A 230686-nucleotide genomic window follows, 5' to 3' on the forward strand; every position below is an offset into this window, starting at 1 on the left:
GAACCCGGAAGCTAAGCCCTTCAGCGCCGATGGTACTGCACTCGCCAGGGTGTGGGAGAGTAGGACGCCGCCGGACATCCATTCACGAAGAGCCACCCCGCAAGGGGTGGCTCTTCGTGTTTCCCGGGAACATTCCCCCAGGCGCGGGGAGCTCCGGGAGCGCCATCTTCGCGGGGCAAGCCGGGGGACCCCGGTGACCGGCGTAGCACCAGCCGGCGCGTGCACCCACGTGGCCGCGCGACCCGTGACAACCCGCGCACGGTGCGCCGAGATGACAGCGCGCGCCTGGCCATCGGCGCCGCCGTAAAGGCCCGGTCTGCCATCTCGGCGAGCGACAGGCCGGCGCAGGCGGAGCTGATCCGCGTGCGACGTCGCTGCGAGCGGCGCCTGGTGGTTCCGGCGCGGCGCTGAGGGATGTGGACGCGCCTCGGGGTACCCGGCGCGACACGGGCGCCACCGGCGTGGACCGTACGCCGCGGCCGGCGCGCGGTGAGCACCGTCACGCGGGTCCGGGGTGACCGTGTCGGTCGGCGCGGCCCTCCGATGCGAGGTCTGCACCGCCCGGATGAGACCATGGGCAGCGGACGAATGACGAGGAGACGCAGGACATGAGCAGCGACGAGCGCGGGACGCGTTCGGCGGACGAGGGCGACCGCCGTAGCAGCGGTGGCGTCGGACGCTACGGCAACAGGAACAGCGCATCGACCTCCGGTGACGCGCGGCCCGCACGAGCCCCCAGGGTCGCGGGTCAGCGTGGCCGGGCAGGCGCAGGCGACCGGGACACGCGCGGTGCGGGCGAGCGGAGCGGCTACGCCGGCTCCCGCCCCGACCGTGCCGGTCGGACCGACTCGCGGGACGAGCGTCGGAGCGGCGGGTACCAGGGCAGCCGGACTTCGGGTGAGCGAGGCGGTGACCAGGGTGACCGTCCCGCGCCGCGCGGTGAGCAGCGGTCGGGCTACCAGGGCGACCGTGGTTCGCGTCCGCAGGGCGACCGTGATCGCGGTCCGCGCACCGGCGGGTACCAGGGTGGCGAGCGGCGCTCCGGCTACCAGGGTGGCCGGGACGGTGCTCCGCGCACGGGTGGGTACCAGGGTGGCCGCGATGGTGGGCCGCGTTCGGGCGGTTACCAGGGTGACCGTGACCGTGGTCCGCGTACAGGCGGGTACTCGGGTGGCGAGCAGCGTTCGGGCTACCAGGGCGACCGTGAGCGCGGTCCGCGTTCGGGGTACCAGGGTGGCGAGCAGCGTTCGGGCTACCAGGGTGACCGGGCGCCTCGATCGGGCGGTTACCAGGGCGACCGTGACCGCGGTCCCCGTACGGGTGGCTACCAGGGCGACCGCGAGCGTGCTCCCCGTACGGGTGGCTACCAGGGTGGCGAGCAGCGTCAGGGCTACCAGGGCGGCCGTGACGGTCGTACCGGCGGCCCGCAGGGTGGCGAGCGGCGTCAGGGCTTCCAGGGCGATCGCGGCCCTCGGACCGGCGGCTATCAGGGGGACCGCGACCGTGGTCCGCGTACGGGTGGCCACGAGGGTGGCGAGCAGCGCTCGGGCTACCAGGGTGACCGTGGGCCTCGTACCGGTGGTTACCAGGGTGATCGTGACCGTGGGCCTCGTACGGGTGGTTACCAGGGTGATCGTGACCGTGGGCCTCGTACGGGTGGTTACCAGGGTGATCGTGACCGTGGGCCTCGTACGGGTGGTTACCAGGGTGATCGTGATCGTGCGCCTCGTACGGGTGGTTACCAGGGTGACCGTGACCGTGGTCCGCGTACGGGTGGCTACCAGGGTGGCGAGCAGCGTTCTGGCTACCAGGGCGACCGTCCTCGCACCGCCGGTGCCCGGGACGACCGGGGCGGCGACCGTGGCGGCCTCCGCCGGGCAGGCGACGACCGTCGGGCCGGCGCTCCGCGCGACGAGCGCGGCGGGTTCCGCGACGACCGGCGTACGGGTGGAGACTCCCGTGGCGAGCGTCCCGGCGGCTTCCGGCGGGACGAGGACTCGCGCGGTGCGCGTAGCGGCGGCCCCTGGGACGACCGGCGCCCGCAGAGCGACGACCGCGGCGGCTTCCGGCGCGACGAGGGCCGGGGCGCACGCAGCGGATCCGCGGACCGGGGCGCCGGGCCGCGGGGCCCGCGCCGCGACGACGACGAGCGCCGCCCGACCCGTCCGCCGCAGGCGGTGCGCGTCTACGGGCCGGAGATCCCGGAGGACGTCGAGTTCGGCATGCTGGACCGCGACGTGCGCGCCCGGCTGCGGACGCTGAGCAAGGACAACGCGGGCGTCGTCGGCCGGCACCTGGTGATGACCGGGCGCCTGCTGGACGAGGACCCCGAGCTCGCGTACGAGCACGCCCAGGCCGCGGTGCGGCACGGAGGCCGTGTCGACGTGGTCCGTGAGGCCGCCGGCCTCGCGGCGTACCGCACGGGCCGGTTCGCCGAGGCGCTGCGCGAGCTGCGCACGGTCCGTCGGCTGAACGGGTCCTCGGAGCACCTGGCCGTCATGGCGGACTGCGAGCGCGGGCTGGGGCGACCCGAGCGGGCGCTGACCCTGGCCGCGTCGCCGGAGGCCGAGCAGCTGGACACCGAGGCGCGTGTCGAGCTGGCGATGGTGGTCAGCGGGGCGCGCCTGGACATGGGTGACCCCGACGCGGCGATCGCGGCGCTGGCCGGCATCGCCCCGGGCCCGGTGCGCACGCTGCTGGCGGCCCGGGTCGCGCAGGCTCGTGCCGACGCGCTGCGTGCAGCGGGGCGCACGGACGAGGCCGACGCGACCGAGGCGGCGGTGCCCGCCGCGCTGCTCGCGCAGGTGGCGCACGGCGGCGAGGAGGAGGACGACGTCGTCGTCTTCGACCTCGGCGAGGACGAGGAGTCCGCGGACGAGGTCGGATCGGACGAGGTCGGATCGGACGAGGTCGGATCGGACGAGGCCGAGTCCGCCGAGGGAGACACCGCCGAGGCCACCGGACCCGAGGCCGGACCCGAGGACGACGCCGCGGCCGACGAGGGCGACGCGCCCGCGCAGCCCGACGCCGGCACCGCGCCCGACGACACCGAGAGCACCGGCAGCACCGAGAGCACGGAGGACGAGTGACCGACGCACGCCTGCTCGGCAGCGACATCCCGCTGGCGGAGCGCTACGACCTGGCCCTGGTGGACCTGGACGGTGTCGCGTACCGCGGGCACGAGCCGATCGACGGCGCGGCCGCCGGTCTGGCGGGTGCCCGCCGGGCGGGCATGCGCCTGGTGTTCGTGACGAACAACGCGTCGCGCGAGCCGGAGTCGGTGGCGGAGCAGCTGACGTCGCTCGACATCCCGACGGAGCCGGGTGACGTGCTGACGGCGGCGCAGGCCGCCGCGGCGCTGCTCGCGACCCGGCTCGAGCCGGGGGCGCGGGTGCTCGTCGTCGGCGGCGCCGGCCTGGTGACGGCGGTGCGGAACGCGGGCTTCACCGTGGTGACGTCGGCCGACGACCGGCCCGACGCGGTGGCGCAGGGGTTCTCCCCGGAGCTGGGTTGGGCGCAGCTGGCCGAGGCGGCGTACGCCGTGTCGGCCGGGGCGTGGTTCGTCGCGAGCAACCTCGACCTGAGCCTGCCGACGGCCCGGGGCTTCGCGCCGGGCAACGGCGCGCTGGTCGGGGCGGTGCAGGCGGCGACGGGCGTGGTCCCGGACAGCGCGGGCAAGCCCGCGTCGACGATGTACGAGATCGCGGTGGAGCAGCACGGCGCCCGCGAGGCGCTCGTGGTGGGGGACCGCCTCGACACGGACCTGGCGGGAGCCCGGACGGGTGGGTTCGCCGGGCTGCACGTGCTGACGGGCGTGAGCACGGCGCGGGACGACGTGCTGGCGCCCCCGATGCTGCGCCCGCACTACATCGCGGCGGACCTCGCCGGGCTGCTGGTGCCGCACCCGGTGCCGGCGCCCGTCGCCGAGGGCTGGTGGGCGTGCGGCGAGGCCGCGGCGCGCGTGGTCGACGGCCGGCTGGACCTGGCCCGGGCGGCGGGCGGCGCGGCGGATCCCGCGGACGCCTCGGTGGACCTGGTCCGCGCGGCGTGCGCCGCGGCGTGGGACGCGGTCGACGCGGGTGCCGAGCTCGACGCCGCCTCGGTCCCGGTCCTGCGTGTCACCCCGGCGGACGCCGCAGCGGCGGGGACCGGCCGGTAACCTGTCCGGCGAGCACGAGGGGGGCCGTGCGCGCGCAGGCACAGGCAGTCGTGAGCAGCAGCGGAGCCGCCCGGGTGGCGGAGTGGGGAGTGGTGCCGTGGAGCCGACGGGCGACCAGGCGGTGGACCAGACGCTCGTGCGTCTGACGGAGGTCTCCGAGCTGGGGCTGCGCGAGCAGCTGGCCGTGTTCGACGCCGTGCACGCGGCCCTGCTGGACCGGCTCGCCGACGCGGAGGGCTGAGGCGCGTGGCGACACGCGTCGACGCCGCCCTGGTGCGGGACGGCCTCGCGCGCTCCCGGCGGCACGCCGCGGAGCTGATCGCCGCCGGCCGGGTGTCGGTGGACGGTCGCCCGGTGCTGCGGCCCGCCACGCCTCTCGGCGCGGACCAGCGCGCGCAGGTCGCGCCCGCCGCGGACGGTCCCGAGGACGACTGGGCGTCGCGCGCCGCGTACAAGCTGCTCGGGGCGCTGGACGCGTTCGGTGACGTGGTCGTGGCGGGCCGCGACTGCCTGGACGCCGGGGCCAGCACGGGCGGGTTCACCGACGTGCTGCTGCGCCGCGGTGCGCGCCGGGTGGTCGCGGTGGACGTGGGCCACGACCAGCTGGTCGACCGGATCCGGGCGGACCCGCGCGTGGACGTGCGCGAGGGCGTCAACGTGCGGTACCTGGCGGCGGGCGACGTCGACCCGGCGCCCGGCCTGGTCGTCGCGGACCTGTCGTTCATCTCGCTGACGCTGGTGCTGCCGGCGCTGGCGGCCGTCGCGGCACCGGACGCGGAGCTCCTGCTGATGGTCAAGCCGCAGTTCGAGGTCGGCCGGGAGCGGCTGTCCTCGACGGGCGTGGTGCGCAGCACGCAGCAGCGCGCCGAGGCGGTGCTCGGGGTCGCGGCCGCGGCGGCGCAGCACGGTCTGGGGGTGGCGGGGGTGGCGCGCAGCCCGCTGCCCGGCCCGAACGGCAACGTGGAGTTCTTCCTGCTGCTGCGCCGCGGTCCGGGGACCACCGGGCCGGCGCTGGCGGAGCAGGTGCAGGCGGTCGTGGACGAGGGAGGTGCAGGGGCATGAGCAGCAGGCGGGTCCTGGTCGTCACGCACAGCGGGCGCGCGGAGGCGGTGACCGCGACCGAGGAGGCCGCGGCGGCGCTGACCGCGGCGGGGTTCACCCCGGTGCTCGCGGGCGAGGACGTCCCCGGCATGGCGTTCCACGACATCGAGCTGGCGATGATCCTCGGCGGGGACGGCACGATCCTGCGCGCGGCCGAGCTGGCCCGGGCGGCGGGGGTGCCGCTGCTGGGCATCAACCTCGGCCACGTGGGGTTCCTCGCGGAGAGCGAGCGGGACGACATCAAGGAGGCCGTCGCGCGCATCGCCGCGGGCGACTACACGGTCGAGGAGCGCACCACCCTGCAGGTGCAGGTGCAGATCCCGGGCCAGGCCGAGCCGGTGACGGGCTGGGCGCTGAACGAGGCGGCGCTGGAGAAGGCCGAGCCGGCCCGGATGGTCGAGGTGGTCCTGGAGGTCGACGACCGGCCGCTGTCGAGCTTCGGCTGCGACGGCGTGGTGCTGGCGACCTCGACGGGCTCCACCGCGCACGCGTTCTCGGCGGGCGGCCCGGTGGTCTGGCCCGAGGTCGACAGCCTGATCGTGGTGCCGCTGTCCGCGCACGCGCTGTTCGCCCGGCCGCTGGTGGTCGGGCCGCGCAGCGTGATCGCGGTCGAGGTGCTGACGCGGTCGCCGTCCGCGGCGATCCTGGTGTGCGACGGGCGGCGCCGGATCGAGGTGCCCGCCGGGTCGCGCGTCGAGGCGCGCCGCTCGCCGGTGCCGGTGCGGCTGGCGCGGCTCACGCCGGCCCCGTTCACCGACCGGCTGGTGAACAAGTTCGGGCTGCCCGTGGTGGGATGGCGCGGGCGCCCCAGCGAGGACGGGCGCCCGGAGCGCGCGCCGGACGGCGCGGCACGGATCGACGGGAGCTGAGCGCGTGTTCGAGGAGATCTCGATCAGCGACCTGGGCGTCATCACCGGCGCCCAGATCCGCCTGCACCCCGGCCTGACGGTGCTGACGGGCGAGACGGGCGCCGGCAAGACCATGGTGCTGACGGGCCTGAACCTGCTGCTCGGCGGCAAGGCGGACCCGGCGACGGTGCGCACGGGTGCGTCGACGGCGGTGGTCGAGGGGCGCGTGGTCGTCCCCGAGGGCTCGCCGGTGCTCGAGCGCGCCGAGGAGGCCGGTGCCGCGGTCGACGACGACGGCGGCCTGCTGCTGGTGCGCACGGTCGCGGCGGCGACGGACGGGGCGCCCGGCCGGTCCCGCGCGCACCTGGGCGGCCGCTCGGTGCCGCAGGCGGTGCTGGGGGAGCTGGCGGAGGCGCTGATCACCGTGCACGGCCAGCAGGACCAGGCGCGGCTGCGGTCGCCCGCGCACCAGCGCGAGGCGCTCGACGCGTTCGCGGGCACGGGGCACGCCGCGGTGCTCGCCGAGTACCGGCAGGCGTGGGCCGAGCGCGGTCGCCTGCAGGCGACGATCGACGACCTCGTCGCCCGGCGGCAGGACCTGGCGCGGGAGGCGGAGCTGCTGCGGCTCGGGCTGGCCGAGGTCGAGCGGGTCGACCCGCAGCCCGGCGAGGACGTCGCGCTGACCCAGGAGATCGAGCGGCTCGAGAACGCCGAGGACCTGCGGGCGGCCGCCTCCGGCGCGCACAGCGCGCTGGCGGGGGACGACGACGTCGCGGACGACACGGCGAGCGCGGCGGGCGCGGTCGAGCACGCGCGGCGGCTGCTCGACGCGGCGGGGGCGCACGACCCGCGGCTCGCGGAGCTGCGGGACCGGGTGGCCGAGGCCGGCTACCTGCTGGCGGACGCCGCGACCGAGCTGTCGTCGTACCTGCAGGACCTGCAGGCCGACCCGCTGCGGCTGGACGCGGCGCAGACCCGGCGCGCGGAGCTCGCGTCGCTGACCCGCTCCTACGGCGAGGACGTCGCCGCCGTGCTGCGCTGGGCGGACGCGAGCGGCCGCCGGCTGCTCGACATCGGCGACGGCGACGAGCGGGTCGCCGAGCTGACCGCCGAGCGCACGGCGCTGGACGCACGGCTGGCCGACCTGGCCGCGACCATCGGCGCGGCCCGGCGGGAGGCGGGGGAGCGGCTCGCCGCGGCCGTCTCCGCCGAGCTCGCCGGGCTCGCCATGGGCGGTGCCAGCCTGGTGGTCCGGGTGGAGCCCGCGCCGGAGCCGGGTCCGCACGGTGGAGATGTGGTGGAGATGCTCCTCGTCCCGCACGCGGGCGCACCGGCCCGTCCGCTGGGCAAGGGCGCCTCGGGCGGCGAGCTGTCCCGCGTGATGCTGGCGCTCGAGGTCGCGCTCGCGACGGCGCCGGACCAGGGCGACCACCGGCCCGGCACGTTCGTGTTCGACGAGGTGGACGCCGGCGTCGGCGGGCGGGCGGCGACCGAGGTCGGCCGTCGTCTGGCGGCGCTGGCTCGGGGTTCGCAGGTCCTGGTGGTCACGCACCTGGCCCAGGTGGCCGCGTTCGCCGACCGGCACCTGGTGGTGACCAAGTCCCGGGACGGGGCGATCACCGCCTCCGACGTGCAGGAGGTCGTCGGGGAGGACCGGGTGCGCGAGCTCGCGCGGATGCTGTCGGGCCAGGAGGAATCCGGTACGGCGCGTGCGCACGCAGCAGAGCTTCTGGAGCTGGCGGACGTGGCACCATGAACGGCGATGAAACTCCTGCCCTCGCGTAGACGCCCCGCCGCGCCCCCCGGGGGCGAGCTCGTCGGCCCGGCCCGGGTCGACCCCCGCACGAAGTCGCTGACCAAGCGGCTGCGTCCGGGCGAGATCGCCGTGATCGACCACAGCGACATCGACCGGGTCTCCGCCGAGGCGCTCGTCGCCTGCAAGCCCGCGGCGGTGCTCAACGCCGCCCGCTCGACGTCGGGCCGCTACCCGAACCTCGGCCCGGACATCCTGGTGTCGGCGGGCATCCCGCTGCTGGACGACCTCGGCCCGGACGTGATGACGATCCGCGAGGGCCGCACGCTGCGGCTCGTGGGCGGCGCGGTCTACGACGGCGACAAGCTCGTCGCCGAGGGCGTGGTGCAGACCGAGCAGACCGTGGCCACGGACCAGGCGGCCGCGCGCGAGGGCCTGTCGGTCCAGCTCGAGTCGTTCGCCGCGAACACGATGGACTACCTGCGCCGGGAGCGCGACCTGCTGCTCGACGGCGTGGGCGTCCCGGACATCACCACGCAGATCGACGGCCGCCAGGTGCTCATCGTGGTGCGCGGGTACCACTACAAGGAGGACCTGGTCACGCTGCGGCCGTACATCCGCGAGTACCGCCCGGTGCTCGTCGGCGTGGACGGCGGCGCGGACGCGATCCTCGAGGCCGGCTGGACCCCCGACATGATCGTCGGCGACATGGACTCCGTGTCCGACCGCGCCCTGCGCTGCGGCGCCGAGATCGTGGTGCACGCCTACCGCGACGGCCGCGCGCCCGGCCTCGCGCGCGTCGACCAGCTCGGCGTGCCGCACATCGTGTTCCCCGCGACCGGCACCAGCGAGGACGTCGCGATGCTGCTGGCCGACGACAAGGGCGCCGAGCTGATCGTCGCCGTCGGCACGCACGCCACCCTGGTCGAGTTCCTGGACAAGGGCCGCTCCGGCATGGCCAGCACGTTCCTGACCCGCCTGCGGGTCGGCAGCAAGCTGGTGGACGCCAAGGGCGTGTCGCGGCTGTACCGGAACCGGATCTCCAACCTGCAGCTGACCCTGCTGGTCCTGGCGGGTCTGCTCGCGCTGGGCGTCGCGCTCGCCTCGACGACCGCGGGCCAGACGCTGATCGGGCTGACCGGCGCGCGCTGGGACGACTTCACGTACTGGCTGGGCTCGTTGTTCGGCGGGACGCCATGACCCCCGCCGCCCGCCCCGCCCCTCTTCTCCCTGCCGCCCTCGCGTCGGCACCCGACCGAGAGCGACCGCTGTGATCGACTTCCGTTACCACCTCGTCTCGCTGATCTCGGTGTTCCTGGCGCTGGCCGTGGGCATCGCGCTGGGCGCCGGCCCGCTCAAGGAGACCATCGGCGACAGCCTGACCGGCCAGGTCGACCAGCTGCGCAGCGAGCGGGACGACCTGCGCGCCGAGCTGGACGCGGCGGGGTCCGACCTGGCCGCCAGCAACGCGTTCATCGAGGCCGCCGGCACGGAGCTGGTCGCCGGCACCCTGACCGACCGCCGCGTCGCCGTCGTCGCGCTGGGCACGGTGGACGGCGACGCGCTCACCGCCGTCGAGTCCCAGCTGACCGACGCCGGCGCGACCGTCAGCGCCCGGGCCACGCTCAACGAGGCGTGGTCGTCGACCGACCTGCGCTCGTTCCGCCAGGCCCTGGTCGGCAACATCCTCAGCTACCTGGACCCGCAGCCGGCGGACGACGCCTCCGCGGACACCTCGCTGGCCGAGGCCCTGGTGCAGGGCCTGACCGGCGCGGACGCGGCGGACCCGGACCGGCTGAGCAGCGCGGGCGCGACCCTGCTGGAGTTCATGGCGTCCGGCGACGACCCGCTGGTGACCTTCGACGAGGAGATCACCGCGCCCGCCGACGCGATCGTGCTGGTCGCTCCCGGCGTGGCGCCCGAAGCCGTCCCCGCCGACGCGGCGCCGGACGAGGACGAGGCGCAGGCCGTGCAGAGCTCGCAGATCGCCCTGGCGCGGGTCGCGCAGGACCGGACCGAGGGTGCCGTCGTGGTCGACGGCCCGGTGGTCGACGGCTCGCTGGTCGCCGCGATCCTGGGCGACGAGTCGGCTGCCGCCGACCTCACCACCGTGAGCGACGCGGACACCGTCTCCGGCCAGGTCTCGGTCCCGCTGGCGCTCAACGCGCGCATCGGCGGCACGAACGGCCACTACGGCACGGGCGACGACCTGACCACGCTGCCGACCGCGACGACCCTGCCGCCGGTCGACCGCACGCCGGTCGCCACCGGCGACCCGGGTGCCGGCGCCGCGGGCGGCGAGACCGGGGCCGAGGGGTGAGCGTCACCCGCCGCGTCGCCGCCGCGATCACCGCACGGCTGACGACCAGCGTCGTGCGCGGGTTGCTGGACGACGAGCCGCCCGGCGGTGCGCCGCTGTGGGAGCGCACCAACCACCGCGGCGAGGCGGTGAGCCTGCTCGGCGGGCCCGCGGTCGCCGCGGGCGTGCTGGCCGGCGCCCTGGTCGGCGCGCCCTCCGTGCGGGACGGGGCCGCGCTCGCCGTGGCCACGACGACGGCCACGGGTTTCGGCCTGGTGGACGACCTGACCGAGGACCGCGAGGGCGAGGTCCGCAAGGGTCTGCGCGGCCACCTCGGCGCGCTGGCCCGGGGCGAGGTCACGACCGGCGGGCTCAAGGTGCTGGGGATCGGTGCCGGCGCGCTCGTCGCCGCGGCGCTGAGCCGCCCGCACGACGCCCTGCCCGCCCGTCGCGGCGCGGCCGCGGCGACGCGGCTGGCCGACGTGGCGCTGGACGGCGCCCTGATCGCCGCCACCGCCAACCTGGTCAATCTGCTCGACCTGCGCCCCGGCCGGGCGCTCAAGGCCGCGGGCCTGGCCGCCGCGCCGGCGGCCGTTCTCGGCGGGCCCGGCGGGGGACCGGCCGCGGCCGTGGTCGGCGCCGTGCTCGCGGAGCTGCCCGACGACCTGGCCGAGCGCGACATGCTCGGCGACTCGGGCGCGAACGGGGTCGGCGCGGTGCTCGGCACGATCGCGGTGCAGGGGTGCCCCCGGCCGGTGCGGCTCGCGCTGCTGGCCGGCGTGGTCGGCCTGACGGTCGCCTCGGAGAAGGTCAGCTTCACCGCGGTCATCGCCCGGACGCCGGTGCTGCGGGAGCTGGACGCGTGGGGCCGCCGCCCGGCGCACGTGCCCCCGCCGCGCCCGCGCCCCGACGCCGACGAGGTGCCCGGGCGGTGAGCCGCCGGGGCGTCCTGTCCGGTCTGGCGGGCGCTGCGGCCCTGATCTCGGTCGTGACGGTCGTCAGCCGGCTGCTGGGCTTCACCCGGACGCTGGTGTTCACCGGCTCCGTCGGCCTGACGGGCGTCGGCGACGCGTACAACTGGGCCAACACGCTGCCGAACGTGCTGTTCGAGGTCGCCGCGGGCGGTGCGCTCGCCGGCGCGCTGATCCCGGTGATCGCGGGCCCGCTCGCCCGCGGCATGCGGGACGACGTCTCCCGGATCGCCTCGGCGATGCTCGGCTGGACGCTCGCCGGCCTCACCGTGCTCGCGGTGCTGCTGGCCGTCCTGGCCGGGCCCGTGTCCGCGCTCGCGCCCGTGCCCGACCCGGAGGTCCGCGAGCTGATCGCCTTCCTCATCCGGGTGTTCGCGGTGCAGCTGCCGTTCTACGGCCTGGCGGTCGTGCTCTCCGGGGTGCTGCAGGCGCAGCGCCGGTTCGTCTGGCCCGCGTTCGCCCCGGTGCTGTCCAGCCTCGTGGTCATCGGGACCTACCTCGCCTACGGGCGGCTGCTCGCGGGGGCCGACGTCGACGTGGCCACGTCCACCGCGGGCGGGCTGCCCGACGGTGCCGCCGCGCTGCTCGGGTGGGGGACCACCACGGGCGTGCTGGCGATGGGGCTGCCGCTGCTGATCCCGGTGGCGCGCTCCGGGGTGCGGCTGCGGCCGGCGCTGCGGTTCCCGCCCGGGGTGGCGGCCCGCGCGCGCGCGCTGGCGCTGGCCGGCATCGGCGGGCTCGTGGCGCAGCAGGTCGCCGTGCTCGCGACCATCCAGCTGTCGCTGCGCTACGGCGGCGAGGGGGCCCTGTCCGCGTGGCAGACGATGGTGCAGCCGGTGTACCTGCTGCCGTACGCCGTGCTGGCCGTGCCGCTGGCGACGAGCACGTTCCCGCGCCTGGCCGCCCGCGCGGCGGCGGGCGACCGCGCCGGCTACGCGCCGCTCGCGGCGGTGACGACGCGCGCGGTGCTGGTCGCCGGCGCCGTCGGTGCCGCCGTGCTGGCGGCCGTCGCCCCGGCCGTCGCCACGCTGTACGGGACGATCGGCTCGGGGGACCCGACGCTGATCGCGTCCGTGGACGTGCCGCTGACCCTGATCGCTCCGGGCCTGCTCGGCATGGGCCTGATCTTCCACGTGTCCCGGGCGCTGTACGCGCTGGAGCGCGGGCGGCTCGCGGTGCTCGCCGTCAGCAGCGGCTGGCTCACCGTCGTCGTCGCGTCCTGGGTGGCGTGCCTCGTGCTGGTGCCGGGCGCCGCCGACGGCCCCGCCACGCTGCGCGCCCTGGCCGTCGGCAGCTCCGTCGGCATGCTCGTCGCCGGGCTGGTGCTGCTGCTGGTGCTGCGGTCCGCAGCCGGGGCCGGGGCGGTCGCCGGGCTGCCGCGCACGCTCGCCGTGCTGGTGGTCGGCGGGACGCTCGGCGCGGTCGTCGGGCGCTGGACGGTCGACGCCGTCGAGGCGCTGACCGACGGCCTGGCGGGTGCGGTCGGCGCGGGTGCCGGGGGCGCCGCCCTCGCCGTGGCGGTCGTGGTCGGGCTCGTGGCCGCGCTGGACCGCTCGACGCTCACCGGGCTGCTGCGCCGCGGCGCCCCGGCCGCCCAGGACCCCCACGCGCAGGAGGCCGACCGATGACCGGACGACGGGTGCTGCAGGTGCTCGGCTCGAGCGCGGGCGGCGTCGCCCGGCACGTGGCGCAGGTGGCGACGGCCCTGGCCGCGGACGGCGGCCACGTGGTCGTCGCGGGGCCGTCCGCGCTGGAGCCGGTGGTCGCGGCCGGCGCCGGCGTGCGGTTCGCCGCCGTCGAGATCGCCGACCGCCCGGCGCCGTCGGACCTGCGGGCGGTCGCCCGGCTGGCGACGCTGGCGGGCCAGGCCGATGCCGTGCACGCCCACGGCCTGCGCGCCGGCGCCCTGGCCGTGCTGGCGGTGCGGGGACGCCCGCGCCGCCGGCGTCCGCGCGTCGTCGTCACGCTGCACAACCTGCCGGTCGGCGGGCGCGCGATCCGGACGGTGTCCGCGGCGCTGGGCGTGGTCGTGGCGCGCGGAGCCGACGTCGTGCTCGGGGTCTCCGGCGACCTGGTCGCGCTCGCGCGGTCCCAGGGCGCGCGGCACGCCGAGCGGGCGCTGGTCCCCGCTCCCGGCCGCCCCGCGCCCGCGGCGGACGCCGCCGCGACGCGCGCAGGGCTCGGGGTCGGGCCGGACGACGACCTGGTCGTGACCGTGGCGCGGCTCGCCCCGCAGAAGGGCCTGGACACCCTCGTGGACGCCGCAGCGGCCGCGTCCCGCACCCGGGCCGGGCTGGTCTGGGTCGTGGCGGGGGACGGCCCGCTGCACGACGACCTGGCGGCGCGGGCGGCGGCGACCGGTGCGCCGGTGCGGCTGCTCGGCCGCCGCGAGGACGTCGCCGACCTCATGGCCGCCGCGGACGTCGTGGCGTCCGCCGCGGTCTGGGAGGGGCAGCCGCTCGCGGTGCAGGAGGCGCTGGCCCTCGGCGCCGCGGTCGTGGCCACGGACGCCGGCGGCACCCGCGAGGTCACGGGTGACGCCGCGGTGCTGGTGCCCGTCGGGGACGCCGGGGCGCTCGGGGCGGCGGTGTCCGCCGTGCTGGCCGACGACCCGCGCCGTGCGGCGCTCCGCGCGGCGGCGACGGCGCGCGCGGCGACGCTGCCGACCCTCCGTGACGTGCTGGGTCAGCTGTCCGGGGCGTACGCGCGCTGAGGCCCGCCGCGTGTCGCGCGGGTCACGCCGCACGCGGGCCCCGCGTCCGGTAAGGTGGAAGCCCGTGGCAGAGCGCGCAAATCGACTCTCCGGGCGGTCGGACTCCACGACCCGGCACATCTTCGTCACGGGAGGCGTCGCCTCCTCACTGGGCAAGGGCCTGACGGCCTCGAGCCTCGGACGACTTCTCCGCTCCCGCGGCCTCCGGGTCACGATGCAGAAGCTCGACCCCTACCTCAACGTGGACCCCGGGACGATGAACCCGTTCCAGCACGGCGAGGTCTTCGTCACCGAGGACGGGGCCGAGACGGACCTCGACGTGGGTCACTACGAGCGGTTCCTCGACGTCGACCTGGTCGGCTCCGCGAACGTGACGACCGGGCAGGTCTACTCGCACGTGATCGCGAAGGAGCGGCGCGGCGAGTACCTCGGCGACACCGTCCAGGTCATTCCGCACATCACCGACGAGATCAAGACGCGCATGCGGTCCCAGGCGGCCGACGACGTCGACATCATCATCACCGAGATCGGCGGCACGGTCGGCGACATCGAGTCGCAGCCGTTCCTCGAGGCGGCCCGCCAGGTCCGGCACGAGCTCGGCCGCGACAACGTGTTCTTCCTGCACGTCTCGCTGGTGCCGTACATCGGGCCGTCGGGCGAGCTGAAGACCAAGCCGACCCAGCACTCGGTGGCGGCGCTGCGCAGCATCGGCATCCAGCCGGACGCGATCGTGCTGCGGTCCGACCGCGAGATCCCGCAGTCCATCAAGGCCAAGATCGGCCTGATGTGCGACGTCGACACCCAGGGCGTCATCTCCTGCGTGGACGCGCCGAGCATCTACGACATCCCGCGGGTCATCCACGCCGAGGGCCTGGACGCCTACGTCGTGCAGCGGCTCGGCCTGCAGTTCCGCGACGTCGACTGGAGCGGCTGGGACGAGCTCCTGCAGCGCGTGCACCAGCCCGCGCACCACCTCGAGATCGCGCTGGTCGGCAAGTACATCGACCTGCCCGACGCCTACCTGTCGGTGACCGAGGCGCTGCGCGCCGGCGGCTTCCACCACGACGCCAAGGTGAAGATCCGCTGGGTCCCCTCGGACGACTGCCAGACGCCGGACGGTGCGCAGCGCGCGCTCGGCGGGGTCGACGCGGTCCTGGTGCCCGGCGGCTTCGGCGTGCGCGGCATCGAGGGCAAGCTCGGCGCCCTGCGCTGGGCCCGCGAGAGCAAGGTGCCCACGCTGGGCATCTGCCTCGGCCTGCAGACGATGGTCATCGAGTACGCCCGCAACGTGCTCGGCCTGCCCGGGGCGTCGTCGTCCGAGTTCGACGCGGACCCGGCCGACCCGGTGGTCGCGACCATGGCGGAGCAGCTGGCGATCGTCGGCGGCGAGGGCGACCTCGGCGGCACGATGCGGCTCGGCTCGTACGAGGCGGTGCTGGCCGAGGGCTCGGTCGCCGCCGAGGCGTACGGCTCGACGCGGGTCACCGAGAGGCACCGGCACCGGTACGAGGTCAACAACACGTACCGCGACCGCCTGGAGGAGGCCGGCCTGGTCATCTCGGGCGTCTCCCCGGACTCGTCGCTGGTCGAGTTCGTCGAGCTGCCCCGCGAGGTGCACCCGTACTACGTGTCCACGCAGGCGCACCCGGAGTTCAAGTCGCGCCCGACGCGGTCGCACCCGCTGTTCGCGGGCCTGGTCGCGGCGGCGCTCGCCGCCAGGGGCGCCACCACGGCCCCGGCGAAGGCCCGCGCGTGACGACGGAGCAGCAGGGCGGGCCGGTGGACCGGCCCGCCCCCCGCCCGGTGCTCGAGCACACGGACCTGCACCACGGCAAGATCTGGGACCTGGTCTCGGAGACGGTCGACCTGGGCGAGTCCCAGGTGGTGCGGGAGTTCGTCGACCACCCCGGTGCCGTCGCGGTGATCGCGCTCGACGACGCCGGCCGGGTGCTGCTGATCCAGCAGTACCGGCACCCCGTCCGCATGGAGCTCTGGGAGCCGCCCGCCGGGCTGCGCGACGTCGACGGCGAGCCGCCGCACGTCACCGCGGCCCGCGAGCTGGAGGAGGAGGCCGACCTGCGGGCCGGCACCTGGCACCTGCTCGCGCAGTTCCGGAACTCGCCGGGCGGGTCCAACGAGGAGATCCTCGTGTACCTGGCCCGGGACGTGTCCGAGGTCCCCGACGCCGAGCGGTTCACCCGCGAGGACGAGGAGGCCGGGATCGTGCCGCGGTGGGTGCCGCTGGACGAGGCGGTCGACGCGGTGCTCGCCGGGCGGATCACGAGCCCGAGCGCGGCGGTCGGCGTGCTCGCCGCCGCGGCGTCCCGCGACCGCGGCTGGTCGACGCTGCGCCCGGTGGACTGACCGGCCGGGCGGGCGCCCGGCGCGTTCGCCCGTCCGGCTGATCCGCGCACGGACGCCTCACCCGGGCGGCGTCGCGGCCGATCGTGCGGGCGTGCGCGCGCCGACCGGGTCCGAGGTGCCTCGGTCGCGCCTGTTCCTCGCCGCGACCCACTCCGCCGGTGCGCTCGCGCTGTGCGCGGTGCTCTGCCTGGTCAGCGCGGTGTTCCCGCCGTCCCGGCTCGCGCTGGTCGAGGTCTGGTACGGCGGCGCGGCCGTGCTCGCGCTGCTCGCCGTGGCGGTGCTCGTGCTGCGGGACCGGCCGTGGGTGCCGCTGGCCGCGCTGGTCGCGGCGGTCGCCGTCGGCGGGGCGCTCGTGGCCAGCTGCCAGACCCTCGCCGGCGTGGTGACGACCGGCCTCGGCCTGGTGGTCGCGGGGCAGGCGGCGGCGCTGCTGGGCGCCCCGCGGACGGTGCGCCGCGTGCTCGCGCTCGTGGTCGGCACCCTGGCGCTGAGCATGCTCGCGTCGCCGGTGCCGTTCCGGCCGACCACGTGGCTGGTGCTGACCGCGACCACGGTGGCGATGAGCGCCCTGGTCACCTACCTGGTGGCCCGGCTCCGGCTGATCGCCACGACCGACGACCTGACCGGCGCGCTGACCCGGGCGGCGTTCGACGAGCGCGCCGCGCTGCTGCTGCACGACGCGGCACGCCGCGACCGGCCGGTGAGCGTCGTGTGCCTCGACGTCGACGACTTCAAGGCCGTGAACGACTCGCTCGGCCACGCCGCCGGCGACGCGGTCCTGGTGCGGATGGTCGCCGCCTGGCGCGAGGAGCTGGACCGCGACGACCTGATCGGCCGGATCGGCGGCGACGAGTTCGCCGTCGTCCTGCCGGGCCGGGACGCCGCGGCCGCCGAGGCCTGGGCCGGCGCCGCCGGGCGCGGCCGGGCGGGCGACGACCCGACGTGGAGCCACGGCGTCGCGCAGGCGCGCGCAGGCGAGCCCGTGGGCGCCGCCCTGGCCCGCGCGGACGACGCGATGTACGCGCACAAGGGCCGCCGCGCGGAGGGCGTCCGCTGACGCCGTGTGCGCGTCAGCGGCTGGTGGACACCCGGTACTGCGCGTTGGCCAGCGGCACGAACACCACGAGGAACAGCGCGGACCAGATCAGCGTGTAGACCTCCGGGTTCTGCAGCGGCCACGCGGTCGGCTCGGGCACCCCGGGCGGGATGTTGCCGAACAGCTCGCGCGCGGCCTGGGTCACCGCCGACACCGGGTTCCACTCCGCGAACGTCTGCAGCACCGGCGGCAGGGTCTCCAGCGGCACGAACGTGTTGGCCACGAACGTCAGCGGGAAGATCACGATGAACGAGGCGTTGTTGACCACCTCGGGACTGGGCACCAGCATCCCGATCCACGCCATGATCCAGCTGATCGCGTACGCGAACACCAGCAGCAGCGCGAACCCGGCCAGCGCGTCGAGGGCCGAGGACCGGATCCGCCAGCCGACGACGAGCCCGGTCAGGCCCATCACGATCAGCACGATGACGTTGTTGACCACGTCGGAGAACGTCCGCCCGGTCAGCACCGCGGACGGCGCCATCGGCAGCGACCGGAACCGGTCGAGGATGCCCTTCTTCAGGTCCTCCGCCAGCGCGGCGCCGGTGACCGTCGCCCCGAAGATCACGGTCTGCGCGAAGATCCCCGCGATGAGGAACTCCCGGTAGGCCTGCCCGCCGCCCTCCTGGTCGATCGCGCCCCCGAACACGTAGGAGAACAGCAGGACGAACATGATGGGGGAGAGCGTGGTGAAGACCAGCAGGTCGGGCACCCGCTTGATCTTGATGATGTTGCGCTTCGCGACCACGGCCGCGTCGGCGATCACCGGTGGGAACGCCATCACGCACCTGCCTTCGGGTCGGGGCTGCCGTCGGCCTCGGTGGCCTTGCCGGTCAGCGAGAGGAAGACGTCGTCGAGGGTCGGGCGCCGGAGGCCGACGTCCTCGAGCCGGACCTGGCGCGCGTCCAGCAGGCGGAGCGCCTCGCTGAGCACCTCGGGGCCGCCGGAGACCGGCATCACGAACGACCGCCGGCCGTCGTCGACCGAGGGCTGTCCGACGCCGAGCGGGGTGAGCACCTCCGTGACGTGCGCGAGGACCGCGACGTCGGCCACCGTCAGCTCGATGCGCTCGCCGCCGACCTGGCGCTTGAGCTCGTCCGCGGTGCCCTGCGCGATGATGCGGCCGTGGTCGATGACCACGATCTCGTCCGCGAGGACGTCGGCCTCCTCCAGGTACTGCGTGGTCAGCAGCACGGTCGTGCCGCCGGCGACCAGCGTCTGGATCACGTCCCACATCTCCGTGCGGCCGCGGGGGTCGAGCCCGGTGGTGGGCTCGTCCAGGAAGATCACCGGGGGGTCGGCGACCAGCGCGCCGGCCAGGTCCAGCCGGCGCCGCATGCCGCCCGAGTAGGTGCGGGTCGGCCGGTCGGCCGCGTCCTCGAGCCGGAACGAGGCCAGCAGCTCGCGGGCCCGCGACCGGGACCGCGCAGCGCCGAGGTGGTAGAGGCGCCCGATCATGTCGAGGTTCTCGAACCCGGTCAGGTACTCGTCGACGGCGGCGTACTGCCCGGACAGGCCGATCCGCCGCCGGACCTCCGCGGGCTTGTCGAGCACGTCCACGCCCATGACGGTCGCGCGGCCCTCGTCCGGGCGCAGCAGCGTGGACAGGACGCGCACGATGGTGGTCTTGCCGGCCCCGTTGGGGCCGAGCAGACCGAGCACGGTGCCGGTCGGCACCATGAGGTCCACGCCGTCGAGGGCGGTGACGCCCTTGTAGCGCTTGACGAGCCCGCGGGCTTCGATGGCCAGTTCCATGCCGACGAGCCTAGATGTGACGTACGACACACCAGAAGGGGGTGGGGCGGTCGGGCACGTGCGGTCGTCGTCCGGCGGTGCGGCGTCAGCGGAGCCGCGCCAGCACCGCGGCCGCGACCTCCGCGGGCCGGTGCTCCGGCAGCCAGTGGTCGGCGTCGAGGTCCACCTGCGTGAACGGGCCGGTCACGTGCGCGGCGGTCCCGGCCACCGACGCGGCGGCGAAGAACGGGTCGCGGCGGGCGGTGACGTACGTCGTGGGCACCGCGACCGGACCGGTGCCGCCGCGGTCGGGGACGCGCAGGGCGCGGTACCACGCCAGCGCGGCGGCGAGGGCCCCGGGCTGCCGCATCCGGGCCACGTACCGGTCGGCGGCCGCGCCGGCGAGCCCGGTGCGGACCAGGGACCGCCGCAGGACGGCGCCGCCGCGCGCGAGCAGCACCCGCTCGGGCAGCCACGGCAGCTGGAAGGCGAGCACGTAGGCCGAGCGCAGCGCCTGCGTGCCGCGCCGGGTGCCCGTGCGGACCGCCGCGGGGTGCGGCGTCGACAGGGCCGTCAGCGACGCGGTCCGGTCCGGGTGCCGGTGCGCGAACGCCCAGGCGACCACGCCGCCCCAGTCGTGCCCGACCACGTGCGCACGCCCGGCCCCGGCGGCGTCCAGCACGGCCGCCAGGTCCGCGACCAGCTCGGGCAGGGCGTACGCCCGCACCCCGCGCGGCCGCGCGCCGGGGGAGTAGCCCCGCTGGTCCGGCACCAGCACGCGTGCGCCCGCGGCGGTGAGCAGCGGGACCACCGCGTCGTACGCCGAGGAGTCCTGCGGGAACCCGTGCAGCAGCACCACGACCGGTGCCGGCTCGCCGTCCGGCGCCGCGGTGCCCGGCGGGTGGTCGTGCACGTCCAGCCGCAAGCCGGCGCGGGTGACGGAGTCCATCCGCCGAGCACAGCACGGCGGACGGACTCCGGCGACCCGGGGTCACTCGGGCGGCAGCACGGGCGCCGGGCGCCGGCCGGAGGACCAGACGGCGCCCGCGCCGGCGAGCACGACGACGGAGATCCCCGCCAGGCCCGACGGCGGCAACCGGTCGCCCAGCAGCACGGCGCCCACCACCGCGCCCATCGCCGGGTCCACCGCGAACAGCGTGCCGACCACCCGGGTGCCGGCCAGCCGCACCGCCTGGAAGTCGAGCGAGAACGCCAGCGCCACGCCGAGCACCCCGGACAGTGCCAGCACCGGCAGCTGCGCGGCGGTCACCGCCGACGCCTGCACGACCTGCCACGGGGCGAGCAGCAGCGCACCGACGGCCACGGACAGCGCCAGGTCGCCGAGACCGGAGGACGCCGAGCCGACCCGGCCGGCCAGCGCCGTGTACCCGCCGAACGCGGCGGCGGCACCGAGGCCGAGCAGGACGCCGAGCAGGTCCAGGCCGCCGACGGGCCGGCCGACGACCAGCAGCACGCCGACCAGGGCGAGCGCGGGCAGCAGGCGGGAGCGTCCGGCGGACGCGACGGCCGCCACGGCGAGCGGCCCGCAGAACTCGAGCGTCACGGCGACGCCGAGCGGCAGCCGGTCGAGCGCCGCGTAGAACAGCACGTTCATCGCGGCCATCGCCGCGCCGTACAGCACGAGGCCCAGCCAGGCGGAGCGCGTGCGGCCGCGCAGCCGCGGCCGGGTGAGCACGAGCAGGACGAGCGCCGCGGCGGTCATGCGGTACCCGGAGACGGCGAGCGTGCCGAGCGGGGCGAACACGCCGGACGCGAGGGCGGCGGACAGCTGCACGGCGGTCGAGCCGACCAGGACCAGGGCAGCGGCAAGCAGGGCGCGTCGGCGCGCGCCGAGGGGGAACGAGAGCACGGGGGTCCTCAGGGGACGACCCGCCGACGTCGCGGCGGGTGGAGCGGTCGGGGTGCCTGCGCGGCACGCCAGCCCGTGTCAGAGAGGGGTGGCGGCCGGTGTCAGGCCCCGGGCCCCCGGCGCGGGGCGCAGCCCCGGTTGCTCATCGGATCCATGCCTCGGAGCGTACGTGCTGGTGGGAGGTGGTCCGGGGCGGCGTCCGGATGCCGGGCGCTCAGGCCCGGGTGCGGAACGTCAGCAGGTACCGCGTGGTCCCGGCGGCCAGCAGCGCCGCGCCCAGCATGTGCAGCAGCACCAGCAGGACCGGCAGGTCCGTGGCCACCTGCACGTAGCCGATGGCCCCCTGCAGCGCGACCAGCGCGACCATGACCCAGCCGCGCCGGCGCAGCAGGTACGGCCCGCGGCGGGTCAGCCAGAGCAGGACCACCAGCACCCCGATGAACAGCCACACCGAGGCGGCGTGCACGCGGGCCATCAGGTACGGGTCGAGGGCGAACCGGTAGCCGACCTCGGCGTCGCCCGAGTGCGGGCCGGCGCCGGTGGTGATCGCGCCCAGCGCGAGCACGACGGCGAGCAGGACGGCGAGCACCGGCGCCAGGCGGCGCGCGAGCGGGCCGACCACGGGGATGCGCGGCCCGTCGCCCTCGCGGCTGCGGTGCACCAGCAGCGTCGAGGTGACCACCAGCAGCATCGAGACCAGGAAGTGCAGGCTCACCCAGGCCGGGTGCAGGTGCAGCAGCACGATCACGCCGCCGATCACCGCCTGCGCGGCGACGCCCACCAGCGGCGCGAGCCCGAGCCAGCGGTAGGACGCGATCCGGTCGCGGTTGGACCACACGAGGACCGCCACGGCCAGCGCGATGACGCCGAGCACGCCGGTCAGGGTGCGGTTCCCGAACTCGACGAACCGGTGGTACGTCGCGGCCTCGTGGAAGACGGGGGCGAACTGCCCGGGCTCGCACTGCGGCCACGTCGAGCAGCCGAGGCCGGAGCCGGTGAGCCGCACGGCGCCGCCGGTGACGACGATCCCGATCTGCGCGACCAGGTTGGCCACCAGCACGGGGTACGTGAGCCGCTCGCGCCACGCCGCGAACGAGGACCGTGCGGGGGAGGCGGGGGCGGCGGCGACGTCGGAGCTCACGACCTCCAGCCTACGGTCCGCCCGCGACCCCCCGTGCCTGCGCGCACGAGGCCTTGGTCACGCGCCCGCGCCGCCGCCGCCCTGCCGCAGCCGCGCCAGGATGGCGGTCGCGAGGTCGTCACACGTGACCGAGGTCGTCAGGTGCAGATGACGACCTCGCGCGGTCGTGACGACCTCGGCGGCAGGGGCCGGGCCGGGCTGCGCGGCCGGGCGGGTCAGGACCAGCGGAACCAGCGGCGGACGCAGGCGCCGAGCACGAGCGTCCACGCGGCGAGCGCGGCCAGGTGCGCGGCGGGGAACGCGCCGTCGACCAGCGCGCCGCGCAGCGCCTCGCCGAGCGCGCCCGGAGGCAGCCACTCGGCGACCGCGGCCCACCCGGCCGGGAGGTCGGCCACGGGCAGCACCACGCCGCCGACGACCGCGAGCACCACCAGCAGCAGGTTCGCCACGGCCAGGACGGCCTCGGCGCGCAGGGTGCCGGCGAGCAGCAGCGCGAGCGCGGTGAAGGCGGCCACCCCGAGCAGCAGGGCCAGGACCGCGGCCGGGATGCCGGCCGGGTCGGGCTGCCAGCCCAGCGCCAGCCCGACGGCCCCGACGACGACCACCTGCAGCGCGGCGACCGCGAGCACCGCGATCGCCTTGCCGGCGAGCAGCCCGCCCCGGCCCAGCGGCGTGGTGGCGAGCAGCCGGAGCACGCCGTTGCGCCGGTCGAACGCGGTGGCGATCGCCTGCGAGGCCATCGACCCGGCCATCACGGCCAGCCCGAGGACGCCCGGCGTCACCACGTCGACCCGGGCGACGTCGCCCGTGCCGATGTCCAGGAACGACCCGCGCGCCAGCGCGACCAGGGCCACGACCGGGATGATCAGCGTCACCAGCAGCTGCTCGCCGTTGCGGAGCACCGCGAGCGTCTCGAACCGGGCCTGGGCGAGCACCCGGCGGGCAGGCGGCGCGGCCCGGTCGTCGGCGGCGGTGCGCGGGGCGGACGAGGTGGTCGAGGCGCCCGGGGCGGCGGCGGTCATCGCAGGTTCCGTCCGGTGAGGTCGAGGAACACGTCCTCGAGGGTGCGGCGGCCGACGTCGACGCCGGCCAGCAGCACGTCGCGGTCGGCGCACCAGGTCGCCAGCGCCGCCACCAGGGCCGGCGTGGCGGGGGAGTCGACGGCGTACGAGCCCGGGCCGGGCTCCCGCACGGTGGTGGGGTCGGGTGCGCCGGCCGGGGTGAGCGCGCGGCCGAGGTCGGCCAGGGGCAGCCCGGGCGGCGCGCGGAAGGTCAGGGTGGAGCCGTCGGCGTGCGCGAGCAGCTCCGGGACGGTGCCGCGGGCGATGACCCGGCCGTGGTCGACGACGGCGACCTCGTCGGCCAGCGCCTCGGCCTCGTCCATCAGGTGCGTGGTGAGCAGCACCGCCACGCCGTCGGCGCGCAGCTCCTGGACCAGCGACCAGACGGCCCGGCGCGCCTGCGGGTCCATGCCCGCGGACGGCTCGTCCAGGAACACCACGTCGGGCCTGCCGACGACCGCCGTGGCCAGCGCCAGCCGCTGCCGCTGGCCGCCGGACAGCCGCCGCACGGTGGTGCGGGCGAACGGCACCAGGCCGAGCCGCTCCGCCAGCGCGTCGACGTCGAGCGGTCGGGCGTACATCGCGGCGACGTGCCGGAGCACGCCGAGCGCGGGCACGCCCGTGGGCAGCCCGGCGTCCTGCAGCATGACGCCCACGCGGGGGCGCAGCGCGCGGGCGTCGGCGACCGGGTCCAGCCCGAGGACGCGGACCGTGCCGCCGTCCGGCGTGCGCAGGCCCTCGCAGCACTCCACGGTGGTGGTCTTGCCGGCGCCGTTCGGGCCGAGCACCGCGGTCACCCGTCCGGGCGACGCGTGCAGGTCGAGCCCGTCGACGACGGCGCGGCCGTCGTACCGCTTGACGAGCCCGCGGACCTCGACGGCCGGCGGGGAGGAGGTCTGGCCGAGCACCCCGTGAGTGTAGGGGGCGCGCGATCGGGTGAGGCGAACCTTGCTTGCCAGGACTTATTTCGGCAACAAGGATGTTGCCGATATCGGGACCCTGCTCAGCGGGGCCCCAGGGGCACGCGCGCCGGCCGGCGCGACGAGGCCCACGACAGCCGCGCAGCAGCGAACCGGAGGTGTGCGCATGAGCCCGACCACGCCGGCGCCCGAGACCGTCGTCGCACCGCACGACCCCGACTGTCCCGACGACGTCGTGGCGCCCGCCACCGTGGCCGAGGTGCGCGCGGTCCGCGCCGCCGAGCCCGAGTCCGAGGCCGGCACCCGCCGCCGCGTGCTGGACCTGATCGCCGCCGACGGCCCGGTGTCCGCCGCCGAGCTGGCCGCCGACCTGGTGCTCACCGCGGCCGCGATCCGCCGGCACCTCGCCGTGCTCGAGGTGGAGCGGCAGATCGCCGTGCACGACGGCGGTGCCCCGGGACCGGCCCGCCGCGGCCGTCCCGCCAAGCGCTACGTGGTCACCCCGGCCGGCCAGGCCGCGCTGAGCCAGCAGTACTCCGAGCTCGCGTCGCAGGCCCTGCGGTTCGTCGCGGAGATCGGCGGCGCCGACGCCGTGCGCAGCTTCGCCGAGAAGCGGGTGCGCGACCTGGAGGTCCGGCACGCCGACGCGCTGGCCGAGGCGGGCGACGACCCGGCCCGCCGCGCGCAGGTGCTCGCCGACGGCCTCGCGATCGACGGGTTCGCCGCCACGGCGCGTCCCGTCCCCGGCGGGCACGCCATCCAGCTCTGCCAGGGGCACTGCCCCGTGCAGGACGTCGCGAGCGAGTTCCCCGAGCTCTGCGAGGCCGAGGCGCACGCGTTCTCCCGGATGCTGGGCGTGCACGTGCAGCGCCTGGCGACCCTGGCCCGCGGCGGCCACGTCTGCACCACGAACATCCCGATCGTCCCGGTGCGCCGGCCCGCGACCACGGACCGCGCACCGACGACGACCGCCGACGACGGGCCGACGCCCGCATGACCCCCCGACGATCCACGAGCCCCCCGACCCCGTGCTCCTGCGGAAGGACGATGAGATGACGACGACGGACCCCGGCCGCCCCGCGACCGAGCCGATGACCCAGGACGAGGCCATCGCCTCGATCGGCGCCTACGGCTACGGCTGGCACGACACCGACGACGCGGGCGCCACGGCGCAGCGCGGCCTGTCGGAGGAGGTCGTGCGCAACATCTCGGCGCTGAAGAACGAGCCCGAGTGGATGCTGAAGACCCGCCTGAAGTCGCTGCGCCTGTTCGACAAGAAGCCGATGCCCTGGTGGGGCGCGGACCTGTCGGGCATCGACTTCGACAACATCAAGTACTTCGTGCGCTCCACGGAGAAGCAGGCGACCACCTGGGACGACCTGCCCGAGGACATCAAGGACACCTACGACCGCCTGGGCATCCCGGAGGCCGAGAAGCAGCGCCTCGTCGGCGGCGTCGCCGCGCAGTACGAGTCCGAGGTCGTCTACCACCAGATCCAGGAGGACCTGGAGGCGCAGGGCGTCATCTTCGTCGACACCGACACCGGCCTGCGCGAGTACCCGGAGCTGTTCGAGCAGTACTTCGGCTCCGTCATCCCGCCGGGCGACAACAAGTTCGCGTCGCTGAACACCGCCGTGTGGTCGGGCGGCTCGTTCGTCTACGTGCCGCCGGGCGTGCACGTCGAGATCCCGCTGCAGGCCTACTTCCGGATCAACACCGAGAACATGGGCCAGTTCGAGCGGACGCTGATCATCGCGGACGAGGGCTCGTACGTGCACTACGTCGAGGGCTGCACCGCCCCGATCTACCAGTCCGACTCGCTGCACTCCGCGGTGGTCGAGATCATCGTGAAGAAGAACGCTCGCGTGCGGTACACGACGATCCAGAACTGGTCGAACAACGTCTACAACCTCGTCACCAAGCGGGCGACCGCGGCCGAGGGCGCGACGATGGAGTGGGTCGACGGCAACATCGGCTCCAAGGTCACCATGAAGTACCCGGCGATCTACCTGCTGGGCGAGCACGCCCGCGGCGAGACGCTGTCCATCGCCTTCGCGGGTGAGGGCCAGCACCAGGACGCCGGCTGCAAGATGGTGCACGCCGCCCCGCACACGTCGTCGTCGATCGTGTCGAAGTCGGTGGCCCGCGGCGGTGGCCGCACGTCCTACCGCGGCCTGGTGCAGGTGCTCGAGGGCGCCAGCCACTCCGCGTCGAACGTGCTGTGCGACGCCCTCCTGGTCGACCAGATCTCGCGCTCGGACACCTACCCGTACGTCGACGTCCGCGAGGACGACGTGTCGATGGGTCACGAGGCGACGGTGTCCCGCGTGAGCGAGGACCAGCTGTTCTACCTGATGTCCCGCGGGATGACCGAGACCGAGGCCATGGCCATGATCGTGCGCGGGTTCGTCGAGCCCATCGCGCGCGAGCTCCCCATGGAGTACGCCCTCGAGCTGAACCGCCTGATCGAGCTGCAGATGGAAGGGGCCGTCGGCTGATGTCGACCACCACACCCGAGACCGCCGGTCTCTCCACCGACCACTCCCGTGCGACGGCCGACGGCGCGCACAGCCACGGCGTCGGCGGCGTGCCGCAGTCGTCGCGCGCGGCCCGCGCCACCTCGTTCGACGTCGCGGACTTCCCGGTCCCGACCGGGCGCGAGGAGGAGTGGCGGTTCTCGCCCGTCGACCGCATCGCGCCGCTGTTCGCGCCCGAGACGGGCCGGCTCACCGGGCACGGCGTCCTCACCACGGTCGTGAACGCGCCCGAGGTCGAGGTCGAGATCGTGGACCGCGACGACGAGCGCCTGGGCCGCGCCGGCGAGCCGGGCGACCGGGCCGCCGCCGTGGCGTGGGCCTCGTTCCCGCGCGCCACGGTGGTCACCGTCCCGACCGAGGCCGTCGCGTCGACCGTCACCTCGGTGCGGGTCGAGGGCGTCGAGGGCCAGCTGGAGCCCACCGGCAGCCACCTGCTGGTGCACGCCCGGCCGCTGTCCCAGGCGACGGTCGTCATCGACCACGTCGGGTCGGCGCTGCTGACCGAGACCGTCGAGGTCGTGGCCGAGGACGGCGCGCACCTGACCGTCGTCTCCGTGCACGACTGGGACGCGGGCACGGTGCACACCGCCGCGCACCGCGTGAAGCTCGGCCGGGACGCCACGGTCAAGCACATCGTCGTGACGCTCGGCGGCGACGTCGTGCGGGTCACCCCGGACGCGGAGTTCGCGGGCGAGGGCGGCTCGGTCGAGATGCTCGGCGTGTACTACGCCGACGCCGGCCAGCACCAGGAGCAGCGGCTGTTCGTCGACCACGCGGTCCCCAACTGCAAGAGCCGCGTGACGTACAAGGGCGCGCTGCAGGGCGAGGGCGCGCACACCGTGTGGGTCGGCGACGTGCTGATCCGCAAGGAGGCCGAGGGCACCGACACCTACGAGCTCAACCGCAACCTGGTCCTCACCGACGGGGCGCGCGCGGACTCCGTGCCGAACCTGGAGATCGAGACCGGGCTGATCGAGGGCGCGGGTCACGCCAGCGCCACCGGCCGGTTCGACGACGAGCAGCTGTTCTACCTGCGCGCCCGCGGCATCCCGGAGACGGACGCCCGGCGCCTGGTCGTGCGCGGCTTCTTCGCCGAGCTGATCAACCAGATCGGCGTGCCGGAGATCGAGGAGCGCCTGATCGACGCGATCGAGCGCGAGCTCGCGCAGTCCATGTCGGAGTTCGCGGACCCGGCCGCCGTCGTCACCGGCGGGGACCTCGCCAGCGACATCACGCCCGAGACGGACGGCGAGCGCGCCATCCTGAACGAGCCGGCCAGCGTCACCAGCGCGGACGAGCGCGCATGACGGCCCAGCTCGCCTGCATGACCTCCGACGTCCCCGAGGCCGGCACCCTGCGTGTCGAGCTCGAGGGGCCGTCGGGTGTCGTCGAGGTCGCGGTCGTCCGCGACGAGGACGGCGCGCTGCACGCCATCAGCGACATCTGCTCGCACGGCGCGGTGTCGCTGTCCGACGGCGAGGTCGAGGGCTGCACCGTGGAGTGCTGGCTGCACGGGTCGCGGTTCGACCTGCGCACCGGCGAGCCGCTGGGTCCCCCGGCCGTCCGCCCCGTCCCCGTCTACCCCCTGACCGTCGACGGCGAGCGCGTGCTCGTCGACGTCGACGGCGTTGCCTGAAGCCTCGAGGAGAACGAACGCATGTCCACTCTGGAGATCCGCGACCTGCACGTCAGCGTCGAGACCAAGGAGGGCCCCAAGCCGATCCTCCGCGGCGTCGACCTGACCATCGCCAGCGGCGAGACGCACGCCATCATGGGCCCGAACGGCTCCGGCAAGTCGACCCTCGCGTACTCGCTCGCCGGTCACCCGAAGTACCAGATCACCTCGGGCACCGTCACGCTCGACGGCGAGGACGTCCTGGAGATGTCCGTCGACGAGCGCGCCCGCGCCGGCCTGTTCCTCGCCATGCAGTACCCGGTCGAGGTGCCGGGCGTCTCGGTGTCGAACTTCCTGCGCACCGCCAAGACCGCGATCGACGGCGAGGCGCCGCCGCTGCGCAGCTGGATCAAGGACGTCACCGTCGCCATGGACCAGCTCCGGATGGACGCGACGTTCGCCGAGCGCTCCGTCAACGAGGGTTTCTCCGGCGGCGAGAAGAAGCGCCACGAGATCCTGCAGATGGAGCTCCTGAAGCCGCGGTTCGCGATCCTCGACGAGACCGACTCCGGCCTGGACGTCGACGCGCTGCGGATCGTGTCCGAGGGCGTCAACCGCGTGAAGGAGAACTCCGAGGTCGGCGTCCTGCTGATCACGCACTACACGCGCATCCTGCGCTACATCAAGCCGGACTTCGTCCACGTGTTCGTCGACGGGCGCGTGGCCGAGGAGGGCGGGCCCGAGCTCGCCGAGCGGCTCGAGAACGAGGGCTACGACCGGTTCCTGACCTCGGGCGCCAGCGCCTGAGGACGACCGGTCCCGGGACCGGGGCGGCGGCAGCGCCCGCCGCCCCGGCCCGAACCCCCGGGGGCGACCCGGGGACGGCTGCCGCGACAGGTCGCGGTGCGGTGACGAGGACGAGGACGACGAGATGACCGAGACCCTGGACCGGACGGCGCAGGACGGGCAGCGGCCCGGCACGCTGGGCGCAGCGGAGCTGGCCGCGGTGCGCGCGGACTTCCCGCTGCTCGCGCGCACGGTGCGCGACGGCAGGCCGCTCGTGTACCTCGACTCCGGTGCGACCTCGCAGAAGCCCGAGGTCGTCCTCGACGCCGAGCAGGACTTCTACACCCAGCGCAACGCCGCGGTGCACCGCGGGGCGCACCAGCTCGCGGAGGAGGCCACCGAGGCCTTCGAGACCGCGCGCACCCAGGTCGCGTCGTTCGTCGGCGTCGCCGACGAGGAGATCGTCTGGACGTCCAACGCGACGGCCGGCCTCAACCTGGTCGCGTACGCGATGTCGAACGCGACGCTCGGGCGCGGGGGAGCGGCCGCGCAGCGGTTCGCCCTGGCGCCGGGCGACGAGATCGTCGTGACCGAGGCCGAGCACCACGCGAACCTCGTGCCGTGGCAGGAGCTCGCCGCCCGCACCGGCGCGACCCTGCGCTGGCTCGGCGTGGACGACGCCGGCCGGATCCGCACCGACGAGCTCGCGACCGTGGTCACCGAGCGCACGAAGGTGCTCGCGTTCACGCACGCGTCCAACGTCACCGGCGCGGTCACCGACGTCGCGCCGTTCGTGGCCCGGGCCCGCGAGGTCGGCGCCCTGACCGTGCTGGACGCCTGCCAGAGCGTGCCGCACCTGCCGGTCGACCTGCGGGCGCTCGGCGTGGACTTCGCGGCGTTCTCCGGGCACAAGATGCTCGGGCCCACCGGCGTCGGCGCGCTGTACGGCCGCCGCGAGCTGCTCGAGGCGATGCCCCCGGTCACCACCGGCGGGTCGATGGTCGAGGTCGTCACCATGGAGTCGACCACCTACGCGCCGCCGCCGCGCCGGTTCGAGGCCGGCACGCAGATGGTGTCCCAGGCCGTCGGCATGGGGGCCGCCGCGACGTACCTCGCCGAGCTCGGCATGGACGCGGTCGCCGCGCACGAGCGGCACCTGGCCGGGCTGCTGCTCGACGCCGTCGCCTCCGTGCCCGGCGTCCGGGTGGTCGGGCCGACCGAGAACGTCGACCGGCTCGCCACCGTGGCGTTCGTGGTGGACGGCGTGCACGCGCACGACGTCGGCCAGGTGCTGGACGACGCCGGCGTGGCCGTCCGCGTCGGGCACCACTGCGCGCAGCCCCTGCACCGGCGGTTCGGCGTGGCCGCGACCGCCCGCGCGTCGGCCGCGGTCTACACGACCGACGAGGAGATCGCGGTGTTCCGGGAAGCACTGGCCGGGGTCCGGACGTTCTTCGGTCTGAGCGACTGAGACGAGGAAGCAGAACATGAGCACCGGCATGGAGCAGCTGTACCAGCAGCTGATCCTCGACCACGCCAAGCACCCCGCCCACCGCGGGGCGCAGGAGGCGTACGACGTCGAGGTCCACCACGTGAACCCCACCTGCGGGGACGAGGTCACGCTGCGCGTGCGCCTGGAGCCGGGGGAGCAGGGGTCGCCCGTGATCGGCGAGCTGACCTGGTCCGGCCAGGGCTGCTCGATCTCGCAGGCCTCGGCCTCGGTGATGTCCCAGGCGGTGTCCGGGTCGTCCGTCGAGACCGCGCTGGCGCTGTCCGACGACTTCCGCGAGCTGATGGACTCCCGGGGCGTGCTCCCGGAGAAGTTCGAGGACGACCAGCTCGACTCCGCGCTGGAGGACGCCGTCGCGTTCGTCGGCGTGGCCCGCTACCCGGCGCGCATCAAGTGCGCGCTGCTCGGGTGGGCGGCGATGAAGGACGCCGTGGCGCAGGCCACGGTGCAGCAGAGCACGACGACCCACGAGGAGGGGCGATGAGCGACACGACCGTGTCCGACCAGCAGCCGGACGGCGGTGGGGGCGCCACCAGCACCGCCGCCGCGAACGTCGCCGACATCGAGGAGGCGCTGCGGGACGTCATCGACCCGGAGCTCGGCATCAACGTCGTCGACCTCGGGCTGGTGTACGGCATCTCCGTGGAGCAGGGCCGCAACGCGGTCATCGACATGACGCTCACCTCGGCGGCCTGCCCGCTGACCGACGTCATCGAGGACCAGGCCGGCACCTCGCTCGAGGGCATCGTGGACTCCGTGCGGATCAACTGGGTCTGGATGCCGCCGTGGGGCCCGGAGAAGATCACCGACGACGGCCGCGCCATGATGCGCGCCCTCGGCTTCAACATCTGACCCCTCGCGGGCCAGGACGGCCGGCACCCCCGCGGGGTCGCCGGCCGTCGCCGTGCCCGGCGCCTCCCGGCGAGATAGGGCCTCCGAGCCGAGGTAGGGCCCGCCCGGGACCGATCTCGACGCGGAGGCCCGATCTCGCGGCCGGGCGCGGGCCGGGCGGGCCGTCGCCGGGTCAGAGCGTGGGGGTCGCGAAGGTGTCGCAGGCCGTCAGGGTGCCCTGCTCGTAGCCGGTGGTGAACCAGCGCTGGCGCTGCTCGCTGCTGCCGTGCGTCCAGGTGTCCGGGTCCACGCCGCCGCCGGACTGCTGCTGGATGTGGTCGTCGCCGACGGCCGCGGCCGCCGACAGCGCGTCGGCCAGCTCCTCGCGGGTGATCGGCTCCAGGAACGTGACGCCGGTGTCGGGGTCGACGGTCGTGGCGGCGTCGCCCGCCCAGAGCCCCGCGTAGCAGTCGGCCTGCAGCTCGACGCGCACCGAGTCGGAGTCGTCGCCGGTGCCGGACCGGTCCGCGCGGTCGAAGACGCCGGTGAGCTGCTGGACGTGGTGCCCGTACTCGTGCGCGACGACGTACATCTCCGCCAGCGAGCCGTCCTCGGCGCCGTACTGCGACGACAGCAGGTCGTAGAAGGTCAGGTCCAGGTAGATCGACCGGTCGGGCGGGCAGTAGAACGGGCCCGTCGCTGCGGAGGCGGCGCCGCAGCCGGTGTCCGTGGCGGACTCGAACTCGACGACGCCGGGCGGCACGTCGCCCGCGGGGACGTCGAGCCCGGCGGCGGGCAGCGCCCGCGCCCAGTACGCGTCGAGGGCCTGCACCGTGGCGGACAGGCGGCACTCGCGCTCGGCGTTGGCCTGCTCGGCGGAGCACTCGCCGATGGTGCCGACCTGCTCGCCCGCGCCGCCGCCGTCCCCGGTGCCGCCGGAGAGCAGCTGCGCCGGGTTGCCGCCCAGCAGCGTGACCAGCACCACCAGCACCAGCGTGCCGATGCCGCCGCCCACGGCGACGCCCCGGCCGCGCCCGCCACCACGCCGCGACGTGACCCGGCCGCCCTCGAACTGCCCACCCTCCTGGAACGTCATGCCGGGAACGTAGCTCCGCTCGCGGCGCCCCGCGCGCCGGGCGGGCTCAGTCGACGACGCCGCGTGCGGCGAGCGCCTCGCCGAGGTCCCGGGCGCGCCCGACGACGCGGAGCACCGCCGGCGTCAGCCACACGCGGGGATCGCGCTCCACCCCGCGGGCGCGGGCGGCGTCGCGGACCTCGTGCACGGTGCGGGCGATCTCCGGGACGGTGCGCAGCACCAGGGCGACGGCGAGCGCGACGAGGTCGGGCGGCACCCCGAGGTGCCGCAGCGGGCGCGCCGCGCGGGCCAGGGCGTCGAGCAGCCGGTCCGCGGGCGTGGTCGCGGTGACCACCGCGGCGCCGAGCACCAGGGTCACCAGGTCGGCCACCACCTCGACGGCGGGTCCCCAGCCGCGCGCCCACGCCTGGTACGCGCCGGCCAGGACCGCGGTGACCAGCACCGGCAGCAGGCCGCGCAGCGTCGGGCGGGGCGGCAGGGCGGCGACCGCGGCGGCCCCGAGCGCGACCAGCAGCAGGCCGAGGGAGGCGGGCACGCCGCGGGTCGCGACCACCGCGACGCCCAGCAGCGCCAGCGCCCCGAGCTTGGCCCCGACCGGCGCGCGGTCCAGCGGGGTCCGGGCGGCGCGGCGGGCGCCGAGCAGCGTCACGCGCGGTCGTCCGCGGGAGCGGCCATCAGGGCGCGGTAGGCGGCGAGCGCGGCGTCGGGGGCGCCGTCGTGCACCACGCGGCCGCCGTCGACGACCAGCACCCGGTCGGCGCGCGCGGCGGCGTCCAGGTCGTGCGTCACCTGGACCACCTGCTGCGGCAGGTCCGCGAGCAGGGCGTCGACCACGCGACGCCAACGCAGGTCCAGCAGGGTGGTCGGCTCGTCGCACACCAGCACGGCGGGCTCGGTCGCCAGCACCGCGGCGAGGGCCAGGAGCTGGCGCTGCCCGCCGGACAGCGCCCGGACGGGCAGGTCGGCGCGCTCGGCCAGGCCGACCCGCGCGAGCGCCTCGCGCGCCCGGTCGTCGCGCTCGGCCCCGCGCAGCCCGAGCCGGCGCAGCGACAGGGCGACGTCCTCGACGGGGGTCGGCATCACCACCTGCGCGTCCGGGTCGGTGAACAGGAAGCCGACCCGGCGGCGCACCGCGGCGCCGTCGCGCGCGGTGTCCAGGCCGTCGACGCGCACGGTGCCGGCGGACGGGAGCGTGAGCCCGTTCAGCAGCCGGGCGAAGGTCGACTTGCCGGAGCCGTTCGCCCCGACGACGGCGACCCGCCGCTCGGTCAGCGTGCAGCTGACCGGGCCGAGCAGCGTGACCACGCGCTCGGCGCCCCGGCCACCGCGACCGCCGCGTGCGTCGCCGGACCCCGGTGCGTACGCGGTGACGACGGCGTCGTCGAGCTCGATCACCGGCCGCGCAGCAGGTCGGGGAAGGCGCGGAGCGCGGCGGCGGCCACGACGGCCGCCAGCAGGTTCTTCACCAGGTCGCCCGGCAGGAACACCGCGCCGGCGGCGATCGCCTCGGACGGGGCCAGGCCCAGCCGCCAGCCGAGCACCGCGACGCCGAGCGGGTGCACCGTGAGCAGCGTGGCGGCGGCCGCGGCGCCGAACAGGGCGGGCACCCGCCAGCGGGGGGAGGTGCGCCGGGCCAGCAGGCCCAGCCCGCCGGCGACGGCCGCGGCGAGCGGGAACGCGAGCAGGTAGCCGGCGGACGGCCCGGCGAGCACGCCGACGCCGCCGACGGCCCCGGAGAACACCGGCAGCCCGGCGAGCCCCACGGCCACGTAGAGCAGCAGCGCGAGGAACCCGCGGCGCGGGCCCAGCACCAGGCCGGTCAGCACGACGCCGAACGTCTGCAGCGTGATCGGCACGGCGCCGCCGGTCGGGATCGCGGGGAGCACCGCGCACACGGCGACGAAGGCGGCGAACGTGGCGACCAGCGCGACGTCGGTGGCGACGGAGACTCGGGCGACGGGCGCCGGCGCAGCGGGCGCGGCGGTGGCGGCGGGGTCGCGGGGCAGGTCGGACATCGGGCCTCGGGTCGCTCGGGCGGGCAGGTACGGCGGTCACGCTAGCCGCCGCCACGACGCGTCGTCGCCCGCCGACCCGACCAAGGCGCGGCCCCGGCGGCTGGAGGATCCCGCAGCGGCGCCAGCGCCGACGTCACACCGCCGTGCGGGAATTCCGGTCGGGCCGGCGGCGCTGGGCCTCGTAGACTGGTCGGCGTTTGTGCCGGGCCGGCAACGGGGCGCGCGGCATCGCCACCGATCGACCGTGCACGGCCACGAAGGACGAGGGACCACCAGTGATCACAGCCCAGGGCGTCGAGCTGCGCGTGGGAGCACGCGTGCTGCTGCAGGCGGCGAGCTTCCGCATCGCGCCGGGCGACCGGATCGGCCTGGTCGGGCGCAACGGCGCCGGCAAGACCACGCTGACCAAGACGCTCGCGGGGGAGAGCCAGCCCAGCGGCGGGCAGATCACGCGCAGCGACGACGTCGGCTACCTGCCGCAGGACCCGCGGTCCGGCGACCTGTCGACCCTGGCGATGCACCGGGTGCTGTCGGCGCGCGGCCTGGACGAGGTCGTCGCCGCGATGCGCGAGACCGAGGCCGCCATGGCGTCCGCCGACGACGAGACCCGCGACGCCGCGATGGAGCGGTACTCCCGGCTCGAGGCCCGGTTCACGGCCGGCGGCGGGTACGCGGCCGAGAGCGAGGCGCACCGCATCACGTCGAACCTGGGCCTGGACGACCGCGTGCTCGGCCAGCCGCTCGGCACCCTGTCCGGCGGCCAGCGCCGCCGCGTGGAGCTGGCGCGGATCCTGTTCTCCGGCTCGGGCACGCTGCTGCTCGACGAGCCGACCAACCACCTCGACGCCGACTCCATCGGCTGGCTGCGGGACTACCTCAAGGTGTACCCGGGCGGGTTCGTGGTCATCAGCCACGACGTCGACCTGCTCCGCGCGACCGTGAACAAGGTGTTCCACCTGGACGCGAACCGCGGTGAGCTCGACCAGTACAACCTGGGCTGGGACGCGTACGTGCAGCAGCGCGAGACGGACGAGAAGAGCCGCCGTCGCGAGCGCGCCAACGCGGAGAAGAAGGCGTCCGTGCTGCTCGCGCAGGCCGACAAAATGCGCGCGAAGGCCACCAAGGCGGTCGCGGCGCAGAACATGGCCCGCCGCGCCGAGCGGATGCTGGCCGGCCTGGACGAGGTCCGGGTGTCCGACAAGGTCGCGAAGCTGCGGTTCCCCGAGCCCGCGCCCTGCGGCAAGACCCCGCTCACCGCGGCGGACCTGTCCAAGTCCTACGGCTCGCAGGAGGTGTTCGCCGGGGTCGACCTGGCGATCGACCGCGGCTCGCGCGTCGTGGTCCTGGGGCTGAACGGCGCGGGCAAGACCACCCTGCTGCGGATGCTCGCCGGCCTGCAGGAGTCCGACACCGGCGAGGTCCGCGCGGGGCACGGCCTCAAGCTCGGCTACTACGCCCAGGAGCACGAGACGCTCGACATGGACCGCACGGTCGTCGAGAACCTGCGCTCCTCGGCGCCGGACCTGACCGACACCCAGGTGCGCTCGGTGCTCGGGTCGTTCCTGTTCTCCGGGGACGACGCGGACAAGCCGGCCGGCGTGCTGTCGGGCGGTGAGAAGACCCGCCTGGCGCTCGCGGCCCTGGTCGTGTCGGCGGCGAACGTGCTGCTGCTGGACGAGCCGACCAACAACCTCGACCCGGCCAGCCGCGAGGAGATCCTCGCGGCGCTGCGCGGCTACACCGGCGCGGTCGTGCTGGTCAGCCACGACGAGGGCGCCGTGGAGGCGCTGCAGCCCGAGCGCGTGGTGCTGCTGCCCGACGGCGACGAGGACCTGTGGAACCCGTCCTACCTGGACCTGGTGACCCTGGCCTGACGGCGGCGGGTCGGCGCCGCCCCGGTCACAGCGCCCGGCGGGCGTTGTCCGCGATCACCCGGGCGTAGAACGGCCACAGCTCCTGCTCGATGCGGTGGCCCATGCCGTCGACGACGTGCAGCTCCGCGCCCGGGATCGCGGCGGCGGTGAGCTCGGCCGCCAGCGGCCGCAGGGTGGCGTCCAGCGCGCCGTGCACGACCGTGGTGGGCACCCGGACGCCGCGCAGCCGGTCCAGCCGGTCGTCGGCGCGCCGGAGGGCCGACCAGTGCCGCCAGAAGCCGTTCGGCTCGTACCCGCGGGACAGCTGGAGCTCGGCGTGCGCCCGCTCGGCGTCCTCGTCGAACACGAAGGCGTCGGCGTGCATGGCCCGCTGCGTGGCGACGAACTGCTCGACCGCCTCGGCGAGCGGCAGCCGGCGCTGCGGCACCAGGTCCTCGCCCGCCGGCTGCGGCCCGATCAGGTAGGCCGGGTCGAGCCCGGGGATCGTGCCGAGCAGCGCGAGGCTCCGGACGCGGCCGGGGTGGCTCAGCACCAGGTACTGGATCATGATCCCGCCCATCGAGTGCCCGGCCAGGTGCGCCGCCGGCAGCCCGAGGGTGTCCAGGACGCGCAGCACGTCGAGCGCCATGTCCTGCACGGCGTACCCGCCGTCGACGTCGTCCTCGGCGCCGAACCGCTGGGACAGCCCGGTGTCCCGGTGGTCGAACCGCACGACCCGGAACCCCTCGGCGACCAGCAGGTCGCAGAACCCGTCGCGCCACTCGACCAGCTGGGTCCCGCCACCGCCGACCAGCACCAGCGGCTCGCCGTCCCGGGGGCCGCAGACCTCGAAGTGGATCCGCACGTCGTCCACGGTCGTGACCGGCATCAGGCCGCCCCCTCGTCACGTGCGTCGTCGAGCGCGTCGTCGAGCGCACCGACCAGCGCACCGTCCAGCGCGTCCCAGGTCCAGCGCCCGCCGACGGCCGTCGCGGCCACGGGCATCGCGCGCAGCACGTCCGGCGGCGCGGTCAGCGGGTCCGCGTCCAGCACCACCAGGTCCGCGACGTCCCCGGCGCCCACCCGGAGCGGCCCGCGCACGGACGCCGCCAGCGCGACGTCCAGGGGCAGCCGCTGCTCGGGGTGCCACGGCGGCTGCTCGTCCCGCGTGCGCCGGACCGCCGCGGCGACGGCGTGCCACGGGTCCAGCGGGGACACGGGGGCGTCGGAGCCCAGGCGCAGCGGCACCCCGGCGGCGTGCAGCGACCCGTAGGCGAAGGCGCGGTCCGTCCGGCCGGGCCAGTAGCGGTCGGCGACGTCCCGGTCGTCGACGGCGTGCTCCGGCTGCACGCTCGCGACCAGGCCCAGCCGGGCGAACCGCTCGACGTCGGCCCGGGTGACCAGCTGCGCGTGCTCGATCGTCCCGGGCTGCGCGAGGGGCCCCAGGCGCTCGAACGCGTCCAGCACCCGCCCGGCCGCCCGGTCGCCGATCGCGTGCACGGTCGCCCGGACGCCGTGGGCGGTCGCCGTGGCCAGCAGCGCGTCCAGCTCCTCCGGCGCCACCGCCGGCAGGCCGCACGGGTGCGGGTGGTCGGCGGCCACGCCGGGGTACGGGTCCCAGCACCACGCGGTGCGGGTGTTGAGGGAGCCGTCGACCACGACCTTGAGCGGTCCCATGGTGACCAGCCCGGTGGGGTCCAGCACGTCGCCGGACCGCAGCCCGCGGGCGACGACCTCGGCCAGCCGGTCCGGCCAGACGGACGCCTCGACGCGCAGCGCGTCCGCGCCGGCGGCGACCCGGCGCGGCCAGTCGGTCGCGTTGTCGGCGTTCTCGAGCTCGACCACGCCGACCACCCCGCGCTGCGCCGCGGCGAGCCCCGCGTCCCGGTACGCCGCGTCGGTCGGCCGGGTGAACCCGTCGAGCACGTCCAGGGCGGCGATCCACGGCCCCTCGCGCAGCACCCCGTCCGGACCGGGCCGCGCGCCGAGCAGCGCCGCGGCGGCCGCGCTCAGCCAGCCGCAGTGCAGGTCCAGGCTGATCAGCACCACGGGACGGCCCGCGGCGACCTCGTCCAGGGCGCCCTGCGTCGGCAGGTCCGGCCACAGGGCGTCGCGGAACCCGTACCCGACCAGCAGGTCCCGCGGCCAGGCCGGCAGCGCCGCGCGCACCAGGTCGAGCGTCGCGGCGGCGCTGCCGGCCGGCGTGAGGTCCAGCCGCTCGCGGCGGACGACCCACTGCGTCATGTGGACGTGCGCGTCCCACAGCCCCGGCATCAGGACCCGGCCGTCCAGGTCGACGACCGACGTCCCCGTGGTGCCCGTCGCGCCGGTCGCACCGGTCAGCGTCCCCCCGGGGGCGACCCGCGCGACGCGGCCCCCGGCGAGCAGCACGTCGCACGGTTCCGGGGCGCCCAGCAGCCGCGCGTGCCGCAGCAGCGTCGTCGTCGTGGTCATGCGTCCTCCAGGGCGAACGGCTGCCCCATCACGGGGATCGAGCGCAGCAGCTCGCGGGTGTAGGGGTCGGCGGGCCGGGCGAGCACCGCCTCGGTGGTGCCGTGCTCGACGACCCGTCCGGCCCGGAGCACGGTCACCTCGTCGCTGACGTACCGGACGACGGCGAGGTTGTGCGAGATGAACAGCACGGTCAGGTCGAGCTCCTGCTGCAGCTCGCGCAGCAGGTTGAGCACCACGCCCTGCACGGACACGTCGAGCGCCGAGGTGATCTCGTCGGCGACGAGCACCGCGGGTTCCGCGGCCAGGGCGCGCGCGATCGTGATCCGCTGCCGCTGGCCGCCGGAGAAGGCTGCGGGCAGCTCGCCGGCGCGCGCGGGGTCGATCTGCACCCGCGCCAGCAGGTCCCGCACCCGCGCCTCCCGGTCGAGCCGCGGCAGCCGGCGGCCGGTGGCCAGCAGGCCCTCGGCCACGGAGGCGCCGACCGGGGCGCGGGGGTCGAGGGCGCTCAACGGGTCCTGGAACACCATCTGGATCCGCCGCCGGGTGCGCCGGGCGTACCGGGACGGCCCGGTGACGTCCACGCCGCCCAGCAGGATCTGGCCGGACGCGACGGGCGCCAGCCCGACCGCCGCGCGGGCCAGCGTGGACTTGCCGGACCCGGACTCGCCCACCAGGCCGTGCGTGGTGCCGGGCCGGACCAGCAGGTCGACCTGGTCGACGGCCGTCTGCGCGCGGCCGCCGTGGCCGTAGGCGACGGTCACCCGCCGGAACTCGAGCTCGGTCACGCGGGCACCTCCACCTGCGTCGGGACGGACGGGTCGGGTTCCGGCTCCACCACGGGCAGCGGCCGGGACCGGTCCGTCGTCATGCCCGGCACGCAGGCGATCAGCCCGCGCGTGTACGGGTGCCGGGCCTCGTCCCAGCGCCGCGGGTCGAGCTCCTCGACGACCCGGCCGGAGCGCATGACGACGACGCGGTCGCAGAACCCGCTGACCAGCGCGATGTCGTGCGAGATCAGCAGGATGGCCGCGCCGGTGCTGCGCTGCGCCGCGCGCAGGGTCTCGAGCACCTGCCGCTGCACGGTGACGTCGAGGGCGGTCGTGGGCTCGTCGGCGATGATCAGCCGCGGCGTCACCATCAGCCCCGAGGCGATCATCACCCGCTGCCGCATGCCGCCGGACAGCTCGTGCGGCAGCTGGCGCAGGCGCCGCGCCGGGTCCGGGATCCGCACCCGCTCCAGGGCGCTCAGCGCCCGGCGCCGCGCCTCGTCCCGGCCGGTGCGGGCGTGCGTCTCGGCGACCTCGCGCAGCTGCCGGCCGACGGTCAGCGCCGGGTTCAGCGAGCTGAGCGGGTCCTGGAACACCACGGCCTGCTCCAGCCCGAGCCGGGTGCGCTCCGCCGGCGACGGCGGGCGGGTCATGTCGATGCCGCGGAACGTCAGGCGCTCGGCCTCGACCTGCGCGTCGGACCCGAGCAGCCCCGCCAGCGCCATCGCCGTGACGGACTTGCCCGAGCCGGACTCGCCGACCAGGCCGACGACCTCGCCGGGCGCCACGCGCAGGTCCACGCCGTGCACCCGCTCGACGACGGTGCCGTCCGCGGCGGCGAAGGCGACGCGCAGCCCGGCGACGTCGACGACGGGCACGTCGTCCGGGACGGCCGGCGCCGGACCCGACGCCGGGCGGGGCGCACGCGCCGTCCGGCGGAGCCGCCGGCGCTGCCGGCCGCCGCCCTCGCTGAGCAGCTCGCCGAGCAGGGCGAGCAGCACGCCGGTCAGCACGATCGCCAGCCCGGGTCCGATCGCCGCCATCGGGTCGACGTAGATCCGCCGGGCGCCCTCGTTGAGCAGCCGGCCCCAGTCGTACTCGGGCGCCTGCACCCCGAGCCCGAGGAACGACAGCGCGGCGAACGACAGCAGGGTGACCGAGGCGTGCGCGGCCGTGTTGACCAGCAGCGGCGGCAGGACGTTGGGCAGCACGTGCCGGCGTGCGGTGCGCAGCGGCCCGGACCCGAGCATCCGGGCGGCGTGCACGTAGTCGCGCGCCGCGACGGACGACGCCAGCGTGCTGACCAGCCGGGCGAACACGGGCACGCCCGCGAACCCGACGGCGAGCATCGCCCCGGTCGCCGTGGTGCCCCAGATCACCGAGAAGAACAGCGCCAGCAGCAGCCACGGGAACGACAGCAGGATGTCGATCAGCGCGTTGACCCACCGGCGGACGAGGGCGGGCAGCACGGCGGCGACGATGCCGACCACCGCGCCGCCCAGCACCGAGATCGCCGTGGCGCCGAGCGCGAGCAGCACCGACAGCCGGGTGGCCACGACGACGCGCGCCAGCAGGTCGCGGCCGAGGTCGTCGGTGCCGAACGGGTGCGCCAGGCTCGCGCCCTGCTGCCGGGCGTCGATGTCGCGGGCGTCCGCGGCGTCGCCGAGCAGCACGGGGCCGAGCACGGTGGCGAGCGCCAGCAGCAGCAGCCCGAGGGCGACGGCCGCGCCGCGCGGGGTGGCGAGGGTCCGGAGCACGCGCACGTCAGGCCTCCGCGATCGAGGAACGGGGGTCGAGCGTGGCGAGCGCCAGGTCGACCAGGAGGTTCGCCGCCAGCACCAGGACGGCGTAGACCAGCACCAGGCCCTGGATCAGCGGGTAGTCCTTCGCGCTGATCGAGGACACGATGGTCGAGCCGATGCCGGGGACCACGAACACCGTCTCCACCAGCACGGTCCCGGCCACCAGCCCCACGAGGACCACGCCGCCGGCGGTGAGCGCCGCGCCCACGATGTTCGGCAGCGCGTGCCGCAGGTAGAGCACCCGGCCGGGCAGCCGCTTGCTGCGGGCGGTGGTGAGGTACGGCTCGTCCAGCACCCGGAGCATCTCCACGTGCACGATCCGGGCCAGGTAGGCGAGCGGTCCCGCGGCGAGCGCGACCACGGGGAGCACCACGTGCTGCGGGGTGCCCCAGCCGGCCGGCGGCAGCACCCCGAGCGAGACGCCGAACCAGGACACCAGCAGCACCGCGAGCAGGAACCCCGGCACCGCCACGAGCACGCCCAGGACGGCGGACACCGCGAGGTCCAGCGTCCGGTGCCGCCCGCCGCGGGCCGACACCGCGGTCGCCACGCCCACGGGGAACGCGCCGGCGGCGGCGACCACGAACGACAGCCCCGCGAGGACCAGGGTCGCGGGCAGGCGCTCGCCGAGGATCGTGGCGACCGGCCGCTGCGAGGTGACCGACGTCCCGAGGTCGCCGGTGAGCAGCCCGCCCAGGTAGGACCGGAGCTGCGCGCCGAGGGGCCGGTCCAGGCCGAGCTGCAGCCGCAGGGCCTCCACCGTCTCCGGGGAGACCGTGGGGCCCAGCGCGGCACGGACCGGGTCGCCCGGCACCAGGTGCACCAGGAAGAACGACGCGAGCAGGACGATGGCCAGCGAGACCAGCGCCCGGGCCACCCGGGCCAGCACGAACGCGAGCCGCGGGTGGTCGGCGAGCAGCCGGGGACGGTCCCCCCGGACCGCGGGGACGGGCGGGGCGGCGACGGCCGTGGCCGGGGGGATCGTCATGCCTCAGCCCTGCATCCGCACGGTGGTCGGCATGATGCTGCCCGGCATCTCCAGGGTGACGCCGCTCAGGTAGGTGGGGGAGACGGTGTCGGCGACGGGCACGGTGTCGACCCGGTCGATCAGCTCCTTCTCGGCCTCCAGCCACAGCCCGCAGGCGGTCTCGGCGTCCGGTGCGACCAGCGCCTGCTCGGCCAGCGCGTCGTAGGCCGGGTTGTCGACCGCCATGAAGTTGTAGCCGCCCTCCTCGCTGTGCGCGCCGAGGAAGAACAGGCTCAGCACCACCGGGCTGCCCGGTGCCAGCTGCACGAAGCCGGTGTCCCAGTCGTACGTCTGGTAGAGGTCGGTGGCCCAGCCGGTGGAGTCCTCCGCGACCAGCTCGGTGGTGATCCCGAGCGCGTCCCACTGCGCCTGGACCTCCTCGGCGGCGGCGCCGTGCGAGGGGGTGCCGGCGTCGTAGATGAACCGGATCGTCAGGTCGCGCGCGCCGTCGGCGCCCGCGGGGTACCCGGCCTCGTCGAGCAGCGCGGCGGCCTCGTCGACGTCCGTGCCCGGCAGCTCCCACAGCGGGCCGTCCGCCACGCAGGTGAGCGGAGTCTTGTTCACCAGGGACACCGACTCCTGGTAGTGCCCGTCGGTGACCAGCTCGCCGACCGTCTCCCGGTCGAGGGCCAGGGACAGCGCGCGGCGCACCCGCTCGTCGGAGGTCGGCCGGTCCTCGCGCTCGTTGAACAGCATCTGGCCGATCGGGTTGAGCACGCCGACCGAGTCCAGCCCGGCGGCCTCGACGCGGGCGCGGTCCGCGCCGATCACGGCGGCGGCGTTCAGCTCCCCGGACAGCAGCAGGTTCGCGGCGGTCGCCTCGTCGGTGATCACCCGGGCGACGATGTCGTCGGGCAGCCCCGGGGTCTCGCTCGTGACGCCCTCGGGTCCCCACGTGTACCCGTCGCGCTTGGTGTACGTGTACGACGAGCCGGCCTGCGCGTCCGACAGCGCGTAGAGCGCGGTGCCGTTCGTGGCGTCGGTGAGCGTCTCGGGGTCGTCCAGCCCGGCCTGGCACACCATCTCCACCGCGCCCGTGGTCTGGGCCAGGAACGGGTTGGTGGTCGCCGAGGTGATCGTCAGGGCGTTCCCGTCCGCGGTGGCGGTCATGTCCGCGGTCACGTTGGAGCCGAACCAGAACGTGCCGTGCGCGGCGTCCGCCTGGTAGGCGAAGTTGGCGGCGGCGGTCTCGGCGGTGAACTCGGTGCCGTCCGCGCAGGTGATGCCGTCCTTCAGCGTGTACGTGATGGAGGTGCCCGTCTCCTCCCAGCTCTCGGCGAGCCACGGGACCGTCTCGCCGTCCTCGGTGATGTAGGCCAGGGACTCGTACCCGAAGGGCACCAGGCCGCGCTGCACCAGGGAGACGCCGGTGAGCGGCGACAGGCTGCCGGGGTCGTCGTTCACCGCGAGCGTGAACGTGCCGCCGGACACGGGGGTGGACCCGCCGGTGGCGCCGTCGTCGGTGGTGCCGCCGCTGCACGCGGCCAGCGCGACGACGCTCACCAGCGCCGCGGTCGGGGCGAGGGCGCCCCGGGATCTGCTCGTCATGGACGTGCCCTTCGGGTCAGGCGGACAGGGGAGGGGTGAGGCGGGCGAGCGGGCCGGCGGCCTTGACCGCGACCTTGAGGGTGGGACGGGTGGCGTAGGAGACGGGGGTCTCGAGCACGTCGACGACCTCGACGGTGCGGGGGTCGGCGCCGGCCTGGATCGCGCGCTCCACCGCCTGCCGGCCGGCGGCCGCGATGGCCTCGGCCCGGTCCGCGTGGTCGCACAGCTGGTCCGCGCGCCCGCCGGCCAGGGCGATGGCCGCACCGACGGCGTTCGCGACGTTGCCGCGCTCCGGCCGCAGCACCTCGCCGGCGCCGGCGACCACGTCCGGCACCAGGAACGCGCCGCCGCCCACCACGACCAGCGGCAGGTCGGTGCGGCCCAGGGACATCCGCTCGACCGCCGACTCGATCCGGTCGTGCGCGGTGGCGAGCGCGGTGGCGAGCGCCTCGCGGGTGCCGCGGTCGAGCTGGGGCAGCCCGCGGCCGTCGACCGTGCCCGGCCGGGCGGCGGCCGCCGCGTCGGTCAGCGTCGCGGTGCCGCCGCCGAACAGCAGGCCCTCGGTGCGGATCCGGTGCCCGACCGAGTCGGTGAGCGGCACGCCGTGCACCAGGTCGACCACCGTGCCGCCGCCCAGCGCCAGGCTCAGCACGTCGGGCATCCGGAAGTTGGTCCGCACGCCGCCGATCTCGCGGGGCAGCGTCGACTCGCGCGGGAACCGGTCGACCAGCACGCCGAGGTCGCTGGTCGTGCCCCCGACGTCGACCACGACGGCGGCGTCCGCCCCGGACAGCCGGGCCGCGCCGCGGATCGAGTTGGCGGGGCCCGAGCCGATGGTCAGCACCGGGTAGCGGGCGGCGTACTCGACGGCCATCAGGGTGCCGTCGTTCTGCGCGAAGAACGTCGCGGCGGCCAGCTGCTCGTCGGCGACCGCCACCAGCAGCGCGTCCGTGACCTCGCCGGCCACGCGGTGCAGCGCGGCGTTGAGCACCGTGGCGTTCTCCCGCTCCAGCAGGCCCAGCTCGCCGACCTCGTGGCTGAGCGACACCGGCAGGTCCGCGCCGACGTGGTCGGCGACCAGCGCGGCGATCTCCAGCTCCTGCTCCGGGAACGAGGGGCTGAAGATGCCGCACACCGCGACCGCGTCGAACCCGCCGGCCAGGCCGTCGAGGAACCGGCGCACGCCGTCCGGGTCGAGCGGGGACAGCGGGTAGCCGTCCACCAGGTGCCCGCCCCCGGCCAGCAGCGCCCCGGCCAGCACGGTGTCCCGCAGGTCGGCGGGCCAGCCGGCCAGCGACGGGTAGTCGGTCGTGGCCGGCGCGCCCAGCCGCACGACGGCCACCCGGCCGAGGTCGCGGCGCCGCACGATCGCGTTGGTCGCGTGCGTCGTGCCGAGCATCACCCGGGACACCTCGTCCCGGCGCGGGCCGAGGTCGCGCAGCACCGCGGCCAGCGCCGCGCGCACGCCGCCGGTCACGTCGTCGGTGGTCGCCTGCTTGGTCCACGCCAGGACGGTGCCCGCGTCGTCCAGCACCACCGCGTCGGTGTTGGTGCCGCCGACGTCGATGCCGACGGACAGCGCGCCGGGCGCGCGGCCGGCGGTCACGCCGTCACCGCCTGGCGGCCGTCGAACGGCGCGTAGTCCAGGTCGTAGCCGAACGCGCGCGGACCGGCCAGCTCGATGCCGCGCGGGGACCGCCAGAGGGGGTCGCACGCCCAGGCCAGGACGCTGACGCGCTGGCCGAACCGCAGCAGCTCCGTCGAGATCGCCTCGCCGGTCTCGGAGTCGACGATCGTCACGAGGTCCGGGACGCTCACCAGCACGACCCCGTCCTCGATGACCACGAGGTTCTCGTTCTGGATCTCGACCCGCAGCAGCCGGCCCCGGTCGGCGCCGACGCCCTGGACCGTGACCGAGCCGCGGGTGAAGCCGCCCTCGGTGACCCGGTCGATGTCGACGACCTTGCCGGCCACCAGCACCGCCGCGCCGAGCTCGTCGGCCACCGCGGCGACCGGGTCGGCGGCCCCGAGCAGGCACCGGCCGACCTCGACCGCGCGGCTGACGGTGCCCTCGATGACCGCTCCCGGCGCGGTCGCGCGGGTCAGCAGGTAGTGCGCGCCGAGCGCGATGCCGCCGGCCGCCACGGTGAAGGCGCGGGCGTGCCGCTCCAGCCAGGCGATGTCGACGGTGCGGAGCACGGTCACGTTGCCGACCACGTCGGCCATCACGGCGAACTCGCTGGGCAGCCCCGCGACGTTCATCGCGATCATCGTGGCCTGCGGGAACGCGCGGCCCATGCCGTCGGCGTCCAGCACCTGCAGCCCGAGCGCCGCGGCCCAGCCGACCGGTGCCACGCCGTTGCTGCCGCCGATCTCCGCCGCCATCAGCGTGGTGACCGGGCGGCCGACCAGCTGCTCGACCTCGCGGACCAGCGTCTGGGCCTGCGCCGCGGCCCCGAGCATCTCGATCCCGACCGAGGGGGCGCCCATCGCGGACATGTTGATGACGACGTCGTCGTCGGTGAGGTCGGCGACCTGCACCAGGGGGACGGGGCCGTGCTCGGCGACGGCGGCGCGGACCGACAGCTGCACGGTGTGCACGGCACCGCCGCCGCCGGTGCCGAACACGGCCGCGCCGGCGGCGAGCGGTGCGATGTCGTCGGGTTCCAGGAGCCGGGGAGGCCGGGTGCTGCGGGGCATGGCTCGACAGTAGAAATCGTCCCTGACGTGCCACAATGTGCCGCCGGACCAGAGATCGAGGAGAGACTGTGCCGCTGAACCAGGTGCGTGTCGATCATGTTGCGCTGGACGAGCTGATCGCGCAGTCGGACCGGTTCGACGTCGACGTGCTCGCCGGCGACCCGGTCGGCGTCCCCGTGCTGGGCGTCGAGACCCGCGCGCTCGACGACCTCGGCACCGCGTCCGCCGGCCACCTCGTCGTCGCCGCCACGGGTGCGGGCGGCCCGGTCCGCGCCTACCAGGTGGACGTCGCGGTCCGCCGCGCCATCGCCGGCGAGGTCGCCGCCCTCGTGCTGCCCGGGCTGGACGCGCTGCCGGAGACGGCGCGCGCGCTCGCGGTCCGCGGCGGGCTGCCCGTGCTCGGCACCACGGCCGACCCGACGGCGCTCGCGGTGTTCGCCGACCGGCTGGTGCGCCGCGGCGCGGCGGGGTCGCTCGCGCGCGCCGAGCACGCGGTGCAGGCGGTCGCCACGGTGCTGGCGACCGACCCGCCGGACGTGCGCGTGGCGGTGCTGGATGCGGCCGGCGCGGCCCTCGGGGTGCGGCTGCGGCTGGACGAGGCGCCCGGCGTCCGCTGGACCGACGCCGACGCCGTCTGCATCGGCGAGGTCCCGCTGGGCCGCCTGGTGGCCGACCGGTCCGACCCGGCGGTCGCGCTGACCCTGCCGGTGGTCGCGGCGATGCTGTCCCGGGCGGTCGCCCGCGAGACCCAGGACCGGTACGGACCGGTGCGGTCCCGCGCCGACCTCGTGGTGGAGCTGCTGCTCGCGGACTCCGCGCGGATCGACACGATCGGGGTGGAGGCGGCCCGGGCCGGGCTGCCGGTCGGGCTGTCGCACGCCGTCGCCTGGCTCGTCCCGCGGTGGCGGCCGGACCCGCTGCGCCGCGCGCCGGCGTCCCTCGGCGCCGCGCTGGAGCTGCGGGCCCTGCAGCTGGTCGACGCGCGCGCGGAGACCTGGCACGTCGCGTCGTTCCACGACGACCTGGTCGTCGTCGCGTCCGAGGAGCCGGGCGCGCCCGACCACCAGCGGCGCCTGCGCGAGGTGGTCGAGCGGCTCTGCGCCGACGGCCGGGCGCTGGCGGGGGAGGGCTGGACCCTCACGGTCGGGCTCGGCACCCCGCTGGGCGGCGCCGCCGGGCTACGGCAGTCCGCCGGCGAGGCGCGGATCGCCGCCGACTCCGCGGTCGCGGCGGGGCGGCTCGGTGCGGTCGAGGTCACCGACGTCACGGGGCTGCGCCGGGTGCTGCTGGACTTCCACGCGTCGCCCCTGAGCCGCTCGCTGCTCGACGACCTGCTCGCGCCCCTCGACGCGCTCGGCACCGAGCCCGCCGACACCGCCCTGCGCACGCTGCTGGCCTACCTGAGCACGCGCAACTCCCTGGCCCGGGCCGCCGCCCTGCTCACGCTGCACCCGAACGCGGTCAACTACCGGGTGCGCCGGATCGAGAAGACCCTCGGCCTGGACCTGGACGACCCGGACACCCGGTTCGCGCTGGAGCTGGCCTGCCGGCTGCGGCTGGTGGCCGGCGGCTGAGGCCGGCTCAGCGCGTCTGGGAGTCGATCAGCGCGTCCTCGGTCTCCTCGTCGGACGGACGGCGCCGGGCCCGCGGCGTGCGCGCGGGCACGCGGGTCCGCGCACGGCCCGGGGTCGTGCTCGCCGGGCCGGCGGCGTCGGTGCCGCGGGTGCCGTCGGTGCCGCCCTCGCCGCCCTCGTCGTCCTCGCCGGCGGGCGGCACCGCCTCGAGCAGCTCGCGGCGGGCCAGCCAGGTCAGCGCCGCCACGGAGCCGACCGCGAACGTCCACCACTGGAACGCGTACGACAGGTGCGACCCGGGGTCGGTGCTCGGCGCCGGGAGGGCCCCGAGCGCCGTCGGCGCGGCGGGGTCCTCGTCGACCGCCGCCCCGTAGCCGCCGAACGTGGGGACGCCGGCGTCGGCACCGCCCGCCGCCAGCACCTGCTCGACGTGGATGGCCTGCACCTGCCCGTCGGGCGCGCCGCGCTCGCTGGCGGGCTCGTCGGCGCGCAGGTGCACCGTGACGGTGACCTGCCCGGCCGGGGGCGCGGGCACCGACACCTCGCCGCTGGCGTCGGCGTCCCACGCCACCCAGCCGCGGTCCACCACCAGGACGGCGCCGTCGGCCAGGCGCAGCGGCACCAGCACGTGGAAGCCCGGCTGGCTGTCCACCGGCCGGTTGCGCAGCAGCACCGCGGCGTCGGCGTCGTACGTGCCGGTGACGGTGGCCTGCCGCCAGACGTCGTCCGGGTCCAGCGCGGCACCGGGCTCCGGCAGCAGGTCGGCCAGGGGGACGGGGTCGGCGGAGTAGTTCCGCTCCACCACCTGGATCGCCGCGTCGCGGTCGACGTGCCGGTGCCACTGCCAGCGGCCGAGGAACACGCACGCCACGGCCATGGCGACGCCGAGCAGCACCAGGCCGACGGCGCGGCGCAGGGCGGGGTTGCCGCGCAGCGTCATCGCAGGCCCGGCAGACCCGGCAGCCCGGGGCGCTCCCCGAGCTCGGTTCGGGGCAGGTCGGCGACGGGCACGGTGTCCTGCCAGAACGCGCGCACGCGCAGGTACTCCTCGAGGTGGTCGCGGTGCTCGTCGCACGCGAGCCACACCTTGCGGCGCTCGGGCGCGTGCAGCCGCGGGTTGTTCCACAGCACGCCCCAGGTCGCCTCGGCGCGGCACCCGCGGGCGCTGCACACGAGCTCGGAGACGGCGTCGGGCGTGGCGGTCATCGGGGGTCTCCGGTCGGGCCCTCGGGGGCCGGGTCGTCGTCGGTCGGGCGCGGGGCCGCTGCCGGGGGAGCCGGGCGAGCCGGGGGAGCCGGGGGAGCCGCGGGACCCGCAGGACCGGCGGGCGCCCGGGGAGCGGCGTCGAGCTGCGGCGGCAGCACGGCGTACGGCGGCGCCAGGGACTGCCGCTCGCGGCCGGCGTTGGCGAACAGCACGGCGATGTACGGCAGGACCACGGCGCCCACGATCAGCGTCAGCCCCACCCAGAGCGGCACGTGCTGCCACAGGATGGCGGCGAGCAGGAAGCAGACCACCCGGATGCCCATCTGCACCAGGTACCGCCGCTGCCGTCGCGCCTGGTCGGCGCCGAGCGGCTCCGGCGCGCTCGTGACGCTCTGCGGGGCGTCGGGGCTCTTCCTGCTCACACCTGATCGTAGGCGCCTCCGGGCGCGGACGCCGGGGTGACGCGGGCCACGCCAGGGCCGGGTCCGCCCGCTACGGTCGGACGGTGCAGCTCCGCGACTACGCCGACCCCGACGCCGAGGCCACCCTCGGCGTGTTCCTGCGCGCGGTCCGGGTCACCGCCGCGCGGGACTACACGCCCGATCAGGTCCGCGTCTGGGCGCCGGACGACGTGGACCCCGCCGCCTGGGCGGCCCGTCGTGCGGCTGCGCGGACCCGGGTGGCCGTGCGGGACGGCGTCGTGGTCGGGTTCACGGACGTCGACGCCGCCGGGTACGTCGACATGCTGTTCGTCGACCCCGCCGCGGCGCGCACCGGCGTCGCCCGGGCGCTGCTGGACTGGGCGGTGCGGACCGCCCGGGCCGACGGCGCGGCGGAGCTGACCACGCACGCCAGCGTGACGGCGCGCCCGTTCTTCGCGGCGCACGGCTTCGAGGTCGTCGCCGAGCAGCACCCGGTGCGCCGCGGCGTCACCCTGACGAACTACCGGATGCGCCGCCCGCTCTGACGCCGGGGTTGTGCGAACCGGACAACTCGCGGCGGGCAACCTGTGCCGCGCCGCTGCCCCGCCCCCCGCCGGGCGTCGGCTAGCGTCGACTTCCGTGTCCGAGACCTCGCAGCCCACGACCCCCCGCCCGGAGCCGCGCAGCGTGCTGGTGACCGGCGCCAACCGCGGCATCGGCCGCGCCATCGCCGAGCGCTTCCTGGCGAACGGCGACCGGGTCGCCACCCTCGCCCGCAGCGGCGGCGCGCCCGACGGCGTGCTCACCGTGACCGGGGACGTCACCGACACCGCGTCCGTCGACGCCGCGTTCGCCGAGGTGGAGGCCGCGCACGGCCCCGTCGAGGTCCTGGTGGCGAACGCCGGCGTGACCCGCGACGGCCTGCTGATGCGGATGACCGACGAGGACTTCGAGCAGGTCGTCGACGTCAACCTCACCGGCGTCTTCCGCTGCGTGCGCCGCGCGTCCAAGGGCATGATCCGCCTGCGCCGCGGCCGCATCGTCATGATCGGCTCGGTCGTGGGCCTGTACGGCAACGCCGGCCAAGTCAACTACACCGCCACCAAGGCCGGCCTGGTCGGCATGGCGCGGTCGATCACCCGCGAGCTGGGCGGGCGCGGCATCACCGCGAACGTCGTGGCGCCGGGCTTCATCGAGACCGCGATGACCTCCGACCTGCCGCAGGACCGCCAGGACGCGTACCTGGCGTCGATCCCCGCCGGCCGGTTCGGCGCCGTGGACGAGATCGCCGCCGCCGTCGAGTTCCTCTCCTCGCCCGCCGCCGGGTACATCTCGGGCGCCGTGCTGCCGGTCGACGGCGGCCTCGGCATGGGCCACTGACTCCCTCCCACTCGAACCAACGGATCGGAAGCACCATGGGTCTCCTCGACGGCAAGAAGCTCCTCGTCACCGGTGTCCTCACCGACGGCTCCATCGCGTTCCACGTGGCGCGCCTCGCGCAGGAGCAGGGCGCCGAGGTCGTGCTCAGCTCGTTCGGCCGGCAGTTCCGGCTGACGCAGGCCATCGCCCGCCGGCTGCCGCAGGAGGCGCCGGTCGTGCAGCTCGACGTGACCGACGCCGAGGACCTCGCGGCCCTGCCCGAGCGCGTCCGCGAGCACGTCGACCACCTGGACGGCGTCGTGCACTCCATCGGGTTCGCGCCGCAGTCGGTCATGGGCGGCAACTTCCTCGCCGCCGAGTGGGCCGACGTCGCGACGGCCCTCGAGGTGTCCGCGTTCTCCCTCAAGTCGCTGGCCACGGCCACGCAGCCGCTGCTCACCAGCGGCGGCTCGATCGTCGGCCTGACCTTCGACGCCCGGTTCGCGTGGCCCGTCTACGACTGGATGGGCGTCGCCAAGGCCGCCTTCGAGTCGACCTCCCGCTACCTGGCCCGCGACCTCGGCCCGTCGGGCATCCGGGTCAACGTGGTGTCCGCCGGCCCGATCCGGACCACCGCGGCGAAGTCCATCCCGGGCTTCGAGTCGATGGAGGGCGGCTGGGACGGCCGCGCGCCGCTCGGCTGGGACGTGCACGACCCGGAGCCCACCGCCCGCGCGGTCGCCGCCCTGCTGTCCGACTGGTTCCCGAAGACCACGGGGGAGATGGTGCACGTCGACGGCGGCGTGCACGCCATGGGCCAGTAGTCGTGGGACCCTGGTGCGCGTGATCCCCGGTCCCGCGCACCAGCTCGTCCTGCTCCGCCACGCGAAGGCGGAGCCCGCGGGCGCGCTCGACGACGTGCTGCGCCCGCTGGCCCTGCCCGGGCGCAAGCAGGCGGGCGAGGTCGGCACCGGCATGCGGGCGGCCGGCATCCGGCCCGACCTGGTGCTGGTGTCCGCCGCGGTGCGCACCCGGCAGACCTGGGACCTGGTACGCGCGGGGCTGGACGTCCCCGCCGACGTCGCCCGCGTCGACGACGCGATCTACGAGGCGGGCGTGCGCTCGCTGCTGGCCCTGCTGCGCGAGGTCGACGAGTCCGCCGGCACGGTGCTGGTGGTCGGGCACGAGCCGACGGTCTCCCAGACCGCCGCGGCGCTCGCCGGCCCCGGCTCGGACGAGGCCGCCGTGGCGCGGGTGCGCGTCGGCGTGCCGACGGCGGCGTACTCGGTCCTCGACGTCGCCACGCCCTGGGCGGACCTGGTGCCGGACGGCGCGCGCCTGACCGCGGTCGTCACCCCGGCCTGAGCCTCGCGACCGGGGAGCGGGCTCCCTGGGCTCGCCGAGGTCGTCACACCCGACCGAGGTCGTCACACGTGCATGACGACCTCGGCCAGGACTGACGACCTCGTGCCGGTCGCCGTGCCGCCGGTCAGCGGAACGGGGGCAGGTCCAGCACCGCGTCGAGCCGGTCCCGCACCACGGCGTCGGCCTGCTCGCACACGACCGGCTTGGCGTTGAACGCGATGCCGAAGCCGGCGGCCCCGATCATGTCGAGGTCGTTGGCGCCGTCGCCGATCGCCACCGTGCGCGACATCGGCACCCCGGTGGCCGCCGCGTACTCGCGGAGCGTGCGCGCCTTGACCGCGCGGTCGACGACCTCGCCGGCGACCCGCCCGGTCAGCGCGCCGTGCTCGACCTCGAGCGCGTTGGCGTGGAACCGCGTGACGCCGAGCCGGGCGGCCAGCGGCGCGACGACCTCGACGAACCCGCCCGACACCAGGCCGACGTACCAGCCCCGGCGGTCCAGCTCGGTGAGCAGCTCGACGGCACCGGGCGTCACGACGACCTCGGCCAGCACCTCGTCGAACACGGCGACGGGCAGCCCGGCGAGCGTGGCGACCCGGGCGCGCAGCGACTCGGTGAAGTCGAGCTCGCCGCGCATCGCGCGCTCGGTGATGGCGGCGACCTCGGCGCGGGAGCCCGCGTGCGCCGCGAGCAGCTCGACGACCTCCTGGGTGATCAGCGTCGAGTCGACGTCCATGACGACGAGGCGGGGCGGGGTCGGCGAGCTCACCCGCCGAGGCTACCGACCCGGCCGCCGGCCGCGCGCGGGCTGTCCACGCCGCGCGAGGTCGAGGGGTTGCCGGCGGCACCGCCGCGCAACCCCTCGACCTCGTCGCAACCCCTCGACCTCGCCCGGGGGCCGAGGGCGGGGCAGCGCTAGAGCGTGACCTCGGCGCCCTTCGGGACGACCGTGATGCCCGACTCCGTGACCGTGAAGCCGCGGGCCAGGTCCTGCTCGCGGTCGATGCCGACGCGGGCGCGCTCGTGCACGACCACGTTCTTGTCCAGGATCGCCCGGTGCACCTGCGCGTACCGGTTGACGATCACGCCGTCCATCAGCACGGAGTCGGTCACCTGCGCCCAGGAGTGCAGGTAGGTCCCGGGCGACAGCACCGACCCGGACACCGTGGCGCCCGAGACGATGACGCCGGGGGACACGATCGAGTCCGCGGCGTGCCCCAGGCGGCCGGCGCCGGCGTGCACGAACTTGGCCGGCGGCAGGCCGGTGTACCCGGTGTAGACCGGCCACTCGTCGTTGTAGAGGTTGAACACCGGCTCGATCGAGATGAGGTCCTGGTTGGCGTCGTAGTACGAGTCGAGCGTCCCGACGTCCCGCCAGTACTGGCGGTCGCGGTCGGTCGAGCCGGGGACGTCGTTGTGGATGAAGTCGTAGACCGAGGCGGTGCCGCGCTCGACGAACGCCGGCACCAGGTCGCCGCCCATGTCGTGCCGCGAGGTCGGGTTCTCGGCGTCCTCGGTGACGGCCCGGATCAGCGCGTCGGTGTTGACGACGTAGTTGCCCATCGACGCGAGGATCTCCTGGGGGGAGTCCGGCAGCCCGACGGGGTCCGACGGCTTCTCGCGGAACGCGGCGATCTTGGTCTGGTCCTGCGGGTCCGTCTCGATGACGCCGAACTGGTCCGCCATGCCGATCGGCTGCCGGATGCCCGCGACGGTCATCTCGGCACCGGTGGCGATGTGCTGGTCGACCATCTGCGAGAAGTCCATGCGGTACACGTGGTCGGCACCGACCACGACGACGATGTCGGGCCGCTCGTCGTCCAGGATGTTGAGGCACTGGTAGATCGCGTCGGCGCTGCCGAGGTACCAGTGCTTGCCGACCCGCTGCTGCGCGGGGACGGGGGAGACGTAGTTGCCCAGCAGGGTGGACATGCGCCAGGTCTTCGAGACGTGCCGATCGAGGGAGTGCGACTTGTACTGCGTCAGCACGACGATGTGCAGGTACCGCGAGTTGACGAGGTTCGACAGGGCGAAGTCGACGAGGCGGTAGATGCCCCCGAACGGCACGGCCGGCTTGGCGCGGGCGGCGGTGAGCGGCATGAGCCGCTTCCCCTCTCCACCTGCGAGGACGATTGCCAGGATGCGCGGCGCTGCCATGCCCTGACCGTAGTGCCACGACCGGGTGCACGGCGAGGCGAACCGGCCGTTCCGCGCTAGCGTGTCGCAGGTGAGAGTCGACCTGCTGACCCGGGAGTACCCGCCGCACGTCTACGGCGGTGCCGGCGTGCACGTCGCGGAGCTCGCCGCGGTGCTGCGGCGCACCGTGGACGTCCGCGTGCACTGCTTCGACGGGCCGCGCGACGAGCCGGGCGTGTCCGGCTACGACGTGCCCGCGCCGCTGCGGGACGCGAACCCCGCGCTCGCGACCTTCGGGGTTGACCTGGCGATCGTGGACGGCGTGGGGCGGGTCGCCGACGACGGGGGCCCGGCCACCGACCTGGTGCACTCGCACACCTGGTACGCCAACCTCGCGGGCCACCTGGCGTCGCTGCTGCACGGCGTCCCGCACGTGGTGTCGGCGCACAGCCTGGAGCCGCTGCGCCCGTGGAAGGCCGAGCAGCTGGGCGGCGGCTACGCGCTGTCGTCCTGGGCCGAGCGGACGGCGTTCGAGTCGGCTGCCGCGGTGATCGCCGTCAGCGCCGGCATGCGCGCCGACATCCTGCGGTCCTACCCGGCGATCGACCCGGAGCGGGTGCACGTGGTGCACAACGGCATCGACCTGTCGGGCTGGCGCCGGCCGTCGACGGACGAGGAGTGGACGGCGGCCCGCGAGGTCGCCGTCGCCAACGGGATCGACCCGGACCGGCCGGCGGTCGTGTTCGTCGGGCGGATCACCCGGCAGAAGGGCCTGCCGTACCTGCTGCGCGCGGCCGAGACGCTGCCGCCGGAGGTGCAGCTGGTGCTGTGCGCCGGTGCGCCGGACACCCCCGAGATCCTCGCGGAGGTCACCGGCCTGGTCGAGCAGCTGCGCTCCCGTCGCGACGGGGTCGTGTGGATCGACCGGATGCTGCCCCGCGCCGAGCTGGTCGCCGTGCTCGCGACCGGCACGGTGTTCGCCTGCCCGTCCGTGTACGAGCCGCTGGGCATCGTCAACCTCGAGGCGATGGCCGTGGGGCTCCCGGTGGTCGGCACGGCGACGGGCGGCATCCCCGAGGTGGTCGACGCGGGCACCACGGGCTGGCTGGTACCGATCGAGCAGGTGCAGGACGGCACCGGCACGCCGGTCGACCCGGACCGGTTCGTCGCCGACCTGGGCGCGGCGCTGGCCGAGGCCGTCTCCGACGCCGACCGGGCGCGCGCCTGGGGCGTCGCCTCCCGGACGCGCGTCGAGGAGCACTTCTCCTGGGGCGCGATCGCCGAGCGCACGGTCGAGGTGTACCGCTCCGTCCTGCGCTGAGCCGGGCCGGGCGGGAGGGCTGTCGCGCCCCGGCGTCAGCCCCGGCGCGGGTCCGGGTCGTCCGGCCCGGGGTGGGTGGCCACGGCCAGCGCCCGCCGGGCCGCCCGGTCCACGTCCCGCAGCGCGGTCGACCGCTGGTCGGCCTGCCACAGGTTGACGGCCGCGCCGTCGTCGGACGTCGCCAGGCCGACGATCGCGCGCAGCCGCAGCGCGCTGCCGATCACCCGCACCCGCCGCGGTTCCAGGTCCGGGGGCAGCACGCCGCGCGCGTCGGGCGTCGACCGCAGCGCCGCGATCTGCTCGGCGGCGTCGGGGCGCCAGCGGGCGACGTCCAGGGTGGTGAGCGCCTCAGTGGCCCGGGTCAGCGCGGTGGTGAGCTCGCGCTCGGCCTCCGCCAGGGTGCCCACCTGGCCCACGAGGGCCGTCCGCCACCCGGGCACCGCGTGCACGTGCCAGGTGACCAGGTGCCCGGACTCGAGCACGCTGCCGAACTCCTCGATCTCCGGCACCGCGGCGAAGTCGCCGTCCGCCGTGCTGACCAGCACGGCCTCGCCCGCGAGCTGCGCCGCACCGGCGACGGCGGCGGGTGCCCCGGCGGGGTCGCCCGGTGCGGGGAGCACCGCCGCGACCGTGCGCGGCCCGCTGGCCCAGGCGGCGACCAGGTCGGCGAGCGTGGCGGAGCCGTGCGCCAGCCCGGGCACCCGGGCCTCCGGGACGACGACCCGGTGCGGCTCGTCGTCGCCCTGCACGGCGACGAGGGTGCGCTGGACGGGGTCGGACCCGGCGCCCGCCCGGGCCAGCCACAGGGCGAGCCGCACGGAGCGCGGCAGGTCGAGAGGTGTGCGGTCCACGCCACCAACGTACGTCCACGTCCCGGCCGCTCCGGACGGCTAGGGTCTGGTGTCCATGACCGACGTGCTCCACCTGCAGGACGTGACCATCCGCCGCGGCACCACGACCATCCTGGACGGGCTGTCCTGGACGGTCCGCGAGGGCGAGCGCTGGGTGGTGCTCGGCCGCAACGGCGCGGGCAAGACGACCGTGCTCCAGGTGGCGTCCGGGCGGATGCACCCGACGTCCGGCACCGCCGACCTGCTCGGCTCCCGGCTCGGGCGGGTCGACGTCTTCGAGCTGCGTCCGCGCATCGGCCTGGCCAGCGCCGCGCTGGCCGAGCGCATCCCGGGCGGCGAGGTCGTGCGGGACGTGGTGCTGACCGCCGCGTACGGCGTGACGGGCCGCTGGCGCGAGGCGTACGAGGCGGTCGACGAGTCCCGTGCGGCCGACCTGATGAGCGCCTTCGGCGTCGCCCGGTTCGCCGAGCGCCGGTACGGCACCCTCAGCGAGGGCGAGCGCAAGCGCGTCCAGATCGCCCGGGCCCTGATGAGCGACCCGGAGCTGCTGCTGCTGGACGAGCCCGCCGCGGGCCTGGACCTCGGCGGCCGCGAGGAGCTCGTCGCCGCGCTGTCGGAGCTGGCCGCCGACCGGCGCTCGCCCGCGCTGGTGCTCGTGACGCACCACGTCGAGGAGATCCCGCCCGGCTTCACGCACCTGCTGCTGCTCGCGGACGGCAGGGTGCACGCCGCGGGCGCGGTCGACGACGTGCTGACGTCGGACAACCTGAGCGCGGCGTTCGGTACCCCGCTGCAGGTGGAGAAGTCCGACGACCGCTGGACGGCGCGCGGCCGCCGCTGACCGCGCGGCACCCGCTCGCAGCCGGCTCGGTCCGGCCCTGTCCGGTTCGTCCCCGTGGCAAGCGGGGGCCCGCTCGCCCCGCAGATCGGTCAAGAACTCGTCTAGGATCGGTGGTGAGCGGCCGTGGCGACACGGCCGCCGGCGACGTCGGTGCCGCGCCTCGCGGCACCCGTGACCGGGGAGGGGCCGACATGGGCTGGCTGTGGTGGCTGGGCGGCGCGCTGCTGCTCGGCGTGGCCGAGATGTTCACGCTCGACCTGATCTTCCTCATGCTCGCGGGCGGCGCCCTCGCCGGTGCCGCGGCAGCCGGGCTCGGCGCCCCGCTCGCGGTGCAGATCGTCGTCGCCGCGGCGACCGCGCTGCTGCTGCTGTTCGCGCTGCGACCGTTCCTGCTCCGCCGGCTGCGGACGCGCGGCGACCTCGTCGAGACCAACTCGGCCGCCCTGGTCGGGCGCTCCGCCGTCGTCGTGGCCCCGACGGACGTCCTGGGCGGCCGCGTCAAGCTGGCCGGCGAGGTCTGGTCCGCGCGCAGCGTCGACGACGGCGCGACGTTCCCGACCGGCGCGGAGGTGCGCGTCGCGCGGATCGACGGCGCCACCGCCGTGGTCGCGCCGGCCGACCGGCCCGCGGCCGACGGCACGGGTGCGCCCGGCGCACCCGCACCCCTCTGACGGACCGCGGCGGCCGACCGGCCGCCGCCACGGCACGCCGGCCCCCGGGCCGCAGCAGTGAGGAGACGCAGTGGACGACCCGAACGTCGGCACGATCGTGGGATGGGTGTTCCTCGCGATCCTCGTGATCTTCGTCGTGGTGACCCTGGTGCGCGCGGTGCGGATCGTCCCGCAGACCGTCGCGCTGCTGGTGGAGCGCCTCGGCCGGTACCACCGGACGCTCGACGCCGGGCTGCACCTCATCGTGCCGTTCGTCGACCGCGTCCGTGCCGGCGTGGACCTGCGCGAGCAGGTGGTCTCGTTCCCGCCGCAGCCCGTGATCACCTCGGACAACCTCGTGGTGAGCATCGACACGGTCATCTACTTCCAGGTGACCGAGCCCAAGTCGGCTGTCTACGAGATCGCGAACTACATCACCGGCATCGAGCAGCTGACGGTCACCACGCTCCGCAACGTCATCGGCTCGATGGACCTCGAGCAGACGCTGACCAGCCGCGACCAGATCAACGGCCAGCTCCGCGGCGTCCTGGACGAGGCGACCGGCAAGTGGGGCATCCGCGTCAACCGCGTCGAGCTCAAGAGCATCGACCCGCCGGCCTCCGTGCAGGGTGCGATGGAGCAGCAGATGCGCGCCGAGCGCGACCGCCGTGCCGCCATCCTCACCGCCGAGGGCGTCAAGCAGTCGCAGATCCTCACGGCCGAGGGCGAGAAGCAGGCCGCGATCCTGCGGGCGGAGGGCTCCGCGCAGGCCGCGATCCTCTCCGCCGAGGGCGAGTCCCGCGCGATCCTGCAGGTGTTCGACGCCGTGCACCGCGGCGACGCCGACCCCAAGCTGCTGGCCTACCAGTACCTGCAGGCGCTGCCGAAGCTCGCGGCCACCCCGGCGAACAAGGTGTGGATCGTGCCGTCCGAGCTCACCGGTGCGCTGGGCCAGTTCGTGCAGGGCTTCGCCGGCGGGTTCCCGGGCGCCGGTGCGGCGGACGGTGCCGAGGCGCCGGTCCGGCCGGCCGGGTCGTCGCCGCTCACCGCCGACGACCTGCCGCCGGTGGCGCTCACCGACCCGAAGGAGGCGCTGGCCGAGGCCCGCCGCGAGTCCGAGGCGGCCACCGCCGACGCGACGAGCGCCGGCACGTTCAGCGGCCGGCCGTTCGACCCGGTCGCGGAGTCGGGGCAGCGCCCGCGGTCGGGCACGCCGCGCCGCACGGAGCCGCCGGCACCGCCCGCCCCGCCGGCGCCGCCCGCCGAGCCCCGGGACGACGTCCCGCCGGCCCCGGCGCCCTGACACCGGTGAGGCCCGGCTGCTGACCCCGGCCTCCCGCGTGGACGACGCCCGTCGCACCTCCCCGGTGCGGCGGGCGTCGTCGTGCTCTTCGGGGTGGACGAGTGAGTGCTCACTCACTTAGGCTGCGCGGGTGGACGGGACGAGGACGGGCCGCGCGCGCCCGATGAGCCGCGACGAGCGGCGCGCCGCCATCGCGTACGCCACCATCCCGCTGCTGGAGCAGCACGGCTCACAGGTCTCCACCCGGCAGATCGCCGTCGCCGCGGGCGTCGCCGAGGGCACGCTGTTCCGGGCGTTCGACGACAAGGTCGAGCTGCTCACCGCCGCCGCGGAGCGGGCGCTCGACCCGACCGCCCGCGTCGCCGAGATCGACGACCTGCCGCCCGTCCCCGACCTGGCCGCCGAGCTGGTCCAGGTGGCGCGGGTGATCTCGGACGGGAGCCGCCGGGTGCGGCGGGTGATGCTCGCGGTGCACGGGATGCTCGCGTCGGAGGAGGGGCAGCGCGCCGCCGCCGTCCGCGCGGCCCGCGGCGCACCCACCGGCGGCGTGCACGGTCGACCCGGTCGGGACGCGCGGTTCCGGGCGACGGCCGAGGTGCGCGCCGCCGTCGCCCGGCGGCTGCAGCCGTACGGCGCCGAACTGCGGGTCGACCCCGACCGCCTCGCGCACCTGCTGATCGCGACGCTGATGGGCCAGGGCCCGCCGGTGCTGCCGGACGAGGACCAGCTCCCGATCGAGGACCTGGTGGACGTCCTGCTGCACGGCGTCGCCCGCACCTGATCGGGCCGCCACCCGCCCGGCGGCGCCCCCGGTCCGCCGCACCCGCACCCCGCCGCTCCCGCACCCCGCCGCACCCGCACCCCGCCCCGCCCGGCTCGTCGCCCCGCTCGGCCCCACGCCCCACCCGGGAGACCCATGCTGCTCCGCCTGCTCCGCGACCTGCTGCGGCCCTACCGCGCGCAGGTCGGCGCCGTGCTGCTGCTGCAGCTCGCGCAGACCGTCGCGACGCTCTACCTGCCCAGCCTGAACGCCGACATCATCGACAAGGGCGTCGCCGTCGGGGACACCGGCTACATCCTGCGGATCGGGATGCTGATGCTCGGCATCAGCCTGCTGCAGGTGGCCTGCTCGGTCCTCGCCGTCTACGTCGGCGCACGGGTGGCGATGTCGTTCGGGCGCGACCTGCGGGCGGCGCTGTTCACGCACGTGCAGGGGTTCTCCGCGCAGGAGGTCGGGCGGTTCGGGGCGCCGACGCTGATCACCCGCACCACGAACGACGTGCAGCAGGTCCAGATGGTCGTGCTGCTGACGTTCACCGTGATGGTGATGGCGCCGATCATGCTGGTCGGCGGCGTGGTCCTCGCGCTGCAGGAGGACGTGGCGCTGTCCGGGCTGCTCGTGGTGGCGGTCCCGGCGCTCGGGGTGGTCGTCGGCCTGATCGTGCGGAAGATGGTCCCGTACTTCCGGCGGATGCAGCAGCGGATCGACGCGATCAACCGCGTCATGCGGGAGCAGATCACCGGCCTGCGGGTCATCCGGGCGTTCGTGCGCGAGCGCCGCGAGTCCGAGCGGTTCGCCCAGGCGAACGACGCGCTGTTCGACACGTCGCTGCGCGTCGGCCGGCTGATGTCGCTGATGTTCCCGGTCGTCATGCTGATCATGAACGTGACCAGCGTCGGCGTCCTCTGGTTCGGGGCCGGGCGGATCGACGCGGGCGAGATGCAGATCGGCGCCCTGACCGCCTACCTCAGCTACATCATGTACATCCTGATGGCCGTCATGATGTCGACGATGATGTTCGTGATGGTGCCGCGGGCCGTCGTCTCCGCCGAGCGCATCACCGACGTGCTGGACACGCAGAGCTCGGTCGTCCCGCCCGCCGCGCCGGTGCGGCTGCCCCAGCCGCGGGGCCGCCTGGAGCTGCGGGACGTCGAGTTCCGGTACCCCGGGGCCGAGCGGCCCGTGCTGCACGGGGTGGACCTGGTCGCCGAGCCCGGGCAGACGACGGCCGTCATCGGGTCGACCGGGTCCGGCAAGACGACCCTGGTCAACCTGGTGCCGCGGCTGTTCGACGTGACCGGCGGGACGGTGCGGGTCGACGGCGTCGACGTCCGCGAGATCGCCCCGCAGGACCTGGGGTCCGTGGTCGGGCTCGTCCCGCAGCGGCCCTACCTGTTCAGCGGGACGGTCGCCAGCAACCTCCGGTACGGCGACCCGGACGCCACGGACGCCGACCTCTGGCACGCGCTCGAGGTCGCGCAGGCCCGGTCGTTCGTCGAGGAGCTGCCCGAGGGCCTGGACGCGCCGATCTCGCAGGGCGGCACCAACGTCTCCGGCGGGCAGCGGCAGCGGCTCGCGATCGCGCGGGCGCTGGTGCGCAAGCCGGCGATCTACCTGTTCGACGACTCGTTCTCGGCGCTGGACTTCGCCACCGACGCCGCCCTGCGGGCCGCCCTGGTCCCGGAGACCCGGCGGGCCGCGGTGGTCGTGGTGGCCCAGCGGGTCGCCACGATCCGCGACGCGGACCGGATCGTGGTGCTCGACGCCGGGCGGGTGGTCGGCACCGGCACCCACGACGAGCTGATGGCGACCTGCCGGACGTACCAGGAGATCGTGCTGTCCCAGATCAGCGCGGAGGAGGCGGCGTGAGCGCGCAGGAGCAGGCCCCGAGCGTGCGGCGCCCCCCGCGCCGCGGCATGGGGCCGATGGGCGGGATGGGCATGCCGGGGGAGAAGTCGCTCGACTTCCGGGCCTCCGGGCGCCGGCTGCTGACCGTGCTGCGCCCCGAGCGCTGGCGCCTCGCCGTGGTGCTGCTGCTCGGGGTCGCCTCCGTCGCGCTGGCCGTCACCGGCCCGAAGGTGCTGGGCGACGCGACCGACGTGATCTTCGACGGCGTCGTCGGCGGGCAGCTGCCCGCGGGCGTGACCCGGGCCCAGGCGATCGAGGGCCTGCGTGCCGACGGCCAGGACCGGCTCGCCGACATGCTCGGCGGGATGGACGTCGTCCCCGGGCAGGGCGTGGACTTCGCGCAGCTGCGCAGCCTGCTGCTCGCGGTGGTCGCCATCTACGTCGCCTCGGCGCTGTTCAGCTGGGTGCAGGGCGTGCTGACCACGGGGGTCGTGCAGCGGGTCGTCTTCCGGCTGCGCGAGCAGGTGGAGGCGAAGCTCGGCCGGCTGCCGCTGCGGTACTTCGACGGCCAGCCGCGCGGCGAGGTGCTCAGCCGGGTCACCAACGACATCGACAACGTCGCGCAGACCCTGCAGCAGACGCTGTCCCAGCTGATCACGGCCGTGCTGACCGTCGTCGGCGTGCTCGGGATGATGTTCTGGATCTCCCCGCTGTTGGCGCTCGTGGCGCTGGTGACGGTGCCGCTGTCCGTGGTCGTGACCGCGATGATCGCCCGGCGGTCGCAGCCGCAGTTCGTGGCGCAGTGGAAGTGGACCGGCGGGCTCAACGCGCACATCGAGGAGATGTACACCGGGCACTCCCTGGTGCAGGTCTTCGGCCGGCAGGAGCAGGCGATCCAGCAGTTCCACGACCAGAACGACGAGCTGTACGCCGCGTCGTTCAAGGCGCAGTTCATCTCCGGCATCATCCAGCCCGCGATGGGGTTCATCGCGAACCTCAACTACGTGGTGGTCGCGGTGGTGGGCGGGCTGCGGGTGGCGTCGGGGACGCTGACGCTCGGCGACGTGCAGGCGTTCATCCAGTACTCGCGGCAGTTCACCCAGCCGATCACCCAGATCGCCTCGATGATGAACCTGCTGCAGTCCGGCGTCGCCTCGGCGGAGCGGGTGTTCGAGCTGCTGGACGCCGCCGAGCAGGAGCCCGACCCGGCGCGGCCCGAGCGGCTGCCCGCGCGCGTCGACGGTCGCGTGGTGTTCGAGGACGTGTCGTTCCGGTACGCGCCGGACCGCCCGCTGATCGAGGACCTGTCGCTGGTCGCCGAGCCGGGGCAGACCGTCGCGGTCGTCGGGCCCACGGGCGCCGGCAAGACGACGCTGGTCAACCTGCTGATGCGGTTCTACGAGATCGACGGCGGCCGGATCACGCTGGACGGCGTCGACACGCGGGACCTGACCCGGGACGACCTGCGCTCGCGGATCGGCATGGTGCTGCAGGACACCTGGCTGTTCGGAGGCACCATCCGGGACAACATCGCCTACGGGGTGGCCGACGCCGACGAGGACCGCCTGGTCGAGGCCGCGGTCGCGACGCACGTCGACCCGTTCGTCCGGGCGCTGCCCGACGGCTACGACACGGTGGTCGACGACGAGGCCGCGAACCTGTCGGCGGGGGAGAAGCAGCTGCTGACCATCGCCCGCGCGTTCCTCGCCGACCCGGCGATCCTCGTCCTCGACGAGGCGACGTCGTCGGTCGACACCCGGACCGAGGTGCTGGTGCAGCAGGCGATGAACGCGCTGCGCTCGGGCCGGACGTCGTTCGTGATCGCGCACCGGCTGTCGACCATCCGGGACGCCGACGTGATCCTGGTGATGGAGCACGGCTCGATCGTGGAGCAGGGGTCGCACGCGGAGCTGCTCGCCGCGGGCGGCGCGTACGCGCGGCTGTACGCGAGCCAGTTCGCGGCGGCGGTGCCGGTCGCGGACTGACCCGGGACGGGCAGCAGCCCCCGGCCCGGGTGGAGGCGGGCCGGAGGGCCCGGACCGGGGCGGCCGGGCGCCGCTAGGGTCGGCCCGTGACGACGCGCACCGCGGCGGCCCCGCCGCGGCTCCACCGGGACCGGTTCACCCTGAGCATGTACGGGGTGTTCGTCACCTGGGGGTGGCTGCTCTACTCGTTCAACCCCAGCGTGCCGCTGCTGGCCCGCGAGCTCGGCGTGTCGAACGCCGCCGCCGGGCTGCACGGCACGGCGATGGCCGTGGGGGCGCTCCTCGCCGCCGCGCTCACGCCCCGCGCCGTCCGGCGGGCCGGCCGGCGCAGCACGCTGGCCGCCGGGGGCGTCGTGATCGCCGCGGGCGTCGCGCTCCTGACCACCGGGCGGGCGCTGCCCGTGACGCTCGGCGGCATCGCCCTGGTCGCCGTCGGCGGCAACATGGCGGTCAGCGCGGCGCAGGCCGGGCTCGCCGGGCACCACGGCCGGTCCGCGTCCGCCGCCGTCACCGAGGCGAACGGGGTCGGGTCGGGGGTCGGGCTGATCGGGCCGCTCGCCGTCGGGGCGTGCGTCGCCGCGGGCTGGGGCTGGCGCCCGGCGGTGGCGGTGACCGCGGCGCTCGCGCTCGCGACGGCCGCACTCGTGGGGCGGTTGCCGCTGACCGGGGTCCTGGCGCGGGCGCGCCGGACCGCCGACGTGCCGGACGCGCGCCCCGAGCCCGGCGGGCCGGTCGAGCAGGGTGGCTCCGGCGCCACCACCGCACGCGCGGTCCGGACGTCGCGCTGGTTCCTGGTCACCGTCGTGGCCGCGCTCGCGCTGGAGAACGCCACCACGTACTGGGCCACCGACCTGGTGCGCGAGCGCACCGGGGCCGGTGCCGGCATCGCCACGGCCACGACCGCCGGGCTGGTCGCCGGGATGACGCTCGTCCGGTTCGTGGTCGGGCCGCTGTCGCTGCGCGTCCCGCCGGCCCGGCTGCTGGCGGGCGCGTTCGGCGTCGCGGTCGCGGGCTGGGCGGTGCTGTGGACCGCGACGACGACGCCCGTCGCGATCGCGGGGCTGGTGCTGGCCGGGCTCGGGTACGGGGCGCAGTACCCGCTCGGCATCGCGCTGCTGCTCGGCGCCTCGGGCGGGGCCACGGATGCCGCGCAGGCTCGGGCCACGGTGGGCGGCGGGCTGGCGATCGGCGTGGCGCCGTTCCTGCTGGGCGCCCTGGCGGACGCGGTGGGGGCGCACACGGCGTTCCTGGTCGTGCCGGTGCTGGCCGTCGTCGGCGGCGTCGCGGCCGTCGCCGGCGCGCGGGCGTGGCGGCGGGAGGGCCCCGGCGGCGCGTGACGCCCGCCGCCGAGCCGGGCGCTGCCTGCGGTGCGACGTCCCTGCGAGGTGCGTGCGAGGTGGGTGCGAGGGGCAGGGGCTTCGCTGGACCCCGGACCGCCGGCACCCCGCCGGCGGCACGGCGAGAGGGACCACGATGACCACCACGGCGACCGGCACCCGGCCGACGGACCTCTTCGAGCCGGTGGGCGCCACCACCGCGGAGGTGGCCGACCGGCTGCTGGCCGCGAGCCTCGGCGCGCAGGAGATCGCGGCGGTGCACGCGGGCGACCGGCTGGGCTGGTACCGGGCGCTCGCGGAGCACGGGCCGTGCACGCCCGACCGGCTGGCCGCGCTGACCGGCACGCACCCGCGGTACGTCCGGGAGTGGCTGGAGCACCAGGGGTCGGCGGGCTACGTGACCGTCGCCGACGGCCGGTTCGCCCTGACCCCCGGGGCGGCCGAGGTGCTCGCCGACCCCGACTCGCAGGCCTACCTCGCCCCGCTGGGTCGGCTGCAGGCCGCGAGCGGGCGGGTCGTGGACGACCTGCACGCGGCGTACCGGTCCGGCGGCGGCGTCGGCTGGGACCGGATGGGCGCGGACGCCCGCGAGGGCCAGGCGGCGATGAACCGGCCGTTCTTCCTGCACGGGCTCGCGACGCTGCTCGCGGACGCGCTGCCCGCGCTCGACGCGCGCCTGCGCGCGGGGGCGCGGGTGGCGGACGTCGGCTGCGGGGAGGGCTGGTCGACGATCGGGCTGGCGCTGGCGTACCCGGCTGCGACGCTGACCGGGATCGACCCCGACGCGCCGTCGACCGCCGCCGCGGGACGGCACGCCGTCGGGGCCGGGGTGCAGGACCGGGTCCGGTTCGTCACCGGGGACGCGGCCGCGCTCGCGGACGACGGCCGCGCCTTCGACGTGGTGACGGCGTTCGAGTGCGTGCACGACCTCGCGGATCCGGTCGGGGTGCTGGCGGCGGCCCGCCGCCTGCTGGCGCCGGACGGCTGGGTGCTGGTCGCGGACGAGCGGGTCGCCGACGCGTTCACGGCGCCGGCCGGGCCGATGGACCGCTGGTTCTACGGCTTCTCGCTGGGGGTCTGCCTGCCCGACGGGCTGTCGCACGACCCGAGCGCGGGGACCGGCACCGTGCTGCGGCCCGCGACGCTGGAGCGGTACGCCCGCGCCGCGGGGTTCTCAGCGCTGGAGGTCCTGCCCGTCGAGCACGACCTGTTCCGGTTCTACCGGCTGCACGTCTGAGCCGCCGGCGAGGCGGGCGACGGCCGTCGGCAGGTCGTCGTCCGCCCCGGCGGCGACCAGGGCGGCGAACCGGTCGGTGCCCAGCCGGCCGGCGAGCTCCGCGCGCGCCGCGCCCAGCGCCTCGGCCTCGACGCCGTAGGCCTGCGGCAGGTCCGGGGCGGTCACGGCTCCGAGCAGGAGCGCGGCGTCGGCGGGGCGGTCCAGCCGGAGCAGCAGCGGCACCGCGTTGCGCAGCGCGGTGCGCAGGTGGGGGCGGTCGCCCGTGGCGGCCCACGCCCGGGCGAGGTCGAGCAGCTCCTCGAGCGCCCCGGCCGGGTCCGGCCGGCGCGCGACCGTGGCCACCGTCGCGGTGCGGGTGACGCCCAGCAGGTACCGGTTCCCCGCCCGGTCGGCCAGGTCCCGCGCCTCGGCGAACGCCCCGAGGGCGGCGGCCGGGTCGCTGCGGGCGAGCACCTCGCCCGTGCAGAACGCCAGCCACCCGCGGTCCGACGGCGCCGCGTACCCGGGGTGCACGGCGCGGCGCAGCGCCGCCAGCGCGGTGCTCGCGGTGAGCGGCCGGTCCCGGTAGGCGGCGACCAGCGCGGCGTAGGTCAGCCCCATCACCCGGTAGTGCGCGTCGGAGGCGTGCTGGCCCTCCGCCGCGATCCGGCCGCCGAGGGCGACCGCGTCCTCCGTGCGGCCCTCGTACAGCGCCAGGTCGGCCAGCACCTCCAGGGCGTGCAGCCGGTCCGCGGGATCGGTGGCGGCGGCCAGGGCGAGGTCCGCGCGCCGGCCCGCCGTGGCGTGGTGGCCCTGCAGCAGCGCCCGCGCGGCGAGGGCGGCCAGCAGTGCGGGCTCCGTCTCGTGGCCCGGGACCGGCCAGGCCAGCACGTCGGTGCGCAGCAGGTCCACCGCGTGCAGGTGCAGCGCCCGGGTCAGCCGCACGGCCAGCTCCGGCTCGTGCAGCGCCGCCCAGGCGTGCGCGAGGCGCAGGTCGGGCAGCAGGTCGGTCAGCCGGGCCCGCGCGTCGGTCTCGCCCGGGCCCCGCAGCGCGCGGTCCGCGTCCCGGGCGACGTCGAGCAGCACGGCGGCGTGCCGCGCGCGCACCGGCTCGTCCGGCGGCCCCACCACGGCGCGCACGGTCTGCAGCATCCGGTACCGGGTCCGCCCGCGGGCGTCGTCCCGCACGAGCAGGGACGCCGAGGCCAGCTGCTCGGCGGTCCGCGCCGGCACGTCGAGCACCCGGGCGGCGAGGTCCGGGGGGCACGCGGTGGCGAACACGGGCCATCCGTCCAGGGCGCGCCGCGCGTCGCCGGGCAGCAGCTCGCGGGACCAGGCGACGAGCGCCGCCAGCGACCGGTGCCGGGCGGGGCCGTCCCGCCGCGGCGAGACGAGGCTGTCGAGCCGGGCGTCCAGCAGGTCGGCGACGTCGACCACGCTGAGCGTGGCGGTGCGGGCGGCCGCCATCTCGACGGCCAGCGGCAGCCCGTCGAGCCGCGTGACGATCCGCGTCACCGGGTCGGCCACGACGGTGCCCGTCCGGCCGTTGGTGGTGGGTTCGCGGCCGGACGCCGCGCGGGCGCGGTCCCGGAACAGCCGGGCGGCGGGCGACCCCGGCCCGGCCGCGGGCAGCGGCTCGACGAACACCACGTGCTCGCCGGACAGGCCCAGCGGGGTGCGGCCGGTGGCGAGGACGCGCAGCGGCCCCGGCTCGGAGAGCAGCAGGTCGACGCACTCGGCCACCGCGCCGGTCAGGTGCTCGCAGTTGTCGAGCACCAGCAGGACGTCCCGCGCGGCAGCCCCGGCCAGCGCGTGCGCCGGGGTGTCGCCCGGGTCCGCGTCGAGCGCCGCGGCGACCGCGGCGGGCACGGCGGCGGGGTCCCGGACGGCCCCCAGCTCGACGAACCGCGCGCCCCGGCCGTCGTCCTCCTGGGCGGCCACCTCCAGCGCGAGCCGCGTCTTGCCCACGCCGCCGGGGCCGACGAGCGTGACCAGGGCGCTGCGGGTCAGCAGGGACCGGACCTCCGTGAGCTCCGCCTCCCGGCCCACGAACGAGGTGCGCAGCCGGGGGAGCGGCGCGGCCCGGCGGCCCGGCACCGGTGGCGCGGTCGCGGGTGCGCGAGCGCGCCCCGCGGCGCTGCTGCCGTGCGCGCCGGCGGCCGTCCGGCCCTCGCGGAGCGGCCGGCCGGCCGGCACCGGTAGCGCGGATCCGGCCGGCCGGCCGGCGGCGAGCGCCGCCTGGTGCGCGCTGCGCAGCTCCTGCGAGGGCAGCAGGCCGATCTCGTCGAGCGCCGCCGCGGCCCGCAGGTACACCAGCACCGCCTCGCCCGGCCGGCCCTCGCCGGTGCGGGCCCGGACCAGCAGCGCCCAGGCCCCCTCGCGGTACGGGTCGCCCTCCAGCGCGCGCTCGGCGGCCTCCGCGGCACGCTCGGGGTCCGCGTCCACCAGGGCGCGGGCCAGGGCCTCGTGCGCGCTGCGCCGGGTGGTGTCCAGCCGTTCCGCCTCCGCCTGCACCTCCGGCAGGTCGGCCTCGGTGCCGAAGGCGGGGCCGCGCCAGAGCTCGAGCGCCGCGGTCAGCACGTCCGCCGCCGTGCCGGGCGCCCCGCGGGCGGCGTCCCGCACGGCGCGGTCGAACCGGTCCGCGTCCAGGTCCTGCGGGTCGAGCCGGTAGCCGCCGGGGACCGCCCGCAGGTCGGCCCCGACCAGGGCACGGATCCGGGACGCGTGGCTGTGGAGGGTGTGCTCGGCGCTGGGCGGCGGGCCACCGGGCCAGAGCGCGGCGATGAGGCGCTCGCGCGGCACCATCGCGCCGCGGTGCGCCAGTAGGACCGCGAGCAGAGCGCGTTGGCGCGAGCCGCGGACGGGTTCGGCGCCGACCGCGGTCACGAGCTCAACGGGACCCAGGACCCCGTACCGCATGGGCCGATCGTAGGGCTGCCACCGGCCCGCGCGGCAGGGGGCGGCGCGAACCGCCCTGGTCACGGGTGCGCGGGGTACGGTGCCCAGGACCCGTCACCTCCGGAAGGGACCCCCGTCGCATGTCCGCCGACGCCACCACCGCCCCCGACCGCACGCGCGCCGCCCGGGTGCTGGACGGCGCCGACCCGCGCGCGGCGCACTGGCGCGACCTGTACCGGGACCTGCACGCGCACCCCGAGCTGTCGGGCCGGGAGCACCGCACCGCCGCGGCCTTCGCGTCCGAGCTGCGCGCGTCGGGGCTCGAGGTCACCGAGGGCGTGGGCGGCACGGGGGTCGTCGGCCTGCTGCGCAACGGGGACGGGCCGGTCGTCATGCTGCGCGCCGACATGGACGGGCTGCCCGTCCTCGAGGAGTCCGGCGTCGACTACCAGAGCCGGCACACCGACGTGAACCCGGCGGGGGAGACCGTCCCGACGATGCACGCCTGCGGGCACGACATGCACGTGACCGCGCTCGCGGCCGCGGCGGACACCCTGGCCGGCGCGCGCGACGCGTGGCGCGGCACCCTGATGGTCGTCGGGCAGCCCGCCGAGGAGACGGCCGCCGGCGCGAGCGGGATGCTGGCCGACGGGCTGTTCACCCGGTTCCCGAAGCCCGACGTGGCGCTGGGTCAGCACGTCGGGCCGATCCCTGCGGGCGTCGCCAACCACGCACGCGGGCTGCTGATGGCCGCGGCGTGCACGCTCGACGTGACCATCCACGGCCGCGGCGGGCACGGGTCGCGGCCGTTCGCCACCGTCGACCCGATCCTCACGGCCGCGTACGCCATCACCCGGCTGCAGACCATCGTCGCCCGCGAGACCGCGCCCGAGGACCCGCTGGTGGTCACCGTCGGCACGTTCCACGCCGGCACGAAGTCGAACATCATCCCGGACACCGCCACGTTCACCGTGAACCTGCGCGCCCGGTCCGACGCGTCGATGGAGCGGGCGATCGCCGCCGTCCGCCGGATCGTGGAGGCCGAGGCCGCGGCGGCCGGGTGCCCGCAGGAGCCGACCATCGGCCTGCGGGAGAACCCGCCCGCGACGGTGAACACGCCGGAGGTGGTCGACCGCGTGATGGCCGCGCAGGCCGCGGTCATGCCGGCCGGGGCCATCCGGCTCGCCGAGCCCCTGATGGGCTCCGAGGACTTCTCCGAGTTCGGGCTGCCCAAGGGCCGGTACGAGGGCGACCCGGTGCCGTACGCGTTCTGGTTCTGGGGCGGCATGGACCCGGCCCGGTTCCCCGCCGGCTACACCACCGGGTTCTCGCCGACCGTGCCCGGCAACCACACCGCCCAGTTCCTGCCGCTCGACGAGCCGACCATCGCGGCGGGGCGCCGGCTGCTGGTCGCGGCGGCGCTGGAGTTCCTCGCCTGAGCCTGCGGGGCGGCCGCGGCGGGGTCCGGGACGGGGGATGATGGCGGGCGTGCCCGCGCTCGACATCGTCCACCTGACCGACCCCGACGACGAGCGGCTCGCCGACTACGTCTCCCTGACCGACGTCGCGCTGCGCTCGCGGCACGAGCCCGAGAAGGGCCTCTACATCGCGGAGAGCTCGACCGTGCTGGGTCGTGCGCTCGCCGCGGGGCACCGGCCGCGGTCGGTGCTGGTCTCGCCCCGGTGGCTGCCCGACCTCACGGCCATGCTCGAGGGGCTCGGCACCGACGGCGACCCCGTGCGCGTGTACGTCGCCGAGCCCGCCGTGCTGGAGGCCATCACCGGATTCCACGTGCACCGCGGCGCGCTCGCGGCCATGCACCGCCCGCCCCTGCCGTCCGTGGCGTCGGTGCTCGCCGGCGCGCGGGACGGTGCCGGCGCCCGCCGCGTCGCCGTCCTGGAGGACGTCGTCGACCACACGAACGTCGGGGCGGCGTTCCGGTCGGCGGCGGCCATCGGCGTGGACGCCGTGCTGGTGACCCCGCGGTGCGCCGACCCGCTCTACCGGCGCTCGGTGCGGGTGTCGATGGGCACCGTGTTCCAGGTGCCGTGGACCCGGATCGACCCGTGGCCCGGCGGCATCGACCTGCTGCGCGAGGCCGGCTTCGTGACCGCGGCGCTGGCCCTGTCCGACGACTCGATCAGCCTGGACGCGCTCGAGGCGGACGCGCCCGAGCGGCTCGCCCTCGTGCTCGGGGCGGAGGGCGACGGGCTGAAGCCGGCGACGATCGCCGCGGCGGACCTGACCGTGCGCATCCCGATGGCGGGCGGGGTGGACTCGCTCAACGTCGCGGCCGCGGGCGCCGTGGCGTTCTGGGCGACCCGCGTCCGGGACTGACCCCGCGTCGGCGGGCCGACCGCCACCCGCGAGGTTGTCACGACGCGGCGAGGTCGTCACCTCCGTGTGACCACCTCGCCGACGTGCGACGACCTCGAAGGGGCTGGCTCGAGCACGCCCCGCATGCCCAGACCGACACCGCTGAGCAGAGGACTGAAGTCCCACGCGACGGCCCGACGCTGCGACAGCGTGCTGACCCGTGTACGTCATGACCGTGCTGCTCGCGGGCAGTCTCCTGCTGGTGCTGGGCTGCGTCGCCGCGCTCGTCGCGTGGGTCGTCCGTCGGAACCGCTCGCGGCGCTAGGACAGACGGCAGAGGCCGTGCACCGCGAGCGGCGCTCGGCCTCTGCCGTGACGGCGTGCGGGTCAGTCGCCCTTCACGTTGACGATCTGCCGCAGGACGTGCCGGACCTCGACCAGGTCGGCGGCGTCGGCCATCACCTGGTCGATGTCCTTGTACGCCGCCGGGATCTCGTCGAGGAACGCGTCGGTGTCCCGGTACTCGATCCCGGTCATCGCCTCCCGCAGCTGCTCACGGGTGAACAGCCGCCGGGCTGCGGACCGGGAGTGGTTGCGTCCCGCCCCGTGCGGGCTGGACTCCAGCGACAGCGGGTCGCCCTTGCCGGCCACCACGTAGGACGCGGTGCCCATCGACCCGGGGATCAGCCCGGCCTCGCCCGCCCGCGCCCGGATGGCGCCCTTCCGGGACACCCACACCTTCTTGCCGAAGTGCTGCTCCTGCTCCGTGAAGTTGTGGTGGCAGTTGACCCGCTCGGCCTCGACGACCGGCTCGCCCATGTGCTCGGCGAGCACGGCGACGACCCGGTCCATCATCTCCTCGCGGTTGGCCGCCGCGAAGTCCTGCGCCCACCGCAGCTCGCGGATGTACGCCCAGAACTCGTCGGTGCCCTCCGCGAGGTACGCCAGGTCGGGGTCCGGGAGGTCGATCCACCAGCGCCGGCACTGCTGCGCGGCGACGCCGATGTGGTGCTGCGCGATCTTGTTGCCGACCCCGCGGCTGCCGGAGTGCAGGAACAGCCAGACCGCGCCGGTCTCGTCGACGCTCACCTCGATGAAGTGGTTGCCGGAACCGAGCGAGCCGAGCTGCAGCCGCCAGTTCTTCACGTACCGGGCCGGGTCCAGCTGGGCGCGCTCCGCCGCCGCCTCGAGCTCCGCGACCCGGGCGCGCGCGGTGTCCGTCAGCGCGGTGTTGTACACGCCGGCCGACAGCGGCACGGCCGCCTCGATCGCCTCGCGGACCGCGCGGAGCGGGCCGGCCGCCCGCACCTGGTCCTCGGTCCACTGCGTGCGCACCGCGATCATGCCGCAGCCGATGTCGACGCCCACCGCCGCCGGGATGATCGCGCCGAGGGTCGGGATGACCGAGCCGACGGTCGCCCCCTTGCCCAGGTGCGCGTCGGGCATCAGCGCCAGGTGCGGGTAGACGAACGGCATGGTCGAGGTGCGCACGGCCTGCTCGCGGGTCGTCGGCTCGAGGACGGAGGCCCAGCTGATCAGGTGCTTCGACAGGTGCTCGCGGGTCATGGCACCGATCCTCCCCGGAAGAGGGATCCGCGTCGCGGTCATTTGTGCGCGGACGCAGCCTCGACGAGTGCGGAGAACTCTCGTGACGAACCGGGACGGAACAGGCGCGTTTGTGTGCTTTCAACGGGAGGATGTCGAGAACGGTCGGTCGGGTCCGCTCTCCAGGTGCGGGCCGCGACAGGCGCGGTCCCGGACGCCAGGAGACGACGATGCCGAAGTACCTGCTCCTCAAGCACTACCGCGGCGGCCCCGAGCAGCACCGCCCCTCGCCGCCGCTGGACCAGTGGGACCCCGCGGACGTCGAGGCGCACATGGCCTTCCTGCAGCACGTCGGCGAGATGCTCACCGAGCGCGGCGAGCTGGTCGACGCGCAGGCGCTGACGCCGGAGCGCACCTGGGTGCGCTACGGCGGCCCGGACGCCGCCCCCGTCACCACCGAGGGCCCGCTGCCGGAGACGAGCGACCTGGTCGCCGGCTGGTACATGGTGGACGTCGAGTCGTACGAGCGGGCTCTGGAGATCGCCGCGTACGTGTCGTCCGAGCCCGGCCAGGGCGGCACGCCGCTGTACGAGTGGATCGACGTGCGCGAGGTGATGTCGGGCGCGCCGGCGGGCGACGACGGGCCGGCGTGACCGACGCGTCCGAGTGGGCCGGGCTGGACGAGGGCGCCCTGCGCGCCCTCGTCCCGCGCGTGCTCGCGGGCCTGGTCCGCCGGGGCGAGGACTTCGACGCCGCGGAGGACGCGCTGCAGGAGGCGCTGGTCGAGGCGCTCCGGGTGTGGCCGTCGCACCCGCCGCACGACCCCCGCGCCTGGCTGACGACGGTGGCCACCCGGCGGCTGGTCGACGCGCGCCGCAGCGAGGCCGCGCGCCGGCGCCGCGAGGAGGTGCAGGACGCCGCGCCGGTGCCCGGCCCGGCGGAGGCCGGTGACGACACGCTGCTGCTGTTGTTCTGCTGCTGCCACCCCGACCTCGCCCCGGCCTCGCAGGTCGCCCTGACGCTGCGGGCCGTGGGCGGGCTGTCGACCCGGGAGATCGCGGACGCGTTCTTCGTGCCGGAGGCGACCATGGCGCAGCGGATCAGCCGGGCCAAGCGCACGCTGCGGGGTCAGCGGCTGGACCGCCCGGGGGACCTCGCGGTGGTGCTGCGGGTGCTCTCGCTGGTGTACACCGCCGGGCACGCGGGCCGGGTGGACCTGGCCGCCGAGGCGATCCGGCTGACGCGGCAGCTGACGCTCGCCACCGACGAGCCCGAGGCGCGGGGGCTGCTCGCGCTGATGCTGCTGAACGACGCCCGGCTGCCCGCGCGGTACGACGCCCAGGGGCGGATCGTGCCGCTGGACCGCCAGGACCGCGCGCTCTGGGACACGGGCGAGATCGCCGAGGGGGTGCGGGTGCTGCAGGCGGCGCTCGCCGAGGGCCGGCCCGGGCGGTACCAGGTCCAGGCCGCGATCGCCGCGCTGCACGACGACGCCGCCACGGCCGCCGAGACGGACTGGCCGCAGGTGCTCGCCTGGTACGACGACCTGGTCGGGCTGACCGTCGACCCGGTGCGGCAGGACCCGGCGGCGGTGCTGGGCCGCGCCGTGGCGCTCGGGCACGTGCGCGGTCCGGCCGCCGGGCTGGCGGAGACCGAGACGTTGCGGGCCGTGCTGGGCGACCGGCACCGGTGGCACGCGGTGCGCGGGTACCTGCACGAGCTCGGGGACGACCTGCCCGCGGCCGCCGGCGCGTACGCCGAGGCCGCGCACCGCGCCACGGACGTCGCCGAGCGGGACCACCTGGTGCGGCAGGCGGCGCGCGTCCGGGCGGCGGCGCCGGGCCCCGCCGGCCCCGCCGGACCCGCCGGACACGCCTGACCCGCCTGGCCCGCCTGACGAGCCTGGCCCGGACGTGCGGCCGGCACGGGCACGGGCACGGAAGCGTCACGCTTCGGTAACGCCCCTTGACCCGCGGCTCGGCCCGCGCGTTGACTACGTAGTCATCGACGTCAGGGCGGACGAACGAGGCGGGGGCATCACGGTGCAGGCACCAGAGGCGGGTCGGGCGGTGGCGACGGACGTCGCGCGCGCCGCCGGCGTCTCGCAGAAGACGGTGTCCCGCGTGGTGAACCGCGACCCCAACGTCAGCGCCGCGACGCGGCGGCGGGTCGAGGCCGCGATCACCGCCCTCGGGTACCGCCCGAACGCCGCGGCGCGGGCCCTGGTGACCCAGCGCTCGCGCGTGCTCGGCGTCGCGATGCCCGGCTCGGTCGACTACGGGCCGTCGGCGCAGCTCTTCGCGATCGAGTCGACCGCGTGGGAGCTCGGATACTCGGTCGTGGTCGCCTCGGCCGTGGCCTCCGCGGTGGCCTCCTCCGCCGACTTCGAGCGGGCGATCGGCCGGCTGGTCGACCAGGGCGTCGACGGGCTGATCCTGGCCAACCCGTACGTGGACCAGGGGCTGTCGGCCGACGTGCTCCGCGGGGTGCCGGCGGTCAACGTGGGGGAGGCGACCGGCCCGGCCGGCTGGCCCACCGTCACGGTGGACCAGGAGATGGGCGCCCGGCTGGCGGTCGAGCACCTGCTGGCGCTCGGCCACCGGACGGTGCACCACCTCGCCGGGCCCGCGACGCAGGGGGCGGCGGTCCGCCGGGTGCACGGCTGGCGCCGGGCGCTGTCCGGCGCGGGGTGCGAGGTGCCGGAGCCGCTGCTCGGGGACTGGACCGCGCGATCCGGCTACGAGCTGGGCCGGGTGCTGGCGCGCGACCCCGCCGTGACGGCGGTGTTCGCCGCGAACGACCAGATGGCCGTCGGTGTCATGCGCGCGGTGCTCGAGGCGGGGCGCCGGGTGCCGGGGGACGTGTCCGTGGTGGGGTTCGACGACAGCCCCGACTCCGGCTACCAGGTGATCCCGCTGACGACGGTCCGGCAGGAGTTCGCCGACGGCGCGCGCCGCGCCGTGACCGGGCTGGTCGCGGCGGTCGAGGGGCGGGGCGGTGGCGACGGCGCCACGGTCCGGATGCCCGTCGAGCTCGTCGTGCGGTCGAGCACCGGCCCCGCCCCGTAGCCGTCCCCACGCACCCGCAGCCGCTCCACCCGCTCCACCCGCTCCACCCGCTCCACCCGCAGCACCCCGCTCCACCCCTGTGCAGACCCGGCGTTCTCGCTTCAGCTCTCGACAGGAAGTTGGTCCGACGATGTACCGACGCAGCAGCAAGCCCCTGACCCTCGCCGCGGCGCTCGCCGCCGGCGCCCTCCTGCTCACCGCGTGCTCCGGCGGCGGCGACGACGGGGGCGATGACGGCGGCACCACCACCGAGGAGGTGACCCAGGACCAGATCGACGAGGCGCTCTCCACGCCGACCGACCTGCTGTTCTGGACCTGGGTCCCCGACATCCAGAACCAGGTCGACCTCTTCGAGGCCGAGTACCCGGAGATCAGCGTCGAGGTGGTGAACGTGGGGCAGGGCGCCCCGCACTACCAGAAGCTCCGCACGGCGCTCGAGTCCGGGCAGGGTGCGCCCGACGTGGCGCAGATCGAGTTCCAGCACCTGTCCTCGTTCCAGCTCGGCGACCACCTGCTGGACCTGGCGCCGTACGGCGCCGGCGACCTGGAGGACCAGTACGCCGAGTGGATCTGGGACCAGGTCACGGACGGTGACGCGGTCTACGGCATCCCGCAGGACGTCGGCCCGCTCGGCAACCTCTACCGCGAGGACCTGTTCGCGGCCGCGGGCATCGAGCCGCCGGCCACCTGGGACGCGTTCGTCGAGGCCGCGCGCACCTACCGGGCCGCCAACCCGCAGTCGTACCTGACGAACTTCCCGGGCAACGACGGCGGCCAGTTCACCAGCCTGCTGTGGCAGGCCGGCGCGCGGCCGTTCGGCTACGACGGCGCCGAGACGGTGACCATCGACCTGGACACCCCGGAGGTCGTCAAGGTCGTCGACCTGTGGAACACCCTGGTCCAGGAGGACCTGATCTCCACCGACCCCGACTTCACCGACCAGTGGTACCAGGGGCTCGCGAGCGGCAAGTACGCCTCGTGGCAGGCGGCCGCGTGGGGGCCGGTGTTCCTGCAGGGCACGGCGGGCAACACGTCCGGGCTGTGGCGCGCGACGACGATCCCGCAGTGGGAGGAGGGCGACGAGGTCTCCAGCAACTGGGGCGGGTCGACCGACGCCGTCCTGACCTCCTCGGAGAACCCGATCGCGGCGGCCGAGCTCGCCACGTGGATCAACACGGCGGAGGAGCCGGCGCTGAAGTTCGCGACCGAGCAGTTCCTGTTCCCGGCCTACGACCCGGTCCTGGAGAACCCGGCGTTCATCGACCAGGAGTCGGAGTTCTACGGCGGCGAGCAGGTCAACCAGATCTTCGCGGAGATCTCCCAGACGGTGACGCCCGACTTCGGGTGGCTGCCGTTCATGGACTACGTCTACTCGTCCTACGAGGAGACCGTCGGCAAGGCGTTCGCCGACCGCACCGCGCTCCAGCCGGCGCTGGAGGCCTGGGAGGCGGACCTCGTCTCGTACGCGGAGGACCAGGGCTTCACCGTCGAGTGACCCGCCGCGGGCGGGCGCGCACGCCGCGACGACGCGGCGCGCGCCCCGCCCGCCCCCACCGGACAGGAGGCGGACCCATGTCCACCAGCACCACCACCGCGCCCCCGGGCGCCGCCCGACCGCCGGCCCCGGCCGCGTCGGGCCACCGCAAGTCCCTCCGGCGGCCGGAGATGCGCGCCGCCTACCTCTTCGTGGCGCCGTTCTTCGTGATCTTCCTGGCGATGATCGTCACGCCGCTCGTCTACTCCGGGTACCTGTCGTTCTTCCGGGAGCAGCTGATCGGCGGCAACGCCTTCGTCGGCCTGGAGAACTACGTCGAGGCGCTGCAGGACCAGGCGTTCATCTCCGGCGTGCTGCGCATGGTCCGGTTCTTCTTCCTGCAGGTGCCGCTGATGCTGGCGCTCGCGGTGCTGTTCGCGCTGGTCCTGGACTCGGGGCGGCTCCGGCTGCAGCGGTTCGTCAGGCTGAGCATCTTCGTGCCGTACGCGGTGCCCAGCGTGATCGCGGCGCTCATGTGGGGCTACCTGTACGGGCCGGACTTCGGGCCGTTCACCCAGGCCGCCGACGCCCTCGGGCTGCCCGCGCCGCAGTTCCTCACCGCGCAGTGGATGCTGCCGTCGATCGCGAACATCGTGACCTGGGGCTTCGTCGGCTACAACATGATCATCCTGTACGCCGCGCTGCGCTCCATCCCGACGGAGCAGTACGAGGCGGCCCGGATCGACGGCGCCGGCGAGGCCCGGATCGCGTGGTCGATCAAGCTGCCCGCGATCCGCCCGGCCCTGCTGCTGACGCTGATCTTCTCGGTCATCGGGTCGTTCCAGCTGTTCAACGAGCCGATGCTGCTGAGCAACCTGGCGCCGAACGTCATCGGCTCGTCGTACACGCCGAACATCTACGCCTACAACCTGGCCTTCGTGAACCAGGAGATCAACTACGCCGCGGCGATCGCGTTCCTGCTCGGGTTCGTGATCATGATCGTGTCCTACGTGGTGCAGCTGAGCTCGCAGCGACGGGAGCGCCGCTCATGACCTCCCAGCCCCTGGCCGCCCGGCCCGCCGCCGGAGCCGACGTCGTCGGTCCGCCGGCCTCGCCCGCGGAGGCCCGCAGGAAGCGGCGTCCCGTCGGCGGGCGCCCGAGCACCGTGATCACGGTGGCGATGCTCGTGTGCGTCGCGTACTTCCTGCTGCCGCTGGCGTGGATCGCCATCGCCTCCACCAAGTCGAACGCCGACCTGTTCTCGAGCTTCGGGCTCTGGTTCGCGGACGACTTCAACCTGCTGGGCAACCTGCAGGACGTCTTCACCTTCCAGAACGGCATCTACGCCACCTGGCTGCGCAACAGCATCGTGTACGCGGTGGTGAGCGGGTTCGGCGCCGCGGTCCTCGCGACGATGGCGGGGTACGCGTTCGCCAAGCTGCACTTCCCGGGTGGGAACCTGCTGTTCTCGGTGATCCTCGGCGCCATCATGATCCCGACGACGGCGCTGGCGATCCCGACCTACCTGCTGTTCGCCAAGGCGCAGATCACGGACACCCCGTGGGCCGTGATCCTGCCGTCGCTGGTCAGCCCGTTCGGCGTCTACCTGATGCGGGTCTACGCCGACGGCGCCGTCGACCACACGCTGCTCGAGGCGGCGCGGGTGGACGGGGCGGGGGAGGGCCGGATCTTCGGCCGGGTCGTGCTGCGGCTGCTCGCGCCGGGGTTCGTCACCGTGCTGCTGTTCCAGCTGGTGGCGACCTGGAACAACTACTTCCTGCCGCTGATCATGCTGAACAGCGCCGAGTACTTCCCGCTGACCGTGGGGCTGGCCCAGTGGCAGGCGACCTCGCAGTCGGGCTCGGGGTCCCAGGCCCTGTTCTCGATGGTCATCACCGGGTCGATGGTGTCGATCATCCCGCTGATCATCGCGTTCCTGTTCCTGCAGCGGTACTGGCAGTCGGGGCTGACGGCGGGCGGGGTGAAGCAGTGACGCCGCCGCTGCCGCGCCCCGTGCTGTTCGGGGCGGCGTACTACCACGAGTACCAGCCGAGCCCGCGGCTGGACGAGGACCTCGACCTGATGGCCGCGGCCGGGTTCACCGTGATCCGGGTGGGCGAGTCCGTCTGGTCGACCTGGGAGCCGGAGGACGGCCGCCTGGAGCTCGACTGGCTGCAGCCGGTCCTCGACGGCGCGCACCGGCGCGGGATCGGTGTCGTGCTCGGCACCCCGACGTACGCCGTGCCGCCGTGGCTGGCCCGGAAGTACCCGGAGATCGCCGGCGAGCGCCGCACCGGGCAGCGGATCGGCTGGGGCGCGCGGCAGGAGGTCGACCTCACGCACCCCGCGTTCCGGTTCCACGCCGAGCGCGTGATCCGCGCGGTCGTCGGCCGGTACGCCGGCCACCCCGGGGTGATCGGCTTCCAGGTCGACAACGAACCCGGCCTCGAGCTGCTGCACAACCACGGCGTGTTCCAGTCGTTCGTCGACGACCTGCGGCACACCTACGGCGACGTCGCGACGCTGAACCGGGAGTGGGGGCTGACGTACTGGTCGCACCGGCTGTCGACCTGGGCGGACCTGTGGACCCCGGACAACAACTCGGCACCCCAGTACGACCTCGCCTGGCGGCGGTTCCAGGCCCGCCTGGTGGGCGAGTTCATCGCCTGGCAGGCGGGGATCGTGCGCGAGTACGCCCGGGACGACCAGCTCGTGACGACCTGCCTCGCGTACGCGCGGCCCGCCGTGGACGACCCGGACGTGACGGCCCCGCTCGACGTGACCGCGGGGAACCCGTACTACGCCATGCAGGACGCCCTGGCGCTGCCGGCCACCACGTCCGCCCCGCAGGGCTGGGCGACGTCCGGCGTGTGGAGCGTGCTGCACAGCGCCGACCGGATGTACTCCTCGAAGCAGGCGCCGTTCCTGGTCACCGAGACGAACGCCGCGTCGATCGCCGGGTCCTCGACCAACTACCCGGCCTACGACGGCCAGTGGCGCCAGGTGGCCTGGGCGATGGTCGCCCGGGGCGCCCGGATGATCGAGTACTGGCACTGGCACACGCTGCACGTCGGTGCCGAGACGTACTGGGGCGGGGTGCTGCCACACGACCAGCAGCCCGGCCGGGTCTACGACCAGCTCGCCGCGCTCGGGGCGGAGCTGGCGTCGGCCGGCCCCGCCGTGGCCGGGCTGACCCCGGACGCCCAGGTGGGCCTCGTCTACTCGAACGCCTCGAAGTGGGCGCTCGCGTTCCAGCCGTCGCTCGCGGTCGGCACCGAGCCCGACCCCCGGTCCTACGAGCACATGGTCGAGGCGTTCGCCCGCGGGGCGTTCGACGCCGGCGTCGGGGTGCGGGTGCTGCACGACGTGCAGCTGCTCGGGGCCGGCGGGGCGGGGATCGACCCGGTGGCGCTCGCGGCCGACCTGCCGGTGCTGCTCGTCCCCGCGCTGTACGTGGCGTCGGACGCGCTGCTGGACCTGCTCCGCGCCTACGCCGAGGCGGGCGGGCACCTGGTGCTCGGCCCGCGCACGGGCTACGCGGACGAGGAGGCTCGCGCGCGCCTGGACCGCAAACCGGCGCGGCTGGCCGCGGCGGCGGGCGCCGGCTACCAGGAGATCAGCAACCTCGGCGGTCCGGTCCCGGTGCGGGACGCGGGCGCGGGCCTCGGGCTGCCGCCCGGCGCGCACGCGACCGGCTGGGTCGACGGGCTGGTCGCGGACGGGGCGGAGGTGCTGGCGGCCTACGAGCACCCGCACCACGGGCGCTGGGCGGCGGTCACGTCGGCGCGGCACGGGGCGGGCCGGGTGACGACGATCGGCACCGTGCCGGACGAGGTGTTCGCCCGGGCGCTGCTCACCTGGCTGGTGCCGGCGTCCGACGACCCCTGGCGGGCGGCGGCCGCGCAGCCGGTGACGGTGCTGTCCGCCACGTCGGGAACCGGGGCGCGGCTCCGGTTCGTGCACGCCTGGTCGTGGGAACCGACGGCGCTCACGGCCCCGGTGGCCGTGACCGACGTCCTGACCGGCGCCCGCCTCGACGCGGGCGCCGCCATCGAGCTCGCCGCCTGGGACGTCCGCGTCCTGGTCGAGGACTGAGGAGGACGCATGCAGCGCTGGATCCGCTGGCCGCAGGCCACGCTCGACCGCACCGGTCGCCGTGGCCCGGACGGCCCGATCGCCTTCGGGGGCGACTACAACCCGGAGCAGTGGCCGGAGGAGGTGTGGCACGAGGACGTCGCGCTGATGCGCGAGGCCGGGGTCAACCTGGTCACGGTCGGCGTGTTCTCCTGGGCCCGGCTGCAACCGACGCCGGACACCTGGGACTTCGCCTGGCTCGACCGGGTGCTCGACCTGCTGCACGAGCACGGCGTCGCCGTGGACCTCGCCACCGCGACGGCGTCGCCGCCCGCCTGGCTGACCTCGGCGCACCCGGAGATCCTGCCGGTGGACCGGGAGGGGCACGTGCTCGACCAGGGTGGCCGGCAGGCGTGGTCGCCCAGCGCGGAGGTCTACCGCGAGCACTCCCTGCGCCTCGTCGAGCGGATGGCCGAGCGGTACGGCGCTCACCCGGCGCTGGCGCTGTGGCACGTCTCGAACGAGCTCGGCTGCCACAACGGGCGCAGCTACGGCGAGCTGGACGCGCACGGGTTCCGGGAGTGGCTCCGGGCGCGGTACGGCGGCCTCGACGCCCTGAACGCGGCCTGGGGCACCGACTTCTGGAGCCAGCGGTACGGCAGCTGGGACGAGATCCGGCCACCGCGGGTCGCGCCGTCGTTCACCAACCCGACGCAGCAGCTCGACTTCGCCCGGTTCAGCTCCGACGCCCTGCGCGAGCAGCTGCGGGCCGAGACGGCCGTGCTGCGCCGGTACACCCCGGACGTGCCCGTCACCACCAACTTCATGGTGATGAGCCACTTCTCGGACGTGGACTACGCGACCTGGACGGGGGACCTCGACCTGGTGTCGAACGACTACTACCTGCAGGCGGCCGACCCCGACGCCCGCGTGGACCTGGCGTTCTCCGCGGACCACGTCCGGGGCCTGGCCGGCGGAGCCCCGTGGCTGCTGATGGAGTCCTCGACGAGCGCGGTCAGCTGGCAGCCGGTGAACGCCGCCAAGCCCGTGCACCAGCTGCGTCGCGACAGCGTCGCGCAGGTGGCCCGTGGCGCCGACGGCGTGCTGTTCTTCCAGTGGCGGGCCGCCCGCGCCGGCGCGGAGAAGTACCACTCCGCGATGCTGCCGCACGCCGGCACGGACTCCGGGCTGTGGCAGGCGGTCGTCGGGCTCGGCGCGGACCTGCACCGGCTCGCGGAGGTCACCGGGTCCACCGTGACGTCACCGGTGGCGCTCGTGCTCGACTACGAGACCTGGTGGGCGGCCGAGCTCGACGCCCACCCCAGCGCGCTGCTGCGCTACCGGCAGTCCGCCGAGCGGTGGTACCGCGCGTTCTGGGAGACGAACACCGGGGTGGACGTCGTGCCGCGCGGGACGGACCTGTCGGGCTACCGCGCCGTGGTCGCCCCGATGCTGCACCTGGTCACGGACGCGGACGTCGAGGCTCTGGAGCAGGCGGCGGCGTCGGGGGCCGAGGTGCTGCTGACCTACTTCTCCGGGACGGTCGACGAGCACGACCACATCCGGCTCGGCGGGTACCCGGGCGCGTTCACCGACCTGCTGGGCGTGCGGGCGGACGAGCTCCGGCCGCTGCTCGCGGGGCAGGAGGTCCGGCTCGAGGGCACGCTCGCGGACGGGTCCGCCGGGACGCTCTGGTCGGAGCCCGTCGCGGCCTGGGACGCCGAGGTCCTGGCGCGGTACGCCGACGGACCCTCCGCCGGGCACGCGGCGATCACCCGGGCCGCTCGCGGCGAGGGCGGTGCCTGGTACGTCAGCACCGAGCTCGACGCCGCGGGCGTCCGGGCGGTCGTCGGTGCGCTCTGCGAGGCGGCCGGCGTGACGGCCCCGGTGGCGGCGTCCGCGGGGGTGGAGGTCGTGGTCCGGCACGCGGCGGACGTGGAGTACGTCTTCGCGATGAACCACACCGGCGCGGACGGCACCGTCGAGTCCGGGGGCACCGACCTGCTGACCGGCCACGACCACGCCTCGCCGGCGGTGGTCCCGGCGCACGGGGTCGTGGTGCTGCGGCGCTAGGCCGGGTGCCCCGGCGCCTCAGGCCCCGCGACCGGTGTCGGCCTGCAGGCGGTCGATCATCTCCGAGGCCTGCGCCTTGGTGAGTCCCTCGGGGACCTCCTCGCCGGCCTCGCGGGCGAGCGTGTGCAGGTACGAGTCCTGCGGGCCGGTGATCGGCTCGTCGCCGGTCACCCAGTCGGCGGGGTCCTTGGCGGCGCCGGTGCCGGCGCCGTCGTCGGGGCTGCGGTCGGGCGTGGTGTCGGTCATGCGGCTCACGGTAGGTCGGCGCCGGGCCCGTCGCACGGCGGGTGGGTGGCGCCCGTGTGGTCCGGGTGCCGGGCGCGTGCCACGCTGGGGCGTTGCCCGACCGCCCGTGATCGTCCCCCCGAGGTGCCTGTGACGACCCCGACCACCGCCCCTGCCGACCGGTCCACGACCGACCCCGGCACCGCCCGACGGGGCCCCTGGGGCACCTCGCCGGTGGTGTTCTGGGGCTCGGCCGTCGTGGTCCTCGCCGTCGCCGGGCTGACGATCGCGTTCCCCGCCGCCGCCGGCGAGGTGATCGCGCGGCTGCAGTCCGACGTGATCAGCGCGTTCGGCTGGTACTACGTGCTGATCGTCGCCGGGTTCGTCGCGTTCGCGATCTGGCTCGGCGTGGGCCGGTGGGGCGACATCACGCTGGGCCGGGACGACGACGTGCCGGAGTACCGGCTCGGCACCTGGTTCGGGATGCTGTTCGCGACCGGGATGGGCATCGGGCTGGTCTTCTGGGGGGTCGCGGAGCCGCTGACCCACTACGCGGACCCGAAGCCCGGCGTCTCGGGCACGCCCGAGCAGCTCGCCCAGACCGCGATGACGCAGACGTACCTGCACTGGGGCCTGAGCGCGTGGGCGATCTACGCGGTGGTCGGCATCGCCCTGGCGTATGCGGTGCATCGCAGGGGGCGGCCGGTGTCGATCCGCTGGGCCCTCGAGCCCCTGCTCGGCGACCGCGTCCGGGGCCGGGTCGGGGACGCCGTGGACATCACCGCCGTCGTGGGCACGATCTTCGGCGTCGCCACCTCGCTCGGCCTGGGGGTGCTGCAGATCACCGCCGGGCTCGACCACATCGGCATCGCGGAGAGCTCGGTGGCGCTGCAGGTCGTGCTGATCGTCGTGATCACGGCCCTGGCCACGCTGTCGGTCGTGTCCGGGCTGGACCGCGGGCTCAAGTGGCTGTCCAACATCAACGTGTCGTTCGCCGGGGTGCTGCTCCTCGCCGTGCTGCTGCTCGGCCCGACCCTGTTCCTGCTGCGGGAGTTCGTCCAGTCCCTCGGCGCGTACCTCGCCGGCGTGATCCCGCTGATGTTCAACGTCTCGGCGTACGCGGGGGCGGAGGGCGAGGCCTGGCAGGCGTCGTGGACCACGTTCTACTGGGGCTGGTGGATCTCCTGGTCGCCGTTCGTCGGGGTGTTCATCGCCCGCATCTCCCGCGGCCGCACGGTGCGGGAGTTCGTGGGCGGGGTGCTGCTGGTGCCGACGGTCGTCTGCTTCTTGTGGTTCTCGGTGCTCGGCGGGACGGCCCTGCACCGCCAGCTGTTCGGCAGCGGCGGGCTGGTCGGCCCCGGCGGCGTGGTCGTGCCGGAGAACGCCCTGTTCGACGTCCTGGCGGGACTGCCCGGCGGCACGGCGCTGTCGGTGGGCGCGATCATCCTGATCGCGCTGTTCTTCATCACCTCCGCGGACTCGGGCGCCCTGGTCGTGGCGATGCTCTCCGCCGGCGGGGACCCCGCACCCCGCACGCCGCTGCGGATCGTGTGGTCCACGCTGGGCGGCGTGCTCGCGATCGCGCTGCTGCTGGCGGGCGGGCTCTCCGCGCTGCAGACGGCGGCCGTCCTCATCGCGCTGCCGTTCAGCGTGGTCATCATCGGCATGGTGGTCTCGACGGCCAAGGCGCTGCACGCCGAGCACACCGCGGTGCTGCGCGCCGAGCGCCGCCGGGCCCGGGAGGCGCTGACGGCGCACGTGTCGGCGCAGCTGGCGGCCGAGGTCGGGCAGCACGTCGACGCGCACCTCGACCAGCGCGATGCCGACGGGTCGCCGGGCGGCAGCGGTGGCACACCCGCCCCGGCGCACCACCGCCACCGCCGGCGCCGGGGTTGAGCCCGGCGGCGACGGGTACGGTGGGCCGCTGCGCCCGGTCCCCGTGGGGGACCGGGCGGTCGACCGCCCGCCAGCACCGGAGCACCACCGCACCATGACGTCCGTCCCGCCGCCCACGCCCACGTCCCGCCCGGCCGCACCCGCCGGCGCACCGCCGGCCGCACCGCCGGCAGCGCCCGCAGAGCACCTCGGCCACGGCCTGCGGACCCGGCACCTGACGATGATGGGGCTCGGCTCCGCCATCGGCGCCGGCCTGTTCCTGGGCAGCGGTGTGGGAATCGCGACCGCGGGGCCGGCGGTGCTCGTGTCCTACGCGATCGCCGGCGTGCTGGTCGTCCTGATCATGCGGATGCTGGCGGAGATGGCGTCGGCGATGCCCGCCACCGGCTCGTTCTCCGTGTACGCCGAGGCGGCGCTCGGCCGGTGGGCGGGGTTCACGCTCGGCTGGGTCTACTGGTTCACGCTCATCATGGTGCTGGGCGCCGAGATCACCGGGGTCGCGCAGATCGTCACGGGCTGGCTGCCCGGCGTGCCGCAGTGGGGCGTCGCGCTGGTGGTCGTCGCGCTGTTCGCGGTGGTGAACCTGGCCGGCGTGCGGCGGTTCGGCGAGCTGGAGTTCTGGTTCGCGCTGGTCAAGGTCGTCGCGATCGTGGGCTTCCTGGTGCTCGGCACGCTGCTGGTGCTGGGCCTGCTCCCGGGGACGGACCCGGTCGGGACCACGAACCTGCTGGGCCACGGCGGCTTCGCGCCGGCCGGGGTCGGGGGAGTGGCGGCCGGGCTGCTGGTCGTGGTCTTCGCGTTCGGCGGCATCGAGATCGTCACGATCGCCGCCGCCGAGGCGCGCGACCCGCAGCGCGCCGTCGGCCGGGCGACGCGGACGATCGTCTGGCGCATCCTGCTGTTCTACGTCGGCTCCGTGGCGCTGATGGTGCTGGTCCTGCCCTGGGACGCCCCGGCGCTGCAGGAGAGCCCGTTCGTGGCGGTGCTCGACGTCGCCGGGCTTCCGGGCACGGCGCGGCTGATGGAGGTCGTCGTCGTGGTGGCGCTGCTGTCGGCGTTCAACGCGAACGTGTACGCGACGTCCCGGATGGCGTACTCGCTGGCCCGCCGCGGCGACGGGCCCGCCGTGCTGCACCGGGTCTCCCGGCGGGACGTGCCGTGGGTGGCGGTGCTGGTGTCGGTGGCGTTCGGCCTGGTCGCCGTCGTGCTCAACCGGGTGCTGCCGGACACGCTGCTGGGCATCCTGCTCAACGCCGTCGGTGCCGCGCTGCTGGTCGTGTGGGTGCTGGTCGCGGTCGCGCAGCTGCGTCTGCGGCCGCGCCTGGTCGCGGAGGCGCGGGCGCGCGGCGAGGAGCTGCCGCTGCGGATGTGGGGCTACCCGTGGCTGACCTGGGCGACGCTGGTCGCGCTGGCCGGGCTGGTGGTCCTCATGCTGGCGGACGGCGCGGCCCGGGGGCAGCTGCTGGCGACCGCCGGGCTGGTCGCCGTGGTGGTGGGGATCTACGGCGTCACCGCGCTGGTCCGGCGGCGGCGGGCGGCCTGACCCCGGGTCACAGCCCGCGCAGCAGGCTCACCGCGATCAGCACCATCACCACCGCGATCACGCCGTCCAGCACCCGCCAGGCGCCCGGGCGCGCGAACAGCGGCCGCAGCAGGCGCGCGCCGTACCCGAGCGCGGCGAACCAGACCAGGCTGCCGACCACGGCCCCGGCGCCGAACCACCAGCGGCCGTCGCCGTGCGTGCCCGCCACGGAGCCCAGCAGCACGACCGTGTCCAGGTACACGTGCGGGTTGAGCCAGGTCAGCGCCAGGCAGGTCGCGACCACGGGCCACACCCGGGTGGGGGTGGCGTCGTCCTCGGCCGTCAGCACCGCGCCCGGGCGCAGGGCGCGCCGGGCCGCGACGGCGGCGTACCCGAGCAGGAACGCGGCACCGCCGATCCGCGCGACCGTGAGCACGACGGGCGCCCGGTCGACGAGCGCACCGAGCCCGGCCACCCCCGCCGTGATCAGCAGGGCGTCCGACAGCGCGCACACCGCGACGACCGGCAGCACGTGCGCACGTCGGAGCCCGACCCGCAGCACGAAGGCGTTCTGGGCGCCGATGGCGACGATGAGCGACAGGCCGAAGGCGAGGCCGGTGAGCGCGGACAGCAGGGCGGGAGGCACGCGTCGACGGTAGGGGCGCGACGTCGCATCAGTCCAACGCATCGTCGTGATGCTCCATCAGTTCGACTGATGGTGACGCCGCCCCGGTGCCCGGTCGCGCGCGGTGAGGCCGGGCGACCTACCGTGCTGCCATGGGCGCCGACCGGATGGCGGAGGTCGAGCTCGTCGAGCCGGCCGGCGACGGCGTCCCCGACGAGGCCGCCGACCGCGCGTCGCGGGTCCGGGCGCAGCACGTCCTGCGCCGGTGGTGGCCCGTCCCGGTCGCCGCGCTGGCCGCGCTGGCCGCCTGGCAGGGGCTGGACGGCTCGTCGGACGAGGTCGCGGCCGAGCGCCTGCGTGCCACGGCGGGCGTCATCGGCACGACCGTCACCGCGCCGCTCGAGACGACCCCGTGGGGCGGCGAGGCGGCGGCGGACGTCCTCGCCGACCCGTTCCGGTCACCCGACGGGCTCCGCGTCGGTGCGGTGGACCCGGAGCGGGGCGCGGCCGCCGACCTGGTGGGCCTGGATCCCGCGACCGGTGCCGAGGTGTGGCGGCGCACCCTCGCGCCGGCGCCGCCGCCGGGCGGGTACGTGCTGGTCCCGGACTGCAGCAGCGGCGAGGACCCGGCCCGGGTGCTGTGGTGCGTCGTCGCCGACGGCAGCGCGCCCGGTGCGCCCGGTGCGGTGCCGACCCGGCTGCTGCGCGTGGACCTGGCGGACCGGACCGTCGGGCGGGCCGAGGAGCTGGCGCCCGGTTCGGCGGCGGTCGCCGTCGGCAGCGCCCTGGTGGTCGCGACGAGCGGGCCGGAGGACGTGGAGCTGGTTGCCACCGACGCCGTCAGCGGCGAGCTGCGGTGGCGCGCCGCGGTCCCGGACCCCCTGGGCGGCTCGGGCGGCCGTCCGGGGCCCGTGCTCTCCGTGTCCGGCGGGCACCTGCTGGTCGGGGGTCTGACCCGTACCTGGGCGCTCGACCCCGGGACCGGAGCCGTCGAGGCGAGCGGTCCGGTGCTGCTGGTCGTGCGCGGGGACCGGCTGGCCGAGGTGCTGGGCAGCAGCCGCACCCGGCTGCGCGGCGAGGACGGCACCGGGACCGCGGAGGCGCAGGGCCAGGCGCTGCAGCTGGCGCCCGACGACGGCAGCGCGCCCGACCTGCTGCTGGTGCGCGTGCTCGACGGGACGCCGCTCGGCCTGCTGCGGGCCGTCGACGCCGGGACGGGCGAGGTGGTCTGGGAGCACACCGGGAGCGGCAGCGTCGCGACGAACCACCTGCTGCTGGACGGCGTGCTGTACGGCAGCACCAGCCGCGAGGTGTGGGCGGTCGACGTCGAGACCGGGGCCGACGTCTGGTCCACCCCGGGCGAGCCCGGCGACGCGGGCCGGCTGCTGACCGACGGCCGTGCGCTGCTGCGCACGGAGCGGGTGGCCGGCACGGGGCAGCGGGTGCTGGCGGCGTACGACCTGGGCGACGGCCGGCGCGCCTGGGCGACCCCGCTGCCCGCGGGCGTCGACCAGGTCTGGACCCAGGACGGCGTCCTCTACGGCCGCACCGACGACGGCGTCGTCCTCCTCGGGTGACCCGGCCGCGGCCGCTCGCGCCCGTCGCCCCCGTCGTCCGCGTCGTCCGCGTCGCCCGCGTCGTCCGCGTCGCCCCGTTCGCCCGTCACGCCCCCACGTCGCCGAGGTAGAGCCTGCGCGCCGAGGTAGGGCCTCCGGGTGCTCTACCTCGGCGCGGACGCCCTACCTCGGCGCGGACGCCCTACCTCGGCGCGGGTGCCGGTCGGCGCGCGCACGGGAGGGGGAGGGGGGACGGGGCAGGGCACGGGGTCGGTACAGTCCGGGCCATGGCCGAGGTCGACCTCCCGCAGCTCCGCGCCCTGCTCGCCGTCGTCGACGAGGGGTCCTTCGAGGCCGCCGCGGACGCGCTGCACCTGACGCAGTCGGCGGTGAGCCAGCGGATCCGCGCGCTGGAGACCGCGGTGGGCCAGGTGCTCGTCCGGCGGACGCGGCCCGCGGGCGTGACGGCGCCGGGGGCGGTGTACCTGCGGCTGGCGCGGCAGGTGCTCGGGCTGGCGGACGAGGCGCGCGCCGAGGTGACGCCGGGCGGCGAGGGCCGGGTGGTGCTGCCGATCGCGGTGAACTCGGACTCGCTCGGCGCGTGGGTGCTGCCCGCGCTGGCCCCGCTGGCGGACCAGCTGGTGCTGGACCTGCACCGCGAGGACCAGGACCACTCGGCGGACCTGCTGCGCGACGGCACGGTGGTGGCGGCGATCACGACCGCCGCCACCCCGGTGCAGGGCTGCACGTCGCACCGGCTCGGCGTGCTGCGGTACCGGCCGATGATCGCCGCCGACCGCGCGGCGGAGCGGTTCCCGGACGGCCCGACCCCCGCGGCGCTGGCCGCCGCCCCGGTGGTGGTGTTCGACCGCAAGGACGACCTGCAGGACCGGTACCTGCGCGGCCGCGGGGCCGACCCGGCGCTGCCGCCGCGGCACCACGTCCCGGCGTCGGCGGACTTCGTGCTGGCGGTCCGGCTCGGGCTCGGCTGGGGGATGCTGCCGGAGGCCGACGCCCGCGCGGGCGAGCGCGACGGCTCGCTGGTCGACGTCGACCCGGGCCGGTACGTGGACGTCACGCTGCACTGGCAGCAGTGGACCGTCCGCACGGCCGCCCTCGAGCGCGTCGGCGAGGCGGTGCGCGCAGCCGCTGCCGCGTACCTGCGCTGAGGCCGGTCCCGCGTCGTTGACGCCGCGGAGAGACCGGGCCTAAGGTGCTGCCACAGCAGGCTTGAATCGTTTTAGCGCCGGACCTCCCGACAGCGTCGTCGACAAGGAACCGCCTCCGCCATGCCAGCAGCCGCCGTTCCCGCACCCGCCCTCGAGCTCGTGGACGTCCGCAAGGCGTTCGGGCCCGTGGTCGCCCTGCGGTCCGCCTCGCTGCGGGTCGACCCGGGATCCGTCCACGCGCTCGTGGGCGAGAACGGCGCGGGCAAGTCCACGCTCGTGAAGATCCTGTCCGGGCTGTACCAGCGCGACGGCGGGACCGTCCGGCTGCACGGGGCCGAGGTCGACTTCGGCTCGACGGCCGAGTCCCGGGCGGCGGGCATCGCGGTGATCTACCAGGAGCCCACGCTGTTCCCGGACCTCAGCGTCATGGAGAACATCTTCATGGGCCGGCAGCCGCTGCGCGCCGGCCGGCGGGTGGACCGCGCGGCCATGCGGGAGCGCAGCGCCGCCCTGTTCGCCCGGCTCGGGGTCGACCTGGACCCGTTGCGACCGGCCGAGGGGCTGTCGATCGCCGACCAGCAGGTCATCGAGATCGCCAAGGCGCTCTCCCTCGACGCCAGCGTGCTGGTGATGGACGAGCCGACCGCCGCGCTGTCGGGCGTGGAGGTGCGCCGGCTGTTCCAGGTGGTCCGGAGCCTGCGGGACGAGGGCCGGGCGCTGGTGTTCATCTCGCACCGGTTCGACGAGGTGTTCGAGCTGTGCGACACGGTGACGGTGCTGCGGGACGGCGAGTACGTGGCCACCGCACGGACGGCCGAGACGTCGGTCGGCGCCGTCGTCACGCAGATGGTCGGCCGGACGGTGGACGACCTGTACCCCAAGACCGTGGCCCCCGTGGGCGACGTGGTGCTGGAGGTCGACGGGCTGACCCGGGCCGGGGTGTTCCGCGACGTGTCGTTCACGGTGCGCGCGGGGGAGGTCGTCGCGCTGGCCGGCCTGGTCGGGGCGGGGCGCAGCGAGATCGCCCGGGCGGTGTTCGGCGTCGACGCCTACGAGTCCGGCAGCGTCCGCCTGGGCGGTGCGGCCGTCCCGCCCGCGGACCCGGGCGCCGCCGTGCGGGCGGGGATGGCGCTGGTGCCGGAGGACCGGCGGCAGCAGGGGCTGGTGACCGGGTCGACCGTCGCGCGGAACGTCACCGCGGTGATCCGGTCGCGGATCGCCCGCGGCGGGCTGCTCACCACGGCGCGCGAGACCCGCGCCGCGCAGCCGTGGGCCACCCGGCTCGAGGTGAAGACCCGCGCCCTCGACATGCACGGCAGCACCATGAGCGGCGGCAACCAGCAGAAGGTGGTCATCGCCAAGTGGCTCGCCACCGAGCCGGTCCTGCTGATCGTCGACGAGCCCACCCGCGGGATCGACGTCGGGACCAAGGCGGAGGTGCACCGGCTGCTGTCCGAGCTGGCCGGGCGCGGCATGGCGATCCTGATGATCTCGTCCGAGCTGCCCGAGGTGCTCGGCATGGCCGACCGCGTCCTGGTCGTGGCCGAGGGGCGGGTCACCGCCGACCTGCCGCGCGCCGACGCCACGCCGGAGGCCGTGATGCACGCCGCCACCGCCACCACCACCCTGGAGCGCCAGCCGTGACCGAGCAGCTCCTCGCACCCAGCCGGTTGTCGCCGGCGCGGCGCGCCGTGCGCACGGTGCTGCGCTCGCGCGAGCTGGCGATCGCCGTCGTCCTGGTGCTGGTGGTGGCCGCCGCCACCATCCGCACGGACGCGTTCCTGCTCAGCGCGAACAGCTGGCGCGACCTGCTGCTGACGCCGTCGATCCTGGTCCTGCTCGCGATCGGGCAGGCGGTCGTGATCATCACCCGGAACGTCGACCTGTCCGTGGGGTCGGTCCTCGCGCTCTGCGCCTACCTGGTCGGCCGGCTGTTCATCGCGGTGCCGGACCTGCCCGTCGTGGTCGCGTTCCTCGCGGGCCTGGCCGCGGGCGCGGTGCTCGGTCTGGTCAACGGGCTGCTCGTCGCGCTCGCGCGGGTGCCCGCGCTCGTGATCACGCTCGGGACGCTGTACATCTACCGCGGCGTCGTCCTGACCTGGGCCGGCAGCGACCGGGTGAACGCCTCCGACCTGCCGCGCGGGTTCCTCGCCCTGGGCACCCGCTCGGTGCTCGGGGTCCCGGTGCTGACGACGGTCGCCGCGGTGGTGCTCGTCGTCGTCGGGTACTACCTGCACACGGCACGCGGCGGGCGCGAGCTCTACGCGATCGGGTCCGAGCCCGACGCCGCGGTGCTGCTCGGGCTGCCGGTCCGCCGCCGCGTCGTCGGCGCGTTCGTGCTGTCCGGGGCGCTGGCGGGGCTCGGCGGTGTCCTGTTCGCCGCGCGCTACGGCACGATCGGCTCCGGTGCCGGGCTCGGGCTCGAGCTGCAGGCCGTGGCCGCCGCGGTGATCGGGGGCGTCGCGATCTTCGGCGGCAGCGGCACCGTCTGGGGGGCCGCGATCGGGGCCGTCCTGCTGGTCACCATCAACCGCGCGCTGCCGGTCCTCGGCATCCCGGACTTCTGGCAGCAGGCCGTGGTCGGCCTGCTGATCCTCGGGGCGATCGTGCTCGACCGCGTGCTCGCGGTGCGCACCGCCCGCAGGCTCGTCCGGGCGCGGGAGGCGTGATGGCCGGCACCTACCCCGCGCACGCGCGGCCGCTGTGGCAGCGGGTCCTGCTCACCCGGGAGGCGGCGGTGGTGGGGCTGCTGGTGCTGGTGGTGCTGTACGCCGCCGCGGCGGTGCCCGGCTTCAGCAGCCCGCTCACGCTGCCGTACCTGCTGCTCGACACCGCCCCGGTCCTGCTGATCGCGCTGCCGATGACGCTGGTCATCATCACCGGCGAGATCGACCTGTCGGTGGCCAGCGTCGTCGGGCTGAGCAGCGTCACCGTCGGCGTCCTGGTCGACGCGGGGCTGTCCGTGCCCGTCGCGGGCCTGGCGGCGCTCGCGGTCGGGGCGGTGTGCGGCGCCGTGAACGGCGCGCTGGTCGCGTACGGCGGCCTGCCGTCGCTCGCGGTGACGATCGGCACGCTCGCGCTGTACCGGGGGATCGCCGTGGGGCTGCTCGGCACCCGCGCGGTCACGGAGTTCCCGGACCGGTGGACCGACCTCGCCACCGCGCGGATCGGCGGCACCCAGCTGCCCCTGGTCGTGGTGCCGGTCGTGCTGCTCGGGGTGGCGTTCGTCGTGCTGCTGCACCTCACGTCGTTCGGGCGGGGCGTGTACGACATCGGGCTGAGCCCGGACGCCGCGCACTTCTCGGGCGTGTCCGTCGCGCGCACCAAGCTCGTGCTGTTCGTGCTGAGCGGGACGGTGTCGGCGTTCGCCGGCATCTTCTTCACGCTGCGGTACGGCAGCGCCCGCGGCGACAACGCCACCGGCCTGGAGCTGCAGGTGGTGGCGGCGGTGCTGCTCGGCGGCGTGTCGATCTTCGGCGGGCGCGGCGCGCTGCCCGGCGTGCTGGCGGGCGTCCTGCTGATCGGCGTCATCTCCAGCGCGCTGCGCCTGGAGAGCGTCACGGTGAACGTCATCAACATCATCATCGGCGCGCTGCTCGTGCTGTCCGTGATCTCCGGCAGCGTCGCCGGCTGGGTCGGGCGGCGGGTGCGCCGCCGTCCCGCACCGCCGCACCCGGACCGGCACGTCGAGGCGACGTCGGTCTGACCCGCGTGTTCCGCACCACCAGGGAGGAAGAACGATGAAGCTAACCACCAGGCGGCCGGCCGTGCTGGCCGCGATGACGCTCACCGCCGTGCTCGCCGTGGCCGGCTGCTCGTCGGGCGACGACGGCGGTTCCGGCGGCGAGGACACCGGCGGCGGGGGCGGCGACGTCTCGGTCGTGATGCTGCCGAAGAACCTCGGCAACGCGTACTTCGACACCAGCACCACGGGCGCCCAGGCGGCGACCGAGGAGTTCGGCGGCACGTTCTCCGAGGTCGGCCCGGACACCGGGTCGCCGGACGCGCAGGTGCCGTTCATCAACACCGCCGCGCAGCAGGGCACGTCCGCGCTGATCGTGTCGGCCAACGACCCGCAGGCGCTGTGCGACGCGCTGGGCGAGGCGCGGGACGCCGGCACCAAGGTCGTCACCTTCGACTCCGACACCGACCCGGAGTGCCGCGACCTGTTCGTCAACCAGGCCACCGCCGAGGGGATCGCGCAGGTCCAGGTCGACATGATCGCGGAGCAGATCGGCGACGCGGGGGAGATCGCGATCCTGTCCGCCAGCGCCAACGCCACCAACCAGAACGCGTGGATCGAGCTGATGGAGACCGAGCTGGCGAACCACCCGGACATCACCCTGGTCGACACGGTCTACGGCAACGACGACGACCAGACGTCGTTCGACAAGACCGCGGCGCTGCTGCAGCAGCACCCCGACCTCAAGGGGATCGTCTCGCCGACCACGGTCGGCATCGCCGCCGCGGCGCGGTACCTGTCGACCTCGGACGCCAAGGGGCGGGTCGCGCTCACCGGGCTCGGCACCCCCAACCAGATGCGCGAGTACGTCGAGGACGGCACCGTCACCGAGTTCGCGCTGTGGAACCCGGAGGACCTGGGCTACCTGTCGGCCTACGCGGCGCAGGCCCTGGTCGACGGCACGATCACCGGCGAGGAGGGCGACACGTTCGAGGCCGGCGAGCTCGGCGAGTACACGGTCGGGGCCGACGCGACCGTGCTGCTCGGCGACCCGTACCGGTTCAACGCGGACAACATCGGCGACTTCGACTTCTGAGGAGGGCCGACGACGGTGCCCCGCTACTGTTTCCTGTCCCGGGTCGACCCGCGGCACCTGGACGTCTACCGCGCCCGGCATGCCGCGGTCTGGCCGGAGATGCTCGCCGCGCTGCGCGACGCCGGCTGGCGGCGCTACTCGCTGTTCCTGACGGACACCGGGACGCTGGTCGGGTACTACGAGGCGGACGACAAGGACCTGGCGCAGGCGCGGATGGCCGCCACCGAGGTCAACGCGCGGTGGCAGGCCGAGATGGCGCGGCTGTTCGCCGGCGAGGGGGCGCCGGACGAGGCGTTCGCGTACGTGCCGGAGGTGTTCCACCTGGATGACCAGCTGCGCGCGGCGGGGCTGCCGACCGCCGCGCCGTCGGCGGCGCTGCTGCGTTCCGTCGACGCGGTGACCGTCCCGGTCCCGGACCTCGACGCGGGGATCGCCTGCTACGCCGCCGCGCTCGGGCACCGGCTGCTCTGGCGCGACGACGGCACCGGCCGGGCGGGTCTCGGCCTGCGGGACGGCGGCACGGAGCTGGTGCTCACCACCGGGCTCGGGTCCGAGCCGGACTGGCTGGTCGACGACGTGGACGCCGCGGCCCGGCGGTTCCGGGACGCGGGCGGCCGGCTGGTCGACGGCCCGCGGGACCTGCCGGTGGGTCGGGTCGCGGTGGTGGCGGACCCGTTCGGCAACCGGCTGGTGCTGGTTGAGCTGTCGCGCGGGCGGTACCTCACGGACCCGGACGGGCGCGTGACGGGGGTCTCGGGGTCGCCGCCCGCCGCGCCGTCCGGGTGAGGCGGACGGCTCAGGTCTCGTCGAACACCGGCTCCCGGCCCGGGGGCTGCGGCGGCGCCGGGTGCGCGGCCGCCGGGGGGACGGGGCGGTCCTGGACGGGCCGGTCCGTCGTGAGGTGCACCGGGTCGCCGTGGTGCGTGAGCCGGACCTCGGCACCCGCGACCAGGCGGTAGGTGACCGTGCCGGCGCGGACGTCGACCTGAGCGCGGTTGCCGCCCTGCAGCACGGTGAACGCCAGCCGGTCCAGCTGCCGGGGCAGCCGCGGCGCCAGGTGCAGCGCGCCGTGGTCGTGCCGGACGCCGCCGAGCCCCTGCACCAGGGCCGTCCACGCACCGGCGAGCGAGGCGACGTGCAGGCCCTCGGCGGTCGACGCGCGCAGGTCCGACAGGTCGATCAGCGCGCACTCGCGGGCGTAGGCGTAGGCCAGCTCCAGGTGCCCGACCTCGGCGGCGACCACGGCCTGCGCCGGCGCGGACAGCGAGGAGTCGCGCACGGTCATCGCCTCGTAGTACCCGAAGTCCCGGCGCTTCTGCTCGACGTCGAACCCGTCGCCCACCAGGTGCAGGGCGAGCACCAGGTCGGCCTGCTTCAGCACCTGCCGGCGGTACAGCTCGACGAACGGTACGTGGTCGTGCAGCGGGTACTGCGACGGGTCCGCCCCGGCGAAGTCCCAGTGCGCGTGCCGGGTGAACCCCTCGTGCTGCTCCGTCACCCCGAGGTCCTCGGCGAAGGGGACCATCATCCGGTCGGCCGCCCGTCGCCACGCGTCCCGCTCGGGGCCGGTGACACCGAGCCGGTCGGCGACGTCCGGGTGCCGCTCCGCCATCGCCGCGGCGCTGCGCAGGTTGGCCCGGGCCATGAGGTTGGTGAAGGCGTTGTTGTCCACGACCGCGGTGTACTCGTCGGGCCCGGTGACGCCGTCGATCCGGAAACCCTCGGGCGTGTGGTGCCCGCGACCCGCCCACAGCCGCGCCGTCTCGACGACCAGCTCGACGGCGATCTCCCGGGCGAACACCTCGTCACCCGTGACCGCGACGTGCCGGGCGGCGGCGTAGGCGATGTCGGCGTTGACGTGGAGCGCCGCGGTCCCGGCGGGCCAGTAGCCCGAGCACTCCCGGCCGCTGATCGTGCGCCACGGGAACGTCACCCCGGGCAGGCCGAGCTCGGCGGCGCGCTCGCGCGCCAGGGGCAGCGTCGCCGACCGCCAGGTCAGGTGGTCGGCGGCGGCGCCGGGCAGCACGTGGTCGAGCACCGGCAGCACGAACGCCTCGGAGTCCCAGAACGTGTGGCCCTCGTAGCCGATGCCCGCCAGGCCCTTCGCCCGGATGCCCGCTCCGCGGACCCGGGCCGAGGCCTGCACCACCTGGAACAGCGCGTACCGGATGGCCTGCTGCATCTCGTCGTCGCCGTCCACGACGACGTCGCCGCGGCCCCAGACCGCGGCGAGCTCGGTCTCGTGCTCGCGCACGAGCTGGTCCCAGCCCGCCGTGTCGGCCGCGTGCAGCACGGTGTCGGCGTGCGTGTGCAGCGCCTCGGCGTCGGTCCCCGCCGCGTAGACGGCGAGCACGACCACCTCGAGCCAGGCGCCCGCCGGCAGGTCGGCGACGAGCGTCGCCCCGTCGGGGCCGGTCCGCCAGACCGGCTCGACGCCCTCGGACGCGGTGACGTGGTGCCGCGTGCGGGCGACGAGCTCGCGGCCGGAGCGCACGGCGCGCTGGTGCACGGCCGAGCCCTCGGGGTCGTGCCGGCAGGACAGGGTCCGCACGCCCGGCTCGTCCTCCGTGCCGGGCGCGGGCTCGTCGCGGTGCCGGCAGCCGGGCACCGGGCGGGCGGCCAGGGTGACGTCGTCGTGCGCGCAGACCCGCCACCGGGTGAGGACGACCTCGCGGCGGACCAGCGACACGAGCCGGCGGCTCGTCACGGTCACCGAGCCGCCGGACGGCGCGGTCCAGCGCGACTCCCGGTCCAGGTGGCCGTGCCGCAGGTCGAGGGTCCGGTCGTGGGTGGTCAGTGTGCCGTGAGGCGTGTCGTCCGGGTGCCCCTCCAGCGGGTGCCCGTCGACGGACCAGCCGAGCGCCCACGCGTCCACGACGGGGAGCAGGCGCTCCTCGATCGTCGGGTCGCCGTACGCGCGCTCCGGGTAGACGTGGTCGAACTCCTCGTACAGCGCCGCGAGGAACGTGCCGGGGCCGGACCCCTCCGGGCGCTCGTCGGGGACGCCGCGCACCCCCACGTACCCGTTCGACAGGGTCAGGACGCTCGCGGCGGCCTCGGGGTGGTGCAGGTCGAGGCCCGACTCGAGGACGGTCCAGGGGGTGTCATGGTGCGGCACGGGAGTCACCTCATCACACGGAGGGCGCGCGGTCCTGTCGAGGCCCGCCGTTGAGGGGCGGGGCACGAGGCGTTGAACACCTGTGCAACACCGGCGTAAGGTGGTGCCATGGCGACGAAGACGATCGGGTTCCGGCCGACGCCGGACGACGAGCGCACGCTCGCCGCGGCAGCGGCGGAGGGTGAGAGCACCACGGAGACGATCCGCCGCGGGCTGCGGCTGATCGACCACGAGCGGTGGCTCGACCAGATGCGGCGGGACGCCGTCCGCCTCCGGGACGAGGACCTCAACGCCGAGCCGGACGCCTGGTGATCCGTGGCGCGGTGCACCGGGTGGACCTGGGAGCGCCTCGAGGTCACGAGCAGGGCGGCAGGCGGTACGCGCTCGTGCTGTCGCCGTCCGACCTGCCCTGGTCGGTCGCGACGGTCGCGCCCACGTCGACGAGCGCGCAGCCCGCGCTCTCCCGGCCGGAGGTCGAGATCCTCGGGCGCAGCACCCGGGTGCTCGTCGACCAGATCCTCACGGTCGACGTCGACCACCTCTCCGACGACCCCGTCGACTACCTCGGCCGGGACGCCATGGCGCAGGTGGACCACGCGCTCGCGCACTACCTCGGCCTGGTCCCGCCGGAGTGAGCCGGTGCGCGTCGAGCCTCAGTCCAGCAGCCCGCGCAGGTCGTCGGCCGTGAGCGCGGTGCCGAACAGGTCGCCGTCGTCCAGCACGGCGTCCACCAGCGCGGCCTTCCGCGCCTGCAGCGCGACGACCTTCTCCTCGATGGTCCCGGCCGCGATCAGGCGGTAGACCATGACCGGCCGGTCCTGCCCGATGCGGTGCGCGCGGTCGACCGCCTGCTGCTCGGCCGCGGGGTTCCACCACGGGTCCAGCAGGAACACGTAGTCGGCCTCGGTGAGGTTCAGCCCGACGCCGCCGGCCTTGAGGCTGATGAGGAAGACCGCGGCGTCGCCGCCGCGGAACCGCTCGACCACCTCGGCGCGGCGGGTGGTGGACCCGTCCAGGTAGACGTACGGGATGCCCGCGGCGTCGAGCCGGGCGGCGGCCCGCGCCAGGTACGAGGTGAACTGGCTGAACACCAGCGCCCGGTGGCCCTCGGCCGCGACGTCCTCGAGCTGCTCGACCAGGGCGTCGAGCTTGGCGGACGGGATGCCGGCGTGCGCGGGGTCGATCAGCGACGCGTCGAGCGCCAGCATCCGCAGCAGCGTCAGCGAGCGGTAGACGATGAACCGCTGCCGGTCCAGGTCCTCGATCAGGCCGAGCAGCTTCTGCCGCTCCCGCTGCAGGTACAGGTCGTAGACCTCGCGGTGCGCGGGCGCCAGCTCGACCGTGAGGGTCTGCTCCTGCTTCTCGGGCAGGTCCGCGGCGACCAGGTCCTTGGTGCGGCGCAGCAGGAACGGCCGGACCCGGCGACGCAGGTGCGCGACCCGCGCGGCCCGCAGCCGGCCGGTGGACTCCGGGACGTCGCCCGCCCCGGCGCCGTCGGTGATGCCCGCGTGCGCGTCCTCGATCGGCCGGACGTACTGCAGGCCGAACGTGGCGGCGGGCGGCAGCAGGCCGGGGGCGACGAGCGCGAGCAGCGCGTGCAGGTCGGTCAGGGAGTTCTCGACGGGGGTGCCGGTGAGCGCGAGCGCGAACGGCACCTCGAGGTCGCGGGCCGCGCGGTGCACCTGCGCGGCGGGGTTCTTGACCTGCTGCGCCTCGTCCAGCACCAGCCCGGCCCACGCCTGGGCCCGGTAGGCCGCGGCGTCCAGCCGCAGCAGCGCGTAGCTGGTGACCACGACGTCGGCGCCGTCCGCCTGCTCGGCGACGGTGCGGCCGCCGGCCGCCTCGGTGCCGGTCACCCGGCGCACGACCAGCCCGGGGGTGAACCGCGCGGCCTCGGCCACCCAGTTCGGCGTGACGGAGGTGGGCGCCACGACCAGGAACGGGCGGCGCGGCTCGTCGTCGGGGCGCTCCTCGACGACGTGCTGCAGCAGCGCGAGGCACTGCAGGGTCTTGCCGAGGCCCATGTCGTCGGCGAGCACCCCACCCAGCCGGTGCCGCCACAGGAACGCGAGCCAGTGGAAGCCCTCGGCCTGGTACGGACGGAGCTCGGCCCGCAGCCCGCGGGGGACCGGCACCGGGCGCGGGGCGTCGCCGGCCGCCTCGGCCAGCAGGTCCCGCCAGGCGTCGGGCGGCACGGCCTCGTCGGCGAGCTCGGCCAGGTCGGCCCAGAGCGCGGTCTGGTGCTTGCTGACCCGCAGCCCGGTCTCCCACTCGGCCAGCTCGCGCGCCTCCGCGACCAGCGCCGCCAGCGGCTCCAGGGCGGGGTGGTCGAGCGACAGGTAGGTGTGGTCGACCAGCCGCATCCGGCGCCTGCCCTTCGCCAGCGCCGCGAACAGCGGCCCGAACGGGACGGTGCGGCCGTCGATGGTCACGGTGACGCCGAGGTCGAACCAGTCGGTCTTCTCGCTCGGCTGCGCGGTGACGGTGAGCACCGGGGTGCCCTGCAGCAGGCGGTAGTCGGGCGCCGTCCCGACGGTGTCGACGCGGACGCCGGGCCGGGCGGCGACGCGGGGGAGCGCGGTGGTGACGAACTCCGCGGCGTCCGCGTCGCGCAGCGTGACGGGTGCGGGCAGCGCGGTGGGGTCCGCCGGGTCGGGCGCCGGCCAGCCGCCGGGCAGCAGGTCGCCGGGGACCAGGCGCCGCGGGTCCGGGGTCGGCCCGGAACGGGCGTGGCCGTCCCACCGCCAGGCCAGGTCGACCGCGTGCCCCGGCGCGTACCGGACGGTGAGCGCCAGCGTCGGCGGGGCCGGTGGCGGCAGCGGGACCGTGCCGTCGGCGCTGGCGACGTCCAGCCCGGCACGGAGGGCCGGCAGGTGCTCGCGGACGAAGGTCTCCGTGTCGGCGGCGGGGACGACCACGCCGGTGCGCAGCGCGTCCGCGACGGTGCGCGCGCCCGCGCCGTCGAGCAGCGCGAGCTGGTGCGGGCCGAGCGGCTCCGTGGTCGGGGCGAGCACCACCCGGCGCGGGTGCGCCGGGTCCACCACGTACAGGCCGTGGGTGCCGATGGCGTGCGCGTGCGCGACGGGGGCGGCCGCGCCGTCGAGCGTCAGGCTCGCGCTGACCCGCACCCCGTCCGCCGCGCGGGCGACGTCCAGGCCCAGCCACGCGGCGTCGGCGACCCGCACGTCCGCGCCGGCGCCCGACCCGACCAGCGGGATGCCGAGGTCGCGCGCCTGCCGCAGCAGGTCCCACAGCACCGGGTTCACGAACTCGTCCAGGTACACCCACGCGGCGTCGGCGCCCGGCAGCGGGGGACCGGCGGCGCGGTGCAGGGCGCCGACCTGGCAGAACCACCGGTGCTGGTCCGGGTCCAGGTCGAGCCGGGCCTGCATGTGCGGGATGTTCGTCCACGTGACGTTGCCCCGGGTCCAGCCCGAGTCCGACCGGACCACCGGCCGCGCGCCGAGCCGGACCGGGCCGCCGGGGTCGTCGCCGGGACGGCGGGCGGTCGCCGTCCGGGAGACGGGGCCGTTCCAGCGCTCCCGGGTGTGCGGGGTCAGCTCGCGCAGCTCCAGCTGCAGGGCGGCGCGGCGGTGCCGGGCGGGTGCCGCGGCCGACGCGGGCGCGTCGCCCCAGGCGAGCAGGCCGCCCAGCACCTGCTCCCACCCGGCGGGCGACGAGGCTCCGTCGGGGGTGGGGGCTGGCACGCGCCCGATCGTGCCACAGCCCGCGGACACGCCCGGCCGCGCCGGCTGAGCGGGGTGGAGCGCCGCAGGGCGGGACGCGCACCCGCACGGGGTGCGCCTCCCGCCCTGCGGCGCCGGCGTCGTCCGGGGTCAGGCCGGCTCCACCTCCGCGAGGACGCCCAGCAGCGCCTCGCGCGTCGTGGCCGCGAGGACCCGCTCGACGCGCTCGCCGTCCGTGAAGACCAGCGCGATCCGGGACAGCAGCGACAGGTGCTCGTCGCCGACGCCCGCGATGCCGACGACCACGCGGACGGGGTTGCCGTCCCAGTCGACCGGCTGCTCGTACCGCACCAGGCTGATCGCCGAGCGGCGGATCTCGCCCTTGGCCTCGTTGGTCCCGTGCGGGATGGCGAGGTGGCTGCCCATGTACGTGGAGATGGTGCGCTCGCGGTCGAGCATCGCGTCCACGTACTGCGGGTCCACGGCGCCCGAGGCCACCAGCAGGGCGCCGGCCTCCCGGATCGCCCCCTCCTTCGTGGTGGCCCGGCCCGCGGGGACGATCAGGTCCGCGTCCAGCAGGTCGGTCATGACGGGCTCCTCTCGGGGGTCTGCTGCTGCGCCTCGCGCACGACGTCGTCGTAGACGGGGCTGGACAGGAAGTTGTCGACCGACACGTGCCGCGCCGACGGGGCGCCGTGCCGGGCCCGGTCGGTCAGCTCGCGCTGGGTGATGACCAGGTCGACGTCGTCCTCGAGGTTCGCGACCGCCTTGTTGACCACGGTGATGTCCGGCCGGCCGGCCTTCTTGAGCTTGTCCCGCAGGATGCTGGCACCCATCGCGGACGACCCCATGCCGGCGTCGCACGCGAACACGATGGAGCGCAGCGGACGGACGTCGGCGGCCACCCCGTCGGTCGGGCCCGCGCCGTCGGTGGTGGCGGTGCCGGCGCCCACGGACGCGGACATCGCCCCGAGCGCCGAGGAGGACCTCCCCTTGTTCGCCTCGGTCTGCGCGATGGCGGCGGCCAGGTCCCCGCCGCCGGCGGCGAGGTCGCGCCTGCGGGACGCCCGCAGGATCACCGCGGCCACCAGGAAGGTCACGACGCACGCCAGCACCACGGAGAGGGTCACGCCCACGAACGAGTCGCGGGGAGTGGCGGCGTACACCGCGATGATCGACCCCGGCGCCGCCGGGCCGCGCAGGCCGCTGCCGAACACGACGTTGGTCGCGATGCCGGTCGCGCCGCCGAGGATCGCGGCGACGATCAGGGCCGGCTTCATCAGCACGAACGGGAAGTACACCTCGTGGATGCCGCCGAAGAACTGCACGACGGCGGCACCGGGGGCGGACGAGCGCGCCGCGCCGACACCGAAGACGGTGTAGGCCAGCAGGATGCCGAGGCCCGGACCGGGGTTGGACTCGACCAGGAACAGCAGCGACTTGCCCTGCTCGACGACCTCCTGCGCCCCGAGCGGCACCAGGACGCCGTTGCCGATGGCGTTGTTGAGGAACAGCACCTTGGCGGGCTCGACCACGACCGCCATAAGCGGCAGCAGGTGCGCGTCCGCCATCGTCGAGACCAGGCTGCCGAGCCACTCCGACACCTGCGTGATGATCGGCGCGAACCCGAAGAACGCCCCGACCGCCATGGCCGCGCCCAGGATGCCGGCGCTGAACATGTCGACGAGCATCTCGAAGCCCGGCCGGATCTTGCCGGCCCAGATCGAGTCGACCTTCTTGATCACCCAGGCGGACAGCGGTCCGACGATCATCGCGCCGAGGAACATCGGCACGGTGCTGCCGGTGATCATGCCGATGGCGACGATGGAGGCGACGACGCCGCCGCGCTCCTTGTAGATCATCCGGCCGCCGGCGTTGGCGATCAGGATCGGCAGCAGGTAGGTGACCATCGGGCCGACCAGGCCGACGTACTGCTGGAACGTCGTGCCGTCCTCGGCCAGGGCCAGCGCGGTCGCCGCGCCCTGCCAGCTGCCCGGGTCGTCGGCGTTGCCGAACCCGCCGAGGATGCCGTTCGGCAGCCAGCCGACGGCGATGAACAGCGAGGTGATCAGCCCCCAGGCGAGGAACGCCGGGAGGTTGGGCATGATCATCGCGGACAGGAACGCCCCGAACCGCTGGACGCGCACCTGGGCCTGCTTGCCCCGGGACGGGGCCGGCGTGCCGGCCGCTGCGGCTGTGGTCGCGGACACGCTCACACCCCCGACCGGGGGGTGTGCCGGGCGGGCCCGGCGGGCCGGGCGCTGCGGCCCGGCAGGGAGTGGATCGACATTGACCTGCTCCTTCGTGGAACGGGTGACGGGGGGACCGTCACGGCTCGATGGTGACCTTGATGCCCGCACCGGAGCGGACGACGTCGATGCCCTCGGCGACCTGCTCCAGCGGCAGCCGGTGGGTGATGAGGTCGGCGACGGGCACCGACCCGTCGGCGATGTGCGCGAGCGCCTGCCGGTTGTGCTCCGGGCTCGACCCGTTGGCCCCGAACACCGCCAGCTCGCGGTAGTGCACGAGGTTGGAGTCGAACGTGATGGTGGGCCGGTCCTTCGGCAGGCCGCCGAACAGGCTGAGCCGCCCCTGCGGGGCGAGCATCTGCAGCGCCTGCTCCTGCGCGGCGCCCGACGCGGCCGCGGTGATGACCACCGACGGCCCGCGACCGTCCGTGGCCTCCTTGACGGCGGCGACCGGGTCGACCTCGGCCGCGCAGATCGCGACGTCCGGCCGCACGACCGCGGCGGCCAGGTCCAGGCGCTCGCGGCTGAGCTCGACCAGGACGACCTTCTCGGCGCCGCGCGCCCGGGCCAGCCGGACGTGCAGGCAGCCGATGGGTCCGGAGCCGACGACGACGACCGTGTCGCCCTTGCGCACGTCGACGATCTCCTGGGCGTTGATCGCGCAGGCGAACGGCTCCGCGACGGACGCCTCGGCGTAGGACACGCCGTCGGGGATCCGGTTGAGGCCGTCGACCGCCAGCACCGCCGGCGGCACGATCAGGTACGGAGCGAATCCGCCGTCGAAGTCGTAGCCCATCGACACCTGGTTCGGGCAGATGGTCATCGCCCCGGAGCGGCAGAGCTCGCACTCCCCGCACGGGATCGCGGCGATCACCTGGACCCGGTCGCCCGGGGCCCAGCCCTCGACGCCGGCGCCGACCTCGACGACCTCGCCGGCGATCTCGTGCCCCATGACGCGCGGGGGGACGATGCGCTGGTGCCCGGAGGACGCGATCTTCACGTCCGTCCCGCACATCGAGCACGCGCGCACCCGGATCTTGACCTCCCCGTCGCCGGCGGAGGGCTCGGGTGCCTCCTCGAGGCGGACGTCGCCGGGGGCGTAGAAGCGGAAGACCTTCATCTCTCTCCTTCAGCGGTTCTCAGGCCCGCACGACGCGCGGGCCTGCTGCCTCGACCTCGTCCGCGAGCTCCGGGGCGACGCCGCTGTCGGTGACGACGGCGTCGACCCGGCTGAGCGGCGCCACCACGGCGAGCTCGGTGCGGCCGAACTTCGAGTGGTCGGTGAGCACGACGGTCCGGGCCGCGGCGGCGACGAGCGCCCGCTTGACCGCGGCCTCGGCCAGGTCGGGCGTGGACAGCCCGTCCTCGACGGTGAGCCCGTTGGTGCCCAGGAACGCCACGTCGACCCGGATGTCGGCGAGCGCCTGCTCGGCCCAGGTGCCGACGGCGGCGAGGGTGCGGCGGCGGACGGTGCCGCCGATCAGGTGCAGCGTGACCAGGGGGAGCGCGGCCAGCGCGGTGGCGACCGGCAGCGCGTGCGTGACCACCACCATCTCGCGGTCCGCCGGCAGCAGCTCGGCGAGGCGCACCGTGGTGGAGCCGGCGTCGATGAGCACCGAGCCGCCGTCGGGCAGCTCGTCCAGCGCGGCCTTGGCGATGCGGTCCTTCTCCGCGGCCAGCTCGTGCTCGCGCTGCGCCAGGGCCGGCTCGTAGCCGATCCGCTCGACCGGCACGGCGCCGCCGTGCACCCGCCGCAGCAGGCCCATCCGCTCCAGGGCGGTGAGGTCGCGGCGGACGGTCTCGGGCGTCACGTCGAGCTCGGCGGCCAGCTGCTGCACCTCGACGCGGCCCGCGGCGCGCGCGGTCGTCAGGATCAGCGTGTGGCGCTCGGGCGGGTACATGACGACGGCGTCCTGGTTCTCGAACTCCTGCGGTCACCCGGACCGCGCCGGGCCTCGCTGCCCGGCAGGGACCACTGTGGCGTGCGTCACCCGCGCAAGTCAACAGAATCGGGGGAACCCGGACCGAACCAGACACGGTTCCGGGGAGAAACGGAGGAGGACGGGATCGCCCGGTCGCCGATCGCCCAGGTCGCGCGCAGACTCGTGATCCCAGGAACATGTCGGGATTGCCGGACGTTGGAAGGAGCAGGATGAAGAAGCGATACGAAGACCTCGAGCAGGAGGACGGCTCCGTCGTCCGCTACCAGCGCCACGGGAACGGCGGCGGTCTGGTGGCCAAGGGAGCCGTCGTCGACGACACCGCCTACGTCGCGGACTCGGCGTGGGTGGACCCCGGTGCGCGCGTGGAGGCACGCGCCCGCATCGGGCAGCACTGCTGGGTGGAGCCCGGCGCACGCGTGGAGGTGGCCGCCACGGTCGGCTCGCACGTGCACCTCGCCCGCGGTGCGAGCGTAGGCGCCGGCGCGACCGTCGGCGTGCGCGCCGAGGTCGGGGCGGACGCCCGCCTCGAGCCCCGCGCCGTGGTGGAGCCGGAGACGCGCGTCGAGCCCGGCGCGGTCGTGCCCGGCCAGGGCCGGCGCACCACCCGGGACGGCCGCCGGCTGGACCGGCGGGTCGCGGCCTGACCGCTCGCTGACCCCGCGGGCGGTCGCTGCGGTCGCTGCGGGCGCTGCCCGTGCGGGACGGCCGGGTCCTGCCGATACTGGCTGGATGCCGACGTTCGCCGAGATCGCCGCCCGCTCCGAGGACCGCGTCAACCGCGCGGTCGCCCGCCTGCTCGCCCGCCGCGGCTACACGCCGCGCGTGGTCGCCTACCCGTCGTACGGCACGGTCGACGGCGTCCGGGTCCGGGCCCGGGTGCTGCTCACCGCCCCCGACGCGCCGACCCCGGGCAGCGTCGCGCGTCGCGGCTGGCGCAACCTGTTCTCCGCGGAGCTGCCCGACGCCGACGTCCGCGTGCGCACCGCGCCCGGCACCGAGGGCGTCGAGCTCGGCACCGGCCGCACGGACCGCAGCGGCTACGTCGACCTGCCGGTGGACGTGGCGCTGCCGCCGGGCTGGCAGACGCTGTACCTGTCGGTCGACGGCGACGCGGACGTCCCAGCGCCCGTGCAGGTGGTCGACCCCGCCGCGACCCACGGCATCGTCAGCGACATCGACGACACCGTGCTGGTGACGATGGTGCCGCGGCCGCACCTGGCGGCCTGGAACTTCCTGGTCCGGTCCGAGGCCCGGCGCAAGCCCGTGCCCGGCATGCCGGAGCTCTACGGCCGGCTCACGGCCGCGCACCCGGACGCCCCCGTGTTCTACCTGTCCACCGGCGCCTGGAACACCGCCAGCGCGCTGGCCCGGTTCCTGCACCGCGTCGGCCTGCCGCAGGGCTCGCTGCTGCTCACGGACCTCGGCCCCACGGGCACCGCGCTGTTCCGGTCCGGCCGGGACCACAAGGCCGCGACGCTGCGCCGCCTGGCCGAGGAGCTGCCGCACCTGCGCTGGATCCTGGTCGGTGACAACGGCCAGCACGACCCGCAGGTCTACGAGACGTTCGCCGCCGAGCACCCCGGGCGCGTCGCGGCGATCGCCGTGCGCGAGCTGTCCGTGAGCGAGCAGGTGGCGCAGAACGGTCTGCCCGGTCCGACGCCCGCCACCCGGCGCGCCGTCGACGACCTGGACCGGTCCGCCGTCATCACCGTGCACGCGCCCGACGGCCGGGCGCTGGCGGAGCAGCTGGAGGACGCGGGCGTCCTGGGCTGAGCCCGGGTTCGCAGGCGGCGAGGTCGCAGGCGGCGAGGTCTCAGGCGGCAGGCTCTCCGGCGGCGCCGACGGCGTCCGCCCGGCCGAACACCTGCCGCAGCGCGCGCCGGGCGGCGTACCAGCCGGACAGCCCGTGCACGCCGGGTCCGGGCGGCGCCGACGCGGAGCACAGGTACACCCCGGGGGCGCCGCTGGCGAACGGGTCGAGCCGCGGTGCCGGCCGGGTGGCGATGTGCCACAGCGAGATCGCCCCGCCGGAGATGTCGCCGCCGACCAGGTTCGCGTCGTGGTCCGCCAGCCGGCCCGCGGGGATGCCGTGCGACGCCACGACGGTGTCCCGGAAGCCGGGCGCGAACCGCTCGATCTGCCGCACGACCGTCTCGGTGGGGTCGACGGTGGAGCCGGCGGGCACGTGCGCGTACGCCCACACCGGGCGGAGCCCGCCGGCGGCCCGGCCGGGGTCCAGCGCGGCCGGGTCGGACAGCAGCGTCAGCGGGTGCTCGGCGTGCTTCCCGCGCGCGACCGTGCGCTCGGCGTCGACCACCTGGTCGCGGTTGCCGCCCAGGTGCACGGTGCCGGCGCGGTGCACGTCCGGGTGCGCCCAGGGGATCGGCCCGTCGACGACCAGGTCGACCTTGGCCGCCGCGTTGCCGTACCGGAAGCCCGCGTAGGCGCGGACCAGGTGCGGCGGCATGGCGTCGCCGAACACCTGCGCGACGGTGCGCGGGGCCGTGTCGAACAGGTAGGCCCGCGCCGGCGGCAGGTCGGCGCGGCGCTCGACCGGGTGCCCCGTGACGACCCGGCCGCCCAGCCGCACCAGGTCCGCGTGGAGGGCGTCGACGATCGCCTGCGACCCGCCCCGCACCACCGGCCAGCCGTGCTCGGCGTGCGCGAGGGTGGTCAGCAGCACGGCGGTGCCCGCCGCGGCGAGCGACGGCAGCGGGGTGATCGCGTGCCCCGCCACGCCGGTCAGCAGCGCGGCGGCCTCCTCCGTGCGCAGCGCGGACGGCACGACGGGGGACCCGTTGCGGAGCACCCCGAGCGCGAGCCGCGCCGCGGTGAGCGCCGAGGACGGCCGCGTCCCCGGCGGCACGCTGCGCTGGTCCCCGAGCACCAGCCCGACGACGGTGCGCCAGTCCGCCGCCAGCGGGCCGAACAGGCGCCGCCACGCGTCGCCGTCGGTGCCCAGGCCGGCCGCCGTGCGCTCCAGGTCCCGGTACGCCACGGCCGCGCGCCCGCCGTCCAGCGGCTGGGCGAACGAGGCCTCCGGCGTGAGCAGGTCGAGGCGCTCGTGCAGCCGCAGCGCGCGGAAGAACGGCGACGCCCAGGCCATCGGGTGCACCGCCGAGCAGATGTCGTGCCGGATGCCCGGTGCCAGGCCCAGGTCCAGGGTCCGCGACCCGCCGCCCACGGTGTCCTGGGCCTCCAGGACCACGACCTCCAGCCCGGCGCGGGCGAGGGTGACCGCGGCGGCGAGGCCGTTGGGCCCGGCGCCGACGACCACGGCGTCCACCTCGCGGCCGCCGGAGCCGTCGGAGCCACCTGCGCGACCGGCGGCCCGTCCGGGCCGGCGGACCGGTCCGGTGCCGGGGAGCCCGGCGCTGTGCCGGGCGGCGGCGCGCTGATCGGGGCGGGGACGGTCGGCGGGTCGCGAGGTCACGTCCTCGACCGTAGGCGCGATGCCTCGCGTCCGCACGGGTGCCGCGGCCCGACGTGCCCCGGCACCGGGGCCGACGTGGTCAGGCGGCACCGGCCGCCCGGGCCAGGCGCACCGCCTCGGCCGCGCCGCCGGTCCACGGCTCCCCGTGCCCGGGCAGGACGACCGGCGCCCCGGTGGCGGCGAGCGCGTCGAGCGACGCCAGGTTGAGCGCGCTGTCGGCGGTGGCCGCCCCGGCGACGATCCGCGGGCCGGTGCGGGCGGTGTAGGGGTCGAGCGTCACCAGGGCGTCGCCCGACAGCAGGACGCCGCGGTCGGGCAGGTGCAGCGCGACGTGGCCCTCGGTGTGGCCCGGGCACGCGATGACGTCCGGCCGGCCGGGCACCGTGAGCCGCGTTCCCGGCTCCAGCGGGCGCGCGACCTTGACGCCGCGGACGCGGGCGGCCCCCGCGGTGACCATCGCCCCGAGGATCAGCGCGGCGCGCGGGTGCCGCACCGGGTAGATCGCCCGCGGGTTCTCGTGCGCGTACCGGTACGGGTGCGCGGCCAGGTGCGCGTCGGCGCGGTGCACCCACACGTCCACGTCGAGCTCGCGGGCGGCACGGCGCGCGAAGCCGACGTGGTCGAAGTGCGCGTGCGTGAGCACGACGGCCCGGACGTCCGCCGGCGTCCGGTCGACCGCCGCCAGCGCGCGGGGCAGCATGCCCCACATCCGGGGCAGGCCGGCGTCCACGACGGTCGCGCCGCGCTCGTCGGCGATCACGTAGCAGTTGACGTACGCGTGCGCCAGGCGCGCCACCCCGGGCGCGAGGACCGAGATCCTCATGACCGGCTCCGGTGCGCCTGCGGAGCCGGGACCGGCTCGGGCGGCCGCGGCACCTCGTCGTCGGTGCGGAAGCCGATCGCCTTGTGCGAGCCGTCGCAGAACGGCTTGATCGCCGACGCGCCGCACCGGCACAGGGCCACGGTGGCCCGGCGGCGCGGGACCTCCCGGCCGCGGGCGTCGCGGATCTCGACGTCGCCGCGGACCAGGATCGGGCCGTCCGGGTAGGGGGTCAGGACGACGGGGTTCGGGTCGGTGCTCATGGTGCCTCCGGGGCGGCGTGCTGGGCGTGGGCGGCGTGGACGGCGTGGACCTCGTGGGCCGCGTGGGCCGCGTGGGCCGCGTGGTGGTCGGTGCGGACGGCGGTGCGGGCGCGGAGCGCCCGCACCGGGGTGGCGGCGCGCACGAGGCGGGCGCCGCCGTAGGGCACGCCCCCGGTCGCGCGCAGGACCAGCGCCAGCCAGGCGCAGACGCCGCGCTCCAGCAGCCAGGCGGGCGCCAGCAGAGTCGCGGTGGCGGGCAGGTGCCGGGAACCGCCGGCGCGGCGCCGGCCGCGCTCGGCGAGCGCGCACGCCGCGAGGGCGACCAGCAGCAGGGCACCCGCCCCGCGGCGGGCCGCGGCGGCGACCAGCGGCAGCACGGCGAGCTCGGCGGCGAGCCGGCCGGGCTGCGCGAGGTCGTCGTAGGCCTGACGGGGCCGCTGGCGCAGGAAGTGCTGCACCGACGGCGGGCGGCGGACGACGTAGACGTCGTCGGCGCGCAGCTCCCGGCCGCCGCGCGCCCGCACGGTGCGCAGCAGCTCGAGGTTCTCGAACAGCACGTCGCCGTCGTAGCCCTCGGGCCCCAGCGCGGACCGCCGCAGGGCCAGGGTGCCGGGGTAGTCCGAGCCGACGGCGCGGTTGACCAACGTGCGGGCGGTGTCCCAGCGGGCGTGCCACGGCAGCGGGTCGAAGACGTTCTGCGGCCGGACCACGTCAGCACCCGCCAGCGCGTCCAGCACGGCGCGCAGCGCCGCCAGGTCGTACCGCACGTCGTCGTCCGCCAGCACCACGCGGTCCGCGGTGGCCAGCCGCAGGCCGGTGCGCACCCCGGCCACCTTGCCGTTGCGGCAGGTGCGCACGAGGTCGGGGTCCGGGCGCACGTGCCGCACCGCCGGCGGGAGCGCGCGCCCGTGCGCCGCGAACACCTCGGGCCCGGAGCCGTCCACGACCGTCACCGGCAGCCACGTGACCAGCCGCTCCAGGTAGGCGGTCAGCTCCGGCAGGCCGTGGTCGTCCGCCCACCGCAGGGGGAGGACGTACTCCGCGTCCGGGAGCATCACGCCGGGCTCCCCACCGCCAGCGGCCGGCGCAGCGAGGACTCGCCGGCCGACCAGCGCCCGATCTGGTGCGCACCGACGCGGCCGTCGACCGCGAGGCAGGCGGCGGCGCCGAACAGCACGTCGTCGCGCAGGTGCGGCTGCTGCTCGACCAGCGCGCCCGCCATGTCCCGGCCGGCGATCTGCTCGTGCACGGCGTCGGCCTCGACGTGCTCGTCGAAGTACCAGGTCACGTCGGCGTCGTACCCGTGCCGCCGGAAGCCGTTGCCGTACAGCCGGTTCGGCTGCGAGGAGGTCATCTCGAACGCCGCGAGGTGGCCGACCACGCAGCCCCGCAGCCGCCGGTGCAGGCCGAACAGCAGCATCATGTTGACCGACGACAGGGTGATCGCCGGCACGTCGTCGACGTACCGGCCGTAGGTGTCGTCCAGGCCGAGCCCGCGCATGGTCCGGGCGAACAGGGCGGAGTGCATCCGCTCCGGGCGGCCGCCGCCGTACTCGTCGGCCTGGATCTCGACCAGGGCGGCCTTCGGGGCGCCGAGCAGCCGCGGGATGGCCCAGGTGTGCGGGTCGGCCTCCTTGAGCTGGTAGACGGAGCGGTGCACCAGCAGCTCGTGCAGCTGCTCGTCCGTGGCCTTCTTCGCGACGTACGCGGACAGGCTCGGACCGCTGTCCCTGCTGGTCAGGTCGAACAGCGCGCGCGCCACCGCCGGGGCGACGCCCTCGCGCGCCGCGTCCTCCTCGAGGGTCGCCACGAGGTCCTCGGGGACGGTGACGTCGGCGCGCAGCTGCGCCTCGAACCGCTCCTCCAGCACCGCCCGGGTGCGCAGCAGCGTGCTGTCCCACTCGAGGCGGTCGTCGACGCCGTCGAGGCCCTGGTGGTGCAGCTCGTACAGCGCGGTCAGCGCGACCTGCACGTCGTCGTCGGTCAGCAGGTCGTCCGTCGCGGCGGCCGCGCGGGCGGCCTCGTCCGGCAGCGCCGGGTCGACGGTGCCCGCGGTCATGCCGGTGAGCAGGAGCTCGCTCAGCGGGCCGCGGGGGGTGGGTGCGCGCATCGGTGACCTTCCCTGCGCCGCGGGTCGCGCGGCGGTCCGGGCCCCGGGTGCTCGAGGCCGCCGGGAGCCGCGGCCTCGGTGGACCGGCGGTGCTCCCTCGCAGGTCAGGCTAGACGCGGTGCCTCGCGCCCGCGCGGCGAGCGGACGGCTCGCACGACGTCCGGGCCGCTCGGCTGCGACGCTGCGGCACGTCAGCCGAGCGCGAGCCCCTCGACCACCTCGACGCCGGGCGCGGCGGCCAGGAGGGCGCCGGGCAGGGCGAGCTTCGACCGGCGCAGGCCCGACCCGATGATCACGGTCCCGCCGGCCTCGGGGTCCGCCGTCGCGACGCCCGCGTCGAGCAGGACCCGGTAGCCGGACGGCAGGCCGAGCGGGGTGATGCCGCCGTACTCCATGCCCGACTCCTCGACCGCGCGCTCCACCGGCAGGAACGACGCCTTGCGCACGTCGAGCAGCTTCTTCACGGCGGTGTTCACGTCCGCGCGCGTCGTCGCCCGCACCACGGCGGCGGCGACCCGCTCCTCGCCCGCGCGCCGGCCGGAGACCAGCACGCAGTTCGCGGACACCGCCAGCGGCAGGTCGTACGCCCCGGTCATCGCGGCGGTGTCCGCCAGCCCCGGGTCGATCTCGGCCACCCGGACGGCGTCGGCGACCTCGGGCACGACGGCCGCCCAGCCGGACAGCGTCGCCGCGGTGCCCTCGGCCAGCAGGTCGAGGCGGTCGACGGCGCGCAGCCAGGTCAGGGTCCCCAGGGTCAGCGGTGTCACGGCCATGGGCCGCAGGCTACCCACCGGGCAGGATGTCCGCGTGACCGACGCGACCCCGCCCGCCGACCCGTTCGTCGACGACCCGTACGTGCTGGTGCCGGCCGCCCCGCCGCTCGACGCGTACCTGCGGCTGCGGGCCGGCTCCGGTCTCGCCCCGAAGACGCCGGAGCAGGGTGCCGGCGCGCTGACGGGCAGCTGGTCCTGGTGCCACGTGCGCACCGCGCGGGGCGAGGTCGTGGCGATGGGCCGGGTGGTGGGCGACGGCGGCTGGTACTTCCTCGTCGCCGACATGGCGACCGACCCCGGGCACCAGCGCCGCGGGCTCGGGCGGCGCGTGCTGACGCGGCTGCTGGACGAGATCCGCTCCCGGGCGCCGCAGGGTGCCTACGTCACGCTCGTCGCGGACCCGCCGGGGCGGCGGCTGTACGAGTCGCTCGGGTTCCGGGACGTCGCGCCCGGGGCGACGGGCATGGTGCTGGACCTGGCCGCCGACCCCGGGCAGCCGCCTCAGCGGGCGTAGGTCGGGGCCAGGACGCCGCGGCCGACCGTGCGGAACAGCGCGGTGAACGCGACGGCCGTCGGCGTCGCCTCGGCCGGGACGTCGAGGTGCTCCACGTCCAGCGCGTGCACGGCGAACACGTACCGGTGCGGCCGGTCCCCGGGAGGCGGGGCGGCGCCGGTGTAGCCGGTGGTCCCGCCGTCGTTGCGGACCTGGAACGCGCCGGGCGGCAGCAGGCCGCCGTCGGGGGCGCCCGCGCCGCGGGGCAGCGACGTGGTGCCCGCCGGGACGTCCACGACCGTCCAGTGCCAGAACCCGGCCGGGGTCGGGGCGTCGGGGTCGAAGCAGCTCACGACGAACGAGCGCGTGCCCTCGGGGAAGCCCGACCAGGTGAGCGCGGGGGACAGGTCGTCGCCGTCTGCGGCGAACGTCACGTCCATCGGCTCGCCGTGCGCGACGTCGACGCTCGTGACGTCGAAGTCCGCGACGGACGGCAGCAGCGCGTAGGGCTCCGGGGCGACGGGGCGGGTCAGCGAGACGGTCATGGTCCTCCTCGAGGTGGGGCGCCTGCGCGCTCGGATCGGGTGTGCCGACGCGGCCATCATGCCCCCGGCGCACGGGGCCCGCAGGGCGTCCGGCGGGTCGCCCGGGACGCGCCGGACGCCGTCCGGCGGGACCGGGTGAACCCGGATTGACGAGTGCCGGGATGTCGGCGTCTACTGGCACAATCGAACACGTGTTCGAACGAAGTCGGCCGGTCGGGTCGGGTGGACGCCGGCCGGCGGCCGCGGTGCGAGAGGGGTGGGGGCGGTGAGCGACGAGGACCGGATCGCCCGTGCCCGGGCCGCCCTGGCGCACGCCGAGCTCCGCACCGGTGCGCGCAGTCTCGCACGCCCCGCCGACGGTGCCGGACGTGCCGGGCGTGACCAGCCGGTCGTGCCGGGCGCGACGGCGCTCGCCGTCGCGCCGGCCCGCTCGTCGGCGGCGGGAGCCGGTGCCGCTGCCGTCACTGCCGTCGTGGTGCCCGCGGTCCCCGAGCGGTCGGGTCCGGTCGCGGTCCCCGACCTGCCCGGCAGCCCCGAGCAGGTCGGGCACGTCGGGCACGTCGGGCACCCCGGGTACCACGCGGCGCCGGCCCCGGCGCGGTCCCGCGGCCCGCTGCTGCTCACCGACCGGCCGCCGCTCGCGGTGCCGGCGGCCCTGACGCCGCTGCTGCCCGACGGGCTGCGCCGCGGCAGCACCACGGCGGTGCTCGGCTCCACCTCCCTGGTGCTCGCGATGATCGCCGCCGCCTGCACCGCGCGGGAGGCGTGGGCCGCCGTCGTGGGGCAGCCCAGCCTCGGGCTGCTCGCCGCCGCGCAGACCGGCGTCGCGCTGGACCGGCTCGCCGTGGTGCCCCGGCCCGGCGTGGACGCCCCCACCGTGGTCGCCGCGCTGCTGGACGGCATCGACGTCGTGGTGGTCGGCCCCGGCACGCACCTGGCCGACTCCGACCGGCGCCGGCTGATGGCGCGCGCCCGCGACCGCGGCTCCGTGCTGCTGTCCACCGCCCCGTGGGCCGGTGCGGGCACCGTGCTGACCGTCGAGGGCGGCCGCTGGACCGGGGTCGGCGAGGGCGACGGCCGGCTCCGCGCGCACGAGCTGCACATCACCCGCACCGGCCGCGGCAGCGCCGGCCGGGCGCAGGACCTGCGCGTCGTGCTGCCGCTCGAGGTCGGGACCGACCCGTACGGCATCCCGGGGGCCGAGCGGCCCGCGGCAGCGACCCCGGCCGAGGCGCCGGCGGCCGGCCTCAGGCTGGTCGGATGAGCACCCGCACCACCGTCGTCTGGGTGCCGGACTGGCCGGTCGTCGCCGCCGTGCGCGCCGCCGAGGTGCCGCCGCACCTGCCCGCCGCCGTCCAGTCCGGCGCGCGGCTCACCGCGGTGTCCGCGCTGGCCCGCGCGCAGGGCGTGCGCCGCGGGATGCGCCGCCGCCAGGCGCAGGGCGTGTGCCCCGAGCTGGTGCTGCTGCCCACCGACGACGACCGCGACGCCCGGCTGTTCGAGCCCGTGGCCGCGGCCACCGAGACCGTGGTCCCCGGCGTCGAGGTCGCCCGCCCCGGCCTGCTGCTGCTGCCCGCCGGCGGCGCGGCGCGGTTCCACGGCACGGAGGAGGCGCTGGCCGAGAAGCTCGTCTCGGCGGTCGCGGAGCGCACCGGCCACGAGTGCCAGGTCGGCACGGCCGACGGGCTGCTCGCCGCGGTGCTCGCGGCGCGGACGGACGACGTCGTGCCGCCCGGCGGCTCGCGCGCGTTCCTCGCGCCCCGCCCCGTCGACGACGTCGCGCCGGCCGCCGTGACCGACGACGCCGTGCGCGCCGTCGCCGACCTCGTCGACCTGCTGCGCCGCCTCGGCCTGCGCACCCTCGGGGACCTCGCCGCCCTCGACGCCGGGGACGTGCACGCCCGGTTCGGCACCTGGGGGAGCTGGGCGTGGACGCTCGTGCGCGGCGAGGACCTGCGCCCGCCCGTCCGCCGCCGTCCCGAGACCGACCTGGAGGTCAGCACCGAGCTCGACCCGCCCGCGCAGCGCGTCGACGTCGCGACCTTCGCCGGCCGCCGCCTCGCGGAGGAGCTGCACGCACTGCTCACCGACCACTCCGTGGCCTGCGCGCGGCTGCGCATCACCGCCCGGACCGACGAGGGCACCGAGCTCACCCGCGCCTGGCGCACCGACATGGGCGGGCTGGGCGGCCTGTCCGCGGCGCGGATCACCGACCGCATCCGCTGGCAGCTGGAGGGCTGGCTGACCGCGGCCGCGGCGCAGCAGGGCGCCGGCACCGACCCGGACGAGCAGGCCGAGCCCGTCGGCCTGATCACGCTCGGCATCACCGCCGAGGACGTCGCGCCCGCCGGCGCCGAGCAGGGCCGGCTCTGGGGCGGCCCCTCCGGCGGCGACCTGCGCGCGCACCGGGCGCTCGACCGCGTGCAGGGGCTGCTCGGCGGCGATGGCGTGCTCACCGCGGCGCTGCAGGGCGGCCGGGACGTCCGGGACCAGGTGCACCTGCAGCCCTGGGGTGCGCAGGCCGCGGCGCCGCGGCCGCTGGACCGGCCCTGGCCCGGGCACCTGCCCGCGCCCGCCCCCGCCACCGTGCCCGCGCAGCCGGCCCCGGTCGAGGTGCTCGACGACGACGGCCGGCCCGTCCGGTTCGACGACCGGCTCACCATGAGCGGCGTGCCCGCGCGGGTGCGCACCCCGCCGACCGACCGCCGCCCCGCGGTGGACCACGACGTCGCGGGCTGGGCGGGTCCGTGGCCGCTGGCCGGGCGCTGGTGGTCGCCCGACGACGCCCGGCTGCGCGTGCACCTGCAGGTCACGCTCGGCGACGGCCGGGCGCTCCTGCTCGCCTGCCGTCCCGACGGCTGGACCTGCGAGGCCGTCTATGACTGACACCCCCCGCTACGCGGAGCTGCACGCGCACTCGGCGTTCAGCTTCCTGGACGGCGCCAGCCAGCCCGAGGAGCTCGCCGCCGAGGCGTACCGGCTCGGCCTCACCGCGCTCGGCCTCACCGACCACGACGGCCTGTACGGCGTCGTCCGGTTCTCCGAGGCCGCGCGCGAGGTCGGCCTGCCCACCGTGTTCGGCGCCGAGCTGCACCTGCCCGTGCCCGGGGTCGGCGGCCCCGACGTGCTCGACCTGCCCACCGGCGTGCCCGACCCGCGCGCCGTGCACCTGCCGGTCATCGCCCGCGGCCCCGACGGATACCGCGCGCTGTCCCGCACCATCGCCGAGGCGCACCTGGCCACCGGCACCAAGGGCGCCGCCGAGTACCGGCTGGAGCAGCTCGCCGAGCAGGCGGCCGCCCGGTGGCTGGTGCTGACCGGCTGCCGCAAGGGCCCCGTGCGGCGGGCGCTCACCGACGGCGGCCGGCACCCCGGCGTCACCGCGGGCGGGGTCGACCGGGCCCGCACCGAGCTGGACCGGCTCGTCGCCCTGTTCGGCCGGGACAACGTCGCGGTCGAGGTCACGCAGACCGGCAGCCCGTTCGACTCCGAGACCGCCGACGCCCTCGCGGTGCTGGCCGAGGGCGCGGGCCTGCCGCTGGTCGCCACCGGCAACGTGCACTACGCCACCCCGCGGGACGCCGACCTGGCGATGGCGCTGGCCGCCGTGCGCGCCCGGTCCTCGATGGAGGACCTGGACGGCTGGCTGCCCGGCGCCCCGACCGCCCACCTGGCCTCGGCCGCCGAGATGCTGCACCGGCACCGCCGGCACCCGTACGCCGTCGCCAACGCCGCGGCGCTCGGCGCGGAGTCGGCGTTCGACCTGCACCTGGTCGCCCCGCAGCTGCCGCCCTACCCGGTGCCGGACGGGCACACCGAGGCCACCTGGCTGCGCGAGCTCGTCCGCCGCGGGGCGCTCGAGTGCTACGGCCCGCCCGAGGCCGAGCGCGTGCCCGGCGCCTACGCCCAGCTCGAGCACGAGCTGCGCGTCATCGAGCAGCTCGGGTTCCCCGGCTACTTCCTGGTCGTCTACGACCTGGTCGACTTCTGCCACCGCAACGGCATCCTGGCCCAGGGCCGCGGCTCGGCCGCCAACTCCGCCGTCTGCTACGCCCTCAAGGTCACCGCCGTCGACGCCGTGAAGCACGGCCTGCTGTTCGAGCGGTTCCTCGCCCCCGAGCGCGACGGGCCGCCGGACATCGACGTCGACATCGAGTCCGGCCGCCGCGAGGAGGTCATCCAGTACGTCTACGCCACGCACGGCCGCACGCACGCGGCGCAGGTCGCGAACGTCATCACCTACCGCGCCCGGTCCGCCGTCCGCGACGCCGCCCGGTCGCTCGGCTACGACGTCGGGCAGCAGGACGCGTGGAGCAAGTCCATCGAGCGGTGGGGGACCCTGCGCGGCCCGCAGCCGACGAAGCCGTGGTGGTCGGGGGAGAGCCGCGGCGCGGCGTCCCCCGCGATCACGGCGACGCCGCCGACCCAGCACGTCGGCGACCGGCCCACGTCCACCCGGCCCGGTCCGCCGGCGTCCGCGCCGACGTCCGCGCCGACCCGGACCGGACCGCCCGCCGCGGCGCCGCCGGGATCGCCCGCGACCCGCGAGGACCGTCGCGCCGCGCAGTACGCCGCGGCGCAGCGCGACCCCGAGGGCGTCGTCTGGGGCTGGAACCACGAGGCCCCCGGTGCCGCCCCTGCCGGTGGCGGGCCCGCGCCGCGCCGGCCCGCCGGGCACGACGACACCGACGGCCGCGCCGGCGAGCCCACCGCCGACCGGCACGACGTCGTCCCCGCGCACCGCCCGCCGCCCGCGAGCGACCTGGAGGAGATCCCCGACCAGGTCATCGACCTGGCCGACCGGTTCCTGCGGCTGCCCCGGCACCTAGGCATCCACTCCGGCGGCATGGTCATGTGCGACCGCCCGGTCATCGAGGTGTGCCCCGTCGAGTGGGCCCGCATGGAGGGCCGCACCGTCCTGCAGTGGGACAAGGACGACTGCGCCGACGCCGGCCTGGTGAAGTTCGACCTGCTGGGCCTCGGCATGCTCACGGCGCTGCGGCTCGCGTTCGACCAGGTCGAGCAGCACGGCGGCCCGCACCTGGAGCTGCACGGCCTGCCGGACGAGGACCCGCTGGTCTACGACCTGCTGTGCGCCGCCGACACCGTCGGGGTGTTCCAGGTGGAGTCGCGCGCGCAGATGGGCACCCTGCCGCGACTGCAGCCGCGGAACTTCTACGCGATCGTCGTCGAGGTCGCCCTGATCCGCCCCGGGCCCATCCAGGGCGGGTCGGTGCACCCGTACATCGAGCGGTACCAGGGGCGGCAGGCCATCACCTACCCGCACCCCATGCTCGAGAAGTCCCTTGCCCGCACCCTCGGCGTGCCGCTGTTCCAGGAGCAGCTCATGCAGATGGCCATCGACGTCGCGGACTTCACGCCCGCCGAGGCCGACCAGCTCCGGCGTGCCATGGGCTCCAAGCGCAGCATCGAGAAGATGGAGGCCCTGCGCGCCCGGCTGATGGCCGGCATGACCCGCAACGGCATCCCCGAGGCGGTCCGCGAGGAGGTCTACGACAAGCTCAAGGCGTTCGCCGACTTCGGGTTCCCCGAGTCGCACGCCTACTCGTTCGCGTTCCTGGTCTACGCCAGCTCGTGGCTGAAGGTGCACCACCCCGCCGCGTTCTACGCCGGCCTGCTCGCCGCGCAGCCGATGGGCTTCTACTCGCCGCAGTCGCTCATCGCCGACGCCCGGCGGCACGGCATCGAGGTGCTGCGGCCCGACGTGCAGCGTTCCGGGGTGCAGGCGCTGGTCGAGCGCGTCGCGCCCGAGCCGCCGGGGGGCGAGCCGCCGCTGACCCCCCGCCCGTCCGGCACGGCCCCGGTGCCGCCCCTGCGCCGGGGTGCCGGTGCAGGTGCGCACGCCGCGGCGCGCAACGGCGGTGCGGCGCGCTGGGCGGACGACGGTGCCCACGACCCCGCCGGCGGACCGGGCACGACGGGCACGGGCGCGCCCGCCGACGAGCCCGCCCGGTCGCTCGCCGTCCGGGTCGGGCTCGCGTCCGTGCGGAGCGTGGGGGAGAAGGTCGCCGAGCGCGTCGTCGCCGAGCGGGACGCCCACGGCCCGTTCGCCGACCTGCGCGACCTCGTGCGCCGGGTCGAGCTCAGCACCGCCCAGCTCGAGGCCCTCGCCACCGGCGGGGCGCTCGAGTCGCTCGGCGTCACCCGGCGCGAGGCGCTCTGGGCGGCCGGCGCGCTCGCGCAGGAGGGGCCGGACACGCTGCCCGGCGTCTCCGTCGGCGTCCAGGCGCCGACCCTGCCCGGGATGAGCCCGGTCGAGCTCGCCGTCGCCGACGTCTGGGCCACCGGCGTCACGGTCGACTCCTACCCGACCCAGTACGTCCGCGACGGGCTCGACGCGTCCGGCGTGCTGCGGGTCGAGCAGGCCTTCCGGCACGAGGCCGGGCGCCGCGTCGCGGTGGCGGGCGTCGTCACCCACCGGCAGCGGCCCGGCACCGCGGGCGGCGTCACCTTCCTGTCGCTGGAGGACGAGACGGGCCTGCTCAACATCGTGTGCAGCACCGGCCTGTGGGCCCGGTTCCGGAAGGTCGCGCGCACCTCCCGCGCCCTGGTGGTGCGCGGCCGCCTGGAGCGCGCGGACGGCGCGACCAACCTGGTCGCGGAGCACCTGACCCCGCTCTCGCTCGGCATCGCCACGACGTCGCGGGACTTCCAGTGAGCGACGCACCGGCTGCCTACACTGCGACGATGCCCCTCTTCGGACCGCTGGTCGCCTACCTGCCCACCCCGCGCGGCTCCCAGGGGGAGGTCGACACCGACCCGCTCGAGCGCCTGGTCGACGACGCCGTGACGGCCGGCGCCTCCGGGGTCGCGGTGCTCGGCAGCACCGGCGGGTACCCCTACGTGACCGCGGGCGAGCGGCGCCTGGTGGTCGAGGCGGCGGTCGCCGCCGCGGACGGCCGGGTGCCCGTGCTCGCGGGCGTCGGGGCGTTCACCACGGACGAGGTCGTCGTGCACACGATCGTCGCCGAGCGCGCCGGCGTCGCCGCCGTGCTGCTGCCCACGCTCGCGTACCTGCCGCTCACGGACGACGAGGTGCTCGGCCTGGTCGAGGACGTCGCCGACGCCGCCCAGGTGCCCGTGTGGATCTACCACAACCCCGTGAGCACCAGCTACCGGTTCGAGGTCGACGTCCTGGCCCGCGCGGCGCGGGTGCCGGGCGTCGGCGGGGTCAAGGACCGGGGGAGCGACGCCGAGGAGCTGCGCGCCCGGGTGCGCACGCTCGGTGCGGCGCTGCCGGAGCACGTGGAGCTCGGGTGCAGCGGCGACGTGCTCGGCGTCGAGGGGCTGCTCGCCGGGGCCCGCACCTGGCACTCCGGCCTCGCGAGCGTGCTGCCCGCCTGGTACGTCGCCGTGGCGGGCGCCGCCGCGGCCGGTCGCGCCGAGGACGCCCGCGCGCTGATGGCGCGGCTGCGCCCGGTGGCCGAGCTGGTCGCGCGCCTCGGCGGGCCGCGGGCGGTGCACGCCCTGGCCGGCATCCGGGGCGTCGACCTGGGCGAGCTGCCTGCACCCCTGCGCCCCGTCGGCCAGGACGGGACGCGGGCCCTGCAGGCCGCCGTGGCGGAGCTCGGCGAGCCCCCGGCCGCGGCCGCCCGCTAGCCGGGCTGCGCCTCGTCGTCGTCGTCGGCCGGGCCCACCTCGGCAGCGGCCTCCTCCGGCTCCATCGGCGGGTCCGTCTGGTGGAACCGGGAGTAGATCGCCCACACCACCGACACGAGCGGCACGGCGATCACGGCGCCGAGGATCCCCGCCGTCAGGGTGCCGCCGGCGACCGCCAGGCCCACCACCACGGGGTGCAGCGACACCTGCTTGCCCATGACGAGGGGCTGCAGCACGTGCCCCTCGAACTGCCCGATCAGCGCGATCCCCAGGCCGACGACGGCCGCCTGGATCGGCCCGTTGGCGGCGAGGGCGACGATCATCGCGATCACCATGGCCGCCGGCGCGCCGATCAGGGGGATGAACGCGCCGATCAGCACCAGCACGGCCAGGGGTGCGGCGAGCGGCACCCCGATGAGCGACAGCAGGACGAACGCCAGGAACCCGTCGGTCACGGCGATGATGACGATGCCCCGGGTGTAGCCGGAGAAGGTGTACCAGCCGGCGCCGCCCGCCGTCTTCCAACCGTCCCGCGCCCCGCTGGGCAGCTGGTTGACGAACCAGGTCCACATCTCCTGGCCGCGCGCCAGGAAGAACACGGCGCAGAAGACCGCCAGCGCCAGCGCCGTGAACACCTCGACCACGGACCCGGCCGACTCCGCCGCCTGGCCCGCGAGGTCGCCGGCGTGCTCCTGGAGCCACTGGCGCCCGGTGTCGATCCACTCGGTGATCTGCTCGTTGGTGATCGACACCGGCAGCGGGCCGTGCTCCAGGAACTCGATGATCTGGTCGATGCCGTCACCGAACTGCCGCGACAGCGCCTGCCACTGGTTGGCCACCGAGTACCCGACGTAGAACACCATGCCCGCCAGCACCAGGAACCCCGTCAGCAGGCCGAGCGCCGTGGCGAGCGGTCGCGGCATCACCCGCGAGTAGAAGTCGACCACCGGGCGCAGCACCGCGGTGAACACGAACGCGATGAACACCGCGACGAACAGCAGCTGCACCTGCGCTGTGGCGAAGAACACCAGCGCCACGCCGGCGAGCAGCACCAGCAGCCGCCAGGTGACCCCCGCCGACGTCCGCAGCCACCGCGGCACCCCGTCGTCCGGCCCGGTCCCCGCCGGGGCCCGGCGCTGCCCGGCGACCCGTCGTGGAGCGGATCCGCTGGGCACGCTGGGCCTGCCGGTGCCGTACCGGTCGCTGCCGCCCTGCTCCGCCATCGTGCGTCCCACCTCCGCCGCTCGCGTCCGTGGTCCCGCGGCGACGTCCGTCCGCCGCGGCCACCGCCAGTGTGCTCTCACCTGCGGATGCGTGCTCGGCCGCCACACCGTGCTAAGTTCTCTTCCGCACCTGACGGGTCGTCGGGGCGCAGGAATGCGCTCGGGACCGCCGGTCGGGAGTCACCTTGTCCGGGTGGCGGAATGGCAGACGCGCTAGCTTGAGGTGCTAGTGCCCTAACGGGCGTGGGGGTTCAAGTCCCCCTCCGGACACTCGTTGAGACAGCGACGACGAAGGCCTCGGTCCCCGCCAGGACCGGGGCCTTCGTCGTTCCCGCGCGTCGCCGCGGACGGCCGCGCGCCGGTGCCGCTACGGTCCGGGGATGCTCACGAGGTCACGGATCAGGTGGACGGTTCCGCTGCTGGTGCTCGTCGTGGGCGCCGTCGGCGGCTGCGACGGGGGCGACGGCGGTTCGGGTGCGTCGAGCGGTGCGCCGGCGAGCAGCCCGACCGCGGCGACCGGCACGCAGCCGACGGCGTCTGTGTCTCAGGACGCGTCAGCCGACCCGGCCCCCGGGACGCCGTGCGAGCCCGGCTCGCACCGCGACTGCTCGGCCGCGACCGGGACCGAGGGCGACCCCTTCCGCATCATCGCGGGGTACGCGGACTGCGTCGCGTCCTTCGGGGCGGACGAGGCCGACGGTCTGTGCACGGACCTCGACGGCGACGACCACGCCGGTTACGCCGACGCGGGCTGACGCCGGCTGACGCGGGCTGACCCCCGGCCCGGCGCGCTCGCCCACCGGGTCTGGACCCGAGCGTGCGGAGCGGCCAGCATGGCCGTGGACGGGCTCGGAGCCCGCCCGCACGACCTCGACGAGGAGGACGGACATGCTCCAGGGGATGGCGACGTCGAACTTCCAGGCCGCGGATCTCGACGCGGCGCGCGCCTGGTACGAGGAGGTCTTCGGGATCGAGCCGTACTTCGTCCGCGACGGCTACGTCGAGTGGCGGATCGGCCGCGACGGGGACGAGTTCGGCATCGTCGACGCGCGGTACGTCCCCGGCGCGCTGGACCGCACCCCGGGCGGCCAGTACACGTACTGGGCGGTCGACGACGTCGACGCCACCGTGGCCGCCCTGGTCGAGCGCGGCGCCCGCGTGCACGAGCCGCCGACGGCGCGCAGCGAGGGCTGGCGCACGGCGGCGGGCGTCGACCCGTTCGGCAACGTGCTCGGCGTGATGACCAACCCGCACTGGGCCGGCACCGAGGCCTGAGCGGCGCACCCGGACGCGGCGGCGTCGTGCACACCGCCGATCGGGGGTCAGCAGAAGGAGGGAACTCCGGGGGTCCGGCTGCGCCGTCCGGGTGCGCGAGGTCGCTGCGCAGCTCACGTGCGTGACGTCCTGACCTGCGCAGACACCGGTCCGCGGCGCCGGTCAGGCCGTCGTGCCCGTCCGGGTGGTCGGGTTCGGCTTCACCCAGCAATCGCCCCAAAACGGGTCAATCCGGACACTACGCTCGCGGCGACCGATGCCCCACACGGCAACGCAGCCCCGGAGGACACCGTGCACACCCGGCTCATCGCCCTGCGTGACGTCACCACCCGCGACGCGCTGGCGTGGCAGGACCTCGCCGAGAAGGCGACGGAGCCGAACGTCTACCTCGACCCGCGGTTCCTCGTCCCGGCACGCGACCGCGGGGACGAGGCGGCGGACCTGCGTCTGGTCGTCGTGACGGAGGGGGAGGAGTGGCTCGCCCTGCTGGCGGTCACCACGAAGCCGGTCGCGTCGCGGGTGCCCGTCCGGGCCGTGACCACCGGCGGCACGTTCATGACGACGCACGCGGACCGGCACCACCCGCTGGTGCGGACGGGCCGGGAGGTGGAGGCGCTGGACGCCCTCCTGCACGGCCTGCGCGGCGTCGGGCTGCCCGGGCTGGTGCAGCTGCAGCACTTCCCGGCCGACGGTCCGCTGGCGGACGCGCTCGCCGAGGTCGTGCGGCGGGGGTCGATGCTGGTGCACGAGCGCTGCCGCGCCGACGCCGCGTTCGCGACCCGCTCCGGCACCCGGGTCCCGCGCGCGCCGCAGCCGGCGGACGGCCGCGTGGTCGACCCGCCGCTCGCCTCGGCGCACCTGGGCGGCGGCCGGGCCAAGGACTTCCGCCGGCGCGTCCGCGCGCTCGCGCGTGCGGCGGGAGGCCCGCTGGAGCTGCACGACGTCAGCGGCCACCCGGGTGCCCGCGACGAGTTCGTCGGCCTGCAGGCGTCGGGGTGGAAGGGCGACGCGGAGCAGGGCGGCGCGGCGCTCGCCCTGGACCCGCTCGCCCTCCGCTGGTTCCGGGAGGTGGAGGGCGCGTTCCGTGCCGACGGGGACGCGCTCTGGCTGCGGCTCGCGGCCGGTGGGCGGACGCTCTGGATGGGCTGCACCCTGCGGTCCGGGGGGACGTACTTCGGGTTCCTCGACAGCTACGCCGAGGAGTTCGGCCGGTACAGCCCCGGTGCGATCGGGCGGATGGCGGAGACGGCCCACGTGTTCGCGGCCACGGACGCGGACTGCATCGACCCGGCGTTCGACACCCGCTACGCCACCGGGACGCAGCTGTACCCCGACCGGCGCACCTACGCCGACCTGCTGGTCTCGACCCGCGGCGTCGTCGCGCGCGCCACGGTGCGGGCCGCGCCCGTCGCCCAGCGCCTCGGGTTCGGCGCACGCAGCATGGTCGCCCCGCTCGTGCCCGGGTGCGCCGAGGGGCTCGACCAGCTCGCGGTCCTCGGGTACGCCGTCGCCTGAGCGTCGGCGGACACCTCAGGGCGCCGGTACCCGCGTGGACCCGCCGGTACCGGCCTGGGGACGCGTGCCGGGGGACCCCCGCTCGTCACCTACGCTGTCCGGCGATGATCACTCGTGCCGAAGGGGCGTACCTGGGCGCCGTCCGGGCGTTCCAGAACCCCATGCTGGACCTGCTCCACAAGCGGCACGCCCCGCTCGTCGTGTCCCTGCTCTCCGTGGTGTTCACCGCCGAGCGCCCGCAGGTGCCGGTCGCCGACGCGCACACCGAGGTCGGCGACGCGCTCGACCAGCTCCGGGCCGCCGGGTACGACGACGACCTGCCCGTCGGGACCGCGCGCGACCTGTGCCGGCAGTGGACCGACGCCGGCTGGCTGGTCCGCCAGGTGCAGGACGACGACGTCGAGGTCTACCGGCTGTCCGCGCACGCCGTGGGTGCCCTCGAGGTCGCCGGCCGTGCGGGCGGGGTGCGGTCGAAGGTCTCGCAGTCCCGGGTGCGCACCCTGCTGGACGCCGTGGGCCGGCTCGCCGAGGACGCCGACCCCGACGTGCTGATGCGGATGGCGCGCCTGGACGCGGAGATCGCCCGGCTCAGGGCCGAGCTCGACCGGGTCCAGCGCACCGGCACGGTGGAGCCGGTCGGCGAGGACCAGCTGCTGGAGGAGGCCGAGAACGTCCTGCACCTGGTGCGCGAGCTCCCGGCCGACTTCGCCCGCGTCGCCGAGTCGATCAAGGCCATGCAGCGCGACGTCGTGACGGCGCTGCGCCAGGACGAGCGGCCCACGGGCGCCGTGCTGCGCGAGTACCTGGACCGCGGCGAGCACGTCATGGAGTCGACGGCCGAGGGACGGGCGTTCGCGGGCGCGCTGCGCCTGATCGGCGACCCGGACCGCCTGGACCAGCTCGCGAACCAGCTCGACGTGGTGCTGCGGCACCGGTTCACGCGGCGGCTGCCCGCGCAGCAGCGCACCGAGCTGCAGGAGATCGGCCGGCGCATCGAGCAGGGCCTGGAGCAGGTGTTCACCGCCCAGCGCGAGGCCTCGTACGTCATCACCGCGCAGGTGCGGAACCACGACCCGCTGCGGGACCGGCAGGTCGACGAGCTGCTGCGCGACGTGATGAGCGGCCTGCAGGCCTGGGTGCCCGACGCCCGGCGCGGGCAGGCCGTCGAGCCGCTGCACCGGCTCCCCGTGGCCGAGGTCGAGCACCTGCGCCAGACCGCCGGCGACCTGCGCCCCGCCGAGCCGCCGAACCCGCTGACCGAGTGGGACGACGACGACCCCGCCGGGCCGCAGGACGAGGCCCTGGCCTGGGGCGGCCCGCACTACGCCGACCTCGGCCGGCACCTGGCCCGGTACGCCGACGGGCACGAGGGCGTGGACGTCGCTGCCGCGTTCAACGCCGCCCCCGACCTGCTGCGGCGCCCGGTGGACCTGCTGGGCCTGCTCGAGATCGCGCACCAGCGCGGCATGGTCGAGACCGACGAGGTCGCGTTCGTCGACGCCGTGCGACCGGACGGCAGCCGCCGCCGGTTCGCCTTCGGCGCCGTGACGACCCTGACGAAGGATGCTGACGATGAGTGACACGCCCACCACGGCCCCCGCCCCGGAGGACGTGGACGCGTTCATCGCGCCCGTCTCCATGGAGGAGGACCCGGCCGAGCTGTTCGCCGGCGACTCCGGCACCCTCGACGCCGACGTCCGCCGCGTCCTGGTCCGGCTGCTGCAGCGCCGGTTCCTGCTGGCCGACCGCAACGCGGCCCAGTGGCGCACCCTGCTGGACAACCAGCAGGTGATCGAGTCCCGGCTGCACGACCTGTTCGTGCACCTCGTGGTCGACCACGAGCGCGGCGTCGCCTACAAGAAGCAGGTCCGCTCCGCCGAGCTCGACGTGCCGGTGCTGCTCCGCGACGAGTCCTACACCCGCGCCGAGACCCTCGTGCTGGTGTACCTGCGATCCGTCTTCCAGCGCAGCCAGGGTGCCGGCGAGACGTCCGTGCGCGTCGACGTCGAGGAGATCGAGCAGACCGCGCTCACCTACTTCGACCCCGACGACACCAACATCGCCGCGCGCCAGCGCGAGATCCGCACCGCCGTGGCGCGCCTCGCCAAGGAGGGCCTGGTCGAGGAGGAGTCCGAGGGGCGGTTCCGGATCACCCCGCTGGTCGAGATCGTGCTCAGCAACGAGCGGCTGGTCGAGCTGCGGGAGTGGCTGCGCGAGCAGGTGCGGACCGGCGGCCAGCCTGTCCTGACCGAAGCCGTCGAGGACGTGCCCGACGCGGAGCAGGCCGACGGACCCGGCGGGGAGGAGCCCGGGACCCCGGCCGAGGACCTCGGCCCGACGCTCGAGGAGGCCGCGGCGCTCGCGGACGACGCCGAGCCGGACCAGCCCGCGGAGCCCGCTGAGCCCGCCGACGAGACCGAGCAGACCGAGGAGGTCGCGCGATGACGATGGTCGACACCCTGTTCGGGCTCATCCCCGCCGCGTCGACGGGCCAGCAGTGGGTCGCCCGCGACCTGCAGCTGGTCAACTGGGGCGGGTACGACGGCCACCACCGCGTCCGGCTCGCGTCCACGGCCACGCTGCTGTCCGGCGGCTCCGGCTCGGGCAAGTCCACGCTGATGGACGCCTACATCGCGCTGCTGATGCCGCACACCACGCCGTTCAACGGCGCCTCCAACGGCGGCGTCGTCGGCCGCCCGCGCGGCAAGGACCAGCGCAACATCCTGTCCTACGCCCGCGGCAAGCTCGACGAGTCGCGCACCGACGAGGGCACCCGCGAGCGGGTGCTGCGCGGCGACGGCCGGGACACCTGGTCGGCGATCGCGATGACCTGGGCCGACCAGGCCGGGCGCGAGTTCACGGGCGTGCGGGCCTGGTACGTGCCGTCGGCGGCGCGCACGCTGGAGGACGTGGTCGCGGTGCGCGCGACCGTCGACGGCCCGGTCGACCTGCGGGAGCTGGAGCACGCCGCCGCCGACCGGTTCGGCCGGTCCGCGCTGGTCGCCGCCGGGCTCACCCCGTTCGACACGGACCGCGAGTTCACCGCGCGGCTGCACTCGACCCTCGGGATCGGCGCGACGGGCGACGGCACCAAGGCCGTCGCGCTGCTCGGCCGCATCCAGGCGGGCCAGCAGATCACGACGGTCGACGCCCTCTACAAGGCGATGGTCCTGGAGGAGCCGAGCACCTTCGCCACGGCCGACGCGGTGGTCGAGCAGTTCGACAAGCTCACCGGCACGCGCGAGCAGATGATCACCGCGCGGCAGCAGGTCACCGCCCTGGAGCCGATCCGCGGGCACCGTGCCGCGGCGGACGAGGCGACGGCCCGGCTCGAGGTGATCGACCGGGTCGGCGGGTTCGACGACGCCGGCTCTCCCGCGGCCCTGTGGCGGCACGAGCGCCGGCTCGGGCTGCTGCGCGCCGTCGAGGAGGAGCTGCAGCGCGGGCACCTGCAGGCCGAGCGCAAGGCGGTCGAGACGACCAGCCGGATCGCCGCCGCGCGCTCGGAGCTCGAGGGCGTCCGGGAGACGCTGTGGTCCTCCGGCGGCGACCGGCTGGCCACCGCCCAGCGCGAGCTGACCGCCACCCAGGAGAAGCTGGACCGGGTGCGGCGGGCGCGCGCCCGGCTCGACGACCTGCTGCTGAGCGCGCTCGGCATCGCCGTGCGCACCGAGGCCGAGTTCGACGAGCTCGCCGAGCGCGGTCGGGCCGTGCAGCGCGACACCGACGCCAAGGCGGCGGCGCGCGAGGCGTTCGGCGCGGCGATGTCGGAGAAGAAGCAGGCCGGGCTCGACCTCGCCGACCTGCGCGCGGACCGTGCCGCCGTGGCGCGCCGCCAGGACAACATCCCGGGCGACCTGCACCGCGCCCGGGCGGCGCTGGCCGAGGCGGCCGGGCTCACCCCGGAGCAGCTGCCGTTCGTCGCCGAGCTGGTCGAGGTCCGCACCGAGCACGAGCCGTGGCGCGAGGCGTTCAACCTGGCCCTCGGCGGGTTCGCGACGCTGCTGCTGATCGACTCCGCGCACCTCGGGGCGTTCCGCAAGGCCATCGACGCCGTGCCCACCGGGCGGCGGATCCGGTTCGAGGGCGTGCCGACCGGGCTGGCGTCCGACGTCGCCCTGGACGCGCGGACGCTGCCCGGGCGCCTGGACTTCCGCACGGGGCCGTTCACCGGCTGGCTGCGCAGCGAGCTGGCCAGCCGGTTCGCGTACGTCTGCGTCGACACCACCGGCGAGCTCGCGCAGCACCCCAAGGCGCTGACCCGGTCGGGCCAGGTGTCCGAGGGGCGCCGTGGTGCGCACGGCGGCCAGGGCCGCGCCAACGTGCTGGGCTTCACCAACACCCGGCGGCTCGCCCTGCTCGACGAGCAGATCGCCGCGGCCGAGGAGCGGCTCGCCGTCGCCGAGCGCAAGGTCGTCACCGCCGACCGGGACCTCGACTCCCGGGACGTCGAGGTGCGCGCCTACGAGCAGATCGACGCGATCAGCTGGGACCAGGTCGACGTCGCCGCCGTCGAGGCCGAGCAGGCACTGTGGCAGCAGGTGGTCGAGGACGTCACCGCCGGCAACCCCGAGATCACCCGCCTGCAGCGGCGGACCACCGAGCTCGAGACGTCCATCCGCGCGCTGACCGAGGAGGTCGGCCGGACCAAGGGCACCGCCGAGGGCCTGGGGTCGCGCTGGTCGGCGATCTCCGACGAGGTCGACGTCGCCCAGCAGGCGATCGACGACGCGCAGGACAGCGGCACCGTCGTGGGCCCGGACCAGCAGGCGTACCTCGACGCGCTGCTGGGCGGGCGTGGGCTGCCGGACGGGTCGCCCGACGTGCCGCCGGCGGCCGCGCTCGCCGCGTTCGACGACACCGTGGCCCGCGCCAACGAGCTGCTGCGGGCCGACCGGCAGAGCGCCGAGCGGACCGTCGACGCCGCCCGCACCGCGCTCGTCCGGACCTTCGAGACGTTCGTCGAGCGCTGGCCGGACCCGAACCTGGGCACCGACCCCGACGGCGCCTACGCGGACTTCGAGCGCATCCTCACGTCGCTGGAGACCAACGGCCTGCACGAGCTCGAGGCCGACTGGCGCAAGAGCCTGCTGCGGCTGTCCGGGAACGACCTGACGGACCTGCACCACGCGCTCGGCCGGTCGGTGCGCGAGATCAAGGAGCGGATCCGCCCGGTCAACGACATCCTCGCCGACCTGCCGTTCGCGGACGACGAGCACCGGCTGCGCATCGACGCCCGGGACACCCAGTCGACCGTCGTGGCGCGGTTCCGCAAGGAGCTGCGCGACCTGCAGGAGGTGCTCGCCACCGAGGCCACCGACGCCGAGCGCGAGCGCCGGTACCACCGGATGGCCAAGGTCATCGACCGGATCCGGCGCACCGCGCCCGACTTCGCCGACCTGGTCGACGTGCGCCGCCACGTGCGGCTCAGCGCCGAGAAGGTCGACCTGGACGGTCAGCACGTCGCGCTCTACGACCACATCGGGGAGAAGTCCGGCGGCGAGTCGCAGGAGCTCGTGGCGTTCATCGTCGGGGCCGCGCTGCGGTACCAGCTGGGCGACGCCGGGGCCGAGCGGCCGCGCTACGCCCCGGTGTTCCTCGACGAGGCGCTGATCAAGGCCGACGCACGGTTCACCGGCCGCGCCATCGGGGCGTGGCGCGGGCTCGGGTTCCAGCTGGTGATCGGCGCGCCGAACGACAAGTTCAGCGCGCTCGAGCCGCACGTCGACCTCAAGTACGTCGTCCTGAAGGACACGGCCGGCCGGTCGCGGACCAAGGCCGTCGCGGGGGTGGCGGAGGCGGGCGCGGAGGCGTGACCGGGGCCCTGGTGCCGCAGGTGCTGCTCGTGGCGGGCCGGTCCGGCGCGGGCAAGTCGTCCGTCGCCTTCGAGGTCTCCGACCGCTGGGCGCGCGCGGGGCTCGCGCACTGCCTGGTCGACGGGGACAACCTGAGCGCCGCGTACCCGAAGCCCGCCGGCGACCCGCACGGCAGCGCGCTGACGGAGGCGAACCTGCGGGCCGTCTGGGCGACCTACGCCGCGGCGGGGTACCGGCGGCTGGTCTACGTCAACACGGTCAGCGTGCTGGAGCGGGAGCTGATCACCCGGGCCCTGGGCGGCCGGGCCGAGATCAGCGGCGTGCTGCTCACCGCCTCGGCCCGCACCGTGCGCGACCGCCTGGGTCCGCGGGAGATCGGGTCCGCGCTGCGCGAGCACCTGGACCGCAGCGCGGCCGCGGCGGAGCGCCTGGATCGGGCCGCGGGACCGTGGGTGACCCGGGTGCCGACCGACGGGCGGGACGTGGTGGACATCGCCGCGGACGTCGCGGCGGCGTCGGGGTGGGAGCCGGCCCTGGACCGCTGAGCCCGGCGCCGGGGAGACTCGGCTGCGTGCCGCAGCGCCCGGTCGTGGTCGACCTCCCGTTCGACGGCCTGTGGCGCGTCCGGAACAGCCCGGCCCGCCGCGTGCCCAGCCACGGGACGCACTTGCTCGCCAGCACCTGGGCGATCGATTTCGTCGGGGTGGACGTCCGCGGGCGCACCGCGTCGTCGGCCGGCTGGCGGGCGGCCCTGGCCACCGAGCCGCCGGAGGGCTTCGTCGCGTTCGGGCGCCCGGTGCTGGCGCCGGTCGGCGGCACCGTCGTCGCGGTGCACGACGGCGAGCCCGATCACGCGGCGCGCCGCTCCCCGCTGACCCTGGCGCGGTACGTCCTCGGGCAGGGTGGGCGGCTGCGGCAGGGCGTCGGCGCGATCGCCGGCAACCACGTGCTGGTCGCCACCCGGGCCGGGGACGCGGTGGTCGCGGTGGTGCACCTGCGCGCCGGGTCGGTGCGCGTCGGCGTCGGGCAGTCCGTGGTCGCGGGGGAGCAGCTCGGCTCCTGCGGCAACTCGGGCAACTCGACCCAGCCGCACGTGCACCTGCAGGCGATGGACGGCGCTGACCTGGGCGTGGCGCGCGGCGTGCCGGTGCTGTTCCGCGCGTTCCGGGAGCGTCGCCGCGCCGCGGACGAGCCGGTGCTGCGGACCGACGCCGTCCCGGCCGAGGGCTCGGTCGTGGAGCGCGTCCCGCCCCCGCGCTGAGACGCCCCCGCGCCGAGGCGCCCCCCGCCGAGATGGCACTCCGCTCCTGCGACCAGCCCCTCCTGCGCAGGCCGGGAGTGTCATCTCGGCGGGGCCGCGTGCGAGCGCGGCGCGGCCGGGTGAGGTCGGCCGGACGACGCCGGGCGGGCTCAGGCCGGGTCGGCGACGTCCTCCTCGGCGAGCGGGGCCGGCGCCTCGTCGGCGTGCGCGACGTGCCGGAGCTGCCCCCAGATGAGCACCACGAACAGCGCCGACCCGATCGCGGCGAACCAGAACGGCGCGGTGACGCCCCAGTGCTCGGCGAGCGTGCCGCCGATGGCCGACCCGACGACCAGCCCGCCGAACACGCCCACGGTGTTCACGCTGCCGACGCGCCCCTGGAGCGCGACGGGCACCGCGCGCTGGCGGATCGTCACCGACGTGGTGCCCCAGATGAAGGCGTGCGCGCCGAACACGAAGAAGATGCCGACCGCCACCCAGGCCTGCCGGGTCAGCGCCAGCCCGAGGTGGGTGAGCGTCTCGACGACCAGCCCGATGCGCATCAGGTTGCCGAGCGACACCCGCCGGGTGATCCAGCCGTACGCGGGGATCGCCACGAGCCCGCCGGCGGCCATCACGGTGGTGAGCAGGCCGTAGCCGATCTCGCCGAGCCCGAGGCGCTGCGTGGCGTACAGCACCAGGACGGACCAGGCGGCGCCGAACGTGATGTTGAAGATGAAGATGGTCAGCACCAGCGTCCGGACGGCCGCGTGGTGCATGGCCCACCGGAAGCCCTCGGCGATGTCGCGGCCGATGTGCCGGCGCGGCCCCGGGTCCGGCTCGCGCGCCGGGAGCGCCATCCGGGCGACCAGCAGCGCGGCCGCGGCCACGACGACGGCCTGCGCCGCGAACGGCCACAGGGCGCCGAGGGCGAACAGCGCGGCACCCAACGGCGGCCCGGCCAGCTGGTTCACGGTGATGAAGCCGGTCTGCACCCGGGCGTTCGCCACGACCAGGTCGTCGCGCGCGACCAGCATCGGCAGGAAGGTCTGCGTCGCGTTGTCGGCGAAGACCTCCGCCGTGCCGAGCAGGAACATCGCGGCGAGCACGAGGGCGATCGACTCCTGCCCCGTGCCGATCGTGACCGCCAGCGCCGCCAGGACCAGGGTGCGCACCGTGTTCACCACGATGACGATCCGGCGGCGGTCCCACCGGTCGGCGAGCGCGCCGGCGAGCAGCCCGAACAGCAGCAGCGGCAGCCACTGCAGCGTGGCCGCCAGGGCCACCAGGCGCGCGTCCTCGGTCATCGACGCCACGAGCAGGGGAGCGGCGGCGATCGCGATGCCGTCGCCCAGGTTGCTCACCCACGACGACGCCAGGAGCCACCGGAACGGCACGCCGAGGCGGCGCGGGACGACGGTCTCGACGAGGTGGCTCACAAGGGCGAGATGCTAGTCGCCGGGCGTCGCGCAGCGTCGCGTCATCCCGTGCGCCGCACTGCCCGGCCGCCGGCCCGGGCGGGCTCAGGCCCGCGGCGCCGCCACGGTCTCCCGCGGCACCAGCTCCACCGGGAGCGTCGTGCGCGGCGGAGCGCCGTCCGCGGTGCCGGTCGTGCCGGTCATCACCTGCGTGAGCAGCTCCACCGCCGACCGGCCCTTGGCGCGGACGTCCTGGCGGACGGTCGTGAGCGTGGGGGTGAGGTGCCGGCACTCCGGCAGGTCGTCGAACCCGACGACCGAGACGTCCTCCGGCACCCGGACCCCCGCGCCGAGCAGCCCCTTGAGCAACCCGATCGCGAGGATGTCGGCGGTGCAGAACACCGCGGTGGGGAGCTCCGGCGCGGCCAGCAGCCGGGTGGCGGCCTCCAGGCCCGCCTCGAACGAGCTCGTGGCCGTCCGGAGGACCAGGTCGTCCTGGACGCCGTGGTCGTCCAGCGCCGCGCGCCAGCCGCGGTACCGGTCCGCGATGACGCCGCCGGCGGCGGGGTCGGGGCCGACGAACGCCGTCCGGCGGTGCCCGAGCCCGGCCAGGTGGTCGCCGGCCAGGCGCCCGCCGCCGACGTCGTCGACCCCGACCGTGGCGAACCCGTCGTCCCCGGTGTCGTCGGCGGTGTCGACGAGGACCATCGGCACGCCCGACAGCCGCCGCAGCTCGGCCACCTGCGGTGCGAGCACCCCGAGCAGGATCGCGCCGTCGACGTTCCACGTCCGCAGGTTGCCCGCGGTGGTCACGACGTCCTCCGCGGCGTGGATCATCAGGTGCCTCCCCGAGCGGCTGACCCAGCGCTCGACCTCGCCGACGAGCTCGGAGTCGTGCGGGTTGGCCAGCGCCGGCCGGTCGCCGCCCCCGCGGTAGACCAGGGCGACGATGCCCGAGCTGCGCGCGGACAGGGCCCGCGCCGCGCCGTCCGGCACGTAGCCCAGCCGGGCGATGGTGTCCTCGACCAGGCTCACGGTGGCGGGGGAGACCCGGCCGCGCCGCCCGTTCAGCACGTTGGAGACGGTCATCGCGCTGACGCCCGCGGCCCGCGCCACGTCCCGCATCGTCGCCACGGCCGCCCCCTCGTCCCCAGATCTGGCGGAGCCGATTGGCCCGGCAGCGGGCCCGAGGCTAGCATCGCAGCCGCGAGGTATAGCGGTAAACCACAATGACGTCGTCGACCCACGGAACGAGGCACCCGGTGACCGAGCGCGCCACCCCGACCCGACCGACCGAGCCCGCGGCGACGGCCGCCGCGGCGGACCCGGCGGCGGTGGTCACGGGGCCCGGCTACCGGGTGACGGTGCTGACCAGCCGGCTGCTCCGGCTCGAGCACCGCGCCGACGGCTCCTTCGAGGACCGGCCGACCCAGCTGGTGCAGCGCCGCCTGTTGCCCGTCCCGGACTTCACCGTGCGCCAGGACGAGCACGGCCTGGAGCTGTGGACCGAGCACCTGCAGCTGCGCTACGACGGCGGGCCGTTCACGCCCTCCGGTCTCAGCGTGTCGATGCGCACCCGCGCGCAGGCGGGCCACGTCACGCAGTGGCGGTTCGGCGACCCGGCCGAGGGCGTCCGCGGCGGTAACCTCAGCGGCACCGCACGGACGCTCGACGACGTCGACGGCCGGACCGACCTCGGCACCGGGCTGCTGTCCCGCGACGGCTTCGCGGTGGTGGACGACTCGGCGTCGCTCGCGCTCGACGCCGACGGGCGCCCCGTGCCGCGCGACGGCGCGGGGCACGACCTCTACTTCTTCGGCTACGGCCTCGACCACGCCGCCGCGCTGCGCGACTTCTTCGCCCTCACCGGGCCGAGCCCGCTCGTGCCCCGCTGGGCGCTCGGCAACTGGTGGAGCCGGTTCCACCGCTACGACGAGGCCGAGTACCTGGCGCTGATGGACCGCTTCGCGGCCGCGGGCGTGCCGCTGTCGGTCGCGGTGCTCGACATGGACTGGCACCTGGTCGACATCGACCCCGCGCTGGGCAGCGGCTGGACGGGATACACCTGGAACACCGAGCTGTTCCCCGACCCCGCCGCGTTCCTCGCCGAGCTGCACCGCCGTGGCCTCCGGGTGGCGGTCAACGTGCACCCGGCGGACGGCGTGCGCTCGCACGAGGCCGCCTACGCGGACGTCGCGCGGGACCTCGGCCTGGACCCGGCCGAGGGGCTGCCGGTCGCGTTCGACATCACCGACCCCGCGTTCACGCGCACCTACCTGGAGCGGCTGCACCACCCGCACGAGGAGATCGGCGTCGACCTGTGGTGGCTGGACTGGCAGTCGGGCGCGACCTCCCGCATCCCCGGCCTCGACCCGCTGTGGATGCTGAACGACGTGCACTACCGCGACTCCGGCCGGGACGGCCGCCGGCCGCTGACGTTCTCCCGGTACGCCGGGCTCGGGTCGCACCGGCAGCCGATCGGTTTCTCCGGCGACACGTACGCCACGTGGGAGTCGCTGGCCTTCCAGCCCGAGTTCACCGCCACCGCGGCCAACGTCGGGTACTTCTGGTGGAGCCACGACATCGGCGGGCACTTCGGCGCGACGTTCGACCCCGAGCTGATGGTCCGGTGGTTCCAGCTCGGCGCGCTCTCGCCCGTCAACCGGCTGCACTCGTCCAGCGACGAGTTCGTCGCCAAGGAGCCGTGGCGGTTCGACCCGGTGGCGGAGCGCGCGATGACCCGCGCGCTGCGCGCCCGGCACGCGCTGGTGCCGTACCTCTACTCCGCCATGTGGACCGCCCACACCGAGGGCGTCGGCCCCGCGCGCCCCATGTACCACGACCACCCCGAGGAGCCCGAGGCCTACGAGGTGCCGGGCCAGTACCTGTTCGGTCCTGACCTGGTGGTCGCACCGGTGACCACGCCCGCCGAGCCGGCCTCCGGGCTGGCGACCGTCGAGGCGTGGCTGCCCCCGGGCGACTGGTACGACGCCGTCACCGGGCGCCGCTACGCGGGCGGTCGCCGGCTGCGGATGCACCGCGGGCTCGACGCCGTGCCCGTGCTCGCCCGGGCCGGCACCGTGCTGGTGCTCGCGACCGACCCGATGGCCGACGTCTCCCGGACCCCGGACGCGCTGACCCTGCGCGTGTACCCGGGCGAGGGCGGTGCGGCCGTCCTGCTGGAGGACGACGGGGGTGCGGCACCGGAGCCGCAGACCACCCGGGTCGGATGGGAGCCGTCGGGCCCGGACGGCGTGCTGCTCACCGTCGACCCGCCGTCGGGCCCGGGTGCGCGCACCCGCCGGCGGCTGCGCCTCGAGCTCGTCGGCCTGGTCCCCGGCCCCGACGCGACCGCGACCACGAGCACGACCGCGGGCGGCGGCGCGGGCCGGGCCGTCGCCACCGCGCTGCTGCCGGCACCGGAGGGCTCGACCAACCGGGCGGACGCGCTGCCGCTCGGCACCGTCGTCGAGCTGGGCGACGTCGACCTCGCCGCCGGTCTGCGCGTCGCGGTGACGGGGCTCGTGCCGCGGCCGCGCGACCTGGCGCGCGAGGTGGCGGACCTGCTCGACCCGATGCGGATCCCCGTCGCGCTCAAGAACCGGACGCTCGCCGCGGCACGCGCGACCGAACCCGCGCTGCTGCCCGCCGCGTGGCACGCGCTCGGCCTGCCGGACCCGGCGCTCGGGGCCCTGCTGGAGCTGCTCGGCTGAGGGCGACGCCGGGGCACTCTGCGGCGTGACGGTGCTCCGCGCCCGGACGTGCCCCGGGCTCGGGTGTGCGCCTCCCTCGGGTGCGCGCCTCGCTCGGGTGGGCACCCCTCTCGAAGGTCGCCTTGCTCAGGCGGACTCAGCGTCCAGGCGCGCGTCTGGCTCACGCCCGTTCAGGCGTGCACCGCGTCGAGGATCGTGGCGGCCACGCGCGGGTCCGACAGGTAACCGGAGATGCCGTGCTGGTTGGACGTGGGGTTGTCGACCTTGTCGTAGTTGTCCACCCGGTCCACGCCGAACCAGGGGGCGGTCAACGGGTGCAGCGCGACGATGTCCTGCGGGTCCAGCGCGTTGAACCAGGTCCCGACCGGCTCCGGCCAGGACAGCGGTCGCAGCGTGCGCGCGATCGTCGTCACGGCCAGCGGGGAGCCGAGGGTGACGAGCAGCGGCACCTTCCAGCCGCGCGCCGCCGCCTCGCGCCGCAGCAGGTTGTACGCGACCACCGTGCCGAGCGAGTGCGCGACGACCACGGCCTCGTCCGTGCCGTCCAGCGCCTGGCGGACGCCGTCCTCGATGGTGTCCCGGACCCGGACGTTGTTCAGGTACTGGTAGACGTCCCGGGTGGCGAGCGCCACCGACCAGGCGCTCACGTTCGGCAGCCTGTCCAGGGCGGTGAGCGTCGCGCGCACCCAGCGCCAGTTCAGCGGTCCCCGTTCCACGACGTCCTCGCCGACCTCGGCCAGCACGTCGGCCTCCCGCACCCCGGCGTGCTCGGCCATCTCGAGCAGGGCGGCGCGGACGAACTCGTCCTCGGCGGTCGGGCCGTCCTCGGACCCCCGGACGACGACCTCGGCCGCGTGCTCGGGATCGCCGGAGACCAGGTCGTACAGCGTCTGCCCGTAGTAGGGCAGCCGGACCCGGTCGTCCGGGAGGTCCAGCCGCCGGCCGACGTGGTGGGCGCCCACGTCCAGGGCGGACAGCCACTCCTGCTTCACCGCGAGCGGTTCCTTGTGCTCCTGCGCACGGCCGTGCACCAGCACCAGCGTCCTCATGACGACTCCTCGGGTCGGTCCGGCGCGGTCGCGGCGACGGCCGCGACGACCCGCGGCGCGTCGGCCGCGGCGAACAGGGTCCAGTGCGACGGCAGCCGGGCCGGGAAGGCGAGCGCCGCGTCCCGCACGGCGGCAGGTGCTCCCGGTAGCAGCGCCCAGCCGCGCGCGAGCAGCGGGACCGGCGTGAGCAGGCCCGCCCACGGTCCCGCCGTGCTGCTCGTGGCCACACGGGGCGCACCTCGGCCTCCCGGACCGTCCGCGTGGGCCGCACCGCCCGGACGGCCGGGAGCGCCCAGCCGGCTCGGACGGCCCAGCCCGTCCGGCCCGCCCGGATTGTCCACGTCCGGGCCGCCGGCGAGCAGCAGGACGTCGAACAGGCGGGCGGCGGGACCGTCTCCTCGCGCCAGCGCCGCCAGCTCGGCACGGCGGCCGCGGTCGTGCAGGTCCCACGCGCGGTAGACCGCCTCGAGCGGGTCGGCGGCGAGGTCCGGGTCGTCCTCCGGGGGGTCGTCCCGGGTCAGCCCGAACCGGGACCAGGCCGCCGTCAGGGCGCGACGGGCGAGGGGATCGGCGGCACCCGACCGCCCGACGGCGGCGACACCGGCTCGAGGCTCGTCGGGGCCGGAGCCGTCCGTCCCGGCGCGCGCGAGCGCGCAGTCGACCAGGTGGCCGTCCTCGACCGTGGCGAGGGTGATCCTCCCGGGCAGCGTCGGGAGCACCGCGCAACCGCCCGAGGCCAAGGTGACCACGGCCGCGGTGGACGTCACCTGGTCGACCCGCACGACCTCGTCACCGTGCACCACCACCGGCGGGCCGGCCAGCACCGCGACCTCGAGCTCGACGTCTCCGGCGCCGACACGGCCACCGGTGCCGCCCGCGTCGGTGCCGCCGACACCACCCCCGGCCGACGGCAGCCAGGCGCCGACCGCGAGGCTCGCGGCCAGCCGGTCCGCGGCGGCCGCGACCGTGGCGTCGCGGGTGAGGGCGGCGACCGGGGTGGCCGGGGTGCGCGCGGCCGCCTCGCCGCTCGAGGTGCCGACGACGGCCGGCGGTGGCTGCGGAAGAGCGCCGTCCGGCACGAAGAGCTCGGTCTCGGCCGACTCCGTCGTCCCCGCCGACACCCCCGTCCCTGCCGACACCCCCGTCCCCGCCGACACCCCCGCCCCCGCCCCCGTGGGCAGCCCGGCCTCCGCAGGCACCCCGGCCCCCGCCGGCACCCGGGCTCCGGCCGGCCACGGCTCGAGCCGTGACAGCCACGCGACCGTCGGGTCCGAGGACAGCCGGGCGTCCGGCGTCTGCGCGAGGTCGAGCGGCGCGTGCATCGCGGTGAGCCGGTCAGCGACCAACGACGGCAGCGCGCGCTTCAGGGGCCACGGCTGCACCAGCCCGTAGGCCGCGGCGGGGCCGTCGCCACCTGTCACCAGCGCGGGGTGGTCCCCCCGCAGGGCAGCCACCAGCACGGTGGTGAACAGCGCCTGGTAGGCGGCACCCGAGGTGGCGGGGTCCTTGACCTCGTAGGCGGGGTCGCCGAGCGCGCACGCGTAGAACACGTCGACCGCCGCCGCCGGTCCGCGCGGCGGCAGGTTCGGGACGACCGCCACCCCCTGGACGCTCAGCTCCTGCACGGTGCTCGCAGCGGTGCGGCACGCGTCGGACACGAGCACGACGTGCCGCACGGGCAGCCGCTCCGCGTACCAGGACGTGAGCGAGACGTTCACGGCCTGGCTCCCGTCCTCGGGCGCGCCCGGCAGCAGCCAGAACTCGGCGTTGCCGGTGTTGATGCCGTGCCCGCTGAAGTAGACGACCAGCTGGTCGACGTCGCCCCGGTCGAGCAGGCGGCGGACCCCCGCCAGCACGTCTCCCGTCGTGACGGTGCCGCCGTCCGTGTCGGCGAACGTGAGCACCAGGTCGTCGGGCACTCCCTGCAGCGCCGCCCAGTCCCGCACCGCGGCCAGTGCCCCGGGGACCGCCTGCAGCTCCGGGAACCGGCCGCCCGTCCGGGCGACGCCGATCAGCACCACCGCGCGGACCACGCCCGGCTCACCCGCCCCGTCGGGCGCGGGCGCGGGTGCGGGTGCGTCGGACGCGCGTGCGGTCGGCCATGCGGACTCCGTCGTCCCGTGCTCGTGGTCCTCCGAGTGGAGCACCGGCTCCGGTGCCCGTCAAGAGACCGTGCGCAGCGGGTCTGGTGCCGGCCGTGGCGCACTGCTAGCGTCACATTTGTCCGCATTGCGACACAGTCGTCGGGCGGGGACCGGGCAACGGCGCCCGCTCCCGTCCGGCATCCGCCCGCGTCCCGCGACGGGGCGTCCTCGAGGCCGCACCGTGATCGACCGGCTCGAGGGGGCCGAGGCCATGGACACCGTCGCCGCACCGGGTGGCTCGACCGCACTGTCGGCTCGTCTGCGGGAGCAGGAGGACTACCAGCACGCCTTGGCCGCCCGGCGCGCGCAGCAGCGGGCCGCGGAGCGCGCGCCGACGATGGACCAGCTGGACGGCGGCGAGATGGTGGGCGCCAACGACCCCGTGCGGCTGGCGCGGCGTCTGGACCGGGTGAGCCGGTTCCTGACCGGTGCCGACCCGGACTCGGTGCCGGACGACGCCGCGCCCGCCAGCCTGGTCGCCGACGCCGCGGCGCGGCTCGCCCTGCCGCAGACGCCCGAGGTGCTCCTGGAGAAGGTGATCAACCAGCCGGACTTCCTGGCCGTCCGGTACCTGGAGGGCGGGCACGTCGCGCAGCGCACGGTGGGCCGGGTGGTGATCCGCGGGTCCGACGGGCGGGTGGCCGGGTACGGGACGGGGTTCCTCGTCTCGCGGCACCTGCTGCTGACCAACCACCACGTGCTGCCCTCGTCCGACGTGGCCACCGGCAGCGCGCTGGAGCTCGACTTCCAGCGGTCGCTCGACGGCGCGCTGCTGCCCGTGGTGGAGCTGCGGTTCGACCCCGCGCGGTTCTTCGTCGCCGACCAGGCACTGGACTTCGCGATGGTCGCGGTGGCGGGCTCGCCCGCGAGCACGGCGCCCTACGGCTGGTGCCGGCTGACCGACGCGCAGGGCACCGTGGTCGTGGGGGAGTGCGTGACGATCGTGCAGCACCCGCGGGGCCGCGAGAAGGAGGTCGTGCTCCGCGAGAACAAGCTGGTCGACATCCCGGAGCAGGTGCTGCACTACGTGACCGACACCGAGCCGGGGTCCTCGGGGTCGCCGGTGTTCAACGACCAGTGGGAGGTCATCGCCCTGCACCACGCGAGCGTCCCCGACGCGCAGGCGCGCACGGCGGGCGCGAGCGGCACGACCGGTGGCGGCTTCCTCAACGAGGGCATCCGGATCAGCAGGATCCTGCGGCACCTGGAGGCCGCCGACCTGGACGTCGAGGGCCGGGCGCTCGTCGCCGAGCTCGGCACGGCCCCCTCCCCGCACGGCGGCCGGGGTGCCGGGGCCTCGGTGCCGTACGGCGAGGAGCGTCGCCCCGCGCCCGACGCGCCCGACGCGCCCGACGCGCCCGACGCGCCCGACGCACCCGACACGCCCCACGAGCCCGGCAGCACCGACGGCGGCACCGACGGCAGGCCGCCCGGGCACGGCGCCGCGGTCGCGCCCGTGACGGTGCAGATCCCGCTGCGCCTGACGGTCTCGGTCACGCTCGCGCAGGCCGACCACGACGGCCCCGCCGGGCGCCAGGCTCCCGCGCAGCCGGCCGCGCCGCAGCCCGCACCGCCCCGCCCGGGCGCGCACCAGGCCGGTGCGCCGCACGACGGCCACCGCCCCGACCCCGCACCCGGAGCCCCGGCACCCCCCGACGCCGTGCGTCCCGGCGCCGCACCCCCCGGAGTGTCCGAGGCCCTCGCGATCGACCCCGACTACACGACGCGCGGCGGCTACGACCCCGGGTTCCTCGGCACCGCGCTCCCGCTGCCCGGCGTCGGGTCCAACGCCGCCGTCGCCTCCGCCGAGCTCCGGTACCACCACTTCAGCGTCGTGGTGCACCGCACCCGACGGCTCGCGCTGTTCACGGCGGTGAACATCGACGGCGGCCGGACGGACGCGCTGCTCCGGGGCGACGACCGGTGGATCCTGGACCCGCGGCTGCCCCGGGACGAGCAGACCGGCGCGGCGGTCTACGCGGACAACGCGCTCGACCGCGGGCACCTGGTCCGGCGGCTGGACCCCGCCTGGGGCCCGCTCGCGCGCGCGGCGAACGACGACACGTTCCACTACACGAACTCGGCGCCCCAGCACCACGCGTTCAACGCGGGCTCGACGCTGTGGCTGGGGCTGGAGGAGTACGTGCTCGGCACCGCCCGCCGGGACCGCCTGCGGGTCAGCGTGGCCAGCGGACCGGTCCTGGCCCCGGACGACCCGCCGTACCGCGGGGTGCTGCTCCCGCGGCAGTTCTACAAGGTGGTCGCGGTCGTCGACGCGGCGGGGTCCCTGGTCGTGACCGGGTACGTGCTCGGCCAGCACGCGTTCCTGCCCGGCGTGCTGACCGAGGCGGCGTTCGGCGCGTACCGGACGTTCCAGGTGCCGGTGGCGATGATCGCCGCGCTCACCGGGCTCGACCTGGCGCCGTACGTCGCGGCGGACCCGCTCGGGGCCGTCGAGGCGACCGTGGCCGCGCACGCCCTGACCACCTACGCGGACATCGTGCTGGCTCCCTGACCCGCGGCGCAGCGGCCCCACCGGTGGCGGGCCCGCGCGCCTCGACCTAGCGTCCCCGGCGACGGGTGCGGCACCTCGCCCGTCGCCACCGGAGGGAAGAGGCACGCGCCATGACCGACGAGAGCACGCAGCCCGAGCAGACCACCCTGCGACCCCTGGCCGTCGTCACGGGCGGGTCCAGCGGCATCGGCCTGGAGCTGGCACGCCGGTTCGCCGAGGAGGGCTTCGACCTGGTCGTCGCCGCCGACGAGCCCCAGATCACGCTCGCGGCCGACGCGCTGTCGGCGGCGGGCAACGCGGTGCAGGCCGTGCAGACCGACCTCGGCACGGCCGAGGGCGTGCAGGCCCTGGTGGACGCGGTGCAGGCGACCGGCCGCCCGGTGGACGCGCTCGCGCTGAACGCCGGCACCGGCGCGGGCGGGGCGTTCGTCGAGACGCCGCTGGAGGGCGACCTGCGCGTGATCGCGGTCGACGTGGTCGGCACGGTACGGCTCGCCAAGGCCCTGGTGCCGGCGATGGTCCGCCGCGGCGCGGGCCGGGTGCTGGTCACGTCGTCGACGGCCTCGCTGATGCCCGGGCCGTACTACGCGACCTACGCCGCGTCGAAGTCGTTCGTGCAGTCGTTCGCCGAGGCGCTGCGGCACGAGCTCGACGACTCCGGCGTCACCGTCACCGCGCTGCTGCCCGGCCCGACCGACACGGCGTTCTTCGCCCGCGCGGGCATGGAGGACACCCCGGTCGGCCGCGGTCCCAAGGACGACCCGGCGGACGTGGCCGACCAGGCGTTCGAGGCGATGATGGACGGCAAGGACAAGATCGAGGTCCGCTCGCTCAAGACGAAGATGCAGTCGGCCGCGGCCGCGGTGCTCCCGGACCGGGCCAAGGCGGCCGTGCACGCGGCGTTCACGAAGCCGGACGACGCCTAGGTCGTCCCGCGCACGCGCGTCACCACCAGCTCCGGGACCGCGGGGCCGTCGGGCGCGTGCGGGAGGTCGGGGAAGTCGAACACCGCGAGGATCAGCTGCACGGGGTAGTCGGGCGCCTGGTCGAGCTCGCGCGTCACGGTGCCGTCCACCTCGAAGGCGAGCGACCCGCGACGCCACTCCACGGCGTACGTGTGCGGCTCGGCCACGTCGAGCGGCATCCGCGGCGCGGAGAACTGCTCCCGCAGCGCCGGGTCCCGGAACGGGTGCACGCCCGAGCCGACGGCGCCGGTCGGCGTGCCGTCGGGGCCGGGCGCCAGGGTCTCGCCGAACACCTCGACCAGGCAGATCTCGCCGCTGCGCTCCGGCACGTCCTCGATGCCGACCAGCCACGCGGAGAACATGGACCCGGGACCGATCGTCGCCCGGCAGGTCACCTCGACCCGGCCGTGGTGGGGCGTGTACGCCCAGCGCGCCGGCTGCTGCTCGCGCACGCGCTGCCCGGGCCGGAACGGCTGCTGCCCCTGCGTGCTGCCGACGGGCCCCGACCAGCTGCCGCTCTGCGCCGCCGACACCCGCAGCGGGGGCGTGTGGTCGCCCGGGCACCAGACCGGGTGCTCCGGCGGCACGCTCAGGTGCAGGCCACCGGGACCGGTGCGGGCGTGCGCGGCGGCCGCGGACCGCGAGCTCCAGGCCGGCAGGTACGCCATCGTCCAGCCCCGGTCCTCGGGCGGTGCCGCGAACCGCTCGTCGACCATGCGGGGCCCGGGCGGCGAGGGCGGGACCGACGACGGGGCGGGTGCGGCGGGCGGGTCGGTCGTGACCATGGCTGATGGTAGGCGCGGGCCCTGCTCCGGTGGCAGGCCCCGGCGGCCCGTCCTAGCGTCGGAACCTGCGCCCGACACCCACGACACGCAGGAGGTTCGATGAGCACCGACGACGTCCGCCGCGAGGACCTGCCGATCCCGGACTACGACCACCTGCCGATCGGCTCGCTGGGCCACCGGGTGCGCAGCCTGGAGGCCGAGGAGCTCGACGTGCTCCGCCGCTACGAGGAGGCGCACGCCAAGCGCCCGCTCGTGCTGCAGATCCTGGACCACCGGCTGCTCGACCTGGCCGAGGGCCAGCGCCCGTCCGGCGGGGACGCGAGCGCGCCGGCCGCGGAGACCGCGCCGCCGCCGTCCGCCGGCGGCACCGTGTCGCCGCAGACCTCCGGCCCGCCGCAGAACCCGCCGTCGCACGGCGTCCCCACCAACCCCGCCCAGCCCCGCTGAGCATCCGACCCCCCGAGAGGCCTCCCGTGACCGACGCCCGCAGCACCACCGACGACTTCGAGCGGACCCGCGCGTCCGAGGAGCAGCCGCCGCGGCCCCCCGCGGGCCGGGTGCTGCTGTTCGTCGTCCTGCTCGTCCTGTTCCTCGGCGGATTCGGCCTGATGGCGCTCGCCGTCGAGAGCGCGTCGATCACGATCTTCAGCCTGGGGATCCTGGCGTCGGGCGGCGCGTTCTTCCTCGGCATGCACCGGCCGGAGCGCTGAGCCGCTGGTGACGACGCACGACGACGGGCCGGCGTCGGCGACCGGCCTGGACGACGCGGTGCGCCGCGTGCTCGGACCCGGCGCCGAGCTGCGCGAGGCGCAGCGGGACGCCCTGGACGGCCTGCAGGAGCACGACACGCTGCTCGTCGCCCGGTCCGGCGCCGGCAAGACCGCGGTGTACGCCGTCGCTACCCTCCTGAGCGGGCGGCTCACGGTGGTGGTCTCGCCGCTGCTCGCGCTGCAGCGCGACCAGGTCGAGGGGCTGCGCGAAGCCGGCCTGCGGGCCGAGGCGGTCAGCTCCGCCCGGGGCGCGGCCGCCCAGCGCGCCGCGCTCGAGCGGGCGGCCGCGGGCGACCTGGACGTCCTGGTGCTCGGACCCGAGCAGCTGGTGCGGCGCCCGGTGGTCGAGGCGCTCGACCGCGCGCCGGTGGGCCTGGTGGTGGTCGACGAGGCGCACTGCGTCAGCGAGTGGGGCCACGACTTCCGCCCGGACTACGTGCACGTCGCGGGCACGGTCGAGCGCCTGGGCCGACCCCGGGTGCTCGCGCTGACCGCGACCGCCTCGCCGCAGGTGCGCGAGGAGGTCGTCGAGCGGCTCGGGATGGTCGACCCCCGGGTGCTGGTGCACGACGCGGACCGGCCGAACATCTGGCTCGGGGCGCACCACGCGGCCACCCCCCGGGAGCGGGACGACCGGGTGGTCGCCCTGGTGGCCGGGCTCGCCGCCGACCCCGGCGGCGCCGGGCTGGTGTACGCACGGACGCGCGCGCACGTCGAGGAGCTCGTGGCCGCGCTCGAGTCCGCCGGGCTGCCCGCGCTGGGCTACCACGCCGGGCTGCCGGCGAGGGAGCGGGCCCGGGTCGAGCGGGCGTTCCTGCACGGCGAGCACGACCTGGTGGTCGCGACCAGCGCGTTCGGGATGGGCGTCGACCGGGCGGACGTGCGGTTCGTCGTGCACGCCGGTCCGCCGACGTCGCTGGACGCCTACTACCAGGAGGTCGGGCGGGCCGGCCGGGACGGCGAGCCCGCGCGGGCGGTGCTGGTGTCCCGGCCGGACGACTTCGGGCTGAACCAGTACCTCCGCTCGGGCGGCGTGCCGCGGCGGGCGACGCTGGCGACGGTGCTCGACGCCGTCCGGGCGCTCCAGGACGACCCCGCGGCGGACCAGGCGGCGCTGGTCGCCGCGAGCGGCCTCGCCGCGCGCACGGTGTCCCGGGCGCTCGGCGTGCTGCTCGACACCGGTGCCGTGGTGCGCGAGGACGGTGCGCTGCGGGCCACGGGGCTGTCCGCGCAGGCGGCGGCGGCCACCGCCGCCCGGCGGCAGGAGGAGCGCGCGACGGTCGAGCGGTCGCGCGTCGAGGTGGTGCGCACGTACGCCGACACGACCGACTGCCGGCGCCGGCTGCTGCTGGAGCTGCTGGGGGAGCCGCACCCGCAGCGGTGCGGCACGTGCGACAGCTGCGACGCCGGCACCTCCGTCGAGGTGGCGGACGCGCCGCTGCGGCCCGGCCAGCCGGTCGAGCACGCCGAGTGGGGCGCCGGGCAGGTATCCGTCGTGGAGGAGGACCGGGTCACCGTGTTCTTCGCCGAGCGCGGCTACGTGACCCTCGACACCGCGGTGGCGTGGGAGTCCGGGCTGCTGCGGGCGGCGTCCGCCTGAAGTGGCCCCCGCGCCGGGCTCAGGGCACCACGGTGACCGGCCAGCGCGCGTTCCGCACCAGGCGGACCGCGAGCGAGCCGGCGATGCGGTGCCCGAGGCCGCTCGACGAGCCGACGACGACCCCGTCGGCGCGCACCTCGTGCGCCGTCTCGGCGAGCACCTGGTACGGGTCGCCCGTCCGAACCACCAGGTCCACCGGGACGCCGCCGGCGTGCGCGAGCGCCCGGGAGTCGCGCAGCATCCGCTCGACGTCGTCCTGGTGCCGGACGGCAGCGGCGCTCGCCACGCCGGTGCTGTCCATCATCGACGCCAGCCCGCCGCCGGGCTCGCGGACGTAGACGACAACCAGGCGGCTGCCCTGGCGGCGGCAGACCCCGACGGCGTACGCGGCCGCCCGCAGCGAGGCGTCGGAGCCGTCCACCCCGACCACGACGGCGCTCGGGCCGTCCCGGCCGATCTCGAACCCGTGGCCGGTCACCCGCCACCCGTCCTCTCGCGCCCGTCGGCTGCCCCCGTCCGCCCAGGCTATCGCCCTGCCGGGGCGCTCGTGGTTCGCTGGACCCCGCCCGAGCAGAGGAGGCGACGTGCCGGACGTGACCGGACCCGACGAGGTCGCGGAGCTGGCCGCGGCCGCGGTCCCGCTGTACGCCGTCGCCCCCGGCGAGTTCACCGCGGCCCGCACCGCGGCGGTCCGCGCGGCGCGGCAGTGGGACCGGGCGCTCGCCACGGCGGTCGGTGCGCTGCGCAAGCCGTCGGCCGCGGCCGCGGCGGTCAACCTGCTGGTCCGCGAGCGCCCGGACGACCTGCAGCGGCTGCTGGACCTCGGCGTCCGCCTGCGGGAGGCGCAGGCCGCCCTGGCCGGCGCGGACCTCCGGGCGCTGCACACCGAGCAGCAGCGCACCGTCGGCGAGGTCGCGGAGGTGGCGGTCGGGCTGCTCGCCGGTGCCGGCGGGACGGCCGGTGCGGCGGTCCGGGGGCAGGTCGAGGCGACCCTGCGCGCGGCGATGGGGGACCCCGGCGCCGCGGCCGCCGTCGCGACCGGCCTGCTGACGCGCGACCTGTTCTCCTCCGGGTTCGAGCCGGTCGAGGTCGACGGCGCGGTGGCGGTGCCCGACGCCCCGCCGCTGGCCGGCGCCCCGGCGCGCCGGACGCCGCTGCGTGCCGTCCCGGAGCCCGTCCCGGACCCCCCGGACGCGGGGACGGGCGAGGACGGCACGTCGACCGGCCGCCGGCGGCGCGGACGCCTGATCACGACGGAGGAGCCGGACCGGCCGCTGCGCGCCGCGGAACCGCCCGGGCCGCCCGCGTCGGGCGGGACGGCCCGTCGGCGCGGCCGGGTCGTCACGTCCGACGACGCCGGCGGCGCGGGCGCCGGGGCGGCCCCCTCCAGGCGGGCAGCCACGGCGCGGGACCGCGCTCGCGCCGAGCGGGAGGAGCGCGCCGAGCAGGAGCGGGCCGCGCGGGAGCGCCGTGCCGAGCAGGAGCGCGCGGACCGCGAGCGCCGCCGCGAGGCCGCCCGCCGCAGCGCCGACGAGGACGTCGCCCTGGCCCGGCGGGAGACGACCGAGCGGGCCGCCGAGCGGGACGCCGCCGAGCAGCGGCTCACGGCTGCGCAGGAGCGCGCCGCGGAGCTGGCCGGCACGATCGAGCGCGCCCAGGACGAGATCGCCCGGCTGCGGGCGGCGCTGGCCGACGCCGAGCGGGAGGCGCGGGAGGTCGGCCTGGAGGTGCGGCACGCGCGGTCCGCGCGCTCTACGGCGGCGAAGGCGGCCGAGCGTGCGGCGTCCCGGCTCCGGGACGCCGAGGCCGCCCGCGAGCGGCTCTGAGGCAGCACCGCCGGCTGTGACGCACGCCACCCGTTCGCGTTGACACCCCGCGGGGGCCTTCTTACGCTGGCAGGACGGCACGCCCCGGACGGTCGGGGCGCCCGTGGCGACGTCGGGTCGACGCAGACCCGTCGCACCGGCAGCGTCCCTCGTCCGGACGCGGCCTCGACGCCCGGGATCTGACGGACGTCGACGTCGCTCCCGTGCGCGGTCCGCGCCTCCCGTCGCGGGGCTGGGTCCTCCCGGCGGTCGCGCCCGTGCGGGACCAGCGACCCGCGCCGTCGTCAGGAGCACCGCGATGCAGGGAGCGCCCCGCCGTCCCCGCCACCGGCGGCGCGGCCGGGCGCACCTGGGACGCGGTGCCGCCGTCGTCCGGGCCGGCGGCCGCGGGGCCGTCGTCGTCGGGGTCGCGCTGCTGCTGGGCGGCGGCTGGGCGGGGGCCGGCGCCGGAGACGCGGCAGGTGGCACGGCGAGCAGCGCCGGCTCCGGCAGCACCCGGGCGACCCCGCTGCCGTTCTCCGCGGACCGGACCGCGGCGGCCGACCGAGCGCGCTGGGACGCCCGCGCGGCGGCGGAGGAGGCGGGCCTGACCGCCCAGTCGCTCGCCGTGGCCCGCGCCGCGCTGGACGCCGCGACCGGCGTCGAGGCGCTGCGCGTGTCGCCCGAGCCGCCGGCGGCGCTGGCCGACCTGGACGCCGCGGTGCTCCGGCTGCGCGTGGTCACCGGGACGCTCGGGATGGGCGCGGCACCGGTGCCGGTCGCGCGCGAGGTGGTGACGGCGCCCGACGCCGTCCCGGCACCCGACGGCCTGTCCGGCGCACCCGCCGCCGAGCCAGCGGCTCCAGGCGCCGACGTACCGGCTGCCGTCCCCGTCACCCCGGTCGTCGCCGCGACCGTGCCCGACCGCGTGACCGCGGCGGCGGACGTGCAGGCGGCCTCCGCCGCGGTGTTCCGCCTGGCCCTCGCCGTCGAGCGCAGCGTCCCGGTCGTCGTGACCGACCACCCGGCCGCCGACGTCGCCGGGCTGGCCGAGCTGGAGCGTGCCGCGCAGGCGGCGGTCGCGGAGGCGGCGGTGGTGCCGACGGGCGCGGACCGCGCCCGGTCCTCGGGCCGGGACGGCGTGGTCGCCGGCCCGCTGCGCGCCGACGGCACCGTCGACCCGGCGCTGCTCTGCCCGGTGCCGTTCGCGCCCGGCGCCCTGCTGCGCTGCGACGCCGCCGAGGCCCTGACCCGGCTGAACGAGGTGTACCGCGCCGAGCACGGTACGGACCTGCCGGTCGGCGGCACCTACCGCACCTACGACGAGCAGGTCCGGCTGAAGGCCGCGAAGGGCGGCCTCGCGGCGCACCCCGGCACGTCGCACCACGGGTGGGGCGTCGCGGTCGACTTCAGCGGGTTCGGCGGCGTCGGCCAGTTCGACTCCCCGCGGTACCGGTGGATGGTCGCGCACGGTCCCGCGTACGGCTGGGTGCACCCCGCGGCGATGGGCCCGGGCGGCGCCGGACCGCACGAGCCGTGGCACTGGGAGTACGCCGGTCCGGCCGGTGACGTCGCGTCGTCCGCCGCGGACTGACCCGGCACCCTTTACGGCCGCCCGCCGCCGGTGGTGTGATGGGGATCCCCCCGATCCGGTCCCGCGCCGTCGACGTCGACGCCGCCCGCGCCGGAGATCCGCGGTCCGGGCAGCGCCCGTCCCGCCCCCGCCCGTCGCGCGCGACGGGGACCGTCGTCCGACGAGGTACGTCGCCCCAGGGGGAGCCCCACCCATGAACGCCACCCAGACCGACACCGCCGCGCCCGCCGTCGCCGGGCGGGTGATCGAGAACGTCAGCCACGGCGAGGTGCTCGAGCGCCAGACCCGCGCGTCCGCGTTCGACTACCTGTTCCCCGACCTGGTCGGCGACGCCGGCAGCCACCTGCCCACGACGGACGCCCCGCAGGTGATCGCCCTGCTGCGGCGGCTCGGGGGAGCGATGGCCGAGCCGGCCGCCAGCCCCGCCCCGCCGTCGACCATCCCGGCGGTCTACACCTACTGGGGCCAGTTCATCGACCACGACCTCACGCTGGAGGACTCGGCGGACGCGAGCATGCAGCAACCGGCGGTGGCCGAGCCCACCCTGCAGCCCGTGGACCCGGAGACGGTGCGCAGCCGGCTCGGGAACGCCCGCCAGCCGTACCTGAACCTGGACGCGGTGTACGGCGACGGGCCGGGCGGCCGGAAGTCGTCGGCGTTCTACGCGGGCGCGTTCCTCAAGCTGGGCACGCTGGCGTCGCCCGCCCCCGGGCAGCCGGTGCCCGCTGCCGAGGACCCGGACGAGCGGGACCTGCCCGGCCGGCGCCGGGTCGCGAACCCCGCCACGGGGCGGGACGAGTTCCCGGCGAGGATCGGCGACTCGCGCAACGACGAGAACCTCGTCGTCGCGCAGCTACACCTGGCCTACCTGCGGTTCCACAACGCCGTCGCGCACGCGATCCAGGTCGCCGAGCCGGGCCTGTCGAAGCAGGACCTGCTGGCCAAGGCCCAGCAGCTCACCCGGCACTGCCACCAGTGGCTGATCGTGCACGACTACCTGCGCACCGTGACCGTCCCGGGGACGGTCGACTGGGTGCTCGCGGGGCAGCCGGGCCTGTACCTGAGCCGGTTCCCGGCGGACCGGCCCGAGGCCATGCCGCTGGAGTTCTCGGTGGCCGCGTTCCGGTTCGGGCACTCCCAGATCCGGAACTCCTACGACTTCAACCGGAACTTCGGCGACCCCGGCTTCGTCGCGCCGCGGGCGTCCCTGGAGCAGCTGTTCCAGTTCACGGGCCGGGGCGGGTTCATCGGCGGCGCGACCCGCCTGCCGGCCAACTGGGCCATCGAGTGGGACCGGTTCGTGGACAAGGCCGACCCCGACCCCCGGCACTTCGCCCGCGCGATCGACACCCAGCTGGCCGACGACCTGTCGGTGATGCGCAACGAGCCGCGCGACCTGGCCGGCATCCAGGAGCACCTGGCCAAGCGGAACCTGCTGCGCGGCTACCTGCTGAGCCTGCCGACCGGCGAGGCGGTCGCCCGGGCGCTGGCGATCCGGCCGCTGACCCGGGGCGAGCTGCTCCGCGGCGCCCCGGCCGGTGTGCGCAGCGCCCTGACCAGCCCCGAGCTCAGCGGCCGGACGCCGCTGTGGTACTACGTGCTCAAGGAGGCGGAGGTCCTCACGGCCGGCAACTCGCTCGGTCCGGTGGGCAGCCGCATCGTCGCGGAGACGATCATCGGGCTGATCCGGCACGACGCGCAGTCGTACCTCAACGTCGTCCCCGCCTGGGGCGCGGCGCCCGTCCCCACGATCGGCACCGGACCGCAGGCCCGGACGGTGACCAGCCTGGCCGACCTGCTGGAGGTGGCCGGGGTCATGCCCCCGGCCTGACGGCGTCCTGGCGGTCGGCCGGTCCCGGCACGACGACGCCGGCCCGGGCGGGCAGCACGCCGTGCGGCGCGTCGCTCCCCGGGCCGGCGTCGTCGGTGCGGGCGGGGTCCGGTCAGCGCGGCGGGCGCTTGCGGTTCTGCTCGCGGATGGCCCGGCCGCGGCGGACGTCCTCCTCGGCCTTGGCGCGCTTCTTGTCGCTCGCACGGGTGTCGCGCGGGGGCAGCTGGATGGTGCGCTCAGCCTCGATGCCGCCCTGCAGCTCGCGGCCGCGTTCCACCTCGGCGTCGAGCTCGGCACCGAACAGCAGCGCGAGGTTGGACAGCCAGAGCCACAGCAGCATGATGATCACGCCGGCCAGCGAGCCGTAGGTGCTGCCGTAGCTGCCGAAGTTCGACACGTAGAAGCCGAACCCGACCGAGGCGAGGATCCACACCACGACCGCGACCAGGGCACCGACGCTCATCCAGCGGAACTTCGGCTGCCGCACGTTCGGCGTGAAGTAGTACAGGATCGCGATGGCCAGGACCACCAGCAGCAGCACCACCGGCCACTTCGCGATGTTCCAGACGGTCACGGCGACCGAGCTCAGCCCGATCGCGTCGCCCACCTGCTCGGCGATCCCGCCGGACAGCACCACGGCGACGACGATCAGCACCGCGAAGATGACGAGCACGAGGGTGACCACCAGGAGCACCGGGCGCAGCTTCCAGATCGGCCGGCCCTCGTCGATCTCGTAGATCCGGTTCATGCCGCGGCTGAACGCGTTCACGAACCCCGAGGCCGACCACAGGGCCACGACCAGGGAGATGATGAACGTCAGACCCGCGCCGGGGGAGTTGGAGATGTTCTGCAGGATCGGCTCGATCGTCTCCTGCGCGCTGTCCTGCCCCACGATGCCGGTCGCGGTCTCGACCAGGTCCTCCACCAGCTGCTGGCCGTTGCCGACCAGGCCGAGGATCGACACGACCGCCAGCAGCCCCGGCGCGATGGCCAGGACCGCGTAGTAGGTGAGCGCGGCGGCCAGGTCGGTGGCCTGGTCGTGCTGGAACTCCCGCACCGTGGTCCGGAGCACGTACTTCCACGACCGCTTGTGCAGGTCGTCGGGGGAGTCGGGCTTGCGCGGGTCCTCCGGGTCGGGCGCTGCTGCCGCCTTCTGGGCGCTCGTCGAGTCGTCGGCCACGGTGTCCTCCTGCACGTGCGGCCGCCCGCACCGGGCGGGCGGCGTCGGCGGGGCGCTGGTGCTGCCCCGTGCGCCAGCGTCACCCGAGCGGGCGGGGTCCGCCACACGAACGGCCCAGCGGGAGCCGGGACCCGGCGGGTCAGCCCTCGACGCGCAGGCCGTCGAGCGCGTTCAGCCGGTACCCGACGCCGCGCACGGTGGTGATCAGGCCGTCCAGCCCGGTCTTGGCGCGGACGCGCCGCACGTGCACGTCGACGGTGCGGGTCCCGGCGGACAGGTCCTGGCTGCGCCACGCGCCGTCGTAGAGCTCGTCGCGGGAGACGACCCGGCCCGCCGCGCGGGCGAGGTACGCGACCAGGTCGAACTCCTGGCGGGTCAGGTCGACGTCGGCGCCGTCCACCCGGAGGCGGCGCCCCGGCAGGTCCACCAGCACGGCGGGCGCGAGGGGGAGCGCGGCGAGCAGCGCCTCGAACCGGCGCAGGTCGGCGAGGTGGGCGACGTCGGGCTGCTGGGGCAGGTCCGCACGGGCCGCCGCGGCGGGCAGGCCGCGTGCGGGACGGACCGGCGCGGCGGGCCGCGCGGGGCCGAGGCGGCCGGTGCCCGTCCGGGCGGCGGCGGTGCGGACCGGCGCGGTGCGGACCGGCGTGGTGCGGACGGGCGTGGCAGGGGTCAGGACGCTCATGGGGTGCTCCTCGGGCGGGTCCGCCGGCGCGGGGCGTTCTCCTGCGCGGCGGGGCGGGACGCGAGGTCCCGCGGGTGGCTGACGGCTGGGGTGGCGGTCAGGCCCGACAGAGCGGACGCGCGCAGGCGGGCCGCGTGGCGCGGCGCAGCAGGAGCGCGGAGGTCATGGGAGCGAGTGTGGCACGCCGGCGGCGGCGTCGGCACGGACCCGCGGCAGCCGTCTCAGGGGCCGGACGGACGTGACGGCGGCCCGGCCCGGTGGCGGCACCTGGGGGCCCCGGAGTGCTCGCGGTGGCCGTGCGCGGCTCAGCCCGCGGCGGGCTCGGTGACGTCCGGGCTCGGCGTCCCGGTCGGCTCCTCGTCGGCCTCCGGGTCCGGGTCCGGCACCGGTACCGGCCAGGGCTCGGGGTCGTGCACGGTGGCGCTCGCGTCGGTCCCGATCTCGACCAGCTGCCAGTCGATGATCCGGCGGGTGCCCGGGTCCCAGCGCAGGACGGTCATCTCGGCGGTGCCCTTGAGCGGCCCGATCCGGGGCTCGTTCTCCTGCGCACCGGCGGTGGACGAGGAGATGTACCGGATGCCCTCGCCGATCTGCTCCGGGTCGGTGCGCGTGTGCATGTGCCCGGAGATCAGGGACGGCACGCAGCCGTCGGCCAGCAGGTTCGGGGCCACCCGCGGGTTGTGGAACAGCACCAGGTCGACGCCGTCGCGGTCCTCGCACGCGACCTCGGCCAGGCGGGTGCCGACGTCGGCGTACGACTCGTCCTGCGTCGGCTGGGCGAGCAGCCGGTTCGCCTTGGGGTCCTTGTCGCCGAGGATGCGCATCCCGCGCACGTCCAGCACGCCGCCGTCCAGGACGACCGCGCCGGCCCGCGCGTACTGGGCGGTGGTGGGGGCGGAGTCGTGGTTGCCCGGCGCGGTGATGAGGTCCACGCCGTCCGGGATCGCCCGCGCGAACGTGGAGGCGCAGTACTGCTCGACCGACGTGCCGTTCATCGTGGTGTCGCCCGCGTCGAGCACCACCTCCGCGCCCGACATCTCGGTCAGCGACGTGATCAGCGGCGCCATGCCGACGTTGCAGTGCAGGTCGGAGACGAGCAGCAGCGTCATCGGCTCCTCGGCCGCGTCCTGATCGGCCTCGTCGGCCTCCCCGTCGCTGCTCGGCGTGGGCGTCGGGGCCGGGCTCGAGGTCGGGCTCGACGTCGCCGCGGTCCCGCCGCCGCCGCCGTCGTCGTCGTCGCGCGTGCGGGCGTCGCGCTCCCGCTCCTGCGCCGCCTCGACGGCCGGCCGGCGGTCCTCCCAGCCGTCCCACGCGGCGACCAGGGCGTCACCGGCCTGGTCGTAGAACTCCTCGTTGTCCCGGAACGCCTGCACCACGAGCCCGCCGTAGGTGTCGACGATGCCACCCAGCCTGCCGGTGACCCGCGCGCCCTCCAGCGGGGTGCCGTCGAACACCTCGGTGGCGGGCGAGGCGACCACCGCGGACCGCGCGCGGTCCCGCTCGCTCGCGGTGACGAGGGTCGCCACGAGGGCCACCGCGACGCCTCCCGCCACCAGCTGGCCGGCGTGCGGCCGCAGCCGCGCACCGAGCTCGCGCCGGCGGGCGCCGCCGAGCAGACCGCGCCCGACGAACCAGGCGGCCACCAGCAGCACCAGCGTGATCGCGGCCCGCGCCAGGGCGTTCGCGACCAGCGCCCGCACCGCGTCCTCGATGGTGGCCTGCGGCCCGGTGAAGAACTGCAGGTACGAGTTCAGGTCCCCGGTGAGCGCCTGCAGGGTGTCGACGTCGTGCAGCGCGTCGACGTCGACCGGGATCTCCTCCACCGTGACGCGTGCGCCGAGCCCGACCGGCAGCGGCGAGTCGATCTGCAGCGTGCCGATCGGCCCCAGGTCCACGGTCACCGTGGCGTCGGTCGTGACGTCGTACCGCGCCTCGTGCGGCCCGAAGCTCAGCTGCGCGGACGCCGTGGTGACGCCCACCACGAGGGCGACCAGCACGGCGGCGGCCCCCAGCAGCACGGTCTGCAGCCGGGGTCGGCGGGGCCGCACGCCGCGCAGGCGCCCGAGCGCGCGCCGGACGGGCGCCCACCGGTCGGACCGGTCGTCCGGTCCCGGCGACGCGGGGGTGGTCGGCCGGGGGGCCGCGGGCTGGGCGGGGTGCTGGTCGGACATCGTCGACGAGCCTAGGGGTGACGAGGGCGCGCCGCAGCGGGCTGCCTCTGCCGGGGACGGCGAGCGCCGGCACCGCCGCTGTGCTACCCCGGGACCATGACGACGCCCGCCGGCACCTCAGGAACCGCGGGCACCGCGCCCGCCGCACCCACGCTCACCACCCCCGACCCGGGCAGCAGCACCCAGCACGGCGAGAGCACGCTCACCGTCGTCGTCGCGCTCGCCGCCAACGCGCTGATCGCCGTCGCCAAGACGGTCGCCGCCGTGCTGACCGGCGCGGCCTCGATGCTCGCGGAGGCCGCGCACTCCTGGGCCGACACCGGCAACGAGGTGTTCCTGCTGATCGCCCAGCGCCGGGCCGCCAAGCCCGCCGACGACTCGCACCCCCTCGGCCACGGCCGGGAGGTCTACGTGTGGTCGATGTTCGCCGCCATCGGGTTGTTCGCCGTCGGCGCGGGGGTGTCGATCACGCACGGCGTCCAGGAGCTGGTGCACCCGGAGCCGGCCGAGTCGTTCGGCGTCGCCTACGCGGTGCTGGGCGTGGCGTTCGTGCTCGAGGGGATCTCGTTCCTGCAGGCCTGGCGGCAGGCCCGCGGCGCAGCGGCCCGCCGGGACCAGGACCTGTGGGACCACGTGCTGGCGACGTCGGACCCGACGGTGCGCGCGGTGTTCTTCGAGGACGCCGCCGCGCTGATCGGCATCGTGATCGCGGCCGCCGGGATCGGCCTGCACCAGGCGACGGGCTCGGCCGTCCCCGACGCGGTCGGGTCGATCCTGGTCGGCGTCCTGCTCGGCGTGGTCGCCGTGCTGCTGATCGACCGGAACCGGCGGTTCCTGGTCGGCGAGGTGGCCGACCCGGCCATCCAGTCCGCCGCCGTGCGGGCGCTGCTGGCCCTGCCGGAGGTGGCACGGGTCACGCAGCTGCGGCTCGAGGTGGTCGGCGCGCGCCAGCTGTACCTGACCGGCGCCGTCGACCTGACCGGGAACCTCGCGGAGGACGAGGCGTCGCACGCGCTCGCCGCCGCCGAGCGGCGGATCACGGCCGTCCCGGGCATCGTGGGGGCGGTGCTGTCGCTCTCCGAGCCGGACGAGCCGGCGCTGCCCGCCTGACCCGCCTGACCCGTCCGACCGCCCGAGCCGCCCGACCGCGTGAGCCGCTTGATCGCCCGATCCCCCTGCCGGAAGGACCCGCATGACCGTCGTCAGCCCCCGCACGCCCGTCGACCTCGGTCCCGCGCGGTCCGCCGCCGTGGCGGGCCGGGTGCTGCTGCCGCTGGTCGCCCAGGGCGCGATCGTCCGCCGCCCCCGGGCGACCGCGTGGGCCGAGCGCCACCAGACCGACCGGTCCGCCACCGCGCTGCTGCGCGACCTGCGCGCGGAGACGGGTGGCGCCCCGGTGGTGCTGCGGCTCGGGCCGCGGCGGGTGGTGCTGCCGCTGGACCCCGACGACGTCGGGACGCTGCTGACGCGCTCGCCGGAGCCGTTCAGCCCCGCGACGCGGGAGAAGCGGGCGGCGCTGGCGCACTTCGAGCCCGACGCCGTGCTCATCTCCCCGGCCGACCGGCGTCCTCGCCGCCGGCTGCTCAACGAGCAGGCGCTCGACACGTCCGAGCCGGTGCACCGGGACGCGGAGCCGCTCCTGGCGGCGGTGGACCGCGAGGCGGCGGAGCTGCTGGCGACCGTCCGCGCGACCGGGACGCTCGACCAGGACGTCTTCGCCCCCGCGTTCTGGCGGCTGGTCCGCACCGTCGTGCTCGGCGCGAGCGCGCGCGACGACGAGCGGGTGACCGAGCTGATGACGACGCTGCGCCGCGCCGCCAACTGGGCCTACCTGCACCCGCCCCGCCCCCGGCTGCGCGCCGAGCTGGCCGAGCGGCTGCAGGGCTACGTCGAGCGGGCCGAGCCCGGCAGCCTGATCGCGCACGCGGCGGCGGGTGGGGGTGCGGGCACGGCCGGGGAGGCCGTGGACCCCGCCGGGCAGGTGCCGCAGTGGCTGTTCGCGTACGACGCCGCCGGAGCCGCGGTGCTGCGCGCGCTGGCCGTCGCCGCCGCGCGGCCCGCCGTCCGGGACCGGCTGCGCGCCGAGGCCGCCTCCGGCGCCGCGATGCAGCCGTACGCGCGCGGTGCGGTCCTGGAGTCCGTGCGCCTGTGGCCGACCACCTTCGTCGTGCTGCGCGACAGCACCGCGCCCACCACGTGGGGAGCGCGCGAGCTGCCCGCCGGCACCGGGTTCGCGATCGTCAGCGCGCACACGCACCGGGACCGCGACCGCCTGGACTTCGCCGACTCGTTCGTCCCGGAGGCCTGGCTCGACGGCCGGGCGGACGCGGACTGGGGCCTGGTGCCGTTCAGTGGCGGCCCGGTGTCCTGCCCGGGGCGGAACGTCGTGCTGCTGACCGCCGGGCGGCTGCTGACCCGGCTCGCCGAGGCGGACCTGGACTTCCCGCGGGGCCGGTACCTCGCGCACGACCCGCTGCCCGCCACGTTCGACCACCTCGGGGCGCGGTTCGTCGTGCGCGGGTGAGGTCGGCCCCGGCGGGAGCCCCCCACGACGGGTGAAAGTCCGGGTGACCGGCAGCGGGATCGCCGCGTGGACCCCGGGGCGGCCGTCACCCGGTCGTGAAATACGGACGAAACCTGTCGCGTGACAGGCGTAAGGTGACCCGCGAGGGCGCGCCGCCCGCCGGGCAGGTCCCGCGCGGCCGCTCGACTGCCGAGAATGCCTGCCGCGAGCCGTGGTGTGCGCGCGATCGTGCGTCGCCGGGCCCTCCGTGTCCGCCCGGCGACCCCGGGGGCCACGACCCGAGGAAGCACAACAGCCCTGGAGGGCCTCGATGAACATGTCCATCGCCCGAGCCGGTCGTCGATCCACCCGCAGCCTGGGCCTGGTCGCCGCCGCCGTCGCGACGGCCGCCCTGCTCGCCGCCTGCTCCGGCGGTGCGGACGACGACGCGTCGTCCGCCCCGAGCAGCTCCGAGTCCGCCACGGGCTCGTCGACCTCCGGCGCCTCCGGCGACGTGCAGGTCATCGACCAGACCAACCTGCTGCTCGTGACGGCGCAGGAGACCCTCGAGGCCCGCGGCCTCGAGGTGCTCGTCGCCGACGCCTCGGGCCAGGGCCGCGAGATCGAGGACCCGACGCAGTGGGTCGTCGTGACGCAGGACCCGCAGTCCGGCACGGTCGAGGCCGGCACCGAGGTCACCATCACCGCGCGCATGACGACCGACCCCGCCTCCTGACGGGCGGAATAATCGCTGGCACCACCGCCTTGTACCGGGCGAGACTGAGGTCTCACGGTCCGCGCGGTGGTGCAGCACCCGCCGCGGGAGGACCGTCCCGGTCGCGGAGCACGCGCCCCTGGTGAGGGGTGGACGGACGCGGGCCGGGTGGCTCGTCACCGACGGTCCTCAACGAGGCCGGGACGGATCAGGCCGCGCGGGAGAAGGACAAGCGGGCGCGGTGGACGGTGGCGTGACGGTGCTGCACCTGGCGCCGAGAGCCCCGGGGTCGATCGGCCGGCAGCAGCCGGCGGGTCCCCCGGGGCTCTCGTGTTCCCCGGGGGAGCCCGGGCACCACGGGGCCGTCAGACGTACGGCGCGACCAGCCGGCGCAGCTGCGCGGCGTAGCCGCCGCGGAACAGCACCGCGTGCATGCCGACGGGGTACACCTGGTGCAGCGCCACCCGGTGCTGCCAGCCGCGGCGCAGCGGGTGCACCTGCTGGTAGCCGTCCAGCACGTCGGTCAGGTGCGGGCACCCGAACAGCGCGAGCATCGCCAGGTCGCTCTCCCGGTGCCCGCCGTGCGCGGCCGGGTCGATCAGCGTCGCGCCGGCGGGCGTCCACAGCACGTTGCCGGACCAGAGGTCGCCGTGCAGGCGCGCCGGGTGGTCGCCGTCGTCCAGGTCCCCGCGCCGCAGGACGTCCGCGAGCCGGCGCAGCAGCGCGACGTCGTCCGGGACCAGCGCCCGGCGCCGGGCGGCGGCTGCGGCGAGCGGCTCGATGCGGCAGTCGGCGAGGAACGCGCCCCAGCTCTCGTGGTCGCCGGCCGGCATCGGCAGCGGGTCGCCGAGCGGGCCGAAGAACCCGTCGCCCTGCCAGCCGGCCGGCGGGCTGCCGAACCGCGGTGCGCCGGCGTCGTGCAGGACGGCGAGCCCGCGGCCGAGCTCCACCGCGGCCCGCCGGGTCGGCGGCACCTCGGTCAGCCGCTCCAGGTCCAGGTGGTCCGGGCCGACCCCGCGCACCGCGACGACCGGCACCGCACCGCGCACCCGCAGCCACGCCAGCCCCGCCGCCTCGCAGGCGAACAGCCCCGCTGGCGCCCCCGCGCGCTGCTTCCGGTAGGTGCCGCCCTCGTGGTCCGTCCCCATGCCCCTGCCCCCGGTCCGCCGGCACGGTGGTCCGGGCCCGGACCGCGTGACCCGCCCGGCGCCCGCCCCTAGCCTGGGCCGCGTGCGACCCTCCTCGATCCTCGGCAGCGCCGCCGCCCCGGCGGGGGAGGCGCGCCGCGCGGCGGAGCAGCCGGTTCCCGTGCCCGACGCCGTGCGCCGCGGGGCCGGGCGCACCCCCGACGGCACCGCCTGGCTCGCACGGCTGCCGGGGCTCGTCGCCCGCGCGCTCGACCGCTGGTCGCTGACCGCGGGGGACCCGTTCCCGTCCGGGTCCGCGTCGTGGTGCGCACCCGTGCGCGACCGCGCGGGGCGCGACCTGGTCCTCAAGCTCTCGTTCCCGCACGCCGAGGCGGCGGACGAGGCCGCGGTGCTGCGCGCCTGGGACGGGCACGGCGCGGCCGGGCTGGTCGCCGCGCACGCGCCGGACTGGGCGCTGCTGCTGGACCGCGTCCGGCCCGGCACCCCGCTGCGCGCGGCCCGGACGCCGGTGCTGCGCCGCCTGACCGAGGCCGCCGACGTGCTGCACGCCCTGCACGCGGCACCCGCGCCCGGCGGCCTGCCGGAGCTGACGGACGTCGCCGCCCGCTGGGGCGTGCTGGTCGAGGAGCGCGCCGACGCCGCCCGCACGGCCGGCGCGCGGACCGACGCCGGGCTGCTGCGGGCGGCGCTCGTCGTGCTGCGCGGGCCCGCCGGCCCGGCGCCGGTGGTCCTGCACGGCGACCTCAACCCGGGCAACCTCCTGCGCTCGGACGACGGCTGGCGCGCGATCGACCCCAAGGCGCTGCGCGGCGACCCCGCGTACGACCCGTGGCCGCTGCTGGAGCAGGTCGGCCGCCCGTGGCGCACGCCGGACCCGGTGCGCACGCTGCGGGACCGCACGCGGCGGGTCGCCGACCGCGCGGGCCTCGACCCGGTCGCCACCGCCGGCTGGGCGCTGGCCCGCGGCACGGAGGCCGCGCTGTGGGGATGGGCGCACGACGCGGACGTCGCCCGGCTGCACCGCGGCCTGGCCCGGGCGGGGGACTGGGCGCGGGTGCGTGACGCGCTGACGGGCTGACGCCGCCGACGCCGCTGACCGACCGACGCGCCGACGCGCCGACGCGCTGACCGACCGGCGCGCTGACCGACCGGCGGCCTGACGCGCCGAGCCCGGCGGTCAGCCGCCGACGGCACCGCGCAGGTGGTCGAACACGAGGCTGGTCTCGGTCGAGGCGACGTCGGGCCGGTCGCTCAGCCGCTCGACGACGAACCGGCGCAGCTCGTCCGTGTCGCGCACCGCCACGTGCAGCAGGAAGTCGTCCGCGCCCGCCAGGAAGTAGACGTCCAGCACCTCGGGCCGTCCCGCGATCGACCGTGCGAACGGCTCGAGCGTCGCCCGGGAACCCGCGGCCATCCGCACGGCGACCATCGCGCGCAGCCCGCGGCCGAGCGCGCCCGGGTCCACGTCGGCGTGGAACCCGCGGATCACGCCGGCGCGTCGCAGCGCGCGGACCCGGGACAGGCAGGTCGACGGCGCGATGCCGACCGCGGCGGCCAGCGCGTTGTTGGGCAGCCGGCCGTCCTCCTGCAGCAGGCGGACCAGGTGCCGGTCGACCGCGTCGAGCGCCCCGGCCCGAACATCGTTCGGCGGTGTGACGTGCGTCGCAGGCGGGACGGCAGGAAGTTCGGCCACGGTGGGAGAGTAACGAACGGATACGCACCGACATCTCGCGGAAACACGCGGAAGTTCACGCTGGAGCCCTACCGGTGCCGCCCGGCGCCACGACAGGAGGAGTCGTCATGAGGGTCGGGGTCCCCGCCGAGGTGAAGAACCACGAGTACCGCGTCGCGATCACGCCGGCGGGGGTGCACCAGCTGGTCGCCGCGGGGCACGAGGTGCTGGTGCAGGCGGGTGCCGGCCTCGGCTCGGCGATCGCGGACGACGCGTACGCCGCGGCCGGCGCCCGCCTGCTGCCGACCGCCGCCGAGGTCTGGGGCGCGGCGGACCTGGTGTGCAAGGTCAAGGAGCCGGTCGCGTCCGAGTACGGGTTCCTGCGAGAGGGGCTGGTGCTGTTCACCTACCTGCACCTCGCCGCCGACCGCCCGCAGACGGAGGCGCTGCTCGCCGCCGGGGTGACGTCGATCGCCTACGAGACGGTCCAGCTCGCCGACGGCTCGCTGCCGCTGCTGGCGCCGATGAGCGAGGTCGCGGGCCGGCTCGCCGCGCAGGTCGGCGCCTACCACCTGATGCGCACCGCCGGCGGCTCGGGGCGCCTGCTCGGCGGCGTGCCGGGCGTCGCGCCGGGCAGGGTCGTCGTGATCGGCGGCGGGGTGGCCGGGCAGCACGCGGCCGAGGTCGCGCTCGGCATGCGGGCCGACGTCACCGTGCTCGACCTGTCCGTGCCGCGGCTGCGGGAGCTGGACACCGCGTTCGGCGGCCGGGTGCGCACGCTCGCCTCGTCGGCGTACGCGGTCCGGGAGGCCGTCGCGGACGCCGACCTGGTGGTCGGGGCGGTCCTCGTCCCGGGCGCGCGGGCCCCGAAGCTGGTCACCGACGAGATGGTCGCCGGGATGCGGCCCGGCTCGGTGCTGGTGGACGTCGCGGTGGACCAGGGCGGCTGCTTCGAGTCCACCCGGCCCACGACGCACGCCGACCCGACGTTCCGGGTGCACGACGCGATCTTCTACTGCGTCGCCAACATGCCGGGCGCCGTGCCGGTGACGTCCACGCACGCCCTGACCAACGTCACGCTGCCCTACCTGACCGCGCTGGCCGGCCGCGGCTGGCGGGACGCGGCCGCGGCCGACCCCGCGCTGGCCGCCGGCCTCGCGACGCACGCGGGCGACCTGCTGCACGCCGGGGTCGGTGCCGCCCACGGTCTCCCCGTCGTCGACCGGGCGGTGGCGCTGGCGGGCTGATCGGCGGTGCCGAGCGGCGGAATGCGTGCGACACCGCGGGTCCGCAGGTGGCACGGTGGGCCGATGGAGCCCTTCGAGCTGACCGACGGCGTCGTGCTGCTGCGCGTCCCCGGTCCCGCGGACGTCGACCGCGTCACCACCCTGTGCCAGGACCCGGCGATCCAGGAGTGGACCACGGTGCCGAGCCCGTACGCGCGGCCCGACGCCGAGGGCTTCCTCACCCGGCTCGTCCCGGAGGGCTGGGCGCGCGGGACGCAGTGGAACTGGTCGGTGCGCCAGGCGGACGACGACCTGCTCGTCGGCATGGTCGGCCTCGCCCGCGGGGACGACGGCGCCGCGGAGCTCGGGTACTGGCTCGCCCCCGGAGCCCGCGGTCGCGGGCTGATGGGGCGGGCGGTGGCGCTCGTCGTGGCGACCGCCTTCGACCGGCTGGGCCTGGAGCGCCTGACCTGGCGCGCCTTCGTCGGCAACGGCCCGTCGCGGCGGGTCGCCGAGCGCGCGGGGTTCCGCGTCGCCGAGGGCTGGCGTCCCGGCGAGCACCGAGGTGCCCCGCGGGACGAGTGGCACGGCGAGCTGCTCCGCGCCGACGTCGCCGCGTCGGAGATGATGGGCCGATGACCACCACCCTCGCCGCGGACAACCCGTTCGCCACCCCCTCCGCCCTGCCCTACGGCCTGCCCGACTTCGCCCGGATCCGCGAGGAGCACTACCGGCCCGCGCTGCTCGCCGGGATGGCGGAGCAGCGGGCCGAGGTCGAGGCGATCGCGGCCGCCGCCGAGCCGGCCACGGTCGAGAACACCCTGGAGGCGCTCGAGCGCTCGGGGCGCCTGCTGCACCGTGCCGCGGTGGCGTTCTTCAACCAGTCGTCGTCGGACTCCACGCCGGGCCTGGAGGCCCTCGAGGAGGAGGTCGCGCCGCTGCTGGCCGCGCACCAGGACGCCATCTACCTGGACCGCCGGCTGTTCGCGCGGGTCGAGGCGCTGCAGGACGCCGCCGCGGCCGGGGACCTGGACCTCGCGCCCGACACCGCCTGGCTGCTGCACCGGCTGCACACCGCCTTCGTGCGCGCCGGCGTCCGGCTGGACGACGCGGCGCAGGACCGGCTGCGCGAGCTGAACGCCGAGATCACCCGCCTGGAGACCGTGTTCGGCCGGCAGCTGCTGGCGGAGACCAACGAGTCCGCGGTGCTCGTCACCGACCCGGCCGAGCTCGACGGCCTGGCCGACGACGCCCGCGCCGCCGCGGCCGAGGCCGCCACCCGCCGCGGGCACGAGGGCGCCTGGCTGATCGACCTGGTCCTGCCCACGCAGCAGCCCGCGCTCGCGTCGCTGACCGACCGCGCGCTGCGCGAGCGGATCCACACCGCGTCCGTGCGCCGCGGCGGCCGGGGCACCGCCCACGACACCCGCGCCACGCTGCTCGCCCTGGCGCGCCTGCGGGCCGAGCGCGCGCAGCTGCTGGGCTACCCGCACCACGCGGCCTACATCGCCGCGGACGCCACCGCGAAGACGCCGGAGGCCGTCGCCGACATCCTGGCCCGCCTGGCACCCGCGGCGGTCGCCAACGCCCGCGCGGAGGCCGCCGACCTGGAGGCCGCGCTGCAGCGCGACGTGCCGGGCGCCACCCTCGAGGCCTGGGACTGGGCCTACTACGCCGAGCAGGTCCGCAAGGAGCGCCGCTCGCTGGACGACGCGCTGCTGCGCCCCTACCTGGAGCTGGACCGCGTGCTGCGCGAGGGCGTGTTCCGCGCCGCCGGCGAGCTGTACGGCCTCACCTTCACGGAGCGCCCCGACCTGGTCGGCTACCACCCGGACGCCCGCGTGTTCGAGGTCGCGGACGCCGACGGCACCGGGCTCGGCCTATTCGTCGGGGACTTCTGGACCCGCGACTCCAAGCGCGGCGGCGCGTGGATGAACAACCTGGTGGACCAGTCGGGGCTGCTCGGCGAGCAGCCCGTCGTGGTGAACAACCTCAACATCCCGAAGCCGCCGGCGGGGGAGCCGACCCTGCTCACCTGGGACGAGGTCATCACCCTGTTCCACGAGTTCGGGCACGCGCTGCACGGGCTGTTCTCCGCCGTCCGGTACCCGTCGCAGTCCGGCACCGAGGTGCCGCGGGACTTCGTCGAGTACCCGTCGCAGGTCAACGAGATGTGGGCCTGGGAGCCCTCGATCCTGCGGGCGTACGCGGTGCACCACCGCACCGGCGAGCCGATGCCGGCGTCCTGGGTGCAGACCATGCTCGACGCGCGGCAGGACGGCGAGGGCTTCGCCACCACCGAGTACCTCGGTGCCGCCCTGCTCGACCAGGCCTGGTACCGGCTGTCCCCGCAGGACGTGCCGACGGACGTGCAGCAGGTCGAGGCGTTCGAGGCCGCCGCGCTCGAGGCCGCGGGCACCGCCTTCGCGCCCGTGCCGCCCCGCTACCGGACCACGTACTTCAACCACGTGTTCGGCGGCGGCTACTCGGCCGGGTACTACTCGTACATCTGGTCCGAGGTGCTCGACGCGGACACGGTCACCTGGTTCGAGGAGAACGGCGGGCTGCGCCGCGAGAACGGCGACACCTTCCGGGCGCGGCTGCTGTCCCGCGGCGGCTCGGTCGACCCGATGGCCGCGTTCCGCGACCTGCGCGGCCGCGACCCGGAGATCGCGCCGCTGCTCGCGCGCCGCGGCCTCACGGCGGCCCCGCAGGCCTGACGCGCCCCGCCCCGTCCCGTGCCGCCCCGGTGGGTGGCGCGGGACGGGGGAGCGCGGCCGGTACCGTGGGTCCATGACCCCCCTGCACGGCTCCGAGCCCGACGTCCCGCCCAGCACCTCGGCGGCCGAGGCCGAGGTCGTGCGGATCGCCCAGGAGCTGATCCGGTTCGACACCTCGAACTACGGCGACGGCTCCGGCCCCGGCGAGCGCGCCGCGGCCGAGCACGTGATGACGCTGCTGCACGAGGTGGGGCTCGCGCCCGAGCTGATCGAGTCGGCCCCCGGCCGCGCCAACGTCGTCGTGCGCCTGGAGGGTGCCGACCGCGACCGGCCCGCGCTCGTGCTGCACGGGCACACGGACGTCGTGCCGGCCGAGGCCAAGGACTGGAAGGTCGACCCGTTCGCGGGCGAGGAGTTCGACGGCATGGTCTGGGGCCGCGGCGCCGTCGACATGAAGGGCATGGACGCGATGATCCTGGCGGTCGTCCGCCAGATGGTCCGCGAGGGGCGCAAGCCGGCCCGGGACGTCGTCATCGCGATGTTCGCGGACGAGGAGGCCGGCGGGAAGTACGGCGCCCGGTACCTGGTGGACCAGCGCCCGGAGCTGTTCGAGGGTGCCTCCGAGGCGGTGTCCGAGGTCGGCGGGTTCTCCGTGGACGTGCACGGCCGCCGCGCCTACCTGCTGCAGACCGCCGAGAAGGGGATCGCCTGGCTGCGCCTGGTCGCCGACGGCACGGCGGGCCACGGCTCCGCGGTCAACGCGGACAACGCCGTGACGCAGCTGGCCGAGGCGGTCGCCCGGATCGGGGCCTACCGGTGGGACACCCGGCTCACGCCGACGGTGCTCGCGCTGCTGGAGGGCGTCGCCGACCTCACGGGCCTGCCGCTCGACGTGGACGACCCGCTGGCGATCGACCGGCTGATCGGCGCGCTCGGCCCGGCCCGGCGGTTCGTCGGCTCGTCGATCCGCACGCTGGCCAACCCGACCCAGCTGCACGCGGGCTACAAGACCAACGTGATCCCGGGCCGCGCGACCGCCACCATCGACGTGCGCCCGCTGCCCGGCGACCACGACGACGTCCTGGCGAAGGTCCGCGAGCTCGCCGGCCCGCACGTCCGGGTCGAGCCGGAGCACGTGGACATCGGCCTGGAGGTGCCGTCGACCGGCGCGCTGATCGACACGATGACCGACGTGCTGCGCACCCAGGACCCCGGTGCCGTGGTGCTGCCGTACATGCTCTCGGCGGGCACGGACAACAAGTCGCTGGCCCGGCTCGGCATCCACGGCTACGGGTTCGCGCCGCTGCGCCTGCCGGCCGACCTGGACTTCACGGCCCTGTTCCACGGCGTGGACGAGCGCGTGCCCGCCGACTCCCTGCGGTTCGGCGTGCGCGTGCTCGACGGGCTGCTGCGCGAGGCCTGAGCCCCGCGCAGCCGCGCCGCGGTCAGTCCTCGACCAGCCCGAGGGTGGAGCGCACCCGGATGATCCGGCGCCGCAGCCACACCTTCCGCTCGCCACCCGTGTAGAGCAGCGTGCGGGCGAGCTCCCAGCGGCCGTACTCGGCCTCGTCCGTGAGCAGCCGCCGTGCGTCGCTGCGGCTCGTCGACCGGGGGATCGTCAGGACGCGGTACTCGTACTGCCGCGTCGCGTCGGGGCCGTCGATCCGCCCCTGGCGCAGGTTCGTGCGTGCCATGCCCACCGCCTTCGTTCCTGTCGTGGTGCCATTGTGCCTGGTGCGGCGCTACGGTCGTCGCATGGCTATCGACCCCCGTGCGGCGCTGGACCGCTTCATCGCCGCTCTCGAGGCGCACTACTCCGCCGTCGCCGCGCGCCGTGGCGAGGACGACCCGGCGGTGGACGACGCCTACGACGTGCTCGCCGACGCCTTCGAGGCGTACGACGAGGCGCTCGGCACGGTCCACGGGGAGGCTACGCCGTTCTACCTCGCGGACGAGGACGACGAGGACGACGACGAGCCGGACGAGTACGACGTCGACGACCTGCCGGGGGCGACATTCGCGGACGAGGACGAGGACGAGGACGAGGACGACGACGCCCTGCACCCCTGACCGGACGCGTCAGCGGCGCTCGGGGTAGCCGGTCGCCGGCGCGCTGACCTCGTCCAGCGCCCGCAGGATCTCCGCGGGCAGCTCGACGTCCTCGGCCGCGAGCGAGGCGCGCAGCTGGGCGGGCGTCCGCGCGCCCACGATCGCCGAGGCGACCTGCGCCCGGACCCGCAGCCACGCCAGCGCGACCTCGAGCGGCGCGCGCTCCAGCCCCTGGGCGGCGGTCACCACGGCCTCCACCACCGCGGCGGCGACCGAGCCGAGGTAGGGCTCCACGAACCCGGCCAGGTGCGGGGACGCCGCCCGCGAGTCCGCGGGGACCGTGCGCCGGTACTTGCCGGTCAGCACGCCGCGACCCAGCGGCGACCACGCCAGCACGCCGATGCCGAGGTCCGCAGCCGCGGGCAGCACCTCGCGCTCGATCCCGCGCTGCAGCAGCGAGTACTCGGCCTCGACCGCCGCCAGGCCCGGGTCGTCCCCGAGCAGCGTCGCGGCGCGGGCGACCTGCCAGCCCGGGTGGTTGGACAGCCCGACGTACCGGGCGCGGCCGGAGTCCACCGCCCGGCGCAGCGCGGTCACGGTCTCGGTCAGCGGCGTGCGGGGGTCCGGCGTCTGCACCAGCCACAGGTCGACGTGATCGGTGCCGAGCCGGCGCAGCGAGGCGTCCAGGGTGTCCAGCAGCGCGCCGCGCGAGGCGTCGACCACGCCGCCCTCGGGCGTGCGCCGCACGCCCGCCTTCGTGCAGAGCACGACCTCGTCGCGCGGCACGACCTTGTCCAACAGCGAGCCGAGCAGCTCCTCCGCGCCGCCGTCGGCGTAGGAGGCCGACGTGTCGACCAGCGTGCCGCCCGCGTCGGCGAAGTCGCGCAGCTGCTCCGCGGCGTCCAGCTCGTCGGTGTCCCGGCTCCAGGTCAGCGTCCCGAGTCCGAGGTGCGAGACCCGAAGGCCGGTCCGTCCGAGCTGCCGCTGTTCCATGCGGTGAGGGTATCCGTCGTGGTGGGGAGGGTGCGTGCGCGTGCGGTGGTCGCGGCGCGGCACCGGCTATCGTGGCGCCTCGTGGCAGCGCACGCGAACTCCCCGGCCCCGATCGGCACCCCCGCATGAACGTCCTCGAGGCGATCGTCCTGGGGCTCGTCCAGGGCCTCACCGAGTTCCTGCCGGTGTCGTCCAGCGCGCACCTGCGCATCGTCGGCGAGCTGATCGGCTCGGGCGACCCCGGGGCGGCGTTCACCGCGATCACGCAGATCGGCACGGAGACGGCGGTCCTGCTGTACTTCCGGCGCGACATCGCCCGGATCTGCACGCACTGGTGGCGCGCGGTCCGCGGCGACCTCGGGTCGGACTGGCGCTCGCGCGCGGGCAGCCCCGTGGGCGGCACCCCGGACCACGACGCGCAGATGGCCTGGTTCATCGCGCTCGGCTCGGTCCCGATCGTCGTGCTCGGCCTGCTGTTCCAGGACGCGATCGAGCAGCCGTTCCGCAACCTCTGGCTGATCGTCGTCACGCTGACCGTGTTCGCGCTGGTGCTGGACTGGGCCGACCGCCGCGGCGGCAACCGGCGCCAGCTCACCGACCTGACCCCGCGGCACGCCGTCTACTTCGGGCTGGCGCAGGCGATGGCGCTGGTCCCGGGCGTCTCCCGGTCGGGCGGCACGATCACGGCCGGCCGGCTGATGGGCTACTCGCGGGAGGCCGCCGCGCGGTACTCGTTCCTGCTCGCGATCCCCGCGGTGCTCGGGTCGGGGCTGTACCAGCTCGCGTCGAGCGTCGGCTCGTTCGGGGAGGCCGGCACCCCGACCGTCGGCGTCACGATCATCGCCACCCTGGTCGCGTTCGTCGTCGGGTACGTCGTGATCATCGGGTTCCTCAAGATCGTCTCGACGTACTCGTACCGGCCGTTCGTGGTCTACCGGATCGGCCTGGCCGTCGTCGTGGCGCTCCTGCTGCTGACCGGGGTGCTCGACCCGCTCGCGGGCGCCTGAGCCGGCCGCGCGGTCGGGCGGGTCAGAGCCAGCCGGAGCGCTTGAACAGCCGGTGGAGCACCGTCGCCGCGCCCGCCATGAGCAGCAGCGCCGCCGGGTAGCCGAGCAGCCAGTGCAGCTCCGGCATGTGGTCGAAGTTCATGCCGTAGACGCCCGCGATCAGCGTCGGCACCGCGATCACCGCCGCCCACGCCGAGATCTTGCGCATGTCCTCGTTCTGCCGGACCGAGACCCGGGACAGGTGCACCGACAGCATGTCGCCCAGCAGGGCGTCGTGGGCGTCGAGGTGCCGGTCCACCTTGGTCAGGATCGTGTCCAGGCGGCGCAGCCAGCGCATCGTGCGGGTCTCGCGCTCCGCGTCCTCCGCCTCCGCGACCAGCTCCGGGAACGCGGACAGCAGCGGCACGAGCGAGCGGCGCGCCTCGGCGATCTCGCGCTTGAGGTCGTACACGACCTCCGCCGGGTCCTCGGCCCCCGGGGTGAACACGACCTGCTCGACGTCCGCGACCGCCTCGCCGACCCCGGCCTCGACGTCGCCGGCCCGGCGGACCAGCGTCATCAGCACCGCGGCGAACACGTGGCTGCCGCGGTCCTGCGGCAGGTGCTCGTCCTCCCCGAGGTGCTCGAGCACCTCCGCCAGCAACCCGGCCGGCCCCTCCTCGGCGGTGATGGTGACGTCCTCGACCACGAGCGCCGCCCACAGGCCCGTGCGGACGTCGCGGGTCCGGGGGTCGTAGACCAGCGTCGGGCAGACCAGGTACCGGCCGCCGCCGGGCAGCCGGCGCAGCTGCGGGTGCCGGGGGTCACCGAGCGCGACCCCGTCGCCGCCGGTCGTCGACCGGCGCACCGCCGACTCCGGGACACCGGCCTGCCTCGCGGCGTCCGCCAGCAGGTCCAGCGAGTCGACGTGCACCCACGCCGCCGGCGGCTCCGGTGCGGCCAGCTGCGCCAGCAGCCCGTCCGGGTCCGTCGCCGTCCAGCCCCCGCCACCCTGCACCCACGCGCTCTCCACCTCCGCATCGTGCCGCCCGCGCCCCGGCGCACGCGCCCGACGCGCCGTCCGCCCCCGCGCCGTCACCCGCCCGCCTGTCCCCGCCCCGCGGCGCCGCCCACCTCGCCCAGGTAGAGCGTTCCGCGCGAGGTAGAGCCTCGTGCGGCACTACCTCGGCGCGGAGGCTCTACCTCGGCGGGGAACGAGGGCCGGGGAGCCGCGGGCCGGAGCGTGCTCGCGGGGTGGGATGCGTCACGACGGGGTGGACGGCGCGGCGGTGCCCCTCGCGCGGCGGATACGATGCACGCCGTGCTCACCTGGCCCGCCCCGCAGATCCCGCAGCTCCCCGGCCAGGGGGGTCCCGTGCGGGTCCGGGACACGTCCACCGGCGACCTGGTCGTCGCCGCCCCGGGCGCCGCGGCCACCGTCTACGTCTGCGGCATCACCCCGTACGACGCGACGCACATGGGCCACGCCGCCACCTACGTCGCGTTCGACCTGCTGGTCCGCGGCTGGCTCGACGAGGGCAAGCACGTCCGGTACGCGTCCAACGTGACCGACGTCGACGACCCGCTGCTCGAGCGTGCCGAGGCGACCGGCGTCGACTGGCGCGAGCTCGCCGCGGACCAGACGGCGCTGTACCTGGAGGACATGACGGCGCTCGGCGTCGTGCCGCCGGACGTCTACACCGGCGCCGTCGAGGCCGTGCCGGACGTGGTCGAGGCGGTCGAGGCGATGATGGCGGCGGGCACGGCGTACGTCGTCGGGGTGCCGGACACGCACGGCGAGGGCGCCGCCGACGTCTACGCGGACCTGTCCGCCGACCCGGCGTTCGGCGAGGTCGCCCGGCTGGACCGCACCGAGATGCACCGCCTGTTCGGCGAGCGCGGCGGCGACCCCGCCCGCCCGGGCAAGCGCGACCCGCTGGACCCGCTGCTGTGGCGAGCCGCCCGGCCGGGCGAGCCGTCCTGGGACGGCAACGGCCTCGGCCACGGCCGGCCCGGGTGGCACATCGAGTGCGCCGTGATCGCCCGCGACGGCATCGGGTTGCCGTTCGACGTGCAGGGCGGCGGCTCCGACCTGCGGTTCCCGCACCACGAGATGAGCACGTCGCACGCGCGGCTGCTCAGCGGCGGCCACGGCGCCCGCACCCACGTGCACACCGGCATGGTCGGGCTGCACGGGCAGAAGATGAGCAAGTCGCTCGGCAACCTCGTGCTGGTGTCGCAGCTGCGCGCCGACGGCGTCGACGCGATGGCCGTGCGGCTCGCGATCCTCGACCACCACTACGCCACCGACTGGGAGTGGACGGACGACGTCCTGCGCACGGCGCAGGCCCGGCTGGAGCGCTGGCGCGCCGCCGTGTCCGGCAACGGCGGCCCGGCGGTCGACGCGATGCTGGCCGAGGTGCGCGCCGCGATCGCCGACGACCTCGACGCGCCGCGCGCGCTGCGGGCCGTGGACGCCTGGGCCGAGGCATCGCTGGCCGGCGTTCCCGACGCCGAGGCGCACGAGGGCGCTCCCGGCGTCGTCGCGCGCGCGGTCAACGCCCTGCTGGGCGTCCGCCTCTAGGGCTCCTCGCCGGGACTCCGGCCAGCAGTCCTCGCCGGGACGCCCCGGACTGGCGGCGTCAGCCCCCGATGCCCTTGTCCCGCCGCCGCAGGTAGCGCTCGAACTCCTGCGCGATGGCCTCGCCCGACGCCTCCGGCAGCTCGGCGGTGTCCTTGGCCTCCTCGAGCTGGTGCACGTACTCCGCGATCTCCGCGTCCTCGCTCGCGAGCTCGTCGACGCCGTCCTGCCACGCAGCGGCGTCCTCGGGCAGGTCGCCCAGGGGGATCGGCTCGCCGGTCAGCTGCTCGATGCGGTGCAGCAGCGCGAGCGTGGCCTTGGGCGACGGCGGGTGCGCGACGTAGTGCGGCACCGCGGCCCACAGCGACACGGTGCGCATGCCGCGCGCCGCCGCCTCGTGCTGCAGCACGCCGACGATGCCCGTGGGGCCCTCGTAGGAGTTCGGCTCGACGTCCAGGACCTCGCGGACGTCCGGGTCCTCGCTGGTGGCCGTGACGGGGATCGGGCGCGTGTGCGGCACGTCGGCCAGCAGCGCGCCGAGCGTGATCACCGTGGTGACCCGCAGCCCGGCGGCGATGTCCAGCAGCTCGCCGCAGTACCGGCGCCAGCGCATGGACGGCTCGATGCCGTGCACCAGGACGACCTGGCGCCCCGCGCTGGGCGTCGTCGCGACGGCCACGGCGGTGCTCGGCCAGGTGATCTCCCGGCGGCCGTCGGCGCCCGTGCCGACGACCGGCCGGTTCACCTGGAAGTCGTGGTACTCCTCGGGGTCGAGCTCGTCGACCTGCTCCGCGCCCCAGGCCTCGTGCAGGTGCTCCAGCGCCTGGCTGGCCGCGGAGCCGGCGTCGTTCCAGCCCTCGAACGCCGCGAGGAGGATCGTCTCGCGCTCCGGGAGCCCCGCGGGGGTGTCAGCCTGCTCGGTCATCGGCCCAGCGTAGGACGTGCCGCGCCCGGGTGTCGGAACCGGCTGGGAGAATGGCCCGCGTGCCGCTCGTCCTCGTCGCCGCCGACCCGGACCGTCCGGGCGGTGCGGTGCTGCGCACGGCCGACGACGTGACCGCCGCGGAGGCCGGCCGGCTCGGCCCGCCGGTGCACGTGGCGGGTCCGGAGCTGCCCGCCGCGGTCGCCGCGCGGGAGGTGGACGGCCCGCGCTGGGTGTGGGACGACACCGAGCACTGGTACCCCGACCTGCTGGCCGCCGGCGTGCGCGTCCAGCGGGTGCACGACCTGCGGCTGTGCCGCACGATCCTGCGCGGCAGCACCCGCACCGCCGGGACGGCGCTGGCCCGGGCGCCGCACGACGGGTGGGACGGGGCCGGGGCCGGCGCCGCGGCGCACGAGCCCGACGCGCCCAGCCTGTTCGACGACCTGCCCGCGACCGCGCTGGACGCCGGGCCGGACGTGGCCGGTGTCGGTGCCGAGCTGCAGCGCCAGCTCGAGGCGCTGACGGAGGCGGGCGACGACGGGCGGCTGCGGCTGCTGCTGGCGGCCGAGTCGACCGGCGCGCTGATCGCGGCGGAGATGCGGCACGACGGCATGCCGTTCCGCCCCGACGTGCACGACGCCCTGCTCACCGGTCTGCTCGGCCCCCGCCCGCGCGAGGGTGCACGCCCGGACCGGCTGGCCGCGCTCGCCGACCGGGTGGCCGCGGCGCTCGACCGGCCGACGCTCAACCCCGACTCCCAGCCCGAGCTGCTGAAGGCCCTGCGGGCCGCGGGGCTGGACGTCACGTCGACCCGGACGGCCGAGATCCGGGCGCTCGACCACCCCGTGCGCGACCCGCTGCTGGAGTACAAGAAGCTCGCCCGGCTGCTGTCCGCGAACGGCTGGGCCTGGCTGGACCGGTGGGTGCACGAGGGACGGTTCCGGCCGGACTACGTGCCCGGCGGGGTGGTGACCGGGCGCTGGGCGAGCAGCGGGGGCGGTGCCCTGCAGCTGCCCGCGGTGATCCGGGACGCCGTGCGGTCGGACCCGGGCTGGCGGCTCGTGGTCGCCGACGCGGCGCAGCTGGAGCCGCGGGTGCTCGCCGCCATGTCGGGTGACGGCGCGATGGCGGCCGCCGGCCGGCAGGCCGACCTGTACGCGGGCGTCGTGGCCGCGGGGATCGTCGCCGACCGGCAGCAGGCGAAGTACGCGATGCTCGGCGCGATCTACGGTGCCACCACGGGGGCGAGCGCCGTGCTGATGCCGCAGCTGGGGCGGGCGTACCCCCGGGCGGTGGCGCTGGTCGAGGAGGCCGCACGCGCCGGGGAGCGCGGCGAGCAGGTCACCACGTGGCTCGGCCGGTCGTCACCGCTGCCCGGCGCCGCCTGGCTCGCCGCACGCCAGGCCGCCTCCGCGGAGGGTGCCGCGCCCGAGGACGTCCGGGACGTCCGGCGCCGGTCCCGGGACTGGGGCAGGTTCACCCGGAACTTCGTGGTGCAGGGCACGGCCGCCGAGTGGGCGCTGTGCTGGATGGCGGTGCTGCGGCAGCGGCTGCTGGCCGTGCCCGGGCGCCCGCACCTGGTGTTCTTCCTGCACGACGAGATCATGGTGCACGCGCCGGTCGACGTCGCCGACGAGGTCGCGGTGCTGGTCCGCCAGGCGGCGGTGGAGGCGGGCCGGCTGCTGTTCGGCGACACCCCGGTCGAGTTCGCGCTGGACGTGTCGGTGGTGGACAGCTACGCCGACGCCGTGTGACCCTTGCGCTAGGTAGACAAGTCTACCCAGCGAGCGCGAGGAGCGGTGATGGCCACGGCAGCACCCGGTCGCCCGGCGGGCGCACGACGGCGACCGGCCCGGGAGCGGCTGCTCGCCGCGGCCGCCGCGCGGTTCTACGCCGACGGCATCGCCGGCACGGGCATCGACACGATCACCGCGGACGCCGGTGTCGCGAAGATGAGCCTGTACAACAACTTCCGGTCCAAGGCGGACCTCGTCGCGGCGTACCTCGTCGCGCGGCACGAGGAGTGGCTGGACCTGTACCGCGCCCGGCTCGCGGCGGCACCCGTCGGCGACGCGCGGGCCGGGGTGCTCGCGGTGTTCGACGCCTACGCCGACCACGCCAACGCCGGCTACGCGAACGGGTTCCGCGGCTGCGGGCTGCTCAACGCCGCGGCCGAGCTGCCCGTCGGCGACCCCGGCCGCGCGGTGGTGCGCGGGCACAAGGAGGAGGTCGAGGCGATCGTCGCGGAGCACCTGCACCGGCTGCTCCCGGACGACCGCCCTCGCGCGGGTGCGCTCGCCGAGCACCTCGCGTTCCTGCTCGAGGGCTCGATGTCCCGCGCGGGGCTCGAGGGCGACGACACCCGGATCCGGCACGCCCGCGCGCTCGCCGCCGACCTGCTGGCGGCGGTGTGACGACGCCGGCGGTGGGACGCGCCCGGTCCGCGGCGGCGCCGGCGCCCGGGGTCGTGTCCGCGGGCGCGCGGACCGGGACGCCTGGCCCCGACCCGCGCCGCGCCGCCGCGTCGGGCGCCCTCGCGGTGCTCGCGGCCGCCGTGCTCTGGGGCACCACCGGCACCACGGCCGCGCTCGCGCCCGACGTCGGACCGCTCGCGGTCGGCGCCGCCGCGATGGGTGTGGGTGGGCTGCTGCAGGCCGCCACCGCCCGCCGCCAGGTCGTCCGGCACCGGGCGACGCTGCGCGACCGGCGCGGGCTGGTGCTGCTGGGTGCCGCCGCGGTGGCGGTCTACCCGCTGGCGTTCTACTCGTCCATGCGGCTGGCCGGCGTCGCGGTCGGCACCGTGGTCTCGCTGGGCTCCGCGCCGCTCGCGTCCGCCCTCGTGGAGCGGCTGGTCGACGGGCACCGGCTGTCCCGGCGCTGGCTGGTGGGTGCCGGGGTGGGCGTGGCCGGGATGGTCCTGCTGTGCGTCGCGCAGGCCGTCGGTGGCGGGCACGCGGCGGCCGGTGCCGCGAGCACCCCGGCGGCGGCCGTCCTGGGCGTGCTGCTCGGCCTGGTCGCCGGTGCGACGTACGCGCTGTACTCGTGGGTCGCCCACCGCCTGATGCTCGCGGGCGTGCCGTCCCGCGCGGCCATGGGGGCGGTGTTCGGTGCCGGCGGCCTGCTGCTGCTGCCCGTGCTGGTCGTGACCGGCGCACCGCTCCTGGCCTCCTGGGGCAACGCGGCGGTCGGCGCGTACATGGCCCTGGTGCCGATGTTCACCGGCTACGTGCTGTTCGGCTGGGGCCTCGCCCGGGTCGCCGTGAGCACCGCGACGACCCTCACGCTGCTCGAGCCCGCCGTCGCCGCCGTGCTCGCGGTGCTCGTCGTGGGGGAGCGGCTGCCCGCGGCGGGCTGGGCCGGCGTCGGGCTGGTCGTCGCCTGCCTCGCCGTGCTGACCGTGCCCGCGCCCTCGGCCGCCGGGGCGGGACGGCGCCTGCGGCTCCTACGCTGGACCCCGTGACCGTCACCGCCTCCGCCCCCACCGCCGGCGCCCCCACGGCCGGCGTCCCGACCGCCGGCGCGCCGGACCAGCCGCGCGCCGACTCCGGAGGCCCGGTCGTCCTGGACCCGGGCGCCTGGCAGGCCGTGTCCGCCGCGCACGCGGCACGCGCCGACGCCCTCACCGCCGGGCACCGGGACCGGCGCGCCCGCGGCGAGAAGCACGCGATCGAGGACTTCCTGTTCGAGTACTACCCGGCCAAGCCCGCCCAGCTGCGGCGCTGGCACCCCGGTGCGGGCCGGGTGCTCGCCGGGGCCGCCGACGCGCCGCAGGCCGGGTGGCGCTGGTACCGGTCCGCCGCGGACGGCACGGTCGGCCTGGACGCCGGCGCGTTCCTGGCCGACCGGGGCGACACCGTCCGGTACGTGCGCGGCCTGGTCGGCGCCACCGCCGCGCGTCCCGCCGCCACCGGCTGCTTCGGCCTGCACGAGTGGGCGATGGTCTACCGGGAGGGGGACGACGCGCACCGGCACGCGCTGCCGCTCCGCCTGGGTGGCGCCGGCACGGACCAGGTGGTCGACGCGCACCGGATCCGGTGCACGCACATCGACGCGTTCCGGTTCTTCACGCCGCCCGCCGTGCCGCGGAACACCCTGCAGCCCACCCGCGAGACGCAGGTCGCGCTGGAGCAGCCCGGGTGCCTGCACGCCAACATGGACCTGTACAAGTGGGCCCTGAAGCTCGGTCCCGCGGTCCCGGGCGACCTGCTGCTCGACGCGTTCGCGCTCGCCCGGGAGATCCGCGTCGTCGACATGCAGGCCTCGCCGTACGACGTGTCGTCCTACGGCCTGGAGCCGATCGCGATCGAGACCCCGGACGGCAAGGCCGAGTACGTGCGGCGCCAGCGCGGGTTCGCGGCGGCGTCGCAGGCGCTCCGCGCGCGCCTGCTCGCGGCGTGCGACGCCGTCCTGGGGCGCCCCCACGGTTGAACGCGCACGAACCGCTCCGCTTCGTCCCGGTTCGTCCCGCAGATCGTGCGCTTTCAACGGGCGGCGACGGGACCTACGCGATCTGCGCCTCGAGCAGCGCGTCGATCGCCCCCGGGGTCAGCACGTGGTCGACCGCCATCGCCGACGCCCCGATGATCCCCACCTGGGAGCGCGCCTGGGACGTCACGATCCGCAGGTGCTGCGTCGCCAGCGGCAGCGACCGCTGGTAGACGACCTCGCGGATGCCGGCGATCAGGTGCTCGCCGGCCTCGGCCACGACGCCGCCGATCACGACCAGCGACGGGTTCAGCAGGCTGACGCAGGCGGCGAGCACCGACCCGAGCTCGCGCCCGGCCTGCCGCACGGCGCGCCCGGCCGTCAGGTCGCCGGCGCGCACCAGCGCGACCACGTCGGCGCCGTCGTGCGCCTCCAGCCCCTCGCGGCGCAGGGCCTCGGCCAGGGCCCGGCCGCTGGCGACGGCCTCGAGGCAGCCGAGGTTGCCGCACCGGCAGGGCACGTCCTCGGCGCCGGGGACGGCGATGTGCCCGATGTCCCCGGCAGCGCCCTGGGCGCCCCGGCGCAGCCGGCCGTCGGAGATGATGCCGGAGCCGATGCCGGTGGCGATCTTGACGAACAGCATGTCGTCGACGTCCGGCCAGGCGGAGCGGTGCTCGCCGAGCGCCATGAGGTTCACGTCGTTGTCGACCTGCACCTCGGCGTCCAGGGCGTCGGCGAGGATGCCGCGCACGTCCACGTCGTCCCAGGTGGGCATGATCGGCGGGTTGATGGGCCGGCCCGTGGAGTGCTCGACGGGCCCGGGCAGGCCGACGCCGACGCTGACCAGGTCGTCGAGGCTGCGCCCGGCCTCCGCGACGAGGGCGCGCCCGCGCTCGACCACCCAGCCGAGCACCGCCTCCGGGCCGGCGGCGATGGCGAGGTGCTCCTCGGCCTCCGCCAGCACGGTCGACGCGAGGTCGGTGACGGCGAGCCGGGCGTGCGTGGCGCCGAGGTCGACGGCCAGCACGACCCGGGCGCTGGGCAGGAACGCGAACGTGGTGGGCGGCCGGCCGCCGGTGGAGGAGGCCTCACCCGCGGGGGCGATCAGCCCGGCCGCCATGAGCACGTCCACCCGGGCGGTGATGGTGGACCGCGCCTGGCCCGTGGCGGCGGCGAGGTCGGCCCGCGTGCGGGGGCGGCCGTCGCGGAGGAGCTGGAAGAGGTCCCCGGCGCCCGTGTGGCGCTGGGGGAGCCTGACGACGTCCTGCATGGGGTCAGTGAACCAGAAAAGTCCCATCACTTGTGACGGTCACGGTTCGGTAACTCGGACAAACCGGGACCAACTTTTGCTTGACCCGTGACGAAAGTCCTGCATAGGTTCCTCACATGGTCAACGTGGACCCCCCGCAGCAGCCGCTGCTCCAGATGCGCGGCATCGTCAAGCAGTTCCCCGGAGCCCGCGCCCTCGACGGCGTCGACCTCGACGTCCTCCCGGGCGAGGTGCACTGCCTGCTCGGCCAGAACGGCGCCGGCAAGTCGACGCTGATCAAGGTGCTCGCCGGAGCCCACCAGCCCACCGAGGGCACGGTCCTGGTCGACGGCGAGCCGGTCACGATCGCCACCCCCGTCGCCGCGCTGAAGCTCGGCGTCGCCACGATGTACCAGGAGCTCGACGTCGTCGCCGGCCTGACCGTCGCCGAGAACGTGTTCCTCGGCCACGAGCTCGCGACCGGCGGGTTCTCCCGCCGCCGCGAGGCCCGCAACCGGACCCGGGAGGTGCTCAAGCGCCTCGGCCACCCGGAGATCTCGCCCGGCCGCGAGGTCGGCACCCTGCCGGCCGCCGGGCAGCAGATCGTCTCGATGGCGCGCGCGCTGTCGCACGACGCCCGGGTGATCGTCATGGACGAGCCGTCGGCGGTGCTGGACTCGGACGAGGTGCAGAACCTGTTCCGCGTGGTGCACGAGCTGACGGCGCAGGGCGTGGCGATCGTCTACATCTCGCACCGCATGGAGGAGATCCGCGCGATCGGCGACCGGATCACCGTGCTGAAGGACGGGCGCACCGTCGCCCGCGACCTGCCGGCGCGCGAGACGCCCACCCGCGAGCTGATCCGCCTGATGACCGGCCGCTCGGTGGAGTACGCGTTCCCGACCAGCCCGGGTGTCGCGCCCGACGCCCCTGTGGTGCTGGACGTGGACGGCCTCGCGCTGCGTGGCGCGTTCGCGGACGTCTCGTTCCAGGTGCGCGCGGGCGAGATCGTCGGTCTCGCGGGCCTGGTCGGGTCGGGCCGGTCCGAGATCCTCGAGACGGTGTACGGCGCGCGCCGCGCGACCACCGGCACGGTCGAGGTCGCGGGCAAGCGGCTCCGCCCCGGTGACGTGACCGCCGCGGTCCGCGCCGGGATCGGCCTGGCCCCGGAGGAGCGCAAGGCCCAGGGCCTCCTGCTGGACGAGCCGGTGTACCGGAACATCACGCTGTCGACGTTCGGCCGGTTCGCCAAGGGCGGCCTGCTGGACGAGCGCGCGGAGCGCACGGTCGCGAAGGAGCAGGCCGAGGCGCTCGACCTGCGGCCCACGGGCGTCGACCGCGCGATCCGCACCCTGTCGGGCGGCAACCAGCAGAAGGCGATGCTCGCCCGCTGGCTGGTGCACGGCTGCCGGGTGCTGCTGCTGGACGAGCCGACCCGCGGCGTCGACGTCGGCGCTCGCGCCGAGATCTACGCCCTGGTCCGCCGGCTCGCCGACTCGGGCGCGGCCGTCGTGGTCGTGTCCAGCGAGATCCCGGAGGTGCTCGGCCTGGCCGACCGCGTGCTGGTCGTCTCCGAAGGGCGGGTCGTGCACACCGGTCCCGCCGCCGCCATCGACGAGCACGCCGTGCTCGACCTCGTCATGGAAGGAAGTGCCGCGTGAGCGAGCACCAGGTCTCCGCCCAGCCCCCGGGCGCGCCCGTGCCCGGCGGTGCCGGCGCCACCCCCGTCCCGCCGGCCGCCGACGAGTCGGACCGGGTCGAGCGCGTCGCCGCCCGGGAGCCCGCGCGCCGCCGCCGGGGCCCGGGCCTCGGCGGCGCGGCCCGCACCCTCGGCCTGGTCATCGCCCTGGCCCTCATCGTCCTGGTCGGCTACATCACGGCCGGCAGCCGGTTCGCCAGCATCGACAACCTGCTGGTCATCCTCAGCCTCGCGTCGATCATCGGCGTGCTGAGCATCGGGATGACGTTCGTCATCACGGCGGGCGGCATCGACCTGTCCGTCGGCTCGGTGCTCGGCCTCGCGTCGGTGTGGGCGACGACGCTCGCGACGCAGGAGTACGGCTGGGTCGTCATGGTCGTCTGCGCGCTGGCGGTCGGCACGGGCGCGGGTCTCGTCAACGGCGTCCTCATCGCGTACGGCCGGGTGGTGGCGTTCATCGCGACGCTGGCGATGCTGGTCGCCGCCCGCGGGCTCGCCGAGCTGATCGCCCAGCGGCGGACGCAGCTGGTCACGGTGCAGGGCTTCGAGGACGTCTTCAAGGGCGACCTGCTCGGCGTGCCGAAGATCGTGTGGATCTTCGCGGTGGTCGCGGTCGCCGGCTGGTTCCTGCTGAACCGCACGACGTTCGGCCGCCGCACGGTCGCGGTCGGTGGCAACCCCGAGGCGGCCCGCCTGGCGGGCATCAACGTCAAGCGGCACACGATGTACCTGTACGCGCTGGCCGGGCTCGCGGCCGGCATCGCCGCCGTGATGATGCTGGCCCGCACCGGTGCCGGCTCGTCGACGAACGGCCTGTACTACGAGCTGGACGCGATCGCCGCGGTGGTCGTCGGCGGGACGCTCCTGTCCGGTGGCCGCGGCACGATCGTCGGCACCGTGCTCGGCGTCCTCATCTTCGCGACGCTGACGAACCTGTTCATCCAGAACAACCTCGACTCGTCCGTCCAGCAGATCGCCAAGGGCGCGATCATCGTCGTCGCCGTCCTGCTGCAGCAGCGCTTCACCACCCGGACGCCGCGGTCGACGTAGACCCGGCACCGCTCCGCACCATCCTGAACGGCACCACCCGCACGACGCGCCGGGCCCCCGCCCGGCCGCGCCATCCCGCTCCGCCCGCTGGACATCGTCGAAGGAGATCCCATGTCCGCCAGCCGCACCACGCGCCGCAACCGCACCCTCGCGTCCGTCGCCGTGCTGTCCGTCGCGTTCCTCACCGCGTGCACCTCCAACACGCCGACCGAGGAGGACGAGGGCGGCGCCGAGGCCGCCCCGGTCGCCGTCTCGGACAACGACGAGGCCGGCGACACCGTCGTCATCGGCTTCTCCGCCCCCGCGGCCGACCACGGCTGGATGGGCGCGATCACCGCGGCCGCCGAGGCCGAGGCCGAGAACTACGAGGACGTCGAGCTCCGGGTCGCCGAGGGCACCAACGACGTCAACGTGCAGATCAGCCAGATCGAGGGCTTCATCAACGACGGCGTCGACGCGATCGTGCTGCTGCCGTTCGACGGCGGCGCGCTGACCGACGTCGCCACCCAGGCGATGGAGGCCGGCATCCCGGTCATCAACGTCGACCGCGAGTTCTCCAGCCCGTTCGCCTCCCGGGCCACCGTGCTCGGCGACAACTACGGCATGGGCGTCTCGGCCGGCACGTACATCTGCGAGCAGCTGGGCGACAACCCGGACGCGGTGGTCGCCGAGATCGCCGGCATCGACTCGCTGCCGCTGACCCAGGACCGCAGCCAGGGCTTCGCGGACGCGCTGGACGGCTGCGGCCTCGAGGTGAGCAACCGCGTCGCCGCCGACTTCACCGTGCAGGGCGGCGAGCAGGCCGCGGCGAACCTGCTGCAGGCGGCCCCGCAGATCGACGCCATCTGGAACCACGACGACGACCAGGGCGTCGGGGTCATGGCGGCGATCGAGAACGCCGGCCGCGACGAGTTCTTCATGGTCGGCGGCGCCGGCTCGGCGAACGTGATGCGCGAGATCCAGGCCGGCGACTCGGTCCTGCAGGCGACGGTCATCTACCCGTCCACGCAGGCCGCGGACGGCATCAAGCTGGCCCGGCTGGTGGCCCACGACAAGTCGATGAGCGACCTGGCGTCGGCCGGCGTGCCGCGCACGATCCAGCTGTACGCGCCCGTGGTCACGGCGGACAACGTCGACCAGTACATCGACTCGGCCTTCGAGTCCTGATCCCGGCCGCGGGGGACGGGCCGGTCCACGCACCGGCCCGTCCCACCGCGCTCACCCGAGGGAGGGTCTCGTGACGAACGAGACGACTGCCGCGCCGCTCGGCGTCGGCATGGTGGGGTACGCGTTCATGGGCGCCGCGCACTCGCAGGCCTGGCGCACGGCCCCGCGGTTCTTCGACCTGCCGCTGACCCCGGTCATGCGGGTGCTCGGCGGCCGGGACGTCGCCGCCGTGAAGTCCGCGGCGGACCGGCTCGGCTGGCAGGACACCGCCACGTCGTGGCAGGAGCTGGTGGCGCGGGACGACGTCGACCTGGTCGACGTGTGCACCCCCGGCCACACGCACGCCGAGATCGCGATCGCGGCGCTCGAGGCGGGCAAGCACGTGCTGTGCGAGAAGCCGCTGGCCAACACGGTGGCGGAGGCGGAGACGATGGTCGCCGCCGCCGAGGCCGCCGCGGCGCGCGGGGTGCGGTCGATGGTGGGCTACACCTACCGCCGGGTCCCCGCGGTGCAGCTGGCGCGCCAGCTGGTCGCCGACGGGCGGATCGGCGCGGTGCGGCACGTGCGCGTGCAGTACCTGCAGGACTGGCTCGCGGACCCGCAGACGCCGCTGTCGTGGCGGCTGGACAAGCAGTCCGCCGGGTCCGGCGCGCTGGGCGACATCGGCTCGCACGCCGTGGACCTCGCGCAGTTCATCACGGGCGAGCGGCTGACCGGCGTGTCCGCGCTGCTGGAGACGTTCGTCCGCGAGCGGCCCGTGGCGGCGGAGTTCTCCGGGCTGCACGGCACCGGTGGGACCGAGCGCGGCCCGGTCACCGTCGACGACGCCGCGGTGTTCCTCGCCCGGCTGTCCGGCGGCGGGCTCGGCGTGTTCGAGGCGACCCGGTTCGCCACGGGCCGCAAGAACGCCATCCGCCTCGAGGTGAACGGCGAGCGCGGCTCGCTGTCCTTCGACTTCGAGGACATGAACGTCCTGCACTTCCACGACGCGACCGAGGACGCCGCCACCGCGGGGTTCCGCCGGATCGTCGTGACGGAGCCGCAGCACGCCTACGTGGCGCAGTGGTGGCCGGCCGGCCACGGGCTGGGCTACGAGCACGCGTTCACCCACCAGGTCGTCGACCTGGTCGGTGCCATCGCCGCGGGGCGGGACCCGGAGCCGTCGTTCGCCGACGGGCTCGCGGTCCAGCGGGTGCTCGACGCCGTCGAGCGCAGCGCGGCCGACGACAGCCGGTGGGTGCCGCTGGGCTGACGGCCCGGCGCACCACCCGGTGCAGCAACGCACGACAACGCACCACACCGCACCGCAGCACGTGACGGCTCACCGCTCGAGGGGAGGTGGGGACCTGCGCCACGGCCGGCAACGACGCCGGTCACGCAGGAGGTCGGGTCCCGGCATTCGTGGGGACGACGCAGAACCCGACCTCTGTGACGAGATCCCGTGAAGGAGCTGCATCACTCATGAATCGTACGCAGCCGCGGTCGCACCGCGGCCGGAGAACGGTGGCTTTCACCCTCGCCGGTGTGCTCACCGTCAGCGGGCTGGCGCTCGGCGCCGGACCCGCCCTGGCCCACGACGGCCACGAGCACGAGGAGGAGCCCGGCGGAGCCGCCGCGCTCGACTGGAGCAACTACGAGAAGACCACGCTCACCAAGGACGTGGGGGAGCCGCTGGACCTCGCGGTGCTGCCCGACGGCCGCGTGCTGCACACCGCCCGCAACGGCGACGTGCGGCTGACCGACCCGAGCACCGGCGTCACCCGGATCACCAACACGATCCCGGTGTACGCCAACTCCGAGGACGGCCTGCAGTCCATCGGCATCGACCCGGACTTCGAGGAGAACAACTGGGTGTACCTGGTGTACGCACCGCCCGGGAACACCCCGGCCGGCGCGGCCCCGAACACCCTGCCCGCGGGCGCCGACGAGTCCTACTGGGACCAGTGGGTCGGCGTGAACCGGCTCTCCCGGTTCCAGTGGACCGGTGACGGCCTCGACCTCGCCTCGGAGCAGCAGATCCTCGACGTCGAGGTCCAGCGCGGGCAGTGCTGCCACGTGGGCGCCGACTTCGACTGGGACGCCGAGGGCAACCTCTACCTGGGCACCGGCGACAACACGCCGGCCGGCACCCCCGGGGCCAACGGGTTCGCGCCGAACAACGACGCCCCGAACATGAACCCGGGCTTCGACTCGCGCCGCGGCGCGGGCAGCACGAACGACCTGCGCGGCAAGATCCTGCGGATCCACGTCGAGGAGGACGGCTCGTACACGATCCCGGAGGGGAACCTGTTCCCCGAGGGGACCGAGAAGACCCGCCCGGAGATCTTCGTGATGGGCGTGCGGAACCCGTTCAAGCTGGACGTCGACCCGGAGACGAACTCGCTCACCTGGGGCGACTACGGCCCGGACGCCACGTCCGCCGCGGCGGCGACCGCCGGCCGCGGCCCGATGGGCCTGGTCGAGTGGAACGCCGTCGGCCTGGACGACCCGCACAACTCGGGCTGGCCGTACGTGACCGGTGACAACTTCGCCTACAACGACTGGGACTTCGCCACCGGCACGCCCGGGGCGTTCTTCGACCCGGCGAACCTGAAGAACGAGTCGCGCTGGAACACCGGCCTGGTGGACCTGCCGCCGGCCCGCCCGGCCACGCTGTACTACGGCGACGCGGTCGGCGACCAGCCGTGGCCCGAGCTCGTGAGCTTCGGCACCGGGAACGGCCAGGGCCCGATGGGCGGCCCGGTCTACCACCGGCCCGCCGACGCCGGCCCCGACGCGTGGCCCGCCTACTGGGAGGACAAGGCGTTCTTCGGCGAGTTCTCGCAGGACTACATCGCGGCGTTCTCCGTCGACTGGGACACGTTCGACGTCACGCACATCCAGGACGTCACGCCCAACGCGGCGATCACGGCGCAGGGCTGGCCGCCGATCGACAACCCGATGGACATCGAGTTCGGCCCCGACGGGTCGATGTACGTCCTCGACTACGGCGACGGCTTCTTCCGGGCCAACCCCGACGCGGGGCTGTACCGGATCGCCTACGCCGAGGGGAACAAGGCGCCGCGGGCGGCGTTCACCGCCACTCCGACGTCCTCGTCGTCGGCGCCGCTCACGGTGGAGTTCGACGCCTCCGGGTCGAGCGACCCCGAGTCGGGCGCGCTCACCTACGAGTGGGACTTCGACGGCAACGGGACGTTCGACGCCACCGGCGTCACCGCCGAGCACACCTACACCAGCATCGCGGCCTACTCGGCGCGGCTGCGGGTGACGGACGCCGAGGGCAAGTTCACGCTGACCTCGCGCACGATCTCGGTCGGCAACCAGGCACCGGCGGTCACGGTTGCCTTCCCCGGTGACGGCGCCTTCTTCCAGTGGGGCGACGCGATCCCGTTCCGGGTGACGACGTCCGACGCCGAGGACGGCACGGCCACCGACTGCTCCCGCGTGTCCTGGACCTACGGCCTCGGTCACGACGAGCACGCCCACCCCGAGGTCTCGGGCACGGGCTGCACGGGCGCCTGGAAGACCGACGCCAACTCGCCGGAGCACGGGCCGGGCGCGCTGCTGTACGGCGCGGTCGTGGTCACCTACCGCGACGCGGGCGCCAACGGCCTGCCGGCGGCGACGGGCGAGGCCACGGTCCGCCTGAACCCGAAGGAGCAGCAGGCGGAGCACGCCACCCGCACCGGGGTGACGGTCTACGCCGACGAGTCCGCGCGGGGCGGCAACGCCGTCCGCGGTCTCGGCTCCGGCGACAGCCTGCGGTACGGCCCGGTGAACTTCGCCGGGATCGACGGGGCCGTCGTCCGCGCGAACGGCGGCGGGCAGGTCCAGCTCCGCTGGGGCGCGGCCGACGCCGCGCCGTTCGCCACCGCCACGATCCCGGCGGGTGCCGGGTGGAAGGACGTCGCGATCACGTTCGACGCCCCCGAGGGCACGGGTCAGCTGTTCGTCACCTCGGCGGACGAGCTGGCCGTGGACGCGATCACGATGACGGGCGCCGGCGCCGCCGACGTCACGGCACCGACCGTCGCGCACACCCTGGCCCCGGCGGCGCCCACCGGCGTCGGCGGCGTCTACACCGCGCCGGTGCGGTTCGCCGTGCAGCCCGCGGACAACGGGGCGCTGGCCAGCGTGCAGTACTCGCGCGACGGCGGTGCCACGTGGGTCAACCTGGCGGCCAACCAGCAGTACGGGGTGACGTTCTCCGAGAGCGGCACCTACGCCCTGCAGTACCGGGCCACGGACACGGCCGGTCTGGTGTCCGCCGTCGGCACCGCGTCGTTCACGATCGACCTGGACGCCCCCGAGGAGCCCACCGTCGACACCAGCACCACGGCCACGGTGGCCGCGGCGCGGGTGCCGTACGGCGCCCCGGGTGCCGTCACGGTCGCCGTGGCGGCGGGTGACCGCACCGCGGCGGGCGAGGTCGTCCTGACCGTCGGGGAGACCGAGGTCGGCCGCGGCACCCTCGGTGCCGACGGCACGGCGTCGGTCGCGCTCGACCCGGCGCTGGGGGTGGGCACCCACACGGTGACCGCGTCCTTCGTCGGCGGCGAGGTGTTCAAGCCGTCCTCCGGCACGGTCCGGATCACGGTCGCCCGCACCACGTCGACCGTGACCGCCACGGTGTCGCCGAACCCGGTCAAGCCGGCCGTCGCCGCCAAGGCCACGGTCCAGGTGACCTCGGCCAGCGGCGTCGCCGCACCGGGCGACGTGCGGGTGACGGTCAAGCGCAACAACACGGTGGTCGCCACCGTGACCGGGACCCTCGACGCCTCCGGCGCGAGCGTCGTCTCCCTGGGGCGCCTGCCCGAGGGCACCTACAAGGTCGAGGTCGCCTACGGCGGCACGGCCGGCATCGCAGGCAGCACCACCAGCACCACCCTCACCGTCCGCAGCTGATAGCGCGCCGGCGGCCCGGGTGACCGGGCCGCCGGCCGTCTCGAAGGAGAGACATGAGCACGCACCAGCACGCCTCCCTGCCCGACCGGCCGATGAGCCGGCGGTCCCTGATGAAGGCGCTCGCCGCCTCCACGGTGGCCGTGGGCGTCGGGACCGCCCTCGGCGCCCCCGCCGCGGGCGCAGCAGGACCGCTGCCCGCCGCCGCGCCGAGCACCGGGCGCACCCGCCTGGTCCCGGCCAACCGGATCGGCATCCAGCTGTTCACGATCCGCGACAAGGTCAGCTCCCTCGGCTTCCGGGCCGTGTTCGAGGAGCTCGGCCGGATCGGCTACGCCGAGGTGGAGTTCGCCGGCTACACGCAGGGCAACGTCGGGCCCATCACCCCGGCGGAGATCCGCACCCTGCTCGACGACAACGGCCTCAAGGCGGTCGGCTCGCACGTCAGCACCCAGCTGCTGCGCACCGACCTGGCCAACCAGATCGACATCGCGCACACGCTCGGCATGCCGCACCTCGGCACCGGCAACGCGCCGACCGGCACGGCCACGAAGGAGGGCTACCTGGCCGCCGCCGAGGAGTGGAACGGCTGGGGCGCGCAGGTCAAGGCGGCCGGCCTCAAGCTCTACCAGCACAACCACGACGGCGAGTTCCGGTTCGACCCGGTCGACCCGTCGGTCCGGCTCTACGACGTGTTCTACGACAACACGGACCCGGACCTGGTCTACCTCGAGATGGACATCTACTGGGCGTACGTCGGGCAGCACAAGTACCCGGGGTTCGAGCCGGTGGACTACGTCCTGCGCAACCCGCGGCGCTACCCGCTGCTGCACCTGAAGGACGGCAAGGCCAACGAGGCCAGCGCCAACGGCTACGACATCATCGAATTCGGCGCCGGCGACCTGCCCTACCAGCAGTTCCTGTCCCAGCTGCGCACCCGCGGGCAGCACTTCGGGCTCTACGAGCAGGACAACGCGTCCAGCACGGCCGTGCCCCCGAACCCGCTGAACTCGCTCGGCAACGCCGACCGCAGCTACGACGCCATCGCCGCGCTGCGCGGCTGAGCCCTCGAGATCACGGAGAGACGGACATGAAGCGGATCACATACGTCCCGGCCGCGCTCGTGGGCGCGTTCGGGCTGGTCGCCGTCGGGGCGACGGTGGCGCAGGCGGCCTCGGTCGACTGCACCACGGACCTGGGCGACCAGGTGATCACCGGGGACCTCGTGGTCCCCGCCGGCGCCAGCTGCGTGCTGGCCGGCGCCACGGTCGAGGGCAGCATCACGGTCGGGGAGGACGGCTGGCTGGACGCCACCTCCGTGACCGTCACCGGCGACGTCGTCGCCACCGACCCGTACGGCGTCCTGCTGGACGGCACCCGGGTCGACGGCGACGTCAGCGCCTACACGACGGGCTCCCGGGTCGGGTTCCTCTACCTCAACGACCTGGAGGTGGGCGGCAGCGTGGCGGCCGGCGGCCTCGACGTCGAGGTCACGGGCTCCGACATCACCGGCGGGCTCACCACGCAGGCGGCGACCTACGTCGACCTGCTCCAGACCGGGGTGGGCGGGGACGTCTCGATCGCCGACTCCGACTGGGGCGTGACGGTGGCCGGTGCGGTGGTCGGCGGCGGGCTCGGCGTGACCGGCAGCAGCCGGGACGTGCTGATCGGCTCGACGGCGACCGGCGAGGCCGACACCTGGGGCAACACCGTCGGCGGGGACCTGACGCTCACCGGCAACACCGCGAACCTGCGGGTCGCCGGCACCACGGTGCTGGGCACGGTGCGGCTCGCGGACAACGACCCGGTGGCGGCCTTCGGGCCGGGCAACACCGCGGGCGGCGTCGAGGGCGACCACACCGGCGACGCGCCGGGCGCGGTGGCCGAGGGCGACCAGGCCCTCGCCGTCACCGTCCCGGAGCAGCGGGCCGGCGAGCTCACCTGGTCCCTGGAGGGCTCCTCCGGCCTGGTGAACCTCGGCGTCGCCGAGGAGCTCGAGGACCGGTACCGGGCGACCGGGTCGATCGTCCCCGTGCGGGTGCAGGACACCCGGGCGGGCGACCCGGAGTGGTCGATCACCGCGCAGGTCAGCGACTTCGCCGCCGGGGGCCAGACCCTCTCGTCGAAGTACCTGGGCTGGACGCCCGAGGTGCTGGAGAACGGCGGCGACGCCGTGGCCGGGCCGCACGTCCCGTCCGGGTTCGAGGAGGGCGACGGCCTGTCCGTGGCCCGCACGCTCGCCGAGGCCGAGACCGGGCACGCCCGCGGCTCGTCCCTGGTCGGCGCCGACCTCGACCTGCAGCTCCCGCTCGACTCCCCGTCGGGCACCTACACCGCGACGCTGACGCTCACCGCGCTCAGCTAGCCGCAGATCCCGTCCCCGCCCGCCCGCTCCTCGTCGCGGGCGGGCGGGGACGGACCCACCGCACCGCGCACCGCACCCAGCCCCGCGCCGTCTCCACCCGCGCCGTCGCCACCCGACGTCACCGCCGACTCCCGGAAGAGGCCCCCGCCGTGCCCCGTAACCGTGTCCCCGCCGCCCTGGTCGCCCTGGGCGTGCTCGCGCTCTCGCTCGTCGGCGCCCCGGGCGCCGCCGCGGCCGCCGCCCCCGCGGACGGCTCCACCCAGGTGTCCTGGGGCGTGCGCCCGGCGGACACGGTGCACGGCGCCGAGCGGCCCAACTTCGCGTACACGCTGCCGCCGGGCGGCACGCTGTCCGACGCGCTGGTCCTGACCAACCGGGGCGACGCCCCGCTCGCCCTCGACGTCTACGCCGCCGACGGCTTCCTCACCCCGGACGGCACGCTCGACGTGCTGGAGGCGGGGGAGGAGTCGACCGCGCTCGGCGCCTGGGTCACCGTCGCCACCCCCGAGGTGGTGGTGCAGCCGGACGCCACGGTCGAGGTGCCGTTCACCCTCACCGTGCCCGCCGACGCCCAGCCCGGCGACTACGCCGCGGGCGTCGTGTCCACCCTGCTGGTCGAGAACACCGAGGGCGTGACCGTCGACCGGCGCCTCGGCTCCCGGATGCACCTGCGCGTCAGCGGCGACCTGACCCCCACCATCACCGTCTCCGACGTCCACGTCGACTACGACGCGGGCGGCAACCCGGTGGCCCCCGGCAGCGCGACCGTCTCGTTCACCGTGACCAACACCGGCAACGCCCGGGTCGCACCGGCCGAGCAGGTGCAGATCTCCGGCCTGCTGGGACTGGGCCGCGCCCGGGCCGCCGCCGTCGACGTGCCCGAGCTCATCCCGGGCGCCTCCGTGCAGCGCTCGGTCGTGGTCGACGGGGTGTGGCCGCTGGTCCGCACCACCGCACGGGTCGCGCTCGGCGGCGAGGTCGTCGCGCTGCCCGGCGCCCCCGCCGCCGAGGAGAGCCCGCTCGTGCCCGGCGTCGTCGCCACCGCCGCGGCCTGGGCGGTCCCGTGGGCCGTGCTGGCGGCGCTGGTCCTGCTCGGCGTGCTGGTCGCCCTCCGGGTCCGGGCCCGCCGCCGCCGTGGCCTGCGCCAGCAGCGCGCCGTCGACGAGGCCGTCGCCGCCGCCCTGGGCCGCGCGCAGGGGACCGGGGCGACGCCGTGACCTGACCGCAGCAGCCCCCTTGCCGCCGCGCCCCGGCGGCCCGCAGCATCGAACCGCACCGCACCACCGCTCTCGACGAGGAGACGCACCATGGCACGCCCGATCACCCTGTTCACCGGCCAGTGGGCCGACCTGCCCTTCGAGGAGGTCGCCCGGCTCGCCTCGGAGTGGGGCTACGACGGCCTCGAGATCGCCTGCTGGGGCGACCACCTGGACCCGTGGCGCTGGGACGACGACGCGTACGTCCAGAGCCGGCTCGACGTGCTGGACCGGTACGGCCTCAAGGTGTGGGCGATCTCGAACCACCTCAAGGGCCAGGCGGTCTGCGACGACCCGATCGACTTCCGGCACCAGGACATGCTGCCGGCGCACGTGTGGGGCGACGGCGACCCCGAGGGCGTCCGCCGCCGCGCCGCGGAGGAGATGCAGCACACCGCGCGGATCGCGGCCAAGCTGGGCGTCGACACCGTCGTGGGCTTCACCGGGTCGTCCATCTGGAAGTACGTCGCGATGTTCCCGCCGGTGCCGGCCGCCGTGATCGACGCGGGGTACCAGGACTTCGCGGACCGGTGGAACCCGATCCTGGACGTGTTCGACGAGGTCGGCGTCCGCTTCGCGCACGAGGTGCACCCCAGCGAGATCGCCTACGACTACTGGACGACGGTCCGCACCCTGGAGGCCATCGGGCACCGCGAGGCGTTCGGCCTGAACTGGGACCCGAGCCACATGGTCTGGCAGGACCTGGACCCCGTCGCGTTCCTCTGGGACTTCCGCGACCGGATCTACCACGTCGACTGCAAGGACACGAAGAAGCGGATGCACAACGGCCGCAACGGCCGGCTCGGCTCGCACCTGCCGTGGGCGGACCCGCGCCGCGGCTGGGACTTCATCTCCACCGGCCACGGCGACGTGCCGTGGGAGGACGCGTTCCGGACCCTGAACAGCATCGGGTACACCGGGCCGATCTCCGTGGAGTGGGAGGACGCCGGCATGGACCGGCTGCAGGGCGCCCCGGAGGCCCTCGCGTTCGTGCGCCGGCTCGCGTTCGACGCGCCCGAGGCCGCCTTCGACGCGGCGTTCAGCACGAAGGACCGCGCGTGAGCGCCGACGCCCGCGCCCGCACCGGCCTCTGGCTGGTCGGCGCCCGCGGGTCGGTCGGCACCACCGCCGCGCTCGGCCTCGCCGCGCTCGCCGGCGGTCACGCCGGCGCCGAGGGCTGCGTCACCGCGGGGGACGCGTTCGCCGGGCTGCCGCTGCCCGCGTGGGGCGACCTGGTGGTCGGCGGGCACGACGTCGGGGACGTCTCGGTGACCAAGCGCGCCGAGGCGCTGGTGGACGCGGGCATGATCCCCGCGCCGCTGCTCGCCGCGACCGCGCACGCCCTGGACGCCGCGGACGCGGAGGTCCGTCCGGGCTACCGCGGCCCGCTCGCACCGGGTCGCAGCCAGCAGCAGGCCGCCGAGCAGCTGGCCGCCGACATCACCGGGTTCGCCGAGCGGCACGCCCTGGCCCGGGTGGTGGTGGTCGACGTGTCGTCCACCGAGCCCCCGGCCGCGGACGCCCCGGAGCACCACGACGCGGCGGCGCTCGCGGCCGCGCTGGCCGAGCCGGACCGTGCGGTGCTGCCGCCGTCGTCCGTCACCGCGCTGGCCGCGGTGCTCGCCGGCGCCGCCTACGCCGGGTTCACGCCGTCGGCCGGTCTCGGCCTGCCCGCTTTGCAGCACCTGGCGCGGGAGCGGGGCGTGCCCGTCGCCGGGCAGGACGGCAAGACCGGGCAGACCTGGCTGCGCACCGTGCTGGCGCCGGGCTTCACCGACCGCGGGCTGCGGGTGCTGTCCTGGGCGGGGACCAACCTGCTCGGCGGCGGGGACGGGGCGACGCTCGCGGACCCGGAGGCCGTGCGGTCCAAGCTCGCCTCCAAGACCCGCGGGCTGCACGACCTCACCGGCTCCGAGGTCACGCCGCTGCACATCGACCACGTCCCGGACCTCGGCGACGTGAAGGTCGCGTGGGACCACGTGCACGCGCAGGGGTTCCTCGGCTCCCGGATCACGCTGCAGACCACCTGGTCGGCGTACGACTCGATGCTGGCCGCGCCGATGGTGCTGGACCTGGCCCGGCTGCTCGCGCTGGCGCACGCCGCCGGGGTGGCCGGCGTGGTGCCCGAGCTGGGGTTCTTCTTCAAGGACCCGTGGGGCTCCGACCGGCACGCCGCCGCCGACCAGGCGCGCGACCTGGTGGGCTGGGCCGACCGGCTGGGGCGCGCGTGACGCCCGTGCTGCCGGGACTGCCCGTGCTGCTGCCGGGGCTGGTGGCCGGGCCGGGCGCGCGGCCGTCCGTGCGCGACCACCTCGAGCTGGTGCGGGCCCCCGCGGTGCTGACGGTGCTCGGCGACACGGTGGCCGGCGGGGCCGCGGCCGGGCACGGCCTCGCCGGCCGCCGGGCGCTGCTCCCGCTCGCGTCCGCCTGCCTCTACGCCGGCGGCATGGCCCTGAACGACTGGGCCGACCGGGACCTCGACGCCGTCGAGCGCCCCGAGCGGCCCATCCCGTCCGGCCGGGTGGCCCCCGGCCACGCGCTGCGGGTCGCCGGGGTGCTCGGGGCCGCGGGGCTCGCGCTCGCCGCGGCGGGCGGGGGCCGACGGGCGCTGGCCGTCGCGGTGCCGCTCGCCGGGTGCGTCTGGCTGTACGACGCGCGGCTGAAGGCGACCGCCGCCGGCCCGGTGGCGATGGCCGCCTGCCGCGGGCTCGACGTGCTGCTCGGCGCGGGGCCCGGGCACCTGCGGGCCGCCGCTCCCGCCGCCGCCGCGCTCGCCGTGCACACCGCCGGGGTCACGGTGCTGTCCCGCGGGGAGGTGCACGGCACCGCGCGCGGGATCGCGGGCGCGGTCACCGCGGGCTCGGTGGCCGTGGCGGCGGCGGCGCTCGCGGGGCTGCGGGGCACCACCCCGGGCCCGGCCACCGCGGCCCCGGCCACCCGGGCCGCCCCGGCCACCCGCGCGGCGCGGGCCGCAGCCGTGCTCGCGGCCGGCGCCTACCTGGCCACGTGCCTGCCCGCGCAGGCCGCCGCGGCGCGCACGCCCGACGGGCCCGCCGCCCGCGCGGCGACCGGTGCCGGCATCCGCGCGATGGTCCCGCTGCAGGCGACGTGGGCCGCGCGCGCCGGCCACCCGGCGGCCGCGGCGGCGCTCGGGGTGGTGGCCGCCGTGGCGACGCTGGTGCGCCGTCGCTCCGGCGCCCGGGCGGTGAGCGAGACGTGACGGGCACGGCACCCCTGCCGTTCCCGCTCGGCTACGGCACCAACGGGCTCGGGGACCACCCGCTGCCCGACGCCCTCGACCTGCTGGAGGACGCGGGCTACGACGCCGTCGCCCTCACGCTCGGGTTCCCGCACCTCGACCCCGGCGCCCCGCCGGAGGTGCTCCGGGCGCTGCGTGACCGGCTCGCCCGCGCGCACGACGGCCGGGGCCTGCGGCTCGTGGTCGAGACCGGCACCCGGTACCTGCTGGACCCGCGCCGCAAGCACGCGCCCGCGCTCGTGGACCCGGACGCCGGTCCCCGGCTGGGCTACCTGCGCCGTGCGGTGGAGGTCGCCGCCGCCCTCGGCGCACCGGTGGTGCAGCTGTTCTCCGGGGTGCTGCCCGCGCGCACGGCGCCCGAGCAGGGGTGGGACCGGCTGCGCGACCGGCTGCCCGCCGTGGTCCGGCACGCCGCCGACCACGGGGTGCGCCTGGCGCTCGAGCCCGAGCCGGGGATGCTGGTCGAGACGGTCGGGGACGCCCTGCGCCTGCACGCCGACCTCGGTGCGCCGGCCGCGCTCGGGCTGACTGTCGACGTCGGCCACTGCCTGGTGGTCGAGCCCGCAGGCGTGGCCGGCGCCCTCGACGCCGCCGGGCCGCTGCTCGCGCACGTGCAGCTCGACGACATGCCGCGGACCCACCACGAGCACCTGCCGTTCGGCGCGGGCGACCTGGACCTGCCCGCCGCCCTGGCCGCCCTCGCCCGGCGGGCGGCCGCCGGGTACGCCGGCGTCGTCAGCGTGGAGCTGCCCCGGCACTCCTGGGACGCGCCGCGCCAGGTGCACGACGCGGCGGCGGCGATCCGGCACGCCTGGGCCGCTACCGGGCCCACGTCCGCCCCCGCACCCGAGCCCGCACCCCTACCCGCCCGCTGACCAGGGAGGTCACCGTGACGCCGACGACGTCGTCCGACCCCGCCGCACCCCCGGCACCGCACGTCCCGCTCACCGCCGTGGTCGCCGCGGCGCGCGCCCCGCACACGGGCTGGCTCGCCGACGCCCTCGCCGAGGTGCGCCGCGACCCGCGCGCCGCCGACCGGGTGCTGCCCCTCGTCGGGCGCCGGGTCGGCCGCGACCCGCTGCGGCCCGGCACCGACCCGGCGGGCGTCGTGCACGGCACCGTCGACGACGCGGCACGCGCGGCGGTCGTGCTCGAGCTGGACCGGGCGCACGGCGGCGACGCGCAGGCGCTCGCGGACCACCTGGTGGACCTGTACCGGGACGGCGACACCGCCGAGCGCCGCGGCGTGCTGCGCGGGCTCGACGCGCTCACCACGACCGCGGGGGACCGGGGCGCCGCGCTGCCCGGCCCGCTCGTCGCCGTCGGCCGCGACCTGGCCGCCGACGCGCTGCGGGCCAACGACACCTCGCTGGTGGCCGCGGCCGTCGGCCCGTTCGCCGCGGTGCACCTCGACCAGCACACCTGGCGGCACGCCGTCGTCAAGCTCGTGTTCCAGGGCACCAGCCTGGACGCCGTCGCCGGGCTGCACGACCGTGCCGACGCCGAGCTCGCCCGGATGGCCGGCGACCTCGCCGCCGAGCGCCGTGCCGCCGGCCGGCCCGTCCCCGCCGACCTGGCGCGCGTCGCCGCCGCCCCGCACACCCCCGACCAGGAGTCCTGATGCGCATCCTCGACCCGCACGTCCACATGACCAGCCGCACCACCGACGACTACGAGGCGATGTACGCCGCGGGGGTGCGCGTCGTCGTCGAGCCCGCGTTCTGGCTCGGCCAGCCGCGCACGAGCGTCGGGTCGTTCCGCGACTACTTCGACGCCCTGCTGGGCTGGGAGCGGTTCCGGGCCGCGCAGTTCGGCATCCGGCACCACGCGACCATCGGACTCAACCCGAAGGAGGCGAACGACCCCCGCTGCCGGGAGGTGCTCGACCTGCTGCCGCGGTACCTGGCCAAGGACGGCGTCGTCGCCGTGGGCGAGCTCGGGTACGACGCCATGACCTCGGAGGAGGACGACGTGTTCGCCCGGCAGCTCGTGCTGGCCGCCGACGCGGACCTGCCGGTGCTCGTGCACACCCCGCACCGGGACAAGCAGGCCGGCACCGCCCGGACGCTCGACGTCGTCCGGGAGTCGGGGCTCCCGCCCGAGCGCGTGCTGGTCGACCACCTGAACGAGACCACCGTGGCCGCCGTCCGGGACGCCGGCGCGTGGGCCGGGTTCTCCATCTACCCGGACACCAAGATGGACGAGGTCCGCATGGTCGCCCTGCTGCAGCAGTACGGCACCGACCGGATGATCGTGAACTCCGCCGCCGACTGGGGCCGGTCCGACCCGCTCAAGACCTGGCGGACCGGGATGACGATGCTCGAGGCCGGGTTCACCGAGGACGACGTCGACCAGGTGCTGTGGCGCAACCCCGTGGCCTTCTACGCGCAGTCCGGCAACCTCGTCCTCGACCCGGTGCCCGGCTTCGTCCCCGGCGCCGTGCCGCCGCCCGCGACCTTCGAGGGCTCCTCCGTGCTGCGCGGGGCGCGCGCATGACCGGCATGCCGCTGTCCTACTGCACCAACGTGCACCCGGCCGAGGACCTGGACGGCGTGCTCGCCCAGCTGCACCGGTACGCGGGCCCGGTCCGCGAGGCGGCGGGGCTCGACACGCTCGGCGTCGGGCTCTGGCTGCCGGCCGACCTCGCGCACCGGCTCGCCGCGAACCCGCCGGACCGCGCCCGGCTGCGGGACGGGCTCGCCCGGCACCGCCTGACCGTGCACACGCTGAACGCCTTCCCCTACGGCGGGTTCCACGCCGACGTGGTCAAGCACGCCGTCTACCGGCCCACCTGGGCCGACCCCGCCCGCGCCGCGTACACGCTCGGGTGCGCCGAGGTGCTCGCCGACCTGCTGCCCGACGGCGTCGACGGGTCGATCTCCACCCTGCCCCTGGCCTGGCGGGAGCCGTGGAGCGCCGCCGACGACGCCGCGGCCACCGCGGCGCTCGCGGACGTGTCCGCCGGCCTGCGCGACCTGGCCGTCCGCACCGGCCGCACCGTGCGGCTGGCCGTCGAGCCCGAGCCGGGCTGCGTGCTGGACACCGTCGACGACGTCGCCGGCTGGCTCGGCGCGCGGCTGGGCACCGGGCCCGGGCAGATCGACCCCGAGCACGTCGGCGTCTGCCTGGACACCTGCCACCTCGCGGTCTCGTTCGCCGACCCCGTCGCCGCCGTGCGGCGCATCCGGCAGGCGGGGCTGCGCGTGGTCAAGGTGCAGGCGTCCGCCGCCCTGCACGTCGACGACCCCGCGGACCCGGTCGCGCGGGCCGCCGTCGCGCGGTTCGCCGAGCAGCGGTACCTGCACCAGGTGCGCGAGCGCAGCGGCGGAGCCGTGCACGCCGCGGACGACCTGCCCGAGGCGCTGACCGGGCTGCCGTCGGCCGGCCCGTGGCGGGTGCACGTGCACGTCCCGCTGCACCACCGGCCGGCGGCCCCGCTGGCGGCCACCACCGACGTCCTGCGCGACGCGGTCACCGCGGTGCTGCGCGGCCCGCACGGCGACGAGGCGCACCTCGACGTCGAGACCTACACCTGGTCCGTGCTGCCGGACGAGCTCGCCGCCCGTGCCGCCGACGACCTGGTCGCCGGCATCGCCGCCGAGCTCCGCTGGGCCGCGGACCACCTGGACGCGCGCTCCTGGTGGGACGACGAGGAGCACGCGCCCGCCCCGACCGCCCGGAGGACCGCATGACCACGCCCCTGCTGCTGCTCGACGTCGTCGGGCTGACCCCGCGCGCGCTGGCGCACATGCCCCGGCTGTCCCGGCTCGCCGCCGGGGGCTGGCAGGCGGGCCTGCGGACCGTGCTGCCCGCCGTCACCTGCTCCGTGCAGTCCACGATGCTCACCGGCCTGCCGCCCGCCCGGCACGGCGTGGTCGGGAACGGCTGGTACTTCCGCGAGCTCGGGGAGGTGCACCTCTGGCGGCAGCACAACCGGCTGGTCGCGGGGGAGAAGGTCTGGGAGACCGCGCGCCGCGCCCAGCCCGGCTACACCGCCGCCAACGTGTGCTGGTGGTACGCGATGGGCATGTCCACGGACGTCACCGTGACCCCCCGGCCGGTCTACCACGCGGACGGGCGCAAGTCCCCGGACGCCTACGTGCGGCCGCCGGCCCTGCACGACGAGCTGGTCGACCGCCTGGGCGACTTCCCGCTGTTCCAGTACTGGGGACCGACGGCGTCGATCGCGTCGACCGAGTGGATCGTGGGCGCGACCCGCCACCTGATGTCCGTGCAGCGGCCCGACCTGACGATGGCGTACGTCCCGCACCTGGACTACGACCTGCAGCGGTTCGGCCCGCTCGACCCGCGCGCGGACGCGGCGGCGGCCCGGCTCGACGCCGCCCTGACCCCGCTGCTCGACCAGGCGGAGGCGGACGGGACCACCGTGCTCGCCGTCTCCGAGTACGGCATCGAGCCCGCCGACCGGCCGGTGCACCTCAACCGGCTGCTCCGCGAGGAGGGGCTGCTGCAGGTGTACCGGCAGGCGAACGGCGAGCAGCTGGACCCGTGGACGTCCCGGGCGTTCGCGGTGGCGGACCACCAGGTGGCGCACGTCTACGTGGCCGACCCGGCCGACGTGCCGCGGGTCGCGGCCCTGCTGCGCGCCGTGCCGGGCGTGGACGAGGTGCTCGACCGTGCCGCGCAGGCCCGGTACGGCCTGGACCACGAGCGGTCCGGGGAGCTGGTGGTCGTCGCCGCGCCCGGCGCCTGGTTCACGTACTACTTCTGGCTGGACGACGCCGTCGCCCCCGACTACGCCCGGGGCGTCGACATCCACCGCAAGCCCGGGTACGACCCCGCGGAGCTGTTCTTCGACCCCGCCGACCCGCTGGCCAGGGCCCGCGCCGGGCTGAACCTGGTGCGCAAAAAGCTCGGGCTGCGGTACGCGATGCGGACCACGCCGCTGGACGCCGGCCACGTCCGCGGCAGCCACGGCCGGCTGCCCACGGCGGCCGCGGACGCCCCGGTCGTGCTGTGCTCCGACCCCGACGTGCCGCCCGTGGTCGCCGCCGCGCTGGCGGGCGGCGGCGCCCTGCCCGCGGCCGCGGTCCGCGACACGGTCCTCGAGCTGCAGGGCCTCGGTGCGCGCACGGCGCCGTGACATCGGGCGGCGGGCGCCGGGTCACCGGGTCGACGGGGCCGCGGCCCCGAGCACCTCGACCCGCGCCCGGCCGCCCGACGTGGTGACCTCTGCGTCCACCCCGAACACCGCGCGGAGCATCCCCGGCGTGAGCACCTCGGCCGGCGTCCCGGCGGCGTGCGTGCGGCCGTCGCGCAGCACCAGCAGCCGGTCGCAGTAGCGCCCCGCCAGCGCCAGGTCGTGCAGGACCACGACGACCGTCAGCCCGGTCCGGGCCAGCAGGTCGAGCAGGGCGTGCTGGTGCTGCACGTCGAGGTGGTTGGTGGGCTCGTCGAGCAGCAGCAGCCCGGGCTCCTGGGCGAGGACCCGGGCGACGTGCACCCGCTGCCGCTCCCCGCCGGACAACGTGCGCCAGCGGCGGTCCTCGGTCCCGGACAGCCCGACGGCGGCCAGAGCGGCGGCGCACGCGGCCACGTCCTGCGGGCCCGCGGGGGCGAGCCGACCGCGGTGCGGGAGCCGGCCCAGCGCGACGACGTCCCCGACCCGCAGGTCCGTGTCGGTGTCGCTGCTCTGCTCCATGACCGCGAGGGTGCGGGCGCGCTCCCGCTGCGGCACCGCCGTCAGGTCGACGCCCGCCAGCCGCACCACCCCGGACCCGGGCGCACCGGTGCCGGCGAGGGCGTGCAGGAGCGTGGACTTCCCGGAGCCGTTCGGTCCGAGCAGCCCGGTGACCAGCCCCGCGGGCGCGGTGAGGTCGACGTCGTCCAGGATCGGCGCCGACCGTCCGCGCACCCGCACGCCGATGCCCCGGGCGGTGAGCTCGACCGCCCGCTCGTGGCGCGTCATGCCCGCTCCCGCCGGTGCAGGATCAGCAGGAACGCCGGTACCCCGAGCAGGGCGGTGACGACGCCGGCGGGCAGCTGCCGCGGGGCCAGCGCGGTGCGGCCGACCGTGTCGGCGACCACGAGGAACACGGCCCCGCCCAGCGCACTCGCCGGCAGCAGCCGGCGGTGCAGCGGTCCGACCAGCGCCCGCACCGCGTGCGGGACGATCAGCCCCACGAACCCGATCGCCCCGACGCTCGCGACGACCACGGCCGTCACCGCGGCGGTCGCCACCAGGGCGACCGTCCGGACGGTCCCGACGGGCACCCCGAGGGACGCCGCCGTGCGGGTGCCGAACGCGAACGCGTCGAGGTCCGCCGCGACCAGCCGCAGCACCAGCAGCGCGACCGCGGTGACCACGGCGCACAGCAGCACCGCCGGCCAGCGCGCGGCGGCGAGCGAGCCGACCAGCCAGTAGGTCAGCCCGCGCGCGGCGTCGGCGTCGCCCCAGCCGAGCAGGACCAGCGAGGTCACCGCCGAGAACAGCTGCCCCACGACCACGCCGGTGAGCACCAGCCGGCTCGCGCCGGCCGGGTCGGCGCCGAGCAGCAGCAGGACGATCCCGAACGCGAGCAGCCCGCCGACCAGCGCACCACCCGCCAGCGACACCGCGCCGGACCCGACACCGGCGACCAGCACGAGCACCGCACCGGTGGACGCGCCGGACGAGATGCCGAGCAGGTACGGCTCCGCCAGGGCGTTGCGCGTGACCGCCTGCAGCACGGCGCCGCACGTCGCCAGGCCTGCTCCCGCGACGGCGGCGAGCAGCACGCGCGGCGCCCGGAGCTCCCACACGACGGAGTCGGTCAGCCCCGGCAGCGGGGCCACCGGCAGCCCGAGGTGCGCGCCCAGCGATCGCGCCGTCTGCGACCACGTGATGTCCCCGCCGCCCGCACCGACGGCCGCGAACGCGACCGCGGCCAGGAGCAGCACCGCACCGACCGACCCGGCGACCTCAGCGCTGCGCGAGGACGACGTAGTCATCGAGGTGCTGCCACACCGGGCCGGCCTCGGCGAACTGCGCCGCCTGCAGCGCGGCGACGTGGAACCCGAGCCCGAGGTCGGGGTTCGGCGGCCGGTCGGCGAACCGGCGCTCCCGCTCGGCGGCGAGCGGCGCGTAGTGCGGGTGCGCGACCAGGTCGGACCACCACGCGTCCCAGGTGAGCGCGCCGGCGGCGCGGTCCCGGTCCTGCGTGGCCGCGTCGTCGAGGCGGCTCAGCTCCTCGAACAGCGGCCGCCCCTCGAGCCGGCGCAGGTGGTCCGCGTTCAGCAGCACGCCACCGGGCTCGAGCACGTCCGCGACGTCCGCGTACACCCGGGTCAGCACGTCCGCGGGCAGCCAGTGCAGCGCCGTCGACGACAGCACCGCGTGCGGCCGGCGGCCGTCCAGGACGCGCGTCCAGCCGCGGTCCCACAGGTCCGCCTCGACGAACGTCACCCGGTCGCCGTGCCGGGCCAGCGACTGCCGCCCGAGCTCGACCAGCACGGGGTCGTGGTCGACGGCGACGCAGGTCATGCCGGGGAACCGGTCCAGCACCCGGGCCGAGATCGACCCGGGCCCGCAGGCCAGGTCGACGACGAGGGCGCCGGGCGGCACCGCGGCGTCGAGCACGTCCAGCATCACGTCGAACCGGTCCTCGCGGCGGTTCACGTACGCGGCCTGCTGCCGGTCCCAGGCGTCGAGGTGCGCGCGGGACCACGTGGCCAGGTCGCCGCTCACGCGCCCGCCTCCGTCCCGGCGAAACGGGTCAGGGCGTCGGACAGCGTCGCCAGGGCGTCGATGCTCCGGACGGACGGGTCCATCTCCGTCGCCGGGATCGCCACCAGCCGGTCGGCCCGCACCGCGGCGAGCTGCGCCGTCACCGCGTCGGCCCGCAGCGTCGCGATCTTGTCCTCGGCGCTGTCCCCGGCGAGCCCGCGGGACAGGTCGGCGAGCACCAGCACGTCGGGGTCCCGCTGGGCGATCTCGTCCCAGCTCGTCTCGGTCCACTGCGCGTCCAGGTCCGCGAACGCGTTGGTCGCGCCGGCCAGCTCGGTCAGCGTCTGCGGCAGCCCCGCGGCGCCGGCCACGATCGGCGCGCCGTTGATCGTGGAGTAGATCCACGCCACGTCGAGGCCGGCCGCGTCCTGCGCGCGCTCGGCGGTCGCGTCCAGCACGGCCTGCTGCTCGACGACCAGGTCGGCGCCCCGCTCGGAGACCCCGAAGACGGCGGCCAGGTCGGTGATCTCGGTGAAGATCTGGTCGAACCCGACCTCGTCGGCGACCAGGTCCGGGTCCTCGCAGTCGTTCGCGGAGAGGTAGGCGGGGACACCGAGGTCGACCAGCTCCGCGCGCTCGCCGACGGCGTCGGGCGCGAACGCCGAGGCGCGCATCGAGTACACGAAGTCCGGGTCGGCGCCGCGCAGCTGCTCGGCGGTCGGGTACTGGTCGGCCAGGACGGGGACGGCCGCGTAGGCCTCGGCCAGCTCGGGGGCCACGGCGTCGGTGAGGTAGCTCGTACCGGCCAGCCGGTCGCCGAGCCCCAGGGCCAGCAGCAGCTCCGTCGCGCCCTGCTCGAGCGTGACCGCGCGCTCCGGGGGAGCGGCGACCGTGAGGTCGAGGCCGCAGCTGGTCAGGGAGACGGCGTCGGTCGCGCCGGCCGCCGGGACGTCGGAAGGTGCCGCCGCGGCGCAGCCGGAGAGCGCCACGGCGGCCGCCGCAGCGGCCACCGTTATGGGGATGAGAATCATTCGCATAAGGCAGGATGCCACAGCATCGCCGCGCGGGCGGAATCCGGGTCGTGCGCCGGTCGCCACCCCCGCCTACTCTCGTGACGTGCCCCGACGCCAGGTGACGCTGCCGGCCGTGCCGGTCGAGCCCGTCCGCGACCCCCGCACCGTCGACACCGCCGTGCGCGCGGGCCTGGACGCGCTGCGTGCCGAGCTCGACGTCCCCGCCTCCTTCCCCACGGACGTCCTCGCCGAGGTCGACCTGGTGCTGGCCGACGGTCCCGCGGGGACGCGTGCCGACGCCACCGACGTGCCGTTCGTGACCATCGACCCCGCCGGGTCCCGCGACCTCGACCAGGCCGTGCACCTGGAGCGGCACGGCCCGGGCTACCGGCTCCGCTACGCCATCGCCGACGTGGCGGCCTGGGTGCGCCCGGGGGGCGCACTGGACGCCGAGACCCGCCGCCGGGTCGTCACGCTCTACGGGCCGGACGGCCGGACCCCGCTGCACCCGCCCGCGCTGTCCGAGGGGGCCGCGAGCCTGCTGCCGGACCAGGACGCGCCGGCGCTGCTCTGGGAGATCGAGCTGGACGGCGACGGCGCCCCTTCGGACGCCCGGGTGTCCCGGGCCCTGGTCCGCAGCCGCGCGCAGCTGACCTACGACGGCGCCCAGCGGGCCCTCGACGACGGCACCGCGGACGAGACCCTGGTGCTGCTGCGCGAGGTGGGCCGGCTGCGGCAGGCCGCGGAGGTGGCCCGCGGCGGGCTCACGCTGCCGACGCCCGAGCAGGAGGTCGAGGTCGACGCCCGCGGCCGGTGGACCCTGACCAGCCGCGCGACGCTGCCCGTCGAGGACTGGAACGCCCAGATCTCCCTGCTGACCGGGATGTGCGCGGCGCGGATCATGCTCGACGGCCGGGTGGGCGTGCTGCGCACCCTGCCGCCGCCCGACCCGCGCGACGTCGAGCGGCTGCGCCGGTCCGCGCACGCGCTCGGGGTGGCCTGGCCCGACGGCGCGGACCACGCCGCCGTCGTGCGCGCGCTGGACGTGGGGGTGCCGGCCGAGGCGGCGCTGCTGACGGAGGCCACGACCCTGTTGCGCGGCGCCGCCTACGTCGCGTTCGACGGCGAGCTGCCCGAGCAGACCCTGCACGCCGCGATCGCCGCGCCGTACGCGCACACCACCGCACCGCTGCGCCGGCTCGTCGACCGGTTCGTGGGGGAGACGTGCGTCGCGTTGAGCGCCGGGGCACCGGTGCCCGAGGCGGTCCGGGCGGCCCTCCCGGAGCTGCCCGCGCTGATGGCGGGCGGGGACCGCCGCGCGTCCGCGTACGAGCGCGGCTCGATCGACCTGGTCGAGGCGGCCCTGCTCGCCGGTCGCGAGGGCGAGGAGTTCGACGGCGTCGTGGTCGACGCCAAGGACGACGGCACCAGCGGCGTGGTGCAGCTGCGCGAGCCGCCGGTCCGCGGGCGGGTCGAGGGCACCGGCCTCCCGGTCGGCACGGACGTCCGGGTGCGGCTGGTCGAGGCCTCGGTCGGGTCCCGGGTCGTGCGGTTCGTGCTGGACGGCGAGGTCGCCGGTCCCGCGAGCTGATGCCGGACCGGCGCCGAGGGCTCTCCGTCCCTGCGCACCGCCGTGCCGCCCGCCCCGCTCCGGTCTAGCGTCGGTGCATGGCCCGCCCGAAGTCCGCCGCCGTCGCGGCATCCAGCCAGTGGACCGACCCGGACGGCGTCCGGATGCCCGCGGGCGAGGTGCACGCGTGGGAGCAGGGACGCAACGAGACGCTGTGCGGGCTGTCCCTGCACCGGTCCTCGCTGCTCCGGTTCCCGCACGTGCGGTGGGCCGACGTCCAGCCGGAGACCGGCAAGGACGCCGACGAGGTCGGGCGCGTCTGCCCGCGCTGCGCCGCCGGCATGGGCCGGCGGCGCGACGAGAAGCCGTGGCGCCGGGTCGACCCGCGGCCCTGACAGGGTCCGGTCGCGGCGTGCCGTCGCCGCCGCTCAGCGCGTGAGCAGCGGTGCCAGCGCGACCACGACGGCGTCCGCCGGGCGGCTCGCGCCGCTGGCGTGCGCGCGGTCCGCGGCGACCGCCTCCTGCACGGCGGTCAGCGCCTCGGCCAGGGCGGCGGCCGCGGCGTCGTCCGTGCCGTCCTCCGGCCGGCTGCGCACGAACGCGGCGCCCGCCTCGACGGCCGCCGCCGTGGCCTCGCGCACGGCGGCCTCCGCGTCCGAACCGACCCCGGCGGCGAGCGCGGCGACGGCGCTCGGCAGCGGGTCGTCCTGCGACGTCGACCCCGCGACGACGGCGCGGTCGGTCGCGATCGCACGCCGGACGTCGAGCGCGGCGGCCGCGGCACCGTCGAGGGCGCCCGCGTACCGGTCCTGCCGGTCCCGCCACGACCGGTACCGGCGGGCCGTCCAGTTCGCGCGGGTCGCGACCTGCGCGTCGGTGACCGCCTGCGTCGCCGCGGTGCGCGCGGCCAGCAGGTCCGCCGTCGGGGGCAGCTCGGCCCGGTCGTCGCGCGTGGCGGCCGCGCACGCCTCGAGGTGCGCCGCCGTCGCGTCCCGGAGCCGCAGGAGCGCGTGGTCGGCCGGCGTCAGCGGCAGCGGCGGCAGCACCAGGTTCACGGCGACGCCGACGAGCGCGCCGAGCAGGGTCAGCCCGACGTAGGCGGAGACGTAGCCGACCGGGTCCGTGTCGCCGATGATCAGGACGAACAGCGCCGAGGTGGGCACCCAGGACCCCATGTCCCCGAGGACGTGCCACTCGCTGACCAGCACGCCGACCAGCACCACGATCGCGAGCCCGGCGAGCGCGGGCACCGGCAGCGCGTCCGTGACCCGGGCGACCACCGCGCCCAGCGCGATGGCGAGCACGGTCTGCGCCGAGCGCAGCGTCGACCCGCGCAGGGTCACCGACGTCGCGATGACCGCCCCGAGCGGCGCGTAGTACGGGTAGTCGCTCCAGGGGCCCGGGACGAGCCCGACCAGCACCCAGGCCAGCACGGCGGCGGCCGTCGCACGCAGCGCACGGGCGACGCCCGGAGCCCGTGCGAGGAACCGGGCGACCGCGCGACCGCCGGCGGACAGCGGAGCGAGAGGGACGCGCCGGGACGGGGCAGGGAGACGAGGCATCCGCCCCAGCGTCACCCGGCCGCGGCGCGGGCGCACCTCCGGCGGTGCACCAGGTGCCGCACGGCCGCGTGCACCACGACGTTCAGCGCCGCGGCGGCGATCGCGACGCCCACCAGCACGCCGCTCGGCCACGAGTCCGGGCCCAGCAGGACCGGCAGGGACCACGGGAGCCCGAACGGCACCAGCGCCAGCAGCGCCAGCCCGGCCCCGATGTTCGCGTCCTCGGTGGGCCGGAGCGCGAGGGCCAGGAGCACGAGGGTCAGCAGCACCACGACGAGCGCGTGCGCGAGCACCAGCCAGGGCACGCGTCGGCGGGGGCCCGGGGCGGCGGGGGCGGCAGGGACGGGCGCGGGGGTGGTCACGGGCCCATCCTGCAGGCTCGCGACCCGCCGCGTCCCGTGGTTCCCGCCATCAGGTCCCGATCGCGTCTGTGCAGGTCCGGGGCAGCGCGTGCACGATCCGCGGAGGTCTGCGGCGCGTGCGGTGGAACCCCGGCCGGCGCCGCCTCCGCGTCCCTAGCGTCCCGGGCATGACCTCCGACAGCCGCACGTCCGCGACCGGTCCCTTCGACGCCTGGCTCGCGCACTTCCGCGCGAACCCCACCCGGCAGCGCGCGATCGAGGCGGAGGTCGACTGGTCGCAGCCCTGCACGCTGGACGCGGCGACCCGCGCCGCGTTCGTGCACTCGTTCCAGCGGTTCGAGCTCGGCGAGGACGGCGACGGCGCACGCCTGCTGGCCAAGGCGGAGCACGCCGGCGACATGGTCTACCTCGCGGCGCTGCGGCTGCTGGTCGCCGAGGAGCAGCGGCACTCCGCCCTGTTCCGCCGGGGGCTGGAGCACCTGGGCGGGGACCGGCTGCCCGCGCACTGGTCGGACGGCGCCTTCACGCTGCTGCGCCGGTCGCTGGGCCTGCGTACCGAGATCGCGCTGTTCCTCGTCGCCGAGGTGGTCGCCATGCGGCACTTCGTCGCCCTCGAGCAGCACGCGCCCGACCCGGTGCTGCGGGGGATCGGCCGGCGGATCGCCACGGACGAGCGGGACCACCTCCGGTTCCAGGTGGACCGGCTCCGGGTCGGGTTCCGCCACGAGCCCGCCCCGGTGCGGGCCGTGGTGGGCGCGGCGTGGACCGTCGTGGCCGCCGGGGCGACGGCGGTCCTCGTCACCGACCACCGTGCCGCGCTGCGCGCGTGCGGCGTCCGACCGGCGGCCTACGCCGTGACGGCTCTCCGGGACGCCGCCGCTGCTGCCCGGGAGGTGCTCGGCCCGCGCCGTCGGGAGGTGCTGGGCCCGCTCGGCGGGCGCGCACCGACTCCGGCACACGGCCGGGCGTCCGCGTGAACGCCCGGCCGGACGCCCCCGCCGACCCGGGGGTCAGACCCTGCCGGTACCGCCGGTGCCGCCGGTGCCCGTCGGGCCCTCGGTCTCGACCTCCTCGTGCCGGACCTCCTCGCTGACCTGCTCCTCGTCCGTGACGGTGTCCGTCGACAGCCGCACGCGCTCGACCGGCACGGTCTCCTTCGCGACCACCGGCCGCTCCTCGGTGAGGACCACCTCGTGCTCCGACTCGGTCAGCTCGGGACCGGACACCGCGGCGTCGCGGTTCGCGTCCGTGACGGGTTCGCGCTCGAGCCGCACCTCCTCGCGGGTGACCGGCACGGTGACCGTCTCCTGGTCGGTCACGACGTACTTGCGCAGGCGCGCACGGCCCGCCTCCCGGCGCTCCGTCCCCACCCGGAGGCGCTCCTCCGACACGGTCATCGCGTCGTCGCCGCGGGAACCGTCGTCACCGTCGGGGTCCCGGCGGCCGGACGTGGCCGCGGCGTCGCCCGCGGTCCCGACCCCGGAGGTGGTGCCGACGTCGTCCGCCTCGGTCCCGGTGGTGCCCGCGTCGTCGTAGGCCAGCCCGTAGTGGGCGTAGAGCCGCTGCTCCTCCTCCTCGGACAGGTGCCCCTCCGCCTCGACCCGCGGCGCGTCCTTCACCTGCGCCTTCGTGTACTGGACCCGCAGCGTGTCGCCCTCGGCGCTCGCCCCCTGCAGCGGCACGAACGTCTCGGACTTGCCGAACAAGCCCGTGTGCACCGTCACCCAGTCGGGCTGGCCGGTCCGGTCGTCCAGGTACACCTGGCCGACCTTGCCGATCTTGTCCCCGGCCGTGTCCGTGACGGTCCCGCCCGAGATGGTCTGGATCTGGTCCTGCGTCAGCATCGTCGCTCCGATCCGAGGGACGCCACCCGGCTCCCCTCGGCTCGAGGAGCGGTGCCGTCGCGCACGGATCATTGCAGGGCCGGTGCCGGGCGGGCGCAAGCGGGGCGTGGCGGGTCCACGGGCCGCTGCCGGCCAGCCGCAGATGGGCTGCCGGAACCCGCTCGCACCGGGTGCGGCGCGCGTCTCACCCCGCGGCCGTCGTGGACCAGATCCCGGGCCGCGGGCCGGTCGCGCGCCGGAGGGACGCCTCCTCGCCACGCCGTCCCGGCGGCCCCGGGGGACCGGGGTCTGGACAGCGCGTCGTCGGGTCCACCAGGGTGGGCGTCCATGACGGGTCCTGCGCGGACGCTGCTCGGGCGGGACGCCGAGCTCGCACGCCTGGCGGCGGTCGTGCTCGGCGCCCGCAACGGCACCAGCGGCGCGCTGGTCGTCCGGGGCGAGCCGGGCATCGGCAAGACCAGCCTGCTGCGCGCGGCCGCCGAGCACGCCGTGGGCTGCCGCGTCGTCCAGGTCGCGGGGTACGACGCGGAGCAGACGATCGCGCACGCCGCCCTCGACCGGCTGCTGCGGCCGCTGCAGGACCTGGTGGGCACGATCCCGGAGCACCACGCCGCGGCGCTGCGGCGTGCGACCGGGCGCGAGACGGGTCCGCCGCCGGACCGGTTCCTGGTCGGCCTCGCCGTCCTCGAGCTGCTGGCTGCGGCCGGCCGCGAGCAGCCGATCGTCTGCACGGTCGACGACGCGCACCTGCTGGACCCCGAGTCGCTCACCATCCTGGCCTTCGTCGCCCGCCGGCTGTACGCCGAGCCGGTGGCGCTGATCCTGGCCGCCCGCGACGACGCGGCGGTGGACGCCGCGACCGCGGGCGTGCCGTCGGTGCGGCTGGCGGGGTTGGACCCGGAGTCGGCCGGCACGCTGCTGCGCGCCTCGGCGGCGGCCGGCGCCGACCTGCTGCTCCTGAGCCGCGTGGCGGCGGCGACCGGCGGCAACCCGCTGGCGCTGATCGACCTGGCGGACGAGCTCACGGTCCAGGAGCTGACCGACTCGGGGCTCGGCGAGGAGCCGGTGCCGGTCGGCCGGCACCTGGTGGCGCACTACGCCCGGCTCGTCGGCCGCACGCCGCCGGGCACCCGGGCCTGGCTGCTGGTCGCGGCCGCCGACTCGACCGGCACGCTGGACCTCGTCGAGTCGGCGTGCCGCGCGCTCGGGGTGCCACCGGGCGCCGCGGTCGCCGCCGAGGACGCCGGGCTGGTCGACCTGGGCGGCGGCACGCGGTTCCGGCACCCCCTGGTCCGGGCCGCGGCCTACACCGCGGCCACCGGTCGTGACCGGCGCGCGGCGCACGCGGCCCTGTCCGCGGCAGCGCGCGAGGCGGGGCTGGACGAGCTCGAGGCGTGGCACGCGGCCAAGGCCGCGCTCGGCACGGACGCCGCCGTCGCCGCACGGCTGGAGCGGGTCGCGGACCTCGCGGGCGCCCGCGGCGGCGCCGTCTCCCGCGCGCGGGTGCTGGGCCGGGCCGCCGAGCTGACGCCGCCGGGCCCCCTCCGCGCCCGGCGGCGGGTCGCCGCGGCCGAGGCGGCGGTGGCCGCCGGCGCCGCGCAGCTCGGCGCGATGCTGCTCGACGAGGTCGAGGACGCCGAGCTCGGGCCGGTCGAGCGGGCCCGGGCGCTGGTGGTGCGGGTCAACCTCGGCGTGTTCACCGGTGACCCCGCGGTCCTGGTCCGGGCCAGCGCGGACCTGCTGGAGGCCGCGCGGCTGTGCCACGGGCGCGACCCGGAACGGGAGCAGCGGGCGCTGCTGCAGGCGTTCGACTTCGCCCTGTCGGCGGAGCGCCGTCGCACCGGCGTCACGCTCGCCGGGCTGGGGGAGCGCCTGCGTGCCGGTGCGACCGTCCGCGAGGGCCCCGCGGCCGTCGTCGTGGCCGCGCTGTCCGCGCACGTGCTCGACCCGTACCCGGTCGCGGTCCCCGCCATGCGCCGGGGGCTGGACCGCATCCAGGCGCTCGACGGGGCGTCGGCGCTGCCGTACCTGATCGCCGAGGTCGCGCTGACCACCGCGCTGGGGGACGTCACGGCCCGGGCGGAGGGGCTCGCGCGGTCCGCCCGCGCGGCACGCGGCACGGGTTCCCTGCAGGTGCTCGACACCGCGTTGTGGGTCGCCTCGCTGGCCGAGCTGACCGGCGGCACGCCGCGCCGCGCCGCGCAGCTGGTCGACGAGGTGCGCGAGCTGCGGCGGGCGATCGGGTACGACGCCGAGCACGTCGCGAACGTCGCCCAGCTCGCGTGGGCCGGTGCGCCGCGCGACCACGTCGAGGCGGTCGCCCGCGCCGCCACCGCCGCGGGGTTCGGCGGGGTGGAGTCCAGCGCGACCGCCGCTCTCGCGATCCGCGACCTCGCCGAGGGGCGGTACGCCGATGCCTACGCCGCCCTGCTGCCCGAGGTCGAGGACCCGTTCCTCCAGGTCACGCCGACCCGGGTGCCCGACTTCGTCGAGGCGGCCGCCCGGTCCGGGCACCACGAGCACGCCGTCCGGTGCACCGCCGGGCTCGCCGCACGCGCCGACGCGAGCGGCTCCGTGTGGGTGCGCGGGCTCGTGCACCGCTGCCAGGCGCTGGCGGACCCCGGGGCGGACGCCGAGCAGCACCTCCGCGCCTCGGTGGAGGCGCTGGAGCGGGCGGGCGTCGAGGTCGAGGCGGCGCGGTCCCGCCTGCTGCTGGGCGAGTGGCTGCGCCGCGCGCGCCGCCGCGGGGAGGCCGCGGTCGAGCTGCGCCGGGCGCTCGCCCTGCTCACCGCCACCGGCGCCACCGTGTTCGCGGAGCGCGCGCGCTCCGAGCTGCGCGCGACGGGTGCCGGCACCGACGAGACCCCGGCGTCGGCGGTGCTGCCCGACCTCACGCCGCGCGAGCGCACGGTCGCCCGGATGGCCGCGCGCGGCGACACGAACGCCGAGATCGGCGCCGCGCTGTTCGTCTCCGTGCACACGGTCGACTACCACCTGCGCAAGGTGTTCTCGAAGCTCGGCGTGACCTCCCGGCGGGAGCTGCGCGAGCACGTCGGTACCTGACACCTCGGGGAGCGGTGCCACGCACTACGTGCCGTACGTGGTCCGGCCGCCCCCACGACCCCGGGACAGTCGGAGGACCATCGTCAACCCGGGGGAGCACCGATGCCTTTCGTCACCGTCGAGGACGGCGCGCAGATCTTCTTCAAGGAGCTCGACGGGGGCGGCTCGCCCGTCCTCCTCAGCCACGGCTGGCCGCTGAACGCCGACGCCTGGGACGCCGCCGCGCTGTTCCTGGCCGAGCACGGCCACCGCGTCGTCACCCACGACCGCCGGGGCCACGGCCGGTCGTCCCAGACCTGGCACGGCAACGAGATGGACACCTACGCCGACGACCTGGCCACGCTGATCGGCACGCTCGACCTGCAGGACCTCACCCTGGTGGGGCACTCCACCGGCGGTGGCGAGATCGTGCACTACACCGGCCGGCACGGCACCGCTCGGGTCGCCCGCGTCGTCCTCGTGTCGGCCGTCCCGCCGATGATGCTCCGGACCGGCGACAACCCCGAGGGCGTGCCGCTCGAGGTGTTCGACGGCCTGCGGGCGGGGGAGAAGGCCGACCGCGCCCAGCTCTACCGGGACCTCGCCGACGGGCCGTTCTTCGGGCACAACCGCCGCGGCGACGTCGACCAGGGGTTCCGGGACGCGTTCTGGCTGCAGTCGATGGCCTGCGGGCACCGGGCGGCGTACGAGTGCATCGCCGCGTTCTCCGCGACGGACTTCCGCCCCGACCTCGCGGCGCTCGACGTCCCCACGCTCGTGATCCACGGCGACGACGACCAGATCGTGCCGTTCGACGTCGGGGGCAGGCGGTCCGCCGACGTGGTGGAGGGCGCCAAGCTCCTCGTCTACGAGGGCAGCCCGCACGCCCTGCCCGACACCGACCGCGCGCGGCTGCACGCGGACCTGCTCGCCTTCATCGAGTCCTGAGACGGAGCCCCTGCCATGACCGAGCCCACCAGCCCCGACGCCACGCCCGTGACCAGCCCCGACACCGCCCCCGACACCGTCGTGCTCGTGCACGGCCTCTGGATGACCCCCCGCAGCTGGGAGCACTGGGTCGCCCGCTTCGAACAGCGCGGGCTGAAGGTCCTCGCGCCCGCCTACCCCGGCTTCGAGATCGAGGTCGAGGCCCTCCGCGAGCACCCCGAGGTGATCGCGCGGCTCACCGTCCCGGAGGTCGTCGACCACCTCGCCGGCATCATCGAGGGCCTGGACCGCCCGCCGGTCGTCATCGGGCACTCGTTCGGCGGCACCCTCACGCAGCTCCTGCTCGCCCGCGGCCTCGGTGCGGCCGGGGTGGTCGTCGACTCCGCCCCGACCGAGGGCGTCCGGATGACGCCGCTGTCCCAGGTGAAGTCGCTGTTCCCGGCCCTGAAGAACCCGGCGAACCGGCGCCGGGCCGTCGCGTTCACCCCGGAGGAGTTCCACTACGCCTTCGCCAACACGCTCAGCCCGGAGGACTCCCGCGCCGCCTGGGAGCGGTACGCGATCGGGGCACCGGGCGACTGGATCTGGGCGTACGGCCTGATCGCCAACTACAAGCCCGGGCACCAGGAGACGTGGGTGGACTACTCCGGCGACCGGGCGCCGCTGCTGTTCATCGCCGGCGCCGAGGACCACATCATGCCGGCGTCGGTGAACAGGTCGAACGCCAAGCACTGGGAGAAGTCCCCGGCGCTGACCGAGTACGTCGAGCTGGCCGGCCGCGACCACTGGACCTGCGCCGCGCCGGGCTGGGAGGAGGTCGCCGACCGGGCCCTCGACTGGGCGCTGGCGCACGCGGCGCCGCTGGGCGGGCGCCGGACCGTCGGCGCCTGACGCACCGGCGGACGCGGCGCGGGCCGACCCGGTCCGCGCCGCGCCGGGCCCGACGCCGCGCCCGGGCCGACCCTGCGCCCGGTCCGGTGCCGCGTCGGGCCCGACGGCGCGCCCCGCCCGACGGTGCGGCGCGGTCAGCTGCCGACGGCGCCCGTCGCGAGGTGCACGTCGGCGGCCGGGCACGCGGGGTCCGGCAGGACCACGGACCGCAGGTCGGCGGATCGGATGCAGGTGCACGGGACGAGGCTCATGGCGGGCTCCGCGGGCAGGTGCGCCGCCCGGCCGGCGGTCGCGATGGTGCCCTGGGGATCGGCACCGGTCACCGTCCTGTGAGAGGTGCGCCGCCGTGATCCGCGTCAGACCGGGGTCAGGGGCACCTCGTCCTCGCCGCGGCCCGCCGCGGCCGCGCGGGCCGCGCGGCTCCGGTCGAGCCACCGCATCGCGGGGGTGGACGCCACGCCGTGGATCAGCACGGACCCGACGACGACGAGCGCCGACAGGGCCCACAGCCGCCGCTCGTCGGGGAAGTCGCCGTGCTCGAGCGCGTACGCCACGTAGAAGAACGTGCCGACACCGCGGACACCGAAGAACGCCACCACCGCGCGTTCCGACGGGCCGGTGCGGCCGCCCAGCAGACCGAGCCACCCCGCCAGCGGACGCACCGCCAGCAGGACGACCAGCGCGACGAGGACCTCGGGCCAGCCGATGCCGACGAGGACGCCCCGCACCAGCGCGCCGCCGAGCAGCACGATGACCGCGACGGTGAGCAGCCGCTCCACCTGCTCGACGAAGCTGTGCAGCACGCGGTGGTAGCTGTGGTGCCGCTCGGCGGTGCGCAGGGTGACGGCGCACACGAACACGGCGACGAACCCGTACCCCTCCGCCAGCTCGGTGGCCCCGTACGCCAGGAAGGTGGCGGCGACGGCGACGAAGCCCTGCGCGTGCTCGGTGAGGCGGACGCGGTCCGCGAACGAGGAGAAGAACAGGCGCCCCAGCAGCCAGCCGACCAGGATGCCCCCGAGCACGCCGACGCCCAGCCGCCACAGCACGTCGACCAGCAGCCAGTGCCCGACCCAGCCGCCGGGGGCGAGGCCCGCCAGGCTGACGGCGATCGCCGCGTAGGTGAACGGGAAGGCCAGCCCGTCGTTGAGGCCGGCCTCCGAGGTGAGGGCGAACCGGGCCTCGTCGTCCACGGCGCCCGGGTCGTCGACCGGCTCGCTGACCTGGACCTCCGTGGCCAGCACCGGGTCCGTCGGCGCCAGCACCGCCCCCAGCAGCATGGCGCTCGCCGCCCCGAGGCCCAGCGCCCCCCAGCCGAGCGCCGTCACCGCGACCATCGACAGCGGCATGGTCACCGCCAGCAGCCGCCACGTCGTGCCCCAGGCGCGCCGGCCCGGCGGCCGGTTGATCGCCAGCCCCGCGCCCATCAGCGACACCACGACGCAGACCTCCGTCAGGTGGAGCGCGATCGTCGCGTGCTCCAGCGGGTCGGGGTCCGGCAACCCGGGCATCAGCCAGAACGCGAGCACACCCGCCCCGAGGAACACCGTCGGCATCGACAGCGGGAAGCGACGCAGCGCGCGCGGCAGGAGCGCGGCGGCCAGGGTGGCCACGCCGATCGCGAAGAACCCGGCCGCGGTGCCGTCGACGGCGATCACCGGGCCACGGTAGGCCCCGGACCGGTCGGCGGCGCGGTGGCGGGTCACCACCCGTTCACCGGAGCCGGGTAGCGTCAGCAGGAGCCCAGCCGTCCCCACCTCCAGGAGCCGCACGCCGTGACCGGTACCAGCACCGCCCAGCCCGACCTCCGCCTGCCCGCCGCCGTCCTGTGGGACATGGACGGCACGCTCGTCAACACCGAGCCGCTGTGGATGGCCGCGGAGACCGAGCTGGTCGAGTCGTGGGGCGGGACCTGGACGCACGAGGACGGCCTGACCCTGGTCGGCAACCCGATGAAGGTGTCCGGCGGCATCCTGCAGAGCCGCGGCGTCGGCCTGTCGGTCGACGAGATCGTCGACTTCCTCAACAAGCGGGTCGCCGCCGCCGTCGCCCAGGACACCCCGTGGCAGCCCGGCGGCCGCGAGCTGCTTCGCGCCCTGGCCGAGGCCGGCGTGCCGCAGGCGCTGGTCACCTCGTCCTACCGCGAGCTCGCCGACCCGTTCGCCGCCGTGGCGGGCGTGTTCGCCACCGTCGTCGCCGGCGACGAGGTCGAGCGACCCAAGCCGGACCCGCAGCCCTACCTGCTGGCCGCCGAGCGGCTCGGCGTCGACATCGCCGACTGCGTGGTCGTCGAGGACTCGCCAGCGGGCATCACCGCGGGTGTCGCCTCCGGGGCGCGCGTGCTCGCGGTCGAGGTGTTCCGCGAGCTGCCCGACATCGCCGAGCTGAGCGCGACGCGGTCGCTCGCCGACGTGTCGGTCGAGGACGTCGCGCGGATCCACGGCGGCGCCGTGCTGGACCTGCTCGGCTGATCCCCGGTCACGCCGGTCGCCTCAGTCGCGGCCGGCGCGCCAGGCGATCGCGTACCGCCACACCGCGCCGGCAAGGCAGACGCAGCCGAGCACCCACCCGGGGACAAAGAGCCGGGTCCGATCGCCGGGCAGCCAGATCAGCAACGCGACCCCGGCTGCGAGCAGGAACGTGCCGAGCACGATCTCGACCGGCCGCGTGATGTGGTGGGGGTCGGGCAGCCCGTCATCCGCGGCGTCGTCCTGGTCACCCGGAGGCAGCGTCACGTCGACCCGGGTCAGGACGCCTGCGCCACCGGCGTGACGCCGATCGCCCGCTCGACCGCACCCTCGGGCAGCTCGGGCGGCGTGCCGCCCCAGGCCGGGCACACGGCCTGGTGCGCGCACCAGTCGCACAGCCGGGACTTGCGGGGCCGCCACTCGCCGGTGCGCGCGGCCTCCTCGATCTGCGACCACAGCGAGCGCAGCCGCAGCTCGAGGGTGTGCATCTCCGCCTCGGACGGCGCGTGCCGCAGGATCTGGCCGTCACCCAGGTAGACCAGCTGCAGCAGCTTGGGCAGCACGCCGCGCTCGCGCCACAGCACGTAGGCGTAGAACCGCATCTGGAACAGCGCCGACCCCTCGAACCCGGGGTTCGGCGACTTGCCCGTCTTGTAGTCGACCACCCGGAGCGCGCCGTCGGGCGCGACGTCGAGCCGGTCGACGATCCCGCGCAGCTGCGGCCCGTCGGCCATGAGCGTCTTCACGGCGAGCTCCCGGTCGCCGGGCTGCAGCCGGTTCGGGTCCTCCAGCGTGAAGTAGGTGTCGAGCAGCAGCCGCGCGCTGCCGATCCAGGCCTCGCGCTCGTCGTCCGTGGCGAACAGCGTGACCACCTCGGGGGAGCGCTCCAGCAGCCGGTCCCACGCCTCGGGCAGCAGCGCGTGCGCGGCGGCCGGCGTCCGCCGGCCGAGCGGCAGGTCGTACAGCCGCTCCAGGACGGTGTGCACCATCGTGCCGCGGGCGGCGGCCAGGCTCGGCGGCTCGGGCCGCTTGTCGATCACCCGCAGCCGGAACAGCAGCGGGCACTGCTGGAAGTCGTTGGCCCGGGACGGCGAGAGCCCGGGGACCCGGGGCTCGGCCGGCGCCTCGACGTCGCCGGCGTCGGCGCCGTCGACGGACACGGGGGCGAGGAGCTGCGGGTCGGTGGTCGTCACGTGACGAGCCTAGGTGCCGCCACCGACACGGGTGGCCGGCGCCCCGGCCTCGGCGCGCACCCGCGACCCGTAACCTGACGGCGTGGCAGAGAGAACGCGGGGCTGGGTCGTCGGCCGGGTGGTGGGTGCACCCGTCGTGCTCGCGCCCAGCAGCCTGCTGACGGTGGGGCTGTTCGCCCTGGTGTTCACGCCGTCGGTGCGGATCCGCGCCCCGTGGCTCGGTGCCGGCTCGACGATCGCGGTCGCGGCCGTGCTCGGGGTGGTGCTGCTGCTGTCGGTGCTGGTGCACGAGCTGGCGCACGGCCTCACGGCCCGGGCCCGCGGGCTGCGGGTCCACGAGTTCGCCCTGACGCTGATCGGCGGGCACACCGCGTTCGGCGGCCGGATCACCCCGCTGACCGAGGGGCTGGTCGCGGTCGTCGGGCCGATCGCGAACCTGCTGCTCGCCCTCGTGATGTGGCTGGCGGGCCAGGCCGTCGACCCCACGGGGCTGGCCGCCCTGGTGCTGTACGCCGGTGCGTACTCCAACGCCTTCGTCGGCCTGTTCAACCTGATCCCGGGGCTGCCGATGGACGGCGGCCAGGTGCTCGAGTCGGTCATCTGGGCCGCGACCGGGGACCGCCGGCGCGGCACGCTCGCCGCGGGCTGGGTGGGCCGGGTCGTCGCCGTCGGCTTCGTCGCGTGGGTGCTGCTCCGCCCGCTGGTCGAGGGCCAGCGGCCCAGCCTGTTCGCGGTCGGCTGGGCGGCGGTCGTCGGCGCGTTCCTGTGGTCCGGGGCCGGGCAGGCGATCAAGGCGGCGCAGACGTCCCGGGCGGTCGACGCCGTGCGCGTGGGCTCCGTCGGCATCCGCGCCGTCGGCGTGCCCGCGACCGCGGTCCTGGCGCAGGCCGACGCCGCCCGCGGCCGGGCCGGGGCGGACGCGGTGGTGCTGCTGTCCCCGGACGGCCGCCCCGCCGCGTACGTCGACCCGCAGGCAGCCGCCGCGGTGCCCGTCGACCAGCGGGTGCACGTGCCGGTGACCGCCGTGGCCGTCGGCCTGCCGGCCGGGGCCGTCGTCGACGCGGCGCTGGAGGGCGCCGACCTGGTGCGCGCGGTCGCCGCCCTGTCGCACGTGGCACCGGTCGTGGTGGCCGTGCAGGACGGCGTGGTCGTCGCCCTGGTCCGCTCCGCGGACGTCGCGGCGGCGCTGCGCTCCTAGACTCGTCTCCCGTGACCGACGAGACCACCGCCCCCGCGCCCGCCACCGACGCCGAGCCGCGCGTCCCCACGGGCGCCGACCAGCGCCGCGGGCTGCTCCGGGTGGGGGAGCGCGTCCAGCTCACCGACCCGCGCGGCCGGCTGCACACGATCACGCTGGCCGAGGGCGCGACGTTCCACACGCACAAGGGCTACTTCCGGCACGACGAGCTGATCGGCGCGCCCGAGGGCACGACCGTGACCAGCAACGGCGGCGTCGAGTACCTCGCGCTGCGTCCGCTGCTCAGCGACTACACGCTGTCGATGCCGCGCGGCGCGGCCGTCGTCTACCCCAAGGACGCGGGCCAGATCGTCGCGATGGCCGACATCTACCCCGGCGCCCGCGTGGTCGAGGCCGGGGTCGGCTCCGGCGCGCTCACCATGTCGCTGCTGCGCGCGGTCGGCGACGGCGGCCGGCTGCACTCCATCGAGCGCCGCGACGACTTCGCCGCGATCGCCCGCGGCAACGTCGAGACCTTCTTCGGCGGCCCGCACCCGGCGTGGCGGCTCTCGATCGGCGACCTGTCCGACGTGCTGCCGGTCGCCGAGGGGCCCGGCCAGGTCGACCGCGTGGTGCTCGACATGCTCGCGCCGTGGGAGAACCTCGATGCCGTCGCCACCGCGCTCGCCCCGGGCGGCGTCCTCATCGCCTACGTGGCCACGGCGACGCAGCTGTCGCGGCTCGCGGAGGACCTGCGCGCGGACGGCCGCTACACCGAGCCGCAGGCGTGGGAGTCGATGGTGCGCGGCTGGCACCTCGAGGGCCTGGCCGTGCGGCCGCAGCACCGGATGATCGGGCACACCGGCTTCCTGCTCACCACCCGCCGCCTGGCCGACGGGGTGCTGCCGCCGCTGCGCAAGCGCCGCCCCGCGAAGGGCTCGCAGCCGGGGGAGGCCGCGCTGGTCGACGAGGTCGGCGACGTCGTGACGAGCAGGTCCTTCCAGGAGGTGCCGGACGCCGAGTGGACGCCGGAGGCCCTGGGCGAGCGCGCGGTCTCGGACAAGAAGGTGCGCCGGGTCCGCCGCGACGTCGGTCAGGCGCCCGAGCAGGACTGAGCCCGGCGAGCGGGTCGTGCCCGCCGCCGCCCACCGGCGTGGCCGCGCGCGCTCGATTGACACGTGTGGTTAGGGTCGCAGCACGACAGCCCCACAGCGCCGTGAGGTCGACCCGCGATCGGAGGTACCGCGATGACGGAACCGACAGCCCGCGACCTGCAGCGCGAGCTCGCGCTCCTGGCCGCCAAGAACGAGCGCATGTCCGACGCGCTCGTGGCCGCGCGCGACCAGATCATCGAGCTCAAGCGCCAGATCGACGACCTCGCCAAGCCCCCGGGGACGTTCGCCACGTTCCTCGCGGCGCGCGCGGACGGCACGGTCGACGTGGTGTCCGCGGGCCGGAAGATGCACGTCGGCGCGAGCCCGGCGGTGGACGTGCACCGGCTGCGCCCCGGACAGGAGGTCATGCTGAACGAGGCGCTGACCGTCGTCGAGGTCGGTGGCTACGAGCAGGTCGGCGAGCTGGTCACGGTCAAGGAGCTCATCGGCCGGGACCGGGCGCTGGTCGTCGGGCGCGGCGACGAGGAGCGCGTCGTGCGGCTGGCCGGCCAGGTGCTGGACGGCTCCGTGCGGGTCGGCGACGCGCTGACCGTCGAGGCGCGCAGCGGCTTCGTGTTCGAGCGGGTGCCCCGGGCCGAGGTCGAGGACCTCGTGCTCGAGGAGGTGCCCGACATCGACTACACCGACATCGGCGGGCTCGGTCCCCAGATCGAGGCGATCCGCGACGCCGTCGAGCTGCCGTTCCTGCACCCCGACCTGTTCCGCGAGCACGGCCTCAAGCCGCCCAAGGGCGTGCTGCTGTACGGCCCGCCCGGGTGCGGCAAGACGCTGATCGCCAAGGCCGTCGCGCACTCGCTCGCCGCCACGTCGGCGCGCGCCCGGGGCGAGGAGGTCGCCGAGGCCAAGTCGTACTTCCTCAACGTCAAGGGCCCGGAGCTGCTGAACAAGTACGTCGGCGAGACCGAGCGGCACATCCGGCTGATCTTCGCCCGCGCCCGGGAGAAGGCGTCGCAGGGGCACCCCGTCGTCGTGTTCTTCGACGAGATGGAGTCGCTGTTCCGCACCCGCGGCACGGGCGTGTCCAGCGACGTCGAGACGACGATCGTGCCGCAGCTGCTGGCCGAGATCGACGGCGTGGAGCGCCTGGAGAACGTCATCGTCATCGGCGCCTCCAACCGCGAGGACATGATCGACCCCGCGATCCTGCGTCCCGGCCGGCTCGACGTGAAGATCAAGATCGAGCGCCCCGACGCCGAGGGCGCGCGCGAGATCTTCGCCAAGTACCTGACCGCCGACCTGCCGATCCACGCCGACGACCTGGCCGAGCACCACGGGTCGAAGGTCGCGGCGGTGGAGGCGATGATCGCCCGGTCCGTCGAGCGGATGTACTCCGAGGACGACCACAACCGGTTCCTCGAGGTCACCTACGCCAGCGGCGACAAGGAGGTCCTGTACTTCAAGGACTTCAACTCCGGCGCGATGATCCAGAACGTCGTGGACCGGGCCAAGAAGTCCGCGATCAAGGACCTGCTCGCCACCGGCCAGCGCGGACTGCGGGTCGAGCACCTGCTGACCGCCTGCGTGGACGAGTTCAAGGAGAACGAGGACCTGCCGAACACCACCAACCCCGACGACTGGGCGCGCATCTCCGGCAAGAAGGGGGAGCGCATCGTGTTCATCCGCACGATCGTCCAGGACAAGAAGGGCGAGGAGGCCTCGCGCCGGATCGAGAACGTGCAGAGCACGGGGCAGTACCTGTAGATGCACACGCGGGCCTGACCGCCCGCACAGCGACGGCACAGCGCCGCGCGGCTTGATGGGGGCACCCGGTCCACCGGGTGTCCGTCCCCGATCCGCGAGGTGCCCATGCCTGCCCCCGTCCTGCTCGCCGCCGACCTCGTCGCCGTCGGCGTCCTGACCTTCGCCCTGTACTTCCCCCGGCACCGCCGGCGCGACCTGGTGGTCGCGTTCCTCGGCGTGAACGTCGGCGTGCTCGCCGTCGCCTCCGCCCTGTCCGGCAGCACCGTCGGCCCGGGGCTCGGCCTCGGGCTGTTCGGCGTGCTGTCGATCATCCGGCTCCGGTCCTCCGAGATCGACCAGCGCGAGGTCGCGTACTACTTCGCGGCGCTGGCGCTCGGCCTGATCGGCGGGCTCGGCAGCAGCCTCGGCGTGCTCGCGGTGGGCCTGATGGCCATGGTGCTGGCGGCGCTGTACGTCGGCGACCACCCGCGGCTGCTCCGCGGGTACCGGCAGCAGGTCGTCGTGGTCGACCGGGCGTTCGGCGACCACGCCGCGCTGGTCGCGCACCTCGAGCAGCTGCTCGGCGGCCGGGTGCACGGCGCGACGGTGCAGCGGCTGGACCTGGTCGACGACACGACGGTCGTCGACGTCCGGTACGCCCCGCTGCCGCCCGGGCGCGTCGCGGAGGAGCCGGTGCTGGTCCGCGGCGACCGCGCGGTCGCGCTGTCCGGCGCGGCCCGGTGACGACCGACGTCACGCACCTGCCCGCCGTCGGCCTCGCCGAGCTGCAGGAGTCCGCGGCCCTGCAGACCCGGGTCGACCGCAAGTACGTGCTCCCGCTCGGCGCGCTGCCCGACCTGCTCGCGGCGCTGCCCGCCGGCACCCGCCGCCTGGTGATCGACGACCGCGACACGTTCGGCTACGAGTCGGTGTACTTCGACACGCCGGACCTGGACGCGTTCCACCTCGCGGCCGGCCGGAGGCGGCGCCGGTACAAGGTCCGCACCCGCACCTACCAGGACACCGGGAGCTGCTGGCTCGAGGTGAAGACCCGGGGCCCGCGCGGCACCACCGTCAAGGTCCGCCGCGAGCACGACCCCGATGCCCGTGCACGCGTCGGCGACGCCCTCGGCTTCGTCGTCGACATCCTCGGGCAGCAGGGCGTCGCGCTGCCCGTGAGCCGCGACGCGCCACCCCTCGGGCCGACGCTCACCACGCGGTACCACCGCCGGACGCTGCACCTCCCGGACGGCGCGCGCACCACGATCGACACCGGCCTGGAGTGGCGTGCTCCCGGCGAGGACGGCCTCCGCGCCACGGTGCCCGCGCACGCCGTCGTCGAGACCAAGAGCGTCGCCGGCGCGTCCGGCGCCGACCGCGTGCTGTGGGCGCTCGGCCACCGGCCCAGCCGGATCTCGAAGTACGCCACCGGCCTGGTGGTGCTCGACCCGGCGCTCGGCGGGCGGCCCTGGCGCCGCACCCTGCGCCGGACCCTCGCCGCCTGACCGGCGCCCCCCGATCCCGTCCCACCGAACCACCTGGAGCTCCCGTGCGCCGACCCCGCCGCGCCCTCGCCGTCCCCGCCCTCCTCACCGCCCTGCTGCTCGCCGGCTGCAGCACCGGCGCCGTCGCCGACCCCGGTGCCGACGCCGCCACGACGGAGGCGGCCGCGGTGACCGACGTCGCGGCCGGTGCCACCGCCGAGCAGGTGCTGGCCGCGAACACCCCGGTGCACGAGGTCGCGGACGCCGGCACCGCGACCGGCACCGTCACCCTCGACGGCGACACGGCCAGCACCGACGCCGACGGCGTGACCGTCGACGGCTCCGTCGTCACCCTCACCGCCGGCGGCACCTACACGCTCACGGGCACGCTCGACGACGGCCAGGTCGTCGTGGACGCCGGCGACGCGACCGTGCACCTGGTGCTCGACGACGCCGACGTCACGTCCTCGACCAGCGCCCCGCTGGTGATCAGCAGCGCCGGGTCCGCCGTCGTCGAGCTGGCCGACGGGTCCGCGAACACCCTCACCGACGCGACCTCGTACTCCTACCCCGACGGCGAGGACGAGCCGAACGCCGCCCTGTTCAGCGCCGCCGACCTCACGATCACCGGCGACGGCGCCCTCACCGTCACCGGCCGCGCGAACGACGGGATCACGTCGAAGGACGGCCTGGTGGTCCAGGGCGGGGCGATCACGGTCGACGCCGTCGACGACGGGATCCGCGGCAAGGACTACCTGGTCGTGACCGGCGGCACCCTCGACGTCACCGCGGGCGGCGACGGCCTCAAGGCGGACGACACCGACGACCCGACGGCGGGCTTCGTGGCCGTCGCGGGCGGCGACGTCACCGTGACCGCGGCCGGCGACGGCGTGGCCGCCGAGACCGACGTCGTGGTCACCGGCGGCGCGCTCGACGTCACGGCAGGCGGCGGCAGCGGGTCGGCACCCGCGGACGACGTCTCGACCACGGGACTGAAGGGCTCCGCGTCGGTGGTCGTCGCCGGCGGCACCGTCACGGTCGACTCCTCCGACGACGCCGTGCACGCGGACGGCATCGTCTCCGTCACCGACGGCGACCTGACGCTGTCCTCCGGGGACGACGGCGTGCACGCCGACGTGGCCCTCGACGTCACGGGCGGCGCGGTCGACGTGCGGACCTCGTACGAGGGCCTGGAGGCCGAGTCGATCACCCTGGCGGGCGGGGACGTCGCCGTGGTGGCAGCGGACGACGGGCTGAACGCCGCCGGCAGCGCCACGGGGTCCACCGAGGACGCGCAGGGCGACTGGGCCGGGCCCGGCGGGGAGACCACGGGCACGGCGAGCCTGACGATCACCGGCGGCACGATCAGCGTCGACTCCGGCGGCGACGGCCTCGACGCCAACGGCACGCTCACCATGAGCGGCGGCACCGTCGTCGTCAACGGCCCCGAGGACGACGGCAACGGCGCGATCGACGCCGACAGCACCCCGTCGGTCACCGGCGGCACGCTGGTCGCGGCGGGCTCCTCCGGCATGGCGACGGCGCCCGGCGCCGACGGCCAGGGCTGGGTGTCGGTGACGTTCGGCTCGGCGCAGCCCGCGGGCACCACCCTCGCGGTGGTCGACGCCGAGGGCGTCGTCGTCGCGACGTTCACGCCGGCCAAGGACATCACCTCGCTGGTGGTCGCGGCGGCGGGCCTGACCTCGGGCGCGGAGTACACGGTGGTCGCCGGCGCGACGGCCGCCGGCGACGCGTACGCCGGGTACACGGCCGGCGGTGACGCCGCGGCCGGGACCGTGGTGGCGACCGTGACCGCGGGCGAGCACACCGGCGGCACGGGTGGCGGCCCGGGCGGTGGCCGGGCGCCGGGCGGCACGCGGCCGGGCTCCGACGTCTGACGGCAGGACCGCGGCGCGCAGCCGGATCCGCCCGGCGGCCCCGGCGGGCCGCCGGGCGGGGCTGCCGGGCGGATCCACTGCGTAGGGTGACGGTGTGACCGTGCGCCGCGTGATGGGGATCGAGACCGAGTACGGCGTCCTGCAGCCCGGCCGCCCGAACGCCAACCCGATGCTGCTGTCCAGCCACGTCGTCGCCGTGCACGCGGCGGCGCGCCAGGGCGGCCGGGCCAAGGCCCGCTGGGACTACGACGACGAGGACCCCCTGCAGGACGCGCGCGGGTTCCACCTGCAGCGCGCCTCCGCGCACCCGTCGCTGCTGACGGACGACCCGGCCCGGCCGGCGCCGTCGGGCGAGGACGGCGCCGGTGCGGGCGGGGACGGCCCGCAGGAGGTCGCCCGGTCGCTCGTCGAGGAGTACGAGGACCCCGGCGCCGCCAACGTCATCCTGACCAACGGCGCGCGGCTGTACGTCGACCACGCGCACCCCGAGTACTCCTCCCCGGAGGTCACCAACCCGCTCGACGCCGTCCGCTGGGACCGCGCCGGCGAGTTGGTGATGCTGTCCTCGGTGCGGGCGCTCGCCTCCACCCCCGCGCTGCCCGACGTCGCGCTGTACAAGAACAACGTCGACGGCAAGGGCGCCACGTACGGCACGCACGAGAACTTCCTGGTGGACCGGTCGGTGCCGTTCGCCGACCTCGCCTCGCGGCTGATGCCGTTCCTGGTCACGCGGCAGGTGTTCACCGGCGCCGGCCGGGTCGGCCTGGGGCAGCGGGGCGAGGAGGCCGGCTTCCAGCTCTCGCAGCGCGCCGACTACATGGAGGCCGAGATCGGCCTGGAGACCACCCTGCGCCGCCCGATCGTCAACACCCGCGACGAGCCGCACGCGGACCCGGACCGCTGGCGCCGGCTGCACGTGATCATCGGCGACGCCAACCTGCTCGAGGTCGCGACGTTCCTCAAGCTCGGCACCACCTCGCTCGTGCTCTGGCTGGTCGAGCGGATCGCCGACGGCACGGCCAAGGACCTCGGCGCCACGCTCGACCGGCTGACGCTGGCCGACCCGGTCGCCGCGGTGCACACCGTCAGCCACGACCTGGCCCTCACCGCGCGCCTCCGGCTCGCCGACGGGCGGCGGCTCACCGCCGTCGAGGTGCAGCGCGAGTACCTCGCGGCGGTCCGCACCGCCCTCGGGCGGGACCCGGGCACGCAGGTCGACGCGCAGACCGCCGACGTCCTGGCCCGGTGGGGCTCGCTGCTGGACAGGCTGGTCACCGACCCGGCGTCCTGCGCCCGGGAGGTCGAGTGGCTGGCCAAGATGCGCCTGCTCGAGGGCATGCGCCGCCGGGACCACCTGGACTGGGACCACCCGCGGCTCGCGGCCGTCGACCTGCAGTGGTCGGACGTGCGCCCCGAGCGGGGGCTCTACCACCGGCTCGTGAACGCGGGGGCCGTCGAGCGCCTGGTGGCCGACGACGCGGTGCAGGCCGCCGTGCGCACCCCGCCGGAGGACACCCGCGCGTACTTCCGCGGCGAGACGATCGCGCGGTTCGGCGCGCACGTGTCGGCGGCCAGCTGGGACTCCGTCGTGTTCGACGTGCCCGGCGCGCCGACCCTGCAGCGGGTGCCGATGCGGGATCCGCTGCGCGGCACCAAGGCGCACGTCGCCGCCCTGCTCGAGTCCTCGCCGGACGTGCGCAGCCTGCTGGAGGCGCTCGGCTCCTGACCTCGGGCGCCGCGTGCTCGCCGTGTCCTCGTCGTGTCCTCGTCGCGTCACGGGAACCCGTGCCGACCAGGGCCTAGGGTGGTGCCACTGCGGGCCGCTGCGCACAGCAGCGGGACCGTGCCCGACTCGGCGCCGGAGGTGCACATGGCTGGTCAGGAACGCGCGCGGGACCGTCGCGAGGACGACGAGCCGGTCGACGGGCCGGACGTCGAGCAGGCGACCGCCGCGGCGCAGCAGCGCGACGCCGAGGTCGACGCCCTCCTGGAGGAGATCGACGACGTCCTGGAGACCAACGCCGAGCAGTTCGTGCGCGGGTTCGTGCAGAAGGGCGGGCAGTGACGCGTGCCGACGGACCCGCTGACCTCGGCGGGGCGGCTGCCCGGGGCGTTCACCACGCCCGGGTCGTCGTCCTTCGTCGACTTCCTCGCCCAGCACGCCCCGGACCTGCTGCCCGGACGGCGCGCGGCCCTGCCGGTCGGTGACGTGCCGGCCGCCGGCGTCGCCCCGCACGCCACGACGATCGTCGCGCTGACCTTCGCGGGCGGCGTCGTGATGGCCGGCGACCGCCGCGCCACGATGGGTTCCCAGATCGCGTCCCGGGACATCGAGAAGGTGTTCCCGGCCGACGACTACTCCGCGGTCGGCATCGCCGGCACCGCGGGCCTGGCCGTCGAGCTGGTCCGGCTGTTCCAGCTCGAGCTCGAGCACTACGAGAAGATCGAGGGCACGCTGCTCTCGCTGGACGGCAAGGCCAACCGCCTCGCCACGATGATCCGCGGCAACCTCGGCCTCGCGCTGCAGGGCCTGGCCGTCGTGCCGCTGTTCGCCGGGTTCGACCTGGACCGCGGGACCGGGCGGATCTTCTCCTACGACGTCACCGGCGGCCGGTACGAGGAGCACCAGCACCACAGCGTCGGCTCCGGCTCGGTGTTCGCCCGCGGGTCGCTCAAGAAGCTCTGGCAGCCGGGCCTGGACGCCGACGCCGCCGTGCGGGTCGCCGTCGAGGCCCTCGTCGACGCGGCGGACGACGACTCCGCCACCGGGGGCCCCGACCAGTCGCGCCGCATCTGGCCGGTCGTCGCCACCGTGACCGCCACCGGCTACCTGCGCGTCGGCCAGGAGGCGCTCGGCGACGTGGTCGCCGCCGTGCTGGCCGACCGCGCCGAGCAGCACGCGCGCACCCGGGGAGAGGAGCCGACGCCGTGAACTCGCCCCACGACATCGTCCGCACCGCTCACGATCCCGCGGGGGCCCCGAGATGAGCATGCCGTTCTACGTCTCGCCCGAGCAGCTGATGAAGGACCGGGCCGACTACGCCCGCAAGGGCATCGCCCGCGGCCGGTCCGTCGTCGTGCTCGCCTACGACGACGGCATCGCGTTCGCCACCGAGAACCCCTCGCGCGCCCTGCACAAGGTGTCCGAGATCTACGACCGGATCGCGTTCGCCGCGGTCGGCAAGTACAACGAGTTCGAGAACCTGCGCGTCGCCGGCGTCCGGTACGCCGACCTGCGCGGCTACTCCTACGACCGGCGCGACGTGAACGCCCGGGGGCTGGCCAACGCGTACGCGCAGACGCTCGGCACCGTGTTCACCACCGAGTCCAAGCCGCTCGAGGTCGAGCTCGTCGTCGCCGAGGTCGGCGCCGACGTCGCCACCGACCAGCTCTACCGGCTGCAGTACGACGGGTCCGTCGCGGACGAGCGCGGGTTCGTCGTCATGGGCGGGCAGGCCGAGCGGCTCCGCGAGGAGGTCGCCGCCGGGTGGGTG

General features: G+C 76.0%; 199 protein-coding genes, 1 tRNA gene and 1 rRNA gene (1 of these 201 cut by a window edge). 132 read left to right on the forward strand and 69 right to left on the reverse strand.

Annotation, left to right across the window (positions count from 1 at the left end; translation table 11 throughout):
* The 15 genes from rrf to AC1050_RS00075 all read left to right on the forward strand — a co-directional run.
* Nucleotides 1–76 (forward strand): 5S ribosomal RNA (rrf, locus tag AC1050_RS00005); the annotation flags it as partial.
* Between the two features lie 2101 nt (nucleotides 77–2177).
* Nucleotides 2178–3089 (forward strand): hypothetical protein, encoded by a 912-nt coding sequence (locus AC1050_RS00010; protein WP_482385333.1) that lies wholly within the window; start codon nucleotides 2178–2180, stop codon nucleotides 3087–3089.
* Nucleotides 3086–4159: an HAD-IIA family hydrolase gene (locus AC1050_RS00015; RefSeq protein ID WP_482385334.1), complete on the forward strand. Its 1074-nt coding sequence runs from the start codon at nucleotides 3086–3088 to the stop codon at nucleotides 4157–4159. The genes AC1050_RS00010 and AC1050_RS00015 overlap by 4 nt, the downstream gene beginning before the upstream one ends.
* 97 nt (nucleotides 4160–4256) lie before the next feature.
* Entirely contained in the window at nucleotides 4257–4400 is a 144-nt protein-coding gene (locus tag AC1050_RS00020) for a hypothetical protein (protein ID WP_482385335.1), read from the forward strand.
* 5 nt (nucleotides 4401–4405) lie between these two features.
* The gene (locus AC1050_RS00025; protein WP_482385336.1) at nucleotides 4406–5221 is read left to right on the forward strand and encodes a TlyA family RNA methyltransferase; all 816 of its coding nucleotides are present in this window, start codon (nucleotides 4406–4408) and stop codon (nucleotides 5219–5221) included.
* Complete coding sequence (locus AC1050_RS00030; protein WP_482385337.1) at nucleotides 5218–6129, forward strand: NAD kinase; 912 nt, start codon at nucleotides 5218–5220, stop codon at nucleotides 6127–6129. Before AC1050_RS00025 ends, AC1050_RS00030 begins: the two co-directional genes overlap by 4 nt.
* Before the next feature lie 4 nt (nucleotides 6130–6133).
* Nucleotides 6134–7864: a DNA repair protein RecN gene (gene recN / locus AC1050_RS00035; RefSeq protein WP_482385338.1), complete on the forward strand. Its 1731-nt coding sequence runs from the start codon at nucleotides 6134–6136 to the stop codon at nucleotides 7862–7864.
* Nucleotides 7865–7870: 6 nt separating this feature from the next.
* Nucleotides 7871–9061 (forward strand): putative cytokinetic ring protein SteA, encoded by a 1191-nt coding sequence (steA, locus tag AC1050_RS00040; protein ID WP_482385339.1) that lies wholly within the window; start codon nucleotides 7871–7873, stop codon nucleotides 9059–9061.
* A gap of 70 nt (nucleotides 9062–9131) precedes the next feature.
* Nucleotides 9132–10181, forward strand: coding sequence for a copper transporter (locus AC1050_RS00045; protein ID WP_482385340.1), 1050 nt, complete (start codon nucleotides 9132–9134; stop codon nucleotides 10179–10181).
* Complete coding sequence (locus tag AC1050_RS00050; protein ID WP_482385341.1) at nucleotides 10178–11095, forward strand: hypothetical protein; 918 nt, start codon at nucleotides 10178–10180, stop codon at nucleotides 11093–11095. The genes AC1050_RS00045 and AC1050_RS00050 overlap by 4 nt, the downstream gene beginning before the upstream one ends.
* Nucleotides 11092–12759 (forward strand): murein biosynthesis integral membrane protein MurJ, encoded by a 1668-nt coding sequence (murJ, locus tag AC1050_RS00055; protein WP_482385342.1) that lies wholly within the window; start codon nucleotides 11092–11094, stop codon nucleotides 12757–12759. Before AC1050_RS00050 ends, murJ begins: the two co-directional genes overlap by 4 nt.
* Complete coding sequence (locus AC1050_RS00060) at nucleotides 12756–13844, forward strand: glycosyltransferase family 4 protein (RefSeq protein WP_482385343.1); 1089 nt, start codon at nucleotides 12756–12758, stop codon at nucleotides 13842–13844. Before murJ ends, AC1050_RS00060 begins: the two co-directional genes overlap by 4 nt.
* A gap of 64 nt (nucleotides 13845–13908) precedes the next feature.
* Entirely contained in the window at nucleotides 13909–15600 is a 1692-nt protein-coding gene (locus tag AC1050_RS00065) for a CTP synthase (RefSeq protein ID WP_482385344.1), read from the forward strand.
* Nucleotides 15597–16208 (forward strand): NUDIX domain-containing protein, encoded by a 612-nt coding sequence (locus tag AC1050_RS00070; RefSeq protein WP_482385345.1) that lies wholly within the window; start codon nucleotides 15597–15599, stop codon nucleotides 16206–16208. The genes AC1050_RS00065 and AC1050_RS00070 overlap by 4 nt, the downstream gene beginning before the upstream one ends.
* 91 nt (nucleotides 16209–16299) lie before the next feature.
* Nucleotides 16300–17265, forward strand: a complete 966-nt coding sequence (locus AC1050_RS00075) for a GGDEF domain-containing protein (protein ID WP_482385346.1) — start codon at nucleotides 16300–16302, stop codon at nucleotides 17263–17265.
* 13 nt (nucleotides 17266–17278) lie between these two features.
* Here AC1050_RS00075 and AC1050_RS00080 read toward each other — a convergent pair whose 3' ends face one another.
* The 7 genes from AC1050_RS00080 to AC1050_RS00110 form a co-directional block, all read right to left on the reverse strand.
* Nucleotides 17279–18085, reverse strand: coding sequence for an ABC transporter permease (locus AC1050_RS00080; RefSeq protein WP_482385347.1), 807 nt, complete (start codon nucleotides 18083–18085; stop codon nucleotides 17279–17281).
* The gene (locus AC1050_RS00085; RefSeq protein ID WP_482385348.1) at nucleotides 18085–19059 is read right to left on the reverse strand and encodes an ATP-binding cassette domain-containing protein; all 975 of its coding nucleotides are present in this window, start codon (nucleotides 19057–19059) and stop codon (nucleotides 18085–18087) included. Before AC1050_RS00085 ends, AC1050_RS00080 begins: the two co-directional genes overlap by 1 nt.
* A gap of 85 nt (nucleotides 19060–19144) precedes the next feature.
* The gene (locus tag AC1050_RS00090; RefSeq protein ID WP_482385349.1) at nucleotides 19145–19987 is read right to left on the reverse strand and encodes an alpha/beta fold hydrolase; all 843 of its coding nucleotides are present in this window, start codon (nucleotides 19985–19987) and stop codon (nucleotides 19145–19147) included.
* Between the two features lie 42 nt (nucleotides 19988–20029).
* The gene (locus tag AC1050_RS00095; RefSeq protein ID WP_482385350.1) at nucleotides 20030–20908 is read right to left on the reverse strand and encodes an EamA family transporter; all 879 of its coding nucleotides are present in this window, start codon (nucleotides 20906–20908) and stop codon (nucleotides 20030–20032) included.
* 214 nt (nucleotides 20909–21122) lie between these two features.
* Nucleotides 21123–22049 carry a COX15/CtaA family protein gene (locus AC1050_RS00100; RefSeq protein ID WP_482385351.1) on the reverse strand — a complete coding sequence of 309 codons (927 nt, stop codon included), beginning with the start codon at nucleotides 22047–22049 and terminating at the stop codon, nucleotides 21123–21125.
* A 215-nt stretch (nucleotides 22050–22264) separates the two neighbouring features.
* Nucleotides 22265–23071 carry an ABC transporter permease gene (locus tag AC1050_RS00105; protein ID WP_482385352.1) on the reverse strand — a complete coding sequence of 269 codons (807 nt, stop codon included), beginning with the start codon at nucleotides 23069–23071 and terminating at the stop codon, nucleotides 22265–22267.
* Nucleotides 23068–24018, reverse strand: coding sequence for an ABC transporter ATP-binding protein (locus AC1050_RS00110; RefSeq protein WP_482385353.1), 951 nt, complete (start codon nucleotides 24016–24018; stop codon nucleotides 23068–23070). Before AC1050_RS00110 ends, AC1050_RS00105 begins: the two co-directional genes overlap by 4 nt.
* A gap of 178 nt (nucleotides 24019–24196) precedes the next feature.
* Between AC1050_RS00110 and AC1050_RS00115 the strand changes: the two genes are divergently transcribed.
* From AC1050_RS00115 to AC1050_RS00150, 8 genes are all read left to right on the forward strand, one after another.
* Nucleotides 24197–25027, forward strand: a complete 831-nt coding sequence (locus AC1050_RS00115) for a helix-turn-helix transcriptional regulator (RefSeq protein ID WP_482385354.1) — start codon at nucleotides 24197–24199, stop codon at nucleotides 25025–25027.
* Between the two features lie 55 nt (nucleotides 25028–25082).
* Entirely contained in the window at nucleotides 25083–26528 is a 1446-nt protein-coding gene (gene sufB, locus AC1050_RS00120; RefSeq protein ID WP_482385355.1) for a Fe-S cluster assembly protein SufB, read from the forward strand.
* Nucleotides 26528–27874 carry a Fe-S cluster assembly protein SufD gene (sufD, locus tag AC1050_RS00125; RefSeq protein WP_482385356.1) on the forward strand — a complete coding sequence of 449 codons (1347 nt, stop codon included), beginning with the start codon at nucleotides 26528–26530 and terminating at the stop codon, nucleotides 27872–27874. The genes sufB and sufD overlap by 1 nt, the downstream gene beginning before the upstream one ends.
* Complete coding sequence (locus AC1050_RS00130; protein WP_482385357.1) at nucleotides 27871–28203, forward strand: non-heme iron oxygenase ferredoxin subunit; 333 nt, start codon at nucleotides 27871–27873, stop codon at nucleotides 28201–28203. The genes sufD and AC1050_RS00130 overlap by 4 nt, the downstream gene beginning before the upstream one ends.
* 21 nt (nucleotides 28204–28224) lie before the next feature.
* Entirely contained in the window at nucleotides 28225–28989 is a 765-nt protein-coding gene (gene sufC / locus AC1050_RS00135) for a Fe-S cluster assembly ATPase SufC (protein ID WP_482385358.1), read from the forward strand.
* 124 nt (nucleotides 28990–29113) lie between these two features.
* Nucleotides 29114–30439 carry a SufS family cysteine desulfurase gene (locus AC1050_RS00140; RefSeq protein ID WP_482385359.1) on the forward strand — a complete coding sequence of 442 codons (1326 nt, stop codon included), beginning with the start codon at nucleotides 29114–29116 and terminating at the stop codon, nucleotides 30437–30439.
* A 16-nt stretch (nucleotides 30440–30455) separates the two neighbouring features.
* Nucleotides 30456–30962 (forward strand): Fe-S cluster assembly sulfur transfer protein SufU, encoded by a 507-nt coding sequence (gene sufU / locus AC1050_RS00145; RefSeq protein WP_482385360.1) that lies wholly within the window; start codon nucleotides 30456–30458, stop codon nucleotides 30960–30962.
* The gene (locus AC1050_RS00150; protein ID WP_482385361.1) at nucleotides 30959–31330 is read left to right on the forward strand and encodes a metal-sulfur cluster assembly factor; all 372 of its coding nucleotides are present in this window, start codon (nucleotides 30959–30961) and stop codon (nucleotides 31328–31330) included. The genes sufU and AC1050_RS00150 overlap by 4 nt, the downstream gene beginning before the upstream one ends.
* A 172-nt stretch (nucleotides 31331–31502) precedes the next feature.
* On the opposite strand, the gene ypfJ is transcribed toward AC1050_RS00150, so the two are convergent.
* The 4 genes from ypfJ to AC1050_RS00170 are packed head-to-tail and all read right to left on the reverse strand — an operon-like array spanning nucleotide 31503 to nucleotide 34420.
* Nucleotides 31503–32405 carry a KPN_02809 family neutral zinc metallopeptidase gene (ypfJ, locus tag AC1050_RS00155; protein ID WP_482385362.1) on the reverse strand — a complete coding sequence of 301 codons (903 nt, stop codon included), beginning with the start codon at nucleotides 32403–32405 and terminating at the stop codon, nucleotides 31503–31505.
* Nucleotides 32406–32451: 46 nt separating this feature from the next.
* Entirely contained in the window at nucleotides 32452–33054 is a 603-nt protein-coding gene (locus AC1050_RS00160) for a CbiQ family ECF transporter T component (protein WP_482385363.1), read from the reverse strand.
* Nucleotides 33051–33800 (reverse strand): energy-coupling factor ABC transporter ATP-binding protein, encoded by a 750-nt coding sequence (locus AC1050_RS00165; RefSeq protein ID WP_482385364.1) that lies wholly within the window; start codon nucleotides 33798–33800, stop codon nucleotides 33051–33053. Before AC1050_RS00165 ends, AC1050_RS00160 begins: the two co-directional genes overlap by 4 nt.
* Nucleotides 33797–34420: a biotin transporter BioY gene (locus AC1050_RS00170; protein ID WP_482385365.1), complete on the reverse strand. Its 624-nt coding sequence runs from the start codon at nucleotides 34418–34420 to the stop codon at nucleotides 33797–33799. Before AC1050_RS00170 ends, AC1050_RS00165 begins: the two co-directional genes overlap by 4 nt.
* A gap of 275 nt (nucleotides 34421–34695) precedes the next feature.
* Here AC1050_RS00170 and AC1050_RS00175 point away from each other — a divergent pair, with 275 nt between their 5' ends.
* The gene (locus tag AC1050_RS00175) at nucleotides 34696–36294 is read left to right on the forward strand and encodes an ABC-F family ATP-binding cassette domain-containing protein (RefSeq protein WP_482385366.1); all 1599 of its coding nucleotides are present in this window, start codon (nucleotides 34696–34698) and stop codon (nucleotides 36292–36294) included.
* Between the two features lie 25 nt (nucleotides 36295–36319).
* On the opposite strand, the gene AC1050_RS00180 is transcribed toward AC1050_RS00175, so the two are convergent.
* Genes AC1050_RS00180 through AC1050_RS00215 form a run of 8 tightly spaced genes read right to left on the reverse strand, consistent with a single transcriptional unit; the run spans nucleotide 36320 to nucleotide 46571 of the window.
* Nucleotides 36320–37162 carry an alpha/beta fold hydrolase gene (locus AC1050_RS00180; RefSeq protein WP_482385367.1) on the reverse strand — a complete coding sequence of 281 codons (843 nt, stop codon included), beginning with the start codon at nucleotides 37160–37162 and terminating at the stop codon, nucleotides 36320–36322.
* On the reverse strand, nucleotides 37162–38727 hold the full coding sequence (locus tag AC1050_RS00185) for an amidohydrolase (RefSeq protein WP_482385368.1): 1566 nt from the start codon (nucleotides 38725–38727) through the stop codon (nucleotides 37162–37164). The genes AC1050_RS00180 and AC1050_RS00185 overlap by 1 nt, the downstream gene beginning before the upstream one ends.
* Nucleotides 38724–39512: an ABC transporter ATP-binding protein gene (locus tag AC1050_RS00190; protein ID WP_482385369.1), complete on the reverse strand. Its 789-nt coding sequence runs from the start codon at nucleotides 39510–39512 to the stop codon at nucleotides 38724–38726. Before AC1050_RS00190 ends, AC1050_RS00185 begins: the two co-directional genes overlap by 4 nt.
* Nucleotides 39509–41257 carry a dipeptide/oligopeptide/nickel ABC transporter permease/ATP-binding protein gene (locus tag AC1050_RS00195; RefSeq protein ID WP_482385370.1) on the reverse strand — a complete coding sequence of 583 codons (1749 nt, stop codon included), beginning with the start codon at nucleotides 41255–41257 and terminating at the stop codon, nucleotides 39509–39511. Before AC1050_RS00195 ends, AC1050_RS00190 begins: the two co-directional genes overlap by 4 nt.
* Nucleotide 41258: 1 nt before the next feature.
* The gene (locus AC1050_RS00200) at nucleotides 41259–42284 is read right to left on the reverse strand and encodes an ABC transporter permease (RefSeq protein ID WP_482385371.1); all 1026 of its coding nucleotides are present in this window, start codon (nucleotides 42282–42284) and stop codon (nucleotides 41259–41261) included.
* 3 nt (nucleotides 42285–42287) lie between these two features.
* On the reverse strand, nucleotides 42288–43871 hold the full coding sequence (locus AC1050_RS00205) for an ABC transporter substrate-binding protein (RefSeq protein ID WP_482385372.1): 1584 nt from the start codon (nucleotides 43869–43871) through the stop codon (nucleotides 42288–42290).
* A gap of 16 nt (nucleotides 43872–43887) precedes the next feature.
* Nucleotides 43888–45477 carry a hydantoinase/oxoprolinase N-terminal domain-containing protein gene (locus tag AC1050_RS00210; protein ID WP_482385373.1) on the reverse strand — a complete coding sequence of 530 codons (1590 nt, stop codon included), beginning with the start codon at nucleotides 45475–45477 and terminating at the stop codon, nucleotides 43888–43890.
* Nucleotides 45474–46571, reverse strand: a complete 1098-nt coding sequence (locus AC1050_RS00215; RefSeq protein WP_482385374.1) for a DUF917 domain-containing protein — start codon at nucleotides 46569–46571, stop codon at nucleotides 45474–45476. Before AC1050_RS00215 ends, AC1050_RS00210 begins: the two co-directional genes overlap by 4 nt.
* A 68-nt stretch (nucleotides 46572–46639) precedes the next feature.
* On the opposite strand from AC1050_RS00215, the gene AC1050_RS00220 reads away from it, so the two are divergent.
* Nucleotides 46640–48145 carry a PucR family transcriptional regulator gene (locus tag AC1050_RS00220; RefSeq protein WP_482385375.1) on the forward strand — a complete coding sequence of 502 codons (1506 nt, stop codon included), beginning with the start codon at nucleotides 46640–46642 and terminating at the stop codon, nucleotides 48143–48145.
* A gap of 7 nt (nucleotides 48146–48152) precedes the next feature.
* Here AC1050_RS00220 and AC1050_RS00225 read toward each other — a convergent pair whose 3' ends face one another.
* Genes AC1050_RS00225 through AC1050_RS00235 form a run of 3 tightly spaced genes read right to left on the reverse strand, consistent with a single transcriptional unit; the run spans nucleotide 48153 to nucleotide 49773 of the window.
* Nucleotides 48153–49085 carry an SURF1 family cytochrome oxidase biogenesis protein gene (locus tag AC1050_RS00225; protein WP_482385376.1) on the reverse strand — a complete coding sequence of 311 codons (933 nt, stop codon included), beginning with the start codon at nucleotides 49083–49085 and terminating at the stop codon, nucleotides 48153–48155.
* Nucleotides 49082–49351 (reverse strand): hypothetical protein, encoded by a 270-nt coding sequence (locus AC1050_RS00230; RefSeq protein ID WP_482385377.1) that lies wholly within the window; start codon nucleotides 49349–49351, stop codon nucleotides 49082–49084. The genes AC1050_RS00225 and AC1050_RS00230 overlap by 4 nt, the downstream gene beginning before the upstream one ends.
* Complete coding sequence (locus AC1050_RS00235; RefSeq protein ID WP_482385378.1) at nucleotides 49348–49773, reverse strand: DUF3099 domain-containing protein; 426 nt, start codon at nucleotides 49771–49773, stop codon at nucleotides 49348–49350. The genes AC1050_RS00230 and AC1050_RS00235 overlap by 4 nt, the downstream gene beginning before the upstream one ends.
* A gap of 83 nt (nucleotides 49774–49856) precedes the next feature.
* Here AC1050_RS00235 and AC1050_RS00240 point away from each other — a divergent pair, with 83 nt between their 5' ends.
* From AC1050_RS00240 to AC1050_RS00255, 4 genes are all read left to right on the forward strand, one after another.
* On the forward strand, nucleotides 49857–50318 hold the full coding sequence (locus AC1050_RS00240) for a GNAT family N-acetyltransferase (RefSeq protein WP_482385379.1): 462 nt from the start codon (nucleotides 49857–49859) through the stop codon (nucleotides 50316–50318).
* A 94-nt stretch (nucleotides 50319–50412) separates the two neighbouring features.
* Nucleotides 50413–51153, forward strand: a complete 741-nt coding sequence (gene fabG, locus AC1050_RS00245) for a 3-oxoacyl-ACP reductase FabG (RefSeq protein WP_482385380.1) — start codon at nucleotides 50413–50415, stop codon at nucleotides 51151–51153.
* Between the two features lie 35 nt (nucleotides 51154–51188).
* Complete coding sequence (gene fabI, locus AC1050_RS00250) at nucleotides 51189–51956, forward strand: enoyl-ACP reductase FabI (RefSeq protein ID WP_482385381.1); 768 nt, start codon at nucleotides 51189–51191, stop codon at nucleotides 51954–51956.
* A 19-nt stretch (nucleotides 51957–51975) separates the two neighbouring features.
* Entirely contained in the window at nucleotides 51976–52497 is a 522-nt protein-coding gene (locus AC1050_RS00255; protein ID WP_482385382.1) for a SixA phosphatase family protein, read from the forward strand.
* 124 nt (nucleotides 52498–52621) lie between these two features.
* Here the strand turns inward: AC1050_RS00255 and serB are convergent, their stop codons facing one another.
* Together serB and AC1050_RS00265 are read right to left on the reverse strand one after the other, a co-directional pair.
* Entirely contained in the window at nucleotides 52622–53266 is a 645-nt protein-coding gene (gene serB / locus AC1050_RS00260) for a phosphoserine phosphatase SerB (protein ID WP_482385383.1), read from the reverse strand.
* A 146-nt stretch (nucleotides 53267–53412) separates the two neighbouring features.
* Nucleotides 53413–54654, reverse strand: coding sequence for a glucose-1-phosphate adenylyltransferase (locus AC1050_RS00265; RefSeq protein WP_482385384.1), 1242 nt, complete (start codon nucleotides 54652–54654; stop codon nucleotides 53413–53415).
* Between the two features lie 70 nt (nucleotides 54655–54724).
* Here AC1050_RS00265 and glgA point away from each other — a divergent pair, with 70 nt between their 5' ends.
* Nucleotides 54725–55954 (forward strand): glycogen synthase, encoded by a 1230-nt coding sequence (gene glgA, locus AC1050_RS00270; RefSeq protein ID WP_482385385.1) that lies wholly within the window; start codon nucleotides 54725–54727, stop codon nucleotides 55952–55954.
* A gap of 35 nt (nucleotides 55955–55989) precedes the next feature.
* Here glgA and AC1050_RS00275 read toward each other — a convergent pair whose 3' ends face one another.
* On the reverse strand, nucleotides 55990–56805 hold the full coding sequence (locus tag AC1050_RS00275) for a hypothetical protein (protein WP_482385386.1): 816 nt from the start codon (nucleotides 56803–56805) through the stop codon (nucleotides 55990–55992).
* A 55-nt stretch (nucleotides 56806–56860) separates the two neighbouring features.
* Here AC1050_RS00275 and AC1050_RS00280 point away from each other — a divergent pair, with 55 nt between their 5' ends.
* The 8 genes from AC1050_RS00280 to AC1050_RS00315 all read left to right on the forward strand — a co-directional run bounded on the left by AC1050_RS00280 (nucleotide 56861) and on the right by AC1050_RS00315 (nucleotide 66787).
* A complete protein-coding gene (locus AC1050_RS00280) occupies nucleotides 56861–57646 on the forward strand; it encodes an ABC transporter ATP-binding protein (protein WP_482385387.1) in 786 nt (261 codons plus the stop codon).
* Nucleotides 57647–57837: 191 nt separating this feature from the next.
* Nucleotides 57838–58317, forward strand: coding sequence for an NfeD family protein (locus tag AC1050_RS00285; protein WP_482385388.1), 480 nt, complete (start codon nucleotides 57838–57840; stop codon nucleotides 58315–58317).
* A gap of 70 nt (nucleotides 58318–58387) precedes the next feature.
* On the forward strand, nucleotides 58388–59599 hold the full coding sequence (locus AC1050_RS00290; protein WP_482385389.1) for an SPFH domain-containing protein: 1212 nt from the start codon (nucleotides 58388–58390) through the stop codon (nucleotides 59597–59599).
* Nucleotides 59600–59729: 130 nt separating this feature from the next.
* Entirely contained in the window at nucleotides 59730–60380 is a 651-nt protein-coding gene (locus AC1050_RS00295) for a TetR/AcrR family transcriptional regulator (RefSeq protein ID WP_482385390.1), read from the forward strand.
* Nucleotides 60381–60515: 135 nt separating this feature from the next.
* Complete coding sequence (locus tag AC1050_RS00300) at nucleotides 60516–62249, forward strand: ABC transporter ATP-binding protein (protein ID WP_482385391.1); 1734 nt, start codon at nucleotides 60516–60518, stop codon at nucleotides 62247–62249.
* 47 nt (nucleotides 62250–62296) lie between these two features.
* Nucleotides 62297–64213 carry an ABC transporter ATP-binding protein gene (locus tag AC1050_RS00305; RefSeq protein WP_482387205.1) on the forward strand — a complete coding sequence of 639 codons (1917 nt, stop codon included), beginning with the start codon at nucleotides 62297–62299 and terminating at the stop codon, nucleotides 64211–64213.
* Nucleotides 64214–64299: 86 nt separating this feature from the next.
* A complete protein-coding gene (locus AC1050_RS00310; RefSeq protein WP_482385392.1) occupies nucleotides 64300–65550 on the forward strand; it encodes an MFS transporter in 1251 nt (416 codons plus the stop codon).
* A 136-nt stretch (nucleotides 65551–65686) separates the two neighbouring features.
* Nucleotides 65687–66787: a class I SAM-dependent methyltransferase gene (locus tag AC1050_RS00315; RefSeq protein ID WP_482385393.1), complete on the forward strand. Its 1101-nt coding sequence runs from the start codon at nucleotides 65687–65689 to the stop codon at nucleotides 66785–66787.
* On the opposite strand, the gene AC1050_RS00320 is transcribed toward AC1050_RS00315, so the two are convergent.
* Entirely contained in the window at nucleotides 66725–69685 is a 2961-nt protein-coding gene (locus tag AC1050_RS00320; RefSeq protein ID WP_482385394.1) for an AfsR/SARP family transcriptional regulator, read from the reverse strand. The two genes, AC1050_RS00315 and AC1050_RS00320, sit on opposite strands and share 63 nt — an antisense overlap.
* A 119-nt stretch (nucleotides 69686–69804) precedes the next feature.
* Here AC1050_RS00320 and AC1050_RS00325 point away from each other — a divergent pair, with 119 nt between their 5' ends.
* Together AC1050_RS00325 and AC1050_RS00330 are read left to right on the forward strand one after the other, a co-directional pair.
* Complete coding sequence (locus AC1050_RS00325) at nucleotides 69805–71103, forward strand: amidohydrolase (RefSeq protein ID WP_482385395.1); 1299 nt, start codon at nucleotides 69805–69807, stop codon at nucleotides 71101–71103.
* 40 nt (nucleotides 71104–71143) lie between these two features.
* A complete protein-coding gene (locus tag AC1050_RS00330; RefSeq protein ID WP_482385396.1) occupies nucleotides 71144–72001 on the forward strand; it encodes a TrmH family RNA methyltransferase in 858 nt (285 codons plus the stop codon).
* A gap of 366 nt (nucleotides 72002–72367) precedes the next feature.
* Here AC1050_RS00330 and AC1050_RS00335 read toward each other — a convergent pair whose 3' ends face one another.
* Nucleotides 72368–73546 (reverse strand): RtcB family protein, encoded by a 1179-nt coding sequence (locus AC1050_RS00335; RefSeq protein ID WP_482385397.1) that lies wholly within the window; start codon nucleotides 73544–73546, stop codon nucleotides 72368–72370.
* 209 nt (nucleotides 73547–73755) lie between these two features.
* On the opposite strand from AC1050_RS00335, the gene AC1050_RS00340 reads away from it, so the two are divergent.
* From AC1050_RS00340 to AC1050_RS00375, 8 genes are all read left to right on the forward strand, one after another.
* Nucleotides 73756–74178, forward strand: coding sequence for a YciI family protein (locus AC1050_RS00340; RefSeq protein ID WP_482385398.1), 423 nt, complete (start codon nucleotides 73756–73758; stop codon nucleotides 74176–74178).
* Nucleotides 74175–75404, forward strand: a complete 1230-nt coding sequence (locus AC1050_RS00345; RefSeq protein ID WP_482385399.1) for an RNA polymerase sigma factor — start codon at nucleotides 74175–74177, stop codon at nucleotides 75402–75404. Before AC1050_RS00340 ends, AC1050_RS00345 begins: the two co-directional genes overlap by 4 nt.
* Nucleotides 75405–75594: 190 nt before the next feature.
* Nucleotides 75595–76593: a LacI family DNA-binding transcriptional regulator gene (locus tag AC1050_RS00350; RefSeq protein WP_482385400.1), complete on the forward strand. Its 999-nt coding sequence runs from the start codon at nucleotides 75595–75597 to the stop codon at nucleotides 76591–76593.
* 130 nt (nucleotides 76594–76723) lie between these two features.
* Complete coding sequence (locus AC1050_RS00355; RefSeq protein ID WP_482385401.1) at nucleotides 76724–78088, forward strand: ABC transporter substrate-binding protein; 1365 nt, start codon at nucleotides 76724–76726, stop codon at nucleotides 78086–78088.
* A 77-nt stretch (nucleotides 78089–78165) separates the two neighbouring features.
* Nucleotides 78166–79119, forward strand: coding sequence for a carbohydrate ABC transporter permease (locus AC1050_RS00360; RefSeq protein WP_482385402.1), 954 nt, complete (start codon nucleotides 78166–78168; stop codon nucleotides 79117–79119).
* Nucleotides 79116–80060, forward strand: coding sequence for a carbohydrate ABC transporter permease (locus AC1050_RS00365; protein WP_482385403.1), 945 nt, complete (start codon nucleotides 79116–79118; stop codon nucleotides 80058–80060). The genes AC1050_RS00360 and AC1050_RS00365 overlap by 4 nt, the downstream gene beginning before the upstream one ends.
* On the forward strand, nucleotides 80057–82162 hold the full coding sequence (locus AC1050_RS00370) for a beta-galactosidase (RefSeq protein ID WP_482385404.1): 2106 nt from the start codon (nucleotides 80057–80059) through the stop codon (nucleotides 82160–82162). Before AC1050_RS00365 ends, AC1050_RS00370 begins: the two co-directional genes overlap by 4 nt.
* Before the next feature lie 9 nt (nucleotides 82163–82171).
* Nucleotides 82172–84214: a beta-galactosidase gene (locus AC1050_RS00375; RefSeq protein WP_482385405.1), complete on the forward strand. Its 2043-nt coding sequence runs from the start codon at nucleotides 82172–82174 to the stop codon at nucleotides 84212–84214.
* An 18-nt stretch (nucleotides 84215–84232) separates the two neighbouring features.
* On the opposite strand, the gene AC1050_RS00380 is transcribed toward AC1050_RS00375, so the two are convergent.
* Nucleotides 84233–84460: a DUF3072 domain-containing protein gene (locus tag AC1050_RS00380; protein WP_482385406.1), complete on the reverse strand. Its 228-nt coding sequence runs from the start codon at nucleotides 84458–84460 to the stop codon at nucleotides 84233–84235.
* A gap of 129 nt (nucleotides 84461–84589) precedes the next feature.
* Here AC1050_RS00380 and AC1050_RS00385 point away from each other — a divergent pair, with 129 nt between their 5' ends.
* Both AC1050_RS00385 and AC1050_RS00390 read left to right on the forward strand, forming a co-directional pair.
* Entirely contained in the window at nucleotides 84590–86335 is a 1746-nt protein-coding gene (locus AC1050_RS00385) for a BCCT family transporter (protein ID WP_482385407.1), read from the forward strand.
* Nucleotides 86336–86429: 94 nt separating this feature from the next.
* Nucleotides 86430–87878, forward strand: coding sequence for an amino acid permease (locus AC1050_RS00390; RefSeq protein ID WP_482385408.1), 1449 nt, complete (start codon nucleotides 86430–86432; stop codon nucleotides 87876–87878).
* Nucleotides 87879–87885: 7 nt separating this feature from the next.
* Here the strand turns inward: AC1050_RS00390 and AC1050_RS00395 are convergent, their stop codons facing one another.
* Nucleotides 87886–88545 (reverse strand): LysE/ArgO family amino acid transporter, encoded by a 660-nt coding sequence (locus AC1050_RS00395; protein ID WP_482385409.1) that lies wholly within the window; start codon nucleotides 88543–88545, stop codon nucleotides 87886–87888.
* A gap of 89 nt (nucleotides 88546–88634) precedes the next feature.
* Between AC1050_RS00395 and AC1050_RS00400 the strand changes: the two genes are divergently transcribed.
* The 7 genes from AC1050_RS00400 to AC1050_RS00430 all read left to right on the forward strand — a co-directional run bounded on the left by AC1050_RS00400 (nucleotide 88635) and on the right by AC1050_RS00430 (nucleotide 96771).
* Nucleotides 88635–90059 (forward strand): outer membrane protein assembly factor BamB family protein, encoded by a 1425-nt coding sequence (locus AC1050_RS00400; RefSeq protein WP_482385410.1) that lies wholly within the window; start codon nucleotides 88635–88637, stop codon nucleotides 90057–90059.
* Between the two features lie 266 nt (nucleotides 90060–90325).
* Entirely contained in the window at nucleotides 90326–91207 is an 882-nt protein-coding gene (locus tag AC1050_RS00405; RefSeq protein WP_482385411.1) for a LysR family transcriptional regulator ArgP, read from the forward strand.
* 120 nt (nucleotides 91208–91327) lie between these two features.
* On the forward strand, nucleotides 91328–92851 hold the full coding sequence (locus AC1050_RS00410; protein ID WP_482385412.1) for a sugar ABC transporter ATP-binding protein: 1524 nt from the start codon (nucleotides 91328–91330) through the stop codon (nucleotides 92849–92851).
* Nucleotides 92848–93876 carry an ABC transporter permease gene (locus AC1050_RS00415; RefSeq protein WP_482385413.1) on the forward strand — a complete coding sequence of 343 codons (1029 nt, stop codon included), beginning with the start codon at nucleotides 92848–92850 and terminating at the stop codon, nucleotides 93874–93876. Before AC1050_RS00410 ends, AC1050_RS00415 begins: the two co-directional genes overlap by 4 nt.
* A complete protein-coding gene (locus tag AC1050_RS00420) occupies nucleotides 93876–94913 on the forward strand; it encodes an ABC transporter permease (RefSeq protein WP_482385414.1) in 1038 nt (345 codons plus the stop codon). The genes AC1050_RS00415 and AC1050_RS00420 overlap by 1 nt, the downstream gene beginning before the upstream one ends.
* A gap of 34 nt (nucleotides 94914–94947) precedes the next feature.
* Nucleotides 94948–95985 carry a rhamnose ABC transporter substrate-binding protein gene (gene rhaS / locus AC1050_RS00425; protein ID WP_482385415.1) on the forward strand — a complete coding sequence of 346 codons (1038 nt, stop codon included), beginning with the start codon at nucleotides 94948–94950 and terminating at the stop codon, nucleotides 95983–95985.
* Between the two features lie 15 nt (nucleotides 95986–96000).
* Nucleotides 96001–96771, forward strand: coding sequence for an L-rhamnose mutarotase (locus AC1050_RS00430; RefSeq protein WP_482385416.1), 771 nt, complete (start codon nucleotides 96001–96003; stop codon nucleotides 96769–96771).
* Between the two features lie 10 nt (nucleotides 96772–96781).
* Here AC1050_RS00430 and AC1050_RS00435 read toward each other — a convergent pair whose 3' ends face one another.
* Nucleotides 96782–99103 carry a glycoside hydrolase family 65 protein gene (locus AC1050_RS00435; protein ID WP_482385417.1) on the reverse strand — a complete coding sequence of 774 codons (2322 nt, stop codon included), beginning with the start codon at nucleotides 99101–99103 and terminating at the stop codon, nucleotides 96782–96784.
* 108 nt (nucleotides 99104–99211) lie between these two features.
* Here AC1050_RS00435 and AC1050_RS00440 point away from each other — a divergent pair, with 108 nt between their 5' ends.
* Together AC1050_RS00440 and AC1050_RS00445 are read left to right on the forward strand one after the other, a co-directional pair.
* Nucleotides 99212–99415, forward strand: coding sequence for a hypothetical protein (locus tag AC1050_RS00440; protein ID WP_482385418.1), 204 nt, complete (start codon nucleotides 99212–99214; stop codon nucleotides 99413–99415).
* A complete protein-coding gene (locus AC1050_RS00445) occupies nucleotides 99412–99738 on the forward strand; it encodes a type II toxin-antitoxin system PemK/MazF family toxin (protein WP_482385419.1) in 327 nt (108 codons plus the stop codon). Before AC1050_RS00440 ends, AC1050_RS00445 begins: the two co-directional genes overlap by 4 nt.
* A gap of 18 nt (nucleotides 99739–99756) precedes the next feature.
* Here AC1050_RS00445 and AC1050_RS00450 read toward each other — a convergent pair whose 3' ends face one another.
* The 5 genes from AC1050_RS00450 to AC1050_RS00470 form a co-directional block, all read right to left on the reverse strand.
* Entirely contained in the window at nucleotides 99757–102810 is a 3054-nt protein-coding gene (locus tag AC1050_RS00450) for a DEAD/DEAH box helicase (protein ID WP_482385420.1), read from the reverse strand.
* 129 nt (nucleotides 102811–102939) lie between these two features.
* Nucleotides 102940–103377 (reverse strand): PTS mannitol transporter subunit IIA, encoded by a 438-nt coding sequence (locus tag AC1050_RS00455; RefSeq protein WP_482385421.1) that lies wholly within the window; start codon nucleotides 103375–103377, stop codon nucleotides 102940–102942.
* Entirely contained in the window at nucleotides 103374–104999 is a 1626-nt protein-coding gene (locus AC1050_RS00460; protein WP_482385422.1) for a PTS mannitol transporter subunit IIBC, read from the reverse strand. Before AC1050_RS00460 ends, AC1050_RS00455 begins: the two co-directional genes overlap by 4 nt.
* Nucleotides 105000–105117: 118 nt before the next feature.
* Nucleotides 105118–106158: a zinc-dependent dehydrogenase gene (locus tag AC1050_RS00465; protein ID WP_482385423.1), complete on the reverse strand. Its 1041-nt coding sequence runs from the start codon at nucleotides 106156–106158 to the stop codon at nucleotides 105118–105120.
* A 19-nt stretch (nucleotides 106159–106177) separates the two neighbouring features.
* On the reverse strand, nucleotides 106178–106939 hold the full coding sequence (locus tag AC1050_RS00470; RefSeq protein WP_482385424.1) for a DeoR/GlpR family DNA-binding transcription regulator: 762 nt from the start codon (nucleotides 106937–106939) through the stop codon (nucleotides 106178–106180).
* Between the two features lie 251 nt (nucleotides 106940–107190).
* Between AC1050_RS00470 and AC1050_RS00475 the strand changes: the two genes are divergently transcribed.
* Both AC1050_RS00475 and AC1050_RS00480 read left to right on the forward strand, forming a co-directional pair.
* The gene (locus tag AC1050_RS00475; RefSeq protein ID WP_482385425.1) at nucleotides 107191–107625 is read left to right on the forward strand and encodes a transferase; all 435 of its coding nucleotides are present in this window, start codon (nucleotides 107191–107193) and stop codon (nucleotides 107623–107625) included.
* A gap of 85 nt (nucleotides 107626–107710) precedes the next feature.
* The gene (locus AC1050_RS00480) at nucleotides 107711–108754 is read left to right on the forward strand and encodes an App1 family protein (protein WP_482385426.1); all 1044 of its coding nucleotides are present in this window, start codon (nucleotides 107711–107713) and stop codon (nucleotides 108752–108754) included.
* 40 nt (nucleotides 108755–108794) lie between these two features.
* On the opposite strand, the gene AC1050_RS00485 is transcribed toward AC1050_RS00480, so the two are convergent.
* The 6 genes from AC1050_RS00485 to AC1050_RS00510 all read right to left on the reverse strand — a co-directional run bounded on the left by AC1050_RS00485 (nucleotide 108795) and on the right by AC1050_RS00510 (nucleotide 114380).
* Entirely contained in the window at nucleotides 108795–110267 is a 1473-nt protein-coding gene (locus tag AC1050_RS00485; RefSeq protein WP_482387206.1) for a phytoene desaturase family protein, read from the reverse strand.
* 226 nt (nucleotides 110268–110493) lie between these two features.
* Nucleotides 110494–111237 (reverse strand): MBL fold metallo-hydrolase, encoded by a 744-nt coding sequence (locus AC1050_RS00490; RefSeq protein WP_482385427.1) that lies wholly within the window; start codon nucleotides 111235–111237, stop codon nucleotides 110494–110496.
* Nucleotides 111234–111497: a CDGSH iron-sulfur domain-containing protein gene (locus tag AC1050_RS00495; RefSeq protein ID WP_482385428.1), complete on the reverse strand. Its 264-nt coding sequence runs from the start codon at nucleotides 111495–111497 to the stop codon at nucleotides 111234–111236. The genes AC1050_RS00490 and AC1050_RS00495 overlap by 4 nt, the downstream gene beginning before the upstream one ends.
* Nucleotides 111494–112552: a glycosyltransferase family 2 protein gene (locus AC1050_RS00500; RefSeq protein WP_482387207.1), complete on the reverse strand. Its 1059-nt coding sequence runs from the start codon at nucleotides 112550–112552 to the stop codon at nucleotides 111494–111496. The genes AC1050_RS00495 and AC1050_RS00500 overlap by 4 nt, the downstream gene beginning before the upstream one ends.
* A complete protein-coding gene (locus AC1050_RS00505; protein WP_482385429.1) occupies nucleotides 112552–113607 on the reverse strand; it encodes an iron-containing redox enzyme family protein in 1056 nt (351 codons plus the stop codon). The genes AC1050_RS00500 and AC1050_RS00505 overlap by 1 nt, the downstream gene beginning before the upstream one ends.
* 191 nt (nucleotides 113608–113798) lie before the next feature.
* Nucleotides 113799–114380, reverse strand: coding sequence for a YbaK/EbsC family protein (locus AC1050_RS00510; protein ID WP_482385430.1), 582 nt, complete (start codon nucleotides 114378–114380; stop codon nucleotides 113799–113801).
* A gap of 34 nt (nucleotides 114381–114414) precedes the next feature.
* Between AC1050_RS00510 and AC1050_RS00515 the strand changes: the two genes are divergently transcribed.
* A complete protein-coding gene (locus AC1050_RS00515; protein ID WP_482385431.1) occupies nucleotides 114415–114894 on the forward strand; it encodes a GNAT family N-acetyltransferase in 480 nt (159 codons plus the stop codon).
* Here the strand turns inward: AC1050_RS00515 and AC1050_RS00520 are convergent.
* Nucleotides 114882–115418: a YbhB/YbcL family Raf kinase inhibitor-like protein gene (locus tag AC1050_RS00520; protein ID WP_482385432.1), complete on the reverse strand. Its 537-nt coding sequence runs from the start codon at nucleotides 115416–115418 to the stop codon at nucleotides 114882–114884. The genes AC1050_RS00515 and AC1050_RS00520 overlap by 13 nt on opposite strands.
* 265 nt (nucleotides 115419–115683) lie before the next feature.
* Between AC1050_RS00520 and AC1050_RS00525 the strand changes: the two genes are divergently transcribed.
* From AC1050_RS00525 to AC1050_RS00540, 4 genes are read left to right on the forward strand one after another with little or no spacing between them, the layout of a single operon-like run.
* Nucleotides 115684–116682, forward strand: coding sequence for a hypothetical protein (locus AC1050_RS00525; RefSeq protein WP_482385433.1), 999 nt, complete (start codon nucleotides 115684–115686; stop codon nucleotides 116680–116682).
* Entirely contained in the window at nucleotides 116679–118304 is a 1626-nt protein-coding gene (locus tag AC1050_RS00530) for a DNA polymerase Y family protein (RefSeq protein ID WP_482385434.1), read from the forward strand. Before AC1050_RS00525 ends, AC1050_RS00530 begins: the two co-directional genes overlap by 4 nt.
* The gene (locus tag AC1050_RS00535; RefSeq protein ID WP_482385435.1) at nucleotides 118297–122097 is read left to right on the forward strand and encodes an error-prone DNA polymerase; all 3801 of its coding nucleotides are present in this window, start codon (nucleotides 118297–118299) and stop codon (nucleotides 122095–122097) included. Before AC1050_RS00530 ends, AC1050_RS00535 begins: the two co-directional genes overlap by 8 nt.
* Nucleotides 122098–122126: 29 nt before the next feature.
* Complete coding sequence (locus AC1050_RS00540) at nucleotides 122127–123038, forward strand: dihydrodipicolinate synthase family protein (protein WP_482385436.1); 912 nt, start codon at nucleotides 122127–122129, stop codon at nucleotides 123036–123038.
* Here the strand turns inward: AC1050_RS00540 and AC1050_RS00545 are convergent.
* Nucleotides 123035–124261, reverse strand: a complete 1227-nt coding sequence (locus tag AC1050_RS00545; RefSeq protein ID WP_482385437.1) for an AI-2E family transporter — start codon at nucleotides 124259–124261, stop codon at nucleotides 123035–123037. The genes AC1050_RS00540 and AC1050_RS00545 overlap by 4 nt on opposite strands.
* Before the next feature lie 187 nt (nucleotides 124262–124448).
* Here AC1050_RS00545 and AC1050_RS00550 point away from each other — a divergent pair.
* The 9 genes from AC1050_RS00550 (at nucleotide 124449) to AC1050_RS00590 (ending at nucleotide 134128) form a co-directional block, all read left to right on the forward strand.
* Nucleotides 124449–124531 (forward strand) — tRNA-Leu (locus AC1050_RS00550).
* Nucleotides 124532–124641: 110 nt separating this feature from the next.
* Entirely contained in the window at nucleotides 124642–125016 is a 375-nt protein-coding gene (locus AC1050_RS00555) for a hypothetical protein (protein WP_482385438.1), read from the forward strand.
* A gap of 133 nt (nucleotides 125017–125149) precedes the next feature.
* Nucleotides 125150–125536, forward strand: coding sequence for a VOC family protein (locus AC1050_RS00560; protein ID WP_482385439.1), 387 nt, complete (start codon nucleotides 125150–125152; stop codon nucleotides 125534–125536).
* A 291-nt stretch (nucleotides 125537–125827) separates the two neighbouring features.
* Nucleotides 125828–127051, forward strand: a complete 1224-nt coding sequence (locus AC1050_RS00565; RefSeq protein ID WP_482385440.1) for a GNAT family N-acetyltransferase — start codon at nucleotides 125828–125830, stop codon at nucleotides 127049–127051.
* A 104-nt stretch (nucleotides 127052–127155) separates the two neighbouring features.
* Nucleotides 127156–128631, forward strand: coding sequence for a DUF3375 domain-containing protein (locus AC1050_RS00570; RefSeq protein WP_482385441.1), 1476 nt, complete (start codon nucleotides 127156–127158; stop codon nucleotides 128629–128631).
* The gene (locus AC1050_RS00575) at nucleotides 128624–129496 is read left to right on the forward strand and encodes a DUF4194 domain-containing protein (RefSeq protein ID WP_482385442.1); all 873 of its coding nucleotides are present in this window, start codon (nucleotides 128624–128626) and stop codon (nucleotides 129494–129496) included. The genes AC1050_RS00570 and AC1050_RS00575 overlap by 8 nt, the downstream gene beginning before the upstream one ends.
* Nucleotides 129493–132867: an ATP-binding protein gene (locus AC1050_RS00580; protein WP_482385443.1), complete on the forward strand. Its 3375-nt coding sequence runs from the start codon at nucleotides 129493–129495 to the stop codon at nucleotides 132865–132867. Before AC1050_RS00575 ends, AC1050_RS00580 begins: the two co-directional genes overlap by 4 nt.
* Entirely contained in the window at nucleotides 132864–133412 is a 549-nt protein-coding gene (locus AC1050_RS00585) for an adenylyl-sulfate kinase (RefSeq protein WP_482385444.1), read from the forward strand. The genes AC1050_RS00580 and AC1050_RS00585 overlap by 4 nt, the downstream gene beginning before the upstream one ends.
* Nucleotides 133413–133438: 26 nt before the next feature.
* Nucleotides 133439–134128: a M23 family metallopeptidase gene (locus AC1050_RS00590; protein ID WP_482385445.1), complete on the forward strand. Its 690-nt coding sequence runs from the start codon at nucleotides 133439–133441 to the stop codon at nucleotides 134126–134128.
* Between the two features lie 149 nt (nucleotides 134129–134277).
* Here AC1050_RS00590 and AC1050_RS00595 read toward each other — a convergent pair whose 3' ends face one another.
* On the reverse strand, nucleotides 134278–135546 hold the full coding sequence (locus AC1050_RS00595) for an MFS transporter (protein WP_482385446.1): 1269 nt from the start codon (nucleotides 135544–135546) through the stop codon (nucleotides 134278–134280).
* 84 nt (nucleotides 135547–135630) lie between these two features.
* The gene (locus AC1050_RS00600; protein ID WP_482387208.1) at nucleotides 135631–136650 is read right to left on the reverse strand and encodes a LacI family DNA-binding transcriptional regulator; all 1020 of its coding nucleotides are present in this window, start codon (nucleotides 136648–136650) and stop codon (nucleotides 135631–135633) included.
* Between the two features lie 137 nt (nucleotides 136651–136787).
* Between AC1050_RS00600 and AC1050_RS00605 the strand changes: the two genes are divergently transcribed.
* Entirely contained in the window at nucleotides 136788–139238 is a 2451-nt protein-coding gene (locus AC1050_RS00605; RefSeq protein ID WP_482385447.1) for a glycoside hydrolase family 31 protein, read from the forward strand.
* 170 nt (nucleotides 139239–139408) lie between these two features.
* Here AC1050_RS00605 and AC1050_RS00610 read toward each other — a convergent pair whose 3' ends face one another.
* Nucleotides 139409–140287, reverse strand: coding sequence for a hypothetical protein (locus AC1050_RS00610; protein ID WP_482385448.1), 879 nt, complete (start codon nucleotides 140285–140287; stop codon nucleotides 139409–139411).
* Nucleotides 140284–142434 (reverse strand): hypothetical protein, encoded by a 2151-nt coding sequence (locus AC1050_RS00615; protein ID WP_482385449.1) that lies wholly within the window; start codon nucleotides 142432–142434, stop codon nucleotides 140284–140286. Before AC1050_RS00615 ends, AC1050_RS00610 begins: the two co-directional genes overlap by 4 nt.
* Before the next feature lie 178 nt (nucleotides 142435–142612).
* Here AC1050_RS00615 and AC1050_RS00620 point away from each other — a divergent pair, with 178 nt between their 5' ends.
* Entirely contained in the window at nucleotides 142613–144946 is a 2334-nt protein-coding gene (locus AC1050_RS00620; protein ID WP_482385450.1) for a DNA/RNA non-specific endonuclease, read from the forward strand.
* 110 nt (nucleotides 144947–145056) lie between these two features.
* Nucleotides 145057–145872 (forward strand): SDR family NAD(P)-dependent oxidoreductase, encoded by an 816-nt coding sequence (locus tag AC1050_RS00625; protein ID WP_482385451.1) that lies wholly within the window; start codon nucleotides 145057–145059, stop codon nucleotides 145870–145872.
* Here the strand turns inward: AC1050_RS00625 and AC1050_RS00630 are convergent.
* The gene (locus tag AC1050_RS00630; protein WP_482385452.1) at nucleotides 145869–146696 is read right to left on the reverse strand and encodes a glycoside hydrolase family 16 protein; all 828 of its coding nucleotides are present in this window, start codon (nucleotides 146694–146696) and stop codon (nucleotides 145869–145871) included. The two genes, AC1050_RS00625 and AC1050_RS00630, sit on opposite strands and share 4 nt — an antisense overlap.
* Before the next feature lie 99 nt (nucleotides 146697–146795).
* On the opposite strand from AC1050_RS00630, the gene AC1050_RS00635 reads away from it, so the two are divergent.
* The 3 genes from AC1050_RS00635 to AC1050_RS00645 are packed head-to-tail and all read left to right on the forward strand — an operon-like array spanning nucleotide 146796 to nucleotide 149066.
* A complete protein-coding gene (locus tag AC1050_RS00635) occupies nucleotides 146796–147143 on the forward strand; it encodes a DUF8129 domain-containing protein (RefSeq protein ID WP_482385453.1) in 348 nt (115 codons plus the stop codon).
* 26 nt (nucleotides 147144–147169) lie between these two features.
* Nucleotides 147170–147406, forward strand: a complete 237-nt coding sequence (locus AC1050_RS00640; protein ID WP_482385454.1) for a hypothetical protein — start codon at nucleotides 147170–147172, stop codon at nucleotides 147404–147406.
* 7 nt (nucleotides 147407–147413) lie between these two features.
* Nucleotides 147414–149066 (forward strand): RecQ family ATP-dependent DNA helicase, encoded by a 1653-nt coding sequence (locus tag AC1050_RS00645; protein ID WP_482385455.1) that lies wholly within the window; start codon nucleotides 147414–147416, stop codon nucleotides 149064–149066.
* A gap of 19 nt (nucleotides 149067–149085) precedes the next feature.
* Here AC1050_RS00645 and AC1050_RS00650 read toward each other — a convergent pair whose 3' ends face one another.
* Entirely contained in the window at nucleotides 149086–149544 is a 459-nt protein-coding gene (locus tag AC1050_RS00650) for a universal stress protein (protein WP_482385456.1), read from the reverse strand.
* A 106-nt stretch (nucleotides 149545–149650) separates the two neighbouring features.
* Between AC1050_RS00650 and AC1050_RS00655 the strand changes: the two genes are divergently transcribed.
* The 3 genes from AC1050_RS00655 (at nucleotide 149651) to AC1050_RS00665 (ending at nucleotide 154296) form a co-directional block, all read left to right on the forward strand.
* Nucleotides 149651–150892, forward strand: a complete 1242-nt coding sequence (locus AC1050_RS00655; protein ID WP_482385457.1) for a hypothetical protein — start codon at nucleotides 149651–149653, stop codon at nucleotides 150890–150892.
* Between the two features lie 298 nt (nucleotides 150893–151190).
* On the forward strand, nucleotides 151191–152465 hold the full coding sequence (locus tag AC1050_RS00660) for a M15 family metallopeptidase (protein WP_482385458.1): 1275 nt from the start codon (nucleotides 151191–151193) through the stop codon (nucleotides 152463–152465).
* Nucleotides 152466–152658: 193 nt separating this feature from the next.
* Nucleotides 152659–154296: a peroxidase family protein gene (locus tag AC1050_RS00665; RefSeq protein WP_482385459.1), complete on the forward strand. Its 1638-nt coding sequence runs from the start codon at nucleotides 152659–152661 to the stop codon at nucleotides 154294–154296.
* Nucleotides 154297–154408: 112 nt separating this feature from the next.
* Here the strand turns inward: AC1050_RS00665 and AC1050_RS00670 are convergent, their stop codons facing one another.
* The 3 genes from AC1050_RS00670 to AC1050_RS00680 all read right to left on the reverse strand — a co-directional run bounded on the left by AC1050_RS00670 (nucleotide 154409) and on the right by AC1050_RS00680 (nucleotide 158329).
* On the reverse strand, nucleotides 154409–155476 hold the full coding sequence (locus AC1050_RS00670; protein WP_482385460.1) for a YihY/virulence factor BrkB family protein: 1068 nt from the start codon (nucleotides 155474–155476) through the stop codon (nucleotides 154409–154411).
* Nucleotides 155477–155615: 139 nt separating this feature from the next.
* Nucleotides 155616–156158, reverse strand: coding sequence for a winged helix-turn-helix domain-containing protein (locus tag AC1050_RS00675; protein WP_482385461.1), 543 nt, complete (start codon nucleotides 156156–156158; stop codon nucleotides 155616–155618).
* Nucleotides 156159–156463: 305 nt separating this feature from the next.
* Nucleotides 156464–158329, reverse strand: a complete 1866-nt coding sequence (locus AC1050_RS00680; protein WP_482385462.1) for a metallophosphoesterase family protein — start codon at nucleotides 158327–158329, stop codon at nucleotides 156464–156466.
* A gap of 96 nt (nucleotides 158330–158425) precedes the next feature.
* Here AC1050_RS00680 and AC1050_RS00685 point away from each other — a divergent pair, with 96 nt between their 5' ends.
* The 3 genes from AC1050_RS00685 (at nucleotide 158426) to AC1050_RS00695 (ending at nucleotide 161568) form a co-directional block, all read left to right on the forward strand.
* On the forward strand, nucleotides 158426–159439 hold the full coding sequence (locus tag AC1050_RS00685; RefSeq protein WP_482385463.1) for a cation diffusion facilitator family transporter: 1014 nt from the start codon (nucleotides 158426–158428) through the stop codon (nucleotides 159437–159439).
* A gap of 82 nt (nucleotides 159440–159521) precedes the next feature.
* Nucleotides 159522–160853 carry a cytochrome P450 gene (locus tag AC1050_RS00690; protein WP_482385464.1) on the forward strand — a complete coding sequence of 444 codons (1332 nt, stop codon included), beginning with the start codon at nucleotides 159522–159524 and terminating at the stop codon, nucleotides 160851–160853.
* A gap of 310 nt (nucleotides 160854–161163) precedes the next feature.
* Complete coding sequence (locus AC1050_RS00695; protein WP_482385465.1) at nucleotides 161164–161568, forward strand: hypothetical protein; 405 nt, start codon at nucleotides 161164–161166, stop codon at nucleotides 161566–161568.
* A gap of 344 nt (nucleotides 161569–161912) precedes the next feature.
* Here the strand turns inward: AC1050_RS00695 and AC1050_RS00700 are convergent, their stop codons facing one another.
* A complete protein-coding gene (locus AC1050_RS00700; RefSeq protein ID WP_482385466.1) occupies nucleotides 161913–162695 on the reverse strand; it encodes a fructosamine kinase family protein in 783 nt (260 codons plus the stop codon).
* An 82-nt stretch (nucleotides 162696–162777) separates the two neighbouring features.
* Between AC1050_RS00700 and AC1050_RS00705 the strand changes: the two genes are divergently transcribed.
* On the forward strand, nucleotides 162778–163773 hold the full coding sequence (locus tag AC1050_RS00705; protein WP_482385467.1) for an aminoglycoside phosphotransferase family protein: 996 nt from the start codon (nucleotides 162778–162780) through the stop codon (nucleotides 163771–163773).
* 99 nt (nucleotides 163774–163872) lie between these two features.
* Here the strand turns inward: AC1050_RS00705 and AC1050_RS00710 are convergent, their stop codons facing one another.
* Nucleotides 163873–164388, reverse strand: a complete 516-nt coding sequence (locus AC1050_RS00710; protein WP_482385468.1) for an Lrp/AsnC family transcriptional regulator — start codon at nucleotides 164386–164388, stop codon at nucleotides 163873–163875.
* 107 nt (nucleotides 164389–164495) lie between these two features.
* Here AC1050_RS00710 and ald point away from each other — a divergent pair, with 107 nt between their 5' ends.
* The 4 genes from ald to AC1050_RS00730 all read left to right on the forward strand — a co-directional run bounded on the left by ald (nucleotide 164496) and on the right by AC1050_RS00730 (nucleotide 169736).
* Complete coding sequence (gene ald, locus AC1050_RS00715) at nucleotides 164496–165614, forward strand: alanine dehydrogenase (protein ID WP_482385469.1); 1119 nt, start codon at nucleotides 164496–164498, stop codon at nucleotides 165612–165614.
* A gap of 63 nt (nucleotides 165615–165677) precedes the next feature.
* On the forward strand, nucleotides 165678–166232 hold the full coding sequence (locus tag AC1050_RS00720; RefSeq protein WP_482385470.1) for a GNAT family N-acetyltransferase: 555 nt from the start codon (nucleotides 165678–165680) through the stop codon (nucleotides 166230–166232).
* Nucleotides 166229–168313 carry a M3 family metallopeptidase gene (locus AC1050_RS00725; protein ID WP_482385471.1) on the forward strand — a complete coding sequence of 695 codons (2085 nt, stop codon included), beginning with the start codon at nucleotides 166229–166231 and terminating at the stop codon, nucleotides 168311–168313. The genes AC1050_RS00720 and AC1050_RS00725 overlap by 4 nt, the downstream gene beginning before the upstream one ends.
* Nucleotides 168314–168386: 73 nt before the next feature.
* A complete protein-coding gene (locus tag AC1050_RS00730) occupies nucleotides 168387–169736 on the forward strand; it encodes a M20/M25/M40 family metallo-hydrolase (RefSeq protein WP_482385472.1) in 1350 nt (449 codons plus the stop codon).
* Nucleotides 169737–169758: 22 nt separating this feature from the next.
* Here the strand turns inward: AC1050_RS00730 and AC1050_RS00735 are convergent, their stop codons facing one another.
* Entirely contained in the window at nucleotides 169759–170007 is a 249-nt protein-coding gene (locus tag AC1050_RS00735; RefSeq protein ID WP_482385473.1) for a DUF5703 family protein, read from the reverse strand.
* A 61-nt stretch (nucleotides 170008–170068) separates the two neighbouring features.
* Between AC1050_RS00735 and AC1050_RS00740 the strand changes: the two genes are divergently transcribed.
* Nucleotides 170069–170383: a primosomal protein gene (locus AC1050_RS00740; protein WP_482385474.1), complete on the forward strand. Its 315-nt coding sequence runs from the start codon at nucleotides 170069–170071 to the stop codon at nucleotides 170381–170383.
* Between the two features lie 9 nt (nucleotides 170384–170392).
* Here AC1050_RS00740 and AC1050_RS00745 read toward each other — a convergent pair whose 3' ends face one another.
* Nucleotides 170393–171355: an aldo/keto reductase gene (locus AC1050_RS00745; protein WP_482385475.1), complete on the reverse strand. Its 963-nt coding sequence runs from the start codon at nucleotides 171353–171355 to the stop codon at nucleotides 170393–170395.
* A 125-nt stretch (nucleotides 171356–171480) separates the two neighbouring features.
* Between AC1050_RS00745 and AC1050_RS00750 the strand changes: the two genes are divergently transcribed.
* A complete protein-coding gene (locus AC1050_RS00750) occupies nucleotides 171481–172362 on the forward strand; it encodes an undecaprenyl-diphosphate phosphatase (RefSeq protein ID WP_482385476.1) in 882 nt (293 codons plus the stop codon).
* Nucleotides 172363–172384: 22 nt separating this feature from the next.
* Here the strand turns inward: AC1050_RS00750 and AC1050_RS00755 are convergent, their stop codons facing one another.
* The gene (locus AC1050_RS00755) at nucleotides 172385–173374 is read right to left on the reverse strand and encodes a CorA family divalent cation transporter (RefSeq protein WP_482385477.1); all 990 of its coding nucleotides are present in this window, start codon (nucleotides 173372–173374) and stop codon (nucleotides 172385–172387) included.
* A 288-nt stretch (nucleotides 173375–173662) separates the two neighbouring features.
* Between AC1050_RS00755 and mshC the strand changes: the two genes are divergently transcribed.
* The gene (gene mshC / locus AC1050_RS00760; RefSeq protein WP_482385478.1) at nucleotides 173663–174925 is read left to right on the forward strand and encodes a cysteine--1-D-myo-inosityl 2-amino-2-deoxy-alpha-D-glucopyranoside ligase; all 1263 of its coding nucleotides are present in this window, start codon (nucleotides 173663–173665) and stop codon (nucleotides 174923–174925) included.
* A gap of 58 nt (nucleotides 174926–174983) precedes the next feature.
* Here the strand turns inward: mshC and AC1050_RS00765 are convergent, their stop codons facing one another.
* Entirely contained in the window at nucleotides 174984–175847 is an 864-nt protein-coding gene (locus tag AC1050_RS00765; RefSeq protein ID WP_482385479.1) for a PAC2 family protein, read from the reverse strand.
* Between the two features lie 50 nt (nucleotides 175848–175897).
* Between AC1050_RS00765 and AC1050_RS00770 the strand changes: the two genes are divergently transcribed.
* The 4 genes from AC1050_RS00770 (at nucleotide 175898) to AC1050_RS00785 (ending at nucleotide 180275) form a co-directional block, all read left to right on the forward strand.
* Nucleotides 175898–177601: a bifunctional 3'-5' exonuclease/DNA polymerase gene (locus AC1050_RS00770; protein ID WP_482385480.1), complete on the forward strand. Its 1704-nt coding sequence runs from the start codon at nucleotides 175898–175900 to the stop codon at nucleotides 177599–177601.
* A gap of 48 nt (nucleotides 177602–177649) precedes the next feature.
* Nucleotides 177650–178261 (forward strand): TetR/AcrR family transcriptional regulator, encoded by a 612-nt coding sequence (locus tag AC1050_RS00775; RefSeq protein WP_482385481.1) that lies wholly within the window; start codon nucleotides 177650–177652, stop codon nucleotides 178259–178261.
* An 11-nt stretch (nucleotides 178262–178272) separates the two neighbouring features.
* Nucleotides 178273–179307, forward strand: a complete 1035-nt coding sequence (locus AC1050_RS00780; RefSeq protein WP_482385482.1) for a DMT family transporter — start codon at nucleotides 178273–178275, stop codon at nucleotides 179305–179307.
* A 101-nt stretch (nucleotides 179308–179408) separates the two neighbouring features.
* Entirely contained in the window at nucleotides 179409–180275 is an 867-nt protein-coding gene (locus AC1050_RS00785) for a 3-methyladenine DNA glycosylase (protein ID WP_482387209.1), read from the forward strand.
* Nucleotides 180276–180348: 73 nt separating this feature from the next.
* Here AC1050_RS00785 and AC1050_RS00790 read toward each other — a convergent pair whose 3' ends face one another.
* Complete coding sequence (locus tag AC1050_RS00790) at nucleotides 180349–181542, reverse strand: ROK family protein (protein WP_482385483.1); 1194 nt, start codon at nucleotides 181540–181542, stop codon at nucleotides 180349–180351.
* A 116-nt stretch (nucleotides 181543–181658) separates the two neighbouring features.
* On the opposite strand from AC1050_RS00790, the gene AC1050_RS00795 reads away from it, so the two are divergent.
* From AC1050_RS00795 to AC1050_RS00870, 16 genes are all read left to right on the forward strand, one after another.
* A complete protein-coding gene (locus AC1050_RS00795) occupies nucleotides 181659–183182 on the forward strand; it encodes a sugar ABC transporter ATP-binding protein (protein ID WP_482385484.1) in 1524 nt (507 codons plus the stop codon).
* A gap of 38 nt (nucleotides 183183–183220) precedes the next feature.
* Nucleotides 183221–184270 carry an ABC transporter permease gene (locus tag AC1050_RS00800; protein WP_482387210.1) on the forward strand — a complete coding sequence of 350 codons (1050 nt, stop codon included), beginning with the start codon at nucleotides 183221–183223 and terminating at the stop codon, nucleotides 184268–184270.
* A 111-nt stretch (nucleotides 184271–184381) separates the two neighbouring features.
* Nucleotides 184382–185437 carry a substrate-binding domain-containing protein gene (locus AC1050_RS00805; protein ID WP_454048869.1) on the forward strand — a complete coding sequence of 352 codons (1056 nt, stop codon included), beginning with the start codon at nucleotides 184382–184384 and terminating at the stop codon, nucleotides 185435–185437.
* 109 nt (nucleotides 185438–185546) lie between these two features.
* On the forward strand, nucleotides 185547–186689 hold the full coding sequence (locus AC1050_RS00810; protein ID WP_482387211.1) for a Gfo/Idh/MocA family protein: 1143 nt from the start codon (nucleotides 185547–185549) through the stop codon (nucleotides 186687–186689).
* A 272-nt stretch (nucleotides 186690–186961) separates the two neighbouring features.
* Nucleotides 186962–190342, forward strand: coding sequence for a PQQ-dependent sugar dehydrogenase (locus tag AC1050_RS00815; RefSeq protein ID WP_482385485.1), 3381 nt, complete (start codon nucleotides 186962–186964; stop codon nucleotides 190340–190342).
* Nucleotides 190343–190395: 53 nt separating this feature from the next.
* Nucleotides 190396–191403, forward strand: coding sequence for a sugar phosphate isomerase/epimerase family protein (locus AC1050_RS00820; protein WP_482385486.1), 1008 nt, complete (start codon nucleotides 190396–190398; stop codon nucleotides 191401–191403).
* 26 nt (nucleotides 191404–191429) lie between these two features.
* Entirely contained in the window at nucleotides 191430–192704 is a 1275-nt protein-coding gene (locus tag AC1050_RS00825) for a hypothetical protein (protein ID WP_482385487.1), read from the forward strand.
* Nucleotides 192705–192853: 149 nt separating this feature from the next.
* Nucleotides 192854–193921: a COG1361 family protein gene (locus AC1050_RS00830; protein ID WP_482385488.1), complete on the forward strand. Its 1068-nt coding sequence runs from the start codon at nucleotides 192854–192856 to the stop codon at nucleotides 193919–193921.
* 90 nt (nucleotides 193922–194011) lie between these two features.
* Nucleotides 194012–195022: a sugar phosphate isomerase/epimerase family protein gene (locus AC1050_RS00835; protein WP_482385489.1), complete on the forward strand. Its 1011-nt coding sequence runs from the start codon at nucleotides 194012–194014 to the stop codon at nucleotides 195020–195022.
* Nucleotides 195019–196191 (forward strand): inositol-3-phosphate synthase, encoded by a 1173-nt coding sequence (locus AC1050_RS00840; RefSeq protein WP_482385490.1) that lies wholly within the window; start codon nucleotides 195019–195021, stop codon nucleotides 196189–196191. The genes AC1050_RS00835 and AC1050_RS00840 overlap by 4 nt, the downstream gene beginning before the upstream one ends.
* Entirely contained in the window at nucleotides 196188–197180 is a 993-nt protein-coding gene (locus AC1050_RS00845; RefSeq protein WP_482385491.1) for an SCO3242 family prenyltransferase, read from the forward strand. Before AC1050_RS00840 ends, AC1050_RS00845 begins: the two co-directional genes overlap by 4 nt.
* A complete protein-coding gene (locus tag AC1050_RS00850) occupies nucleotides 197177–198094 on the forward strand; it encodes a sugar phosphate isomerase/epimerase family protein (protein ID WP_482385492.1) in 918 nt (305 codons plus the stop codon). The genes AC1050_RS00845 and AC1050_RS00850 overlap by 4 nt, the downstream gene beginning before the upstream one ends.
* 14 nt (nucleotides 198095–198108) lie before the next feature.
* Complete coding sequence (locus AC1050_RS00855) at nucleotides 198109–198840, forward strand: EboA domain-containing protein (protein WP_482385493.1); 732 nt, start codon at nucleotides 198109–198111, stop codon at nucleotides 198838–198840.
* Entirely contained in the window at nucleotides 198840–199715 is an 876-nt protein-coding gene (locus AC1050_RS00860; RefSeq protein ID WP_482385494.1) for a TatD family hydrolase, read from the forward strand. The genes AC1050_RS00855 and AC1050_RS00860 overlap by 1 nt, the downstream gene beginning before the upstream one ends.
* Entirely contained in the window at nucleotides 199712–200911 is a 1200-nt protein-coding gene (eboE, locus tag AC1050_RS00865; protein ID WP_482385495.1) for a metabolite traffic protein EboE, read from the forward strand. The genes AC1050_RS00860 and eboE overlap by 4 nt, the downstream gene beginning before the upstream one ends.
* The gene (locus tag AC1050_RS00870) at nucleotides 200908–202323 is read left to right on the forward strand and encodes an alkaline phosphatase family protein (RefSeq protein ID WP_482385496.1); all 1416 of its coding nucleotides are present in this window, start codon (nucleotides 200908–200910) and stop codon (nucleotides 202321–202323) included. The genes eboE and AC1050_RS00870 overlap by 4 nt, the downstream gene beginning before the upstream one ends.
* A 21-nt stretch (nucleotides 202324–202344) precedes the next feature.
* On the opposite strand, the gene AC1050_RS00875 is transcribed toward AC1050_RS00870, so the two are convergent.
* Genes AC1050_RS00875 through AC1050_RS00890 form a run of 4 tightly spaced genes read right to left on the reverse strand, consistent with a single transcriptional unit; the run spans nucleotide 202345 to nucleotide 205895 of the window.
* On the reverse strand, nucleotides 202345–203148 hold the full coding sequence (locus AC1050_RS00875) for an ABC transporter ATP-binding protein (RefSeq protein ID WP_482385497.1): 804 nt from the start codon (nucleotides 203146–203148) through the stop codon (nucleotides 202345–202347).
* A complete protein-coding gene (locus AC1050_RS00880; RefSeq protein ID WP_482385498.1) occupies nucleotides 203145–204170 on the reverse strand; it encodes a FecCD family ABC transporter permease in 1026 nt (341 codons plus the stop codon). The genes AC1050_RS00875 and AC1050_RS00880 overlap by 4 nt, the downstream gene beginning before the upstream one ends.
* Nucleotides 204142–204906 carry a class I SAM-dependent methyltransferase gene (locus AC1050_RS00885; protein ID WP_482385499.1) on the reverse strand — a complete coding sequence of 255 codons (765 nt, stop codon included), beginning with the start codon at nucleotides 204904–204906 and terminating at the stop codon, nucleotides 204142–204144. The genes AC1050_RS00880 and AC1050_RS00885 overlap by 29 nt, the downstream gene beginning before the upstream one ends.
* Entirely contained in the window at nucleotides 204903–205895 is a 993-nt protein-coding gene (locus AC1050_RS00890; protein ID WP_482385500.1) for an ABC transporter substrate-binding protein, read from the reverse strand. The genes AC1050_RS00885 and AC1050_RS00890 overlap by 4 nt, the downstream gene beginning before the upstream one ends.
* Before the next feature lie 106 nt (nucleotides 205896–206001).
* Here AC1050_RS00890 and AC1050_RS00895 point away from each other — a divergent pair, with 106 nt between their 5' ends.
* Together AC1050_RS00895 and AC1050_RS00900 are read left to right on the forward strand one after the other, a co-directional pair.
* Nucleotides 206002–207489, forward strand: a complete 1488-nt coding sequence (locus AC1050_RS00895) for an RNB domain-containing ribonuclease (RefSeq protein WP_482385501.1) — start codon at nucleotides 206002–206004, stop codon at nucleotides 207487–207489.
* A 77-nt stretch (nucleotides 207490–207566) separates the two neighbouring features.
* A complete protein-coding gene (locus tag AC1050_RS00900; RefSeq protein WP_482385502.1) occupies nucleotides 207567–207863 on the forward strand; it encodes a hypothetical protein in 297 nt (98 codons plus the stop codon).
* A gap of 33 nt (nucleotides 207864–207896) precedes the next feature.
* Here AC1050_RS00900 and AC1050_RS00905 read toward each other — a convergent pair whose 3' ends face one another.
* Nucleotides 207897–209030, reverse strand: coding sequence for an aromatic acid exporter family protein (locus AC1050_RS00905; RefSeq protein ID WP_482385503.1), 1134 nt, complete (start codon nucleotides 209028–209030; stop codon nucleotides 207897–207899).
* A gap of 11 nt (nucleotides 209031–209041) precedes the next feature.
* Nucleotides 209042–209392 carry a hypothetical protein gene (locus tag AC1050_RS00910; RefSeq protein ID WP_482385504.1) on the reverse strand — a complete coding sequence of 117 codons (351 nt, stop codon included), beginning with the start codon at nucleotides 209390–209392 and terminating at the stop codon, nucleotides 209042–209044.
* A gap of 167 nt (nucleotides 209393–209559) precedes the next feature.
* On the opposite strand from AC1050_RS00910, the gene AC1050_RS00915 reads away from it, so the two are divergent.
* Entirely contained in the window at nucleotides 209560–210369 is an 810-nt protein-coding gene (locus tag AC1050_RS00915) for a ferritin-like domain-containing protein (RefSeq protein ID WP_482385505.1), read from the forward strand.
* 33 nt (nucleotides 210370–210402) lie between these two features.
* Here the strand turns inward: AC1050_RS00915 and AC1050_RS00920 are convergent, their stop codons facing one another.
* Nucleotides 210403–211236 carry a DUF2382 domain-containing protein gene (locus AC1050_RS00920; protein WP_482385506.1) on the reverse strand — a complete coding sequence of 278 codons (834 nt, stop codon included), beginning with the start codon at nucleotides 211234–211236 and terminating at the stop codon, nucleotides 210403–210405.
* 327 nt (nucleotides 211237–211563) lie between these two features.
* Between AC1050_RS00920 and AC1050_RS00925 the strand changes: the two genes are divergently transcribed.
* The 3 genes from AC1050_RS00925 (at nucleotide 211564) to AC1050_RS00935 (ending at nucleotide 216117) form a co-directional block, all read left to right on the forward strand.
* Nucleotides 211564–214299 carry a helix-turn-helix transcriptional regulator gene (locus AC1050_RS00925; RefSeq protein WP_482385507.1) on the forward strand — a complete coding sequence of 912 codons (2736 nt, stop codon included), beginning with the start codon at nucleotides 211564–211566 and terminating at the stop codon, nucleotides 214297–214299.
* A gap of 102 nt (nucleotides 214300–214401) precedes the next feature.
* Nucleotides 214402–215226, forward strand: a complete 825-nt coding sequence (locus AC1050_RS00930; RefSeq protein WP_482385508.1) for an alpha/beta fold hydrolase — start codon at nucleotides 214402–214404, stop codon at nucleotides 215224–215226.
* Nucleotides 215227–215241: 15 nt separating this feature from the next.
* Nucleotides 215242–216117 carry an alpha/beta hydrolase gene (locus tag AC1050_RS00935; protein WP_482385509.1) on the forward strand — a complete coding sequence of 292 codons (876 nt, stop codon included), beginning with the start codon at nucleotides 215242–215244 and terminating at the stop codon, nucleotides 216115–216117.
* A 356-nt stretch (nucleotides 216118–216473) separates the two neighbouring features.
* Here the strand turns inward: AC1050_RS00935 and AC1050_RS00940 are convergent, their stop codons facing one another.
* Nucleotides 216474–217775: a cation:proton antiporter gene (locus AC1050_RS00940; protein WP_482385510.1), complete on the reverse strand. Its 1302-nt coding sequence runs from the start codon at nucleotides 217773–217775 to the stop codon at nucleotides 216474–216476.
* Nucleotides 217776–217892: 117 nt separating this feature from the next.
* Between AC1050_RS00940 and AC1050_RS00945 the strand changes: the two genes are divergently transcribed.
* Nucleotides 217893–218588 carry an HAD family hydrolase gene (locus tag AC1050_RS00945; RefSeq protein ID WP_482385511.1) on the forward strand — a complete coding sequence of 232 codons (696 nt, stop codon included), beginning with the start codon at nucleotides 217893–217895 and terminating at the stop codon, nucleotides 218586–218588.
* Nucleotides 218589–218609: 21 nt separating this feature from the next.
* Here the strand turns inward: AC1050_RS00945 and AC1050_RS00950 are convergent, their stop codons facing one another.
* Complete coding sequence (locus AC1050_RS00950) at nucleotides 218610–218852, reverse strand: hypothetical protein (RefSeq protein WP_482385512.1); 243 nt, start codon at nucleotides 218850–218852, stop codon at nucleotides 218610–218612.
* Nucleotides 218853–218863: 11 nt separating this feature from the next.
* Entirely contained in the window at nucleotides 218864–219778 is a 915-nt protein-coding gene (locus tag AC1050_RS00955) for a RecB family exonuclease (RefSeq protein WP_482385513.1), read from the reverse strand.
* Between the two features lie 82 nt (nucleotides 219779–219860).
* Here AC1050_RS00955 and AC1050_RS00960 point away from each other — a divergent pair, with 82 nt between their 5' ends.
* The 10 genes from AC1050_RS00960 to prcA form a co-directional block, all read left to right on the forward strand.
* On the forward strand, nucleotides 219861–220976 hold the full coding sequence (locus tag AC1050_RS00960) for a site-2 protease family protein (RefSeq protein ID WP_482385514.1): 1116 nt from the start codon (nucleotides 219861–219863) through the stop codon (nucleotides 220974–220976).
* 11 nt (nucleotides 220977–220987) lie between these two features.
* Complete coding sequence (locus AC1050_RS00965) at nucleotides 220988–222070, forward strand: tRNA (adenine-N1)-methyltransferase (RefSeq protein ID WP_482385515.1); 1083 nt, start codon at nucleotides 220988–220990, stop codon at nucleotides 222068–222070.
* Nucleotides 222071–222202: 132 nt separating this feature from the next.
* Nucleotides 222203–223831, forward strand: a complete 1629-nt coding sequence (gene arc, locus AC1050_RS00970) for a proteasome ATPase (protein ID WP_482385516.1) — start codon at nucleotides 222203–222205, stop codon at nucleotides 223829–223831.
* A gap of 105 nt (nucleotides 223832–223936) precedes the next feature.
* A complete protein-coding gene (locus AC1050_RS00975; protein ID WP_482385517.1) occupies nucleotides 223937–224554 on the forward strand; it encodes a DUF4956 domain-containing protein in 618 nt (205 codons plus the stop codon).
* On the forward strand, nucleotides 224551–225315 hold the full coding sequence (locus tag AC1050_RS00980; protein WP_482385518.1) for a polyphosphate polymerase domain-containing protein: 765 nt from the start codon (nucleotides 224551–224553) through the stop codon (nucleotides 225313–225315). Before AC1050_RS00975 ends, AC1050_RS00980 begins: the two co-directional genes overlap by 4 nt.
* A 44-nt stretch (nucleotides 225316–225359) precedes the next feature.
* Nucleotides 225360–227192, forward strand: coding sequence for a carbohydrate-binding domain-containing protein (locus tag AC1050_RS00985; RefSeq protein ID WP_482385519.1), 1833 nt, complete (start codon nucleotides 225360–225362; stop codon nucleotides 227190–227192).
* A gap of 94 nt (nucleotides 227193–227286) precedes the next feature.
* Nucleotides 227287–228918, forward strand: coding sequence for a depupylase/deamidase Dop (gene dop / locus AC1050_RS00990; RefSeq protein WP_482385520.1), 1632 nt, complete (start codon nucleotides 227287–227289; stop codon nucleotides 228916–228918).
* Nucleotides 228919–229062: 144 nt separating this feature from the next.
* The gene (locus AC1050_RS00995) at nucleotides 229063–229257 is read left to right on the forward strand and encodes a ubiquitin-like protein Pup (protein ID WP_146837158.1); all 195 of its coding nucleotides are present in this window, start codon (nucleotides 229063–229065) and stop codon (nucleotides 229255–229257) included.
* Between the two features lie 18 nt (nucleotides 229258–229275).
* Nucleotides 229276–230124 carry a proteasome subunit beta gene (gene prcB, locus AC1050_RS01000; protein ID WP_482387212.1) on the forward strand — a complete coding sequence of 283 codons (849 nt, stop codon included), beginning with the start codon at nucleotides 229276–229278 and terminating at the stop codon, nucleotides 230122–230124.
* 52 nt (nucleotides 230125–230176) lie between these two features.
* Nucleotides 230177–230686, forward strand: partial view of a proteasome subunit alpha gene (prcA, locus tag AC1050_RS01005; protein ID WP_482385521.1) — the 5' portion only. Its footprint extends 207 nt past the window's final position; only the first 510 of its 717 coding nucleotides appear in the window; the start codon lies at nucleotides 230177–230179; its stop codon lies off the right edge, out of view.

This window comes from Cellulomonas sp. NEAU-ZC6, from assembly GCF_056844425.1.

Excerpts from the sequence above, each read along its gene's own strand:
- AC1050_RS00030 (WP_482385337.1), top strand. The coding sequence starts at position 5,218 with ATGAGCAGCAGGCGGGTCCTGGTCGTCACGCACAGCGGGCGCGCGGAG.
- steA (WP_482385339.1), top strand. The coding sequence starts at position 7,871 with ATGAAACTCCTGCCCTCGCGTAGACGCCCCGCCGCGCCCCCCGGGGGC.
- AC1050_RS00060 (WP_482385343.1), top strand. The coding sequence starts at position 12,756 with ATGACCGGACGACGGGTGCTGCAGGTGCTCGGCTCGAGCGCGGGCGGC.
- AC1050_RS00080 (WP_482385347.1), bottom strand. The coding sequence starts at position 18,085 with ATGGCGTTCCCACCGGTGATCGCCGACGCGGCCGTGGTCGCGAAGCGC.
- AC1050_RS00085 (WP_482385348.1), bottom strand. The coding sequence starts at position 19,059 with ATGGAACTGGCCATCGAAGCCCGCGGGCTCGTCAAGCGCTACAAGGGC.
- AC1050_RS00090 (WP_482385349.1), bottom strand. The coding sequence starts at position 19,987 with ATGGACTCCGTCACCCGCGCCGGCTTGCGGCTGGACGTGCACGACCAC.
- AC1050_RS00105 (WP_482385352.1), bottom strand. The coding sequence starts at position 23,071 with ATGACCGCCGCCGCCCCGGGCGCCTCGACCACCTCGTCCGCCCCGCGC.
- AC1050_RS00115 (WP_482385354.1), top strand. The coding sequence starts at position 24,197 with ATGAGCCCGACCACGCCGGCGCCCGAGACCGTCGTCGCACCGCACGAC.
- sufB (WP_482385355.1), top strand. The coding sequence starts at position 25,083 with ATGACGACGACGGACCCCGGCCGCCCCGCGACCGAGCCGATGACCCAG.
- sufD (WP_482385356.1), top strand. The coding sequence starts at position 26,528 with ATGTCGACCACCACACCCGAGACCGCCGGTCTCTCCACCGACCACTCC.
- AC1050_RS00130 (WP_482385357.1), top strand. The coding sequence starts at position 27,871 with ATGACGGCCCAGCTCGCCTGCATGACCTCCGACGTCCCCGAGGCCGGC.
- sufC (WP_482385358.1), top strand. The coding sequence starts at position 28,225 with ATGTCCACTCTGGAGATCCGCGACCTGCACGTCAGCGTCGAGACCAAG.
- AC1050_RS00140 (WP_482385359.1), top strand. The coding sequence starts at position 29,114 with ATGACCGAGACCCTGGACCGGACGGCGCAGGACGGGCAGCGGCCCGGC.
- sufU (WP_482385360.1), top strand. The coding sequence starts at position 30,456 with ATGAGCACCGGCATGGAGCAGCTGTACCAGCAGCTGATCCTCGACCAC.
- AC1050_RS00150 (WP_482385361.1), top strand. The coding sequence starts at position 30,959 with ATGAGCGACACGACCGTGTCCGACCAGCAGCCGGACGGCGGTGGGGGC.
- ypfJ (WP_482385362.1), bottom strand. The coding sequence starts at position 32,405 with ATGACGTTCCAGGAGGGTGGGCAGTTCGAGGGCGGCCGGGTCACGTCG.
- AC1050_RS00170 (WP_482385365.1), bottom strand. The coding sequence starts at position 34,420 with ATGTCCGACCTGCCCCGCGACCCCGCCGCCACCGCCGCGCCCGCTGCG.
- AC1050_RS00180 (WP_482385367.1), bottom strand. The coding sequence starts at position 37,162 with ATGCCGGTCACGACCGTGGACGACGTGCGGATCCACTTCGAGGTCTGC.
- AC1050_RS00185 (WP_482385368.1), bottom strand. The coding sequence starts at position 38,727 with ATGACCACGACGACGACGCTGCTGCGGCACGCGCGGCTGCTGGGCGCC.
- AC1050_RS00200 (WP_482385371.1), bottom strand. The coding sequence starts at position 42,284 with ATGACGATCCCCCCGGCCACGGCCGTCGCCGCCCCGCCCGTCCCCGCG.
- AC1050_RS00205 (WP_482385372.1), bottom strand. The coding sequence starts at position 43,871 with ATGACGAGCAGATCCCGGGGCGCCCTCGCCCCGACCGCGGCGCTGGTG.
- AC1050_RS00215 (WP_482385374.1), bottom strand. The coding sequence starts at position 46,571 with ATGCCCCGCAGCACCCGGCCTCCCCGGCTCCTGGAACCCGACGACATC.
- AC1050_RS00225 (WP_482385376.1), bottom strand. The coding sequence starts at position 49,085 with ATGACGCTGCGCGGCAACCCCGCCCTGCGCCGCGCCGTCGGCCTGGTG.
- AC1050_RS00230 (WP_482385377.1), bottom strand. The coding sequence starts at position 49,351 with ATGACCGCCACGCCCGACGCCGTCTCCGAGCTCGTGTGCAGCGCCCGC.
- fabI (WP_482385381.1), top strand. The coding sequence starts at position 51,189 with ATGGGTCTCCTCGACGGCAAGAAGCTCCTCGTCACCGGTGTCCTCACC.
- AC1050_RS00265 (WP_482385384.1), bottom strand. The coding sequence starts at position 54,654 with ATGGCAGCGCCGCGCATCCTGGCAATCGTCCTCGCAGGTGGAGAGGGG.
- AC1050_RS00280 (WP_482385387.1), top strand. The coding sequence starts at position 56,861 with ATGACCGACGTGCTCCACCTGCAGGACGTGACCATCCGCCGCGGCACC.
- AC1050_RS00285 (WP_482385388.1), top strand. The coding sequence starts at position 57,838 with ATGGGCTGGCTGTGGTGGCTGGGCGGCGCGCTGCTGCTCGGCGTGGCC.
- AC1050_RS00300 (WP_482385391.1), top strand. The coding sequence starts at position 60,516 with ATGCTGCTCCGCCTGCTCCGCGACCTGCTGCGGCCCTACCGCGCGCAG.
- AC1050_RS00305 (WP_482387205.1), top strand. The coding sequence starts at position 62,297 with ATGGGGCCGATGGGCGGGATGGGCATGCCGGGGGAGAAGTCGCTCGAC.
- AC1050_RS00315 (WP_482385393.1), top strand. The coding sequence starts at position 65,687 with ATGACCACCACGGCGACCGGCACCCGGCCGACGGACCTCTTCGAGCCG.
- AC1050_RS00320 (WP_482385394.1), bottom strand. The coding sequence starts at position 69,685 with ATGCGGTACGGGGTCCTGGGTCCCGTTGAGCTCGTGACCGCGGTCGGC.
- AC1050_RS00325 (WP_482385395.1), top strand. The coding sequence starts at position 69,805 with ATGTCCGCCGACGCCACCACCGCCCCCGACCGCACGCGCGCCGCCCGG.
- AC1050_RS00330 (WP_482385396.1), top strand. The coding sequence starts at position 71,144 with ATGGCGGGCGTGCCCGCGCTCGACATCGTCCACCTGACCGACCCCGAC.
- AC1050_RS00335 (WP_482385397.1), bottom strand. The coding sequence starts at position 73,546 with ATGACCCGCGAGCACCTGTCGAAGCACCTGATCAGCTGGGCCTCCGTC.
- AC1050_RS00340 (WP_482385398.1), top strand. The coding sequence starts at position 73,756 with ATGCCGAAGTACCTGCTCCTCAAGCACTACCGCGGCGGCCCCGAGCAG.
- AC1050_RS00355 (WP_482385401.1), top strand. The coding sequence starts at position 76,724 with ATGTACCGACGCAGCAGCAAGCCCCTGACCCTCGCCGCGGCGCTCGCC.
- AC1050_RS00360 (WP_482385402.1), top strand. The coding sequence starts at position 78,166 with ATGTCCACCAGCACCACCACCGCGCCCCCGGGCGCCGCCCGACCGCCG.
- AC1050_RS00365 (WP_482385403.1), top strand. The coding sequence starts at position 79,116 with ATGACCTCCCAGCCCCTGGCCGCCCGGCCCGCCGCCGGAGCCGACGTC.
- AC1050_RS00375 (WP_482385405.1), top strand. The coding sequence starts at position 82,172 with ATGCAGCGCTGGATCCGCTGGCCGCAGGCCACGCTCGACCGCACCGGT.
- AC1050_RS00380 (WP_482385406.1), bottom strand. The coding sequence starts at position 84,460 with ATGACCGACACCACGCCCGACCGCAGCCCCGACGACGGCGCCGGCACC.
- AC1050_RS00390 (WP_482385408.1), top strand. The coding sequence starts at position 86,430 with ATGACGTCCGTCCCGCCGCCCACGCCCACGTCCCGCCCGGCCGCACCC.
- AC1050_RS00395 (WP_482385409.1), bottom strand. The coding sequence starts at position 88,545 with ATGCGTTGGACTGATGCGACGTCGCGCCCCTACCGTCGACGCGTGCCT.
- AC1050_RS00400 (WP_482385410.1), top strand. The coding sequence starts at position 88,635 with ATGGGCGCCGACCGGATGGCGGAGGTCGAGCTCGTCGAGCCGGCCGGC.
- AC1050_RS00405 (WP_482385411.1), top strand. The coding sequence starts at position 90,326 with ATGGCCGAGGTCGACCTCCCGCAGCTCCGCGCCCTGCTCGCCGTCGTC.
- AC1050_RS00410 (WP_482385412.1), top strand. The coding sequence starts at position 91,328 with ATGCCAGCAGCCGCCGTTCCCGCACCCGCCCTCGAGCTCGTGGACGTC.
- AC1050_RS00420 (WP_482385414.1), top strand. The coding sequence starts at position 93,876 with ATGGCCGGCACCTACCCCGCGCACGCGCGGCCGCTGTGGCAGCGGGTC.
- rhaS (WP_482385415.1), top strand. The coding sequence starts at position 94,948 with ATGAAGCTAACCACCAGGCGGCCGGCCGTGCTGGCCGCGATGACGCTC.
- AC1050_RS00440 (WP_482385418.1), top strand. The coding sequence starts at position 99,212 with ATGGCGACGAAGACGATCGGGTTCCGGCCGACGCCGGACGACGAGCGC.
- AC1050_RS00455 (WP_482385421.1), bottom strand. The coding sequence starts at position 103,377 with ATGACCGACCTGCTGGACGCGGACCTGATCGTCCCCGCGGGCCGGGCC.
- AC1050_RS00465 (WP_482385423.1), bottom strand. The coding sequence starts at position 106,158 with ATGAAGGTCTTCCGCTTCTACGCCCCCGGCGACGTCCGCCTCGAGGAG.
- AC1050_RS00470 (WP_482385424.1), bottom strand. The coding sequence starts at position 106,939 with ATGTACCCGCCCGAGCGCCACACGCTGATCCTGACGACCGCGCGCGCC.
- AC1050_RS00475 (WP_482385425.1), top strand. The coding sequence starts at position 107,191 with ATGAAGAAGCGATACGAAGACCTCGAGCAGGAGGACGGCTCCGTCGTC.
- AC1050_RS00480 (WP_482385426.1), top strand. The coding sequence starts at position 107,711 with ATGCCGACGTTCGCCGAGATCGCCGCCCGCTCCGAGGACCGCGTCAAC.
- AC1050_RS00490 (WP_482385427.1), bottom strand. The coding sequence starts at position 111,237 with ATGAGGATCTCGGTCCTCGCGCCCGGGGTGGCGCGCCTGGCGCACGCG.
- AC1050_RS00495 (WP_482385428.1), bottom strand. The coding sequence starts at position 111,497 with ATGAGCACCGACCCGAACCCCGTCGTCCTGACCCCCTACCCGGACGGC.
- AC1050_RS00500 (WP_482387207.1), bottom strand. The coding sequence starts at position 112,552 with ATGCTCCCGGACGCGGAGTACGTCCTCCCCCTGCGGTGGGCGGACGAC.
- AC1050_RS00505 (WP_482385429.1), bottom strand. The coding sequence starts at position 113,607 with ATGCGCGCACCCACCCCCCGCGGCCCGCTGAGCGAGCTCCTGCTCACC.
- AC1050_RS00510 (WP_482385430.1), bottom strand. The coding sequence starts at position 114,380 with ATGGCCGTGACACCGCTGACCCTGGGGACCCTGACCTGGCTGCGCGCC.
- AC1050_RS00520 (WP_482385432.1), bottom strand. The coding sequence starts at position 115,418 with ATGACCGTCTCGCTGACCCGCCCCGTCGCCCCGGAGCCCTACGCGCTG.
- AC1050_RS00530 (WP_482385434.1), top strand. The coding sequence starts at position 116,679 with ATGAGCACCCGCACCACCGTCGTCTGGGTGCCGGACTGGCCGGTCGTC.
- AC1050_RS00535 (WP_482385435.1), top strand. The coding sequence starts at position 118,297 with ATGACTGACACCCCCCGCTACGCGGAGCTGCACGCGCACTCGGCGTTC.
- AC1050_RS00540 (WP_482385436.1), top strand. The coding sequence starts at position 122,127 with ATGCCCCTCTTCGGACCGCTGGTCGCCTACCTGCCCACCCCGCGCGGC.
- AC1050_RS00545 (WP_482385437.1), bottom strand. The coding sequence starts at position 124,261 with ATGGCGGAGCAGGGCGGCAGCGACCGGTACGGCACCGGCAGGCCCAGC.
- AC1050_RS00555 (WP_482385438.1), top strand. The coding sequence starts at position 124,642 with ATGCTCACGAGGTCACGGATCAGGTGGACGGTTCCGCTGCTGGTGCTC.
- AC1050_RS00560 (WP_482385439.1), top strand. The coding sequence starts at position 125,150 with ATGCTCCAGGGGATGGCGACGTCGAACTTCCAGGCCGCGGATCTCGAC.
- AC1050_RS00570 (WP_482385441.1), top strand. The coding sequence starts at position 127,156 with ATGATCACTCGTGCCGAAGGGGCGTACCTGGGCGCCGTCCGGGCGTTC.
- AC1050_RS00575 (WP_482385442.1), top strand. The coding sequence starts at position 128,624 with ATGAGTGACACGCCCACCACGGCCCCCGCCCCGGAGGACGTGGACGCG.
- AC1050_RS00580 (WP_482385443.1), top strand. The coding sequence starts at position 129,493 with ATGACGATGGTCGACACCCTGTTCGGGCTCATCCCCGCCGCGTCGACG.
- AC1050_RS00600 (WP_482387208.1), bottom strand. The coding sequence starts at position 136,650 with ATGCGGGACGTGGCGCGGGCCGCGGGCGTCAGCGCGATGACCGTCTCC.
- AC1050_RS00610 (WP_482385448.1), bottom strand. The coding sequence starts at position 140,287 with ATGAGGACGCTGGTGCTGGTGCACGGCCGTGCGCAGGAGCACAAGGAA.
- AC1050_RS00625 (WP_482385451.1), top strand. The coding sequence starts at position 145,057 with ATGACCGACGAGAGCACGCAGCCCGAGCAGACCACCCTGCGACCCCTG.
- AC1050_RS00630 (WP_482385452.1), bottom strand. The coding sequence starts at position 146,696 with ATGGTCACGACCGACCCGCCCGCCGCACCCGCCCCGTCGTCGGTCCCG.
- AC1050_RS00635 (WP_482385453.1), top strand. The coding sequence starts at position 146,796 with ATGAGCACCGACGACGTCCGCCGCGAGGACCTGCCGATCCCGGACTAC.
- AC1050_RS00660 (WP_482385458.1), top strand. The coding sequence starts at position 151,191 with ATGCAGGGAGCGCCCCGCCGTCCCCGCCACCGGCGGCGCGGCCGGGCG.
- AC1050_RS00665 (WP_482385459.1), top strand. The coding sequence starts at position 152,659 with ATGAACGCCACCCAGACCGACACCGCCGCGCCCGCCGTCGCCGGGCGG.
- AC1050_RS00675 (WP_482385461.1), bottom strand. The coding sequence starts at position 156,158 with ATGAGCGTCCTGACCCCTGCCACGCCCGTCCGCACCACGCCGGTCCGC.
- AC1050_RS00680 (WP_482385462.1), bottom strand. The coding sequence starts at position 158,329 with ATGTCCGACCAGCACCCCGCCCAGCCCGCGGCCCCCCGGCCGACCACC.
- AC1050_RS00685 (WP_482385463.1), top strand. The coding sequence starts at position 158,426 with ATGACGACGCCCGCCGGCACCTCAGGAACCGCGGGCACCGCGCCCGCC.
- AC1050_RS00690 (WP_482385464.1), top strand. The coding sequence starts at position 159,522 with ATGACCGTCGTCAGCCCCCGCACGCCCGTCGACCTCGGTCCCGCGCGG.
- AC1050_RS00695 (WP_482385465.1), top strand. The coding sequence starts at position 161,164 with ATGAACATGTCCATCGCCCGAGCCGGTCGTCGATCCACCCGCAGCCTG.
- AC1050_RS00700 (WP_482385466.1), bottom strand. The coding sequence starts at position 162,695 with ATGGGGACGGACCACGAGGGCGGCACCTACCGGAAGCAGCGCGCGGGG.
- ald (WP_482385469.1), top strand. The coding sequence starts at position 164,496 with ATGAGGGTCGGGGTCCCCGCCGAGGTGAAGAACCACGAGTACCGCGTC.
- AC1050_RS00720 (WP_482385470.1), top strand. The coding sequence starts at position 165,678 with ATGGAGCCCTTCGAGCTGACCGACGGCGTCGTGCTGCTGCGCGTCCCC.
- AC1050_RS00725 (WP_482385471.1), top strand. The coding sequence starts at position 166,229 with ATGACCACCACCCTCGCCGCGGACAACCCGTTCGCCACCCCCTCCGCC.
- AC1050_RS00730 (WP_482385472.1), top strand. The coding sequence starts at position 168,387 with ATGACCCCCCTGCACGGCTCCGAGCCCGACGTCCCGCCCAGCACCTCG.
- AC1050_RS00735 (WP_482385473.1), bottom strand. The coding sequence starts at position 170,007 with ATGGCACGCACGAACCTGCGCCAGGGGCGGATCGACGGCCCCGACGCG.
- AC1050_RS00740 (WP_482385474.1), top strand. The coding sequence starts at position 170,069 with ATGGCTATCGACCCCCGTGCGGCGCTGGACCGCTTCATCGCCGCTCTC.
- AC1050_RS00745 (WP_482385475.1), bottom strand. The coding sequence starts at position 171,355 with ATGGAACAGCGGCAGCTCGGACGGACCGGCCTTCGGGTCTCGCACCTC.
- AC1050_RS00750 (WP_482385476.1), top strand. The coding sequence starts at position 171,481 with ATGAACGTCCTCGAGGCGATCGTCCTGGGGCTCGTCCAGGGCCTCACC.
- AC1050_RS00765 (WP_482385479.1), bottom strand. The coding sequence starts at position 175,847 with ATGACCGAGCAGGCTGACACCCCCGCGGGGCTCCCGGAGCGCGAGACG.
- AC1050_RS00770 (WP_482385480.1), top strand. The coding sequence starts at position 175,898 with ATGGCCCGCGTGCCGCTCGTCCTCGTCGCCGCCGACCCGGACCGTCCG.
- AC1050_RS00775 (WP_482385481.1), top strand. The coding sequence starts at position 177,650 with ATGGCCACGGCAGCACCCGGTCGCCCGGCGGGCGCACGACGGCGACCG.
- AC1050_RS00790 (WP_482385483.1), bottom strand. The coding sequence starts at position 181,542 with ATGCAGGACGTCGTCAGGCTCCCCCAGCGCCACACGGGCGCCGGGGAC.
- AC1050_RS00795 (WP_482385484.1), top strand. The coding sequence starts at position 181,659 with ATGGTCAACGTGGACCCCCCGCAGCAGCCGCTGCTCCAGATGCGCGGC.
- AC1050_RS00805 (WP_454048869.1), top strand. The coding sequence starts at position 184,382 with ATGTCCGCCAGCCGCACCACGCGCCGCAACCGCACCCTCGCGTCCGTC.
- AC1050_RS00810 (WP_482387211.1), top strand. The coding sequence starts at position 185,547 with ATGGTGGGGTACGCGTTCATGGGCGCCGCGCACTCGCAGGCCTGGCGC.
- AC1050_RS00820 (WP_482385486.1), top strand. The coding sequence starts at position 190,396 with ATGAGCACGCACCAGCACGCCTCCCTGCCCGACCGGCCGATGAGCCGG.
- AC1050_RS00825 (WP_482385487.1), top strand. The coding sequence starts at position 191,430 with ATGAAGCGGATCACATACGTCCCGGCCGCGCTCGTGGGCGCGTTCGGG.
- AC1050_RS00835 (WP_482385489.1), top strand. The coding sequence starts at position 194,012 with ATGGCACGCCCGATCACCCTGTTCACCGGCCAGTGGGCCGACCTGCCC.
- AC1050_RS00860 (WP_482385494.1), top strand. The coding sequence starts at position 198,840 with ATGCGCATCCTCGACCCGCACGTCCACATGACCAGCCGCACCACCGAC.
- eboE (WP_482385495.1), top strand. The coding sequence starts at position 199,712 with ATGACCGGCATGCCGCTGTCCTACTGCACCAACGTGCACCCGGCCGAG.
- AC1050_RS00870 (WP_482385496.1), top strand. The coding sequence starts at position 200,908 with ATGACCACGCCCCTGCTGCTGCTCGACGTCGTCGGGCTGACCCCGCGC.
- AC1050_RS00875 (WP_482385497.1), bottom strand. The coding sequence starts at position 203,148 with ATGACGCGCCACGAGCGGGCGGTCGAGCTCACCGCCCGGGGCATCGGC.
- AC1050_RS00880 (WP_482385498.1), bottom strand. The coding sequence starts at position 204,170 with ATGACTACGTCGTCCTCGCGCAGCGCTGAGGTCGCCGGGTCGGTCGGT.
- AC1050_RS00900 (WP_482385502.1), top strand. The coding sequence starts at position 207,567 with ATGGCCCGCCCGAAGTCCGCCGCCGTCGCGGCATCCAGCCAGTGGACC.
- AC1050_RS00905 (WP_482385503.1), bottom strand. The coding sequence starts at position 209,030 with ATGCCTCGTCTCCCTGCCCCGTCCCGGCGCGTCCCTCTCGCTCCGCTG.
- AC1050_RS00915 (WP_482385505.1), top strand. The coding sequence starts at position 209,560 with ATGACCTCCGACAGCCGCACGTCCGCGACCGGTCCCTTCGACGCCTGG.
- AC1050_RS00920 (WP_482385506.1), bottom strand. The coding sequence starts at position 211,236 with ATGCTGACGCAGGACCAGATCCAGACCATCTCGGGCGGGACCGTCACG.
- AC1050_RS00925 (WP_482385507.1), top strand. The coding sequence starts at position 211,564 with ATGACGGGTCCTGCGCGGACGCTGCTCGGGCGGGACGCCGAGCTCGCA.
- AC1050_RS00930 (WP_482385508.1), top strand. The coding sequence starts at position 214,402 with ATGCCTTTCGTCACCGTCGAGGACGGCGCGCAGATCTTCTTCAAGGAG.
- AC1050_RS00935 (WP_482385509.1), top strand. The coding sequence starts at position 215,242 with ATGACCGAGCCCACCAGCCCCGACGCCACGCCCGTGACCAGCCCCGAC.
- arc (WP_482385516.1), top strand. The coding sequence starts at position 222,203 with ATGACGGAACCGACAGCCCGCGACCTGCAGCGCGAGCTCGCGCTCCTG.
- AC1050_RS00975 (WP_482385517.1), top strand. The coding sequence starts at position 223,937 with ATGCCTGCCCCCGTCCTGCTCGCCGCCGACCTCGTCGCCGTCGGCGTC.
- AC1050_RS00995 (WP_146837158.1), top strand. The coding sequence starts at position 229,063 with ATGGCTGGTCAGGAACGCGCGCGGGACCGTCGCGAGGACGACGAGCCG.